Origin of the sequence: Rhodococcus shunpengi, from assembly GCF_048381395.1 — a bacterium.
GTDB lineage: Bacteria > Actinomycetota > Actinomycetes > Mycobacteriales > Mycobacteriaceae > Rhodococcus.
Genome location: NZ_JBLWIU010000012.1, coordinates 688,844 through 919,529, shown reverse-complemented (window position 1 = coordinate 919,529; position 230,686 = coordinate 688,844). Strand labels below are relative to the sequence as shown.

General features: G+C 66.7%; 208 protein-coding genes and 1 pseudogene (1 of these 209 only partly in view). 81 read left to right on the top strand and 128 right to left on the bottom strand.

Annotated features, from left to right (window positions below):
* Positions 1-523: the 5' portion of an aldehyde dehydrogenase gene (locus ACNJ7K_RS09505; RefSeq protein ID WP_268654717.1), read on the bottom strand. The gene continues 968 nt to the left of window position 1, outside the view; 523 of the gene's 1,491 nt are visible here — the first part of the coding sequence; the start codon lies at positions 521-523; the stop codon falls past the left edge of the window.
* A gap of 280 nt (positions 524-803) precedes the next feature.
* Positions 804-1,790 carry a GNAT family N-acetyltransferase gene (locus tag ACNJ7K_RS09500; RefSeq protein ID WP_487041543.1) on the bottom strand — a complete coding sequence of 329 codons (987 nt, stop codon included), beginning with the start codon at positions 1,788-1,790 and terminating at the stop codon, positions 804-806.
* Positions 1,791-1,951: 161 nt separating this feature from the next.
* Between ACNJ7K_RS09500 and ACNJ7K_RS09495 the strand changes: the two genes are divergently transcribed.
* Positions 1,952-3,121 (top strand): aromatic ring-hydroxylating oxygenase subunit alpha, encoded by a 1,170-nt coding sequence (locus tag ACNJ7K_RS09495; protein ID WP_487041542.1) that lies wholly within the window; start codon positions 1,952-1,954, stop codon positions 3,119-3,121.
* 53 nt (positions 3,122-3,174) lie between these two features.
* Positions 3,175-4,326: an acyl-CoA dehydrogenase family protein gene (locus ACNJ7K_RS09490; protein WP_159417377.1), complete on the top strand. Its 1,152-nt coding sequence runs from the start codon at positions 3,175-3,177 to the stop codon at positions 4,324-4,326.
* A gap of 59 nt (positions 4,327-4,385) precedes the next feature.
* On the opposite strand, the gene ACNJ7K_RS09485 is transcribed toward ACNJ7K_RS09490, so the two are convergent.
* The 13 genes from ACNJ7K_RS09485 to ACNJ7K_RS09425 form a co-directional block, all read right to left on the bottom strand.
* Positions 4,386-5,615 (bottom strand): cytochrome P450, encoded by a 1,230-nt coding sequence (locus ACNJ7K_RS09485; protein WP_016694555.1) that lies wholly within the window; start codon positions 5,613-5,615, stop codon positions 4,386-4,388.
* Positions 5,616-5,704: 89 nt separating this feature from the next.
* Complete coding sequence (locus tag ACNJ7K_RS09480; RefSeq protein ID WP_026061648.1) at positions 5,705-6,928, bottom strand: cytochrome P450; 1,224 nt, start codon at positions 6,926-6,928, stop codon at positions 5,705-5,707.
* Positions 6,929-6,965: 37 nt separating this feature from the next.
* Positions 6,966-7,199, bottom strand: coding sequence for a ferredoxin (locus tag ACNJ7K_RS09475; protein WP_016694553.1), 234 nt, complete (start codon positions 7,197-7,199; stop codon positions 6,966-6,968).
* Between the two features lie 5 nt (positions 7,200-7,204).
* Positions 7,205-8,080 (bottom strand): SDR family NAD(P)-dependent oxidoreductase, encoded by an 876-nt coding sequence (locus ACNJ7K_RS09470; RefSeq protein ID WP_016694552.1) that lies wholly within the window; start codon positions 8,078-8,080, stop codon positions 7,205-7,207.
* Positions 8,081-8,312: 232 nt separating this feature from the next.
* Positions 8,313-8,465 (bottom strand): DUF1059 domain-containing protein, encoded by a 153-nt coding sequence (locus ACNJ7K_RS09465; RefSeq protein ID WP_487041541.1) that lies wholly within the window; start codon positions 8,463-8,465, stop codon positions 8,313-8,315.
* 298 nt (positions 8,466-8,763) lie between these two features.
* On the bottom strand, positions 8,764-11,190 hold the full coding sequence (locus ACNJ7K_RS09460) for a CaiB/BaiF CoA transferase family protein (protein WP_487041540.1): 2,427 nt from the start codon (positions 11,188-11,190) through the stop codon (positions 8,764-8,766).
* Positions 11,191-11,239: 49 nt separating this feature from the next.
* Positions 11,240-12,697: an aldehyde dehydrogenase gene (locus ACNJ7K_RS09455; protein ID WP_487041539.1), complete on the bottom strand. Its 1,458-nt coding sequence runs from the start codon at positions 12,695-12,697 to the stop codon at positions 11,240-11,242.
* Between the two features lie 18 nt (positions 12,698-12,715).
* Complete coding sequence (locus tag ACNJ7K_RS09450) at positions 12,716-13,909, bottom strand: thiolase C-terminal domain-containing protein (protein WP_159417374.1); 1,194 nt, start codon at positions 13,907-13,909, stop codon at positions 12,716-12,718.
* The gene (locus ACNJ7K_RS09445; protein WP_487041538.1) at positions 13,906-14,361 is read right to left on the bottom strand and encodes a Zn-ribbon domain-containing OB-fold protein; all 456 of its coding nucleotides are present in this window, start codon (positions 14,359-14,361) and stop codon (positions 13,906-13,908) included. Before ACNJ7K_RS09445 ends, ACNJ7K_RS09450 begins: the two co-directional genes overlap by 4 nt.
* Positions 14,358-14,675 carry a hypothetical protein gene (locus ACNJ7K_RS09440; RefSeq protein ID WP_487041537.1) on the bottom strand — a complete coding sequence of 106 codons (318 nt, stop codon included), beginning with the start codon at positions 14,673-14,675 and terminating at the stop codon, positions 14,358-14,360. Before ACNJ7K_RS09440 ends, ACNJ7K_RS09445 begins: the two co-directional genes overlap by 4 nt.
* Positions 14,676-14,759: 84 nt before the next feature.
* Positions 14,760-16,241, bottom strand: coding sequence for an acetyl-CoA acetyltransferase (locus ACNJ7K_RS09435; protein WP_487041536.1), 1,482 nt, complete (start codon positions 16,239-16,241; stop codon positions 14,760-14,762).
* Positions 16,238-17,275 (bottom strand): LLM class F420-dependent oxidoreductase, encoded by a 1,038-nt coding sequence (locus tag ACNJ7K_RS09430; protein ID WP_487041535.1) that lies wholly within the window; start codon positions 17,273-17,275, stop codon positions 16,238-16,240. Before ACNJ7K_RS09430 ends, ACNJ7K_RS09435 begins: the two co-directional genes overlap by 4 nt.
* Positions 17,276-17,315: 40 nt before the next feature.
* On the bottom strand, positions 17,316-18,131 hold the full coding sequence (locus ACNJ7K_RS09425; protein WP_016692448.1) for an enoyl-CoA hydratase/isomerase family protein: 816 nt from the start codon (positions 18,129-18,131) through the stop codon (positions 17,316-17,318).
* A 92-nt stretch (positions 18,132-18,223) separates the two neighbouring features.
* Between ACNJ7K_RS09425 and ACNJ7K_RS09420 the strand changes: the two genes are divergently transcribed.
* The 3 genes from ACNJ7K_RS09420 to ACNJ7K_RS09410 all read left to right on the top strand — a co-directional run bounded on the left by ACNJ7K_RS09420 (position 18,224) and on the right by ACNJ7K_RS09410 (position 22,658).
* On the top strand, positions 18,224-19,066 hold the full coding sequence (locus ACNJ7K_RS09420; RefSeq protein ID WP_016692447.1) for a glucose 1-dehydrogenase: 843 nt from the start codon (positions 18,224-18,226) through the stop codon (positions 19,064-19,066).
* A gap of 4 nt (positions 19,067-19,070) precedes the next feature.
* Positions 19,071-21,209 (top strand): molybdopterin-containing oxidoreductase family protein, encoded by a 2,139-nt coding sequence (locus tag ACNJ7K_RS09415; RefSeq protein WP_487041534.1) that lies wholly within the window; start codon positions 19,071-19,073, stop codon positions 21,207-21,209.
* An 87-nt stretch (positions 21,210-21,296) separates the two neighbouring features.
* Entirely contained in the window at positions 21,297-22,658 is a 1,362-nt protein-coding gene (locus ACNJ7K_RS09410; protein ID WP_487041533.1) for an MFS transporter, read from the top strand.
* 106 nt (positions 22,659-22,764) lie between these two features.
* Here ACNJ7K_RS09410 and ACNJ7K_RS09405 read toward each other — a convergent pair whose 3' ends face one another.
* The 12 genes and pseudogenes from ACNJ7K_RS09405 to ACNJ7K_RS09350 form a co-directional block, all read right to left on the bottom strand.
* Complete coding sequence (locus ACNJ7K_RS09405; RefSeq protein ID WP_487041532.1) at positions 22,765-23,505, bottom strand: SDR family oxidoreductase; 741 nt, start codon at positions 23,503-23,505, stop codon at positions 22,765-22,767.
* An 8-nt stretch (positions 23,506-23,513) separates the two neighbouring features.
* Entirely contained in the window at positions 23,514-25,037 is a 1,524-nt protein-coding gene (locus ACNJ7K_RS09400) for a class I adenylate-forming enzyme family protein (protein ID WP_487041531.1), read from the bottom strand.
* A gap of 91 nt (positions 25,038-25,128) precedes the next feature.
* Positions 25,129-26,763: a 4Fe-4S binding protein gene (locus ACNJ7K_RS09395; RefSeq protein WP_487041530.1), complete on the bottom strand. Its 1,635-nt coding sequence runs from the start codon at positions 26,761-26,763 to the stop codon at positions 25,129-25,131.
* Positions 26,760-27,992: a 3-hydroxyacyl-CoA dehydrogenase family protein gene (locus ACNJ7K_RS09390; protein ID WP_487041529.1), complete on the bottom strand. Its 1,233-nt coding sequence runs from the start codon at positions 27,990-27,992 to the stop codon at positions 26,760-26,762. Before ACNJ7K_RS09390 ends, ACNJ7K_RS09395 begins: the two co-directional genes overlap by 4 nt.
* On the bottom strand, positions 27,989-30,226 hold the full coding sequence (locus ACNJ7K_RS09385) for a molybdopterin-dependent oxidoreductase (protein ID WP_487041528.1): 2,238 nt from the start codon (positions 30,224-30,226) through the stop codon (positions 27,989-27,991). The genes ACNJ7K_RS09390 and ACNJ7K_RS09385 overlap by 4 nt, the downstream gene beginning before the upstream one ends.
* Positions 30,216-32,336, bottom strand: a complete 2,121-nt coding sequence (locus tag ACNJ7K_RS09380) for a molybdopterin-containing oxidoreductase family protein (RefSeq protein ID WP_487041527.1) — start codon at positions 32,334-32,336, stop codon at positions 30,216-30,218. The genes ACNJ7K_RS09385 and ACNJ7K_RS09380 overlap by 11 nt, the downstream gene beginning before the upstream one ends.
* Positions 32,337-32,524: 188 nt before the next feature.
* Entirely contained in the window at positions 32,525-33,904 is a 1,380-nt protein-coding gene (locus tag ACNJ7K_RS09375; RefSeq protein WP_037190348.1) for an MFS transporter, read from the bottom strand.
* 32 nt (positions 33,905-33,936) lie between these two features.
* Positions 33,937-35,499: a class I adenylate-forming enzyme family protein gene (locus ACNJ7K_RS09370; RefSeq protein ID WP_487041526.1), complete on the bottom strand. Its 1,563-nt coding sequence runs from the start codon at positions 35,497-35,499 to the stop codon at positions 33,937-33,939.
* Between the two features lie 319 nt (positions 35,500-35,818).
* A complete protein-coding gene (locus tag ACNJ7K_RS09365; protein ID WP_487041525.1) occupies positions 35,819-36,994 on the bottom strand; it encodes a CaiB/BaiF CoA transferase family protein in 1,176 nt (391 codons plus the stop codon).
* Positions 36,991-37,653 (bottom strand): PaaI family thioesterase, encoded by a 663-nt coding sequence (locus ACNJ7K_RS09360; RefSeq protein WP_487041570.1) that lies wholly within the window; start codon positions 37,651-37,653, stop codon positions 36,991-36,993. The genes ACNJ7K_RS09365 and ACNJ7K_RS09360 overlap by 4 nt, the downstream gene beginning before the upstream one ends.
* Positions 37,654-37,833: 180 nt before the next feature.
* Positions 37,834-38,433, bottom strand: a pseudogene (locus ACNJ7K_RS09355) (enoyl-CoA hydratase/isomerase family protein); the annotation flags it as partial.
* A complete protein-coding gene (locus ACNJ7K_RS09350) occupies positions 38,430-39,614 on the bottom strand; it encodes an aromatic ring-hydroxylating oxygenase subunit alpha (protein ID WP_016692433.1) in 1,185 nt (394 codons plus the stop codon). The gene ACNJ7K_RS09350 and the pseudogene ACNJ7K_RS09355, both read right to left, overlap by 4 nt.
* 69 nt (positions 39,615-39,683) lie before the next feature.
* On the opposite strand from ACNJ7K_RS09350, the gene ACNJ7K_RS09345 reads away from it, so the two are divergent.
* Positions 39,684-40,292, top strand: a complete 609-nt coding sequence (locus ACNJ7K_RS09345) for a TetR/AcrR family transcriptional regulator (RefSeq protein WP_016692432.1) — start codon at positions 39,684-39,686, stop codon at positions 40,290-40,292.
* 74 nt (positions 40,293-40,366) lie between these two features.
* A complete protein-coding gene (locus tag ACNJ7K_RS09340; RefSeq protein ID WP_159417361.1) occupies positions 40,367-41,167 on the top strand; it encodes a crotonase/enoyl-CoA hydratase family protein in 801 nt (266 codons plus the stop codon).
* A 16-nt stretch (positions 41,168-41,183) separates the two neighbouring features.
* Here ACNJ7K_RS09340 and ACNJ7K_RS09335 read toward each other — a convergent pair whose 3' ends face one another.
* Positions 41,184-42,458: an MFS transporter gene (locus tag ACNJ7K_RS09335; RefSeq protein WP_159417360.1), complete on the bottom strand. Its 1,275-nt coding sequence runs from the start codon at positions 42,456-42,458 to the stop codon at positions 41,184-41,186.
* Between the two features lie 40 nt (positions 42,459-42,498).
* Positions 42,499-43,503, bottom strand: coding sequence for an aldo/keto reductase (locus ACNJ7K_RS09330; protein WP_202399584.1), 1,005 nt, complete (start codon positions 43,501-43,503; stop codon positions 42,499-42,501).
* A 114-nt stretch (positions 43,504-43,617) separates the two neighbouring features.
* Here ACNJ7K_RS09330 and ACNJ7K_RS09325 point away from each other — a divergent pair, with 114 nt between their 5' ends.
* Together ACNJ7K_RS09325 and ilvD are read left to right on the top strand one after the other, a co-directional pair.
* Positions 43,618-44,184 carry a TIGR03086 family metal-binding protein gene (locus ACNJ7K_RS09325; protein ID WP_120280573.1) on the top strand — a complete coding sequence of 189 codons (567 nt, stop codon included), beginning with the start codon at positions 43,618-43,620 and terminating at the stop codon, positions 44,182-44,184.
* On the top strand, positions 44,181-45,878 hold the full coding sequence (gene ilvD, locus ACNJ7K_RS09320; protein WP_159417358.1) for a dihydroxy-acid dehydratase: 1,698 nt from the start codon (positions 44,181-44,183) through the stop codon (positions 45,876-45,878). The genes ACNJ7K_RS09325 and ilvD overlap by 4 nt, the downstream gene beginning before the upstream one ends.
* Before the next feature lie 34 nt (positions 45,879-45,912).
* Here ilvD and ACNJ7K_RS09315 read toward each other — a convergent pair whose 3' ends face one another.
* Together ACNJ7K_RS09315 and ACNJ7K_RS09310 are read right to left on the bottom strand one after the other, a co-directional pair.
* On the bottom strand, positions 45,913-46,575 hold the full coding sequence (locus ACNJ7K_RS09315) for a chymotrypsin family serine protease (RefSeq protein ID WP_172414987.1): 663 nt from the start codon (positions 46,573-46,575) through the stop codon (positions 45,913-45,915).
* A 47-nt stretch (positions 46,576-46,622) separates the two neighbouring features.
* Complete coding sequence (locus tag ACNJ7K_RS09310) at positions 46,623-47,459, bottom strand: DUF6319 family protein (protein ID WP_037191179.1); 837 nt, start codon at positions 47,457-47,459, stop codon at positions 46,623-46,625.
* A gap of 140 nt (positions 47,460-47,599) precedes the next feature.
* Here ACNJ7K_RS09310 and ACNJ7K_RS09305 point away from each other — a divergent pair, with 140 nt between their 5' ends.
* Positions 47,600-48,700, top strand: a complete 1,101-nt coding sequence (locus ACNJ7K_RS09305) for an adenylate/guanylate cyclase domain-containing protein (RefSeq protein ID WP_120280575.1) — start codon at positions 47,600-47,602, stop codon at positions 48,698-48,700.
* Here the strand turns inward: ACNJ7K_RS09305 and ACNJ7K_RS09300 are convergent.
* Positions 48,697-49,371 (bottom strand): TetR/AcrR family transcriptional regulator, encoded by a 675-nt coding sequence (locus ACNJ7K_RS09300; protein WP_487041524.1) that lies wholly within the window; start codon positions 49,369-49,371, stop codon positions 48,697-48,699. The two genes, ACNJ7K_RS09305 and ACNJ7K_RS09300, sit on opposite strands and share 4 nt — an antisense overlap.
* Positions 49,372-49,521: 150 nt before the next feature.
* Here ACNJ7K_RS09300 and ACNJ7K_RS09295 point away from each other — a divergent pair, with 150 nt between their 5' ends.
* Together ACNJ7K_RS09295 and ACNJ7K_RS09290 are read left to right on the top strand one after the other, a co-directional pair.
* Positions 49,522-51,000 carry an MFS transporter gene (locus ACNJ7K_RS09295; protein WP_016694185.1) on the top strand — a complete coding sequence of 493 codons (1,479 nt, stop codon included), beginning with the start codon at positions 49,522-49,524 and terminating at the stop codon, positions 50,998-51,000.
* A gap of 118 nt (positions 51,001-51,118) precedes the next feature.
* Entirely contained in the window at positions 51,119-52,051 is a 933-nt protein-coding gene (locus ACNJ7K_RS09290; protein WP_016694186.1) for an AurF N-oxygenase family protein, read from the top strand.
* Between the two features lie 106 nt (positions 52,052-52,157).
* Here the strand turns inward: ACNJ7K_RS09290 and ACNJ7K_RS09285 are convergent, their stop codons facing one another.
* Positions 52,158-52,997, bottom strand: a complete 840-nt coding sequence (locus ACNJ7K_RS09285) for an IclR family transcriptional regulator (protein ID WP_026061566.1) — start codon at positions 52,995-52,997, stop codon at positions 52,158-52,160.
* 379 nt (positions 52,998-53,376) lie between these two features.
* Here ACNJ7K_RS09285 and ACNJ7K_RS09280 point away from each other — a divergent pair, with 379 nt between their 5' ends.
* Complete coding sequence (locus ACNJ7K_RS09280; protein ID WP_016694187.1) at positions 53,377-54,687, top strand: bifunctional o-acetylhomoserine/o-acetylserine sulfhydrylase; 1,311 nt, start codon at positions 53,377-53,379, stop codon at positions 54,685-54,687.
* Between the two features lie 75 nt (positions 54,688-54,762).
* Here the strand turns inward: ACNJ7K_RS09280 and ACNJ7K_RS09275 are convergent, their stop codons facing one another.
* From ACNJ7K_RS09275 to ACNJ7K_RS09255, 5 genes are all read right to left on the bottom strand, one after another.
* The gene (locus ACNJ7K_RS09275) at positions 54,763-55,128 is read right to left on the bottom strand and encodes a hypothetical protein (RefSeq protein WP_016694188.1); all 366 of its coding nucleotides are present in this window, start codon (positions 55,126-55,128) and stop codon (positions 54,763-54,765) included.
* Positions 55,125-55,829, bottom strand: a complete 705-nt coding sequence (locus tag ACNJ7K_RS09270; protein WP_016694189.1) for an ABC transporter ATP-binding protein — start codon at positions 55,827-55,829, stop codon at positions 55,125-55,127. The genes ACNJ7K_RS09275 and ACNJ7K_RS09270 overlap by 4 nt, the downstream gene beginning before the upstream one ends.
* On the bottom strand, positions 55,826-56,569 hold the full coding sequence (locus tag ACNJ7K_RS09265) for an ABC transporter ATP-binding protein (RefSeq protein ID WP_016694190.1): 744 nt from the start codon (positions 56,567-56,569) through the stop codon (positions 55,826-55,828). Before ACNJ7K_RS09265 ends, ACNJ7K_RS09270 begins: the two co-directional genes overlap by 4 nt.
* A complete protein-coding gene (locus ACNJ7K_RS09260) occupies positions 56,562-58,832 on the bottom strand; it encodes an ABC transporter permease (protein WP_016694191.1) in 2,271 nt (756 codons plus the stop codon). Before ACNJ7K_RS09260 ends, ACNJ7K_RS09265 begins: the two co-directional genes overlap by 8 nt.
* Positions 58,833-58,897: 65 nt before the next feature.
* Positions 58,898-60,295 (bottom strand): ABC transporter substrate-binding protein, encoded by a 1,398-nt coding sequence (locus tag ACNJ7K_RS09255; RefSeq protein WP_174247105.1) that lies wholly within the window; start codon positions 60,293-60,295, stop codon positions 58,898-58,900.
* Positions 60,296-60,572: 277 nt separating this feature from the next.
* Between ACNJ7K_RS09255 and casG the strand changes: the two genes are divergently transcribed.
* Positions 60,573-62,237 (top strand): steroid-24-oyl-CoA synthetase, encoded by a 1,665-nt coding sequence (gene casG / locus ACNJ7K_RS09250; protein ID WP_026061188.1) that lies wholly within the window; start codon positions 60,573-60,575, stop codon positions 62,235-62,237.
* Between the two features lie 16 nt (positions 62,238-62,253).
* Here casG and ACNJ7K_RS09245 read toward each other — a convergent pair whose 3' ends face one another.
* Complete coding sequence (locus ACNJ7K_RS09245) at positions 62,254-63,132, bottom strand: amidohydrolase family protein (RefSeq protein WP_487041523.1); 879 nt, start codon at positions 63,130-63,132, stop codon at positions 62,254-62,256.
* Positions 63,133-63,304: 172 nt separating this feature from the next.
* On the opposite strand from ACNJ7K_RS09245, the gene ACNJ7K_RS09240 reads away from it, so the two are divergent.
* The 4 genes from ACNJ7K_RS09240 to ACNJ7K_RS09225 all read left to right on the top strand — a co-directional run bounded on the left by ACNJ7K_RS09240 (position 63,305) and on the right by ACNJ7K_RS09225 (position 67,241).
* Positions 63,305-64,309 (top strand): siderophore ABC transporter substrate-binding protein, encoded by a 1,005-nt coding sequence (locus tag ACNJ7K_RS09240; protein ID WP_487041522.1) that lies wholly within the window; start codon positions 63,305-63,307, stop codon positions 64,307-64,309.
* 106 nt (positions 64,310-64,415) lie between these two features.
* Positions 64,416-65,396 (top strand): ABC transporter permease, encoded by a 981-nt coding sequence (locus ACNJ7K_RS09235; RefSeq protein ID WP_120280582.1) that lies wholly within the window; start codon positions 64,416-64,418, stop codon positions 65,394-65,396.
* Positions 65,389-66,489 (top strand): iron chelate uptake ABC transporter family permease subunit, encoded by a 1,101-nt coding sequence (locus ACNJ7K_RS09230; protein WP_487041521.1) that lies wholly within the window; start codon positions 65,389-65,391, stop codon positions 66,487-66,489. The genes ACNJ7K_RS09235 and ACNJ7K_RS09230 overlap by 8 nt, the downstream gene beginning before the upstream one ends.
* Positions 66,486-67,241, top strand: coding sequence for an iron ABC transporter ATP-binding protein (locus tag ACNJ7K_RS09225; RefSeq protein ID WP_487041520.1), 756 nt, complete (start codon positions 66,486-66,488; stop codon positions 67,239-67,241). The genes ACNJ7K_RS09230 and ACNJ7K_RS09225 overlap by 4 nt, the downstream gene beginning before the upstream one ends.
* 1 nt (position 67,242) lies before the next feature.
* Here the strand turns inward: ACNJ7K_RS09225 and ACNJ7K_RS09220 are convergent, their stop codons facing one another.
* The 7 genes from ACNJ7K_RS09220 to ACNJ7K_RS09190 form a co-directional block, all read right to left on the bottom strand.
* On the bottom strand, positions 67,243-67,761 hold the full coding sequence (locus ACNJ7K_RS09220; RefSeq protein WP_026061190.1) for a ribonuclease H family protein: 519 nt from the start codon (positions 67,759-67,761) through the stop codon (positions 67,243-67,245).
* A gap of 61 nt (positions 67,762-67,822) precedes the next feature.
* A complete protein-coding gene (locus ACNJ7K_RS09215) occupies positions 67,823-69,532 on the bottom strand; it encodes an FAD-dependent oxidoreductase (protein WP_487041519.1) in 1,710 nt (569 codons plus the stop codon).
* Positions 69,533-69,581: 49 nt separating this feature from the next.
* Complete coding sequence (locus ACNJ7K_RS09210; RefSeq protein WP_487041518.1) at positions 69,582-70,217, bottom strand: 3,4-dihydroxy-2-butanone-4-phosphate synthase; 636 nt, start codon at positions 70,215-70,217, stop codon at positions 69,582-69,584.
* A gap of 10 nt (positions 70,218-70,227) precedes the next feature.
* On the bottom strand, positions 70,228-70,995 hold the full coding sequence (locus ACNJ7K_RS09205) for an enoyl-CoA hydratase-related protein (RefSeq protein ID WP_487041517.1): 768 nt from the start codon (positions 70,993-70,995) through the stop codon (positions 70,228-70,230).
* Positions 70,992-71,912, bottom strand: coding sequence for an alpha/beta hydrolase (locus ACNJ7K_RS09200; protein ID WP_487041516.1), 921 nt, complete (start codon positions 71,910-71,912; stop codon positions 70,992-70,994). Before ACNJ7K_RS09200 ends, ACNJ7K_RS09205 begins: the two co-directional genes overlap by 4 nt.
* A complete protein-coding gene (locus tag ACNJ7K_RS09195; RefSeq protein ID WP_487041515.1) occupies positions 71,909-72,433 on the bottom strand; it encodes a flavin reductase family protein in 525 nt (174 codons plus the stop codon). Before ACNJ7K_RS09195 ends, ACNJ7K_RS09200 begins: the two co-directional genes overlap by 4 nt.
* A 123-nt stretch (positions 72,434-72,556) precedes the next feature.
* Complete coding sequence (locus ACNJ7K_RS09190; protein WP_487041514.1) at positions 72,557-73,453, bottom strand: alpha/beta hydrolase fold domain-containing protein; 897 nt, start codon at positions 73,451-73,453, stop codon at positions 72,557-72,559.
* A 309-nt stretch (positions 73,454-73,762) separates the two neighbouring features.
* Here ACNJ7K_RS09190 and ACNJ7K_RS09185 point away from each other — a divergent pair, with 309 nt between their 5' ends.
* A complete protein-coding gene (locus tag ACNJ7K_RS09185) occupies positions 73,763-75,910 on the top strand; it encodes an acetate--CoA ligase family protein (protein ID WP_487041513.1) in 2,148 nt (715 codons plus the stop codon).
* A complete protein-coding gene (locus tag ACNJ7K_RS09180; RefSeq protein ID WP_487041512.1) occupies positions 75,907-77,454 on the top strand; it encodes an AMP-binding protein in 1,548 nt (515 codons plus the stop codon). The genes ACNJ7K_RS09185 and ACNJ7K_RS09180 overlap by 4 nt, the downstream gene beginning before the upstream one ends.
* A gap of 76 nt (positions 77,455-77,530) precedes the next feature.
* Here ACNJ7K_RS09180 and ACNJ7K_RS09175 read toward each other — a convergent pair whose 3' ends face one another.
* The gene (locus ACNJ7K_RS09175) at positions 77,531-79,393 is read right to left on the bottom strand and encodes an acyl-CoA dehydrogenase (protein WP_487041511.1); all 1,863 of its coding nucleotides are present in this window, start codon (positions 79,391-79,393) and stop codon (positions 77,531-77,533) included.
* Positions 79,394-79,552: 159 nt separating this feature from the next.
* The gene (locus ACNJ7K_RS09170) at positions 79,553-80,755 is read right to left on the bottom strand and encodes an acyl-CoA dehydrogenase family protein (protein WP_487041510.1); all 1,203 of its coding nucleotides are present in this window, start codon (positions 80,753-80,755) and stop codon (positions 79,553-79,555) included.
* A gap of 707 nt (positions 80,756-81,462) precedes the next feature.
* Between ACNJ7K_RS09170 and ACNJ7K_RS09165 the strand changes: the two genes are divergently transcribed.
* The gene (locus ACNJ7K_RS09165) at positions 81,463-83,397 is read left to right on the top strand and encodes a flavin-containing monooxygenase (RefSeq protein ID WP_487041509.1); all 1,935 of its coding nucleotides are present in this window, start codon (positions 81,463-81,465) and stop codon (positions 83,395-83,397) included.
* A gap of 154 nt (positions 83,398-83,551) precedes the next feature.
* On the opposite strand, the gene ACNJ7K_RS09160 is transcribed toward ACNJ7K_RS09165, so the two are convergent.
* The 14 genes from ACNJ7K_RS09160 to ACNJ7K_RS09095 form a co-directional block, all read right to left on the bottom strand.
* Entirely contained in the window at positions 83,552-84,769 is a 1,218-nt protein-coding gene (locus ACNJ7K_RS09160) for an ABC transporter substrate-binding protein (protein WP_487041508.1), read from the bottom strand.
* Positions 84,770-84,868: 99 nt separating this feature from the next.
* Positions 84,869-85,582 (bottom strand): ABC transporter ATP-binding protein, encoded by a 714-nt coding sequence (locus ACNJ7K_RS09155; RefSeq protein WP_487041507.1) that lies wholly within the window; start codon positions 85,580-85,582, stop codon positions 84,869-84,871.
* Positions 85,579-88,320 carry an ABC transporter permease subunit gene (locus ACNJ7K_RS09150; RefSeq protein ID WP_120280597.1) on the bottom strand — a complete coding sequence of 914 codons (2,742 nt, stop codon included), beginning with the start codon at positions 88,318-88,320 and terminating at the stop codon, positions 85,579-85,581. The genes ACNJ7K_RS09155 and ACNJ7K_RS09150 overlap by 4 nt, the downstream gene beginning before the upstream one ends.
* Positions 88,321-88,594: 274 nt before the next feature.
* The gene (locus ACNJ7K_RS09145; protein ID WP_120280598.1) at positions 88,595-90,133 is read right to left on the bottom strand and encodes a long-chain-fatty-acid--CoA ligase; all 1,539 of its coding nucleotides are present in this window, start codon (positions 90,131-90,133) and stop codon (positions 88,595-88,597) included.
* A 54-nt stretch (positions 90,134-90,187) separates the two neighbouring features.
* Entirely contained in the window at positions 90,188-90,598 is a 411-nt protein-coding gene (locus tag ACNJ7K_RS09140) for a hypothetical protein (RefSeq protein ID WP_120280599.1), read from the bottom strand.
* A gap of 1 nt (position 90,599) precedes the next feature.
* Positions 90,600-91,667, bottom strand: coding sequence for a phosphotransferase family protein (locus ACNJ7K_RS09135; RefSeq protein ID WP_120280600.1), 1,068 nt, complete (start codon positions 91,665-91,667; stop codon positions 90,600-90,602).
* Positions 91,667-92,458 carry an SDR family NAD(P)-dependent oxidoreductase gene (locus ACNJ7K_RS09130; protein ID WP_455408682.1) on the bottom strand — a complete coding sequence of 264 codons (792 nt, stop codon included), beginning with the start codon at positions 92,456-92,458 and terminating at the stop codon, positions 91,667-91,669. The genes ACNJ7K_RS09135 and ACNJ7K_RS09130 overlap by 1 nt, the downstream gene beginning before the upstream one ends.
* Positions 92,455-93,597 (bottom strand): acyl-CoA dehydrogenase family protein, encoded by a 1,143-nt coding sequence (locus ACNJ7K_RS09125; protein WP_455408683.1) that lies wholly within the window; start codon positions 93,595-93,597, stop codon positions 92,455-92,457. Before ACNJ7K_RS09125 ends, ACNJ7K_RS09130 begins: the two co-directional genes overlap by 4 nt.
* Before the next feature lie 3 nt (positions 93,598-93,600).
* A complete protein-coding gene (locus tag ACNJ7K_RS09120; protein ID WP_120280603.1) occupies positions 93,601-95,766 on the bottom strand; it encodes a 3-hydroxyacyl-CoA dehydrogenase NAD-binding domain-containing protein in 2,166 nt (721 codons plus the stop codon).
* Positions 95,767-95,813: 47 nt separating this feature from the next.
* On the bottom strand, positions 95,814-97,022 hold the full coding sequence (locus ACNJ7K_RS09115) for an acetyl-CoA C-acetyltransferase (protein ID WP_455408684.1): 1,209 nt from the start codon (positions 97,020-97,022) through the stop codon (positions 95,814-95,816).
* Positions 97,023-97,049: 27 nt separating this feature from the next.
* Positions 97,050-98,612: an AMP-binding protein gene (locus ACNJ7K_RS09110; RefSeq protein ID WP_487041506.1), complete on the bottom strand. Its 1,563-nt coding sequence runs from the start codon at positions 98,610-98,612 to the stop codon at positions 97,050-97,052.
* A gap of 44 nt (positions 98,613-98,656) precedes the next feature.
* Positions 98,657-99,646 (bottom strand): DUF7065 domain-containing protein, encoded by a 990-nt coding sequence (locus tag ACNJ7K_RS09105; protein WP_120280606.1) that lies wholly within the window; start codon positions 99,644-99,646, stop codon positions 98,657-98,659.
* A 26-nt stretch (positions 99,647-99,672) separates the two neighbouring features.
* A complete protein-coding gene (locus ACNJ7K_RS09100; RefSeq protein ID WP_120283734.1) occupies positions 99,673-100,524 on the bottom strand; it encodes an enoyl-CoA hydratase-related protein in 852 nt (283 codons plus the stop codon).
* 14 nt (positions 100,525-100,538) lie between these two features.
* A complete protein-coding gene (locus ACNJ7K_RS09095; RefSeq protein ID WP_120280607.1) occupies positions 100,539-101,366 on the bottom strand; it encodes an SDR family NAD(P)-dependent oxidoreductase in 828 nt (275 codons plus the stop codon).
* 224 nt (positions 101,367-101,590) lie between these two features.
* Here ACNJ7K_RS09095 and ACNJ7K_RS09090 point away from each other — a divergent pair, with 224 nt between their 5' ends.
* The 11 genes from ACNJ7K_RS09090 (at position 101,591) to ACNJ7K_RS09040 (ending at position 111,484) form a co-directional block, all read left to right on the top strand.
* Positions 101,591-102,775, top strand: coding sequence for a lipid-transfer protein (locus ACNJ7K_RS09090; protein WP_455408686.1), 1,185 nt, complete (start codon positions 101,591-101,593; stop codon positions 102,773-102,775).
* A complete protein-coding gene (locus ACNJ7K_RS09085) occupies positions 102,775-103,230 on the top strand; it encodes a MaoC family dehydratase N-terminal domain-containing protein (protein ID WP_487041505.1) in 456 nt (151 codons plus the stop codon). The genes ACNJ7K_RS09090 and ACNJ7K_RS09085 overlap by 1 nt, the downstream gene beginning before the upstream one ends.
* Positions 103,227-103,673, top strand: coding sequence for a MaoC/PaaZ C-terminal domain-containing protein (locus ACNJ7K_RS09080; protein WP_120280610.1), 447 nt, complete (start codon positions 103,227-103,229; stop codon positions 103,671-103,673). The genes ACNJ7K_RS09085 and ACNJ7K_RS09080 overlap by 4 nt, the downstream gene beginning before the upstream one ends.
* A gap of 24 nt (positions 103,674-103,697) precedes the next feature.
* Positions 103,698-104,924, top strand: a complete 1,227-nt coding sequence (locus ACNJ7K_RS09075; protein ID WP_120280611.1) for a TetR/AcrR family transcriptional regulator — start codon at positions 103,698-103,700, stop codon at positions 104,922-104,924.
* A gap of 40 nt (positions 104,925-104,964) precedes the next feature.
* Entirely contained in the window at positions 104,965-105,738 is a 774-nt protein-coding gene (locus ACNJ7K_RS09070) for an SDR family NAD(P)-dependent oxidoreductase (protein WP_120280612.1), read from the top strand.
* 502 nt (positions 105,739-106,240) lie between these two features.
* Complete coding sequence (locus ACNJ7K_RS09065; protein ID WP_120280613.1) at positions 106,241-107,467, top strand: cytochrome P450; 1,227 nt, start codon at positions 106,241-106,243, stop codon at positions 107,465-107,467.
* A gap of 37 nt (positions 107,468-107,504) precedes the next feature.
* Positions 107,505-108,473, top strand: coding sequence for a PDR/VanB family oxidoreductase (locus tag ACNJ7K_RS09060; RefSeq protein ID WP_455408687.1), 969 nt, complete (start codon positions 107,505-107,507; stop codon positions 108,471-108,473).
* Between the two features lie 33 nt (positions 108,474-108,506).
* Positions 108,507-109,334, top strand: coding sequence for an SDR family oxidoreductase (locus tag ACNJ7K_RS09055; protein ID WP_120283738.1), 828 nt, complete (start codon positions 108,507-108,509; stop codon positions 109,332-109,334).
* A gap of 160 nt (positions 109,335-109,494) precedes the next feature.
* The gene (locus tag ACNJ7K_RS09050) at positions 109,495-110,388 is read left to right on the top strand and encodes a DNA-3-methyladenine glycosylase family protein (RefSeq protein ID WP_183070770.1); all 894 of its coding nucleotides are present in this window, start codon (positions 109,495-109,497) and stop codon (positions 110,386-110,388) included.
* Positions 110,389-110,431: 43 nt separating this feature from the next.
* Positions 110,432-110,911, top strand: coding sequence for a MarR family winged helix-turn-helix transcriptional regulator (locus ACNJ7K_RS09045; protein ID WP_060650103.1), 480 nt, complete (start codon positions 110,432-110,434; stop codon positions 110,909-110,911).
* A 63-nt stretch (positions 110,912-110,974) separates the two neighbouring features.
* Positions 110,975-111,484: an acyl-CoA thioesterase gene (locus ACNJ7K_RS09040; protein ID WP_026061192.1), complete on the top strand. Its 510-nt coding sequence runs from the start codon at positions 110,975-110,977 to the stop codon at positions 111,482-111,484.
* A gap of 71 nt (positions 111,485-111,555) precedes the next feature.
* On the opposite strand, the gene ACNJ7K_RS09035 is transcribed toward ACNJ7K_RS09040, so the two are convergent.
* Complete coding sequence (locus ACNJ7K_RS09035) at positions 111,556-112,074, bottom strand: hypothetical protein (RefSeq protein WP_487041504.1); 519 nt, start codon at positions 112,072-112,074, stop codon at positions 111,556-111,558.
* 198 nt (positions 112,075-112,272) lie between these two features.
* On the opposite strand from ACNJ7K_RS09035, the gene ACNJ7K_RS09030 reads away from it, so the two are divergent.
* The gene (locus ACNJ7K_RS09030; RefSeq protein ID WP_120280615.1) at positions 112,273-113,112 is read left to right on the top strand and encodes an alpha/beta fold hydrolase; all 840 of its coding nucleotides are present in this window, start codon (positions 112,273-112,275) and stop codon (positions 113,110-113,112) included.
* Between the two features lie 85 nt (positions 113,113-113,197).
* Here the strand turns inward: ACNJ7K_RS09030 and ACNJ7K_RS09025 are convergent, their stop codons facing one another.
* The 14 genes from ACNJ7K_RS09025 to ACNJ7K_RS08960 form a co-directional block, all read right to left on the bottom strand.
* A complete protein-coding gene (locus ACNJ7K_RS09025; RefSeq protein WP_016692486.1) occupies positions 113,198-114,349 on the bottom strand; it encodes an acyl-CoA dehydrogenase family protein in 1,152 nt (383 codons plus the stop codon).
* Between the two features lie 40 nt (positions 114,350-114,389).
* Positions 114,390-115,907, bottom strand: a complete 1,518-nt coding sequence (locus ACNJ7K_RS09020) for an acyl-CoA synthetase (protein WP_487041503.1) — start codon at positions 115,905-115,907, stop codon at positions 114,390-114,392.
* A 57-nt stretch (positions 115,908-115,964) separates the two neighbouring features.
* A complete protein-coding gene (locus tag ACNJ7K_RS09015; protein ID WP_159417339.1) occupies positions 115,965-116,780 on the bottom strand; it encodes an enoyl-CoA hydratase in 816 nt (271 codons plus the stop codon).
* A 26-nt stretch (positions 116,781-116,806) separates the two neighbouring features.
* A complete protein-coding gene (locus ACNJ7K_RS09010) occupies positions 116,807-117,655 on the bottom strand; it encodes an NmrA family NAD(P)-binding protein (protein ID WP_159417338.1) in 849 nt (282 codons plus the stop codon).
* Positions 117,655-119,607 (bottom strand): hydantoinase B/oxoprolinase family protein, encoded by a 1,953-nt coding sequence (locus ACNJ7K_RS09005; protein ID WP_159417337.1) that lies wholly within the window; start codon positions 119,605-119,607, stop codon positions 117,655-117,657. Before ACNJ7K_RS09005 ends, ACNJ7K_RS09010 begins: the two co-directional genes overlap by 1 nt.
* A complete protein-coding gene (locus ACNJ7K_RS09000; protein ID WP_487041502.1) occupies positions 119,604-121,706 on the bottom strand; it encodes a hydantoinase/oxoprolinase family protein in 2,103 nt (700 codons plus the stop codon). The genes ACNJ7K_RS09005 and ACNJ7K_RS09000 overlap by 4 nt, the downstream gene beginning before the upstream one ends.
* Before the next feature lie 195 nt (positions 121,707-121,901).
* On the bottom strand, positions 121,902-122,582 hold the full coding sequence (locus ACNJ7K_RS08995) for an SRPBCC family protein (RefSeq protein WP_487041501.1): 681 nt from the start codon (positions 122,580-122,582) through the stop codon (positions 121,902-121,904).
* Entirely contained in the window at positions 122,579-125,107 is a 2,529-nt protein-coding gene (cutA, locus tag ACNJ7K_RS08990) for an aerobic carbon-monoxide dehydrogenase large subunit (RefSeq protein WP_268654742.1), read from the bottom strand. Before cutA ends, ACNJ7K_RS08995 begins: the two co-directional genes overlap by 4 nt.
* Positions 125,104-125,775 carry a (2Fe-2S)-binding protein gene (locus ACNJ7K_RS08985; protein WP_120280623.1) on the bottom strand — a complete coding sequence of 224 codons (672 nt, stop codon included), beginning with the start codon at positions 125,773-125,775 and terminating at the stop codon, positions 125,104-125,106. The genes cutA and ACNJ7K_RS08985 overlap by 4 nt, the downstream gene beginning before the upstream one ends.
* Positions 125,772-126,686 carry an FAD binding domain-containing protein gene (locus ACNJ7K_RS08980; protein WP_088898671.1) on the bottom strand — a complete coding sequence of 305 codons (915 nt, stop codon included), beginning with the start codon at positions 126,684-126,686 and terminating at the stop codon, positions 125,772-125,774. The genes ACNJ7K_RS08985 and ACNJ7K_RS08980 overlap by 4 nt, the downstream gene beginning before the upstream one ends.
* An 87-nt stretch (positions 126,687-126,773) precedes the next feature.
* The gene (locus ACNJ7K_RS08975) at positions 126,774-128,222 is read right to left on the bottom strand and encodes a uracil-xanthine permease family protein (protein ID WP_088898670.1); all 1,449 of its coding nucleotides are present in this window, start codon (positions 128,220-128,222) and stop codon (positions 126,774-126,776) included.
* Between the two features lie 177 nt (positions 128,223-128,399).
* Positions 128,400-130,103 carry a helix-turn-helix domain-containing protein gene (locus tag ACNJ7K_RS08970; RefSeq protein WP_120280624.1) on the bottom strand — a complete coding sequence of 568 codons (1,704 nt, stop codon included), beginning with the start codon at positions 130,101-130,103 and terminating at the stop codon, positions 128,400-128,402.
* Positions 130,104-130,157: 54 nt separating this feature from the next.
* Positions 130,158-131,261 carry an XdhC family protein gene (locus ACNJ7K_RS08965; RefSeq protein ID WP_159417330.1) on the bottom strand — a complete coding sequence of 368 codons (1,104 nt, stop codon included), beginning with the start codon at positions 131,259-131,261 and terminating at the stop codon, positions 130,158-130,160.
* A gap of 21 nt (positions 131,262-131,282) precedes the next feature.
* Positions 131,283-132,680, bottom strand: a complete 1,398-nt coding sequence (locus ACNJ7K_RS08960) for an amidase (RefSeq protein WP_487041500.1) — start codon at positions 132,678-132,680, stop codon at positions 131,283-131,285.
* 141 nt (positions 132,681-132,821) lie between these two features.
* Between ACNJ7K_RS08960 and ACNJ7K_RS08955 the strand changes: the two genes are divergently transcribed.
* Positions 132,822-133,997, top strand: a complete 1,176-nt coding sequence (locus ACNJ7K_RS08955; protein WP_487041499.1) for an MFS transporter — start codon at positions 132,822-132,824, stop codon at positions 133,995-133,997.
* On the opposite strand, the gene ACNJ7K_RS08950 is transcribed toward ACNJ7K_RS08955, so the two are convergent.
* Positions 133,967-134,929, bottom strand: coding sequence for an alpha/beta fold hydrolase (locus ACNJ7K_RS08950; protein WP_487041498.1), 963 nt, complete (start codon positions 134,927-134,929; stop codon positions 133,967-133,969). The genes ACNJ7K_RS08955 and ACNJ7K_RS08950 overlap by 31 nt on opposite strands.
* 88 nt (positions 134,930-135,017) lie before the next feature.
* The gene (locus ACNJ7K_RS08945) at positions 135,018-135,989 is read right to left on the bottom strand and encodes an LLM class F420-dependent oxidoreductase (RefSeq protein WP_487041497.1); all 972 of its coding nucleotides are present in this window, start codon (positions 135,987-135,989) and stop codon (positions 135,018-135,020) included.
* A gap of 107 nt (positions 135,990-136,096) precedes the next feature.
* Here ACNJ7K_RS08945 and ACNJ7K_RS08940 point away from each other — a divergent pair, with 107 nt between their 5' ends.
* Positions 136,097-136,825 (top strand): MOSC domain-containing protein, encoded by a 729-nt coding sequence (locus ACNJ7K_RS08940; RefSeq protein ID WP_230790151.1) that lies wholly within the window; start codon positions 136,097-136,099, stop codon positions 136,823-136,825.
* Positions 136,826-136,830: 5 nt separating this feature from the next.
* On the opposite strand, the gene ACNJ7K_RS08935 is transcribed toward ACNJ7K_RS08940, so the two are convergent.
* Complete coding sequence (locus ACNJ7K_RS08935; RefSeq protein ID WP_230790148.1) at positions 136,831-138,264, bottom strand: acyl-CoA synthetase; 1,434 nt, start codon at positions 138,262-138,264, stop codon at positions 136,831-136,833.
* A gap of 102 nt (positions 138,265-138,366) precedes the next feature.
* Here ACNJ7K_RS08935 and ACNJ7K_RS08930 point away from each other — a divergent pair, with 102 nt between their 5' ends.
* The 3 genes from ACNJ7K_RS08930 to ACNJ7K_RS08920 all read left to right on the top strand — a co-directional run bounded on the left by ACNJ7K_RS08930 (position 138,367) and on the right by ACNJ7K_RS08920 (position 140,157).
* Entirely contained in the window at positions 138,367-139,140 is a 774-nt protein-coding gene (locus ACNJ7K_RS08930; RefSeq protein ID WP_225623666.1) for an IclR family transcriptional regulator, read from the top strand.
* A 124-nt stretch (positions 139,141-139,264) separates the two neighbouring features.
* Complete coding sequence (locus ACNJ7K_RS08925) at positions 139,265-139,939, top strand: hypothetical protein (RefSeq protein ID WP_159417327.1); 675 nt, start codon at positions 139,265-139,267, stop codon at positions 139,937-139,939.
* Positions 139,939-140,157 carry a helix-turn-helix domain-containing protein gene (locus ACNJ7K_RS08920; RefSeq protein WP_064256486.1) on the top strand — a complete coding sequence of 73 codons (219 nt, stop codon included), beginning with the start codon at positions 139,939-139,941 and terminating at the stop codon, positions 140,155-140,157. The genes ACNJ7K_RS08925 and ACNJ7K_RS08920 overlap by 1 nt, the downstream gene beginning before the upstream one ends.
* A gap of 100 nt (positions 140,158-140,257) precedes the next feature.
* Here the strand turns inward: ACNJ7K_RS08920 and fahA are convergent, their stop codons facing one another.
* The 4 genes from fahA to ACNJ7K_RS08900 form a co-directional block, all read right to left on the bottom strand.
* Positions 140,258-141,442 (bottom strand): fumarylacetoacetase, encoded by a 1,185-nt coding sequence (gene fahA, locus ACNJ7K_RS08915; protein ID WP_159417326.1) that lies wholly within the window; start codon positions 141,440-141,442, stop codon positions 140,258-140,260.
* A complete protein-coding gene (locus ACNJ7K_RS08910) occupies positions 141,439-142,320 on the bottom strand; it encodes a hypothetical protein (RefSeq protein WP_159417325.1) in 882 nt (293 codons plus the stop codon). The genes fahA and ACNJ7K_RS08910 overlap by 4 nt, the downstream gene beginning before the upstream one ends.
* On the bottom strand, positions 142,317-143,519 hold the full coding sequence (locus tag ACNJ7K_RS08905) for a homogentisate 1,2-dioxygenase (RefSeq protein WP_120280633.1): 1,203 nt from the start codon (positions 143,517-143,519) through the stop codon (positions 142,317-142,319). Before ACNJ7K_RS08905 ends, ACNJ7K_RS08910 begins: the two co-directional genes overlap by 4 nt.
* 116 nt (positions 143,520-143,635) lie before the next feature.
* A complete protein-coding gene (locus ACNJ7K_RS08900; RefSeq protein WP_016692512.1) occupies positions 143,636-144,163 on the bottom strand; it encodes a MarR family winged helix-turn-helix transcriptional regulator in 528 nt (175 codons plus the stop codon).
* A gap of 157 nt (positions 144,164-144,320) precedes the next feature.
* Here ACNJ7K_RS08900 and ACNJ7K_RS08895 point away from each other — a divergent pair, with 157 nt between their 5' ends.
* The 3 genes from ACNJ7K_RS08895 to ACNJ7K_RS08885 are packed head-to-tail and all read left to right on the top strand — an operon-like array spanning position 144,321 to position 146,734.
* Positions 144,321-144,971: a DedA family protein gene (locus tag ACNJ7K_RS08895; RefSeq protein WP_230790146.1), complete on the top strand. Its 651-nt coding sequence runs from the start codon at positions 144,321-144,323 to the stop codon at positions 144,969-144,971.
* Positions 144,972-144,980: 9 nt separating this feature from the next.
* The gene (locus ACNJ7K_RS08890; protein ID WP_487041496.1) at positions 144,981-146,072 is read left to right on the top strand and encodes a sensor histidine kinase; all 1,092 of its coding nucleotides are present in this window, start codon (positions 144,981-144,983) and stop codon (positions 146,070-146,072) included.
* The gene (locus ACNJ7K_RS08885) at positions 146,060-146,734 is read left to right on the top strand and encodes a response regulator transcription factor (protein WP_230790138.1); all 675 of its coding nucleotides are present in this window, start codon (positions 146,060-146,062) and stop codon (positions 146,732-146,734) included. The genes ACNJ7K_RS08890 and ACNJ7K_RS08885 overlap by 13 nt, the downstream gene beginning before the upstream one ends.
* Positions 146,735-146,747: 13 nt before the next feature.
* Here ACNJ7K_RS08885 and ACNJ7K_RS08880 read toward each other — a convergent pair whose 3' ends face one another.
* The 6 genes from ACNJ7K_RS08880 to ACNJ7K_RS08855 all read right to left on the bottom strand — a co-directional run bounded on the left by ACNJ7K_RS08880 (position 146,748) and on the right by ACNJ7K_RS08855 (position 152,217).
* Positions 146,748-147,152: a hypothetical protein gene (locus ACNJ7K_RS08880; RefSeq protein ID WP_487041495.1), complete on the bottom strand. Its 405-nt coding sequence runs from the start codon at positions 147,150-147,152 to the stop codon at positions 146,748-146,750.
* Positions 147,153-147,285: 133 nt separating this feature from the next.
* Complete coding sequence (locus ACNJ7K_RS08875) at positions 147,286-148,626, bottom strand: MFS transporter (RefSeq protein WP_120280636.1); 1,341 nt, start codon at positions 148,624-148,626, stop codon at positions 147,286-147,288.
* Between the two features lie 36 nt (positions 148,627-148,662).
* Positions 148,663-150,123 carry an FAD-dependent oxidoreductase gene (locus ACNJ7K_RS08870; RefSeq protein ID WP_487041494.1) on the bottom strand — a complete coding sequence of 487 codons (1,461 nt, stop codon included), beginning with the start codon at positions 150,121-150,123 and terminating at the stop codon, positions 148,663-148,665.
* Complete coding sequence (locus ACNJ7K_RS08865) at positions 150,120-150,917, bottom strand: SDR family NAD(P)-dependent oxidoreductase (protein WP_120283742.1); 798 nt, start codon at positions 150,915-150,917, stop codon at positions 150,120-150,122. The genes ACNJ7K_RS08870 and ACNJ7K_RS08865 overlap by 4 nt, the downstream gene beginning before the upstream one ends.
* Complete coding sequence (locus tag ACNJ7K_RS08860) at positions 150,910-151,740, bottom strand: SDR family NAD(P)-dependent oxidoreductase (RefSeq protein WP_120280638.1); 831 nt, start codon at positions 151,738-151,740, stop codon at positions 150,910-150,912. The genes ACNJ7K_RS08865 and ACNJ7K_RS08860 overlap by 8 nt, the downstream gene beginning before the upstream one ends.
* Before the next feature lie 48 nt (positions 151,741-151,788).
* The gene (locus tag ACNJ7K_RS08855) at positions 151,789-152,217 is read right to left on the bottom strand and encodes a nuclear transport factor 2 family protein (RefSeq protein WP_120280639.1); all 429 of its coding nucleotides are present in this window, start codon (positions 152,215-152,217) and stop codon (positions 151,789-151,791) included.
* A 179-nt stretch (positions 152,218-152,396) separates the two neighbouring features.
* Here ACNJ7K_RS08855 and ACNJ7K_RS08850 point away from each other — a divergent pair, with 179 nt between their 5' ends.
* The 3 genes from ACNJ7K_RS08850 to ACNJ7K_RS08840 all read left to right on the top strand — a co-directional run bounded on the left by ACNJ7K_RS08850 (position 152,397) and on the right by ACNJ7K_RS08840 (position 156,370).
* A complete protein-coding gene (locus tag ACNJ7K_RS08850; protein WP_183070593.1) occupies positions 152,397-153,059 on the top strand; it encodes an IclR family transcriptional regulator in 663 nt (220 codons plus the stop codon).
* A gap of 107 nt (positions 153,060-153,166) precedes the next feature.
* Positions 153,167-154,672, top strand: a complete 1,506-nt coding sequence (locus ACNJ7K_RS08845; protein WP_487041493.1) for a YhgE/Pip domain-containing protein — start codon at positions 153,167-153,169, stop codon at positions 154,670-154,672.
* A gap of 114 nt (positions 154,673-154,786) precedes the next feature.
* Positions 154,787-156,370, top strand: a complete 1,584-nt coding sequence (locus ACNJ7K_RS08840; protein ID WP_487041569.1) for a bifunctional 3'-5' exonuclease/DNA polymerase — start codon at positions 154,787-154,789, stop codon at positions 156,368-156,370.
* On the opposite strand, the gene ACNJ7K_RS08835 is transcribed toward ACNJ7K_RS08840, so the two are convergent.
* Genes ACNJ7K_RS08835 through ACNJ7K_RS08820 form a run of 4 tightly spaced genes read right to left on the bottom strand, consistent with a single transcriptional unit; the run spans position 156,343 to position 158,852 of the window.
* Positions 156,343-157,239 carry a DNA-3-methyladenine glycosylase 2 gene (locus tag ACNJ7K_RS08835; protein ID WP_487041492.1) on the bottom strand — a complete coding sequence of 299 codons (897 nt, stop codon included), beginning with the start codon at positions 157,237-157,239 and terminating at the stop codon, positions 156,343-156,345. The two genes, ACNJ7K_RS08840 and ACNJ7K_RS08835, sit on opposite strands and share 28 nt — an antisense overlap.
* Entirely contained in the window at positions 157,236-157,832 is a 597-nt protein-coding gene (locus ACNJ7K_RS08830; protein ID WP_120280643.1) for a methylated-DNA--[protein]-cysteine S-methyltransferase, read from the bottom strand. The genes ACNJ7K_RS08835 and ACNJ7K_RS08830 overlap by 4 nt, the downstream gene beginning before the upstream one ends.
* The gene (locus tag ACNJ7K_RS08825) at positions 157,820-158,335 is read right to left on the bottom strand and encodes an RNA polymerase sigma factor (RefSeq protein WP_174246974.1); all 516 of its coding nucleotides are present in this window, start codon (positions 158,333-158,335) and stop codon (positions 157,820-157,822) included. Before ACNJ7K_RS08825 ends, ACNJ7K_RS08830 begins: the two co-directional genes overlap by 13 nt.
* Positions 158,322-158,852, bottom strand: coding sequence for a methylated-DNA--[protein]-cysteine S-methyltransferase (locus tag ACNJ7K_RS08820; RefSeq protein ID WP_120280645.1), 531 nt, complete (start codon positions 158,850-158,852; stop codon positions 158,322-158,324). The genes ACNJ7K_RS08825 and ACNJ7K_RS08820 overlap by 14 nt, the downstream gene beginning before the upstream one ends.
* A 108-nt stretch (positions 158,853-158,960) precedes the next feature.
* Between ACNJ7K_RS08820 and ACNJ7K_RS08815 the strand changes: the two genes are divergently transcribed.
* Positions 158,961-159,683 (top strand): ribulose 1,5-bisphosphate carboxylase large subunit, encoded by a 723-nt coding sequence (locus ACNJ7K_RS08815; RefSeq protein ID WP_120280646.1) that lies wholly within the window; start codon positions 158,961-158,963, stop codon positions 159,681-159,683.
* Positions 159,684-159,796: 113 nt separating this feature from the next.
* On the opposite strand, the gene ACNJ7K_RS08810 is transcribed toward ACNJ7K_RS08815, so the two are convergent.
* A complete protein-coding gene (locus ACNJ7K_RS08810) occupies positions 159,797-160,417 on the bottom strand; it encodes a TetR/AcrR family transcriptional regulator (protein ID WP_120280647.1) in 621 nt (206 codons plus the stop codon).
* Positions 160,418-160,512: 95 nt separating this feature from the next.
* Here ACNJ7K_RS08810 and ACNJ7K_RS08805 point away from each other — a divergent pair, with 95 nt between their 5' ends.
* The gene (locus tag ACNJ7K_RS08805; RefSeq protein WP_487041491.1) at positions 160,513-161,892 is read left to right on the top strand and encodes a cytochrome P450; all 1,380 of its coding nucleotides are present in this window, start codon (positions 160,513-160,515) and stop codon (positions 161,890-161,892) included.
* Between the two features lie 4 nt (positions 161,893-161,896).
* Here the strand turns inward: ACNJ7K_RS08805 and ACNJ7K_RS08800 are convergent, their stop codons facing one another.
* The 5 genes from ACNJ7K_RS08800 to ACNJ7K_RS08780 all read right to left on the bottom strand — a co-directional run bounded on the left by ACNJ7K_RS08800 (position 161,897) and on the right by ACNJ7K_RS08780 (position 166,778).
* The gene (locus tag ACNJ7K_RS08800) at positions 161,897-162,631 is read right to left on the bottom strand and encodes an SDR family NAD(P)-dependent oxidoreductase (protein ID WP_120280649.1); all 735 of its coding nucleotides are present in this window, start codon (positions 162,629-162,631) and stop codon (positions 161,897-161,899) included.
* A complete protein-coding gene (locus tag ACNJ7K_RS08795; protein ID WP_487041490.1) occupies positions 162,628-163,656 on the bottom strand; it encodes a phosphotransferase family protein in 1,029 nt (342 codons plus the stop codon). Before ACNJ7K_RS08795 ends, ACNJ7K_RS08800 begins: the two co-directional genes overlap by 4 nt.
* Positions 163,653-164,864, bottom strand: coding sequence for an acyl-CoA dehydrogenase family protein (locus ACNJ7K_RS08790; protein ID WP_120280651.1), 1,212 nt, complete (start codon positions 164,862-164,864; stop codon positions 163,653-163,655). Before ACNJ7K_RS08790 ends, ACNJ7K_RS08795 begins: the two co-directional genes overlap by 4 nt.
* A gap of 93 nt (positions 164,865-164,957) precedes the next feature.
* Positions 164,958-165,584, bottom strand: coding sequence for a TetR/AcrR family transcriptional regulator (locus tag ACNJ7K_RS08785; protein WP_159417312.1), 627 nt, complete (start codon positions 165,582-165,584; stop codon positions 164,958-164,960).
* A gap of 66 nt (positions 165,585-165,650) precedes the next feature.
* Entirely contained in the window at positions 165,651-166,778 is a 1,128-nt protein-coding gene (locus ACNJ7K_RS08780; protein ID WP_006554686.1) for an NDMA-dependent alcohol dehydrogenase, read from the bottom strand.
* Positions 166,779-166,928: 150 nt separating this feature from the next.
* On the opposite strand from ACNJ7K_RS08780, the gene ACNJ7K_RS08775 reads away from it, so the two are divergent.
* Positions 166,929-167,369: an SRPBCC family protein gene (locus ACNJ7K_RS08775; protein WP_059382785.1), complete on the top strand. Its 441-nt coding sequence runs from the start codon at positions 166,929-166,931 to the stop codon at positions 167,367-167,369.
* Between the two features lie 8 nt (positions 167,370-167,377).
* Here the strand turns inward: ACNJ7K_RS08775 and hppD are convergent, their stop codons facing one another.
* On the bottom strand, positions 167,378-168,583 hold the full coding sequence (gene hppD, locus ACNJ7K_RS08770; RefSeq protein ID WP_016692535.1) for a 4-hydroxyphenylpyruvate dioxygenase: 1,206 nt from the start codon (positions 168,581-168,583) through the stop codon (positions 167,378-167,380).
* Positions 168,584-168,769: 186 nt separating this feature from the next.
* On the opposite strand from hppD, the gene ACNJ7K_RS08765 reads away from it, so the two are divergent.
* The 3 genes from ACNJ7K_RS08765 to ACNJ7K_RS08755 all read left to right on the top strand — a co-directional run bounded on the left by ACNJ7K_RS08765 (position 168,770) and on the right by ACNJ7K_RS08755 (position 172,133).
* Positions 168,770-169,279, top strand: a complete 510-nt coding sequence (locus ACNJ7K_RS08765) for an Lrp/AsnC family transcriptional regulator (protein ID WP_016692536.1) — start codon at positions 168,770-168,772, stop codon at positions 169,277-169,279.
* 141 nt (positions 169,280-169,420) lie between these two features.
* Positions 169,421-170,674, top strand: coding sequence for a Glu/Leu/Phe/Val dehydrogenase dimerization domain-containing protein (locus ACNJ7K_RS08760; RefSeq protein WP_016692537.1), 1,254 nt, complete (start codon positions 169,421-169,423; stop codon positions 170,672-170,674).
* On the top strand, positions 170,667-172,133 hold the full coding sequence (locus tag ACNJ7K_RS08755; protein WP_487041489.1) for an amino acid permease: 1,467 nt from the start codon (positions 170,667-170,669) through the stop codon (positions 172,131-172,133). Before ACNJ7K_RS08760 ends, ACNJ7K_RS08755 begins: the two co-directional genes overlap by 8 nt.
* Here ACNJ7K_RS08755 and ACNJ7K_RS08750 read toward each other — a convergent pair.
* Positions 172,115-172,531: a VOC family protein gene (locus tag ACNJ7K_RS08750; RefSeq protein ID WP_230824969.1), complete on the bottom strand. Its 417-nt coding sequence runs from the start codon at positions 172,529-172,531 to the stop codon at positions 172,115-172,117. The genes ACNJ7K_RS08755 and ACNJ7K_RS08750 overlap by 19 nt on opposite strands.
* Positions 172,532-172,662: 131 nt before the next feature.
* On the opposite strand from ACNJ7K_RS08750, the gene ACNJ7K_RS08745 reads away from it, so the two are divergent.
* The gene (locus ACNJ7K_RS08745) at positions 172,663-173,277 is read left to right on the top strand and encodes a dihydrofolate reductase family protein (protein WP_487041488.1); all 615 of its coding nucleotides are present in this window, start codon (positions 172,663-172,665) and stop codon (positions 173,275-173,277) included.
* A gap of 160 nt (positions 173,278-173,437) precedes the next feature.
* Complete coding sequence (locus tag ACNJ7K_RS08740; protein WP_088898643.1) at positions 173,438-173,998, top strand: TetR/AcrR family transcriptional regulator; 561 nt, start codon at positions 173,438-173,440, stop codon at positions 173,996-173,998.
* A 33-nt stretch (positions 173,999-174,031) separates the two neighbouring features.
* Here the strand turns inward: ACNJ7K_RS08740 and ACNJ7K_RS08735 are convergent, their stop codons facing one another.
* Together ACNJ7K_RS08735 and ACNJ7K_RS08730 are read right to left on the bottom strand one after the other, a co-directional pair.
* Positions 174,032-175,189, bottom strand: a complete 1,158-nt coding sequence (locus tag ACNJ7K_RS08735) for an alpha/beta hydrolase (RefSeq protein ID WP_487041487.1) — start codon at positions 175,187-175,189, stop codon at positions 174,032-174,034.
* Positions 175,190-175,264: 75 nt separating this feature from the next.
* Entirely contained in the window at positions 175,265-175,870 is a 606-nt protein-coding gene (locus ACNJ7K_RS08730) for a TetR/AcrR family transcriptional regulator (RefSeq protein ID WP_487041486.1), read from the bottom strand.
* A 138-nt stretch (positions 175,871-176,008) separates the two neighbouring features.
* Between ACNJ7K_RS08730 and ACNJ7K_RS08725 the strand changes: the two genes are divergently transcribed.
* The 3 genes from ACNJ7K_RS08725 (at position 176,009) to ACNJ7K_RS08715 (ending at position 178,428) form a co-directional block, all read left to right on the top strand.
* Complete coding sequence (locus ACNJ7K_RS08725; RefSeq protein ID WP_059382776.1) at positions 176,009-176,239, top strand: ferredoxin; 231 nt, start codon at positions 176,009-176,011, stop codon at positions 176,237-176,239.
* Between the two features lie 4 nt (positions 176,240-176,243).
* Positions 176,244-177,527 carry a cytochrome P450 gene (locus tag ACNJ7K_RS08720; protein WP_455408717.1) on the top strand — a complete coding sequence of 428 codons (1,284 nt, stop codon included), beginning with the start codon at positions 176,244-176,246 and terminating at the stop codon, positions 177,525-177,527.
* Positions 177,528-177,588: 61 nt separating this feature from the next.
* Positions 177,589-178,428 (top strand): mycofactocin-coupled SDR family oxidoreductase, encoded by an 840-nt coding sequence (locus ACNJ7K_RS08715; RefSeq protein ID WP_159417305.1) that lies wholly within the window; start codon positions 177,589-177,591, stop codon positions 178,426-178,428.
* Positions 178,429-178,479: 51 nt separating this feature from the next.
* Here ACNJ7K_RS08715 and ACNJ7K_RS08710 read toward each other — a convergent pair whose 3' ends face one another.
* Positions 178,480-178,677: a helix-turn-helix transcriptional regulator gene (locus ACNJ7K_RS08710; RefSeq protein ID WP_059382773.1), complete on the bottom strand. Its 198-nt coding sequence runs from the start codon at positions 178,675-178,677 to the stop codon at positions 178,480-178,482.
* Positions 178,678-178,679: 2 nt separating this feature from the next.
* Positions 178,680-179,156, bottom strand: coding sequence for a hypothetical protein (locus ACNJ7K_RS08705; RefSeq protein ID WP_120280660.1), 477 nt, complete (start codon positions 179,154-179,156; stop codon positions 178,680-178,682).
* Between the two features lie 148 nt (positions 179,157-179,304).
* On the opposite strand from ACNJ7K_RS08705, the gene ACNJ7K_RS08700 reads away from it, so the two are divergent.
* Together ACNJ7K_RS08700 and ACNJ7K_RS08695 are read left to right on the top strand one after the other, a co-directional pair.
* Entirely contained in the window at positions 179,305-179,925 is a 621-nt protein-coding gene (locus ACNJ7K_RS08700) for a class I SAM-dependent methyltransferase (protein WP_059382771.1), read from the top strand.
* A gap of 98 nt (positions 179,926-180,023) precedes the next feature.
* On the top strand, positions 180,024-180,536 hold the full coding sequence (locus ACNJ7K_RS08695; RefSeq protein ID WP_487041485.1) for a DinB family protein: 513 nt from the start codon (positions 180,024-180,026) through the stop codon (positions 180,534-180,536).
* Between the two features lie 12 nt (positions 180,537-180,548).
* Here the strand turns inward: ACNJ7K_RS08695 and ACNJ7K_RS08690 are convergent, their stop codons facing one another.
* Positions 180,549-181,163 (bottom strand): YdcF family protein, encoded by a 615-nt coding sequence (locus ACNJ7K_RS08690; RefSeq protein WP_487041568.1) that lies wholly within the window; start codon positions 181,161-181,163, stop codon positions 180,549-180,551.
* A 1,006-nt stretch (positions 181,164-182,169) separates the two neighbouring features.
* Here ACNJ7K_RS08690 and ACNJ7K_RS08685 point away from each other — a divergent pair.
* A complete protein-coding gene (locus tag ACNJ7K_RS08685) occupies positions 182,170-183,087 on the top strand; it encodes an RNA polymerase sigma-70 factor (RefSeq protein WP_268654775.1) in 918 nt (305 codons plus the stop codon).
* 101 nt (positions 183,088-183,188) lie between these two features.
* On the top strand, positions 183,189-184,370 hold the full coding sequence (locus tag ACNJ7K_RS08680) for an NAD(P)/FAD-dependent oxidoreductase (protein WP_159417301.1): 1,182 nt from the start codon (positions 183,189-183,191) through the stop codon (positions 184,368-184,370).
* On the opposite strand, the gene ACNJ7K_RS08675 is transcribed toward ACNJ7K_RS08680, so the two are convergent.
* Positions 184,367-185,140: a PASTA domain-containing protein gene (locus ACNJ7K_RS08675; RefSeq protein WP_159417300.1), complete on the bottom strand. Its 774-nt coding sequence runs from the start codon at positions 185,138-185,140 to the stop codon at positions 184,367-184,369. The two genes, ACNJ7K_RS08680 and ACNJ7K_RS08675, sit on opposite strands and share 4 nt — an antisense overlap.
* Positions 185,141-185,438: 298 nt before the next feature.
* Between ACNJ7K_RS08675 and ACNJ7K_RS08670 the strand changes: the two genes are divergently transcribed.
* The 5 genes from ACNJ7K_RS08670 to ACNJ7K_RS08650 all read left to right on the top strand — a co-directional run bounded on the left by ACNJ7K_RS08670 (position 185,439) and on the right by ACNJ7K_RS08650 (position 190,578).
* Positions 185,439-186,233, top strand: a complete 795-nt coding sequence (locus tag ACNJ7K_RS08670; protein WP_016694125.1) for an enoyl-CoA hydratase-related protein — start codon at positions 185,439-185,441, stop codon at positions 186,231-186,233.
* 30 nt (positions 186,234-186,263) lie between these two features.
* Positions 186,264-186,995, top strand: a complete 732-nt coding sequence (locus ACNJ7K_RS08665; RefSeq protein WP_106201075.1) for an SDR family NAD(P)-dependent oxidoreductase — start codon at positions 186,264-186,266, stop codon at positions 186,993-186,995.
* A gap of 26 nt (positions 186,996-187,021) precedes the next feature.
* Positions 187,022-188,692: an AMP-binding protein gene (locus ACNJ7K_RS08660; protein ID WP_258260918.1), complete on the top strand. Its 1,671-nt coding sequence runs from the start codon at positions 187,022-187,024 to the stop codon at positions 188,690-188,692.
* Positions 188,689-189,837, top strand: a complete 1,149-nt coding sequence (locus ACNJ7K_RS08655; RefSeq protein WP_487041484.1) for an acyl-CoA dehydrogenase family protein — start codon at positions 188,689-188,691, stop codon at positions 189,835-189,837. Before ACNJ7K_RS08660 ends, ACNJ7K_RS08655 begins: the two co-directional genes overlap by 4 nt.
* A 78-nt stretch (positions 189,838-189,915) precedes the next feature.
* Positions 189,916-190,578 (top strand): TetR/AcrR family transcriptional regulator, encoded by a 663-nt coding sequence (locus tag ACNJ7K_RS08650; protein WP_059382752.1) that lies wholly within the window; start codon positions 189,916-189,918, stop codon positions 190,576-190,578.
* A 103-nt stretch (positions 190,579-190,681) separates the two neighbouring features.
* On the opposite strand, the gene ACNJ7K_RS08645 is transcribed toward ACNJ7K_RS08650, so the two are convergent.
* The 14 genes from ACNJ7K_RS08645 to ACNJ7K_RS08580 form a co-directional block, all read right to left on the bottom strand.
* Positions 190,682-191,518 carry a mycofactocin-coupled SDR family oxidoreductase gene (locus ACNJ7K_RS08645; protein ID WP_487041483.1) on the bottom strand — a complete coding sequence of 279 codons (837 nt, stop codon included), beginning with the start codon at positions 191,516-191,518 and terminating at the stop codon, positions 190,682-190,684.
* 13 nt (positions 191,519-191,531) lie between these two features.
* On the bottom strand, positions 191,532-192,404 hold the full coding sequence (locus ACNJ7K_RS08640; RefSeq protein WP_487041482.1) for an alpha/beta hydrolase fold domain-containing protein: 873 nt from the start codon (positions 192,402-192,404) through the stop codon (positions 191,532-191,534).
* Between the two features lie 50 nt (positions 192,405-192,454).
* The gene (locus ACNJ7K_RS08635; RefSeq protein ID WP_487041481.1) at positions 192,455-193,396 is read right to left on the bottom strand and encodes an NAD-dependent epimerase/dehydratase family protein; all 942 of its coding nucleotides are present in this window, start codon (positions 193,394-193,396) and stop codon (positions 192,455-192,457) included.
* Entirely contained in the window at positions 193,393-194,187 is a 795-nt protein-coding gene (locus tag ACNJ7K_RS08630) for a hypothetical protein (protein ID WP_160874593.1), read from the bottom strand. Before ACNJ7K_RS08630 ends, ACNJ7K_RS08635 begins: the two co-directional genes overlap by 4 nt.
* A 92-nt stretch (positions 194,188-194,279) precedes the next feature.
* Positions 194,280-196,121, bottom strand: a complete 1,842-nt coding sequence (locus ACNJ7K_RS08625; protein ID WP_160874595.1) for an NAD(P)-binding domain-containing protein — start codon at positions 196,119-196,121, stop codon at positions 194,280-194,282.
* A 117-nt stretch (positions 196,122-196,238) separates the two neighbouring features.
* Positions 196,239-196,706, bottom strand: coding sequence for a VOC family protein (locus ACNJ7K_RS08620; RefSeq protein WP_120280673.1), 468 nt, complete (start codon positions 196,704-196,706; stop codon positions 196,239-196,241).
* 31 nt (positions 196,707-196,737) lie between these two features.
* Entirely contained in the window at positions 196,738-197,631 is an 894-nt protein-coding gene (locus ACNJ7K_RS08615; RefSeq protein WP_160874599.1) for a cyclase family protein, read from the bottom strand.
* Positions 197,632-197,983: 352 nt separating this feature from the next.
* A complete protein-coding gene (locus ACNJ7K_RS08610) occupies positions 197,984-198,904 on the bottom strand; it encodes a TIGR03619 family F420-dependent LLM class oxidoreductase (protein WP_277370481.1) in 921 nt (306 codons plus the stop codon).
* A gap of 16 nt (positions 198,905-198,920) precedes the next feature.
* Complete coding sequence (locus ACNJ7K_RS08605; RefSeq protein ID WP_268654784.1) at positions 198,921-200,819, bottom strand: flavin-containing monooxygenase; 1,899 nt, start codon at positions 200,817-200,819, stop codon at positions 198,921-198,923.
* A gap of 45 nt (positions 200,820-200,864) precedes the next feature.
* Positions 200,865-202,439 carry a class I adenylate-forming enzyme family protein gene (locus ACNJ7K_RS08600; protein WP_277370482.1) on the bottom strand — a complete coding sequence of 525 codons (1,575 nt, stop codon included), beginning with the start codon at positions 202,437-202,439 and terminating at the stop codon, positions 200,865-200,867.
* Positions 202,436-203,245, bottom strand: a complete 810-nt coding sequence (locus tag ACNJ7K_RS08595) for an enoyl-CoA hydratase (protein WP_277370483.1) — start codon at positions 203,243-203,245, stop codon at positions 202,436-202,438. The genes ACNJ7K_RS08600 and ACNJ7K_RS08595 overlap by 4 nt, the downstream gene beginning before the upstream one ends.
* Positions 203,242-204,324, bottom strand: a complete 1,083-nt coding sequence (locus ACNJ7K_RS08590) for an acyl-CoA dehydrogenase family protein (protein WP_268654787.1) — start codon at positions 204,322-204,324, stop codon at positions 203,242-203,244. Before ACNJ7K_RS08590 ends, ACNJ7K_RS08595 begins: the two co-directional genes overlap by 4 nt.
* Positions 204,325-204,333: 9 nt before the next feature.
* Positions 204,334-205,491, bottom strand: a complete 1,158-nt coding sequence (locus tag ACNJ7K_RS08585; protein ID WP_487041480.1) for an acyl-CoA dehydrogenase family protein — start codon at positions 205,489-205,491, stop codon at positions 204,334-204,336.
* Positions 205,488-206,525, bottom strand: coding sequence for a Rieske 2Fe-2S domain-containing protein (locus ACNJ7K_RS08580; RefSeq protein ID WP_277370485.1), 1,038 nt, complete (start codon positions 206,523-206,525; stop codon positions 205,488-205,490). The genes ACNJ7K_RS08585 and ACNJ7K_RS08580 overlap by 4 nt, the downstream gene beginning before the upstream one ends.
* Before the next feature lie 433 nt (positions 206,526-206,958).
* Here ACNJ7K_RS08580 and ACNJ7K_RS08575 point away from each other — a divergent pair, with 433 nt between their 5' ends.
* Entirely contained in the window at positions 206,959-208,029 is a 1,071-nt protein-coding gene (locus ACNJ7K_RS08575) for a Zn-dependent alcohol dehydrogenase (RefSeq protein ID WP_160874613.1), read from the top strand.
* 73 nt (positions 208,030-208,102) lie between these two features.
* On the opposite strand, the gene ACNJ7K_RS08570 is transcribed toward ACNJ7K_RS08575, so the two are convergent.
* On the bottom strand, positions 208,103-209,131 hold the full coding sequence (locus tag ACNJ7K_RS08570) for a TetR family transcriptional regulator (protein WP_160874615.1): 1,029 nt from the start codon (positions 209,129-209,131) through the stop codon (positions 208,103-208,105).
* 457 nt (positions 209,132-209,588) lie between these two features.
* Here ACNJ7K_RS08570 and ACNJ7K_RS08565 point away from each other — a divergent pair, with 457 nt between their 5' ends.
* The 13 genes from ACNJ7K_RS08565 to ACNJ7K_RS08505 all read left to right on the top strand — a co-directional run bounded on the left by ACNJ7K_RS08565 (position 209,589) and on the right by ACNJ7K_RS08505 (position 222,209).
* Complete coding sequence (locus ACNJ7K_RS08565) at positions 209,589-210,062, top strand: nuclear transport factor 2 family protein (RefSeq protein ID WP_157788919.1); 474 nt, start codon at positions 209,589-209,591, stop codon at positions 210,060-210,062.
* Positions 210,063-210,117: 55 nt separating this feature from the next.
* Positions 210,118-211,494 carry an MFS transporter gene (locus tag ACNJ7K_RS08560; protein ID WP_160874617.1) on the top strand — a complete coding sequence of 459 codons (1,377 nt, stop codon included), beginning with the start codon at positions 210,118-210,120 and terminating at the stop codon, positions 211,492-211,494.
* Between the two features lie 97 nt (positions 211,495-211,591).
* Positions 211,592-212,410, top strand: a complete 819-nt coding sequence (locus ACNJ7K_RS08555) for an SDR family NAD(P)-dependent oxidoreductase (protein ID WP_450106545.1) — start codon at positions 211,592-211,594, stop codon at positions 212,408-212,410.
* Positions 212,411-212,569: 159 nt separating this feature from the next.
* The gene (locus tag ACNJ7K_RS08550; protein ID WP_160874621.1) at positions 212,570-213,511 is read left to right on the top strand and encodes an alpha/beta hydrolase; all 942 of its coding nucleotides are present in this window, start codon (positions 212,570-212,572) and stop codon (positions 213,509-213,511) included.
* A gap of 28 nt (positions 213,512-213,539) precedes the next feature.
* The gene (locus tag ACNJ7K_RS08545; protein WP_277370488.1) at positions 213,540-214,265 is read left to right on the top strand and encodes an SDR family NAD(P)-dependent oxidoreductase; all 726 of its coding nucleotides are present in this window, start codon (positions 213,540-213,542) and stop codon (positions 214,263-214,265) included.
* Positions 214,266-214,335: 70 nt separating this feature from the next.
* Complete coding sequence (locus ACNJ7K_RS08540; RefSeq protein ID WP_277370489.1) at positions 214,336-215,985, top strand: flavin-containing monooxygenase; 1,650 nt, start codon at positions 214,336-214,338, stop codon at positions 215,983-215,985.
* 71 nt (positions 215,986-216,056) lie between these two features.
* Positions 216,057-217,100, top strand: coding sequence for a ferredoxin--NADP reductase (locus tag ACNJ7K_RS08535; RefSeq protein ID WP_277370490.1), 1,044 nt, complete (start codon positions 216,057-216,059; stop codon positions 217,098-217,100).
* Between the two features lie 202 nt (positions 217,101-217,302).
* Complete coding sequence (locus ACNJ7K_RS08530; protein ID WP_430716616.1) at positions 217,303-218,406, top strand: alkene reductase; 1,104 nt, start codon at positions 217,303-217,305, stop codon at positions 218,404-218,406.
* A gap of 52 nt (positions 218,407-218,458) precedes the next feature.
* Positions 218,459-219,268: a MaoC/PaaZ C-terminal domain-containing protein gene (locus tag ACNJ7K_RS08525; protein WP_277370492.1), complete on the top strand. Its 810-nt coding sequence runs from the start codon at positions 218,459-218,461 to the stop codon at positions 219,266-219,268.
* Positions 219,269-219,305: 37 nt separating this feature from the next.
* On the top strand, positions 219,306-220,121 hold the full coding sequence (locus tag ACNJ7K_RS08520; protein ID WP_026061840.1) for a mycofactocin-coupled SDR family oxidoreductase: 816 nt from the start codon (positions 219,306-219,308) through the stop codon (positions 220,119-220,121).
* A gap of 13 nt (positions 220,122-220,134) precedes the next feature.
* A complete protein-coding gene (locus ACNJ7K_RS08515) occupies positions 220,135-220,644 on the top strand; it encodes an SRPBCC domain-containing protein (protein WP_160874631.1) in 510 nt (169 codons plus the stop codon).
* Between the two features lie 37 nt (positions 220,645-220,681).
* Positions 220,682-221,431, top strand: coding sequence for an SDR family NAD(P)-dependent oxidoreductase (locus ACNJ7K_RS08510; protein WP_237451147.1), 750 nt, complete (start codon positions 220,682-220,684; stop codon positions 221,429-221,431).
* 37 nt (positions 221,432-221,468) lie between these two features.
* Positions 221,469-222,209 (top strand): SDR family NAD(P)-dependent oxidoreductase, encoded by a 741-nt coding sequence (locus ACNJ7K_RS08505; RefSeq protein ID WP_160874633.1) that lies wholly within the window; start codon positions 221,469-221,471, stop codon positions 222,207-222,209.
* Between the two features lie 51 nt (positions 222,210-222,260).
* On the opposite strand, the gene eutC is transcribed toward ACNJ7K_RS08505, so the two are convergent.
* The 3 genes from eutC to ACNJ7K_RS08490 form a co-directional block, all read right to left on the bottom strand.
* The gene (gene eutC, locus ACNJ7K_RS08500) at positions 222,261-223,025 is read right to left on the bottom strand and encodes an ethanolamine ammonia-lyase subunit EutC (protein WP_277370493.1); all 765 of its coding nucleotides are present in this window, start codon (positions 223,023-223,025) and stop codon (positions 222,261-222,263) included.
* Complete coding sequence (locus ACNJ7K_RS08495; protein ID WP_487041479.1) at positions 223,022-224,434, bottom strand: ethanolamine ammonia-lyase subunit EutB; 1,413 nt, start codon at positions 224,432-224,434, stop codon at positions 223,022-223,024. The genes eutC and ACNJ7K_RS08495 overlap by 4 nt, the downstream gene beginning before the upstream one ends.
* Before the next feature lie 120 nt (positions 224,435-224,554).
* A complete protein-coding gene (locus ACNJ7K_RS08490) occupies positions 224,555-225,421 on the bottom strand; it encodes an SGNH/GDSL hydrolase family protein (protein WP_487041478.1) in 867 nt (288 codons plus the stop codon).
* 158 nt (positions 225,422-225,579) lie between these two features.
* Here ACNJ7K_RS08490 and ACNJ7K_RS08485 point away from each other — a divergent pair, with 158 nt between their 5' ends.
* Positions 225,580-226,920, top strand: a complete 1,341-nt coding sequence (locus ACNJ7K_RS08485; protein ID WP_159417295.1) for a serine/threonine-protein kinase — start codon at positions 225,580-225,582, stop codon at positions 226,918-226,920.
* Positions 226,921-226,926: 6 nt separating this feature from the next.
* Here the strand turns inward: ACNJ7K_RS08485 and ACNJ7K_RS08480 are convergent, their stop codons facing one another.
* Complete coding sequence (locus ACNJ7K_RS08480) at positions 226,927-227,934, bottom strand: LacI family DNA-binding transcriptional regulator (RefSeq protein ID WP_404817778.1); 1,008 nt, start codon at positions 227,932-227,934, stop codon at positions 226,927-226,929.
* Positions 227,935-228,078: 144 nt separating this feature from the next.
* Here ACNJ7K_RS08480 and ACNJ7K_RS08475 point away from each other — a divergent pair, with 144 nt between their 5' ends.
* Together ACNJ7K_RS08475 and ACNJ7K_RS08470 are read left to right on the top strand one after the other, a co-directional pair.
* The gene (locus ACNJ7K_RS08475) at positions 228,079-229,266 is read left to right on the top strand and encodes an acyl-CoA dehydrogenase family protein (protein ID WP_120280695.1); all 1,188 of its coding nucleotides are present in this window, start codon (positions 228,079-228,081) and stop codon (positions 229,264-229,266) included.
* Entirely contained in the window at positions 229,263-230,375 is a 1,113-nt protein-coding gene (locus ACNJ7K_RS08470) for a CaiB/BaiF CoA transferase family protein (RefSeq protein ID WP_159417292.1), read from the top strand. Before ACNJ7K_RS08475 ends, ACNJ7K_RS08470 begins: the two co-directional genes overlap by 4 nt.
* 13 nt (positions 230,376-230,388) lie before the next feature.
* Here ACNJ7K_RS08470 and ACNJ7K_RS08465 read toward each other — a convergent pair whose 3' ends face one another.
* Positions 230,389-230,601 carry a DUF4287 domain-containing protein gene (locus ACNJ7K_RS08465; protein ID WP_159417291.1) on the bottom strand — a complete coding sequence of 71 codons (213 nt, stop codon included), beginning with the start codon at positions 230,599-230,601 and terminating at the stop codon, positions 230,389-230,391.
* Positions 230,602-230,686 lie beyond the last annotated feature (85 nt).

Below are 230,686 nucleotides of genomic sequence, written 5' to 3'. Positions count from 1 at the left end.
TGAACGCCACCGTGCCGAGAGGCCCGTTCCACGGGATGATGGCGGCGACGACGCCGGTGGGTTCCCGGAGGATCCGGGACACCCCTCCGTCCGCGCGGGGCCGTTCCTCGCTGGTCTCGAAGTTCCGTGCGACAGCCGCGACTGCGCGGAACAGACCACCGACCATCTGCTGGGTGGGGCGGCTGACGCTCACGGGCACCCCGACCTCGATCACGCCGAGGGCGGTCAGTTCGTCCACCCTCTGTTCGAGGCGGTCCGCAATCGTGTCGAGCACGTCGGCGCGCTCGGCCATCGTGCGCGATGCCCACTGACCTTCGTCGAACGATTTGCGGGCTGCGGCAACAGCTCTCGCGACGTCTTCGGCAGTTGCTGCGCGTACGCGCGCAGCGGTCTCCTCGCTGAACGAGTCGACGACCTCGATCCAGTCGTCACCGGTCGAGTCCACCCAGTGGCCCCCGATGAAGATCTGGTCGCGGTCGGCGATGGTCGGACGCGAATCAGCCGTGGTCTCGGTGGTCGTCATGTTCGGAGCTCCTTCGTTCAGCGGATGTTGTAGCCGGCGTCGACCGGGAAGGTGTTCAGGCCGATACTGGAGAGCCCGGCTGCGGAACTGGTGATGAAAGCGACCTCACCTTCGAGTCTCGCCATGTGAATGCCCCTATCGGGAGATGGTTTCCGATCACCTACCGCGCGTGTACCGGACGGGCGTCCACGCGCTCGTGTGAACCACACCACAGACCGTAGCCACCTACAGCCATTAGGTCAACACCTGACGGGATTCGTTTTTCGTATCGCGTAGCGCCTCAGAAGCTCGGTACGTCCGACCACTCACCGACCTGATAGCACGAATGCTCCTCTTCCTGCTCGAATCCCATCACGCGGCACATCCGGACGGCCCCGGCGTCACTCGGGTCGATGCGAAGGAGCGCGATCTGCGCCTTCGCCTGCCGAAGCGTCGCCAACGCGCCCGTCAGCAGCGCGGTCCCCAACCCCGCCTCCCGGGCCGACGCGGAGAGTACGAGTGCGCGAATCCATGCCGCCTTCAATTCGAGGTGCACGACCAGGGCCGGGTCGTACCACACGAATCCCACCGGTGAGCCCGAGGCGTCGGTCGCCACCAGCACCTCACCACTGCCCAACCGGACCTCGTCCACGAAACGTTCCCGCTGAGCCGGCACGAGCGAGGCCGATCCCAGCACCTGCTCGACAGTCTTCGACACCGCAGGATCGTCGAGGGGGCGCGCATCGGCGATCTCCGTTCCCACGGGCGGCTCGGCCCCGTCCAGCGGGCTCGAGAACGGGCCCGACAGGTGGCGGAAGAGGGTCCACTGCCGGCTCACGGCAGGAATCCCGAACCGGCGCGTGAGCCGCTCGGAGGCCGGGTGGGTGCTGAATGCCCAGCACCGCAGCGCGGTCGCCCCGGTGCCTCCCCAACCGCCTTCCGCAGTCGTCTCCAGTCCCATCTCCTCGACGAGCACCGTCGCGATCCCGCGGGAGCGATACTTCGGATGCACGACGAACTGGACCGTCCCCAAACCCTCGCGATCCACCTCGAGGTGCAGATACGCAACGACCACGAGTGGCGCATCGTCCCGCCCGCTCAGGTCGCGCCGCGCCTTGATCGGCAGATGGAGAACCCGCACGCCGTCGCGATCGACCGCGTCGACATCACCCGTACGAATCTTCGAGAACCCAGCCTCCTCGTCGTACTCCGCGGCGGCTTCGACGAGTGCGAGCACCTCGTCCCGATCGCCGGATTCCAATGTGGAACACCACTGATACGAGATCATTCTTCTGCTCCTAGTCTGCCGACGGCTTCCCGTAAATCTAATGCCCATCGGTATCGCGCCGCAATCGTCGATGCACCCTCGGAATCGACATCCGGGGTTTACACTTAAATCTACTTCAGTTAGATTTAATGCAATCGATCCGAGCCAACCCGGAGGCAGCCATGACAGAGGTCGGAATTCCCCGCGAGGAACGCATTCGCCGCGCCCTCGACCATCTGCGCAACGACACCACCGACGAGTACGAACACGTCACGTGGTTCGAACCGGCCGAGTTCACCGATCCCGAACTCGCCAAGATCGAACGCGACCGCATCTTCGGCCGTGTGCCGTCCATCGCGATCCACGGCTCCGAGATTCCCCGCGCAGGCGACTTCGTCACCCTCCAACTGCCGCGCAACAACGTCATCGTCGTTCGCCAGCGCGACGGAAGCGTCAAGACCCTGGTCAACCACTGTCGTCACCGCGGTGCCATGGTCGAGAAGGAAGAGAAGGGCCGCAGCCGTCTCTTTTCCTGCCCGTACCACCGCTGGTCCTACGACACCGACGGCACCCTGCGCACCATTACTCGTGAGAACACCTTCGGCGACGCCGACTGCGCCGAACGCAACCTCGTCCAGCTCCCGACCGAAGAGCGCCACGGATTCGTGTGGATCGTCGACAATGCCGACGCCACGATCGACGTAGCCGACTGGCTCGGTCCCGAGATGGACGAGATCATGGGGTCCTACGGCCTCGAGAAGATGGTCACCACGCGGATCAAGCGGTTCGACGAGCCCATCAACTGGAAGCTCATGCAGGATGCCTTCCTCGACGGCTACCACATCCAGTACGCGCACCCGAACACCGCGGCCAAGCACATCCACACCAACGTCATGGCGTTCGAGGACTTCGGCAATCACTGCCGATTCCTCAACCTCCGCAAGACCATCGACCGCTGGATCGAAGAGGATCCGGGCGACCGCAGCCTCGCCGAACACGTGACCGAGAGCCACCTCGTCGGCCCCAACAGCACCTTGCTCAAGCAGCCCGATCACTTCCAGTTGCTCACGTTCCGACCCGACAGGAACGACCCGCAGCGCTGCCACATGGAGATCCGCCTCGTCGCGCCCGTGCTCGAAGAGAGCGGTCTGACCGAGGAGCGCTACAACCGCATCTGGGACAAGAACGTGGAGATCCTGGTGGCGGTCCTGCACAACGAGGACTTCCCCATTCTGCGCAACTCCCAGCAGGCGATGGCCAGCGCGAACGCCGGAAACATGCTCCTGGGTCAGAACGAGGTCGCCAACCAGGTGTTCCGTCGCTCGATCCAGTCGCTCCTCGCCGAGAACTGACCCCTCGACACCGTCAGGCGGGCGCCCACCGGCGCCCGCCCAAGGAGGCTTACATGGAGAGCGATCTCTTCGAACCCGACCACGAACTCTTCCGCACATCGGTCCGCGGCTTCGTCGAGAAGCACGTCGTTCCGAACCTCGAGAAGTGGGACGTCGATCGGCTGATCGACCGCGAAACCTGGCTCGCAGCCGGAAAATTGGGCCTGCTCGGACTGAGCGTCCCGGAAGAGTTCGGGGGGCCCGGCGAATCCGACTACCGCTTCCGAGTCGCAATCCAGGCCGAGATCGCTCGTGTCGGCGCATCCGCGCTCCAGTCGGGGTTCTCCACGAACGACGACATCGTCCTCAACTACCTGCTCCGGCATGCCGACGACGACCAGAAGCGACGTTGGCTTCCGGGGTTCGTCACGGGTGAGACGATCGGGGCGATCGCGATGAGCGAGCCCGCCGCCGGCAGCGACCTGCGGGGTATCACGACCTCTGCTGTGCGCGACGGAAATCACTGGGTGCTCAACGGATCCAAGACCTTCATCACCAGCGGCATCCTCGCGGACCTCGTCATCGTCTTCGCCAGGACGGACCCCGACGCCGGCTCCCGCGGCTTCTCCCTGTTCGTCGTCGAAGATGGAATGCCGGGATTCTCCCGTGGCCGCAAACTCGACAAGGTCGGTCTCCATGCCCAGGACACCGCCGAACTCTTCTTCGAGAACGTCCGGGTCCCCGAGGAGAATCTGCTCGGTGAACTCGGAATGGGCTTCGGCTATCTGATGCAGAGCCTGCCCCTGGAGCGGCTCGGTATCGGCATCGCTGCGCAGATGTCGGCCGAAGCGGTCATGGACTGGACCCTCGACTACGTCAAGGAACGCACCGCATTCGGGAAGCGCATCGGAGAGTTCCAGGGTCTCGGATTCACGCTCGCCGAACTGCAGACCGCGGTGGAAGTTTCCCGCACCTACATCGACCGGTGTGTGCGGGAGTACAACAAGGGCACACTCACCGCAGTGGACGCGTCGAAGGCCAAGTTGTGGGCCACCGAACTCCAGGGGCGGGTGATCGACGCCGGCGTCCAGTTCCACGGAGGCTACGGCTACATGATGGAGTATCCCGTCGCGAAGGCGTTCATCGACGCTCGCATCCAGCGGATCTACGGGGGCACCAACGAGATCATGAAGGAAATCATCCATCGCGACCTGTTGAAGTCCTGATCGTGCGATACGGCGGAGGGGCCCGGGGAACCGGGACCCCTCCGCCGTTCTGCCTTACCTCACGACTCGGGTGTGAAGGTCAGCGGCAGTCGCACACAGCCCCGCACGGAGGTTCCGTGCATAAGCGGAGGATCGTTCTCGACCAGGGCATAATCGGGAATCCGCCGGTGAATTTCTTCCATGGCCGCTGTCAGTTCGATTCGTGCCAGATGCGATCCGAGGCACCGGTGCGGACCGGCACCGAAGGACAGGTGTCTGTTGGGCGCCCGATCGATCACGAACGCATCCGAGTTCTCGAACTCGGCCTCGTCGCGATTCGCGGAGCAGAGCAGCAACAACAATTGATCGTCCGCCTCGATGCGCACTCCACCGATCTCCACGTCCCGCGTCGCCCGCCGTCCCATACTCACCGCGGCTTCGATTCGCAGGATCTCCTCGACGGCGTCCGGGATCAGACCGGGGTCGTCGACGAGCGCCTGTCGTTGTGCCGGATTGTTCGCGAGATGCACCATCGCCCAGCCCAGAGATCCCTGTACGGTGTGCAATCCGGCGATCAGCAGCAGAAAGAACATGCGGCGAAGTTCGTCGTCGTCGAGGAGCCGCTCCACGCCGTCGACGTGGAGCGGTGTGTTCACGATCGTCGCTGTCACGCTGTCGGGGTCCTCACCACCGTTGCGCACACGATTCACGAAATCTCCGAAATACGCGAACACGTTGTTCGCCGCTTCGGCCCTCGCACGTGCCGATTCCTCTTCGCTTGCACCGGGAATACCTTGGAGGGCGATATCGGTCCATTCCGAGAACTGCTCTGCGTCCTCGAGCGGCCAGCCCATCAAGCTCAGGAACACACGGGTGGGTAGGGCATGCGCGAATTCGGCCACGAACTCGGCCTCGCCCTTTCCGGCGAATCCGTCGATGAGTTCGTTGACGATCGCACGGATCTTCGGCTCGAGGTCCTTCATCCGAGCCGGACCGAAAAGCGGTTGGAGGGCTTGGCGGTACTGGGTGTGCTCGGGCGGATCGATCTCGACCGGGATGAACTTGCCCTGTCCTGCGTCGACGAGATTGTTCGGGTAACTGGAGAACGTCTCGGCGTCACGAAGGATTCGGAAGATCTCGTCGTAGCGAGTGACGATCCAGTGGCCACCGTAGTGCGGGGACCAGACGATCGGACCGCGCGCCCGGAGCTCGGCCGCCTTCTCCTGGAAGACGTCGACCGGAAAGGCCAGTGTCGGATCGTAGACGTCGAAATCGACGACCAGATCGGCGGGGATGTTGCTGACTGTCATGGCGAATACCCTTCGAAAGCCGACCGGCGCGCCGAGATTCACCTGACGGTGGCTCGACGCGCCGGTCGGGAACCCGGAGGAAGGTCCGATCAGGAGGTCGGGGTGAACCTGATCGGCAGGCGGATACAGCCCCGCACCTGAGTGGCGTGCAGAATCGGCGGGTCGGACTCGACCAGTTCGTAGTCGGGGATCCGTCGGTGCAGTTCTTCCAAGGCGATCGACAACTCGAGCCGGGCGAGATGGGACCCCAGGCACCGGTGCGGTCCGGCACCGAAGGACAGGTGGCGATTGGGGGTGCGCGCAAGATCCAGGGAGTTCGGATCGTCGAACTCTTCGGAATCCCGGTTCGCGGAGCACAGCATCGCGATGATCTGGTCGCCCTCCTTGATCCGGACTCCCCCGAGTTCGACGTCGCGCGTGGCGCGCCGGCCCATGATCACCGCTGCTTCGATGCGAAGGATCTCCTCCACTGCACTCGGCAGTAGTCCCTCGTCCTCGATGAGCGCTGCTCGCTGGTCGGGGCGATTGACCAGATGGATGATCGCCCACGCGAGTGACCCCTGCACCGTGTGCAAACCTGCGATGAGCAGGAGGAAGAACATGCGGGCGAGTTCTTCGTCGGTCAGCAGGCGCTTGCCGTCCGGAAGTTCGATCTCGGTGTGGATGAGCGTCGAGGTGACGTCGTCGCCGGGGTTCGCCCGTCGCTCTCCGATGATCTTGTGGAAATACCCGAACATCTGCTGTGCGGCCTCGGCCCGCGCGTTCGCCGACTCTTCCTCGCTCGCACCGGGTTTGCCCATCAGCGCGATGTCGGTGGCCTCGGTGAACATCGGTGCGTCCTCGAGCGGCCAGTCCATCAGTGCCAGGAACACTCGCGTCGGCAACTCGTGCGCGAATTCCGAGACGAACTCGGCCTCGCCCTTCCCGGCGAATCCGTCGATGAGTTCGTTGACCACCGAGCGGATGCGTTCCGTGAGCGCCTTCATCCGATTCGGCGAGAAGAGCGGCTGAAGTGCCACGCGGTAGGCGGTGTGTTCCGGCGGATCGAGTTCGAGAGGCAGGAACTTGCCGTCTCCGGCATTGACGAGATTGTTCGGATAGCTCGAGAAGGTCTCCGGGTCACGGAGAACTTCATGGACTTCCTTGTAGCGGGTGACGATCCAGTGGCCGCCGTACGCGGTGGAGTAGACCACCGGTCCCTTCGCCGCCAACTCGGCGACCTTTTCCTGGACGGTGTCCACCGGATGGGTCAGTGAAGGGTCGTAGATGTCGAAGTCGACGACGGGAGCCGAATGCTCCTCGGTGATAGTCATGCCGTACACCCCGTTCGCAGAGGATTGTTTCGAAGGATCAAGCCGATTCGAGGGTCAGCGCGCGCTCGGGGCACACCGCGACGGCCTCCTCGGCCGCCGCGATGTGCTCATCGAGTTCGAGTAGTTCGTGCAGAAGGACCGGGTAACCGGAGTCGTCGCAATCCACCACCTGGGGTGAACGTCCGTAACACAGTCCATGCCCGGCGCACGCCGACCGGTCCACGACGAGGCGGCGGGTGCCGACCCGAGTCGTATTGTCGCGGTCGGTCACGACGGCTATCCCTCGCCGTGAGCCGAGGGGTCGTTGCCGTCCTCGGGGAACATCATCGCGACGCGGGAGAGCGTGCCACCGTCCGTGGTCGGCAAGGTGACGCCGTTGATGTAGGCGGAGTCGTCCGAAACCAGGAAGAGCGCAGCGCGTGCGTTGTCCTTCAGCGACGGCGGGCGATTCAGCTTGAGCGGAATCGGCGACACGCTCGGATCCCACGGTCCGGCGACCTCTTCGTAGGACTGCCCCACGACGGGAGTTCCGGCCGGTGCCAGGAAGTTCGGCGACATACCGTGCGTCGGAGCGATGGCATTGACCCGGATGCCGTACTTGCCCAGATCCAGGCTCAGGCCACGCACCATGCCGTTCACGCCGGCCTTCGTCGCCGAATATGCCGCAATGCTGTGGTACGCGACGAAGGATGCTGCCGACGAGGTTGCCAGGATGACCCCGCCACCATTGGCACGCAGGTGCGGAACGGCCGCCTTCGCTGTGTAGAAGACACCGGAGAGGTTCACCCCGACGACGTCCTGCCAGTCGGCATCGGTCAGGTCCTGGAACTCGACCTGCTCACCGCCGGCGACGGAAGGAACACCGCCTCGGGAGACGATACCCGCGTTGGCCCAGGCGATGTCGAGCTTCCCGAACGCGGAGACCGTTGCCTCGACGGCATCGATCACCTGCTTCTCCACCCGCACGTCCGCAGTGACCGCGATCGCGGTGCCGCCCTGCTTCTCGACCAGTTCGACCGTCCCCTTGGCGCGCTCCGCGTCGATATCGACGACGGCGACCTTGGCGCCCTCGGCCGCGAACAGTTGCGATGCTTCGCGGCCCAGACCGGAGCCGGCACCGGTGATCAGGGCGACTTTGCCTTCGAGTTTCATGGAAGTCTCCTCGGTTCAGAGATCTGAAGTGTGGTGGATGTCGTTTTCCGACAACATTTCTCGCCCCTGCCGGGCGAACAGCCGAATCGCTGGACGTTCCCGCTGCCGTTCAGCGGATGTGACACACACTACATACACGACACTTGATACGTCAATCGTTTTTTGTAAATCTCATAGCGGCGGCGATCCCGGGGATGCAGGTCGACGCCATCCGCCCCGCCCACCGCGAAGATCAGTACGAGATGAAGAGAATCTCGTCGCGCGAGTACTCCATACCGGGGTGCGATTCGCGCAGGTGCTCCCGAGCCCGGATCACGAGATCATCCTCGTCGACACCGGCGACGTGAGCACCACAGGGACAGTTCAATCGGGTCTTCGCTCTCATTGCGTCCAGCCCTTTCCAGGCGATCGAGGGACACCTACGGCGTCGCACGGGAGCGCGACGAGACATCCCCGAGGTGATATCGCCCGAACCGGGTGCGCACCGTGGTACACATCACACCGTAACTAATACACGTAGATTTACGCAAGACTCCATTACACCGGAAACGCCCCTGGACCGCATCCGGTCCGATACGAGTTAGGCTTCCCGCCAGAGCAATTGCTGTAGCAAGGAAGTCGAATCGGTCCGTAGAGAGACGGAAGGCCCCCGAGGACGAACTCGGGGACCTTCCGGTGAAAGGTCAGACGCGGGCCGTGACCGACGACAGAGCGGGATCGTCCGCGGGCGGTTGCAACACGCCGTCGCTCACCAGAGCGTCGATCTCGGCGCCGTCCAACCCGAGCACGGTCTCGCAGATCTCACGTGTCTGCTGACCCGGTAGCGGTGCCGGTCGCAGCGGCCAATCCGGGATCGTGTCGAACCGTGCGACGCGCGTGGCCGTGGGCAGCGGATTCGGCAGCAACTCGTGTTCGAGTTCGGTATATGCCTCGCGAGCGACGAGCTGCGGGTTCGTGAGCAACTCGGGCAGACGAACCATCGCTCCCGCCGGAACACCCGCGGACTGCAAGGTTTCCATGGCCTCGGTCGGCGAGCGACGTGCAAGCCACTCCGCGAGAATCGCGTCCACCTCGGCGCGGTTCGCCAGACGTGCCGCAACCGAAGCGAATCGAGGGTCGCCGGCAAGATCGGAACGATCGAGCACCTCGCACAGACGCTGCCACTGCGTGTCGTCCTGAACGATGACGGCGCACCACTCGTCGTCTCCGGCGCAGGCGAACACACCGGAGGGCGCTGCGTACGGATCCGAGTTTCCCGGCGCCGAGATCGATCCCGGCTCGAGGTGTTCGGCGACCAGCTGGTTACCGAGTTGGACGATCGCGGTGTCGGCCTGGGCCACCTCGATTGCGGCGCCCTGCCCCGTCCGCAGACGATCGATCAGGACCGCCAGGACGGTGGTGGCCGTGACCTGCCCGGCGATGTGGTCCGGGTACACCGTCGAACCGTCACACAACCCGTCCGAAGTATCGGAGTACCGCCACAGAGCCGACACACCGCACGCGGCGCGGACCAGCGGCCCGTACCCGAGACGCGTGTTCCAGGGACCGACGCTGCCGAACGCGCTGCTCTCCGACACCACGATGCGCGGGTTGATCGCCCTCAGCTCTTCGTACGACAAGCCCATGGACGCGAGGGTGCCGGGTTTGAAATTCGCCAGGACGACGTCGGCCTGTGCGGCGAGCTTCTTGAACACCGCAATGCCGTCGGTACTGCGGAGATTCAGCCCGAGACTGCGGCGGTTGCGGTGACCCCATGCCACCGATGCCGCGAGAGCGCCTTTTCGTCGCGACTGCCGTAGCCCGTCGGGAAAATCCGAATTCTCGATCTTGATGACGTCGGCACCGTTGTCGGCGAACTGGCGACCGAGTTCGGCACCGAACACCACGACGCCCAGATCGAGAACTCGCAAGCCCTCGAACGGACGCGACCCGATGGCACGCGACGGCGCCGGCGGCTGCGGACGCGATCGGTCGGTGGCCGATCCGAACACCGCGTCGTCGTGCTCACCGAGCCGGGGGGCACGGAAGCGGAAACCGGCACGCTCACCGTTGATCTTGGCGTAGCCGGACGGGATCCGGGCCTCGAGCCCCGGCGCGATCTCCGTGTCGACGAAGGTCCCGGACGCTTCGAAATGATCGGTTCGCAGCACCTCCGAGACGGTGTTGAGCCCACCGATCGGGATGCCACGCGCAGCGCCCTCCGCCACGAGCTGGTCGCGGGTGTAGTCGGCGAACAGCGCGTCGATCAGCGGGTTGAGACGATCCGACGCCGCGAAGCGAGCGGGGATGGTGTCGTACTTCGGGTCCGCGAATTCTTCCGGCTCACCCAACCATTCGAACATCGCCCGCCACTGGCGCCGGGCGAGCAGGCAGATGCGTACCTGACCGTCGGCGCACCGGTAGACCGGATAGAAGTTCGCCGCATCGGGTCGCCCGCGCGGGAAGTCCTCCGAACGTCCGGCAGCCGCCGAACCCTGCACGCCGAATCCGGGGTCGAAACCGTGCACGATGACCTCGAACGCGGAGATGTCCACGGTCTGCCCCTGCCCGGTGTGCAGGCGGTCGTAGTAGGCGAGCAACGCCGACCACGCAGTGTGAACACCCACCGACTCGTCGACCAGGCCGTTCGGCGGCAACAGCGGTGCCTCACCCGGCTCACCGGAGCGGGACAACACCCCGCTGAGCGCGTACAGCACCTGTTCGGGTGCGGCCCAGTCCCGATACGGCCCGTCCTGACCGAACGGCGTGACCGAGACCGCGACGAGCTCGGGGTTGATCAGGCGCAGGTCGGTCGCGCCGACACCCCGCGACGCCAGATAGCCGGGCGGCATGGATTCGATCAGGATGTCGGCCTGCCGCGCGAGCTCACGCAGACGATCACGGCCCTCGTCGACCTCCAGGTCGGCGGTGACCCCCAGCTTGTTCGCGTTGCGCAGCGCGAACGGGATGCTCACCCCGCCGCGGATCGGCTCCGCCGATCGGGTCGGCGACCCGCCGGGAAGTTCGATGCGAACGACCTCGGCACCGAGATCGGCGAGAAATCGGGTCGCGGTGTCACCGAATCCGTTCGTCAGGTCCAGTACGCGGACATTCTGCAGAGGTAGTGCCATCGTGTACTCCAAACCTTGTGTGCTCGCGATGAGGCCGAGCCGAAACCGCTCAGCGGGTTCCGAAGTAGACGGACTTCGTGGCGAAGTACGGAGTCAGCCCCTCCGGGCCGAGTTCCCGGCCCAGACCCGAGGACTTGACGCCTCCGAACGGCGCGTCGAGGTCCAGCGCGTAGTAGTTCACTCCGACGGTTCCGCTGTGGATGCGTGCGGCGAGCTCGAGACCGTGCTGTTCGTCCGTGGTCCATACCGTGCCGCCGAGTCCGTACTCGGAGTCGTTGGCGATCGCGACCGCTTCGTCCTCACCGTCGTACGGCGTGACGGTGAGCACCGGGCCGAAGATCTCCTCCTGCGCGATACGTGCCGAGTTGTCGACATCGGCGAACACGGTCGGTTCGACGAACCATCCGAGCGCCTGGGAAGCCGGTGTGCCTCCCCCGGTGGTGATCCGGTAGCCGTCGGCACGACCGGATTCGATGTAGCCCAGTACCCGGTCGCGCTGCGCAGCCGACACCAGCGGACCGACGTGGGTGTTCTTGTCGAGTGGATCGCCGACGGTCAACGCCCGGACCGTCTCGGTGACCGCCTCGACCACCTCGTCGTAGCGCGAGCGCGGTGCGAGGATGCGGGTGCTCGCGTGGCATGTCTGGCCGTTGTTCACGAGCGACACCTCGAGGAGGTTTTTCGCGAACACGTCGAGGTCGGCCTGTTCGGTGACGAGGGCCGCGGACTTACCGCCGAGTTCCAGGGTCACCGGACGAAGCAAGCGTCCGCACACCTCACCGATCGCGCGACCCGCAGCGGTGGATCCCGTGAATGCGACCTTGTCGACTCCCGGGTGCTCCACGAGATATGCGCTGGTCTCCCGGCCTGCGGGCACAACATTGACGACCCCGGCCGGCAGTCCTGCCTCCAGAGCGGCCTCGGCGAACGCGAACGCGTCGAGGGCGGTCTCGGGTGCGGGCTTGAGCACCACGGTGCATCCCGCGGCCAGTGCGGGTGCCAACTTCATCGCAGCGAGCGGCTGCGGGTAGTTCCACGGCGTGATGGCCGCGACGACACCGACCGGTTCGCGGCGCACGACGGTGCGACCACCGAAAGCGCTCGGGCGCACGTCCTCCGGGGCGGCGTCTCGGATCAGGCCGGCATAGTAGGAGAGCATTGCCGCAGGACCGAAGCCGTTCACTCCGTTCGACAGTGCGATCGGCATGCCGTTCTCACGGCTGACGAGCTGCGCGGTCTCGTGACCACGAGACTTCAGTGCCTTCGCGAAGGCGTCGAGGAGGTCGGCGCGTTCGGTGTTCGTCAGCGCTCCCCAGGGGCCGGAAAGTGCACTGCGCGCAGCAGCCACCGCGGCGTCGATGTCGGGCTCCGACGCCAGCGCCGCGGTACCGATCATCTTTTCGGTTGCTGCCTCGACGACGTCCGTCGTGGCACCGGATTGCGGAGCCACCCATCGGCCACCGATGAAGAGCTCGTTACGGTTCAGGTCGTTCGTGTTGTTGTCCATGCCGTGCCTTCCGCGGGTCTACAGGGTGTCTTCGTGCCCGAACAGCACCGAGCTGACCAGTGGTGCCATGGGCCCGCCGATGAACAGCGAGGTTTTTGCGCCGACCACCGGGTTGGTCGAGGTTCCGCGAATCTGCCGAACCGCTTCGACAGCGAGGTTCAGACCGTTGATGAACGAGTCGGCGAGGTTGCCTCCACTGGTGTTGATCGGCAGTTTCCCGCTCGGCGCCGTGAGGTTGTCGACGGTCATGAACGTGCCCGCGGCCTCACCGGGAGGGCAGAGCCCGTGGTCGATCAACGCAGCGACGGCCGGTCCGCTGAAGTTCTCGTAGACCTGGACGACGTCGACGTCGTCCGGCCCGAGACCAGCTGCCGACCAAAGCCTTTCAGCCACGCCGGGTTTCCCGTTGTTGGCAGGACCGAACCCGGCGCTCATGTACTGCTCGTCGAGATCGTTGTCGATCAGCTCGGAGTATCCGCCCGGGGCTCCTTGCGCCCCGGCCAGCAGATAGGCCGGATCGGGACGCAGCGACTTGGCCCGTTCCGCCGAGACGAGCACGAGCGCCACGGCGCCGTCGCTCTCACGCGAGCAGTCGAACAGGTGGAAGGGCTCCGCGATCAGGCGCGAGTTCTCGTACGTCTCCTCGTCGAGGGGTCGTCCGTATCCTTGCGCGGTCGGGTTGTTCTGCGCATGCCGGTACGACGCGAGGACGAGTGACCGCATCGCCGAGCGCGGCACACCGCCGTGTTCGAGCATCCGCTGCGTCCGCATCGCGCAGATCTGTGCGGGTGAACCGATGCCGTGCGCGAGGAAGTGACTGCCGTAGTGGTACTTCGCGTAACCCAGCCGGCCTGTGTCCTCCTGCGACATCGCCCGGTACACCACGACGCATTCGGCCTGTCCCGTGGCGATCGCCACGGCCGCGTTGGTGATGGCGGCTGCGACACTGCCGCCTCCCCCACCCCACATCATGTTCGACCAGCGCAGTTCGTCGATCAACAGGGCACCGCCGATGATGGCGCCGTCATTGGGGCCGCCCGCATAGGAGACGAAGCCGTCGATCTCACGAGGATCGATGCCCGCATCCGCACAGGCCTCGAGGATCACTTCCAAGGTCATGCGCTTCTCGCTGTGCGGGGCCTCGCCACGGCGGTAGTGCTGTTCGGCGACTCCGACGACGGCGGCTGCCCCGCGCATGATGTCGGCCCTCATCGGTCTTCTCCTTCGGAATTCGCGCCGGCGCGACGCCAGCGCAGGAGCGGCCAGGGAGAACCCTCGACGCGCTCGAAGCTGCCGACCACGCGGTCGCCGATCGCGGGATCGGCTTCGATGTCGTCGGTGAGGATTCCCAGGACCCGGCGGCCACCGGCGTGCGGCAGTTCGACGAGCACGGTCACGTAGGGGAGGTTGTTCGCGTACTCCTCCATGTACGGGTACCAACTGCGATTCCAGCTGTAGACGGTGCCGGCCGGTTCGACGGTCTCCCATCCGATGTCGAAGCTGTGGCAGTGCCCGCAGATCGCCTGCGGGCCCCAGATCCACGTGCGGCAGGATGTGCACCGTTGCAGTCGCAACTCGCCGGCGACGAGGCCGTCCCAGTACTGCTGGTCGAGCCCGTCGGGGGCGGGGCCCCACGGGGCCGACACGGGTTCGGTCGCCGTCATCGCTGTGCCCCCTCATCGAGCGAGAAGTTCTCCAACCTCGCTGCCAGCCAACGGCCGTCGTGCAGCTCCCAGATGGAACGCAGCCCGATCGAACGGTCGCCCATGTCGTAGACGGTTTCGCCGATCATGAGGTCGCCGTCCGCGCGAACATTCTTGATCGCGTAGCTCTTCGGTGCTTCACGCGGAGTGTCCACGCCTTCGAAGACCTGCGGAATGTTCTCGCGGACCATGTCGGCGAGTGCCGCCTTCATGTCTCCGCTCGCCACATGACCGACGTGTTGCTCGTACAGGGCACGAAAGTCCTCGACCGTCATTGCATACTCCTCGTTCGCCGGACGCCGCTCGCGCGCCCCATCACTTGCCCTTAACCTTATTGCGTTAGATTACTGCCGTCAACGTCACACGAGACGGAACTGGCCGTCGGACGTAATTTCGACGCGCTGACCTGCGATGTCGTCGTCCACGAGCCGAGTCAGATCGTCGTCGGCGACAGTCGTGGCGAGCGTGCGTTCTCCGGTCCCAGTGCGGGCGGCAAGGAAGCCGCGTTCCGGTTCACCGTCGCGGTTGTAGACGACCGTCCACGACTCCGCCGTGGCCGGCCCGTCGTACGAAACCAGTGCCGTCGTACGCGGCTCTGCGTCGACCTCGGCCTGCACGTCCATCCGCCGGAAGCCATCGGCCGGAGGCTCGGTGGAGTACACCCCCATCGCATGCTTCGTGAGATAACCGCTGTTCGCGGTGACCAGCCCGAACGAGCCGGGGGTGTCGCGCAGTCGCGTCATCATCGTCGCGATCGAATGCCCGACATAGTTGTTCCACGGGCCACCACCGAAGGTCAGACCACCGGTGACGGTGAGCGGTCGCGCCGGATCGTCGAGCGCGAGCCCGAGTTCGTTCGCCGCGACCTGCACTGCCGACGGGAAACAGGAGTAGACGTCGACATGCTCGACCCGATCGAGTCCGATACCGGCGAGTTCGAGCGCCCTCGCGCCCGCGATGCGGATCGCCGGCGAGCGGTCGAGCGCGGCCCGTTCGGCGATCGCAAAGGTATCGTGCGACTCGGTACCGGAATGCGGAAATACCCAGCGTTCCTGCGGAATTCCCAAGTGGGTCGCCGTCCCCACCGAGCACATCAGAAGAGCCGAACCCTGATCGACCATGTTGTTCGAGTTCAGCAACTTCGTATAGGGCGTCGAGATCATCCGGTTGTCGGGCGACGGCGTCGCGATCTCCTCGGCCGTGTACTCGCGTTGCACCCACGCGTTCGGATTCTTCACCGCGACCGCACTGAAGCGCGCCCACAGTCCACCGATGAAGTCCTGGTGCTCCGCGAGCGAACGTCCCGCCGACACACGCAGCGCCTGCTCGAAGAGGGGGTAGACGTACGAAGGGCGGTCGAGGCCGATGCGACGTTCACTCTCCGCCGCCATGGGCACATCGGTGACCATGATCTCTGCGGCGGGAACCGACTCGTCCTGAACCGTCCAGTCCGGACGCAACTTCCGAGCCCGCATCTTCGTCCGGGTCCGCCAGGCTTCTGCGCCACCGATGAGCACCACGTCGGCCCGACCTGCCGCGATGTCCTCGGCAGCACCGTTGACGAAGACCTGCGGGGTGCTGCCACCGTTGCCGGAATATCCGGTGTGCCGGACGGTTGCGCCGATGCGCTCGCCGACGAGGGCGCCCGGGTCGCGGTAGCGCCACGACAACAGGCCGACCACACGCACCGAATCGACGAGTTCGAGCAGTTTCGCCGCCCCGGCGTCGGCTGCCGCGGTGCGGGCTGCCCGCACCATCAGATCGACCGGTTCCACGCCCCCGTCGCGCTCGTCGACCTGGCCACACCCGACCAGAATGGGCGTTCTCGGGTCCAGGTTCACGATTGCACCGCCTCCAGAATCCGTTCCCTGTTCTCGGGCTTCGGCCATCCACCCAGGATGAGGGTGGTGAGACAGGTGGGCTTCCATTTGGTTTCGATTTCCTCGATGATCTTGTCTGCGGGGCCGACGAGGGCTACGTCCTCGACCATCTCGGTCGGCACGGCTTGCGCTGCGAGTTCGGGCCGTCCACTCAGATAGAGCTCCTGGATCTCGGCGCAGGCGTCACCCCACCCCATCCGCACGAACACATCGTTGTGGAAGTTGGCGCCCTTCGCGCCCATACCGCCCGCGTACAGCGCGACCGTCGGTTTCAGCCGCGCGGCGGCCTTCTCCACGTCGTCGTTCTCGACCAGCCAGCACACGTTCGCAATCTCGAAATCGTCCTGGTTGCGCCGCGCGCCCTCTCGCGCGAATCCCTCCGCGAGAGCGGCACGGTAGAACTTGTCGCTCTTGGGCGAGAACCACAGCGGGGTCCAGCCGTCGGCGATCTCCGCTGCCAGCGCGACGTTCTTCGGACCCTCGGCTCCCATGTAGATCGGAATGTCGCTGCGGAGCGGGTGGACGATCGACTTGAGCGGCTTACCCAGACCGGTGCCGCCTTGGGCGGGCAGCTGGTAATGCCGTCCCGAATAGGTGACCGGCTCTTCACGAGCCCACACCTTGCGCATGATCTCGATGTACTCGCGCGTTCGTTCGAGAGGTCGCGGATAGGGCTGCCCGTACCAACCCTCGACGACCTGCGGGCCGGACGCCCCGATTCCGAGAATCACGCGTCCCCCGCTCAGATGATCGAGGGTGAGGGCCGCCATCGCCAATGTGGTGGGCGGGCGCGCGGAGATCTGGCACACCGACGTCCCGAGCTTGATGTTCGATGTGCGGGCGCCCCACCAGGCCAGCGGAGTGAGCGCATCGGACCCGTATGTTTCTGCGGTCCAGAAGCTGTCGACTCCGAGTTCTTCTGCCTCGGTGAGGATTCGCTCGACGTGCCGGGGCGGGCCGGAGCCCCAGTAACCGGCAGCAACTCCTACTTTCATACGAACCTCATCGTTTCCTGCGGTGTCCTCGGGTGGGCGGTCAGTGGTTCCGGAATTCGGGGGGCCGCTTCTCGAGGAACGAGACGACGGCCTCCTTGTGGTCCCGCGTGAGCGAGCTCAGGATCTGGGTGCGGTTCTCGAGATCGATCGCTGCTCGCATACTGGGTGTTTCGAGGTTCGACCACATGACCTCCTTGGTCATCCAGACCCCGAACGGGCTGTTCTGCGCGATCGCCGCGGCGGTGTCCAATGCGGTATCGAGCAGTGTGTCGGTGGGCTCCACGGACGAGACGAGCCCGATGCGTTCGGCCTCGGCTGCGTCGATGGACCGGCCGGTGAGCATGATCTGAGCTGCGCGGGAGAAGCCGATCATCCGGGGCAGCAGCCAACTCATTCCGATGTCGCAGTTGGACAGGCCCCGCCGAATGAATGCGGCGTGGAAGACCGCTGCTTCCGAGGCGATGCGGATATCCGCCATGAGCGCCAGCGACATACCGCCGCCGGCTGCCGCACCGTCGACCGCCGCGATGATCGGGGCGCGGGTACTACGAAATGCGTCGACCAGCCCGGCGATGTGCTTCTGCACTCTCAAGCCGAGTTGGGCGCGGCCTTCCCCTTCTGTCGTCCCTTCGGGTGTTCCGTATCCGCGCAGGTCCAGCCCTGCGCAGAAGGCCCGGCCCTCACCGGTGAGGACGATCGCGCGGGTTGTGGAGTCGTCTCGGACCTCGTCGAGGACCCCGTGCAGTGCCTCGATGAGGTCGACGTTCATCGCGTTGAGTTCGTTCGGGCGGTTGAGCCGGATCAAGAGAATTCCCGGCCGCGGACGTTCGGTCAGGATCGGTGTTTCATCGGCCATGTGACTCTCCCGGGTGTGACGGACTCGACACACGCAGGCTAATGACTTTAGATTAAAAGCTCAAGGATCCACCACGACCGAAGGAGTCGACGATGACCGATCTCGAAGGCAAGGTTGCGGTGGTGACAGGAGCCGCCAGCGGCATCGGCGCGGCTACGGCGCGTGTCTTCGCTCAGCGCGGAGCCCACGTCGTCGTCGCGGACATCGACGAGAAACGGGGCCGGAACGTAGCCGCCGAACTCGGCCGGCGAGGCGTCTACCTGCACACCGACGTCCGCGAGGAGTCCGACGTGGCAGCAGCCGTCGCACTTGCCGTAGAGCAGTTCGGGCGACTGGACTGCATGATCAACAACGCGGGTCGCGTGGGCGCCTGGACTTTCCTCGAGGACACATCCCTCGAGGAATGGGAGGACGGCTTCGCGGTACTTTCGCGCAGCGCATTTCTCGGAACGAAGCACGCTGCTCGCGTCATGCGCGACCAGGGCTCGGGCAGCATCGTCAACGTGTCGAGCGTTGCCGGTATCCGGACCGGTTTCGGGCCCCACCCGTACAGCGCAGCAAAGGCTGCCGTTCTGCAGCTCACGCGTACCGCCGCGGTGGAGCTCGCCGAGTTCCGCATACGCGTCAACGCGCTGATCCCCGGTGGTGTCGCCACACGGATCGTCGGCCACGGCGCCGGACTCGAGGACGAAGCGCTCGACCGCAGTGTCGACGCCGTTCGACGGAGCCTCACGAAGTTCCAGCCCATTCCGAGGGCCGGGGAACCCGACGACCTCGCCCATGCCGCAGCTTTCCTCGCCTCCGACGATTCCGAATTCGTCACCGGCCAGACGCTCGGAGTGGACGGGGGCCTCGCCCTGGGCAAGAAGTGGCCCTCGAACTACCGGGCGGAAGCACAGGCCGCTTCGACCCGTGTCATGGTCGAGGACAGTTGACCCGATGACCGAGCATCGGGTCCACACGTTCTGCCGTCTCTGCGAACCGGCGTGCGGACTCGTCGCCACGGTCCGGGACGGCGCGGTCGGCAACCTGCAACCCGACCCGGATCATCCGGTACACAAGGGATTTTCGTGCCACAAGGGTGTGCATTTCCTCGAGATCCATCGCGACCCGGACCGGCTCGACCGCCCGCTCAGGCGCGTCAACCCACGGAGCGAGGAGGTCGGTGAATTCGTCGCCGTCGACTGGGACGACGCCGTACGGGACATCTCAGACCGCCTGCGCGATATACGGCAGCGTCACGGGCGCAATTCACTCGCCGTCTATCAGGGAAACCCCTCCGCGTTCAACGGCACCTACTACGCCAATGCAGCAGCGCTGGCGCGTGGCTTCGACACGAGAATGCGGTTCAGCGCGGGGACCCAGGACACATCCGCCAAGTACGCGGCCAGCGAGGCGATCTACGGAGCCTCGATGGCGCATCCGATCCCCGATCTGCTGCACACCGATTACTTCCTCTGCCTCGGTAGCAATCCTCTCGTCTCGCACATGACCCTCATACACATCTCGAACCCCATGGCCAAGATCAGGGCGATCAAGAAGCGCGGAGGGAAGACTCTGTTCGTCAATCCCCGGCGCATCGAGTCGTCCGGGCCGGATACAGGCGAGGTGTTGCTCATCAAACCCGATTCCGACTTCTACTTTCTCGCCGCGATCCTCCACGAGATCGTCTTCCGCATCGGATACGACCGCGCCGAAGTCGAGAAGCACGCACGGAACATCGACGATCTGGTGGAGTTCGTCGGCAGATATCCCGCCGAACGCGTGAGTGCAGCCACCGGGATAGCGGCCGACGACATCAGGCAGGTCGCGGACGACTTCTGCGCTGCACCTACCGCCAGTATCTACATGGCAACCGGAGTCAATCAGGGACGTCAGGGCGCCCTCGCGTACTGGATGCTCAACATGATCAGCCTGTTCTCCGGCAATCTCGGGAGGCGCGGAGGAAACATCTACTCGCGCGGCATGAGCGACGTCGTACAGAATTCGAAGCGCAAACGGGAAGATCCCTTCTTCGAGGGCAGCCTGGGCGAGGTTCGCACCGTCAGCGGCGACCTTCCCGCGGCCAGACTCGCCGAGTACATCGAGCACGAGAAGGATCCGATCCGGGCCCTGATCGTCATCTCCGGAAATCCGCTGCTATCGGTGGGCGGGGAGGAACGTATGCGGGCCGCGATGGCCGGCATGGAGTTGATCGTGACGATCGACCTGTATCGCACCGTGACCGGCGAGATATCGGATTACGTACTTCCTGCCACGGATTGGCTCGAGCACGAGGACGTCAATTTCCTCAACACCATGGGCGTGGCCATGGAACCGTACGTCCAGTACACCCCGGCTGTCGTACCGCCCGCGGCCGAGCGCCGCGACGACTGGTGGATTCTCGCGCGTATCCAGCAGGAAATGGGAGTCCGGACGTTGCTCGACGATCCGGAACCGGCACCGCTCGCCAACGCGGACGCCGCGATGCGCGAGGCCGGCCTCAGCATCGAACGGTTGAAGCAACTACCGTGCCAGACGGCGGTCCTGCCCGAGGCCGTCCCGTCACACGTCTTCACCATCGCCGTGCAACACGACGACGGTCTGATCGATTGCTGCCCTCCGGTGCTCCGGCGTGCGTACCGCACCGCAGAAGACATCCTGGACGAATTGTCCGGCGAGAGCGCCGATCAACTCAAGTTGATCACGCGTCGCACCCACTACATGCTCAACAGCTGGCTCCACAACTCCCCCCTCCTGAAACAGTCTTTGCACCAGGACAATCCACTGTGGATGCATCCCGACGACGCACAGCGGCGCGATCTGGTCGAGGGCGACGAGGTAACGGTCTCGAATCGCTACGGCTCCGTGGAGGCGACACTGGCATTCGACGAGGGCCTCAAGCCCGGAGTGGTCGCGATGACCCATGGATGGGGTCAGAAGACCGCACGCAGTCTTCGGACGGCAAGTCGACATCCGGGCACGAACGTGAACAGACTTTCCCCGGTGGGCGAGGCCGGGTACGACATCCTCAGCAACCAATCACACCTCACGGGGATCAACGTGGAAGTCACCCGTAGGGCACATCCCTTCACGTAGACAAACCTAACGTCTATAGCTTAATGTGGTGTACCTCACCGAATATCCGGGCATTCGCCCACCTCCTCCCCACACATGAGGTTCAGCATGACCGAACGTACGAACACGGCTGCAAGCCTTCCACCGAATGCTTCCGCCGGACGATCCCCCGCAGAATCACGACGAGCAGGTCGAGCAGCCTTCATCGGAACCCTGCTCGAGTACTACGATTTCAGCCTCTATGCGTCCGCTGCATCAGTGGTTTTCGCAAGCGTGTTCTTCTCGGGCTCGAGCGCCTTCCTCGGAACACTCCAAGCGGTAGCGACCTTCGCCGTCGGCTTCCTCGTCCGCCCGATCGGTGGAGTCATCCTCGGAAGTCTCGGAGATCGCATCGGGCGTAAGAAGATCCTGGTCTTCACGATGCTGCTGATGGGCGGCGCAACCCTCCTGGTCGGACTTCTGCCCAGCTACGCCCAGATCGGTTGGGTCGCACCGCTTCTCCTCGTGCTTCTGCGTGTTCTGCAAGGCATCGGCGCCAGTGGCGAATATGGCGGCGCAGCACTGGTCGCGGTCGAATTCGCCCCCTCCAAGAAGCGCGGCCTGCTCGGCTCGCTGCCCGGCATGGGCGCGGCGCTCGGTGGCGTGCTCGGCTCGCTGTCCCTGCTCCTGGTCTCCGCGGTGATGTCGCAAGAGAGCTTCCTCAGCTGGGGCTGGCGTATCCCGTTCCTGTTCAGCGTCGTCATCCTCGCCTACGGCCTCTGGCTGCGCCGGACGCTGCCGGAAACCCCGGCGTTCGAGAAGGCCCAGAAGACGGAAACACTGACGAAGACGCCGATCCGCGACGTTATCCGGCAGCAGCCGGGCGCCCTGATCGCCGTACTCGTGATGACCATCGGCCAGACCGGTATCGGCTACTTCTACATCGTCTTCATGGGTACCTTCGGCACCAACCAACTCGGCTTCGGCGGCACGGAAGTGCTCGTCGGCCTGATCGCCGCCCAGCTCACCAACGCCGTCCTCATCCCGCTTTTCGGCTCGCTGTCGGACCGTGTCGGACGACAGCCGCTGATCATCTTCGGCTTCCTCTACAGCGCCGTCTTCGCGTGGGCCGGCATGGCCATGCTCTCGGGCATGGATACGCCGCCGTTGATGTTCTGGCTGGTCATGGCGATGGGCAACGGTATCGGCGTTGCGGCGATCTTCGGTCCCATGGGCGCATACGTCATCGAACTGTTCCGCACGCAGCACGCCTACACCGGACTCGGCCTGGGCCGTGAGGGTGGAAACGCCATCGGCGCGGCGGTCGTCCCCGTCATCGCCGTGGCGCTGGCGTTCGACGACACCACCGTGTGGCTCAGCCTCCTGATCTGCGTGGTCTCGCTGCTCGGCTTCGCAGGCACCGTTCTGGCCGGCCGCCGAACGGCATCCGACACCGAGGCAGCCGAGGCCAAGACGCCGGTCTCCGCATAGCACTCGGGATCCACACACGCATCGAGACCGGGGTTGTTTGCGAAAGTTCCCTACTTTTCGCAAACAACCCCGGTCTCGTTCGTGCGGAACGCCTTACGACCTGGGATCAGACCCCGACGGGGCCGCCACGCCAGACGCCGATCTCCTCACCGGAGACGTCGGCCGCGTGATCGGAGACGAGGAAGGACACCGTCGACGCGATGGACTCGGGAGGGATCGAAGGCCAGTGCTTGGTCAGCGCCTCGACTCCCGCTTCCCCACCGCTGGAGACGATGTCGGTCGCTACGAATCCCGGCATCACGCAGTTGACGGTGATTCCGCGCCGTGCGACCTCGAGTGCCATCGACTTCGTCATGCCGACCAGCCCGGCCTTCGCCGCGGCGTATGCGCTCATCCCAGGGGCGGGACGGCGACCACCGGAGGGGCTGTTGACGAACACCACTCGACCCCAGCCTGCTTCGTACATTGCGGGTAGGGCGAAGTGCGTGCAGTAGAACGCGCCGTTGAGGTTGACGGCGATGACTTCGTCGAAGTCCGCCGGAGACTGCTTCCTGGCCGCGCCGGCCTTGTTCATACCGGCGTTGTTCACGAGAACCGTCGGCGCCCCGAGCTGTGCGGTGGTCTCGGCTATGAGACGCTCGGCGTCCTCGACGACCGAGACGTCCGCCTGGATCGCAACTGCCTGCCCACCGTCGGCGACGATCTTCGCCGCGACCTCCTCGGCATCGCGGGCGCTGCGTGAATAGTTCACGGCAACAGCAAAACCGTCTGCTGCGAGCCGATGCGAGACGGCCGCGCCGATACCTCGCCCGCCTCCCGTGACCACAGCCACCTTGTTCGACGTCATCGTCGGTGTCACCTGACCTTCTCGTAGTTGTCCGGCACATTCGCGAAGGCGTCACGCAGTTGCCGCTTCGCGATCTTGCCACTGGGCATGCGGGGCAGCGGCTCGTCCATGAACACGACGTAGCGCGGCACCTTGTAGTCGGCGAGTTGCTCGTTGCAGAAATCCACGATCTCGGATTCCTTCATCTCGGTCGTCGCTCGTACCAGAGCCGCCGGCGTCTCGCCGAACTTGGCGTCGGGCACGCTGATCACCGCGACCTCCTCGACGCCCGGTATCCGGTTGATGACCGTTTCGATTTCGGCCGGGGAGATGTTCAGGCCGCCCGAGATGATCATGTCCTTGAGCCTGTCGACGTAGGTGAGGTACCCGTTCTCGTCGAGCTTGCCGAGGTCGCCCGTGTAGAGCCAGCCGTCGCGGAGCGCCTCCTGCGTCGCGGCTTCGTTGCGCCAGTATCCGGGCATCATGCCGGGTCCGCGCAGCAGGATCTGGCCGGTTTCGTTGGGCGGGAGATCGTTTCCGTCCGGGTCCACGACCCGGATCTTGGTGAAGATGCCGCCGTACCCGCACTTGTCGGGGTGTTCCGCGGCTTCGTCGCGCGGCATCGCGGTTGCCGAGCCGCCGATCTCGGTCTGGCCGTAGATCTGCCGCAGAGCCACCCCCTGGGCCTGCCACTTTCGGAGGAGGTCGACGGGGACCCGGGCCCCGCCGACATGAGCGGTGACCATGTGGCTCAGATCGGATTCGGTGAAACCGGGTGCCTTGGCGATCTGCTCGAACAGAATCGGAGGGCCGGTCAGAGTGTTGGCCTTGTCCTCGTTCAGAACACGCAGAGCTTCGACGGGGTCGAATCCGGGCTGGAGGAACAGTGTTCCGCCGTGCAGGACGACCCGCGAGATACCCCAGATGATCCCTGCCGCGGAGAACAACGGCAGTACGAGCAACGGCCGGAGTCCGTTCGGCTGGATGGGCTCCATGAGGTGCCACTCGTGCATTTCACCGGCGATCGTCGCGTGCGTGAAGATCACGCCCTTGGGGTTGCCGGTGGTGCCGCTCGTGAACACGATGGCGGTGGGATCGTCCATCTCCACGATCGGGGTGGGGAATCGTGTGTGAGCACCTTCCCGCAGCGGACGGACGTCTTTCTCGAACACCGCGATCGCGAAGGTGTTTCGCTCCTGCTGGACTTCTTCTAGGCGGGACAGCAGCGCTTCGTCGCAGACGACGACGGTCGGCTCGCAATCGTCCACGAGGGTGACGAGTTCGCGGACGAGCATGCGCTGGTTGAGGCCGACGGCGATGGCCCCGACCTTCATGGCGGCGAGCGCAGCCACGGCCCATTCGAGACTGTTGACGCCCAGGAGGGCGACTCGGTCGCCTCGGGTCACGCCTCGCGACGCGAGGTCGTGGGCTACGCCGTCGGCCCAGGTGGACAGTTCGGCGTAGGTCACGACATCACCGGCGAAGTCGATCGCGGGGAGGTCGGGCTTCGACCTGGCCCAGTAGGTCAGCGCGTCTACAACGGTGCCGCTCATGATGCCTCCATGGATATAGGTGATCGAGTGCGGACCCCCACACCGGTGAGGCGCAGGTCACATCCGCGCCGTTAAATCTAAAGCCTGTTGTTTATCGAGGCAAGCCCGAGATGTCGCCGGTGTCCCGCGCGACGGCCAGCATCGCGTCGATCTCCACCAACTTGTGCCGCGCGCGGCCCTGACGACGCCCCTCGAGTCGTTCGTGCCTGTCGATCCGCTTCCACCCGTCGAAGTCGATCGCCTCCGGGCAGCGCGACCTCACGACCTCCGCCAACTCGTCCGCGGTGCCGGCCGGGTCGCGAAGACGGTCCTGCGCAAAATCCGCGACGATGGTCTCGACGGTCTCCGCGGCGCAGTACCGGTTGGTGCCGATCACGCCGGTCGGCCCCCGTTTGATCCACCCCGCGACATACGCGCCCTGCACGGGACGGCCTTCGGCAGGATCGATCACGCGACCCTCCACGTTCGGAACCGTCCCGCGTTCGTCGTCGAACGGCAGGCCGGGCACGGGGCTCCCCCGGTATCCCACCGAACGCAGGACCATCGCCGCTTCGAGATCCTCCGCGGGCCCGTCTCCGGCGAAAGGCGCGATTCTCAGGCCCTCGACTCGGCCGTCCCCGAGAATCTCGACCGGCGAGCCGTGGAAGCGCAGGACGATTTGCCGGTGACCGGGCCGCGGCGTGCGCTGTGCGTACTCGGCCAGCGTCCGCAACTTGATCGGCGCATCGGCGGGAGCCTCGTACCCACCGTGCACGGTCACGTCGACCTCCGGCAGTGAACCCAGCGCGAGAAGTTCCGGGGTCGTGAACGCGGCATGTTCGGGGCCGCGCCGGCCGAGCACGACCACCTCCTCGACGGCACTCTTGCGCAACGCGTTCAGCGCGTGCTCGGCGAGATCTCCGGGTACGAGATGGTCGGGGTCCCGCGCGAGGATGCGTGCCACGTCCAGAGCGACGTTGCCGTTGCCGACGACCACCACCCGTCGACCGGACAGATCGAACGTGCGGTCGGCGAATTCCGGATGCCCGTTGTACCAGGCGACGAATTCGCGGGCCGCGACGCTACCCGGCAGATCCTCCCCGGGAATTCCGAGTTTCCGGTCGTCGGATGCTCCGCTCGCGTGGACGACCGCATGGTGGTGAGCGAGCAGTTCCTCGATACCGATGTCCCGTCCGATCTCCACCCCGAAGAACGCCCGGAAACCTTCCCGGCCACCGGTGCGGGAGAACAGTCGGTCGACTGCCTTGGTGGTCTGATGGTCCGGGGCCACCCCGAAGCGGACGAGTCCACCGGCGACCGGCAACCGTTCGAACATCGCCACCTCGACGTCCACGTCGCGTCTCTTCAGCAGCTCCTCCGCGGCATAGAACGCCGACGGGCCGGAACCGACGATCGCCACCCGCAGGGTCCCGGAGCGTTCGACGACCCGGGTGGGCGCCGGGGCCACCTCGGTGGGGCCGGACACGGTCGGATTGCCGAGGAAGTACGCCGCGTTCAGATCCCTGTAGATCTCCGTTTCCGGAGTGAGATCGCTGTCGGGAACGATCGCGTCCACCGGGCACACGTCGGCGCAGGCTCCACAGTCGATGCACGTGTCGGGATCGATGTAGAGCATCTCGGTGCGCGCGTACTGCGCTTCGTCGGGTGTCGGGTGAATACAGTTCACCGGGCACACGGCGACACACGTGGCGTCGTTGCAGCAGGCCTGAGTGACTACGTACGTCATGAGTTCTCCGATCGATCGCGAAGCGCTGGATCCGGGTTCGGGAGACGGAAGCGGTCGCCGTAGCGGTCGGCGAGTTGGCCCGCGCGATCCGCGAAGCTTCGGGCTCCACCCGGATACGAATGCCGGAACGACGCGACCCCACCCGTGTGGGCAGGAAACCCGATGCCCAGAACGGATCCGGTGTCTGCGTCGGCGTCGGAGGTGACGACGCCTTCGTCGAGGCACCGGCATGCCTCGACGACCTGAGAGAACAGCAGACGGTCGCGCATGTCGTCGACCGGGATGTCCTTCACCGGTCCGAATACCTCGCGCAACCCGCTCCACAGCCCGAGCCGGGTACCGTCGCCGTCGTAGTCGTAGAAACCCCGGCCCGCGGCTCGTCCGCCGCGGCCGTGAGCGTCGATCATGTGGTCGCGCACCCTGTCCGCCTCGTGGGTCCGCCACGTGCCGCCGGACGATTCGAGGGCGGCACGCTGCTCCCGTTGCACCGAACGGTTGAGGGTCAGCGAGATCTCGTCGAGAAGCTGCAGCGGGGGAACCGGATATCCCGCATCCTTCGCCGCATCTTCGACGAGGCCCGGGTCGATTCCGGCACCGACGGCGATCAGCGCTTCGTCGAGATATCGCTCCATGACGCGGCTCGTGAAGAACCCCCGGCTGTCGCGCACGACGATGGGTGTCTTTCCGAGCAGCCGCGCGTACTCCAGAGCGGACGACAACGTCTTCTCCGATGTGCGGGTACCGACGATCGTCTCCACCAGCCGCATCCGGTCGACCGGCGAGAAGAAGTGCATGCCGACGAACGTCTCCGGGCGCGACAACTTGGACGCGAGGGTCGTGATCGGCAGCGTCGACGTCGTCGATGCGAGCACGGTGCCGGGCTCGGTGACCGCTTCGATCGTCTGCAGAACCTGCTGTTTGACGGCGACGTTCTCAGCCACGGCTTCGACCACCAACGCGGAGGGGTCGAGGTCCGAGAGGCGTTCGGTGATCTCGATGCGATCGAGCAATGCGCGTGACGAGGCAACGTCGGTGGTTCCCGAGTCGAGTGCACGCGCCTCACGTCGTTCTGCGTATTGTCGGCCCCGGCGTGCGCCTTGCAGGGTGCGCGCGACGAGCACGACTTCGGCCCCCGCCCGCGCACACGTGTAGGCGATGGCCGACCCCATCATTCCGGCTCCGACCACACCGACAGTCGTGCCCTTCAAGGTGTCACTGCGCGCGTTCACCGGAGGCCTGCTTCCGCTCGCTCGACATCGACGGGTATGCCGTTGAAGATCGGGGCGCCGGTGAGGGGTTCGACCACCGAATCATCGACCAGTGCATTGACATTGGAACCCGGAGCGGACGCGGCCCTCGTGATTCCCAGCCCGTCCCCCTGGTGGCCCCAGCCGTGTGGCAGGCTCACGACCCCCGGGCGTACTTCCTCGGTGATACGCACTTCGCCGAGAATCGATCCCGTCTTCGACGTGATGCGTACTGCGTCGCCGTCCACCAGGCCACGTTCACGCGCGTCGGCGTCGTTGACGAACAATGCGCACTGTCCGCTGTCCGGTTGGGGCAGCGCGTTGTGGAGCCAGGAGTTCATGCCGCGACGTTGTCGCCGGTTGATCAGCAACAGTTCGGGCACCGGTTGTTCCAGGGCCGCGCGCACGCGGGGGATATCGACGGTCAGCCGGTCCGGCACGAGGTCGATCCGGCCGTTCGGTGTGCGCAGAACCTCCGGGATCCGCGGTTGCATCGGCCCGTAGTCGATACCTTCGGGGTGCCGTTCGAGCAGTTCGAGCGTGAGTCCGTCGGGCACGGCACCGAACCGGTCACCGTAGGGGCCGCTGCGTAACCGGAGATCGAGGAGTCGCTCGGGGCCGGTACGTGCCGATACCGAAGCGGCCACGTGTTCGGGTTCGCACGCCGCCAGTTTCGCTGCCCGGCGGATCGCGGTGGCGGCCACCTCGTCGTCGAGTTCGGAGATGGGGCGTCCCGGTTCGCCACGGACGATCGCGGTGAGCCTGAGCAGGATCTGCCATTCCGGCATCTCCCCGGGGCCGGGTTCGAGCAGCGGCGCCGAATACCGGGCCACGTTGCGGACCTGGAAGTGGGTCAGCGCGAGGTCGTGGTGTCCGCGCGTGGTCAGCGGAGGAGGAGGGAGAACGACGTCGGCGTAGCGGGTGGTCTCGTTGAGGTACCCGTCGATACAGACCATGAACTCGAGGTCGGCCAGCGCTGTCTCGACGGCACGGCTGTTGGGCACCGACCGGGCCGGATTACCGGAGATGGTGATCAGTGCCCGGACCTGGCCGGGCCCCGGGGTGAGGATCTCCTCGGCGAAGCACACAGCGGGGATCTCCCCCATCGCCTCCGGCATATCGCGTACACGTGAGCGCCAGCGGTCGAACACGAGGGGCGCCTTGGGATTTGCCGGCCACGTGGTGGGTCCACCTGCCGGCGGGGTCGGGAACATCGCCCCACCGGGCCGGTCGAGATTCCCCGTGACGATGTTGAGAACCTCGACCATCCAGTTCGCCACCGAACCGAATTCCTGGGTGCACGAACCCATCCGGGAATGTGCCACCGCCGCAGGAGCGGCGGCGAAATCACGGGCGACCTGCCGGATCAGCCCGGCGTCCAGACCGCACGTGTCGGCCACCGCTTCGGGCGTGAACGGCGCTGCGAGCCGAAGCACGTCCTCCACGCCGTCCACGTGATCGGCCAACCGTCCGAGTGCTGCAAGGTTTTCCTCCGCGATCACGGAGACGAGCGCGAGCAGGAACAGAGCGTCGGTACCCGGACGGATCGGCAGGTGCAGGTCGGCGACCTCGGCGGTGCGGGTTCGCGCCGGGTCCACCACGACCAGCGTGCCGCCACGCTCGCGCAGCGCCTCCAGGCGCTTGCCGATTCCCGGCGCCGTGATGGTACTGCCGTTGGACACGAGCGGGTTGGATCCCAGAATCAGCAGGTACGACGTCCGGTCGATGTCCGGAATCGCCATCCCCAGCCCGGTGCCGTAGAGCAGCGTGTTGGCGAAGTTCTTCGGGAGCGTGTCGATGCTCGCCGGTGAGTACACGTTCCGTGTTCCGATGGCCGCGATCAACGGCAGGGTGTACAGGGACGGGTCGAGGTGATGTGCGGCCGGATTCCCGGAATACACTGCGCAACTGTTCGGATCACGCGCGACGATCGGCAGCAGCCGTCTTTCGATCTCCGCGAACGCCTCGTCCCAGGATGCCGTGCGGAAGCGGTCTCCGTCCCGGATCAGCGGAGTGCGCACGACGTCCGGATCGTTCTCCAGCGCAGCAAGGCCCACCCCCTTCGCGCAGCTGTGTCCCGCGCTGAACACGTCGTCGGGATTCGCGCGCACCGATGTCACGGTGCGTCCGTCCAGTTCGAAGAGCAGCCCGCACGTCGCCTCGCAGAGCGGGCAGATACGTGGTTTCACCGTATGAGTCGAGGTCTCAGTGGGCACCGGCCACCTCCCGCTCGAGTGCTACCGGCACGGCGGTCATCGTCGGCATCACGTTGATGTGCTGCACGTCGTCGTAGCCGGTGAGATCGTTGACATTGCTGCCGCCGAGTCGTGGATCCGCGTCGGAATCGGAACCGCCCCAGCAGTGGGTCATCGAGACGGTGCCGGGTGCCACGGTGTGATCGGCGTGCACGACCGCCCGTATCTGCCCTCGACGCGAACGAACGCGCACGATGTCGCCGTGGGCCACGCCGAACCGTTCCAGATCCCGCGGATGGACGTGGGCCGGGTTGTAGCCGTAGCGCGCGAGACCAGGGATGCCTCGCCCGAGCGAGTTCATGAGCTCGCGGGCGCGGCGCACCGTCAGCTCGAGCGGAAATGCAGCGAAGGAATTCCGTTCCTGCAGTGCGGCATCGATTTCCGCAGACACGTCGTCGGGGCACAGAGCGAGACGATGGTGCGCTCCACCCTCGGTCGGTGGTTCGACGATCGTCTCCACCCGCGGCGCACGTACTCCGCGACGCGCCGAGGTCAGCTCGTCAAACGGGATCCGGCCGCGCTCGGCGCACATCTCGAGCAGCTCCTCGGAGGTCGGGGGCACCGCCGGATCCAGGACCCGTCCCGCGAACTTGGGCCGCTGCCCCGATGCGACGGTCAGTCGGTAGAAGAATTCCCAGTCCTCGACGACACCCCGGGGTGGCTCGACCAACCGCGGGGTGTACTGCGCGAACGGCTCGGAGAAGAAGAACTCCATGAGCAGCGTGTGGTCGGGGCGCTCGTACACCATGGTGGGGGCGATGACGTAGTCGGCGAGTCGCGCGGTGTCGGACATTCTCGTGTCGATACACACCAGCAGGTCGAGGTCCCGCAGGGCACGCTCGGCCTTCTCGCGGTCCGGGAGGGCCCGGGCCGGGTTACCCCCCGACACCACGAGCGCCCGGATCCGGTCGGGGCCCGGCTCGAGGATCTCGTCGGTCAGAATTCCGGACGGCAGTTCGCCGTTCATCGTGCCGACTCCGCCGATCCGACTGCGGAAACCCGATTCCCAGCTGCGATAGGGAGGACGAACTTCGGCCTTCAGCGGCACACTCCGTGCGAGCACGTTGCGCTCGGGCACGGTCTCACCTTCTCGAAGGTAACGTCCGCACACGACGTTCAGGCAGGCGACGAGGTGCTCCGCGACGTTCGAGTGCGGTCCCATGCACACGCCGGTTCCGGTCGTCGCCATTCCTCGGGGCCCCTCCGCGAACATCCGCGCCGCGCGGATCACGTCGGCGGCAGGAACACCGGTCGACGCCGCCGTCCGTTCCGGCGTCGCAGGTGCCACCCTCGCCGCGAGTACGTCGAGCTGTTCGACGAACCGATCGCAGAACTCCCGGTCGTGAAGTCCTTCGGAGAGGATCACATTCAGCATTCCTGCGAACAGGGCAGCGTCGGTTCCGGGCCGGGGACGTAGGTGGAGATCGGCTCGCGCGGCGGTTTCCGTGAGACGCGGGTCGACGACGATCAGTTTCAGACCGCGTTCCCGGGCACCCCGGATCGCCACGGAGGGATTTCCGGTGATCGCTCCGTCGCCGTCTCCACCGTTGAGGGAGACCATCGGGTTGGTGCCGGCCAGCAACCACACGTCGGCGGTATCGAAGGTTTGCCGTCCGCCGAGGTACTGCCCCATGCGCGCTTGGACGATCCACTTCGCCGACTGGTCGATCGTCATCGTGGAGAAGAGTTTGTGCGATCCAGTGGTGCGGAACCAGGCTCGGGCCATCGGCCCGGTCAGGGCAGCGAAGTTCTGCTGCGTGCCCATGAAGAGGCCGAGAGCGTCGGCGCCGTGTTCGCCGGTGATCGCTGCGAGTTTCTCGGCGATCTCGGTGACGGCGTCGTCGATCGAGATCGGTTCGTAGTCGCCCGAGGGGGTGCGGCGCACGGACGTGGTGAGGCGATCGGGGCCGTGGAGAAAGTCGCCGCCGCGGCGACCCTTCGGGCACGTGTAGCCGCCCGACAGCGGGTGCAATCCGTCGCCGGTGATTCCGAGGATCCGATTCCCCTCGACCTCCACGCGCACTCCGCAGGAGGCGGGGCACAGGCGGCAGTAGGACAACTTCACCGGCACTCGTCTTCTCCATCCACTATTCGGCGAAGGGGGCGAACCTGGGGGTGTGACCCGCGACACCGACTGACCCCTAATCTAATAGCAGTAGTTAAAAGTCGCAAGACGAGCCGCGCAGGCTCGGCCGAACGCAGCACAGGGCCGCTTGTCACCGACGACTTCGGCGACGAACAGCCCTGTGCTGCACAGAACTACCGGATCGACGCGCCGACTCGGGAAGAGACCGAACTCGCGTGACCGGAGGCAGCCGATGCGCGACGCTGCCGGATCGCCATAATGCCGAGCGTCACGACAGCCAGTAGCGTCGGCACGATCGTCAGAAGGAAAATGCTCCGTGCACCGAGTCCCGCCGCGATGAGCAGCGCACCGACTGCAGGACCGGCAATCGAACCGATGCGTCCGATACCCATAGCCCAGCCGACACCGGTCGCGCGGACCGAGACGGGGTACACCGTGGCTGCGATCGCGATGATGCCCGCGGAACTGCCTGACATGCCGAATCCTACGAAGAACACCGTTACCAGAAGCAACCACCCGCTGCCCAAAAGCATCGCGACCAGGCCCGTGCACACTGCTCCGAGCGTGTAACCGGCCATCACCACCACGAAACCGTTACCGATCCGGTCGGTGATTCGTCCGAAGGTCAGCGCACCGGTCATCCCGCCGAGATTGAACAGGGAAGCGGCGAGCAAGGCGGTCGAGGCACTCTGCCCACCTTCACCGAACAGCGTCGGCATCCAACTGAGCAGGAAGTAGATGACCAGGAAGTTGATGACGAACACGCCCCACAACAGAACCGTGTCGACGCCGCGGCCCCCTTGGAACAGCGCACCGACGGACGACTTCGACGCGGTGGCCGGTTCCTGCGCGAACCGGGCCGTTGCCGGAACCTTCTCGTCGGGCGCAATCTGCCCCATGATGTCCGCCGCCTTCTCCGTCTGCCCTCGGGCGACGAGGAACTTGACAGATTCCGGCAACCATCGAATCGACACAGCGACGAGAACCAACGGCAACAGACCGCCGAGAAGGAACAGCGACTGCCATCCGAACCTCGGAATGAGAAATGCTGCGCAAAAGCCGCCGACGAATCCGCCGAGAGACATGCCGGCAACTGTCACGGTCACCATCGTGGCCCGGGTACGGGCCGGACTGTATTCACTGACCATCGCAACAAGGTTGGGTGTCACTCCGCCGAGCCCGAGACCTGCGATCACCCGCAGGACGATCAACGCTCCCATCGACGTCACGAATGCAGTGGCCAAGGTGAACACCGAGAAGACGACGGTGCATACGATGATGATCCTGCGGCGGCCGTAACGGTCCGCGAGAGACCCGAAGACCAGGCTGCCCACGACCATTGCGCCGGTACTCAGGGCCAGTGCGAGCCCGAACGACGCCGGTTCGATCCTCCAGTCCTCGGACATCGCAGGGATCACGAATCCGATGAGCTGTGCGTCGACACCGTCGAGGATCGCAAGACCGAGACACAGGGCCAGTACACGCTTCTGAAGAGACGACAGAGCAGATCTGTCGATGAGTTCGACGATGTCCACATCACGAATGTTGTTCACGTTGCAAGCCCTCTCGGAGCGGGGAAACCGACTCAGGAAGCGAAGTGCTCGTCGGCAGTCTTCATATCCCGGGGCACCGGGATCGCATCGGTCGGCGGTGCCTGGAACCGCTCACGCAGAACCGTCTTCGCGAGCTTGCCCGAGAACGTCCGGGGCAGCGGTTCGTCGAGCGCGACCGCGTGCACCGGCCGTTTGAACTTGGCGAGATTCTCACTCGCGACCGCGGTGATGTCGTGCACGATCTCGTGCGCGGGCCGGGCACTGTGGAAGACGACCATCGGCACCTCCCCCCAGCGGTCGTCCTCGACTCCGATCACCGCGAGGTCGACCAGGCCGTCGATACCGTGCAGGGCCTTCTCGATCTCCGCGGGATATACGTTCAGCCCACCGGAGATGAGCATGTCCTTGCTGCGGTCGACGACCTTGAGGTACCCGCCCTCGTCCTGCAGGCCGAGGTCTCCCGTGCGCAGCCAGCCGTCGACGAGCGTCTCGGCCGTAGCCTCGGGCTTGTTCCAGTACTCCCGCATGACGTGCTCGCCGCGCACCAGGATCTCGCCGACCTCGTTAGGCCCGGCGAAGCCGCCATCGGCCCCGGCGATCCGCAGCTCGGTTCCCACAAGAGCGAGACCGGCGAAGCCCGGACGGGTCCGCGCGTCCTCGTAGTTCAGGGTCGACGCCATGCCCGACGCTTCCGTCAGCCCGTAGGCCTGGGTCATCGGCACCCCCCGGCTGTTGTAGAAGTCGAGGAGATCGAGACTGATGGGCGCGCCGCCCGCACCGGCGAAGGTGAACTGTGCCAGCTTGCGCCTACCGAAGTCGGGTAGCTGCGTCATGCGCTCCCAGATCACGGGGACAGTGGTGGTCGCGGTGATCTGCTCGCGCTCGAAGGTGTCGAGCGCGATCTCCGGGTCGAACTCGCGGAGCAGCACCATCGTCGAACCGGGCAGTACCACGAGCTGCATGAAGATCGAGAGAACGGAACCGGTGTAGACCAGCGGTGCGGAGCACATGACGCGGTCCTTGCCGGAGATACCGTGGCCGAGGACCTGAGCGATGCCGGGAGCGAGGGCATTACGGTGGGTGATCAATGCACCCTTCTGCACGCCCGTCGTGCCGGAGGTGTAACAGATGAACGCCGGGTCGGCGGGTGCGACATCGACGGACGGGGCCGCCCCCGGGTCGATCAGCTCCTCGTACCGGCGATGGTCCGTTCCGCCGATCGCAAAGATCTCGAACTCCGTTTGCCTGGCGCCCACTTCGAGGAGCGGGGCAAGCTCGCTCTCCACCACGACCACCCGCGGGGCGGAGTCGACGAGCATCGGAGCGAGTTCCTTACCGACCAGACGGAAGTTCAGCGGGACGCTGATCGCGCCGAGCTTGAGGGTGGCAAGAATGATGTGCGCCAGTTCGGGTCGATTGAGCATCATGACGCCGACGCGGTCGCCCTTGCGCACCCCTCGCGCCGCGAGCCCTCGCGCCAACGCATCTGTGATCGCATCGACTTCGGCCCATGTCTGCGAAGTGTCGCCGAAGACGATCGCTTGCTGAGCGGGGCGGGTCTTGCCCCAGTATCGAACCAGATCTGGCAGATTCATCGTGGTCTCCTCGTGCCGGCCGTGGCGGCGCACCCAGCTCTCACTCACGACCATGGAAAAGGCGCGGCCCACTCCGAGCCTGTCCGCCTGCCGAGGCGTCCGATCCGACGGAACGCCCCGAATTGCTGTACGACCACCGTGAGTGCGTCACACTTCACAACGCGTGTGATCCCCACCACTGGAGTCGGTCTTGAATCTAACATTCATAGGCAAACGGCACAACGGCCATTTCGGGACAATTCGGCCGCACGACGACGGAAACCCCTCCCGGCGGTCGGCGCGCAGGGAGGGGCCTTCGAATGTTCGAAGTTGTTACGGTTCAGATGTTTTCGAGGAAACTCTCGGTGTCGGAGCCGAGAACGGGCGGCAGATCCGGCGCGAACTTCTCGCCCACCACACGCACCGGGCTCGCTACGAATTCGAGTTCACCGACCCCCGGGTATTCGACCCGGTAGGTGCCGGCACGCGCAAGGAAATGCGGGTCCGAGAGAAGATCGCCGACCGAGTTGACGGGACCGCCGGCAATATCGTGCTCGAGGAACAACGACACCCATTCGTCGCGGGTCCGTTGCAGGAAGATCTCCCGCAGTTCCCGGTACACGCGATCGGCGCGCGCGGAGGCTTCCGTGTCGGTGCTCGTGAGGTCGATATCCAGTAGGTCCGCACGGTCGACCGCGACACAGAAGTTGCGCCAGAACTTCTCGACGTGCGCACCGAACAGCATCGCTTCGCCGTCCTTCGTCCGGTACGCCTCGAGACGAGGCCAATCGGGCAGGCGACCGTCCGGCAACCACGTCGGACGCGGAAGGGATCGGTCCTTGTTGAGTTCGGCATCGACGAGGTCGGGCATCCATGCAGCGGCGATGTCGATGCCGGCCACCTCCAGTCGGCAGCCCTGACCTGTACGACCCGCACGGTGCACTGCCGCAAGCAATCCCATCGCCCCGTACGCGCCGAGGGCATACATCGCGATGGGTGGAGTCGTGCCGCCCGCGATACCGTCGACCGGCGGGTCCACGGGTGTGCGGACCTCACGCAGGCCCGCGAAGGCGTCGAAGGTCGGCCCCCCGGTCCCGAGTGTGCTGTACGGGCCTTCCGAGCCCATCCCGGAAACGGTGCAGAAGACGATCCTGGGATTGACCTCCCGCAGCTGCTCGTATCCCACTCCGAGCCAGTCCAGGTAGCCGCCACGCATCCCTTCGATCACCGCATCGCAGGTACGAGCGAGTTCGAGAAAGGCCCGCTTGCCCTCCTCCGTCCGCAGGTCGAGTTCGACGCTCTTCTTTCCGCGATTCCACCGCAGGTGCATGAACGAGGGCCCGTTCTCGTCACCGACGGCCCGGCTCCCACCGATCCGCACCGGGTCGCCGAGCGGACCCGTTTCGATCTTGACGACTTCCGCGCCGAGATCTGCCAGATGCCCGCCGACCGACGAGGGCGCCAGTTGCGCAACCTCGAGGACACGCACCCCTTCCAGCAACGAGTAACCACTCATATCGTTCCTCTTCCGGAAATGTTCAGAGTCTGTTCGGGTTTGAGCTCGACCCACAATCCGTCCGCGTCCGCGACGAGCACGTCTTCGTGGTACATCCGTCCGCGCATGAACCGCTTGCGGCCCTCTTGACGCACGAACTCCGCTTCCACGCGCAGTTCGACGTGTAGGGGCGCCGGGGCACGAAAATTCACGTTCAGATAGGCCGTGCGGGCCCACGGCCGACCCGCGTCGTTCGCCAGGCGAGCCATGATCTCGTCGAAGATCAACGGTGTGACGCCGCCGTTCATCGCATATCGTCCCGAGTAGAAACGCCCGACCGTGACCCGTCCGCGAGCGGCGGTCTCCGTCACCTCGTCGATGTGCAGGGGCGGAGCCAAGGCTTGACCCCGTCCCGCCAGATCCCACCGACGACCCGAGATCTGCTCGTCCTCCCCCACTTCGAGGGACTGCAATTCCTTTGCTACGGAACGCAACTGCTGCGTAATACGGGCGGCGGACACAGTATCCGGACGAGACCTGGTGAACGCTTCCTGGACCGACCGCAGCGCATCGACCAGTTCGGCGAACTCGTCGTCGGCCTCCGCGGTGGGATCGAACGGATCGTTCCAGTCCGGCTTCCAGATGTCGATCGAGGTACTCGAATGCGATGAACCGCTCATGATCTCTCTTTTCGCTCGGTCCCCGGGCGGGTTCGAAAAGAACCCCGCGAACGTGTCGCCGATGGACCGGGGGCGCAGCGCAGTGCGCGCTACGGTGTTCTCCCGATCGTATCGACTACGCAGATCGCTTCCCTGCCCTGCGAGCAGCAGCGTCTTGATCTCACGGATCGCATCGGGCGACTGCGCCGCGATCTGTCTCGCTGCCGCAATCGCTTCGTCGAGCACGCGGCCACTGTCCGCATAACGAGTGAGCAATCCGATGCGGTACGCCTCGTCGCCCGCAACGGCACGCGAGGTCATGAGTAGGTCGCGTGTCTGGCCGGCGCCGATCACCGTGTCGAGGATCCATGTCAGGTTTGCGCCCCCGTACTTCGCCGCAGTCACGGTGAAGGACGTCGACGGTCCTCCGACACGAAGGTCCGAACATGCGGCGAGAAGTGTTCCCGCACCGTACGACACGCCCTGGACGGCCGCGAGCGTGGGCTTCGGGAAGCGAAGATAACGCCACAACAACTCCTCGCGTTCGAGCATCGCTTCGAGCTGCTCTTCGGACGACATCCCACGGAGTTCGTCCAGGTCGTAGCCCGACGAGAAGGCCCGATCACCGGCACCGGTGATCACCACCGCCCGCACGTCGTCGTCGCGCGCCGCTTCGTCGAGGCGCTCGTCGAGGCGGCGCTGCAACGGCAACGAGATCGCGTTGAGCGTCGCCGGCCGGTCGAAAGTCAGGAGCAGAACACCCGGCTCGGGGGACGACTCGTGCAATTCCGCTGCGGTCATGTCGACGTGCCAACCTTCTTCCGCCGTTCCTCGGCGATCGCGGCGGCATCCCGGGTGATCATCCTGTGGAAGAGCTGTCCCGGCAGTTCGTTACGGCCGTAGACGAGTTCGTCCACCTTTCCGTGGGCGACGTTGTCGGTGATCGTCTTCGTGACGAACCAATCCTCCTCGTGGAGTGTCTCCATGAGCAGTTCCCAGTTCTTCTCGAGGACCCGTACTTCGCGCGGAGTGGTGGGCTCTGCGGGAGACAGCAGCCGGATGGTGCAGTACGAGACGTTGGGGTCGTCGACGTCGGGAACGATCGTCCAGACCTCGAAGTGGTTCGGCTCGGTCACCAGCATGGTGCCGGGGTAGATCGTGTAGTTCGCGAGGGAATAGTCGCGCACGTCGAAGGAATCCGGGTCGGCGTCGCGAACCTCGGTGATCGACTTGCGCGCCACAACGAGTCGCCACGAGCGGTCGACGACGTCGAGAGCGGTGATGTTGCCCTCCAGGAAGTTGCAGACCGTCTTGGTGTGCAACTGGCACAGATGGTACGAGTCCTGGACACCGTCGACGGCGATCTTCCAGTTCATGTCGAGCTTCCAGGTTTCCTTGCGGACCTGGTAGGAGGTGCCCATGCCGGTATCGGTGACCTCGGCATCGTGTTTCTCCCCGAGCGTCTCGGCGATGTCGAGCTCAGCTCCGACGGTCGGTACGACCCAGACGAGCCCGTGGCGAACCTCGCAGGGGAATTCGACGAGTCCGTACCGGGAACGGTCGAGACCGTCGAAGCCGTCCGCATGCGGCATCCCGCGTAACGCACCGTCGCGCCCGTAGGCCCAATTGTGGTAGGGGCAGCTGAAGATTCGCTTGCAGCCGGACTCCTCGAACTCGACCTTCGCTCCGCGATGGCGGCACACGTTCGAGAATGCCTTCACACTGCCGTCGGGCTGCCTGACCACGAGCAACGGCGTGCCGATCAGCTCGGTCGTGATGAAGTCGCCGGCGTTCTTCACCTCGTCGACGTGCGCGACGATGTGCGGGAAGCGGCGGACGGCCTCGCGTTCGAGATCCGCCAGCTCGGGATCGTTGAACACCGAAAACGGCACTCGGAGAATCTCGTCCGCGTAGTCGGTGGTGTTGTTGTCGACGTGCGCGATGAGTCGACGAGTGAGTTCGATCTTGTCTTCACGCTGCATGCCATCAATATGGCACATGAGACATTTAGAGTCTAGTGTCGCATGACGCCCGCACAGTAAGGTGCTGACGTGGCAACGAACAGGGACACCGAGACCAGCGACGCGAGTACAGCGATCCTCGAAGCAGCCGAGTCCTGCTTCGAGCAGTTCGGCATCGCGAAGACCACGATGGCCGACGTCGCCCGCGTTGCCGGCATGTCGCGAGCGACGGTCTACCGGTACTTCTCCGATCGGAATTCCTTGATCATGGAATCGATCGTTCGCCGCGCCCGGATCGGCATGGCCCCCTCCCGCGAGAAGATCCGCTCGTATCCGACCTTCGGCGAACGCATCGTCGAAGGCATCTGCCGAAACGTCCGGCGCGGCCTGCGAGACCCGATGATCCACCGGCTGGTGTCCCCGGCGGAGGCCACCCTGGCCACCAGTCTGCTCTCCACATCCGGGCGCGCGGTCGAACTCACCCGCGAACTGTGGGAACCGATCCTGCTCGAAGCTCAGGAATCCGGCGAGATGCGAGCCGATGTCGACCTGACACTTCTGTGCGAGTGGATTTCGGAATTGGAGATGAACTACATCAGTTCGATCGGCGCCGGCGTGGGCTCGCTCGAGCAGTTGCGGGCAAAACTGGAGACGTTCTTCGTCCCGTCACTCCTCCCCGCACCCGCGGTTATCGATTGACCGGCCGTCAACACCATGATAGGCCTTTAGCGATCGATAAGTAGCTGCTGCCCGCAGCCATCCGAAAGGCCCCCATGTCCGATCAGACCACCCCATCCGAACCCGCGGCCCTGTACGAGAAGCGCGGCAACGTCGCACTCATCACCCTCAACCGCCCGCGCGCCCTCAACGCCGTGAACGGTGCATTGGCCACCGCAGTCGGCAACCACCTGGAAGCAGCCAACAACGACGACGATGTGCGAGTCGTCGTGATCACCGGAGCCGGTCGCGCCTTCTGCGCCGGTGCCGACCTCAAGGCCCTTGCAGCGGGCGAGGATACGTCGGCCGAAGGCCACCCCGAATGGGGCTTCGCCGGATACGTGCAGCACTGGAGCGCCAAGCCCACCATCGCGGCGGTCAACGGGTTCGCCCTCGGTGGCGGAACCGAACTCGTCCTTGCAAGCGATCTCGCCGTCGTCGACGAGGAGGCGAAGTTGGGCCTGCCCGAAGTCAGGCGCGGACTGTTCGCGGCCGCCGGCGGTGTGATCCGGATGCAGCAGCAGATCCCCCGCAAGGTCGCTCTCGAACTCGCACTGACCGGTGAACCCATCACCGCCGCGCAGGGCAAGGAGCTGGGCCTGGTGAACCGGGTTGCCCCTGTCGGCACCGCTTTGGAGGTCGCACTCGAACTGGCCGAGATCATTGCAACGAATGCCCCTGTGGCCGTCCGCGAATCGAAGGCGATGATCCACCGGACCGCCAACAGTCCCGACTGGGGAGACGCAGCGTGGGACGCCAACCGCAACGCGTTGAAGGTCGTGTTCACGAGCGAGGACGCGATGGAAGGACCGCGCGCATTCGCCGAGAAACGTCAGCCGGTCTGGAAGGGTCGCTGACGACCTCGGCCGAGGGTCAGCGCTTGCCGCGACCGAGCCGATCGATCACGACGGCCCGCAGCGAACGCGCTTCGATGCCGGCCTCGCGGCGGGCGCGCCCTCGGGTCACGAGCACCCCGATGAGCGCGATCACCCAGATCGGGTACTGCGCGAACCACGCGACGCGGAAGGCGTCGAAGGTGTAGCCGCCGAGCCGGTCGAGCACGATGCCCATCGTCTGCACGACCAGCAGTGTCGCGAGAAAGCCGCCGATGTTGACGATGCCGTTGGCCGTGCCGAGGGCGGTCCCGGGATTGAAGGTACGGGCATAGTCGAAGCCGATCATCGATCCCGGGCCGCCCACCGAGATGACGACGACGAGCACGACGAGCAGCCATACCGGTGCGGGTCCGGGGAGGGCGAGCACCGCCGACCACGTCACCGCGCTGGCCAGGATGATCATGAGCACGAGCCACGAGCGTCTGGTCGGGAAGCGTCCCGACAGCACGCCGAGTATCGGCCCGGCGGAGATGGCGGTGACCACCGAGACGGTCAGCATCGAACCGGCCGCTGCGGGTGACAGTCCCTGCGCGGAGACCAGATACGGCACGCCCCACATGAGCGCGAAGGTCGTCACCGAGAACTGCGTGCCCATGTGGGTGAAGAAGCCGAGTTTGGTGCCGGGGCGCCGCCACACCGTGCCGAGCCCGCCGATCACCTCGCGCAGCCCCGACGCGGTGGCCTCCCGCGCCTCACCGGGCGGGGTGTCGCGCACGATCGCGAACACCAGCACGCATGCGAACAGGCCGAGCGCCGCAGCACTGCCGTAGGCGGCCGTCCATCCGGTGCCGGTGAGCAGCAGGACGAACGGCACCGCCGACAGCACCTGACCGAGCTGGCCGAAGATGCCCGTCAGCTGCGAGACGACGGGCACCCGGCGCGGCGCGAACCACACCGGCACCAACCGCAGCACCGAGATGAACGTCAGGGCGTCACCGACCCCGACCAGCACTCGGGCCAGGTACGCGACCGGCAGCGACTCGGTGACGGCGAGGATCGCCTGACCGACGGCGAGGATCACGGCGCCGGTCGCGATCATCCGTCGCGAGCCGAATCTGTCGAGCAGCACACCGGCCGGGATCTGCATCCCCGCGTAGACGATGAGCTGCAGGACGACGAAGCCGGACAGCACCGACGGCGAGATCTCGAAGCGTTCGGTGGCGGCGAGTCCGGAGACACCGAACGCCGTCCGATGGAGGACGGCGACGATGTAGGCGAAGACTCCGATACCCCAGACCAGCCATGCCCTCATGTCACAAGGACGATACGCGCCGGTCTGTTAACGGTGCTAATTACTCACGTCCGAGCGACACCCACGTCGGGTCGGCCGCACGAGGACCGGCGACCTTGTCGGCGAGCCGATCCAGCCGCGCGACCTGCTCGTCGGTGAGCGTCACGTCGAGTGCACCGGCGTTCTCGGTCACGCGACTCGCGTAGCGGGTGCCGGGGATCGACACCGACGGCAACCCGAACTCGCGACCCTTCGCATCCAGCCATGCCAGGGCGATCTGCGCGATCGTCGCGTCCGTTTCCTTCGCGACTGCCCGCACTTCCTCGCGCACCGCGAGGTTGGTCGGCAGGGCGTCGGCGTCGAAGCGCGGAAAGCGCTTGCGCAGGTCGTTCTCGGCGACCTGATCGGGCTCGAAGGCATCGGTGAGCAGTCCGCGGCTCACCGGCGAGTACGGCACGAAGCCGATGCCGAGTTCGGCGGCGGTGGGCACCACGTGCCGTTCGACGTCGCGCGAGACGATGCTCCACTCCGACTGGATCGCCGCGATCGGGTGGACGGCGTGCGCGCGACGCAGCTCGTCGCCGGTGGCCTCCGACAGTCCGATGTGCCGCACCTTGCCGGCCTGCACGAGTTCGGCGAGGGCACCGACCGTCTCCTCGACCGGCACCTCCGGATCGACACGGTGCAGGTAGTACAGGTCGACATGGTCGACGCCGAGACGCCCGAGCGATTCGTCGATGGCCTGCTTCGCGTACTCGGGACGGCCGTTGATGCGACGGTTGGCGGTGCCCTTACCGCCGACCGCACCGACGAGACCGAACTTCGTCGCCAGCTGGACCTCGTCCCGCCGCTCGGCGAGCAGCGTGCCGACCACCTTCTCGCTCGTGCCGTCGCCGTAGACGTTGGCGGTATCGATGAAGGTGATGCCCAGATCCACGGCGTGGTGCAGGGTCGCGAGCGCCTCGTCGAGATTCACCTCGCCGTAGGCGGGGGCGACGGACATCGCGCCGTAACCCTGGGCGCTGACGACGAGACCGGGCGCGAGCTGGACGGTGGGGACAGGCATGTACTTCTCCTCGACGACGACACGGTGCGACTCCCGATCGTCCCGCATCCCGCGCATGATCGCAGGAGTTGAAATCGCCGTGATCCGAGCAGCCCGCGCCCTAGGCTGAGATCCATGGCGACCGACTGGCTCTCCCTGCAACGAACCGCACGTCGCGAGTTCGACGACCGTGTCGCGCAGATCCGCGACTGGCACGCACCCACCCCGGACACCGAGTGGGACGTCACCGACCTGGTGTGGCACATGGTCGACGAACAGCGCTGGATCCAGCCGCTGCTCTCCGGCCGTTCCCTCGACGACGCGAAGGCCGCACTCGAACCGATCGGGGACGATCTCGCCGCCGAATGGGCACGCTTCGCCGATCAGGCGACCGCCGCCTGGGCGATGGCGTCACCGGCTCAGGAGGTCCACCTGTCCTACGGCACCGTCCCGTGCCTCGACTACATGAAGCAGCAGATCGCGGACATCACCGTGCACACCTGGGATCTCGCCCGGGCCATCGGTGCCGACGAGACTCTCGACGCCGAACTCGTCGACGCCGTGCTCGCCGACGTCGAACCGCAGAAGGACATGCTCGCCTCGAGCGGTCTGTTCGCCGATCCCGTCCCGGTCCCCGACGACGCGTCCCCCCAGGACCGACTCATCGCCCTCACCGGCCGCGACCCCAGGAAGACGTCATGACGGACCGACCCGATATCAAGCCCCGCAGCCGCGACGTCACCGACGGCATGGAGAAGGCCGCCTCGCGCGGCATGCTCCGCGCGGTGGGTATGGGCGACGACGACTGGGGCAAGCCGCAGATCGGCGTGGCATCGTCGTGGAACGAGATCACGCCCTGCAACCTCCCGCTCGAACGCCTCGCGCGGTCGGTGAAGGAGGGCGTACACGCCGCGGGCGGTTATCCGCTCGAGTTCGGCACCATCTCCGTGTCCGACGGGATCTCGATGGGACACGAGGGCATGCACTTCTCGCTGGTGTCGCGGGAGGTCATCGCCGACAGCGTCGAGACGGTGATGCAGGCCGAGCGACTCGACGGCTCCGTGCTGCTCGCGGGGTGCGACAAGTCCCTGCCCGGGATGCTCATGGCCGCGGCCCGCCTCGATCTCGCCGCCGTCTTCCTGTATGCCGGGTCGATCCTGCCGGGCATCGCGAAACTGTCCGACGGCACCGAACGCGACGTGACGATCATCGACGCCTTCGAGGCGGTCGGTGCGTGCGCGCGCGGCCTGATGTCCGAGACCGACCTCGACGCGATCGAACGCGCCATCTGCCCCGGCGAGGGTGCCTGCGGCGGCATGTACACCGCCAACACGATGGCCGCCTCGGCCGAAGCGCTCGGCATGTCGCTGCCGGGGAGCGCGTCACCACCCGCGACGGATCGTCGCCGCGACGGTTTCGCGCGGCGCAGCGGGCAGGCGGTGGTCGAAATGCTGAAGCGCGGCATCACCGCGTCCGACATCCTCACCAAGGAAGCATTCGAGAACGCCATCTCGGTGGTCATGGCCTTCGGTGGGTCCACGAACGCCGTGCTCCACCTGCTCGCGATCGCGCACGAGGCGCAGGTGGATCTGAGCCTCGACGACTTCGTCCGGGTGGGCGCGCGGGTGCCGCACCTCGCCGACGTCAAACCGTTCGGCCGGCACGTGATGAAGGACGTCGACCACATCGGCGGCGTCCCGGTCATCATGAAGGCACTGCTCGACGCGGGTCTGCTGCACGGCGACTGCCTCACCGTCACGGGGAAGACCGTCGCGGAGAACCTCTCCGGCATCGCTCCCCCGGACCCCGACGGCAAGGTGCTGCGCGCCCTGAGCGACCCCATCCATCCCACCGGCGGCATCACGATCCTCCGCGGCAGCCTCGCTCCCGGCGGAGCGGTGGTGAAGTCCGCGGGCTTCGACGAGTCGGTCTTCGAGGGAACCGCGCGGGTCTTCGAACGCGAACGGGCCGCGATGGATGCGCTCGAGGACGGCACCATCACCGCCGGCGACGTGGTGGTCATCCGCTACGAGGGTCCCAAGGGCGGTCCGGGCATGCGCGAGATGCTCGCGATCACGGGCGCGATCAAGGGCGCCGGTCTCGGCAAGGACGTCCTGCTGCTCACCGACGGACGGTTCTCCGGTGGCACCACCGGGTTGTGTGTCGGGCACGTCGCCCCGGAGGCCGTCGACGGCGGTCCCATCGCGTTCGTCCGCGACGGCGACCGCATCCGTCTCGACGTCTCGAACGGCCTGCTCGACGTGCTGGTCGACGAGAAGGACATGGAAACGCGGCGACAGGGCTGGGAGCCACTGGCGCCGCGCTACACCCGAGGTGTACTGGCGAAGTACACGAAGCTGGTCGGTTCCGCATCGAACGGTGCGGTGTGCGGATGAGGGTCGGGTGAACCCTCGCGCTCCGGGGGTGCTGCTAGATCGGACGGAAACCTGCGCCCGGCCCGCCCCGACCGTTGATGTCGGCCATGATCACGTCGATGTTCGTTCCGACCTCGGGACCGACGCACGGCGCGAGCAGGTAGGCGTTGACCATCGCGACGAGCGTCGTGCCCACCACGAGCGGTGCGCCCGAGTCGCCTTCGATGACGCACACCTGGGTCCACGTCTCCTGCGAGCCGAACACGTCGCCCCAGACGATGCCGCAGGTGTTGCCCGTCGTGCGACCTTCCTTGCAGGCGATGTTCGGGAAGCCCGCGGGGGCGCCGAGGCCCGTGATCGTCACGTCGCCGACGCGGTTGACGGGAACCACCTTGCCCCGGTCGAACTCGATGACGGCGTAGTCGAGCCGCTCGTTGGTCGACACGATGCGACCCACCGAACCGGCAGCGAGGTCGTATTCGGCCTTCACCGTCATGCCCGGAGAGCCGCAGTGCGCGGCGGTGAGACCCACCAGGCGACCGGCGGCGTCGTTGCCGATCGTGGTGAGTGTGCAGTCGAAGATGTCCTGCCCGTTGTCTCCGAGCGTGATTCCCGAACCGCCGCCGAGGGTGACCGGAGGCGCCGCGACCGCCACCCCGGAACCTGCTCCGACCAGCGCGACAGCGCTCGCGATTGCAACAACCAGTTTTCTGAACATGGGGCCCTCCTGCGCTGCGCCGTCCGGCAGCCGTCGGGCTGAGCGTACTAGAGGTTTCCGCCGGATTTCCGGGTTGCGCCCAAGCTTTCCAGAGCTTGACGGGCCTCCTCGAGTTCGCGGCTGAGCTGCGCGACCCGTTCCTCGGCCGCGCGACGCGCCTCCTCGATCACCGACTGGACGGCCTCGGTGGCCGTGGGGTCACCGAGTTCCTTCACCGCCCGTTCGACGGCGTCGGGGGCGACCGGCGCTGGCTTGCCGACCTTGCGGGTGCCGTGCGCGACCCCTACCGTCCACTCGTTCTCCGGGTCGATCGTGACGGTGATCGTGATCGACGGTGCCTTCTTCGCCTTGCGGGCCGGGGCCTTCGGCTTCGCCGGTGCCGACGGCCGGGAGGCGGGAGCGTCGGACGAAGCGGGGGTCGTCTGGGTCACGGGCTTCTTCTCCTGGGCGCGGGGAACCGCAGCGGCCGCTGGGCTCTCGGACTTCGGGGTAGCAGGCTTCGGGGTAGCGGGCTTGGAGGCGGTAGCCCGCGGGGTCGCGGGTTGCACAGGTGCAGCCTTCGCAGGTGCAGCCTTCGCCGGAGCGGGCTTCGCACTACCGGACGTGCGCGCGGCCTTCGCCGGTGCGCGCTTGGTTCCGGCCGGCTCGCGGGTGGCGCGCAGTTCGTCGGTCTCGAACGGCAACTCGTCGTCGACGCCCTTCGGCCGCACCATCACGGTGCTGCCGCTGATCGACACCACCCGCGCCGACGTCCCCGGGTCGATGCCGAGACTCGGGATGCCCTCGACGAGGTAGACGGTCGCGCGACGCCCCTCGGTGAGAGCAGCACCGAGCTCTCCGAGTTGTTCCTCCGTCAGGTGGTCCGCGCGTCTGCGGGGCGACATGCGACGTCCTTTCTCGGTTCGCCGACGGGTCGGCAGGGCTTCGATGACGGTCACTGTCGCACATCCGTACGACACGCCTGCACACCTGTTCGACATGACCTGCCGCGCACACGGGCCCCGCGCACGGTAAGGATGGATGCGTGACCCCGTCCGATCCGGCACCCGCATCAGGAACCGACGTGCTGTCCGTGATCCAGTCACAGCTGGAGAACGCGCTGCTCGGTGGTCCTCTTCGCTACACCCTGAACGAGGTGGCGGAGTTGTGCGGGCTCGCGCCTGCGCGCGTGCGACGGCTGTGGCAGGCCCTCGGTCTGACCGTCGATCCCGACCCCGACGTCGTCATGTTCACCGACGGCGACGTCGAGGCCCTGCGCGCGACGGCCGCCATCATCGCGAGCGGCGCGGTCGACGAACGCCTCGAGGTGCCCGCGGCCCGGTCGATCGGGCAGTCGATGTCACGGCTGACCGAATGGCAGCTGAATCTGCTCAACACCCACGTCTTCACGCAACTGGCCTCCGCCTACGAGGAAGCGGAGACTCCCCCGCAGGAAGAGGAGATCCGCGCGCTGGTCGACCACATCGTCGATCGCACGACCGAGCTCGCGGTGAGCCTGCAGAGCCACATGTGGCGTCGGCACCTGGTGGCCACGACCGCCCGGGCCGCCGCGCGCCCGCAGGATTCCGGGGAGCTGCACGAGCTGGTCGTCGGCTTCGCCGACATGGTCGGCTACACCCGGCTGACCCGGCAGATCGACGCGGCCGCGCTGAGCGAGCTGCTCGACTACTTCGAATCGGAGGTCTCCGACGTCATTGCCCGGCACAACGGCTGGGTGATCAAGACCGTCGGCGACGAGGTGATGTTCGCGGCCGAACGTCCGGTCGACGCCGCGCGCATCGCCCTCGAACTGCAGGATTCGTTCGGGTCCCAGAAGGACTATCCGGACCTGCGGATCGGACTGGCGTGGGGTCAGGCGTTGCCGCGCTTCGGCGACCTGTTCGGTTCGGTCGTCAACATCGCGGCCCGCCTCACCGGTGCGGCGCGGCCGGGCACGATCCTCGTCGACGAGAATCTCGCCGACGCGCTCACCGACTGCGAGGAGTTCCGCTTCCAGACCGTGCGCACGCTGCGACTGCGAGACTTCCAGCATTCGCGGCTGTACGTCCTGCGTCGCCCCCGGGAGGAGAAGAACAAGACCGCCGTGGGCGCGGACGGTCTGGGCGACGAGGACATGGGGCTCTAAAGGTCCGTCCGGCGGGCCCTGCGCGCGGCGATGAAGTCGTCGACGATGTGCTCGCACGCGCGCCGGTCGATGGGCGCGAGCGTCGCGAGGCGGTTGAAGACGATCGGCCCGAGCAGCTGGACCAGCGCCAGGTCGTAGTCGAAGTCGCCGAGTTCGCGGCGGGCCTCGGAGGTGGCGAGCACACGGTCGAACGATGACCGGTAGCGGTCGACGAGGATCTCGCGCAGCGACTGCAGCTCGGGCCGTTCGCTGTGTCCGGGTTCCTTCGCGAGTTCGCCGAGGCCCGGGCCGAGTCCCATCCAGCACATCGCCGTCAACGGGATGGGTGCCTCCTCGATGATGCGTGCCTGTGCGGCGAGCAGTTCGACGAGGCGGCTGCGGAGATCGCCCTCCTCCGGGACCGGGGGTGCCGGTGGGAGGAGTCGCGCGAAGGCCGCGGCGACCAGCTCGGTTCCATTCGCGAAGTGCCGGTAGAGCGTGGCCCGCGCGACGCCGGCAGAGGCGGTGACCGCATCGATCGTCACGGCGTCGGCACCGCCGGTCGCGAGGAGGGTGGTGGCGGCGTCGAGCAGTCGGGCGCGCGAACGCACGCGGCGCGGATCCTCGTCGCGCGGTGAGGCGGGCCGGGTCTCGACGTCGCGGCGGGGTTCTGCTTCGGGTTCGACGCTCACGCTTCCAGTTGTAGTCGCTGAGAGCGAAGCATGTGTGAGACCGGTGGTTCAGTTACGATACCGACAGTCTCGTTTCTGGTCCCGGCATTCCCCTCCCTCCGGAAGGCTCCCGTGTCAGACAGCACCGCGACCACCACCGCACCTCCTCGCATGACGCGAGCCCAGATCCGGCTGCTCGCCGTCGCGTGCTCGGCCGTCGCCGTGGTCATCGCGGCGATGGCCTCGCTCAACACGGCCCTGCCCGACATCGCGGTCGACACCGGCGCGACGCAGTCCCAGCTGACGTGGATCGTCGACGGCTACACCCTCGCACTGGCGGCACTGCTCCTCCCGGCCGGCGCGCTGGGCGATCGGCTCGGTCGCCGCGGCGTCATGATCGTCGGCCTGATCGTCTTCGCCGCCGGTTCGCTGTTGCCGCTGGTCGCCGATGCACCGTTGTGGATCATCGGGGCGCGCGCAGTTGCAGGTGTCGGCGCAGCGTTGGTCATGCCGTCGACGTTGTCGCTGATCACTGCAGGTTTCGCCGAGGCTCATCGGGCACGTGTCATCGGCATCTGGGCCGGTGTGGCCGGATCGGGTGCCGTGCTCGGCATGATTCTGTCGGGACTGGTGCTCGAATACGCGTCGTGGCGGGTGATCTTCGCGGGTTCCGCCGCCATCGCGATCCTGCTGGTCGCCCTGTCGTTCACCATCGACTCGTCGCGCTCGACGCAGCCGTTGCCGTTCGACTTCGGGGGCGGCACCCTCGTCGTCCTCGCCGTGGGCCTGTTCGTCCTCGGGGTGATGGAAGGTCCGCATCGTGGATGGACGGACGCGCTGACGCTCGGATCGATGATCGCGGGCCTCGCGGCGGCAGTCGGATTCGTCCTTGTCGAACTCCGGTCGAAGGCGCCGCTCCTGGACGTGCGGTTGTTCCGCCAGCGGGCGTTCGGTGTGGGCGCGGCCGGGTTGTCGTTCCAGTATCTCGCGGGTTTCGGTCTGTTCTTCCTCATCGTGCAGTACCTGCAGCTCGTGCTGGGCTACTCGCCGCTGCGGGCCTCCCTGGCACTGACGCCGATCTTCCTCGTCGTCATGGGCCTGTCGCTCGCCGTGCCCGCGCTGCTGACGCGGGTGGGCATCCGCATCCTGCTCAGCGCCGGCTTGGCGCTGATCGGCGTCGCACTGATCCTCATGGGCCTGCTCGACGCCGACTCCACCTACGTCGAGGTGGCGTTCGCGCTGAGCATCGCGGGTGTCGGCGTCGGTATCTGTACGGCTCCCGCGACCCACGCGATCGTCACCAACACTCCCGAGGACCAGTTGGGCGTGGCGTCGGCGGTCAACGACGCGACCCGCGAGATCGGTGCGGCGATCGGTGTCGCGATCACGGGCAGCGTCCTGGCCGCAGCCTACGGGCACGGCATCGATCCGGTAGCGCCGATGATTCCCGAACCGGCCCGGTCCGCCGTACAGGATTCGCTCGCCGCCGCGATACAGGTCGCCGAGCAGGCGGGTCCGCAGGGCGAGCAACTCGCCGAACTCGCACAGAACGCCTTCCTCGACGGATTGCAGCAGGCATCGTGGGCGGTCGCCGCGATCCTGCTGGTCGGCGCGGTGATCTCTGCCTTCTGGGCACCCCGGCGCTCGTAGCCCTCCTCTCCTTTTTCTTTCTCGATGCCCGCGACGCAGGTCGCGGGCATTGTGCTGTGCGCGTGATCACGCTAACCTAGATAACAGTTACCAGTCGTCACACTAAAAAGGTGGAGACATGACCGCATCGCTCACCCGCGAGACCAGCAAGGGCTTCATCCCCGGCGTCGCACTGTCCGATCGCGACGAAACCGCCGGACGACTGCTCGCCTCGTCCGCACGCAAGTCGTACGACCCGGTCGTCGAGGTGGACTGGGAAGCCCCCGTCCCCGACGACAAGTTCGGTATGACCCCCGAATGGAGCACGCTCTACGGCACCGCGCTGTGGGACGAGCTCACCGACGAACAGCGCATCGAGTTGACCAAGCACGAGGCCGCGAGCGTTTCGAGCGTCGGCCTGTGGTTCGAGATCCTGCTCATGCAGATGCTCCTGCGCGACGTCTACGACCGCGACAAGCATTCGCGTCACGTCCAGTTCGCCCTCACCGAGGTCGCCGACGAGTGCCGCCACTCGGTGATGTTCGCGCGCGCCGGCGAACGGCTGAACATGCCGGGCTACGGTCCGGCCCGCTACATCCACCAGCTCGGTCGCCTGTGGGGCCATTTCTTCAAGGGCGCCAACGCCTATGCATCGGTCATGGCTGCCGAGGAGATCCTCGACATGATGCAGCGCGACTTCATGCGCGACGAGCGGGTCCAGCCTGTCACCCGCGCGGTGTCGAAGATCCACGTCCTCGAGGAGGCGCGCCACATCCGCTTCGCCCGCGAGGAGGTCGCACGCCGACTCGCCGGTGCGAGCCGCGCACGACTGGCGATAGAGCGCTTCAACACCGCGCTCGTGGTCTTCTTCGTCGTCAAGAGCATGATCCACCCCGACGTCTACGCCAATGCAGGCCTCGACCGCGAGCGCGCTCTGCGAGAGGCGAAGGGCAACAAGCACTATCACGATCGCGTGCGCAAGTCCGGCGCGAAGCTGATGACCTTCCTCGACAACGTCGGCCTCATCGGCGGACCCTCGAAGATCCTCTACAAGAAGGTCCACCTGCTCTGACACGGCCTACGGGCCCATAACGAACTGTGCGCAGTTCTCGTCGATCTCCCCGAAGGGATCCGAACGAGAACTGCGCACAGCCGTTCGTGGCGAAAACCGAAGGGCGTCAGCCCACCTTCTCGGTGGCCTGCAGGCTGTCGTCGCGCTCCTGCTCCGGGAACAGCGTGCGCGTGATCTTCCGAGCGGTATCGGCGACGATCGGCGCCACCCACTCCAGGCGGGTCGAACGGGCGTCCGCTGCCAGCGACAGGGCGGCAACCGGGCCGTCGACGCCGCGGAGCGCGACACCCACGCATCCGATGCCCCGCGCGGCCTCCTCACGTTCGAATGCGACGCCACGACGCTTGCGGATGCGGTTGAGTTCCTGGTGCAGTGCGACGTGATCGCGGATGGTGCGCTCCGTGCACGGCACGAGCGCCTTGCCGTACAGCGCGTCGATGCGTTCGGGTTCGAGCCACGCGAGGATGGACTTGCCGGCCGCGGTGGCGTAGGCGGGGAACCGCCCACCTACCCGCGACGGCACGCTCGACGCGAGCTGCCCACCGACCTTGTCGAGGTAGAGCACCTCGTTGCCCTCGAGGACTGTCAGGTGGACGACGGCACCGGTCTGCATCGCCAGGTCGTGGAGATGCGGCGCAGCGGCCTCCCGGATACGGCGGTGGCCGGTGTCGCTGCCACCGAGGCCGAGCGCACGCGGGCCGAGGCAGTAACCGAAGGATGCGTGCTCGATCCAGTCGCGACGCACGAGGTGGTCGAGGATGCGGTGCACGGTCGAACGGGGCAACCCTGAGCGACAGGTGACCTCTTCGAGAGTGAGGGCGCCGCGGCTGTCGAAGGCCTCCAGGATGAGGGTCATCCGATCGACCATCGATGGTGGAAGTTCTCGCTTCGACGAGGTTCCGACGGGCTCGAGCGCGGAGTCGACGGCGGTCAACTGCACCTCCATAAGTCCTGGCCACGACCCTGCGCGCCTCACGAAACTGGAATCTGTTCCAGAACGTTAGCAGTAACAGCGGTCACACCGGAAGGGGTACACACAGACTGTAGGTACTCAGGAGTCAGTTTCCCGGGGAGAGTGAATCCCTATGAGTCTGGTCGGAATCGTGCGGACAGGTTATTGTCGGGACCGTGAGCAAGACGTACGAGCGCGCGAGCCGGTCGCCGCACCGTCGTGCCCACATTTCGTGTATCCGCGGGTGCCGGGCCCGCTGACCGCCGCACCCGTTCCTGTCCCCCTCCACACCGTCGTACGGTGATGTCGTGTGTGGGGGCCCGAAGGTCAGCACGTCGACGATCAGAACACATCCCGAATCCGGAGCAGAGCCATGAGCGACACCCCTGAAGCAACCGATCCCAGCGCGAACTGGAGCTTCGAGACCAAGCAGATCCACGTGGGCCAGCCCGCCGGCGGCGACACGAAGGCCCGGGCACTGCCCATCTACCAGACCACCAGCTACACCTTCGACAGCACCGATCACGCCGCGGCGCTGTTCGGTCTCGCCGAGCCGGGCAACATCTACACCCGCATCATGAACCCGACGCAGGACGCGGTCGAGCAGCGCATCGCCGCCCTCGAAGGTGGCGTCGCCGCCCTCCTGCTCGCGTCCGGACAGGCCGCCGAGACCTTCGCGATCCTCAACCTGGCGCAGGCCGGCGACCACATCGTGTCGAGCCCGTATCTCTACGGCGGCACGTACAACCTGTTCCACTACACACTGCCCAAGCTCGGCATCGAGGTCACCTTCGTCCAGGATCCCGACAATCTCGACCAGTGGCGCGAGGCCGTCCGCGACAACACCCGCGCGTTCTTCGGCGAGACGATCGCCAACCCGAAGAACCACATCCTCGACCTGCCCGGCATCTCGGGTGTCGCCCACGAGAACGGGCTGCCGCTGATCGTCGACAACACGGTCGCCACCCCCTACCTGCTCCGCCCGCTCGAGCACGGTGCCGACATCGTCGTGCACTCGGCCACCAAGTACCTCGGCGGCCACGGCACGGCCATCGCCGGTGTCATCGTCGACGGCGGCACGTTCGACTGGACGCAGGGCCGCCACGCCGGTTTCACGACCCCCGACCCGAGCTACCACGGTGTCGTCTTCGCCGACCTCGGAGCTCCGGCCTACGCACTCAAGGCACGCGTGCAGCTGCTGCGCGACATGGGCGCAGCTGTCTCCCCGTTCAACGCCTTCCTCATCTCGCAGGGTCTCGAGACTCTGAGCCTGCGCATCGAGCGGCACGTGGAGAACGCACAGAAGGTCGCCGAGTTCCTCGAGGGACGCCCGGAGGTCACCTCCGTCGCCTACGCCGGCCTGAAGTCCTCGCCGTGGTACGACCGCGCCCAGCAGCTCACCCCACGCGGCGCCGGTGCGATCGTGGTGTTCGAGCTCTCCGGCGGCATCGACGCCGGCAAGCGCTTCGTCAACGCGCTGACCCTGCACAGCCACGTCGCGAACATCGGCGACGTCCGTTCGCTGGTCATCCACCCCGCGTCGACGACCCACTCGCAGCTCACCGGCGAGGAGCAGATCGCCGCGGGCGTCACCCCGGGTCTCGTGCGACTCGCCGTGGGCATCGAGAACATCGACGACATCCTCGCCGACATCACCACCGGCCTCGAGGCTGCGGGCAGCTGACCTCTGAGGATTCGAAAGACGCGACGGCCCATCCCCTTTCGGGATGGGCCGTCGTCGCGTTCGGCGTATCTGTGATCAGTCGTTGCGTGCGAGCGCCTGCGCGATCCGCTCGGTCTGCGTGCTGCTCTCGAGCAACTGTCTGACCAGCCACAGACGTAGGACACGAGTGATCGCGGCGGCGAGATAGACCGCCACACCGATCAGAGTGACAGCCACGAAGCCGAGAGCGAGCAACTGGTAGGACAGCAGGTCACGGGTATCGGAGAGGGTCAGCGACGCAATGTAGACGACGAAGACCGCGACGGCGCCGATCACCATCAGGGCCAGGCCGACGATGCGGGCCTTTCCTCCCGAATCCGGACGGGGGACGTCGAGACCCAGCGCTGCAACGTCCTTCTTGAACTGTTCACGTCGCTCGTCGGCGAGTGCGGTCATGGTCATCCTCCTAGATAGGTGGTGGAAAGTTCTTCTTCGATCTCCGCCGGATCGCCGGTGCGCACCACCCGGCCCTGCAACATCAGCGCGGCACTGGTGGCGATCGGGAGCACCGCTCGCGCGAACTGTTCGGCTACGAGAATCGACACGCCCTCGGCGGCGAGTTCGCCGACGATCTCGTAGATCTGGGAGACGATGCGCGGTGCCAGGCCCATCGACAGTTCGTCGAGCAACAGCACCGTGGGATGGGTACCGAGCGCCCGCGACAGCGCAAGCATCTGCTGTTCGCCGCCGGACATCGAACCGGCCAGCTGCGATCGACGCTCACCGAGAACGGGGAATCGCGTGTATGCCACCTCTTCGAGGTCGGCGAGAGGAACACCGGTGCCGGTTCCGATCCACAGGTTCTCGCGGACGGTGAGATTGGGGAAGATGCCGCGCCCCTCGGGAATCGAGCACACCCCCAGACGTGCGAGTTCCGCTGCGGACACTCCGTTGACGACCCGGCCGGCCAGCCGGAACTCACCCGACGAGACCGGATGGATCCCCGAGCACACGCGCAGGGTCGTCGTCTTACCTCCGCCGTTGGGCCCGAGCAGGGCGACCACCGCGCCCGGTTCGAGTACGAGGTCCACGCTGTGCAGCACCTCGATCGCGCCGTATCCGGCCCGGACACCCGACAGTTCGAGCAACGGTTCGACGCTCATACCGCTTCCTCCTCGGTGCCGATGTAGGCGTTGATCACTGCCGGATCGTTCTTGATCTCGTCCGGAACACCACTTGCCAGCACCGCTCCGTAGTCGAGCACGTGGATCCGCGAACAGATCTTCATCACCAGCGGGATGTCGTGCTCGACAAGGCATATCGCGAGGCCGTCCTTCGCCAGGTCACCGAGCAGCGTGGCGAAGGCCTCGGTCTCCTGCTCGGTCTGCCCGGACGCGGGCTCGTCGAGCAGCAGCACGCGCGGAGACGTCATCAACGCGCGGGCGACCTCCACGACGCGGGCACGTCCGGTGGGTACGTCCGAGACGTCGGTGCTCGCGATATCGGCCAGACCGGTCAGCTCGAGGAGCCGGTCGACTTCCTCGTCCACATCGATCTTGTTGCGTCCGTTGGCATTGTGGATGTCCCCGGCCACTCGGAGGTTGTCGCGCACGGACAGCGACACGAACAACTCGAGACGCTGGAACGTGCGCGCCATACCCATGCGGGCCCGCTTGTAGGGCGGTAGCGACGTGATGTCACGACCATCGAGGAAGACCTTGCCTGCCGTCGGCCGTTGCAGGCCGGTGATCGTGTTGAACAGGGTCGTCTTCCCGGCCCCGTTGGGTCCGATCAGGCCCGTCACCGTTCCCGGTTCGATTCCGAGACTCACGTCCTTGACCGCGACGTGTCCGCCGAATCGGACTGTGATTCCGCGTGTTTCCAGAATGGGTGCCTCAGCCATGAGGAATCAGTTCCTTCTCCGATCCGGCGGCACGTGCGGCCAGAAGTTCGTCGATTCCGAGTTCACGGTCGATCTCGTCCCGTGCCTGCTCGTTGTAGGGTTCGTCGATTCCGACCCGCTCGGGAACCAGCGGCGCGCGACGTTGTGCTTCCTCCGCGCCGAGCACCGCCTCGGGCATCAGCCACTGCCCCATGACCGGGAGCATGAACACCGTCGCGATGGTGATCGATGCGAACCACCAGTTGTCGAGCACGCCGACGAGCGCGAGCAGGTACGACACGAGGACCACCGCGGCTCCCCCGACCAGCACGGGCTTCGCGTTCTTCAGGTGACGGTAGCCCTCCACCATCTGGTGGACGGTCCCGCTCGGGTTGGCCGCGACGCCGATACCGATGAGCGCGGGGCTCACTGCGGCGACGTGACCGAGGAAGGTCCACATTCCGGCCAGTTCCGGTTGTCCCGCAGCGAGGTTGGAGAACGAAACCATGATGACGGCGAAGCCGATACCCGACATCAGACCACCGAACAGCGCACCGGAGACGTAACCGATACCGGCCACGACGGTGAGCATCAGCAGCGACAGGCTCACCATGATCGAGAAGCTCTCGTTCGACACCGAGCCCATCGCACTCGACATGAACAGCCCGCCCAGGCCGGCGATGCCCGCCGACAGTGTGAAGACCCCGAGCTTGAGCCGCACCAGGCTCTGGCCGAGCATCGACGCCGCTGCGGGACTGTCCTTCATCGCGGCGAGCCGGCGCCCGTAGCCGCTGTTGCGCAGGGCGATGATGCCCACGCCGAGAACAGCGAAGATCACCGTCACCGTCATGAGGAAGGTCGTCTCGTTCCGCAGGTCCAGCGGCCCGATCTTCAACGGCGGGATCGCGATGTTGCCGTCGGTGAACAGCGAGAATCTGATACCGAACAGTTCGTGCTGGGTGGTGTCGCGCAGCACCATGTTCGACAGGAACACACCGAACGCCATCGTGGCCAGGGCGAGATAGAGGCCGCGCAACCGCAGGGCCGGCAGCGCGATGAGTCCACCGATCACGGCCGTGACGGCGACACCGAGCGCCACGCCCCACAGGTTCAGGTGGGCGGCCAGTCCGCTCCCGGAGATACCGAAGTGGAAGGCCACGATCGTCGCGATGGCACCGAAAGATACCGGCGCGAGGTTCATCTCGCCCGCGTATCCGGTCAGCAGGGTCAGCGACAACGCGATGATCGCGAAGGTCATGCCGATCGTGAGGGTCGTGACCGCCGAAGTCACCATGAGCAGGCGGATGGCATAGACGATGACGACGAGCGCGACCGCCCAGGCGATCGCCTTGCGCACCGACGGCACGTGGTAGCGCTCCCGGGTACGGGTGACGGCACCGCGCAACCGATCCTGCGGCAGTACGACGAGAACCACGAACAGCGCGATCATCGGCAGGGACACCCGCAGATTCGACGTCCACGTCCACGCGGTCGGGAAGTAGGCGAGCACGTATGTGGCTGCCAGGCCGAGGAACAGGGCACCGGCGAAGGTACGCGGAATGCTGCGCAGCCGGCCGAACATCGCCGCCGCGAACGCGTCGATGACGAGCAGGGTCAGCATGTTCGCTTCGAGGGTGCCACCGTTGATCGGTGTCACGAGGACACCTGCCAGCACCGCGAGGGTCGAACCCATCATCCAGGACAGCGCGGCGAGCCGGTCGGGGTCGTGCCCGTTCAGGCGCAGCAGATCGGGGTCGTCGACCACACCTCGCATCGCCACTCCGACGCGGGTGCGCACGAACATGATTCGCAATCCCACGGCGATGAGCACTGCGGCGGCGAGACAGATCAATTCGTGGTAGCGGATGGTGACGCCGAAGAGGTCGATTCTCGCCTGGTCGCCGAAGAACATCGTCATGGTGCGTGCGGTCTCGGGATGCCAGAACCAGTGCGACACCGAGACCATGCCGAGCAGGATCGACACGGTGACGACGATCTTGGTGACCTCGGCGGTGTCACGCATCCCGCGCATGATCACGACGTAGAGCAGCAGGCCCGTCATCGGGCCGAGGACGCCGAGGACGAGAAGCAACGCGACGGGGGTGGGCAGCCCCCAGCCGTAGCGCAGTTGCCAGTAGGCGAACGCACCGAGCATCGCCTGTGCACCGTGCGCGAAGTTGAAGATGCCGGACGTGTTGTAGGTGAGAACGAGGCCCGATGCAGCGATCGCGTAAACCGATCCGAGCACCAACCCCACGATCGTGAAGGTCAGAAAGGTGTCCATACGAGTACCTCTGGTCGGGGTGCCGGCGAGTGCGTGTCACGCCTCGCCGGCACCGGGCCCTCGGATCAGACGGTCGGTCTGATGATGTTCGGGTTCAGGTATTTCGTCGCGATGCGGTCGGGTCCGAGTTCGGTGCCCCACGTGCTCGGATCGGTTGCGACGCGGTAACGGTCGTCGCACTCGAAGGTGCCGGCCTGCGCGGGAAACGCCTGGGTGTATTCGGCGCCGGTGAGCTTCACGACGAGCCCGCAGGTCGCCGGCATGTTGTTCCCGGGATCTGTGACGGCGTGCAGGCCGCCTCCGTCCCACTCGTTGATTCGGGACAGTTCATCGATGACGCACTGACGGGACAGGTCCGATCCGCAGGCGTCCGCAGCGGTCGCCCACAGTAGGAACGAAGAGGTGGCCTGCATGCCGAGCAGCGCGGTCTTGCCGCCCTGCTCGGTGACGAGCTCGACGTACTTCTTCACGGCCGGTACGGCATCGGCGTTTTCGATCATCTGGAAGGTCATGCCGGCGTGGAGGTTGTCGAGCAGACCACTTTCCCCGTTCCATGCCTGGGCGGCGTTGCCGTACCACGTGGCCTCACCGAGCAGGATCGGGTCGATGCCGGCCTGGTCGAGTGCCTTCACGAAGTTGAATTCGGCCGGCACCGGAGAGCGAGAAGTCCACAGGCCCTTGACGCCGCACTGCTTGAACTTCTCGGCGAAGGGCGCGTAGCTCGACTCGCCCTCGTAGTTGAGCGTGACACCGCAGTTCTTCAGGGTGAAGCCGGCGGCCTCGGCGATGGACCGGATCTTGGTGCTCGCCGAGATGATCGTGGGCATCGTGCTGTCGATGACGTCGAACTCGCCGACCAGGTCCGGGTACATCTCGGCGATCTGGAACCACTGGGAGCCGTTCGCGTAGTCGACCGGGAACGGGACGCCCTGGTAGGTCATCGGGCCGTTGGCCGCGTCGGGGGACACGGTGAAGGCGGGGACAGCGGCGAGATTGCACGCGACCCGGGTCTGCTCGGAGGTCTGGTCCATGGCGAAGCCGTGACCGACCATCATGAACTCGCTCGCACACGCGTTCTGCATCACGGCGTTGGCCTGCGTCATCGCAGCGTCGTAGTGGGTACCGACGATGGTGCGGCCGTTGATGCCACCCTGGGCGTTGCACCAGTCGATCATCGCGGAGACGGCGTCACCGATCTCCTTGTTGAGTCCGGGACTCTTCGAGTAGCCCCGGTCGTCGCCGTATCCGATGCGGATCTCGGTATCCGAGACCCCCTGGTCGGTGCTTCCTGCCGCATCACCCGGCCCGCACGGAGATGCGAGGGTTCCGAACGATTCCTCGGCCGTGGGAGCCGCCGCAGCTGCGGCGGCTGCCGCCGGAGCGAGGGCGCCCGCCGACGGGTCGGCGCCACGGTCCGACGCACAAGCGGACGTCGCCACTACGACGGCGAACAGACCCGCCATCGATTTCGAGGCAGCACTGAGTTTCACGACGATGGACTCCTTGGTCTCGGTCTGGGCCGAAGCGCAATTCCGGGGCGCCGGACGGTAGGCCGGGTGTCGCGAAGGTAGCCACCCCGCAGAGTGAGACCTGGACCACTCTCACTCACCGGGACAAATCTGTGACAGTGGACACAGCGCCTAGGATTCGATGCACCAGGTCACCCGAAACAGTTCTTCGATCCCCCTGTGTACGCCCTGCTGCGCGACGAAACCGTGCGGGACCGAGAAAGGCGAATCCTTGACAGCACAAGCAGATCTGCAGCAGATGTTGCAGCAGGTCGTTTCCCAGCTCACCGGCCCCGGTGGCCGATTCGAAATCGTCGAAGAGGACGTGCGCGGCAACCGGATGCAGGTCATGCGCAACCGCGACCGCCGCATCGGCGACCTCGTCGCCGCGTCCCGGAAATGGGGCGACCGCGACTACCTCGTGACTGCCGATCGCCGCCTCTCGTTCAGCGCGCACGCCGATGCCGTGGCCGCCCTGGCGACCGTCCTGCGCGACGAGCACGGCGTGAAGAAGGGCGACCGCGTCGCGCTTCTCGCGGCCAATTCCCCCGAATGGATCATCACCTTCTGGGCCGCTCAGTGTCTGGGCGCAATCGCAGTGGGCCTCAACTCCTGGTGGACGCCGCCCGAAATCGCCTACGGCGTGAACCTGGTTCGGCCCAAGGTGATCGTCGCCGACGCCAAGCGCGCCGAGTTGCTGGCGAGAGCAGAGGTCTCCGGGTTCGATCTGCTCACCACCGAGCAGGACGTGCCTCGGATCGTGGCCGCCGCGTCCGGCGCCGAACTGCCGTCGGCCGACGTGGAGGAGGACGATCCCGCGGTCATCCTGTTCACGAGCGGTACCAGTGGGCGTCCCAAGGGGGCACTGCACTCCCACCGCAACGTGCTCGCCGTCGTCGACTATCACCGATACTCCGACGCGCTGGTTGCCGCGATGCAGCAGCGCCCCTATGACGACTCGGTGCCCAGCGACAACCGGTACCTCCTGACCTCACCGTTGTTCCACATCGCGAGCCTGCACAACCTTGCGGTGCCGCGACTCGCAACGGGGAGCGCCGCTGTCATGACGGAAGGCGGGTTCGACGTCGACAAGGTCTTCACGCTCATCGAGCGCGAGAGGGTGACCAACTGGGGTGCGGTGCCGACGATGGCTTCGCGCATGCTCGAGCACGAGAACACCGACAGGTACGACCTCGGCTCGCTCACTGCGTTCGCGCTGGCTTCTGCTCCGTCCTCCCCCGCGTTCAAGCAACGCCTGCAGGCGAAGTTCCCCTTCGCGCGACAGGCTCTGGTGGACAGCTACGGTCTGACCGAGTGCAGCACCGCGATCGCCATGGCGACGGCCCCGGAAATCGAGGCTTTCCCCGGAACCCTCGGCTCCCCCATCATCACGGTGAGCATGGAGATCCGCGATCCGTTCGGCGAACGGGTGCCCGACGGCACCGAGGGCGAGATCTGCGTCCGCAGTCCCTACGTAATGCTCGGCTACTGGGAGGATCCGGCCGCAACGGACGCGGCCATCACCCCGGAGGGATGGTTGCGTACCGGCGACTACGGCACGATCGAGAACGGACGCCTGCGGCTCACGGGCCGGCGGTCCGATCTCATCCTGCGCGGTGGCGAGAACGTCTATCCCACGGAGATCGAACAGCGCCTCGACGAGCACCCCGACGTCGTCGAGAGCGCCGTGATCGGCGTGGACCACGAGGATCTGGGACAGGAGGTCGCCGCCGTCGTCGTGCTGCGACCCGGCAGCACGATCACCGAGGACGAGTTGCGAGCCTTCTGCGCCGAGCGACTGGCCTACTACAAGGTCCCCACCGTCTGGCGGATCACGCAGGATCTGCTCCCCCGCAACGCGACCGGCAAGATCATCCGACGCTCGATCACCGCCTGATCGGCGAGCACACCGGTCACTCGCCGAGCCCGAACAGCGAGGCGGCGTTGTCGCGGCACACCGCGCGGATCCACTCGCTGTCGGGCGCGACGCGTTCGAGCACCTCGAGCTGGTGGAGATAGCCGTACGGGATGTTCGGAAAATCCGTGCCGAGCAGGATCTTCCGGCGCAGCGTGTCGAGGCGCGGCAACTGATCCTTCGGGAAGGGTGTGTCCTCCTCGACGAAATCGGTGAACGCCATCGTCGTGTCGAGATACACCCGCTCGTAGTGCTCCGCGAGGTCGAGGAACTCGCGGTACTCGGGCAGACCCATGTGCGCGACGATCACCGTCAGCTGCGGGTACCGGCGCATGAGCTCCCGCATCGGGGCGGGACCGGTGTACGTGCCGGGCGCCGGGCCCGACCCGCAGTGCACGACGATGGGCACGCCCGAGTCCTCGAGCAGGCCCCACACGTCGTCGAGGAGCGGGTCGAGCGGCGAGTAGTCGCCGACCTGGATGTGGGATTTGAACACGCGCGCGCCCGCCTCGATCGCCGACGCGACGTACTCCTTCGCGTCGGCCTCCGGGTAGAAGGTGGCGGTGTGGAGGCAGTCGGGGGTCCGGGCCGCGAAGTCGGCCGCCCACGAGTTGAGCCACGCCGCCATCTCCGGCTTGTGCGGGTACAGCATGGCGGTGAACCGGTGCACCCCGAAGTCGCGGAGACGCGCGACGCGTTCCTCCTCGTCGTGCCGGTAGGTGATCGGCCAGGGCCGTCCGACGAGCGGACCTGCGGAGTCGAAGTACTCCCAGACCTTGTCCATCACGTTCTTCGGCATGAAGTGGGTGTGAACATCGATGAGGACGTCGATGTCGTGACGCCGGCGGAACTGCGCTACCTGTTCGATTTCGTTCACGCTGCGACCGTACCGAAGCGATGGCGACGAAGGCAGCCGAGCAGAAAACAGCAGGTCACAGACAACATCCGATCCAGGACAGGACAATTGCCCAGGTTAGGTTAAGCTAACCGGAAAATAGGCTCTCCTAAGTGCCTATCCATTTCTTGTGAGCGAACACCGAGGAACATCGATGAATGCATCCCGCCTGTACCGAGGTGCCGTGCTCGGCACCCTGGCTGTCCTCGCCCTGACGGCATGCTCGAGCGACCCGGCCGCCGAGTCGTCCGACACCGCCGCCACCACCGTCACGGTCGAGGACAACTTCGGTACGCAGACCGTCACCGTGCCGCCCAAGTCCGTGGTCGCCACCGACAACAGCACGTTCGAGACGCTCGATACGTGGGGCGTTCCCCTCGCCGCAGGCGCCGTATCGCTGATGCCGAAGACGATCTCCTACACCGAGGACGACAGCATCGTCGATCTGGGATCGCATCGTGAACCCAACCTCGAAGCCGTCGTCGCGGTCGAGCCGGACCTGATCATCAACGGCGGGCGCTACGCGCAGTTCAGGGAGCAGTTCGAGGAGCTCGCACCGGACGCCACCATCGTCGAGGTCGCGCCGCGCGACGGCGAGGACTTCGCCGAGGAACTCAAGCGCGGCACCACTGTCCTCGGTGAGATCTTCGCCAAGGAAGCGGAGGCACAGGAACTCAACGACGCGTTGGACGCGTCGATCGCCCGGGTCCAGGCCGCATACTCCCCGGATCAGTCGGTGATGGGTCTGATCGTCTCCGGCGGCGAGATCGGTTACGTCGCCCCGAGCACCGGGCGCACCATCGGCCCCATGTTCGATATCTTCGGCCTCACCCCGGCTCTCGAGGTTCCCGAAGGCACCGACGACCACCAGGGTGACGACATCTCCGTCGAAGCCATCGCCGCATCCAACCCTGGCCTGATCATCGTCATGGACCGTGACGCGGGTACCTCGACCGGTGGCGGCCCCGACTACGTGCCGGCGACCACGGTCATCAACGACTCCCAGGCACTGCAGAACGTGAAGGCAGTCCAGGAGGGCAACATCATCTACCTGCCCGCCGACACCTACACCAACGAGAGCATCCAGACGTACACGGAGTTCTTCAACTCCCTGGCGGACCTGCTCGAGAAGAACGCGCAGAACGCTGAGAACAAGTGATCTCCGCACAGAGCGCGATCGAGTACTGAACCACAGCGTCGACCGCCGTGGACTCGGCCACGAGCCGGGTCCACGGCCGACGTGCTTCCGGAGCAGAGATGCCGAAATGACGACCCAAGCCCTACCGTCCCGAACGCGGGAAAGACTTTTCGACTGGAAACTGCTGCTGGGTTTCCTCGGCGTCGGCGCCCTGCTGATCGCCTCACTGTTCACCGGGGTGTTCGACATCTTCGGCGGTGACTTCGGCTGGGAAATGTTCAACATCACCCGCGTCCCCCGCACGATCGCCCTGGTGCTGGCCGGGGCCGCGATGGCGATGTCCGGACTCGTCATGCAGTTGCTCACCCAGAACCGCTTCGTCGAACCGACCACCACCGGCACGACGGAGTGGGCAGGATTGGGATTGCTGATCATGATGATCGTGGTCCCCACCGCGGGTCTTCTGCCGAGGATGATCGGTGCCGTCGTGGCGGCCTTCATCGGAACGATGATCTTCTTCCTGTTCCTCCGGCGAGTGCAACTGTCCTCGTCGCTGATCGTGCCCATCGTCGGCATCATGCTGGGCGCCGTCGTCGGCTCCATCACCACCTACATCGCTCTCGCCACCGACAAACTCCAGAGCCTGGGCATCTGGTTCGCAGGGAGTTTCACGTCGATCATCAAGGGCCAGTACGAGGTTCTCTGGATCGTCGCAATCGTCGCGGTCCTGGTGTTCATCGCCGCCGACCGGTTCACCGTCGCCGGTCTCGGTGAGGACGTCGCGACCAACGTCGGCCTGAACTACAACCGCATCATCCTGCTGGGAACCGGCCTCATCGCGGTCGCCACCGGAGTGGTCACCGTCGTGGTCGGTTCGCTTCCCTTCCTCGGGCTCATCGTCCCCAACATCGTGTCGATGTTCCGCGGCGACGATCTGCGCAGCAACCTCCCCTGGGTCTGCCTGCTCGGTATCGCCATCGTGACCGTCTGCGACCTGATCGGCCGGACGATCATCATGCCGTTCGAGATCCCGGTATCGCTCATCCTCGGCGTCGTCGGCTCCGTCGTCTTCATCGCCATGCTTCTGCGGAGTCGCCGCAATGTCTGACATCACCGACTCGATCTCCCCGGCAGAATCGATCCCCACGGCATCGATCCCCACAGCCCCGCCGACCGCCGCAACTGCAACAAGGGCCGAGCGCACAGGCTCCGGCGCATTCGCGACCGCGCGCCAGCTACGCCGCTACTGGATTCTCGTGGGGACTCTCGCGCTCCTCTCGGTCGTCATCGCCGTGGGTATCGTGACCTGGGACAATCCGATGCCGTTCGGGACCGCGGGCTTCTGGCGGATCACACAGATGCGCGCGACCAACCTGGTCGTGATCGCGATCGTCGTCGTCTGCCAGGCCGTTGCGACGGTCTCGTTCCAATCTGCGACGAACAACCGCATCATCACCCCGTCGATCATGGGATTCGAGGCCCTCTACGTCGCGATCCAGACCGCCGCCGTCTTCTTCCTGGGCGCGGTCGGCGTCACGGCGCTCACGGGGGTGCCGCAGTTCGCACTCATGGTCGTATTGATGGTCGGCTTCTCGCTGATGCTCTACGGATGGCTGCTCTCCGGCAAGTACGGGAACATGCAGGTGATGCTCCTCGTCGGCATCGTCCTGGGTGGCGGTCTCGGATCCGTGGCGACCTTCATGCAGCGCATGCTCACCCCGAGCGAGTTCGACATCCTCACCGCCAAACTGTTCGGGTCGGTGTCCAATGCGGATGCGTCCTACCTACCGCTGGCGATCCCGCTGTGCATCGGGGCGGCAGGAACACTGTGGTGGCGTTCCCGCAGACTCAACATCATTGCGCTGGGCAAGGACATCACCACGAATCTCGGCCTGGACCATCGCCGAGAGATCATGCTCGTACTGTTTCTCGTGTCGGTCCTCATGGCCACCACCACCGCGCTCGTCGGCCCTCTGACGTTCCTCGGCTTCCTCGTCGCGACCTTGGCCTACCAGTTCGCGACCACGCACGATCACCGTTTCGTGTTCCCGGTGGCGATCCTGACCGGGTTCGTCATCCTGGGGGGCGCCTACTTCGTCCTGAAGAACATCTTCTACGCGGAGGGTGCCGTGTCCATCATCATCGAGGCCGTCGGCGGCTCGGCCTTCCTCTACGTGATTCTTCGGAAGGGCAGACTGTGATCGAGATCAAGGGTCTCCGTAAGGAGTACAGCAAGACGGTCACGATCGGTGAGATCGATCTGACCATTCCCGCAGGCGGCATCACGGCCCTGGTCGGACCGAACGGTGCGGGCAAGTCGACGATGCTGACCATCGTGGGCCGCTTGCTCGGGGCCGACGCCGGCACCATCGAGATTGCCGGCTACGACGTTTCGAGCACTGCATCGAAGGACCTCGCGAAGATCGTCTCGATCCTCCGCCAGGAGAACCACTTCGTCACCCGCCTTACGGTGCGGCAACTCGTGGGATTCGGCCGATACCCGCACTCGAAGGGCCGTCTCACCCGCAAGGACGAGGAGGCCATCAGCAACGCCATCGAGTTCTTCGACCTCACCGACCTCGAACACCGCTACCTGGACCAATTGTCCGGCGGACAACGCCAGCGAGCCTATGTGGCCATGGTGCTGTGCCAGGACACCGACTACATCCTCCTGGACGAACCGCTGAACAACCTGGACATGAAGCATTCGGTCCAGATGATGAAGCATCTTCACAAGGTGGCCGTCGAAATGGGGCGCACGGTCGTCATCGTGCTTCACGACATCAATTTCGCAGGCCACTACGCGGACCGGATCTGCGCGATGAAGGACGGCAAGGTCGTCGAGTTCGGAACCCCGGAAGAGATCTTGGTGGACGAGACCTTGACGCGCGTCTTCGATACTTCGGTGACGTGCGTCGAAGGACCCAACGGCCGCCTCGCCGTCTACTACTGACTCAGAACAAGGTCAGTTCGGCGTCGTCGGCGCGCTTCGGTGGCTTGTGCGCGACCACAGGCGTGCTGGGCACCTCGATCGGTCCGGGCTTCGCCGCGATCTCGCGGGCGGCCTGGCCGGCGAGCGTGTCGGCCATCTCGTTGAAGTGGTTGCCGACGTGGCCGCGCACCCAGCGGAACCGCACCGGACCGGTGCGGTCGGTGAGCTCGCGGTCGATGGCGCGCACGAGTTCGAGGTTCTTCACCGGCGCGCCGGTGGCTGTCTTCCAGCCCTTGCGCTTCCATCCGGGCAGCCATTCGGAGGCGCACTTGATCGCGTACTGCGAATCGGATTCGATGATCATCGGCTCGGCGCCGGGATGCGCCCGCAGTGCCTCGAGCACCGCCCGGAGCTCGGCGATCTGATTCGTGCCCGAACGCTCACCGCCCGACGCGCTGGGCCCCTCGTGATTGACCCACGCCCACCCGATGGCGCCACCGGGATTGCGAAGGCAGGATCCGTCGGTGCTCACGATGATCATGCGCCCGACCATATCCCTCCCCTCCGACAGGAGGAAAGTCGCCCGTGTCGCCCGCGCGTGATCATGCTCCTGAGGTCGTCACGGGCGCGCCGACCTGCGCGATTTCGAGCATCTCGCCGATGTCGGTGATCTTCACACGCGGACGCCCCGTCTCTCGCCCACGTGCTCGCTCCGCGCCGTCGATGGCGAGCCATCCCTTCCTGTCGACCACCTCGGGACGGCGGTCACGGACGAGCTCGTCGAGCGCATTGCGCCCGTTGTCACCGGACGGGTCCGGAAGTCGGCCGGCCAGGAAGTCGTCGATGAGCGCCGTCACCGTATCGTGTGCGCACTGTTTGTTGGTGCCGATCACCCCGGACGGCCCCCGTTTGACCCAGCCTGTCGTGTAGACCCCGGGTAGGGAACTCCCGGTTCGCGGATCCATGACCCTGCCGTCGAGGTTGGGTATCACGCCCGCTCGGTCGTCGAACGGCACACCGGGAACCGATCTGCCGCGGAAGCCGATCGACCGCAGCACCAGTCCTGTCTCGATGACCTCGCGATGCCCGGTCGCGCGAGCGGTGACGGTTCCGTCGTCGTTTCTCACGAGCTCGTTGCGGGTGATCTCGACGCCCTCGACCCGGTCCTCCCCGAGGATTCGTGTCGGTGACGCCAGGTAACGGAGGACGATCCGTTTGTGGGCCGGGTCGGGAACCGCTGCGGCGTATTCGCGCGCGACGCGGGTCTTGAGATCCGTGGTGAAGGGCACCTCCGCCTCGGGGACGCGCCCCGCTTCGAGTTCGTCCGGATCGACCACGACATCCACGCCGGGGAGACGTCCCAGGGCGAGCAGTTCGGGCGTCGTGTAGGCGGCCTGTGCCGCTCCTCGCCTTCCCAGCACGACGACTTCACGGATCCGGCTGCCACGCAGCGCCTCCAGAGCGTGCTCGGCCATGTCGCTCCGGACGAGATCGTCCGGATCCGTCACCAGCATGCGGGCGATGTCGAGCGCGACGTTCCCGTTCCCGACGATCACCGCGCGCTCGCTGCGCAGATCGAATCGGCAGGAGGCGTAGTCCGGATGCCCGTTGTACCAGGCGACGAAGTCCGTGGCGGCTTCGCTGCCGGGAAGCTCGGCCCCGGGAACATCGAGTCTGCGATCGTCGAGCGCACCGACCGCATAGACGACGGCATGGTGATGCTCGAGCAGTTCGTCGTGTGTGAGGTGCCGGCCGATCTCGACGTTGAGATGGAAGCGGAGTCCCGGTTTGCCGGTGATCCTCCGGAAGACGTCGGTCACGGCCTTGGTGGCGAGATGATCGGGTGCGACGCCGGCACGTACGAGTCCCCACGGCGTCGGAAGCCGTTCGAACATCTCGACTTCCACGCTGCCGTTGGGCATCCGTCCCATCAACTCGGCCGCAGCGTAGATACCGGCCGGTCCCGAGCCCACCACCGCGACCCGCAGCGGTGTTTCCTGCTTCGGAATCCTGGCCGAAGTCGGCTTCTCGTACGGGATCCCGGAGGAGACGAGGGGGTGCCGTTCGAAGTACTCCGCATTGATCTCACGGAAGCGCACCTGGTCTTCCGGCAGTTCGTCCTCGTGGTGGATCGCTTCGACCGGACATGCCTCCATGCACGCACCGCAGTCGATGCAGGTCTTCGGATCGATGTAGAGCATCTCCGTGGACCGGAACTGCGGGTCGTCGGGGGTCGGCCGAATGCAGTCGACAGGACACACCTGGACACAGGCGGCATCGTTACAGCAGGGCTGTGTCACGACGAAGGACAAGGGAACTCCTCGAACGAAGCGAGCGCGCCGACAGGTCGGATCGCAGAACTCAGTGGGAATACACGGCCAGGTCGAACACCGACAGGAAGGTCAGTGCGTGGTCGGTTGCGAAGTCGATGCTCTCCTTCTCGGTCGCCATTCTCGTCGGATCGACGGGAGAGACCGGTTCGCACAGTGCGGCCATCGGACGCACACCCGCGACCTTCATCAACTGCACGACGGATTCGGCGAATCCCGCTCCGCCGTTCCGTGCGATGACGGGAGCCACGTGGCCCGGCCGGGACAGCGCCGACGGACCGGTCCGCGGGTCCGCGATGGTCCTGATCGTGTGGGCCCGGTCGGCCGCGGAGATGCCGGTGGTCACACCCTCCACTGCGTCCACGGTCACTGCCGGTACCGAACTGTTCGTATCACCGAACGGCCACATGCACGGAAGATGAAGTCGTTCGCAATTCTCCTCGGATACCGCGCCTTCCACGTATCCCGAGGTGTGCCGGATCATGAACGCCAACGATTCGGTGGTCGCGTGTTCGGCTGCCACGACCAGCCTCGACTCCCCACGAGCGGGATCGAGCAGGACTATCGTCCTGCCTGTGGCGACGTCGGCGGCAGCACGCCGGACACGGGCACCGGCCGGGCAGCGCGCATCGACACGGAACGTCCGACGGATATCAGCGATCGACATGATTGCCCCTCTACTGCTCTGCGGCCCTGGTCCGCTTGGCCATGAATGCCTCGACGGCATTGCGGAATTCGTCCGTCGTGGTCAGTCGGATCTGACCCTCGCGTTCCCGGGCGAACGCACGCTCGAGTTCGTCGAGGGTGGCACCGTTGATCGCGAATTTCGTCTCCGTGACCGCTTCGCGCGACACCGTGCTCAACCGGGAGATCAGGGCACCGAGTTCCGACTCGAAGACATTCGGTTCGTACACCGCGGCGACCAGGCCGGTACGGAACGCGTCGGATGCGCTCACGCGTTCTCCGAGCAACGACATGCGCAGGGACACCGCGCGGCCGACCGATGCCGCGACGAGAGCGGTGGCACCGCCGTCGGGCATGAGACCGATCGAGGTGAACGGCATCGAGAAGTAGCTGTCGGACCGGACGACCGTCATGTCCGCAGCGAGAGCGATCGATACACCCACCCCGATCGCGGGTCCGCGAACCGCCGCGACGACCGTGCAGGGTACGCGTGTGATCGCAGCGATGCAGCGGGCGGCCGCGTCGGAGGTGTCGGCGGTGTTCTCGACCGACAGCGGATCGTCGACGTCGAGATCACCACCGGCACAGAAGGCTCGGCCCGTGCCCGACACCACGATCACCCGCACCGCGGGATCGTCGCCGGCGGCCTCGATCGCATCGGCCAGACGGTGCAGCGTCTCCTTGTCGACGGCGTTCATCCGCTCGGGTCGATCGATCAGGATGTGGCGGACCGAACCATCGTCGGCAATGCTGACGGTCATGGCAGGACCTTCCTGACGAAGTCGGCGATCTCGGTGACACCGTCGCGTGCTCGTGGGAGGAAATCGGTGAACAGCGTCCACGCATGGCAGGTGTCCGCGTAGACGGACAGTGTGCTGTCGCCACCGGCCTCTCGCACCCGCCGGTCGATCCGCACCGCGTCGTCGAGCAGGATCTCGCTGTCGCTGGCCAGCAACAGGATCGGCGGAAGCGCGGACAGATCGGCGAAGACGGGTGAGGCGAGGGGGTGGTCCCGGTCGTGCCCGCGGAGGTAGGTCGCCGCGAGCATGCCGAGGGAACGCTCCGTGATGACCGGATCGGTGTCGCGGTTGGTGGCGACGCTCTCCCCCGACGCGGTGAAATCCGCCAGCGGCGACACTGCCACCGCAACCGCGGGGAGCACTGCTCCGCGGTCCCGGGCGTGCACCAGCGTCGCCACAGTGAGTCCACCGCCGGCAGAATCACCGCCGACGGCAACGTGTTCCGGACCGTACTCGGAGACGAGCGCATCGATCACGGCAGCGGCATCGTCGAGTGCGGCCGGGAACGGATGTTCCGGGGCGAGTCGATAATCGGGGAGGACGACCGCCGAGCCGAGAGCGCGTGACAGGGCCGCGGCTGCATGCCGGTATCCGTGGGGACTGCCCATGACGTAGCCACCACCGTGGAACCAGACGAGAACGTTGTCGTCGATGTCCGATCCGGCCGTCACGCGCAGCGATTCGACTCCGCCGACGACGACTTCCTCGACGGAGACGTCCTCCGCGAGCTCGGATTCGAGCATCATCGTGTCGAGATTGTGCCGGAGTTCGGCGAGCGACAGCCGGCCGTTCCCGAACACGGCGGCGAAGGATTCTCTGGCCCTCCGCAGCGCCGCGTCGGAATCCGTTGCGCTCTCGACCTGTTCCGCATATGTCATCGTTGCGCTCCACCGCCGGTCGTGGCCGTCTCGGGAAGTGCTGCGTGGGTTCCGAACACCCGCGCGTGGTAGGTCAGAGGTGCGATCTCCGCACTCGCGACCTGCACCACCCGGCCGAAGACGACGGTGTGGTCCGCCGCGTCGACGGCGTCCATCACCTCGGCTGCGAGCCAGTGCGGGACGTCGGCCAGGCGCGGCACTCCTGCGTCGGCTCGCCAGGACACCCCGTCGAATTTGTCGGTGCCCTTGCGGGCGAACTGCGCGGCGAGCGCGGACTGGGCACTGCCCAGGACGTTCATGCCGAAGGTGCTCGAGCGGAGGACGAGGGACAGCAGGTCCGAACCGCGATCGAGGGAGACGAGGACCGACGGTGGGGACATCGACAACGAAGCGAATGCACTGACCGTCGTGCCGTGGGGACGTTCACCGTCCATCGCCGTCACCACCGCGACGGGCGTGCACACCGCAGACATGGCGTCGCGGAATCGCATCGCCAGATCGTCGAGTTGTCGTTCGGCCATCTCGGGCGCCTTTCGTATGTACTGTTCGGGTCGGGACGAGTCGGAAATATCGGCCCCGACCGTCGCTTTGGGACGCGGGTGCCGCACCGCCGGCGCGGCACCCGCAGGCCTGGTGTCGGACCGTCAGAGTCCGAGGTTCTTCTTGATGAACGCTCCGGCTTCGTCAACAGCCTGGATGCCTTCGGGAAGGATGGACGAGAACAGGGGCCACACGTGGACCATGTCGTCGTAGGTGGACACGCTCGCCGAGCCGCCGCGTTCGACGATTCCTGCCGCGGCCCGACGCGAGTCGTCGAGAAGGACCTCGCGGGAGCCGACGAGGAACAGGGCGGGCGGAAGGTCGTGCAGGTCGGCGAAGAGCGGTGATGCCAGGGGGTCCTTCGGATCGTGCCCCTGCAGATACGCCTCGCCGACATTGCCGATGGAGCCACGCGAGACCGCGACGTCCTGGCCGTCGAACTCGTCCACGCTGCTGCCGCTCGCCGTGAGATCGAGCATTGCCGAGATGAACACGACTGCAGCAGGAATCTTTTCGCCCTTGTCGCGAACCGCCGTCAGGGCAGCGAGCGCGAGCCCGCCTCCGGCGGAGTCCCCACCGGCAGCAACGTTGCCGGCACCGTACTGCGCGACCAGAGCCGACACGACCGCGACACCGTCGTCGACCGCAGCCGGGAACGGGTTCTCCGGTGCTCGTCGATAGTCGGGCAGGACGACGGTCACGCCGGATGCACGCGACAGGTTGTGTCCGAGCTCCTGGAACCCGCGTGGGCTGCCCATGATGTATCCGCCACCGTGGAACCACACGAGGACCTTGTCCTGTGCCGCGCCTTCGGCGGTGACGAACAGGACGGGAACGCCACCGACCTCACCTTCGACCGGTTCGACCCCCTCGGGCAGGGGGAACTGCAGGAACAACCGGTCGTAGGCCTCACGCAGATCGTCGACCGTCGCAGTCGCGGGGTCGGGGAAGCCTTCCACCCACATCTTCTCGGCACGTACGAGCGCTTCGCTCCTGGCCATGGATCCTCCGAAAGATCGAGTTCGAATCCCGACGACGCATCAAGTCGGGTTGTGAGCGATGTTACATAGTTACCATTAACTATGGAAGACATTTCCCTGGACTTTTTTGCTGAGAGACCATGTGTAGCCATAACGGGTGTTCACGGTGTTAAATTCCGGGGAGTAGTCGCCACGGCCTGCACCGAGACCGGTCCACGCCGGCGAAACCTGTGCCCGATGCGGCACCGACACCGGCATCTCCTCGCCCCGACCCCGCCGTATCACCGACATTCCGCCCAGACGATCCCTCTAGATCGGAGGTCCCCGACCATGACTCTCATCTCGGACGACGAATCCTCGCGCACACAGCATTTCGATGCCCGCGCAACCTCGTCGTTGGAACGTGTGCTGAACCCGTCGACCATCGCGATCGTCGGGTTGAGCGACAAGTCGCCGGTCGCGCCCTTCATCCGGCCGACACTCGACAGCGCTGCACGGGTCTACTTCGTCCATCCGAGTGCACCCACGGTCCTCGGTCGGCCCACCCACCGCTCGGTGACGGAGATTCCGGAACCGATCGACGCAGTGCTGTCCGTGATGTCCGCCGAGCGCACGGTGGCGCTGGCCGAGGAGTGTGCAGAACTCGACTGCGGAGGACTCGTCATCTACGCCGCCGGCTTCGCAGAGGTCGGGCCGGAGGGCGAGGAGTTGCAGCGTCGGCTCGTCGCCGCCGCGGAGCGCGGCAACATGGCGCTCGTCGGCCCGAACAGCCTGGGGTATATCAGCGTTCCCCGCAGCCTCAACCTGACGGCATCGGCCGACTACCGCCCGCCGGCCGGTGGCGTATCGATCGTCTCCCACAGCGGCGCCATGATCGGAGGCGTCGCGGTCACTGCGGGTCGCCGCACCGGTATCGGCATCTCCCGCCTCATCTCCGCGGGGAACGAAGCAACCACCGACATCGCCGACTACCTCGACTTCCTGGCCTCCGATCCGGAGACCGCCGCCATCGGCCTCATCGTGGAGGGCATCCGCCGCCCCGAGGCGTTCTTCCGCGCGGCCCGGCGGTGCATCGCCGCGGGCAAACCCGTCGTGGCCCTCAAACTCGCACGGAGCAGCCGCACCCAGCAGATGGCCGCCTCGCACACCGGCGCCCTCGCCGGAAACGCGTGGGCCTACGACGTGGCGTTCCGGCGGGCAGGTATCCAGCTCGCACACGACCTCGAGGAGCTCGTCGACCGGCTCTCGATCGTCGGGCAGCTCGATCCCGCCAAGTGGAACACCGTCGAACGTGTGGGGGTCGTCGCGGGAACAGGAGGTTTCGCCTCTCTCGCATACGATCTGGCCGAAGCCGAAGGACTCTCGCTGCCTCCTCTCGACGACCTCGCCGAGTGGGTCCGCACCACCATCCCCGGCATCACCGTCCCCAATCCCCTCGACACCACCGGTTTCGGCGCGACCTTCTGGACGGACATCGTCGAACGCTATGTCGGTTCCCCCGAGCTCGATGCGGTCGTGTTCGTGAACATGTGGGGCGAGACCGACGACTCCCCCGTATACCGTCGCCTCATCGACGACGTCGTACAGGCCGCACGACGGTTCGGAAAACCCGTCGCCATCGCGGCCGGCGCGGGCCCGGTCGGTTCGTTCGCCGAGGAAGTGATCGGTGACGACGGAAGTGTGGCTCTCGGATACGGGTTGCGGGGCACTCTTCGCGGTCTCCGGACGATGGGCACCTTCGTGCGCGATCGAGCGGTCCATCGTCCGCTCGCCGAGCCCGTCGCACCGGTCGCTCGTCCGGCCGTCCTCACCATCGATACCGGTGATGGACGACGGTTCCTCCCGTTCTCGCAGGCCATGGAGTTGCTGCAGCGTTTCGGCATCCCGACCGCGCCGTACTGCACGGTCGACTCCGAGGGCCGTGCCGCGCCGGACTTCGCCGGCCCCTATGCGGTGAAGCTCGCCGATGTCCCGCACCGCACCGAACTCGGCGCCGTGGCTCTGAACGTCGACGCGGCGGACCTCGAGGACACGGTGAGCCGCATGCGCGAACTTGCGCATCGGCACGCCGTCCCCGACCTCGTCGCCGTCCAGCCCATGACCACTGCCAGGGGTGAGCTGCTGGTGGGGATCGAGGGCCGCAGCGAACTCGGCCCCATGGTGGTGCTGGGAATCGGCGGCATCCTGGTCGAGATCCTCGAACGAGTCGGCGGGCGCCCGGCACCCTTGACCAGGATCGACGCCGAAGAGCTGATCGAGGAGTTCCGCGATCTGAAGCTGATGCACGGCTACCGTGGCTCGGCCCCGTGGAATCTGGAGCAGCTCACGGAACTGCTCGTCGGTTTCGGAAAGCTCGCCGCAGCGTGCCACGGGTGGATCGAATCGCTCGACATCAACCCGCTCCTCGTCACCGACGACGGGCTGGTCGCGGTCGACGCTCTGTGCATCGTGCGCGCCGAAGAGGAGGATCCGCGATGACCCACGAGGCAACGGTCCGGTGCGGCAACGACATCCGAACCCATGCGCAGATCCGTGAGCGGGCGGCACGGATCGCCGGGGCCATGGCGGGCCTCGGTGTGGAGCACGGTGATCGCTACGCACTGGTGATGCGCAACGAGATCGGCTTCGTCGAGGCCACGCTCGCCGGCGCTGCGATCGGCGTCGTGCCCGTTCCCGCGAACTGGCACGGCAACACCGACGATCTCGGACACGTACTCGCGGACAGCGGCGCCCGGGTCGTGCTGGTGCACACCGACCTGTTGTCGAAGGTCGAATCCGTGTTGCCCTCCGACGCGCGGATCGTCGAGGTCCCGGTCCCGGCGGTACTGGCAGACGCCTACGGCACCGATATCCCGCCGTTGTCGGGGCGGTACCCGAACATCGAGGATCTGATCGCCGCTCACGAACCGCACATGACCGGGATCACGGATCCCCCGATGAGCGTCATCTACACGTCGGGGACCACCGGCCCCCCCAAGGGCATCCTGCGGCGACCGACGCCGCCGGAGAAGGTCGCGGCCCTGCACGGCGTCGTCATCGAGGCGTTCGCGTTCGGGAAGGCGCGATCGACCCTGGTCGCCGCCCCGATGTACCACACCGCTCCGAACACCCAGTTCCAGTTCGCGTTCGCCCTGGGGATGGATGTGGAGATAATGCCGCGTTTCGATCCGGAGGGCCTTCTCCGGACGATCGAGGAACGCCGGATCGAACATCTGCAGGTGGTTCCCACCATGTTCGTCCGATTGCTGAAGCTGCCGGAAGACGTCCGCGCACGGTACGACCTGTCGTCCCTGACCTCGGTCGTCCACGCCGCCGCACCGTGCCCACCCGACGTCAAGCGCGCCGTGATCGATTGGCTCGGTCCCATCGTCCACGAGTACTACGGTGGCTCCGAATCCGGTGCTGCCGTGTGTTGTACGAGCGAGGAATGGCTCGCTCATCCGGGAACCGTGGGCAGGCCGCTGTCCGACGCGGCGGTCCGCATCGTGGGTGCCGACGGCAACGATGCACCCGTAGGTGAGGACGGCGACATCTATCTGAGGCCGTTCTCCGCCTGGCCCGATTTCACCTATCTGGGTGACGACGCCAAGCGGCGCGGGATGGAGATCGACGGCTACGTCACGGTGGGCGACATCGGACATGTGGGCGCCGACGGATTCCTGTATCTGAGCGATCGCCGCAACGACATGATGATCTCCGGTGGCGTCAACATCTATCCCGCCGAGATCGAAGCGGTGATCCTCGGCCTCGACGGAGTGGCCGACGCGGCGGTGTTCGGGATCCCCGATCCCGAGTTCGGCGAAGCTATCGCTGCGCACATCCAACCCGATCCCGGTGCGACCCTCACCGAGGACGATGTGCGTCGCCACGTCGAGATGCGCCTTGCCCGATTCAAGGTGCCGAAGGTCGTGGTGTTCGAGAAGAGCCTGCCCCGGGAGGACACCGGCAAGTTGTTCAAGCGCCGGCTGAAGGCACCGTACTGGGAGGAGCAGGTAGCAGACTCGGCCGTCGGTACGCCCTGACCGCCGTCTCCGCATACACGACGATGCGCGCCCGATCCGATCGGGCGCGCATCGTGTGTTCTCGGGGCGGATGACGTCAGAACGACGCTTCGTCGAGATCCATGACGGAGACGTCGACGTCGGTGGCGATCCGTGCTTCTGCGATCGTCGACGGAAGGATGTTGCGAGCGAAGAAGCGGGCCGCAGCGATCTTGCCTTCGTAGAAGGTGCGGTCGGCTGCATCGACCTCACCGCCGAGTGCGCGCAGAGCGACCGCGGCGCTGCGCAGCAACAGCCAGGCGACGACCAGATCACCGATCGCGTACAGCAATCGGGTCGCGTTGAGTCCGACCTTGTAGACATTGCGCTCGTCCCCGTCGGCGACGGTCGGATTCGACCGGACGAGATCGGCCGTCATCTTCTCCACGATCGCCCGGACACTGTCGGCCGCCTCGAGCAGCAGGTCGCGTTCGGTCGCAAGATCGGTTGCGGCGGAGGCATCGTCGGCGAACGAGGTGATCTCGTCCAGCAGATGCCCGAATGCCACACCCTTGTTCCGGGCGATCTTGCGGAAGAACAGGTCCTGCGCCTGGATCGCGGTGGTGCCCTCGTAGACGGTGTCGATCTTGGCGTCGCGTACGTACTGTTCGATCGGGTAGTCCTGGAGATAGCCGGATCCACCGAAGGTCTGGAGGGTTTCGGTGCCCAGGACGACCCACGAGCGTTCGGAGCCGTAACCCTTGACGACGGGGAGGAGCAGATCGTTGACCGCCTCGGCGAGCGTCGCGTCCTCTCCTGCCGCATTGCGCAGTGCGATCTCGTCCTGCCAGGTCGCCGTGTACAGCACCAGCGACCGCAGTCCTTCGGCGTACGCCTTCTGGGTGAGCAGAGATCGTCGGATGTCGGGGTGCGCGGTGATGGTCACGCGGGGCGCTGACCGGTCGGACGAGCGGGCGAGGTCGGATCCCTGCACACGCACCTTGGCGTACTCGAGAGCATTGAGATAGCCGCTGGACAGTGTCGCGATGGCCTTGGACCCCACCATCATCCGGGCGTCCTCGATGACGTCGAACATCTGGTTGATGCCGTCGTGGACCTCCCCGAGGAGCCAGCCTTGCGCCGGCTCGTCCGCCCCAAGGGTCATTTCGCAGGTGGCGGAGACCTTGACGCCCATCTTCTTCTCGACGTTGGTGACGTACACGCCGTTGCGTTCGCCGGTCAGTTCACCGGTCTCGAGGTCGAAGTGGAACTTGGGGACGAGGAAGAGGCTCAGGCCCTTGGTTCCCGGTCCGCCCGCGCCCTCGACACCCACCGGGCGCGCGAGGACCATGTGGACGATGTTGTCGGTCAGGTCGTGCTCGCCGGCGGTGATGAATCGCTTGACACCGGAGATGTTCCAGGTGCCGTCCTCGTTCGGGGTCGCTTTGGTGCGACCGGCACCGACGTCGGATCCGGCGTCGGGTTCGGTGAGCATCATCGTTGCGCCCCAGTGCTTCTCCGCGGCGATTCGGGCGATCTTCCGGTCCCGCTCGGTGCCGTGGCGCCAGATCACCCGTGTGGCCGTGGGGAACCCGACGTACGTCCACAGGGTGGGGTTCGCGCCGAGCACGAACTCGGCGAGTGCCCAGTTCAGTGAACTGGGCGCATTCGTCCCGCCGAGTTCGGGAAGCACACGCAGCCGCCACCACTCCGCATCCATCCACGTCTTGTAGGTCGCCGCATAGGAGGGGGGCACGGTGACCGTGTGGGTCTGCGGGTCGAAGACGGTCGGGTGGCGGTCGGAATCCTCGAACGACGCGGCGAGTTCCTCGCGGGCGAGGCGGTCGACCTCGCTCAACGCGATCCGCGCCGTCTCGGGGTCGACCTCCTCGAACGGGCCGGTCCCGAGCACGCGGTCTCGGCCGAGCAGCTCGAACAGGTTGAACTCCACGTCGCGGAGATTGCTCTTGTAATGGCCCATCGTGGGTGCCTCTCACACTCGTCGGCCCACCCGATGGTGGGCCGGTCGGGGGTACACAGCGCACCGAACCCGGAGACCCGTGGTGCGCCGGGTCCGGAGTTCACCGGAGACCGGCCGCACGACACGGGTCGTCCGGGTTCGTAGTGCGAGGTCGATCGGTCAGGCCTCGGCCTGCGCGTAGATCGGCAGCAGGACCGTTGCGGCATCCGCCAGCATCTTCTGGTCGACGAGCAGATGCTGTGTCGCCACGTTCATGTCGCGGACGAAACGGCCCAGGGTGCTCGTCGAGGCGATGCTCGCGCTGCCGCCCCACCGGTGGGCGAATGTCACGACGTCCGCGCAGACCTCGTGCACCCACGCGAGCATCTGCTGGGCGCGGGCGATGTGCTCGGGCGTGATCGGTCGGCCGGAGTTCACGGCGTCCTCGGCGGCGCGGACGACGTCGTAGCAGTACAGTCGCGCGGCCTGCAGTTCGGCTTCCTTGCGGCCGAAATCGATGCGGAAGATCTCGGCCTCGCCCACCGGCACCGAGTAGGTGGGGCGAACCTTGTTGGCCGTCAGGGAGGCCACCAGTTCCAGCGCGCGGGAAGCGATTCCGAGCGCGATGGGGGCGTGGGGCAGACCGCCGGCGAATTCGTTGGTCAGCCTGTACATCGTTTCCGAGCGGGTCGGCGTGCCACCGAACGTCGGGGTGGTGTGCTCGGCGGGGACGAACGTCTTGGTGATCGTGTAGTCGTGGCTGCCCGTTCCGGCGAGTCCCCAGACGTCCCAGTTCTTGTGGAACTCCGCTTCGCTCCTGGGGAGCAGGGCGATACGGGCCTGCGGCTGCCCGTTCTCGCCGAGGATCGGGTTCCCCTGCTCGTCTGCGACGAAGAACCCGGCGCCGACCCAGGTCGCGTGGTCGGAGCCGCTCGCGAACGAGTAACGGCCGTCGATGATGTAGCCGCCCTCGACCTGGATACCGGGGTACCGGGGAAGAAGTTGGCCGGCCACGATGAACGGCTCGTCGCGGCTCAGAAGGTCTTTCGCGATATCCGGGGCGAGATATCCGACGACACCGGCGGTGCCCCACTCGCTGGCCATCCACGCCCATCCGGTCGAGGCGTCGGACTTCGCGACTTCTTCGAAGACCCGCATGCCCTCGCTGGGCAGCAGCCCTCCGCCGCCGAGCTCTTCCGGGACCAGCATTCCGTGGAGGCCCTGTTCGACGAAGGCGTCGGCAACCGGCTTCGTGAGGGTGCGCTCGCGCTCGATGGCGGCAGCTTCCTGCCTGATGAGAGGTGCGATGGAACGCGCGCGCTGGAGGTAGTCGGCTTCACGGGCGCTACTGGCGACCGTCTCCGGGCTCAGCGTCTCGGTCATGTTTCATGCCTTTCGTGCGGAGGTGATCCGGCGGCGTGCCCCACCATTCGAGTGTCTTCCACGCAACCGGCGTTCTTGGTCCCTACGGAGCCCCCGAAGCAGATTCACGAAGCGCTCCGGTGTGATCAAGCTAACATAGTTACCGCTAATGTCAAGGTACTAACTCCCAGGTAGGCGCATTTCGTACTTTTCCGTGTGCATAACCGATACTTACATCGAAGCGTATTCGGCGCGCAGGGAGTCACGCCCTGGGAACAGCGATCCTTCGAGAGGGAGATTCGTACGGGCCCGGCACCCCGGGTAGCCGGTACGGTTGTGAACCGTAACTCTAGCGATTCATTGCGTCAATACCGCTCTCTACTGGCACGTAAGACCGTAGTGTTAGTAACGACTAAGGATCAATCGATCCAGCGCCGGCGCCCTCGCACACGCTCGACCATCGCACCGCCCGGCTACAAGTCCACAACAGTGACTAACTAAAGACCCTGATATCCCTAGTGGACGCGTCATTGACTCCCGCACACTGCCATAGTTACGATTAACAGCACGTCAGGAGAGAGCCCATCCGGACCCCGAGAGCACTCGTCGCTCCGCGACGCTACGGGTCGCCTTCGATGAAAACGGCTTCCCTCGAGCACCTTTCGTGACGCCTCGAGATCCCTGACCTCCCGTACCACTACTTCGTCCCACAACCGGAAGGACGCGATATGAGCCTGGCAATCCCCCCGGATCCCGCACTCGACCGCGATACCGTGCGCACAGCCGTCGCTGCAGGCAACATCCCGTGCCTGCTCCCCGTCCTCTACCAATTGACCGGCGAGGAGAAATGGCTGTCGCCCCCGTATGTTCCGACACCCACCAAGGGGTACGAGGAACACAACGACGGTGGTCTCGACCCGCAGATCCAGGCGGAGATCCGTGAAGCCGCGACCGACGCCGTGCTGGACTGGTGCAACGGCAAGCCGATCGCGCATCCGGCACCGACCGGCGCGGAGCTCGCCCGGTTGATGAGCACGGCCATGGGCGAGCCCGTCTCCGAACGTTACGCCCCGATGATCGCCGAGCAGCTCGGTTTCGCTCCCTATACCCCCACCGAGGTCGGTTCGAGGATCCGTTCCGACCGGCAGGATTTCGGTGTCGTCGTGGTGGGGGCCGGCATCTCCGGCCTGACCTGCGCGATCAACCTGGAGCGGGCCGGTATCCCGTACACCGTTCTGGAGCGGAACGACCGCCTCGGCGGCACCTGGTGGGAGAACCGCTATCCCGGGGCACGGGTGGACATCCCCAGCGACCTCTACTCGTTCTCCTTCCGCCCGAAGAACTGGTCCGAGCACTTCGCCCGCCGCGACGAGATCTTCGGCTACGTCTCGGACGTCGCCGACGAGTACGGCGTCACCGATCGGATCCGGTTCGGTCATTCGGTCGAGACGGCCACATGGGACGAGACCGAGCAGCACTGGGTCCTGTCGGTCACCGGTCCCGACGGTGAGAAGCAGGAACTGCGCGCGACCGCGCTGGTGACGGCAGCCGGGCTGCACAGCACTCCGAATGTTCCGGATTTCGCAGGGGCCGCGGACTTCCGCGGCGAGATCGTCCACTCCGCACAGTGGCCCGAGAACCTCGACGTACGCGGTAAGCGCGTCGCGGTGGTCGGCAGCGGTGCCAGCGCGATGCAGTTGGTGGTCGCGATCTCCGACCAGGTCGAGAACATGGTCGTCCTGCAGCGTCAGCCGCAGTGGATCGCCCCGAACGAGAACTACTTCCGGCAGACCGACGACAGCAAGAACTGGCTGTTCGACCACATCCCGTTCTACCGGGGCTGGTACCGCTTCCGGCTGTACTGGCTCTACACCGAGCGGACCTATGCCGCGCTGCCGGTCGATCCGGAGCGGGAGACGAAGGGCAAGCTCGTCAGTTCCCTCAACGACGCCTACCGCGCTTATCTCACCGCCTATCTCGACAGCCAGACCGCAGGCGACGAGGAACTACGCCGCAAGACCCTTCCCGACTATCCGCCCTTCGGCAAGCGCCTTCTCATCGACAACGGCTGGTTCACCACCCTGCGCAAGCCGCATGTCGAGTTGATCACCGACAGCGTCGCGCGGCTCACCCCGACCGGACTCGTCACGGCGGACGGGGAGGAACGCGACATCGACATCCTCATCCTGTGCACGGGATTCCAGCAGCAGCGGTTCCTGTTCCCCATGGACATCCGCGGACGCGAGGGCACTTCGCTGCGCGAGATGTGGGACGACGACAACGGGCGCGCCTATCTCGGCATCACCACCCCGGGATTCCCGAATCTGTTCTTCCTGTACGGGCCGAACACGAATCCTCCCGGCGGCAGCTACATCACCATCGCCGAAGCCCAGGTGCGCTACGTCGTCGAGGCGATCGGCCGGCTCGTGTCCGAGGATCTCGCGGCGCTGGAGTGCAAGCCCGAACCGTACGAGCGGTACAACGCCGAACTCGACGAGGCGAACTCGACGATGGTCTACGCGATGGACGGCGTGACGAGCTACTACCGCAACTCCCGCGGCCGGGTCGTCACCAACTCCCCGTGGCCGGTGGCCGACTACTGGGCCCGCACCGAGCGTCCCGACCCGGCGGACTTCACCGCGACGAAGCGCCGCATCGGCTGACCTGCTCCGACCATGCGAACGGGCCGGATTCCCTCTGGGAATCCGGCCCGTTCCGTTCGAGCGGCAGGAGGTGTTCTCAGCCGGCGGAGACGGTAGGTGTTCTCAGCCGGCAGAGACGGTAGGTGTTCTCAGCCGGCAGAGACGGTAGGTGTTCTCAGCCGGCAGAGACGAACAGTTCCGACTGCAGATCGGTCTCGTCGAGGCAGATCGTCTGTCCCTCGTTGCGCGCCTTCAGTTCCCCGTCACGGACTTCACCGACGTAGTAGCAGGTCGGGTAGGTCCGGGTGGTTCCCGAATAGGTCAGCGGCGGTGCCAGGCCGTCCAGGGTCTCCCCGTCCAGCTCGCGCAGTCCCCGCGTGACGTCGGCGCCGGTCGAGTCGGAGGTGAGTTGTGCCTGCTCGGCGGCCGCCTCGAACAGTTTGCCCGCGATCCACTGGTCGAAGGCGACGGCCGAGAACTGCTCGGAGTCGGTGAGATCGTCGTAGTGGGAGTCCAGGATCTCGTGCGCCTCCCCCACCGCGGGAACCGACGGATCGAAGTACGGGGCGTTGGACTGGGTGAACAGCACACCGTCCGTCGCCGAGGACTGCACGAACTCGTTACCGAGCGCCCCGGCGGAGGTGTAGAACTGCGGCTTGTAGCCGATCTTGTGGCAGTCCTCCGCGATCCGCACGTCCACGCTGGCGATGTGGGCCAGGAAGATGCCGTCGACGCCTTCGTTCTTCATGGTCTGGCACACGGCCGTGTAGTTCGGTGCGGTGGCAGCGGCCTTGACGGACAGATAATCGAGACCGAGGTCCGCCGCGGACTTCGCCGCCAGCGCATCGGAGTCCGCACACACCGGGGATTCCGAGCAGTACACGACACCGAACTTCGTGGTGCCTTCGTCCTTTGCCAGCTTCACCAGACCGTAGGTGATCACCGGGTTCGGGGACCCGGCGATGTAGAAGTCGTCGCTGACGAGGAAGGTGCCGTCGGACGGCACACCTCCGACCACCGGGATGCCCTTCTCCTCGACGTACTGACGCCACGACCCGGTCGTTCCCGTGATGGGTCCGACGATCGCGACCGCGCCTTCCTCCTCGACGAGGCTCTTGACGGCGGCGAGTGCCTTCGACGGTTCCTGCCCGATGTCCTTGACGACGATCTTCACGGGATGACCGTTGATACCGCCCGAGGCGTTGACGCTGTCCGCCCAGGCCTGGGCGACGTCGTCCACGCGCCCGTGGGTCGGTGCGGACACACCGGAACAGCCGCACACCGTTCCCACGACGATCGGTGGCCCGGTCAGTTCGGGCGCTGCGGCAGGTTCGCTCTCCTGTGCGCTCGAACAGCCCGCCAGGACGAGCATGCTCAGGGCGGCCGCGCTCACGACGCACCTTCGGATCGTGTTCTTCACAAGGGCTCCTCTGCTGAAAAGAGTTGGTAGGTTGTCGTCTTCCGCTCCGGTCGAGGCGGAAGGAAGATCCGGTCAGGCCGTTGCCACGTCGATGCCCAGATAACGACTCGTGAGTTCGTCCTCGTCGAGGGCGGACGGCTCGAGTGCTTCCGACAGGCGTCCGCGATCGAGCAGGCGCACCACGTCGGCGCCGGCGAGTGCCCGTCCGACGTACTGCTCGACGAGCAGAACGGACTTCCCCGCCTTCCGGAGCACGGCCAGTGCCGCGAAGATCTGGTCGACCACCAGAGGCGCCAATCCCATCGACACCTCGTCGAGTACGACGATCGAACTGCGCGGGACGAATGCGCGGGCCAGGGCGACCATCTGCTGCTGGCCACCGGACAGGCTTCCGGCCTTGGCGTTCAGGCGCCGCCCGATCTCGGGGAAGACCTCCAGGGCCAGGTCGTAGTGGTCGCTCAGGGGCCCGTCGACGGCGAGGAGCAGGTTCTCCCGCACCGTAAGGCCGGGGAAGACACCGCGACCTTCGGGGATCAGGCAGATCCCTGCTGCGGCACGCTTCGTCGCGCCCTGGCCGGTGATGTCGAGCCCGCCGAGCCGGATCGATCCGGACATCGGGGCCAACAGACCACCGATGGTTTTCAGCAGGGTCGTCTTGCCGGCACCGTTCGGCCCGAGCAGGGCGACGACGGATCCGGGTGCGACGGTCAGGTTCACCTCGCGCAGCACGGTCGTGCGGCCGTATCCCGCTGTCAGTGCGGATATCTCCAGCGTCGATGTCGTCACTTGACCTCCTCCAGTTCGGCCGCGGCGACTGCGCCGGCGGTGTCCTCCTCGGTGCCCAGATAGGCCGCCTGCACGACGCTCGACCGCCGGGCCTCGGCCGGAGTTCCCTCGAAGATGATCCGGCCGAATTCGAGGACGTAGACCTCGTCGCAGATGCCGAACACCAGGGAGACGTCGTGCTCGACGAGGATCACTCCGATGCCGCGTTCGTCGGCGACCTTCCGGATCAGCTCGCCGAGGCGGGCGGACTCGTTGTGGTCGAGACCGGCCGACGGCTCGTCCAGGAGCAGCACGGGATATCCGCCGGCGAGGCAGCGGGCGACCTCGACGATGCGCCGGATACCGGTGGGCAGGCTCATGACGTGCCGGTCGGCCAGCTCCTCGAGTCCGCATGCCACGAGCGCGGCCTCGGTGGCGGCGTCGATCCGTTCACGTTCGGACGGCGACGAGTGCAGATGGGTGCGCGGATCGAGTCCGACGGTGCGTCCTTCCGCACCGGCCGCGACGTTCTCCCGGACCGTCATCGACTCGAACAGTTCGGCCGTCTGGAAGGTGCGGCCGATCCCGGCCCGTGCGCGGGCCGAGGGGCTCTTGCGTCCGAGATCCGCGCCGCCGAGGGTCACCGAACCCGAGGACGGATCGACCAGCCCGGTCACGGCGTTGAACATCGTGGATTTGCCGGCACCGTTCGGGCCGATGAGCCCGGTGATCCGCCCCGGCCGGCAGACGATGCGAGCACCGTCGAGTGCTTTGACCCCGCCGAAGACGACGTCGATGTCCTTTGCTTCGAGGACCACACCGTCGGTGGCGACGTCCGGGAGCACAGGGCGCTCGGGCGACTCGCTCCGCTCGGCGGCGCGCCCGGGCGACTCGCTCCGGTCGTCTGTCGGGCGGCGGAACCACCGGTCGATCGACTCCGTCACCGCGCGGGGCAGGCCGATCGGGGGGAGCAGAACGAGGCCGATGGCGCTGAGGCCGAACAGCAGCTGGAGATAGGTGCCCACTTCGGTGCTCGGGAAGTAGCTGGGGACCAGCGTGTAGGCGGCGGCTGCGACGATGCCGTTCCACGGGGTCGCAGGGCCGTTGAGCACGATGATGACGAAGACCGTCAGCGACACGATGGGGGCGTAACTGTCCGCGGAGATCGTCTGCTGGGCCGCCCCGGCGAGAGCACCGCCGATCGCGGCGAGGAAGGCGGCCGCACAGAAGACGAGGACGCGGGTCACCGCGGCCGGAACACCGCTGGCCTCCACCGCTTTCGGCGACTGCTTGATGTAGGTCAGCAGGCGGCCGAGCCGGCCTCGTTCGAGCACCGCCACCGCGAGCACGGCCACCGCGACGATCGCCAGGACGAGGTAGAAGTACCCGGTGTCCGAGGTGAGGTCGACCAGCGGGGTGACCGGCCGACGGACCTCGAGTCCCGACGACGCGGCGCCGAACATGAAGTCCTGGGTGTAGAACATCTGCTGCAGGAAGATGCCGAACCCGAAGGTCGCGATGGCCAGGTACAGGCCCCCGAGCCGGATCGCCGGCACCGCCAGCACCAGGCCGATCGGTACCGCGACGACCCCGGCGAGGACGAGGGCGAGCGGCCAGCTGAGACCGGCACCCTGCAGCAGATGGGAGAACGTCACCGCACCGATGGCCATGAACGCGATCTGCGCGAGGGAGACCTGCCCGGAGGTGTGGACGAGCAGCGACAGCGACAGGAAGACCAGGACCATCGCCAGCGCCACGGTCCAGTCCACAAGGTGGATGCCCGCGAAGGCCGGCACGGTCGCCAGGAAGGCGAGCACGACGACGCCGGCGGTCACCTGGAGCCGGAGCGGGGCACGCCAGGCCGGACGCGGGTGCACCCGGACCGCGGTGCGGTCGGCCAGGTACTTCTTCGGGAAGAACAGCAAAACGACGAAGAGCACGGCGAATGGGAGCGCGGCCGGCAGGGAGGCGAGGATGCCGTCGGTCAGCCAGCGCGTCGCCAGGGACGCGAGGACACCGACGACGAGCCCACCGGCGAAGGTGCCCGGAAGATTGCTGAATCCCCCGATCGCCGCGGCGGCGTAGGCCGCGACGACCAGCAACGTCAGCTGGACGGGGTCGAGCGGCATGATCGGGGCGAGCAGGACGCCGGACAGCGACGCCATCACGGTGCCGAGCATCCACGCCCAGCGGCGGACCCGGGTGGCGCTGCGCCCGACCAACTCGAGCAGGTCGGGGTTCTGCACCACGGCCTTCATGGCGATGCCGGTGCGGGTCCAGCGCAGGAACGCCCACAGTCCCGCCGTCGCCAGCGCTGCGATCACGAAGGTCGCGATGTCCTCGAACTGCACGAAGGTGCCGCCGACCTCGATGCTGCCCTCGGGCAGGAAGGGCGGTACCCGTCGGACCTTCTGGGAGCCGAAGATCAGCTCCACGCCGGCCTGGACGACGAGCAGGATGCCGACCACTCCGGCCACCTGCAAAGTCAGGGCTGCGCCCTGCAGTCGGCGGGCGAGGAATTCGAGGAGCACCCCGACGACGGGTCCGATGACGAACACGGTGATCGCCGCCGCGACGAGCCAGGGCAGTTCCCACAGCACCTCGAGCACGTAGAACGAATAGGCGGCGAGGGCGGCCAACGCGCCGTGGCCGATGTTGAACACGCCGGACGTCTTGTAGGTCAGGACGAGTCCGACTGCGGCGAGACCGTATACCGAGCCCGCCACCAATCCGATGATGAGAAAAGGGAAAATGTCCACTCTATGCACTCCTCGAGCAAGGACACGTGCTGCTGAGCGAGCCACCGAGCGCGCCTTGCGTTCGGACCATGCATCGACTGCACGCTGAGAGACCGCGCGATATGCGCTGGATCACATATCTACCCGACCGTGCCGGGAACCGCAACGGAACACGCTATCTCCGCGACTTCCGATTACGTTGCGGTACTGCATGTTCGGGTTCAACTGCACGACGAACAGCCGGTGACCCGTCGCGTCGGGAACGCGACGGGCACCGGCCGATGGGCGAGGGGGATCAATTCACGTTGCGGCCGTGTCCCTCCCAGTACGGCGCACGGAGTTCGCGTTTGAGGATCTTTCCGACCGCGCTGCGCGGCAGGGTGTCCGCGAAGACCACGGAGACGGGGCATTTGAACCGGGCGAGATGCGCGCGGCAGTGCGCGAGCACGATCTCCTCGGTGAGTTCGGCGACCTCGGCAGCGACCACCACGGCCACCGGACTCTCTCCCCACCGTTCGCTGGGGACACCGATGACGGCGACGTCCGCGACGCCCTTCAGCCCGAACAGGACCTCTTCGATCTCACGAGGGTAGATGTTCTCCCCTCCCGAGATGATCATGTCCTTCACGCGGTCGGAGATGTACAGGAAGCCGTCGTCGTCGAGATATCCGGCATCGCCGGTACGGAGCCATCCGCCGTCGAGAACCGCGCGGGTGGCGTCCTCGAGCTTCCAGTACCCGCTCATGAGCTGCGGCCCACGGACCGCCACCTCCCCCACCGTGCCGGTCGGGCACTCGTGACCGTCGCTCGAGACCACACGAATCTCCGAGCCGATGACGGCGCGTCCTGCGGAGGCCAGGATGCCCGGATCCGACCGGAGCGCACGATGATGGTCCTCGGGTGCGAGGATGGTTGCCACTGCGCAGCATTCGGTCATCCCGTAGGCCTGCGCGAAGTCGCACCCGAAGATGTCCATGGCCTTTCTCACCAACTCCACCGCCATCGGCGCCGAGCCGTAGACCATGAGATCCAGGGCGGTGAAGTCGAGTTCCGCGACGACCGGATCGGCGATCATCTCCTGGATCATCGCCGGTGCCAGCGTCAGCAGCTGGATGCGTAGTTCGGACATCGCCCGCAGCACGCCCGCTCGGTCGTAGTCGCGCACCACGCGGATCGAGCAACCCCCGGCCGTGTATGCGAGCACCTGCAGTGCGGCACCCGCATGGAACAACGGCATCACGCACAGTGTGCGCTTGCGATTCGCGTCCAGTGCCAGCTGGATCTGCATCGCGTTGATACAGGCAGCCCGGTGGGACACCATGGCACCCTTGGGTTTACCGGTGGTCCCGCTCGTGTACATCTGGTGGTACACCGCGTCCTCCGGGACGTCGCGGTCGACATCGCCCGTCCCGCAGGAGAGCACGTCGCCGGCGAATCCCATCACGGCCTCGCCTCCGCCGCGGAGAATCGACACCGTGGTCTCGGCCGGGGCCACTTCGGTGAAGGCCTCGGCGTAGTCCTCGTGTACGACGGCGAGCACACATCCGGCGTCCTCGACGATGTACTTCCATTCGGCCGGAGCCAACCGGAAGTTGAGAGGAACCGGGACGACACCGGCCCGTGAGGCACCGAAGTAGAGCGCGATCATCTCGAGCGAATTGCGGTCGAGCACGGCGAATCGATCACCGGGTTCGAGGTTGGCAGCCAGCCAGTTCCCCACCCGCCGAGTCCAGTCCTGCATCTCACGCCAGGTGAGCGTGCGGGTCCCGTCGGTGACGTAGACCTCGTCCGGAAATCGTCGTGCCCAGTGGTCGAGCAGGTCGTGCACGCGCATGGATGCCGTCCTCGATCGTTGCGGTCGGAAGGTAGCGAGATGCCGATGGGCCCGTCAGTCCGGAAGACCGGACCGCAGAGCCACGGAGATCTGGTCCCGTACGTCGTCATCGGTGAAACGACTCACCGCCGAGACGATCTCGTCTCCGTTCGCACCGGAGCGGTAGGTCGCGGCGAGGGTGTCGGCGACCTCGCTCCGGCGTCGTCGCAGGGTCGCCACATCGACGTCGTTGCTCCCGGCAGGATCCAGGCCCAGCGCGACGGCGAGTTCCTCGGTGCGCTCGAGACTGCGTGCGAGCCCGTCCGGATCCCATGCGAGGCGGGCGACGAGATTGTCGAGTGCCTCGACCACACCGGCCAGTTCCAGCCGGGCGGTACCGCCGGTGACGTCCGGCGCGACCCGTTCGACGAGTGTGTCCCTGATCGTGCGCAGCACCTGCTGCGGATCGGTGGAGTAGACGGTCATGTCAGTGTCCCCATTCCCCGTCGCGCAGCATCTGTCCGAGCCAGCCGAGGCTGTAGTAGACGCTGTGCGCCATGTTCGCGTACCGCAACTCGTCACGTTCCCCGCGCGAGTAGATGTCGACGGCCTGCAGGCATCCGACGGCGGTCTTCACCAGCGACTGGACCGTCCACCACGTCAGGGTGTCCGGACGCGGACGCCAACCGCCGGCCGCCTCGTATTCGTCGAGGAACGGCTCGCTCTCGATGAGCTTGCACAACAACGGGGAACGCCCGCGCGAGGTCCGTTGCGCGAACCACGCGATGTCGGCGGTCGGGTCCGAGAAGTGCGCGGTCTCCCAGTCGAGGACACCGGTGATCGTGTCGTCCTCGACCACGAGATTGCCGATCCGGAAATCGTTGTGCACGAGCGACACCCGACCCGAGACCGCATCGCGCCGATGATCCAGCCATGCGAACGCGAGATCGAGGATCGGGATCGGGATGTCGACGACGTCCCGATAGACCCGGTGCCACTTGTCGTTCTCGTGCTTACCGGTGTCCGCCGGTTCCGGAACCGGACCGAGCGCGGTCAGGTTCAGACCGTGCGGGTCGGCGGCGTGCAGGCGTGCCATTTCCCGGGCCACGTCCAGCCCGAGCCTCCATCGGGTCTCCTTGTCGGGAACCACGCGGGAGACGGTGTTCGGCATCGGGATCAGGCCCTCGACCTTCTCCATCGCGAACCATCCACGACCGGTCTCGGGCACCGAGTAGGCGATCACCTGCGGAACGCGCATCCCGATGCCGGCTGCGGCCTCGAGAAGCGCGACCTCACGAGCGACGTCGTAATCGCCGACGATGCCGCTGATCGGCTGACGCTTGACCGCGTAGGTCGCGGTCGAATCGCCGGTGCCCGCCGTCCACGTCGCGGTGACGAGATAGGTCTCCCACGAGTTCCCCTCGCCGCGCAGGTCCACGTCGGTGAGGGTCAGCGACCCGCCCGCACCGACGGCGCGGTCGAGCTCGGCGGTGAGTTCGTCGAGGAATTCGTTACGCATGCCCGTCACCTCGGTATAGATGTCCGTGACGCTCATCAGAACACCACCGCCGTCGGTCCGCCGCCGTCGACGACGAGACGCTGACCGGTGACGTACCCGGAGTCGGGTGACACCAGGAAGGCCACGGCACCGGCGACGTCCTCAGGACGGCACACACGACCGAACGGGGACGACGCGTCGAGTTCGGCGATGTCGGTGCCGCGCGACGCGGAGACGAGTCGTCGGCCCATCTCGGTGGCGATGAGGCCGGGCGCGACGATGTTCGCGTGGATGCCGTTCGGACGTTCCTCCTGGGCGAGGGTCCGGATGCAGGTCTCCATGGCCGATTTCGCCATCGTGTACGGCGCCGAGTTCGGTGGCGCGGAGGCGGTGGTGGTGCTCGAGATCATCACGATGTCCCCGCGGCCGTCCGGCTCGGACGCGGCCTTCCGCATCCCCGGCAGGACGAGCTGGATCAGGCGGATCGGGCCGAGCGCGTGGACGTTCAGCAGCTGTTCGAACTCCGCGCGGGTGGTGGTCGCCACGTCGAGTCCCCGGCTGGCCGAGCCTGCGTTGTTGACCAGCAGGTCGACCGCACCCAGGTCGTTTCGGATCGATTCGACCATCGCCTCGACGGCGACCTCGTCGTCGATCGAGGCCCGGTAGGCGCGGGCCGTGCCGCCGGTGGCGGTGATCTCACCGACCACCTCGTCGGCGGCATCGGCCTCACGGCGGTAGTTGACGGCGACGGCCGCGCCGTCGCGGGCGAGCCGCAGGGCCACGGATCGTCCGAGGCCTCGCGAGCTCCCGGTGACGAGAGCGACACGTCCTGCGAGCGGCCCGGTCATCGTGCCACCACCCTTCGACCCACCAGATCCTTCATCACTTCGTTCGCTCCTCCGTAGATCCGCTGGATACGCGCGTCACGCCAGATCCGGGCGATCGGGTATTCCTCCATGTAGCCGTAGCCGCCGAACAGCTGCAGACACCGATCGACGACGTCCCACTGCAGTTCGGTCGCCTTGTACTTGGCTCCGGCCGCATCGTCCGCGGTCAGTTCGCCCTCGTTCAGCGCGAGCACACACTTGTCGACGTAGTGCTGCATCACCTGGACATCCGTGTGCATCTCGGCGATGGCCATCCGAACGGACTGCAGTTCGGACAGCGGAGCGCCGAACGCGACCCGGTCGCGCACGTGATCGAGAGCCAGGCTCAGTGCGTGCGCGGCCGACGCGACGCCCGAGACGGCGATCGACAGGCGTTCGCGCGGGAGATTGGCCACCGCCGATCCGAATCCGCGTCCCGGTTCGCCGATGATGTTCGAGACCGGGACCCGGCAGTCGGTGAAGACCAGTTCGGCGGTGTCCTGGGCCTTGCGCCCGATCTTGTGCATCGGCCGGCCACGTTCGAAGCCGGGGGTTCCGGCCTCGACGGCCACGAACGACGTCCCGCGGCCGTCGCGTTCACCGGTGCGCACCAGCACGATCGCCAGGTCGCAGGTGGCACCGCTCGTGATGAACGTCTTCGTGCCGTTGATGACGAGTTCGTCGCCGTCCCGCCGTGCGGTGGTGCGGATCGATGCCAGATCCGAACCGGCGCCGGGTTCGGTCATGCCGAGGGCGGTGACGCAGTCGCCGCTGGTGAACTTCGGAAGCCAACGTGCCTTCTGGGCGTCGGTTGTCAGGTCCCTCAGGTACGGCACGATGATGTCGTTCTGCATGCTGAAGGTGTCGCCGGCCATTCCGGACGCGACGACCTCCTCCGTCATGACGGCGTTGTACCGGAAGTCGGTGATGCCCAGACCACCGTAGGCGGTGTCGAACTCGAAGCCGAGGAATCCCGACTTCGCGGCGGCGTTGATGAAGGCACGGTCGACCGTCCCCTCACGTTCCCAGTCCTCGACGTACGGCACTGCCTCACGGTCCAGGAAGGCCCGGAAGGCGGACCGGAAGGCCTCGTGCTCGTCGGTGTAGATGTCCCTGCGCACCGGTCAGCCCTCCGTCAGCGACGCCGGGGGCGTGAATCGGGGACCGTACTTGTCGGCCAGTTCCTGCGCGCGCCGCACGAACGCCGCGGTGCCGCCGGGGTAACCCGCGATGAACTGGCTGGTGCCGCCGGTCCACGTGGGGAATCCGATGCCGAGCAGCGACCCGACGTTGGCGTCGGCGGTCGAGCGCAGGACGCCGTCGTCGTGGCAGCGCACCGTCTCGAGGACCTCGGCGAACAGCAGCCGGTCCTTCAGCTCGTCGAGGTCGGCGCGTTCACCGTTCACCGGGAAGCGCTCGGCGAGACCGGACCACAGCGCGCCGCGCTTGCCGTCCTCGTACTCGTAGAAGCCGGCACCCGCGACACGGCTCGGGCGACCGAGCTCCTCGACCATCGCGGTGAGCACCGCGTCGCCGGGATGCTCGGGCAAGGGTGTACCCGCGGCCTCCGCGACCTCACGGAACTGGCTGCGGATCTTCAGCGGGAGCGCGGAGGTGACCTCGTCGAGCAGCGCCAGCGTGCCGAGCGGGTAGCCCGCCTGCACCGACGCCTGCTCGATCGACTGCGGGTCGATACCCTCACCGACCATCGCGGCGGCCTCGGTGAGACGCTGCAGGATCACGCGGCTGGTGTAGAAGCCCCGACCGTCACCGACAACGATCGGCGTCTTGCCCAGTTGCCGCGCGATGTCGAACGCCTTCGCGAGCGTCGCGTCGCTGGTCTTCTCCCCCACGATGATCTCGAGCAGATCCATCCGCTCGACCGGCGAGAAGAAGTGCAGACCGATGAAGTCCTCGGGGCGGTCCACGCCGGCGGCGAGGTCCGTGATCGGCAGCGTCGAGGTGTTGGAACCGAGCACCGCGTCGGGCGCGACGACGCCCAGCACCTCACCGAAGACGGTCTTCTTGAGCGCCGGATCCTCGAATACGGCCTCGACCACCAGATCGGCACCGGCGAGGTCGGCCGCATCGGCGACCGGCGTGATGAGTGCGAGGATCTCGTCGGCCGACTCCTGCGTGCGGCGACCGGACTTCACCTGCTTGGACAGAAAGCGGCGAGCGTAGTCCTTGCCCTTCTCGGCGGCGGCGAGGTCGACGTCCTTGAGACCCACCTTGATTCCGACGAGCGCACACGACAGTGCGATGCCCGCGCCCATCAGGCCGGCGCCGAGCACTGCCGCGTACGTGGCCTTGTGCGTCGGGTAGCCCTCGGGTCGGCTCGCGCCGGACGCGATGGCCTGCCGGTCGAAGAAGGTGCCCTGGATGATGTTCTTGGAGATCTGCCCGGTGGCGAGGCCGACGAAGTAACGGGTCTCGATTGCGGACGCGACGTCGAAGCCGACCTGCGTGCTCTCGACCGCGGTGGCGAGGATCGCCTCGCGTGCCGGGTTGGGCGCGCCCTTCGCGGCGGCGCGCACTGCGGCGACACGAGCCGGGATCATTGTCTCGACGGACGGTGAGTACGCGGTGCCGCCCGGGATGGGTGCCTTGCGATCCCACGGCTGGGTCGCGTCCGGGTTCGCGGCGATCCAGGCACGCGCGGCGGGGACGAGGTCGTCGGCCGAATCGACGATCTCGTCGATCAGGCCGATCTCGAGCGCCTTGTCTGCGGTGAACGACGCGCCCGTCAGCAGCACCTTGTCGAGGGCGGGGCCGAGGCCGAGCAGCCGTACGGTGCGGACGATGCCTCCGCCGCCGGGCAGCAGTCCGAGGTTGACCTCGGGCAGGCCCACTCGAACGGGCTTCGCGCGCACCGCGATCCGGTGGTGGCACGCGAGGGCGATCTCGAGTCCGCCGCCGAGGGCAGCGCCGGCGATCGCCGCGACCACCGGGACACCTGCGGTCTCGATACGGCGCAGCATGGCCTTCGCGCCGTCTGCGAACGCAGCGAGCTCACCGGCCTGCTCGGGGGTGGCAGCAAAGATGTCGTTGAGGTCGCCGCCCGCGAAGAACGTCTTCTTCGCCGAGGTCATGACGACGCCGGTGACGACGTCCTTGTTCTCGGCGAGGCGGTCGAGCACCCGGTTCAACGAGTCGGACCACGCGGCGTTCATCGTGTTGACGGACTGGTTCGGGTCGTCGAAGGTCAGGACGACGATGCCGTCGTCGCCCTGCTCCCACAGGATGGTGCCGATACGCTCTGCGCTGGTGGGTTCTGCAATCTGGGTCATCGTGTGCTCACAGCTTTCTGGAGGTCGCGGAGGAGAAGTATTCGGGCTCAGACGCGTTCGACGATCGTGGCGATACCCATGCCACCGCCGACGCACAGCGTCACGAGCGCACGGCGCTGGTCGCGGCGTTCGAGCTCGTCGATGACGGTCGAGATGAGCATCGCGCCGGTTGCTCCGAGCGGGTGCCCCATCGCGATCGCGCCGCCGTTGACGTTGAGCTTCTCGTGCGGGATGTCGAGGTCCTTCATGAAACGCAGCGCGACCGAGCTGAACGCCTCGTTGATCTCGAACAGGTCGATGTCGTCGACGGTCAGTCCCGCGACCGCGAGTGCCTTGCGGGTGGCGGGTGTCGGTCCGGTGAGCATGATGGTCGCGTCCGAGCCGCTGACCGCACCCGCGACGATCCGGGCCCGCGGGGTCAGACCGAGGTCCTTGCCGACCTGCTCGTTACCGAGCGCGACCAGTGCTGCACCGTCGACGATGCCCGACGAGTTGCCCCCGGTGTGCACGTGATCGATGCGCTCGACCCAGTGGTACTTCTGCAGTGCCACCGCGTCGAAGCCGGCCGCGCCGATGCCGGCGAATGCCGGGGTGAGCCCGGCGAGCGTCTCGACCGTGGTGCCGCGGCGCAGGTGCTCGTCGCGCTCGAGGACCGCGATGCCGTTCTTGTCGCGGACGGGGACGACCGAGCGGTCGAACCGGCCCTCGTCCCATGCCTGTGCGGCGCGGCGCTGCGACTCGGCGGCGAAGCTGTCGACGTCCTCACGGGTGAAGCCCTCGAGGGTCGCGATCAGGTCGGCGCCGATGCCCTGCGGGACGAAACCGGTCGTGAAGTTCGTCTCCGGGTCGTTGGCCCACGCGCCGCCGTCGCTGCCCATCGGCACGCGCGACATCGACTCGACGCCACCGGCGAGCATGAGCGACTCCCAACCCGATGCGACCTTCTGCGATGCGGTGTTGACCGCCTCGAGGCCGGATGCGCAGAAGCGGTTCATCTGCACGCCGGCGACGGTTTCGGGCAGGCCGGCATTGACCGCGGCGATGCGCGCGATGTCGGCGCCCTGGTCACGCAGTGGACTCACGACGCCGAGCACGATGTCGTCGATGCGGGCGGGGTCGAGCGACGGGTTGCGCTCCTGGATCGCTTCGATCAGTCCGGTGATCAGGGACATCGGCTTGACGCCGTTGAGCGCGCCGTTGCGGCCCTTTCCGCGCGGGGTCCGGATCGCGTCGTACACGAAAACGTCGTGGGGCATGGAACTTCCTGTTCTGGGTGAGATGGTTCAGCGGGATGCGGCGGCGGGTTCGGTCCAGTACGCGGCGCGCAGACCCTTCTTGTAGAGCTTGCCCGTGGGCAGCCGCGGCATCTCGTCGATGAAGTCGAACGACTTGGGGCACTTGAATTTCGCGAGCTCGGATCGGCAGAACTCGGAGAGTTCGGACGCCAGAGCGGGGCCGGCGTCCGCGGGGTCGACCGGTTGGATGACGGCCTTGACGGCTTCACCGAAGTCCTCGTCGGGGACGCCGAACACCGCGGCGTCGAGAACCTTCGGGTGGGTGACGAGCAGATTCTCGATCGCCTGCGGGTAGATGTTCACTCCACCGGAGATGATGACGAAGGCCTGGCGATCGGTGAGATACAGGAAACCGTCCTCGTCGAGGAAACCGATGTCGCCGATCTTCGACATCGTTCCGTCGGCGCTGCGCGCCTCGGCGGTCTTCTCCGGGTCGTTGAAGTATTCGAAGGTGCTTCCCGTGCCCCGGAACCAGATGGTTCCCGGGACACCGGGCGGGCATTCGTGTCCGTCGTCGTCGAGGATCACCGGTTCACCCATGTAGGGCCGGCCGACGGTTCCCTTGTGTTCGAGCCATTCCTGCGGGGTGCATCCGCACATGCCGTTCGCCTCGGTGCCGCCGTAGTACTCGTAGATCACGGGACCGAACCAGTCGAGCATGGCCTCCTTGACCGCGACCGGACACGGTGCCGCACCGTGCACGACGACCTCGAGGGAGGAGACGTCGTGGTTCCGCTCCTCCTCGGGGAGTTTGAGCATGCGGGAGAACATGGTGGGCACGACCATCGAGTGGGTGATGCGGTACTTCTCGACCAGTGCGAGATACTCGCGAGCGTCGAACTTCTCCATCACCACGATCGTCGCGCCGAGGCGGATACCGATCGCCACCGAGGACTGCGGTCCGGAGTGGTAGAGCGGCGCCGGCGACAGGAAGCGCATCCCTTCCCGTAGGTGGAAGAGTCTGCGTCCGAAATCCTCGATGTCGAGGATCTGTCCCGGATGCGCATCGGGAAGGGACCGCTTGATCGCCTTCGGCCGTCCGGTGGTGCCGGACGAGTAGAACATCGGCGTACCCAACCGCTCGTCCGGTACCGGAGTTCCGTCGAATTCCGACACGGCGCCCGCATACGACTCGAACGGCGCGGGTGGCTCGGTGGCCACAGCGTCGGCATCGACCAGCAGCCATGTCCGTACCGCCGGGCACAGATCCGGAAGTTTCTGCGCAACATCGAACTTCGCCGCGGTGGTGATCACCAGTCGGGACTGCGAGTCGCCGATGATGTAGGCGGCCTCGACGGCGGAGAGGAAGGAGTTCACCGGTGTGTAGAACAGTCCCGTGCGTTCGGCAGCGGACATCGCCACGATCATGTCGGGATGGTTGTCCATGAACAGGGCGATGTGGTCGCCCGCCGCCAGTCCCTGCGCCCGGAACAACGCGGCGAGCCGGTTGGCCCGGGTGTCGAGATCCGCGTAGGTGACGATCTCTCCGCTGGAGGCCATGATGACCGCCGGGCGGTCGGGGTGCTCGACAGCGTGACGTCCTGGGTACATGACAGTGCTCCTCGATGACGATCCGATACGGGCGGCAGCCGCGCCTACGGCCTGATCGGACGCAGGAATTCGGCGACGGCCCAGCCGCCGTGGCCTTCGGCGAGGTCGACCGTCATCTGTGCCATGCGCACGGCACGGTCCTCGGTACGCTGCGTGACCGGCACGAAGTGCCGGATCGATCCGTCGACGACGATCGTCGGCAGGCCTTCGGCGGTGATGATGCCGACATGCCTTCCGCTGTAGGTGGATTCGCCCGCGTAATCGGTCAGGACCTTGTAGTCGGTGATCGGATGGGCGACGTGGTCGGTGGTCAGCACCGCGCCCGCACTGACACGCACGCCCGACGGTTCGTACTCGCCGTACGCGCTGAAGGCGGTACCGTCGGCGAGCCATCCGGCCAGCCATTCGCCCGTGTACGAGGCCCACTCCCGCGGTCCCCACGAGTGATCGCGGAAGGAGGTGACCTTGTCGAGCACCCAGGTCCGGCTGCCCACGCGGATGGTTCCGGACAGGTGCCCGAACTGTTCGTAGTGATCGCTGGCGATCGTCGAACTGCCCGGCGTGCAGTCGCCGTCGCCGTCCCCGTTGATGACGAACATGGGGCTTGTCGCCTCGTAGGTGAGGGAGATCTCGCACTCCTCCGAGGGGGCGTTCTTCAGGGCGATGCGGCCCTGCTCGGCCATCATCGACGGATGGGCGACACGTGCGACGGTGTTGCGGTAGGTGATCTCGGCGGTCCGGGTGGGTTCCTTGATCACGATCTCCAGTCCCTGACCGGAGAACTCGTCGTTGGTCTCGCACGGGGTCCGGCCGGCCCGGAAGGCGATGGCACCTCCCGGGAGAGTCAACTGCACGGAGGTTTCGCTGTACCCGAGGTTCGGCCTGTTACCGATCCGGACCAGTCCACCGAGTTGCGAGACCGGGTCGACGAAGTTGAAGTAGACGCTCTCGTTGAAATTGTGGATGCCGGCGAAGTCGTGTGTCCCCTCCGCGTCGGCCCCGTACTTGCATACGGTGAACGGGTCGGTGGTCATGGTGCTCCTGGGGTCCGTAGGGAGTGTCAGAATCGTTCGGCGGGAGTCGGATCGAGCGGCGGGAAGACCGCGGGCCGGCGTTCGAGGAACGACAGGATCCCCTCACGGGCGTCGGCGGAGTCGACTCGTCCGGCGTACGTGCGGGATTCGTCCGCTGCCGCCCGAGCCGGGTGCGAGTGCATCCATCCCGAGGCCAGCAGCCTCTTGGACAGCGCGACCGAGGTCGGGGAGGTGTCGCGGACGAACTGCTCCGCGTATTCCCTGGCCTCCACCATCACCCGGTCGGCGGGAACCACCCGTGTGAGGAATCCGGCTTCGTACGCCTCGGCGGCGTCGAACACCCGTCCGGACAGGATCCAGTCGGTGGCCCGACCGATCCCGACGAGCCTGGGCAGGAACCAGGAGGAGGCACCCTCGGGGACCACGCCACGCCGGGTGAACACGAACCCGAATCGTGCGTCTTCGCTCGCGATCCGGATGTCCATCGCCGCTGCGATGGTCGCGCCTCCGCCGATCGCATGCCCGTTGATGGCGGCGATCACCGGTTTCTGCATTTCGAAGATCCGCTCGCTGATACGTCCGGCGGGCTCGCGGTAACCGGTGGGTGTGTGACCGTCGACGTCCTCGACGAGGGCGCGCGTCAACGTCTCGGGGCCGTCGAGTGCGGCGCCCACCGAGAATGCCTCGCCCGCGCCGGTGACGATCACTGCGCGCACGTCGGGATCGCGATCCGCCCGGTCGAGTGCGCGCAGCACGTCGACGAGCATGCGGACCCGCATCCCGTTGCGCCGTTCGGGCGCATCCAGCGTCACCACCGCGACACCGTCCGAGACCTCGTAGGTCACGTCCTCGTAGTCGTCCACGGCCTGCTCCTGCATGCTGGGGGCCTCGGTCACAGCCCGCCGCCACACACGAGGACCTGGCCCGTGATGTAGCTCGACTCGGGGCTGCACAGCAGGTAGACGGCACCGGCAGCTTCCTCGACGGTGCCGGCCCGGCCGAGCGCGATCTGCTTCGTCGCGGCCTCCATCACGGCGGGATCCACGCCGACCTTGATCTCGCGGCCCTCGACGTCGATGGTCTTGGCCTCGGTGGTCACCGACGTGAGGCGGGTGTTGATCACGCCGTAGGCGACGGCATTGGAGGTGACGTTGTACCGGCCCCACTCCTTGGCGATCGTCTTCGTCAGACCGACCATGCCCGCCTTGGCGGAGGAGTAGTTGGCCTGGCCGGGGTTGCCGAGCAGACCCGACGTCGACGAGATGTTGACGATCTTGCGGCACGGCACCTCGGTGCCGGCGGCACGCTCGGCCTTGACCGCGGCGCTGATGACCGGCTGGGCAGCGCGCAGGATGCGGAACGGCGCGGTGAGGTGCACGTCGATGATGTCCGCCCACTGCTGGTCGGTCATCTTCTGGATCACGTTGTCCCAGGTGTAGCCGGCATTGTTGACGATGATGTCGATCCCACCGAAGTTGTCGACGGCGGTGGCGACGAAGCGATCGGCGAACGCAGGGTCGGTGACGCTGCCGACGCATGCGACGGCCTGGCCTCCGAGTGCCTCGATCTCTGCGACCACTTCCTTCGCGGGCTCGGCATCGAGATCGTTGATCACCACCCGGGCCCCCTCCGACGCCAGCTTCACGGCGACGGCTCGACCGATACCGCGGCCCGAGCCGGAGACCAGTGCCACCTTGTCCTGCAGTTTCTGGCCGCTCACGTGTTTCCTCCTGAGTGTTCGCGTCGAAAGCCCGACCTCCGGATACCGCGAGGCCGACGCTGTGAAGATCGTGTGACTCCAGTCACTGGGGTGAATACTAACTTCAGGTTTGAAGGGAGTCAACGTCCATTTTTGCTGGTTTTTTCCTCTTCTTGTTAATGGCGAATATGTATAGTCTGCTGAAGTCCGAACATCGCACACCCGCTTCGATCGAAAGGCAGACCATGCGCAATGTCTGCATCAGCGGCGTCGGAATGATGCCGTTCACCAAACCCGGAAAGAGCGAGACCTACGACCGGATGGGAGCCGCCGCGGCAACCGCGGCCCTGAAGGACGCAGGACTCGAATATGCCGACGTACAACAGGCATTCGTGGGATACGTCTACGGCGACTCGACCTCCGGGCAGAACGCTCTCTACGAGATCGGCATGACGGGTATCCCCGTCGTCAATGTCAACAACAACTGCTCGACCGGCTCCAGCGCCCTGTGGCTGGCCCGCCAGGCCGTCGCCTCCGGCGCCGCCGAGTGCGTACTGGCCCTCGGCTTCGAACAGATGCAGCCCGGAGCGCTCGTCAACGCCTACGGCGATCGCCCCAGCCCCACCGAGCGCGGCGAGAACATCGCGGTCTCCATGCCCGGCGGCGACGAACAGGCACCGATGGCCGCGAAGATGTTCGGCGGTGCAGGTGTCGCCTACATGGCGCGCTACGGAGTCTCGTCCGAGGTCTTCGGACGTGTATCGGTGAAGGCACGCTCTCATGCGGCGCGAAATCCCCTCGCCGTCTTCCGCGATCCGATCGATCTCGACACCGTGATGTCCTCGAAGCACATCTGGGGACCGCTGACGCTCCTGATGTGCTGCCCGCCGACGAACGGCGCAGCGGCCGCCGTGGTGTGCAGCGAGGAGTTCGCTCGCGCGCACGGACTCGATGCGAGCATCCGCATCCGCGCCCAGTCGCTCGTGACCGACCTGCCGGGCACCTTCGACACCACCGACATGATGCGGGTCGCCGGCTACGACATGACGGCGAAGGCCGCCGCGGAGGTCTACGAGCAGTCCGGAGTCGATCCGCTGGACATTCCCGTCGTCGAACTGCACGACTGCTTCAGCACCAACGAGGTGATCACCTACGAAGGCCTCGGCCTGACGCCGGAGGGCACCGCCGAGAAGTTCATCCTCGACGGTGACAACACCTACGGCGGCCGCGTGGTCACCAACCCGTCCGGTGGTCTCCTCTCCAAGGGGCACCCCCTCGGCGCGACCGGTCTGGCCCAGTGCGCCGAACTGGTCTGGCAGCTCCGCGGGCAGGCCGGTGACCGGCAGGTAGACGGCGCTCGAATCGCGTTGCAGCACAACCTTGGTCTCGGTGGCGCATGCGTCGTCACCCTGTACGAGAAGGCGGTCTGATGTCTCTCGATCACGCAATCCTCGATGTCGAGGTTCCTCCGATCGTCGCCGACGTCGAACGGGGCCGGATCCGGCAGTTCGCCATCGCGATCGGTGAGGAGAACCCGATCTACCGCGATCGCGACGCCGCAGTCGCCGCCGGTCATCCGGACGTACTCGCGCCTCCCACCTTCCTGTTCGGTCTCGAACTGGAGAACTCGAACGTCTTCGCCGATCTCGTGGCGCACGGCGTGGATCTCGGCAACGTCCTCCACGGTGAACAGCGGTTCCGTTATTTCGCCGACGTCCACGCCGGCGACACGGTCACCTTCGAATCCTCGTACGTCGATGCCTACTCCAAGGCGGGTGGCGCCCTCGACTTCCTCGTCCGCCGCAGCACCGTCACCCGCGACGGGTCCGTCGTAGCGGAGCTCGAGAGTGTCAGCGTCATCAAGAATCCGGGAGGTAAGAAATGACCTCGTCCACACCCACCGCCACCGAGGTCGTCGCCGAGCTGCGGCCCGGCGCGGTGACCCGCACGACGCTGGCACTGTTCGCCGGCGCGTCCGGCGACCACAATCCCATCCACATCGACATCGATTCGGCGCGTGCGTCCGGAATGGACGACGTCTTCGCCCACGGCATGCTGTCGATGGCCTATCTCGGACGCCTGCTCACCGACCGGTTCCCCCAGAGCAGTATCCGCGAGTTGTCGACGCGGTTCACCGCCATCACCCCGGTGCTCGCCGAACCGACGCTGACCGCGACGATCAAGGAGATCGCGACGGTCGACGGTGAACGACGTGCCGTGCTGGACCTGACCGCGGTACTGACGGACGGAACCCGGACACTGGCGGGAACCGCCGTGGTGGCGTGGCCCGAGTCCGATCCGCCCGGGGATGCGAAACTGGTCCCATGATCGAGCCCACCGGAGAGAACTGAGATGGCACGTTCGACGACGCCCCGTGCCGCAACCGCTCCCGCTTCCACCCGCGGCGGCCATCGGATCGAGCAGATCGTCCGGGCCGCGACCCATCTGTTCCAGGATCTCGGGTACCAGAACGTGAGCATCGACCAGATCGGTGCGGCGGTGGGACTCACCGGGCCCGCGGTTTACCGGCATTTCAAAGGCAAGCACGACATCCTCGTGCAGGCGTTGATGAGTCAGGTGGCGCTCGTCGACGAGCTCGCGGATCGCGCCGACGAGGACGGCGCGACACCTCTCGAGCAGCTCGATCTGTTTCTCGACGGACTCGCTGATCTCACGGCGAACGGTGACGAGGCCACTCTGTGGAGACGGGAGCAACGGCACCTCCAGGAGGACGAACGCCGTGTCTTCCGGGACTACTTCTCGGCCAATCGTGACCGTATCGCTGCGAGGATCACTGCCGCGCATCCCGAGATCAGCGCGCACAACGCCGAACTGCTGGGCTTCGCGGTCCTCACGATGTACTCGAACACCCCGACCATCCGGGGCACGCTCCCACCCGAGCGTCTGATCGAGATCCAATCGGCGATCGCCCGGGCGATCATCGCCTGCGCCCTGCCCGAGCTCGGTCCCGACGCCACACCGGCACCGACACCGGTGCCCCGTCGGCCGGCGGGACGTCGTGAACGGATCCTCGAAGCCTCCTCGCAGCTGTTCGTCGAGCGCGGTTTCTACGACGTGCGCATCGACGACATCGCCAAGGCCTCGGAGATGTCCGTGGCCACGCTGTACCAGCACGTCACCGGTAAGACCCAGGTGTTGCGAGCGATCCTGGAGCGAGGTGCAGAGGGCCTGTTGTACGTGACAGCCGACGCGCTCGCCCAGGCCACCTCGTCGCACGAGGTGCTCGACTCGTTGATCGGCACCTACATCCGGCAGGCCTTGGGTGTGCACGGCCGGATCATGCACATCCTCACCACCGACCTGCTGTATCTCTCCGAAGAGGAACAGGCCGCACTGCGGGAGACCCAGCGCGAGTACGTCGCCGAATGGGTCGAGGCCATCTGCGCCATCGCCGAGAACCTCTCGGCAGCGGATGCACGGGCCCTCGCCCAGGCCGTCATCGGCGTGGTCACCGACGTCTCGCAGAACGCCCAGCTCCGCGAGCGGCCCGGTATCGCCGAGGAACTGTCCACCCTGGCACACGCCATGGTCCTCCCGGCCGGCCTCAGGTCCTCATGACCCCCACATTCCATCTCCCTCCAGGAAGGGAACCAAGAACATGCCCCCGAACGATGCACGCTGTGCGGTCGTCGTAGGTGGCGCCTCGGGTATCGGTGCCGCGATAGCCCGGGCGCTGGCGAACGACGGCGCGACCGTGACCGTCGCCGACCGCAACATCACCGCCGCGAGAGAACTCGCGGCCGAACTCGGCGAACCGCACGAGGCGGCAGAAGTGAACGTGACGGACGAGAGTTCCGTCCAGGAACTGTTCGAATCCGTACGCGCGCGACGTGGCCGGCTCGACATCGCCGTGAACAGTGCCGGACTCAGCGTCGCCGGTTCCGTCACCGATCTGCCCGTCGAGAAGTTCCGGCTCGTCGTCGATGTCTGCCTCACCGGAGCGTTCCTGGTGGTCAAACACGCGGCCCGCGCGATGGACGACGGCGGAGTGATCATCTCGCTGTCCTCGCTGAACGCACGCCAGCCCGGTACCGGGATGAGCGCCTACTGCTCCGCCAAGGCCGGACTCGCGATGCTCACCGAAGTCGCAGCGTTGGAACTGGCCCCGCGAGGCATCCGAGTGAATGCGATCGCGCCCGGAATCGTCATGACGCCCTTGACCACACCGTCGATGTCGGTTCCCGGGCTCCAGGACGACTATCTGGCCAACACCCCGCTCGGCCGGTCGGGTACTCCCGAGGAGATCGCCGACGCCGCCGTCTACATGACGCACGCGTCCTGGCTCACGGGTGAAAGTCTCGATCTCAACGGTGGCGCACACCTGGTGAAGTACCCCGATCTGCTGGCGCACTTCCAGCGGGCCACCGCCTGACCCGACCCCGGATCGACAGTCACGAGCTTCCGCCGTGCACGACGTCCTCCCGCTCTCCTGCAGTCCCGCAGGAAGCGCGGCGCGTCGTGCACGGCGGACCCGTTTTCGGGGCAGCACAACGGGGAAAATCAGAGTCAGTACTAACTCTGCGTGCGCCGCGAGACATCCTCACGGCCAACACGCGCACCGCTACTCCCCCTCGACCCGGTCCATCACGACGCCCACTTGGACCCGAAATACCCTCTTGTACAGCACTTTTTTGCTCCGAGAGGACGGCTGCACCCATCGACGTCCCGTTGCATCGCAGCAAATCTTCGAACTACTCATTGACGTTCCATCGGTGACATGCCACGATATGAGCGTTCACTGCTCATGTGCCCCCCGTCACATTCCACGGGCTGCCCTTCCGAATCGGTCGAACCCGCAGCACCACACGTCCTTCGCTGTACGGATCCCGGGCCGGAAGTCACGGCACACTCCCGCCGCCATCGAAGGAGCACACATGACGACCACACCGGCAGACGACGTCATCGGCCAGGACACCACTGCAAACGCAGAGCACCCCACCTTCCCGTTCGGCCGCACCTGCCCGTTCGCGCCCCACGACAAGTACGACTCGTTCAGCGACGACAATCTGCAGAAGGTCGACTTCAAGGGCACGCCCGGCTGGCTGATCACCGGCTACAACAACGTCCGCTCGGTGCTCGCCGACCCCCGGATGAGCGTGCGCGGCATCGACGACTCCTCCCGCGGCGACGCCGGCGACGAAGCCGTTCCCGGCTTCTTCGTAGCGATGGATCCGCCGCAGCACGACGATCTGCGCCGAATCCTGGCCAAGGAGTTCACCCCTCGTCGCATGGCGGCGATGCGCCCGAACATCGAGCGGATCGCGAACGAGCTCGTCGACGAGATGCTGAAGTCCGACGAGCCCGTCGATTTCGTCGACGCCCTCGCCCTGCCGCTGCCCTCACTGGTCATCTGCGAACTGCTCGGCGTCCCCTACGACAAGCACGACTTCTTCCAGGAACGCACCCGTGCCGTCCTTGCAGCGGACAGCACTCCCGAGCAGATCGCCGGCGCCATCGGCGATGTCATGACGTACCTTGCCGAGCTGGTGACCATCAAGCAGCAGAACCCCGGCGACGACCTGGTCAGCCTCCTCGTCAAGCACATCGAGTCCGGTGATCTCAGCATCATCGACGTCGCCGGTATGTCGACCTTCCTGCTCATGGCCGGTCACGAGACCACGGGCAACATGCTCGGCCTGGGCCTGTTCGCCCTTCTCGAGCACCCCGAGCAGCTGGCCGAGCTGCGCGAGGACCCCGAGCTCATGCCCCAGGCGGTCGAGGAACTGCTCCGCCATCTCGACATCATCGGCAGCCTACCCCGGACCACCACGGAGGACATCGAGATCGCCGGTCAGCGAATCGCCAAGGGCGAGTTGCTGATGTTCTCGACGGAGGCCGGCAACCGCGACCCGTCGGTGTTCGACGAGCCCGATCGCCTCGACTTCCACCGGGATGCGAGCCGCCACCTGACCTTCGGTCACGGCATCCACACCTGCCTGGGCGCTCCGCTGGCCCGCCTCGAACTGCAGGTGGTGTTCTCCATCGTGCTCGAGCGCATCCCGACGCTGCGACTCGCAGTGCCCGCCGAGGACATCCGGCTCAAGAACGACGCCCGGATCTTCGGCGTCCACGAGCTCCCGATCACGTGGGACCGGGCGTAACAACACCTTTCGACCCCGACAGAAAGGAGGACGTCGCGTGACAACCCGCGACGCGAACGACGGCGACATCGACGTCGTCGTAGAGAAGGTCGATACCGTCGCCACCGGCGTCAAGGCTCTCGTCTTTCGCCCGGTGACGGGCACACATCTGCCGATGTGGACCCCGGGAGCGCACATCGACGTCCTTCTTCCGTCGGGAGCAGTCCGCCAGTACTCACTGTGCGGCGACCCGTCCGATCCGGACGTGTGGAGAATCGCCGTCCTCCGAGAACCTGCCGGGAAGGGTCGCGGAGGCTCGGAGTACATCCACACGTCCGTCGAAGCCGGCACGAAACTGCGAGTCGGCGCACCCCGCAACAACTTCGCGTTCGTCGAGTCGGAGCGCTATCTGTTCGTCGCCGGCGGGATCGGGATCACTCCCCTCCTGCCGATGATCGCCCGGGCCCACGCAGACGGTGCCGACTGGCGTCTGGCCTACGGAGGCCGGACCGCCGATTCGATGGCTTTCCGCGACGAACTCGCCCGTTACGGCGATCGCGTCGAATTCTTCTCCGACGACACATCCGGCCCCATCGATCTGGACAGAGTTCTCGGAGAGCCTCGCGACGACACCGCCGCCTACTGCTGCGGCCCCACAGGTCTGCTCGAAGCCGTCGAGCAGCGATTCGAATCATGGCCCGCAGGAACGCTTCACACCGAGCGGTTCGTCCCCGCCGAACCGTCGGCCGCGACCGGCGATACCGCCTTCGAAGTGGTACTCGCCAAGCAGAACCGCACCTTCACGGTGCCTGCCGACCGCTCGATTCTCCACACGCTCGAATCCAACGGCGTCGACGTCCTGTCCTCCTGCCAGCAAGGCATGTGCGGACGGTGCGAGCAGACGGTCCTGGAGGGGGTTCCCGACCATCGGGACGAGATCCTCACGCCGGAGGAACAGGCTGCGGGTGAGTACATCCTGATCTGCGTATCCCGGTGTCGAGGCGATCGCCTGGTACTGGACCTGTAAGTCCACAACATATTTCGACAAGGAGTGAGCAAGATGGGTCGTGTAGAGGGAAAGGTCGCCATCGTCACCGGTGCAACCAGTGTCGAACCGGGAGGCCTCAACATCGGCGGTGCCACCGCCACTGAGCTGGCAGCCGAAGGTGCGCGTGTCGTCGTCGCCGACATCAACGTGGAGGGCGCCGAACGCCTCGCGGCGATCCTCAACGAACGTCACGGCGACAAGACCGCGCTGGCGGTCGGAATCGATCTTCGGCACGAGGACCAGATCGAGAACCTCGTGCAGCGGACCGTCGACTACTTCGGTGCTCCCGACATCGTCATCAACAACGCCGGCATCTTCCCCGGTGACGACGGCGACGTGGCCAACATGGCCATCGAGGTCTGGGACAACGTCATGGCCGTCAACGTCCGAGCCGCCATGCTGCTCACGAAGCACACGCTGCCGTACCTCCGCAAGAACGGCGGGACGATCGTCAACACGTCGTCCACGCACGCGTTCGCGGGCGACAGCAGCCTCACCGGTTACGGCGCCACCAAGGCCGCACTCATCGCCCTGACCAAGTTCACCGCGACGCAGTACGGAAAGGAAGGGGTGCGTTGCAATGCGATCTGCCCCGGAACCACCACCACTCCCCCGGCTCAGGCGTTGCCGCAGGAGATCAAGGACATCTACGTCGGGCACACGATGCGTCCGGATCTCAACGGCCCGACCGAGCTCGGCAAGGTGTTCCTGTTCCTCGCTTCGGACGACTCCCGGGGCATCAACGGTGAGGTGATCAAGGTCGACGGCGGGCTCCTCGCACACCAGCCGTTCGTTCCCGACATGAACCGGTTGGGCATGACCACCGTGTCCGACGAGTGACGTAGTCACCCGACAAACCGCTCCGACCTCGTCACGGGCCGGGTCGTCGCAGTCGGCGGCGACCCGGCCCGTGTGCGCGGAGTACGGTAGGGCGGTGACCGTGTCCGAACAGCGAGAACTACACGGCTCGCCCGGCGCAGGCACACCCCTCGACACCCGCGTGCGCGTGCCGTGGCCCGTCGATGTGGTGCGCACCCTGCGGCCGCTTCAACGCGGGCCGTGGGATCCGTGTCATCGCGTCGTCGCAGGCGCCGTCTGGCGCACCTCCCGCATGGACACCGGTGCCGTGACGTACCGACTCACCCAGGACGGTCCGCACGGCGCGCGGTGCCTGGCGTGGGGCCCGGGCGCATCCGAGCTGGTCGATCGGCTTCCGGCGCTGCTCGGCGCCGACGACGACCCGTCCGGCTTCGTACCCGAGCATCCCCTGCTCGTCGAGGCGCACCGGCGCATGCCCGCCCTGCGCATCACCCGCACGGGCCGGGTGCTCGAATCCCTGGTGCCGGCCGTCCTGGAACAGCGGGTGCACGGGGTGGCGGCGTTCGCGTCCTGGCGTCGTCTCGTCACGTGGTTCGGCGATCCGGCGCCCGGTCCGGCCCCGGAGGGCATGCGCGTGCCGCCCTCCGCGGCGACCTGGCGGACCGTACCGTCCTGGGAGTTCCATCGGGCGAACGTCGACCCCGGCCGTGCACGCACCGTGGTGCGGTGCGCGCAGGTCGCCGACTCGCTCGAACGGCTCGTCCACGAATCGCCCGCTGACGCCCGACGGAAACTACGGGTCGTTCCGGGAGTGGGCGTGTGGACGGCCGCGGAGGTCGCCCAGCGCGCGTTCGGCGACACCGATGCGCTCTCCGTCGGCGACTACCACCTCGCGAAGGTGGTCGGATGGGCGCTGCTCGGCCGACCCCTCGACGATCCCGGCATGATCGAATATCTCGAACCCCTACGCCCGCAGCGTTATCGGGCAGTGCGACTGATCGTGGAGTCCGGTGGGTACGCGCGGGTTCCGAAGCGCGGGCCTCGCACCCCGATCACCGACCATCGTCGGCGGTGACGGGGTCTCGATCCGACGCGCCCGTCCTCGTAGACTCGGTCACATGTCCGCCACCCACGACGCGGCCGGCCCCGATCGGCTCGGACACCTCCCGAGCTATCTGATGACCCAGGCGGCGCGACACGTGCATCGCGTCGTGTTCGATCGCCTCGACTCCGCCGATGCCCGCGGTCACCACTACCGGATCCTGGCCGCCCTCGAGGAATACGGTCCGTCCAGTCAGATCGACCTCGCCCGTCGCTGCGGACTCGATCGCAGCGACGTCGCCGCCGCCGTCGACGCACTCGTCGACCGTCGTTTCGTCGTACGCGCCGCCGACCCCACCGATCGGCGACGCAACATCATCACCCTCCCCCAGCGCGGGCGCCGACGACTGTTCGATCTCGACCGGATGCTCACCGCGGCGCAGGACGAGGCGTTCGCTCCCCTCGACGCAGCCGAACGCGCACAGCTCACCGCGATGCTGACCAGGATTGTCGAGTATCACACCAGGCCTGCGCCGATTTCCGCGCAGCAGTCGTAGGCTTGTAGGGGTGCGTCCGGCGGAGATCCCGCCGCGAGCACGATCTACGAAAGGACCTTCGGCGTGCAGGCCAAACCTTGCCGAGAATCACGAGTCGTCAAGACCAGCAGGGTGTTTCCCAACGACGTCAACGACCACAACACGTTGTTCGGTGGGAAGCTGATGAGCGACATCGACATGACCGCGTCGATCTCGGCGACCCGTCACAGTCGCGCCTCCGTTGTGACGGCATCCACCGACTCCGTGGCCTTCCTCGAACCCGTCCGCCCGTCCGATTCGGTGTGCCTCGAGTCGTTCGTGACCTGGACCGGACGCAGCTCGATGGAGGTCTTCGTCAAGGTCACCGCCGAGGATCTGCGCAGCGGTGAGCGACGCATCGCCGCCACCGCCTTCCTCACCTTCGTCGCGGTCGACGACGGCGGTCGCCCCATGCAAGTGCCGCCGGTGCTGCCCGAATCCGACGAGGAACGCAAGCTCAACGAGTCCGGTGACGAGCGGGCGGAGCACCGCCGCATGCACCGCGCGCAGAGCCAGGAGATGGCGAAGTACCTCACCACCAGCCGCCCGTGGTGAGGTAGGGCCGAACGCACCCACCGTCGAGTCGTGGTCAACCGGCAGTGCTCGAAAAGTGCTCTGTCACAAAATTATTCGGGTTGGCTGCTGCCGAAGGATGACGACTGCTGTACGGGTACGTCGGGTGTCTCAGCGGGAACTGTGACGACCGTGGCTCCCTGCTCGACCGCGAAGGACGTGAGCGGGAACAGCGCGAGGATTTCCTCGATACCGGGATAGTCCGAGGCCCACATCGCGGTGGAATCAGCATTGCCGCACGATGCCAACGCGACGTAGGAGCCGGCAGGTACGTCCGCAATGACCTGCGTGCTGGTTCCCGGCGCTACCGGCCCCTGCTCGTAGAGGGACTGTCCGGCTCCGACGACCTCCCAGACCGGAGGCAGCACCCCGTCCGGTGCGTTGCCGAGAGAGGTCGAGCAGATCAACTCCTCGCCGGTGTTGTTGACGATCGTGTTGGTCACGCTCGTTCCGTCGACGGAGAACGAATAGCGGACGTCCTCGGCCTCCGCTGCTCCTGCTACTCCTGGGATCACTACAGCCGCAGGGACAACAAAGGTGGTGATCACTGCAGCACGGGCGCGATGTCGCATCGGATGTCCTTACTGTCGCCAGATAACGGAAGTCATGTGATCTTGACGCACCCCCGGTTTCTGCGGGCGGATTTCACCGAAAGCGATCCCGGCTGAAGAAGTTCTGTTCGACGAATACGTCTGCCGGATGCGGGAAATGTCGGCGAGCGATGCGGAGTTGTGGAAATATCTCGACCACTCGACGCGAAGGGGGATCGCGTGTTCGACATCGAGCTTTCGGCAGGGACGATCGAGTACGAGGACACCGGCGGCACCGGACCGGTTCTCGTGTTCATCCACGGTCTACTGATGGACGGAACCGGGTGGCGGCACGTCGTCGAACAACTCCGCGGCACCTACCGATGCATCGTGCCGACCTGGCCTCTCGGCTCGCACCGCATACCGATGCGTCCGGAGGCAGACCTCACCCTCGTCGGAATGGGCCATCTCATCGGGGAGTTCCTCGAGGCCCTCGATCTGCGTGACGTCACGCTGATCCAGAACGATTGGGGCGGCGCCCAGGCCTTCCTCGCCGTGTCGAATCCCGAACGGGTCTCGCGACTGGTGCTCGCCGCGTGCGAGGCATTCGACAATTACCCTCCCGGCCCGGTCAAACTGCTCCTGCCGCTGGTCAGGATTCCCGGCGGGGTGCGCCTGCTCATGGCGGTGCTCGCCACGAAATTCGGGCGACGAGGACCCGGCACCTGGGGATGGATGAGCAAACGTCCGGTACCCGGACCTGTCATGGATGCCTGGTTCCACCCGGCCACCGTCGACCGGAACATCCGGCGCGATCTCGCCAAGTACGCGCCCTCGGCTCCGCCCAAGCAACAACTGCTCGAGATCGCTGCGAAGGCGGCGCAGTTCTCCGGTCCGGTGCTGGTCGTGTGGGCCACCGAGGACCGCATGATGCCCCGCGATCACGGACGACGCCTCGCCGAGGCCTTCCCCGACGCGCGACTCGTCGAAATCGACGACAGCTACACCTTGCTGGCCGAAGACCAGCCCGAGAAACTCACCGCGGCGATCCGAGAGTTCCTGACCAACACGGCCGGTTGAGACATCCTGCATTCGGAAACGACTCGGCGCCCGGTGCAGCCGAGTGTCGACTGGACCGGACGCCGGGTAGTTCCGAACCGAGCGCTTACAGCGCCCGCGCGATGATCTGCTTCATGACCTCGTTGGCGCCGGCGTAGATCCGCTGGACGCGGGCATCCTCGTACATCCGCGCGATGAGGTATTCACGCATGTAGCCGTAGCCGCCGTGCAGCTGCACGCATCGGTCGATGACCTCGCACTGCTTGTCGGTCAGCCAGTACTTGACCATCGCAGCGTCGGACGGGTCGAGTTGGCCCTTCAGGTGCTGCTCGATGCAGTGGTCGAGGAAGATGCGGCAGGTGCGGGCGATGGTCTGGCACTCGGCGAGTTCGAAAGCCGTGTTCTGGAACTCGAACAGGCTGTGCCCGAAGGCCTGTCGCGCCTTGGTGTAGCGAACGGTCTCCTCGACGGCCCGGTCCATCGCGCCGGCGGCCTGCGCACCGATGATCAGTCGCTCCTGCACGAGCTGCGCCATGAGCTGACCGAAGCCGAGGCCTTCGGTCTCGCCGAGCAGGTTCGTCACGGGCACACGCACGTCGACGAACGACAGTTCGGATGTGTCGGCGGCGTGCTGGCCGACCTTGTCGAGGACGCGTCCCACCGAGAAGCCCGGGGTGTCACGGAGATCCACGATGAGCAGCGACACGCCCTTGGCGCCGGCCTTCGGGTCGGTCTTGACGGCGAGGACGATGACGTCGGCCGAGGAACCGTTGGTGATGAAGGTCTTCGAGCCGTTGACGACGTAGTGGTCGCCGTCGCGCACCGCGGTGGTCTTGATCGCTTTGAGATCCGAGCCCGCGCCGGGTTCGGTCATGCCGATGGCGCCGAGGATCTCACCGGTGGCCATGCCCGGCAGCCACGCCTTCTTCTGCTCCTCGTTGCCGTACTCGAGGATGTAGTGCGCGACGATGCCGCTGTGCACGGAGTTGCCGAACGCGAGATCGCCGGAATAGCCCTGCGCGTCGAACACCGCGAGGTCGTGCGCGAAGGTGCCACCGCCCCCGCCGTACTCCTCGGGGATCGAGCAGCACAGCAGACCGAGCTTGCCGGCCTCGAGCCACACCTCACGATCGATACGACGCTGCGAATCCCACTTCTCGGCCTTGCCCATGACCTCGCGATCGAAGAACTCGCGCGCGAGATCGTAGACGGCAGAGACCTCGTCGTCGTACCAGGAGGCGACGTGCTTCTTCGGCATCGGGTTCGGATTCCTTTTCGCAGTGTTCGGTTCGGAGTGGTCAGGATCCGCGCAGTTCGCGCTTGAGGAGCTTGCCGCTCTGGTTACGCGGCAGGACATCGACGAAGCGAACGGCCTTGGGCACCTTGAACGGCGCGAGGTGCTGCTTGACGTGGTCGATCAAGGTGGGCTCGTCGAGTTCGTGACCGTCCTTGAGGACGACCACCGCGGTCACCGCTTCGATCCACTTCTCGTCCGGAGTGCCGATCACCGCGACCTCGGCGACGGCGGGGTGCGTGTAGATCGCGTCCTCGACCTCACGCGAGGCGACGAGGATGCCGCCGGTGTTGATGACGTCCTTGATGCGGTCGACGACGGTGATGAAGCCTTCGGCGTCGCGGGTGACGAGGTCGCCGGAGTGGAACCAGCCGCCGCGGAAGGCCTCCTCGGTCGCGGTGGGGTTCTCCCAGTAGCCGAGGCACAGTTGCGGTGAGCGGTACAGGATCTCGCCGGGTTCGCCGTCGGGGACGTCGTTGCCGTCGGCGTCGACGACGCGGGTCTCGACGAACAGTACCGCCCGGCCACACGAGGCGGGACGCGCGTCGTGCTCCTCGGGACGGAGGACGGTGGCGAGCGGACCGATCTCGGACTGCCCGAAGCAGTTGTAGAAGCCGAGCTCGGGGTAGCGTCCGCGGAGTCGCTCGAGGACGGTGACCGGCATGATCGACGCCCCGTACTGCGCTTTGCGCAGCGACGACAGGTCGCGCGTGTCGAGGTCGGGGTGGTTGGTCAGCGGCACCCACACGGTCGGGGCGAGGAACAGCGATCCGATGCGCTCCTCCTCCACCAGCCGGAGAATCTCGGCGACGTCGGGTGCCGGCAGCAGCCGCACGGTCGCGCCGACCGCGAAGTACGGGATGAGGAAGACGTGCATCGCGGCGGAGTGATAGAGCGGCATGCACACGAGCGGGTCGTCACCGGCCGACAGGTCGAGCGCCTCGATCGACGACATGTATTCGAAGGTGAGCGCCCGGTGGGTCATCATGGCGCCCTTGGGTTTCGACGTCGTGCCCGAGGTGTAGAGGAGCTGGACGAGGTCGGTGTCGGCCACCGCGACGTCGAGCGTCGGCACGTCGCCGGTCTGCGCAACCGCCACCAGGGAGTCGTCGGCGTCGCGGAGCGGGACGACGGTCTCGGCCGGTACGTCGGCCAGGACGGCGTCGAGGTTGTCCCGCAGCGCCGGGTCGACGAGCACGGCCTTCGCCCCCGACTGGCCGAGCAGGTACGACAATTCCTCACCGCGCAGCGCGTAGTTGATCGGCACGTGCACCAGCCCGGCGCGGGCAGCGGCGAGATATCCGATCGCGTAACCGTCGGAGTTGGTGCCGTAGGCGGCCACGCGGTCGCCCTGGGACAGGCCCAACGAGAGCAGATGCGCGGCGGCGCGGGTGACGGCGTCGTCGAGTTCCCGGTAGGTGAACTGCCGGTCGCCGAAGCGGAGCGCGACGCGGACGGGATAGCGCGCGGCGGTGCGGTGGAGGATGCCGTCGACGGTGCTCTGACGCGGATCGGGGGTCATGCAGCGAACTTTATAGGACGTCCAATCAACTAGTCCAGACTTAGCGATCGCTCGGGATCAGCGGCCCTTCCAGACCGGTGCGCGCTTCTCGAGGAAGGCCGTCATCCCCTCCTGCGCGTCGTCGATCATCGCGTTCGACGCCATCGTCTCCGCCATCGCGGCATAGGCCGTCTCCTGCGGCAGATCGATCTGCCGGTAGAACGCCTCCTTGCCGATCCGCATCGTCGCGGGGGACGACGTGGCGATCTTCAGGGCGAGCTCGGTGGTCGCGGTCTCGAGCGTCTCCGGTTCGACGACGTAGTTCACCAGCCCCCAGTCGGCGGCGGTCTGCGCGTCGATGGTGTCGCCGGTCAGCAGCATCTGCAGCGCCCGCTTGCGTCCGATCGCGCGGCTGACCGCGACCATCGGCGTCGAGCAGAACAACCCGATTCGCACACCCGGAGTGCCGAAGCGGGCGTCCGCAGCGGCGACGGCCAGATCGCACGACGCGACGAGCTGGCATCCCGCCGCGAGCGCCGTGCCCTGCACCGATGCGATCACCGGTTGAGGGATCGACTGCACCGTCCGCATCATCTCGTTGCACGTCTCGAAGATCGCGCGTTCCTCGTCGAGCGTGCGTCCGATCATCTGCCGCAGGTCGTGCCCGGCCGAGAACACCGGGCCTTCCGCGCGGACCACGATCACCTTCGAGTCGGCCGCGAGCGCCGTCAGACCGGCGATGACCTCGCGCATCGTCTCTACCGACAGCGGGTTGCGCTGCTTCGGACGGTCGAGGGTGAGTACCCCGATACCGCTGGCCTCGTCGACAGCGATGAGCACGGGCGGGGGCAGGGTGTCGACGGCGTCGGGGCCGTCCGCAGAGCGATCCGTCACGTTCCCTTTCCTACACCACCCGCGAGTTACCGGCGCGGCATCGACGAGACGAGATCCGCGACGCGGGCAGGCTCCCGACCGAGCAGCGCCGCCGTGACGGCACTCCCTGCGACGAAGCCGTGATCGTCGTAGAAGTCGAACATCGCCGCCAGACGCTCCCGGGTATCCGCGGGCAGGTCGCGGCCGTGGCGCCCCATCCACACCGGGGCGGACACCTGCTCGATCTTCACCGACCGCCCGGCGACCGCACACAGCTGACGCACACTCACCGCGTCCGGTCCCCCGAGCTCGTAGGTGGCGCCGTGGTGGACGTCCGCACCCTCGACGAGGACACGTGCCGCTACCGCCGCGACGTCCGACAGAGCGACGAACGAGAACGGCGCGTCGGGGTCGTAGGGGACGTCGAGTGCGTCGACCGATCCGTCGAGCACGGACGCGAAGTTCTCCGTGTACGCGCAGGGCTGCAGAACGGTCCACCGCATCCCGGAAGCATGCAGGATGTCCTCGCAGCGTGCCTTGTCGAGGTGATGCGGCATCGCCGGCGTGTACGGCCAAGCCACGGAGTGGTAGACGACGTGATCCACCCCGGCCTCGGCCACCGCCCCGAGGAACCGCTCGAACAGTGCCGGTTCGTCGGGGTGCATGTTCGGGGCGATGAAGTAGACGCCACGGCAGCCCGACAGCGCGTCGACGAGCCCGGCACCCGTCTCGAGGTCGACAGCACGATCCCCCGCCCGTCGAGCGGTGTGTACCACTCGGCGGACGGGGGTCGTGTCTGCTGTGTCCAGCGCCGCGACGACAGCCGTTCCGGTCTTCCCCGCGGCACCGATCACTGCGAGATCGGTGCCGCGGGAGAGATGGGCCGTCGTCGACATCAGTTGCCGATGAAGTCGTACTCGGCGAACTCGGCGCCACCTGACAGGCGGGCGTAACCGGGACCGCGGTCGAAGAAGGGCTCCTCCTCGCCGCGCTCGGCGCGCATCTGCGCACGCAGTGCCTCGGTGGCCTCGACGTCGGCGGCGGGCTCGTCGGCCGAGGTGTCCTTCAGGATCACGCCGTAGTCGTCGCGGGCGCCCTCGACGGACACCTTGCGCCACAGCACGTCCCGGACCACCTCGTCGATCGGACGATCGAGCGGGTCGCCCCAGCCACCGCCGCCGGTGGTGCGGATGCGCACGACCTCGCCGGCCTTGATCGGCTCGGCATCGGTGAGAGCGTCGAACTCGCGCTCGTTCGGGCCGCCGGGATCGAGGGTGACCGAGAACGGCTTGCCGGCCTTGCCACCCTTGACGCCCCAGCACGCGAGGATCGAACGGTCTGCGATGGACATGAAGTTCGCGTCCTTGAGCATGCGGATGTGCTTCTCGTAGCCGAGACCACCGCGGTAGCGACCGGCTCCACCGGAATCGATTGCCAGACCCAGCTTCTCGACGATGAACGGGAAACGACTCTCGGTGAACTCGGTGGGCAGGTTCCGCGAGTCGGGCACCACGTGGATGGTGTCCTCACCGTCGGCGTAGTGCCGGCCGCCGGAGCCGCCGCCGAGCACCTCACGCATGAGGTACGAGTGGCCGTCGAAATCCTCACCGTACACACCGGTGTAGCGGATGGTCTCCTGGTCGGCGGGCATGTTGCCGTCGACCGCCTTGGCGACCACACCGGAGAGCACACCGAGCAGACGCAGGATCACGAACGTGCGAGCGTTGGTGGGAGCGGGGAAGATCGGAGTGATGAGCGTGCCCGGCTCCGGGAACTTCATCTCGATCAGCGGCACGACGCCCTCGTTGACGTCCAGCTCCGCCATGCGGTCCGGGGTGTCGGCCAGGTTGCGGAGGATCGGCGCCAGCCACTTGATGAGGAAGTTGCCGTCGGCGTAGTCACCGCAGTGGTTGATCGGGCCCTTCGCCTGCGGACCGGTGCCGTTGAAGTCCAGGATCAGACGCTCACCGCCCTCGTCCTCCGGGGAGGTCTTGGTGAGCGTGATGCGCTGCACGTGCAGCATGGGCTCGTCCACACCGTCGTGCTCGGCGTAGTCCTCCCAGGTGTACGTGCCCACCGGAATCTTGCTGAGGATCTCGCGGCGGTACGTCTCCGTGGTCGCGTCGAGGATCGCGTCGAAGCAGGCCTCGACGGTCTCGACGCCGTAGCGCTCGAACAGCTCCGACAACCGGCGCGCACCCATGAGGCACGCCGAGCACTCGGCGTCGAGGTCGGCGGCGAGCGAGTCGGGCATGCGGGAGTTGCGGGTCATGATCCGCAGCGCCGCCTCGTTAGGAACACCCTGGTCCCACAGCTTGATCGGCGGGACCATCAGTCCCTCCTCGTACACCGTGGTCGCACCCGAGGGCATGGAACCGGGGCAGCAACCGCCGATGTCGTCGTGGTGGCCGAAGGCCTGCACGAACGCGACCACCGAGGGCTCGGTGTCGCCGGGGCGGGTCGCGAAGACCGGGACGGTGACGCACAGGTCGGGGAGGTGGCCGATGCCGCCTTCGGAGAGGTAGACGTCGTTGTGGAAGAAGACGTCGCCGGGCTTCATCGTCTCGAGCGGAAAGTCCCGTGCCACCGGATGCACGAGCGCCGAGTACGACCGACCGGTGAGCTTGCGCAGGTTGCGGTCGTGGATGCCGGCGCGGAAGTCGTGGGCGTCGCGGATCATCGGCGAGCGCGAGGTCCGGGAGATGGAGGTCTCCACCTCCATCTCGACGCTGGCGAGGTAACCGGCGACGATCTCGACGAGCACCGGATCGGGAGCGGTGCCCGAAGCGTCGGTCAGCCGGAAGGGCTTGCGCGTCGTGGCCGCGGCGGGTTCGAGAGTCGCAGTCATCGGGTGGCTCCGTTCGAGTCGGATGTCTTGGTGAGGCGGATGTTGCCGAAAGAGTCGATGCGAGCGCGGAATCCGGGGTGGACCGGAATGGTCGAGCTGAATTCCTCGATCACGGCGGGACCTTCGAGTTCGTCGCCGGCGCCGAGGCGGGCGCGGTCGTACACGCGGGTGGTGACCCACTCGTCGAAGTACGCCTCGCGGGTGCCGGTGAGAGCGGCGTCCGCACCCGTGCCCGGTGCGATTTCGGCGAGTTCCGGTCGCTTGATGGGTCCGATGCCGCTGACGCGGAGGTTGACCCATTCCACGTGCTGGTGGGGATCGTTGCGGAAGTCGTAGCCGTAGAGCTCGCGGTGGGTCTGGTGGAAGCGTTCGGCCGCCTCGTCCATCAGTTCCTGGGTGATGGGGCCGTCGCCGACCGGCACGCGCACCTCGAATGCCTGGCCGAAGTAGCGCAGGTCCGCCGAGCGGGCGTACTGCCGCTGGTCGGGTCCGAATCCCTCGTCCTCGAGGGCACGTTCGGCCTCGGCCGCGAGGGCGTCGAGTCCGGCCTGCAGCTCGTCGATCTCCAGCCGATCGTGGCGGCTGACGTGCGTCTGCACGTAGTCGTTGCGGACGTCGACGGTGAGCAGACCGAAGGCCGAGACGTTGCCCGGGTTCAGCGGCACGAGGACGTCCTTGAGACCGAGGATGTCGACGAGGCGGCAGGCCAACAGCGAACCGGAGCCGCCGAAGGTCACCAGGGTGAAGTCGCGGACGTCGAGACCGCGCTTGACGGTGATCTGGCGCAGCGCGTTGGCCTGGTTCCAGGCCGACACCTCGAGGATGCCCGTGGCGCACGCCTCGAACTCGAGGCCGAGACGGTGTGCGAGTTCCTCGACGCCCTTGCGGGCGAGTTCGGTGTCGAGCGGGATCTCACCGCCGAGCAGGTGGGGAGGGATGCGGCCGAGCAGGACGTGGGCGTCGGTGATGGTCGGCTCGTTGCCGCCCTTGCCGTAGCACAGGGGCCCGGGATCGGCGCCCGCCGATTGCGGGCCGACGCGCAGGGTGCCCTCGGGGGTCATCCAGGCGATGGAGCCGCCACCGGCGCCGACGGTCACCACGTCGATCATCGGGATCTTGGACGGGTAGACACCCACGCGACCTTCTGTGGTGAGGGCCGGCTCGCCGCCGACGACCACGGTGACGTCCGTGGAGGTACCACCACCGTCGCAGGTCAGCACCTGGTCGACACCCGCGACACCGGCGATCAGGGCCGCACCCAGGGCACCGGCCGCGGGGCCGGAGAGCACGGTGGTGATCGGCTGGTGCACGACCTCCTTGGCCGAGAGCACGCCACCGTTGGACTTCATCACGTAGAACGGGATGTCGCGCTGCTCGCCCTCGGCGGAGGAGAACTCGCGCAGACGGTTCGCGATGTTGCTGACGTAGTTGCGGATGTTGGGCTTGACCGCGGCGTCGACGAGGGTCGTGATGGACCGCTCGTACTCGCGGTACTCGCGCAGCACCTCGCTGGAGATGCTCACGGTCGCCTCCGGGTACTCCTCCATGAGGATGTCGCGGACGCGGCGCTCGTGCTCGGGGTTGGCGTAGGAGTGCATGAGGCACACGCCGACGGTGAGGATCTCGCGGTCCTTGAAGAAGCGGGCGGCGGCGCGGACGTCGTCCTCGTTCAGGGGACGGATCTCGCTGCCGTCGTAGGCGAGACGGCCCCGGATGGTGCGGACGCGGTCGGCCGGCACGATGCGGTCGGGCTTGACCCAGAAGTAGGAGTTGCCGTAGCCGTCGGGGACCGACTGGCGGGCGATCTCGAGGACGTGTTCGTAGCCCTCGGTGGTGATGAATCCGAGGGTGCCGACCTTGCCTTCGAGGAGCTTGTTGGTCGCGACGGTGGTGCCGTGGCTGACGGCGTCGATCGCGTCGCCGGTCTCGCCGAGCTGCGCGAGGACCTTCTCGATGCCGGCGAGGAAGCCGATGGCCGGATCCTGCGGTGTCGACGGGGTCTTCGTGGTGACGATGGCGCCGGACTCGTCGTCCACCGCGACCACGTCCGTGAATGTTCCGCCGGTATCGATGCCGACCCGAATCTTCCTGGATCCCATGTTTCCTCCTGGGTTCGTCTCGCCGGTGTCCCACCTGACGTCTGATGACATTCCACCCCCTGAGCGGCGGTGTTTCTTTGTCACATCTCGCCGAACTCGCCGCCTGGAGTTCGGAGTTCGGGCACCTGCCACCTGCAGACGACGGCACCCCCGGGCCGTGATGGCCCGGGGGTGCCGTGGAGATTCGACGAAAGGTCAGCGTCGGGCGAGGATCGCTCCCAGGGCGACGCCCGCCAGCGCGATACCGGCGCCCACTCCTGCCGACAGCAGAACCGTTGCTGCCGAGGGCGTTCCGGCCGGTTCCGGTGCAGCTGCTGCGGCGGCAGCCACGGGCAGCGCGGTGGTTCTCACGCCCGCACCCTCGGCGACCTCGGCCACCTCGGCTCCGTTCACGCCCGCGACGGCTGCGGCTTCGGGCGCACTCGGTGCCGCCGGCAGACCGTTGGCGATCACACCGTCGATGCCGTTGAAGAACACGCCGGCCATCTTCTTCGCGACACCGGTGATCATCCGCTGCCCGACGCCCCCGACCATGCCGCCGACGACCGCGTCCGCGTCGTAGGTGAGCACGGTGCCGCCGTCACGTTCTTCGAGACGCACCGCCACGTCCGCTTTGACCGTTCCCGGAGCACCGGAGCCCGACGCCGTCATGACGAACGATTCGGGACGATTCTGCTGCGACAGCACCACTTCCCCGTCGTAGGTGCCCTTGATGGAGGCCACCCCGGCGGTGATGGACAGCTTGTAGTGGTTGTCGCTGATCTGCTCGAGCGACTGCACGCCCGGGATCGTCGCCGCGAGAACACGGCCGTCCTGCAGGCTGTCGTACACCACGTCGGGGGGTGCCTGCAGTTGCGCGGTACCGGCGATTCTCATTCGTTCTCCTTGTTTCGGGACGCCGCGTGGGTCAGACGCAGCTCGAACAACTCCGAGGGGGAAATCGGCATGCTGGTGATCGGGATGCCTTCCGCGTCCTCGACGGCCGCGGCGATCACCGCCGAGGTCGGGATGACACCGGCCTCGCCGGCGCCCTTCATTCCGAGAGGATTGAGCGTGGACGGGGTGACGGTGTGGTCCATCTCGAGGGAATCGGGCATCTCCGTCACGAAAGGCATGAGGAAGTCCATGTACGACGCGTTGAGCATCTGCCCGTGCTCGTCGTAGACGATCTTCTCGTAGAGCGCGCCACCGATGCCCTGCGCGACCGCGCCCTGCACCTGGCCCTCGACGATGCGCGGATTGATGACGTTGCCGCAGTCGTGCACCACCGCGTACCGAAGCACCCGGATCTCGGCGGTGACGGGATCGGTCTCGACGATCGCCGCGTGGATTCCCGATGCGAACGTCGACGTGGGCGGCGAATAGTAGCCGGTCGCCTCGAGGCCGGGCTGCTCACCCTCGAGGACGGGCGGCACCGACATGTCGGTCTCGGCGTTCGCGAATCCCGTTGCGCGGCGGGACGCATCGTCGAAGGCGTAGCGGAGCGGGTTCGACAGCACGGCCACGACACCGAGCGGGATCGAGGTGCCCTCGGCGCCGGGTTCGGTGCCCACCACGCACACGTGCCCCTCGCACAGTTCGAGATCGGCGACGTCGGCGTGGAGGTGGTCCGCGGCGATCTTCTTCGCCTTCTCCGCCACCATCTGCGCGGCGACATGGAAGGCGGAACCGGACATCACGGCACCGCGCGAGGCGAACGTGCCGACCGCGTAACCGAATCGACGGGTGTCGCCGGTGACGATCTCGACGTCGGAGACCGGCACACCGAGATCGTCCGCGACGATCTGTGCGAAGGAGGTCTGGTGCCCCTGGCCCTGAGTCGTCAGGCCTGTGGCGGCCTTGACCTTGCCCGAGGTCTCGATGAGCACGTGTGCGCCCTCGTACGGGCCCGGTCCCGTGCCCTCGACGTACGCTCCCACACCGATGCCGACGCGTCGGCCCTCGGCGCGGGCGCGTTCCTTGTACCCCGCGAACTCGTCCCAGCCGATGAGCTTCCTGAGCTTGTCCATCCCGGCCTGGTAGTCACCGCTGTCGTAGATGAGCGGGCGACCGTCCTGGAAGATCAGATGGAAGTCGTAGGGCATCTCCTCGGGGCGGATGAAGTTGGTCTCGCGGACCTCGAGGACATCCTTGCCGAGATGCTTGGCGATGGCGTCCATCGCCCGTTCCATCGCGAACACCGCCTGGGGCCGTCCCGCGCCGCGATAGGGCGTGACGATGACCGTGTTGGTGTACAGCGAGTAGGCGTCCACCCGGAAGGCGCGCGGCTTGTAGGGGCCGAGTACCTGGGTGGAGGTGTTGAGCAGCACGATGATTCCGTACGGCAGGTAGGCGCCGTTGTCGTGCCAGATCGAGAAGTCGAAGGCCAGCAACCGGCCGTCGTCGTCGAACCCGACGGTGACCTCGTGGATCTGCCCGCGCTCGTGGGCGCTGGAGACGAAATGTTCGCGCCGGTCCTCGACCCACTTGACCTCGTTGGAGATCCCGGCCTGTCCCAGCTTGCGCGCGGCCCAGGTGACCATGACCTCCTCGGGCCACGGGTGGACGATCTTCACACCGAAACCGCCACCGACGTCGGGGGCGATGCAGTGGACCTTGTTGTGCGCCATGCCCAGTCGCGCTGCGATCGCGGCGCGGGCGGAGGTCGAGGTCTGGGTGGACGTCCAGAAGGTCAGCGCCTTCTCGTCGTCGTCCCAGCGTGCGTAGACGCCCTTGCCCTCCATCGGCATCGACGCCGAACGCTCGATCTCGAGGTCGAGGGTCAGCGTGTGCGGTGCCGCGGCGAGTTCCGCCTCGATGTCGCCGAAACCGTGCTGGAGATGCGCCGCGACGTTGTCGGGCACATCCGGGTGGACGACGTGCTCGGCGTTGCGTGCGGTGTCGACACCGACCACGGCCGGAAGTGCCTCGTAGGTGATGTCGATCAGCGCGCAGGCGTCCTCGGCAATGTACCGGTTGTCGGCGACGACCATCACGATCGCCTCACCGACATGGTTCACCTCGTCCTTCGCGAGCGGATATCCGTTGCGCGGAGCGGTGATCGCGGGGTGTGGGATGAGCAGCGGGAGGTTCTCGGCCATCTCGGGCGAGTCGGCCTCGAGATCGTCGTAGGTGTAGATGGCGTGCACGCCCGGCAGTTCGAGCGCCGCGTCGACGGCGATGTCGAGGATGCGAGCGTGGGCGTGCGGCGACCGGACGAAGGCCGCAGCGAGAGCGCCGTGCCCGAGGTCGTCGAGATAGCGACCGTTGCCGCTGACGAGCCGGTTGTCCTCGACGCGTGGGATGGGCTTGCCGAACGACTTGCCCGACTCGGTGGCACCGCCGATGTCGGCGGGAGCGAGGTCGGTCGTCGTGCTCGTCGAGGTGGAGTTGGAGACGGGCGAATCGGAGACACTGGTCATGCTCGTCCTGCCTTTCCTCCGACCGGAGCGGTGGTGCCGCGAACCTTGGCGTCGAGCGAGGCACGGGCCGCCTCGCTGTCGGGGCCGAGCGGTGAGCCTCCGGACCGTTCACGTTTGATCTCGGCGGCGCGCAACACGGCCGCCCGGATGTTCTGATAGCCCGTGCACCGGCACAGATTGCCCGCGATCGCCTCGGTCGCCTCCTCGTGGGTGGGCGACGGGTTCTCCTCGAGGAAGGCGGCGATCGTGGTGACGAATCCCGGTGTGCAGAAACCGCATTGCAGACCGTGACAGTCGACGAACGCCTCCTGTACGGGATGCAGGGTGCCGTCCGGTTCGACGAGCCCTTCGACCGTCGTCACCGAGCGGCCCTCGAGGCTCGCGGCGAGCACGAGGCACGACCGCACCGGCTTGCCGTCGAGCAGCACCGTGCACGCGCCGCACACACCGTGCTCGCATCCCACGTGGGTGCCGGTCTGGCGGAGGTGATGACGGATCGCGTCCGATGCCAGCGTGCGCGAGGGCAGCACGACCGTCTGCGTCACGCCGTTGAGAGTGAAGGTCACGGCGACGTGGTGCTCGCCGGTCTCCGCCTGCATCTCGTCGACCTGTTCGGCGACGGTCCGCCGCGAGGCGTCGCGACCACCCTTGTGGATCGAACTCGTCATCGACTTCCTCCCGTATGCATCGGTACCCGTGTGTCGTCACGGATCGCGTCCTGCGCCGCCGCGAAGCCGACACGGCCGGTCAGTGCCGCCACCAGCTGCGACCGGTAGCGGTCGGTGGCGTGGATGTCCGCCTCCGTCTCGACGGTCTCGCGTGCCTTCTCCGCGACCTGCTGCCAGAGCGGGTCGCGCTCGTCGCGCGCCGAGGCGCCGCGCAGGATGTCGGTGTAGTCGACGACCTGCCCGAGCTCTCCTGCGGAGACGTAGGTCATCCGGGCGGACGTCACCGCGCCGTCCTCGACCTCCACCTGCGCGACCACGCCGACGAGGGCGTAGTCGCCGTGGCGTCGTGCGATCTCGTCGATGGCGGTGCCGGTGCCCGGACGCGCCGCCGGCACCGTCACGCTGGTCGCGATCTCGTCGGCTTCGAGGGTCGATTCGAGCGGGCCGGCGAACAGCTCCGAGGCGGGGATCTGCCGGACTCCGCGCACCGAGCGGACGGTGAGCGTTCCGCCGAGCAGCGACAGCACGGCCGGCATCTCCGCGGACGGATCGGCGTGGACGATCGATCCGACGGTCGTTCCGCGATTACGGATGGTCGGGTGTGCGACCAGGCGGAGCGCGCGGCCCAGCAGGGGCTGGACCTGCGCGACCGTCGGATCGGATTCGAGCGCTGCGTGGGTGGTGAGCGCGTCGAAGGTGACGCCGAGTTCCGGCGAAGCGGAGATCGCATCGAGGCGCGGAATGGATCCGATGTCGACGAGGTGAGCCGGTGCCGCCAGGCGCATCGACAGCAGCGGAATCAGTGACTGGCCGCCGGCGAGCACTTTGCCCTCGTGCGCGACCCCAGCGAGGATCTCGCAGGCTTCATCGATCGACCGCGGTCGGTGATAGGTGAGTGGCGACGGTTTCATTGAACAGATCCTGCCCGCATAGTGCGATCGACGTTTCGTGGAGAAGTGACAAAGCTCACCGGTCGACAATGTCAGATGTAATAGAGGTCACGCGAACTCCTTCACCCTTCCCGCGCCGCTCTCGCCGTCGGGATCGGGCTCCGTCCGAACCGGTTCTCCCTGTTCGGATGGGGTATCGGGGTCCTCGGGTGCGATGTCCTCGGGAGCGATGACCCGGCAGAGGTGGTAGAGACCGATCACGACGATGGTGCCCAGCGCGATGCCGCTCAGCGAGAACGTATCGGTGAACTGGAGGCTGGTGTCGCCGATCGCGATGATCAGGCCGGCTGCGACGGGCATGAGGTTGCGCGGGTCGCCGAAGTCGACGCCGTTCTCCTTCCAGATCTTGGCGCCGAGCAGGCCGATGATGCCGTAGAGGACCACGGTGATACCGCCGAGGACGCCGCCCGGAGTCGCGGAGATGACCGCACCGAACTTCGGGGAGAAGCCGAGGAGCATGGCGATGACGCCGGCTGCCGCGTAGGCCGCCGTCGAGTACACGCGGGTCGCGGCCATGACGCCGATGTTCTCCGCGTAGGTCGTCGTCGGGGAACCGCCGACACCGGTGGCGAGGGCCGTGGCGAGACCGTCACCGGCCAGTGCGCGTCCCATCATGGGGTCGAGGTCGGTCTTGGTGATCTCGGCGACCGCCTTGACGTGTCCGGCGTTCTCGGCGATCAGGGCGATGACACCGGGCAGGACGAGCACGATGAAGGTGAGGCTGAACGACGGGGCGTGGATGCCGACGACACCGGCGGCTTCGTCCGTGAACGGCGGCAGACCGAACCACGGAGCGGACGCAACGCCTTCCCAGTTCACGCGGAAGTGTTCGGTGACGGCGTCGGCGCCGGCGTCGTAGGAGGTGATCGGTCCGCTGATGCGGTCGAGAACCCAGGACAGTGCGTAGCCGAACAGCAGTGCCAGGAAGATGGCGACGCGACCGAGGAATCCGCGCAGCACGACGCTACCCACGATCAGCGCGATCATCACCGTCAGTGCGACCCATTGGTCCTGTGGCCAGTAGGTGCCGGCCACGACCGGCGCCAGGTTGAAGCCGATGAGCATGACCACCGCGCCGGTGACGACCGGCGGCAGGATCTTGAAGACCAGCGAGCCGCCGAGGAAGTGGATCACCACACCGATCGCGGCGAGCACGAGTCCGGAGACCATGATCGCGCCGGTGACCTCCGACGGCGAGCCGCCCTGGGCGTAGATCGCGGCGATGCCGCCGACGAACGCCGCGGAGGTTCCCAGATAGCTGGGGATCCGGCCCTTCACGACGGCGAGGAAGAAGAGGGTGCAGAAGCCCGAGAGCATCACTGCGAGTTGCGGGTTGAGACCCATGATGATCGGGAAGACGAACGTGGCGCCGAACATCGACACCACGTGCTGACCGCCCAGACCGATCGTGCGTCCCCAACTCAGGCGCTCCATCGGCGCCACGACCTGACCCGGTTCTATGTTCTTGCCGTCTCCGTGCACTGTCCAGATGGGCATATCGGACCTTTCAGCAGAGTGTGGGTGCCGATAGAGTTCACGTGGATTGTTACGCCTGTGTTGCCGATCACACGTGTACTTCGGTAGCCGCAAACGCTAACGGAGCAGCTCCGGCCCGGCGTGGGAGGAATCTGCCATGAGCGACCCTCCGAAATTGGCAAGATCGGTGGTTGATCGTCAGGAATCGATTCCGCGCATCGCGATGATCTTGAGCGCGAGCGAAAGGTCCAACCGCAGTTCGGGCTGTTCAGTGAAGGGACCGAGGATCTTTTCGAGTTTCGCCACACGATAGCGCAGAGTGTTGTAATGAAAATGTAACTGGCGCGCGGCTTCTGCGATGTTGATGTTGGTGGCGAGGAGCACCTCGAGGGTACGGCACATGTCCTGCGCCTCGGCCGTGCCGTCGGTCAGTTCCTTGAGCGTCTCGCGCGCGAACGACTCGAGTTCCTCGGTGTCCTCGACGAGGCTCAGCAACCGGTACACACCCAGATCGTCGAAATGGGTCACCGCCCACGGACCGGAGATCTTGCGTCCCACTTCGAGTGCCGTGCGCGCCTGCGCGTAGAGCGCCGGCAGGTCGTCGGTGGACGACGACGCACGCGAAACCCCCACACCGAACGGCCGACGCCCTCCCCCGCCGGCTCCGCGCACCAGGGCGACGAGTTCGTGCACGAGGGTCATCGTGTCGCTGCCCTCACCCATGAGTACGACGGTCTCGGTCGCCAGAGCTGTGACGGACGCTCCGGAATCGCGCCCGGCCAGCGCACCCGCGAACGCGCGGGCCTGCCGTTCCACGACGGGCAGTCGCGCCGGTGCCGCCGAGGAATCGTCGTCCACGCGATCGGGTTCGACGGCGACCACCACCACCGGGCGGTCGAGATTCCAGCCGAACATCTGCGCGTGCACGATCACCTGTTCGGGTTCACCGGCGCGGCCGCGCAACAGGTCCCGGACGAAGTTGGCCCGGTGCTTCTCCTCGACCGCGGACACCGCGAGCTCACGACTGACGACGAGCGCACACACCGTCGCCGCCTGCTCCACGAGATACAGATCCGGGGCGGAGAGATCACGTGCAGGACAGAAGAATACGAGCCGACCGTGGTCGATACCGTTGGCGGAGATCGCGGCGATCGCCACGTACTCGTCGCCGAAGCGGTGCAGACCGAGACCGCCCTCGATCGAATCGGTGCGCACCCGGCCAGTCGGGTCGACAGCCGCCGTCGAGGACAGCCACGCGAAGTCGGATTCCCTCCCGGCCCGGTAGGTCTGGCGTCCGTCCGGGGTGGTGATGAGGACCGCCCCGCCGAGCCGGCGCGAGATGCCTTCGGCGAGCGCCCTGTGCCCACCGCCCGCCATGACGATCTCGAGGAGGCCGCGACGGAGGTGATCCGCCTCGAAGACCGCTTCCACCTGAGCGACGGCCATGTCGCGGAGAGCCCGCGCGAGCCGATGATCCGCGACGACCTCCTCCGGCGTCGTCAGCACCGGGAGGGGAACGTCGTCCGTGAGGCCCTGGGGCAGGGGATGTCCGGCGTCGAGCCGGACCACGAGTGCCGAGACCTCGCTCCGGTCCAGCCGTGCCAGGAAGTCGGCGACCGGCACGGCGAGTCGCGCGAGCACGGTGGTGGAGGTGACGAGCAGCAGCCCCGGACGCAGCCAGGGACCGATCTCGGGGAGCATCATCACCGCGACCCCGGTGACAGGTCGCGCCGTGGAGACGTCACCGGCAAGCACCGTCGGTGCGACGAGGAGACCCGAGGAGACGACGTCTGCGAGCGGGCACGGTTCGAATACGACCGCTGCGCTGTCCTCCGGATCGGCTGCGCTGCGTCCCGGTTCGGATGCGCTGGGCCCCGGTTTCTCAGCCTTGCGCACCGTCACAGCACTACCCGTCCACCTGCCAGTCGTTCACCCCCGCATGGGAGACACGTGACATTAGAGGGCTGCCGCAACACCGTCAATCGCAGGCGGACAATCCGCAGGTCGGGCAGCGCGTCCCGCCGGCACCCGGTGGATGGGTCCGCGCAGTGTCGCAAGGCTGCGCCCGGTGGCACCGCGCGTGCTCACGAGGATCTCGGCAAGGATCGACACGGCCGTCTCCTCCGGGGTACGCGCCCCGAGGTCGAGTCCGATCGGCGAGTGCAGTCGTCCCAGTTCGTCGGCCGACAGACCGGCCTCGCGCAACAGGGCGACGCGGCGCTCGTGCGTGGAGCGACTGCCCATCGCCCCGATGTATCCGGCCTCGCAGCGGAGGGCGCGTTCGAGCAGCGGGATGTCGAACTTCTCGTCGTGGGTGAGGACCGCGACGACCGTGGTGGGGTCGATCGGCGCCGACTCGAGGAAGATGTGCGGCCACGCCACCACGATCTCGTCGGCGTCGGGGAACCGGGCGGGCGTCGCGAAGACGGGCCGGGCGTCGATCACCGTCACGCGATAACCGGCGAACTTCCCCAGCGTGCACAGGGCGGACGCGAAGTCGATGGCGCCGAAGACGTACATCCGCGGTCGCGGCGCGAAGATCTCCACGATCTGCCCGCACACCTCGTCGACGTAGACCTCCGAATCGCCGTAGGACAGGCGCAGGCGCACCTCGGCTTCGGGATCGGTGCCGTCGTCCCCGTCGAGGGTGACCACACGATGGCCGGCGGACTCGCGGTCGGTGACGACGGCGACCGGCTCTCCCGCCCCGATCCGCCGTGCCACCTCGGTGAACTCGGGATAGGTTGCGGCATCCACCCGCTGCACGAACACCTCGATGGTGCCGCCGCAGGTGAGGCCCACGCCGAAGGCGTCGTCGTCGGTGACGCGGAAGACCTCGGTCCGTGCGCGCCCGTCGGCGAGCACGTCACCCGCGATGTCGTACAGGGCGCCTTCGATGCACCCTCCCGAGACACTGCCCACCACTTCACCCGACTGCGAGACGGCCATCGCGGCGCCGGGTTCGCGCGGCGACGACTTCCACGTGCGAACGACGGTCGCGAGCGCGAAGGTCTCGCCGTCGTCGAACCATCGCGACAGCTCGTCGAGAATGTCCCGCACAGCGGCCTCCTTACCGGTGTGTCACAGACGCGCGGCGACGGCCAGCGCGACGTGGTCGTGGAAGGGGCGCGCGACGATCTGCACGCCGATGGGCATGCCGTCGCTCGTCCGCCCGACAGGGACGACGACGGACGGGAAGCCGGTGACGCTGATCGTGCGGCAGCTCGCCAGCGCCTCCTGCCAGGTGAGCAGCCGGTCGCCGACAGCGAAACGATCGTCGCCGAGCGGCGGCGCCCCGATGGACGCGACCGGCAGCACCAGCACGTCGCCCATCTCGGCGAGCAGACGATGGATCAGCGCGGTGCGCCACGCCCAGAGGCCTTCCACCTCCCGGTGCTCGGCGCGACCGGCCGTGGACAGCAGGTCGCGGATGACGGCGCCGAACCGGTCGGGACTCGCCAGCGCGTCGATGTCGGTGTGGGTCTGGGTGGCCCGCAATCGCCCGAACAGCTCGTTCCCCTCGACCAGCGCCGACCCGCAGTACGGATGCGCACCGAGGCGCCGCGCGCTCTCCCGGACGACGTCCACGATCTCGTCGACGACGGGGACGGTGCCGTCCCCGTCCGCCCAGGTGATCGTCAGAGCGTCGACGTCGACGGTCGCCGGATCGGTCCACGCGACGTGCGGTTCGGAGATCACACGCAGGGCGAGGACGAGGTCGTCGAGGTTCCGCGCCATGGGTCCGACGGTCTGCAGCACGCCGTGCACCGTCGTGGGATTGGCCCGCACGTGATCGCCGACGAGCACCCCCGGGTACTGACCGTCCGCGGACACGCGGCCGACGGTGGGGCGGATGGAGCACAGGCCGGTGCAGTGCGCGGGCCAGCGCACGGACCCGCCGAAGTCGGTGCCCAGCCCGAGGACGCTCATGCCCGACGCGATGGACGCGGCTTCGCCGCCGCTGGATCCGCCGGGTGAGCGCGGCGACTCGAGGCTGCCGAGCGGGTTCACGGCCGGTCCGAACATCTCGTTGTCGGTGAGCCCGGAGGTTCCGAATTCGGGTGTGTTGGTCTTGCCGACGAGGATCGCGCCGGCCGCCTTCATCGCGGCGACGGCCGGTGCGTCGACGACGGGGACGTTGTCGGCCAGCGCCCTCGAGGCGGCCGTCGTACGCATGCCTGCGGTGGCGATGAGGTCCTTGGCGGTGAACGGCACCCCGGCGAGCGGACCGGCCACCTCGCCGCGGTCGAGGCGCTGGTCGAGAGCGTCGGCCTCGGCGAGGGCGCTCTCCGCCGCGACGGTGACGATCGCGTTGAGGCGCGTGTTCTGCTCGGCGATCAGTGCGAGGTGGTCCTCGACGACCCGGCGGGCAGGGACCTCGCGGTTGCGGACCACGGCGGCGATCGACCGCGCGTCGGCGCCGGTCCACGTGCCGGTGCGCTCGGTGTCGAGCGTCGGGGATCGACCGTCTACCGCCACTGGCCCTCCTTGGTCTGCGTTCGACGAGAACGCTATGGCCGGCTCCGGTCCCCTCCTACGTCCACACTCCACAGGAAGCCGGTCGCCGCGGTGTGAAGAGTTGATACTTTCCCGCCGGAACTGGCCTGAGAGGATCGGGGAATGATTCCGTCCTGGGCTCGTCTCGCGTTCGCCGTGTTCGCGGTGAGCTGGGGCGCCAATCAGTTCGCCCCGATGCAGCTCGTCTACCGCGACCACCTGGGACTCGGCAGCGACTCGTTCACCGCCATGCTCGGCTCCTACATCCTCGGGTTGATTCCCGCCCTGCTCTACTTCGGGCGCGTGGCCGACCGGATCGGGCGTCGTCCGGTGATCCGGGCGATGATCCCGGTGAGCATCGTGTCGTCGATCGTCCTGCTTCTCGGCGCCGACATCCCTGCGCTGCTGTATGTCGGCCGGGTCCTCGCCGGATTGGCATCCGGGATGGCGTTCGGAGCCGGCACCGCGTGGATGAAGGAACTGAGTGAGGGTCCGGGTGTGGGAGCGCGCCGGGCCGCCGTCTCACTGTCGGCGGGATTCGGCAGCGGTGCCCTGTTCGCCGGTCTCATCGCGCAGTGGCTCCCCACTCCCGACCGCCTGCCCTATCTCGTGCACATCGCTCTGATGGTGGTCGCGGTGGTGCTGGTGTGGGCCGTCCCCGACGCGCACCGGCCCCGCACCGTGCAGGGCTCGTGGCGCCTGTCCACCCTGTCGTCCCCGCGTTTCCGGTGGGGTGTCGTGCCGTGGGCTCCGTGGGTCTTCGGATGCGCGACCGTCTCGTTCGCGACGATGCCGCCGATCGTCTCGGATCGGGTGGACAGCGTGGCCGTCGCGTTCACCGGTGTGGTCGCCGCCCTGACCCTGCTCACCGGTGCGTTGATCCAGCCCGTGGCCCGACGCATCACCCGGCACGGTGAGGATCGCGGCGTGTGGACCGGGGTGGGCCTGGGGGTGCTCGGCTTCGTGACCGCCGGCGTCGCGGTGCTCGGCGACGGCCCGGTATCGGTGCTCGCCGTCCTCGTCACCGCCGTCCTCCTCGGCGGGGGGTACGGCATGCTGCTCGTCTCCGGTCTCGTCACCGTCGAGCACATCGCTCCGCCGGACGAGCTGGCACAGACCGTTGCCGTCTTCTACTGCCTGATCTATCTGGGCTTCGCGGTGCCCTTCGTCATCTCGCTCGCCGCACCTCACATCGGGTTCGTCGCATGCTTTGCGGTCGCCGTGGCGCTGCTCGTGCTCGCGCTCGTCCCCCGGAAACTGCTCGCCGATCAGGAAGCGACCCTCGTCGGCTCACGCTGAGCGAGGCCGACGGGTTCCAGGCCGACAGGTTCCGGGGCGCGGACCTGCCCGAGCAGATCCGACAGCGCGCGAGCGACCTCCTCGGGACGGTCGGCGAGAACCCGGTGACCGGCACCGACGAACCGCACGAGGTTCGCGTGCGGCAGTCGCGCCGCCATCGCCTCCGACAACGACAAAGGCACGAAGACGTCCTCCGTGCCCGCCGCGACGACCACCGGCACTCTCGCGAGCACATCGAGGGCGGCGGACTCGTCGAGCACCGCGAAGTCGGCCAGCAGCCGCGACCAGGTGACGACCGACGTCTCGTTCGACAGCGCCGACCCGACCACCCGCAACCACGATTCCTCCGTGCGCCTGCGGGCGGCGACCGTGCACACGCGGCCTCCGGCGCGCTTCGACAGTTCCATCACGCGAGGTACGCGCGACACCGCCCGGTGCACGATGGAGGCGGCGGGATGGCGTAGATAGCGTCCGATACCGCCGTCCGCGAGTCCCGATGCGGCGGTGGCGATCAGACCCGCACCCACGATGCGGCCGCCGACTGCATCGGGGTGACGACGGGCGTAGGACAGCGCGACCATGCCGCCCATCGAATATCCCACCAGCACCACCGGTCCGTCCGGCGCGAGGGTCCGGAGCACCGCATCGAGATCGTCCGACATCCCGGAGACCGTGCACGCGGTGGCGTCGCCGGTCCCGGAACGACCGTGTCCTCGCTGGTCGTAGCGGACGATGCGCAGACCCGGCATGTCCACCGATTCGCAGACGGCATCCCAGCTCGCGGCGTCCTGGCAGTGCCCGTGCAGGCACACGAGGGTCAGATCCGCATCCCGTGGTCCGGTCATCGTGGCGGCCAACGACACTCCGTCATCGGCGACGACGGTCACACGAGTGATCGTGTTCGGGTCCGGACTCGATGTCGGCTCGGCCATCTCGCCTCCTGCACAGCGCATCTGCAGGAGTTGTCGCGTCATCCTCCGGTGCCGTTAACCGCCGACATCGAATCGTGACGTCCGGTCGTCAGCGCGGAGCGAGCGCCCGGATCATCGGCGCGGGATCGCCCGAGGGCACCAGGGCGATGGCCGGGGTGGTCACGCCCGCCTCGACGTAGCGCTCCACGTGCTCGCGGCATGCCTCGGGTTCGCCGTGGATCACGAGGGCGTCCACGACGTGGTCCGGGATCGCTTCGAGGGCGGCCTTGCGGTCGCCTTCCGCCCATGCCTTCCACATGCCGGCGAAATCGTCCGAACGGCCGAGGAATTCGTGGAAGGCCCGGTAGACGGGGACGTTCATGTAGGCGGCGATCATGCGTCGGCCGATGGCGCGGGCGGTCTCGGTGTCGAAGCCGGGGAGCACGAAGATCCGCGCGACGATCTCCTTGTTCTCGCCGCCCTCGTGGACGTAGGGCGCCACGGTGCGGACGTCGTCGGCGGAGAGCCAGTTGATGATGGCCCCGTCGGCCTCACGTCCGGCCAGACGCAGCATGCCCGGCCGTAGTGCTGCCAGCAGTACCGGCGGCATCGGGTCGGGTACGACGCCGGCCCGGAAGCCGTCGACCGCGAAGGTGTCGTACTTCTCGGAGACCTTCTCCCCCGACAGGGCCGCACGCAGGAACCGCAGGGTGTCGCGGGCGCGCTTGAACGGTTCTTCGAAGGGGATGCCGTTCCACTTCTCCACGATGACGTCGGAGGAGGTGCCCACCCCGAGCACGAAGCGGCCGGGTGCGGCCGCGGCGAGACTCGCGGCGGACATGGCCAGCGTCGCGGGGCCGCGGGTGTAGACGGGGACGATCGCGGTACCCAGGCGCAGGCCGGGAGCCCACACGCTCGCCAGGGTGAGCGGGGTGAACGCATCGGCGGCGCCGGCCTCGGACGACCACACGTCCGTGTACCCGAGGTCTGGGAGCTCTTCGATGATGCGTCGCTGGTCGGGCAGGGGGATGCCGTCGAGCGGGACGGTCAGGCCCCATCGTCGTGTCGTGTTCTCCGTCATGACCGTCACCCTAGCCACACTGTGGTTCAGGTCATACCCGGGCGTGTTTCGGACCGACGGATCGGGCCCGCCCCGCGGCCGCTCCGGTCCCCGTATGCTCGCGAGTCGTGCGTATCGATCAGTTGTGGCGTTATCCGGTGAAGTCGTTCGGGGGTGAACGGATCGACGCCGCAGCGATCGAAGCGGACGGCCTGCGCGGCGATCACCTGTGGGCGCTGGTCGACGCCGAATCCGGAAACATCGCGAGTGCGAAACGTTTCCGCCGCTACGGGCTGCTGCTGACCTGCTCGGCGCGACTTCTGAGCGACGACGACCCCCGCGATCCGGCGGCACTCGAACTGACGCTGGCCGACGGCACGGTGGTGCGCGGCGACGATCCCGAGGTCGACGACCTGCTGTCGAAGCTGGTCGGTCACGACGTGCGGCTCGAACCGCGCGACCGCACCTACGACGAGGCGCCGCTGCATCTCGTCTCCCGATCCGCGGTGGAGGCGCTCGGCACCGGCGACCCCGCCGATGTGGCGTTGCGGCGGTTCCGGCCGCAGCTGGTCGTCGACACTCCGGACACGACCGGTTTCGTGGAGGACGAATGGATCGGCCGACGGGTGTCGGTGGGCTCGGTGGTCCTCGAACCGCACAAGCGCACCGCGCGGTGCGTCATGGTGACGCTCCCCCATCAGGAGGTTCCCGCGCGGCGCGACATGCTGCGTGAGGTGACGCACGCGCATCAGGTGCCCAATGTGCCGAAGGGCAAGCCGATGCCGTGCATCGGTGTCTACGCGACCGTCCTGACTCCCGGCGACATCACCGTCGGCGACGAAGTCGGGATCGGGTAAACCGGTCACTTCCCGGCGAGGTAATCCTCGACGAGGATCTTCTTCTGCACCTTGCCCATGGCGTTGCGCGGAAGAGCGTCGACGGTACGGATCTCGCGGGGACGCTTGTGGATCGAGAGGGTCTGCGCGACGAAGTCCGAGAGTTCGCTCGGATCACGGAGATCCCCGACGACGTAGGCGACGATCCGCTGTCCGAGATCGTCGTCCGGCACACCCACCACCGCGGCCTCCTGCACGCCCGGATGGTTCAGCAGCGCATGCTCCACCTCGCCGGCGCCGATCCGGTAGCCGCCGGACTTGATCATGTCGACCGATTCGCGGCCGACGATGCGGTGGAAGCCCTGGTCGTCGATCACGGCGATGTCGCCGGTCCTGAACCAGCCGTCCTCGGTCATCGACTCCGCGGTCTTCTCGGGATTGTTCAGGTAGCCGTCGAACAGCGTCGCACCGGAAACCTCCAGCCGGCCGAGGGTTTCGCCGTCGTGCGCCACGAGGTTGCCGGCCTGGTCGCGCAGGCGGGTGGAGACCCCGGCGATCGGCAGACCCACCCAGCCGGGCCGGCGCTCACCGTCGTGGCGGGTGCTGATCGTGATGATCGTTTCGCTCATCCCGTACCGCTCGATCGGCGCGGAGCCGGTGAGGGCGAGCATGCGCTCGAAGACAGGCACGGGCAGGGGTGCACTGCCCGACACCAGGAGTCGCGCGGACGACAGTGCGCGAGCGGACGATTCATCGGCGACGACCCGCGACCACACGGTGGGAACACCGAAGTACAGCGAACCACCGGCTGCCGCATAGGCTTCGGGCTTGGGTCGCACGGTGTGCACGAGTGGCGAGCCCTGCCGGAGCGCGCCGACGACACCGAGGATGAGTCCGTGGACGTGGAACAGCGGAAGTCCGTGGACGAGTGTGTCGTCGGACGTCCAGTTCCACGCCTCGGCGAGACCGTCGAGACCGGCCGCCACGGCGGACCGCGAGAGCACGACTCCCTTGGGGGCACCGGTGGTTCCCGAGGTGTACATGATCATCGCAGCGCTACCCGGATCGGCCTCGGCGTGCGAGGACGACGAACGCGCGCTCGCGTCGACCGGGATCGCAGGCAGGGTGACGTCGTCGGGGGCGGTGCCGAGCCATACCTGCGCACCCGAGTCCTTCAGGATGTGCGCGCGCTCGGCCGGGCCGGAATCCGGCGGCACGGGCACCGCGGCCACACCGGCCATGAGGCATCCGGTCGTGGCGATCACCGTCTCGATGCTCGCGGTGGCGTCGATGGCGACCCGTGAGGAACCGGCGACCTCGTCGGCCACCGCGGCGGCGGCCGCGATCAGTTCGGATCGGGTGAGCGAGACGTCTCCGACGCGGACGGCGTTGCGGTCGTCGCCACCTGCTCCGGACTCGGTGAGCGAGGTCAGCAACGGCACGGGCGTGGTGGTGGTCATCGGTGGGTCCCTTCTCGACGTCCTGCCGGACGGTGTCGCGCAGCGTCTGGTCCACATTGTGGACCGCCGTGCTACGATGCGGTCCGGCTCAACCTATAACCCGTGACGCCTGCCGTCAACGACGCGCGAAAGGTTCCGATGAACAGCGTTCTCACCGCACTCCGCGTGTTCGAGGAGGTCGCGACCACGCAACCGGTCGGGCTCTCGGAGTTGAGCAAGCGCCTCGACGTCCCCAAGAGCACCGTGCAGCGGTGCCTCAGGACCCTCGCCGAAGCCGGCTGGCTGCGGCCCTCGACGGCGAACGCCGGGCAGTGGGTCATCACCGGCCGCGCGTTCAGCCTGGGCAGTGCGATGTCGTCCGGCGACGACCTGCGCGAGGTCGCACTGCCCGAACTGAACCGCCTGCAGGCGGAGACGGGTGAGACGATCCATCTCGCCGTGCCGGACGGGAACGAACTGGTCCTGATCGAGCGGCTCGACAGCGCCCATCAACTCCGCGCCTTCCTGGCGCTCGGTACGCGCCTGCCCCTGCACGCCGCGTCCACCGGCAAGGCCTATCTCGCGTCGCTGCCCGACGCGCGGATCGAGGACTTCCTCGCCACCGAGCTTCCCTCGCTGACCGAGCACACCGTCACCGACCCGGCGGCGCTGCGCGAGGAGATCGCCGAGATCCGCGCCCGCGGGTACGCCGTGACCGAACAGGGTCTGCACGACGGCATCGCCGCCGTCGCCGTCGCGCTGCGTGGGCGCGGTGGCGCCGTGCGCGGTTGCTTCAGCATCTCGGGCCCGGCCTCGCGACTGACGCCCGACCTCTTCCCCGACTACGGCGCGAAGGCACTGGCAGCGCGGGACGCGATCGAGCGTCGCCTGCCCTGATCCGCTCCGACCAGGACCGGCGGGAGCCCGTCGCCTCTGGACATATCGTTTGTCGATATGTATAACGATTATCGATGGTATCGACAATCGATAACCCCGCCGTCCTGCGAGTTCGGAGACGACCATGAATTCCACCCACGACACCGACCGCCCCCAGGGCCCGGGCGCCGAACCCGACACGCTCTCCCCCACCGAGACGTCGAAGAAGGACCGCACCGATCTGTGGGCGTCCCTCACGGTCTTCGCGCTGACCTCGTTGATCGTGCTCTTCACCTACGTCCGCGACCTCGTGCGCTCGCTCGGCGACGGCATCGTGACCGCGCGGGTCACGTTCGACGACGCGGCAGCGGCGCCGGTGCTGTCCAGCCCGACCGACGTCGACCTGCAGACCGCCTCGACAACGGTGATCGACGTTCCGACCGACGCCCTCTCGCCCGTCAGTGTCGGCTTCCTCCGCGCCGGAGAGGCGTTGCAGACCCTCGGCTATCTCGCAGCCCTGGCCCTGCTGAGCGGGATCGTCGTGCGATTCGCTCGGGGCCGGTTGTTCGACCGGGGTGTCATCCGGCTCGTGTGGATCACCTCGATCGTGGCGATCGCGACCATCTTCGTCCCCACGATCCCCCGCACCCTGGGTACCAACATGCTGATCCGGGACGTGGACATGAACGAGGTCCTCTCGAACGCGCCCCTCGGGCCGGAGTTCTGGTACGCCTACGTCTTCTGCATGGTGATCTCGGCCGTGGGTGTGGTGCTGCGGATCGGGAACCGCATGGCGCGCGACAACGAAGGACTCGTCTGATGCCTCCGGAAACCGAGCATGCCGTCCGGTGTCATCTCGACGAGCTGCTGGCCGATCGGGGCATGACCCTCACCGAATTGGCCGACAAGGTCGGCGTCAGCGTGGTGAACCTGTCTGTACTCAAGAACGGACGCGCCCGCGCGATCCGCTTCTCGACCCTCACCGCCCTGTGCCGTGTACTGGATTGCTCTGTGGGCGACATTCTTTCGGTCGACTGACCGACCCCGGAAAACGGCGATGCCCGGAACCTCGTGGGTTCCGGACATCGCCGATCGGTCCGGCCGGTGGCGCTCCGGCTGACGCACGGACCTGCTTCCTCTATTCCCCGATCGCGGGAAGAATGCGGGTGCGGACCTCACCGAAGCCGATGCGGGTCCCGTTCGGGCCGGGCGCGGTGGCCGTGATGGCGATCTCGTCGCCGTCCTCGATGAAAGTGCGGGTCTCGTCGCCGACCTGTACGGGTTCTGCTCCGCCCCAGGTGAGTTCGATGAAGGCACCGCGCTGGTCCTTCTCCGGGCCCGAGATGGTGCCGGAGCCGAACAGATCACCGGTGCGGGTCGCGGCGCCGTTGACGGAGGTGTGGGCGAGCATCTGCGCCGGCGACCAGTACATCTGCGCGTACGGCGGGCGCGACACGACGTGCCCGTTCCACTCGACCTCGAGATCGATGTCCAGGCCCCACTTCTCGGTGCCCTTCAGGTACGGCAGTGGTTCCGGGTCCTGCACCGGGGTGTCGATGCGGGCCGCCTCGAGCGCGGCGAGCGGAACGACCCACGGCGAGATCGACGTCGCGAAGGACTTGCCGAGGTTCGGGCCCAGCGGCACGTACTCCCATGCCTGGATGTCGCGGGCCGACCAGTCGTTGAGGATGACGGCACCGAAGCAGTGGTCGGCGAACTCGTCGGGGGTGATCTGCGAACCCATCGGGGAGCCGACACCGACGATGAAGCCCATCTCGGCCTCGATGTCGAGGCGGATCGACGGACCGAAGACCGGCGCAGGATCGTTGGGGCCCTTGCGCTGCCCGCACGGCCGCACGATGTCGACGCCCGAGGTCACGACGGTGCTCGACCGGCCGTGGTAGCCGACGGGCAGGTGCTTCCAGTTCGGCATCAGCGGGTCGGGGTTCTGCGGGCGGAACAACCGGCCGAGGTTCGACGCGTGGTTCTCCGACGCATAGAAGTCGACGTAGTCGGCCACCTCGATCGGCAGGTGCATCGTCACGTCGGTGACGGCGAAGACGGCCTCGTCGGCGACATCACCGGCGACGAGTTCCTTGATCGCAGCGCGGACTTCGTCCCACCGGGCGCGGCCCTGGGCCATGAACGCGTTGAGTGACGGCTCGGCGAAGACGACGTCGTCCTCGAAGACACGGCTCAGGTCGAGGACCGAATCTCCGACGCGGACACCGACGCGGGGTTCGCTGTCGGCCGTGGAGAAGATGCCGTACGGCAGGTTGTCGAGACCGAAGAGCGAACCCTCCGGAATGGCGATGGTGGTCATGCGTTCGTTCCTTCGGTGATCGGGGAAACGGTCGAGGGCACCAGACCGAGGCCGAGCAGATCCTCGAGCGGTTCGGCGATGCTGCAGGTGCCGTACGACAGGAAACGGCGCCGGACCTCTGCGGCCCGGTCGTCGGAGAGGGCGCCGAGGCGGGCGGAGAGCACTGCCCCGTCGCGTTCGGCGAGCACGGAGGCGACCTCGTCGGTGTCGGCTCCGGACAGCACCGCGTCCACTGCGGCCAGCAGGTTCACGAACCCGTGCTGCTCGAAGCCCGTCTTCGGGTCGGTGTTGCGCACCGCGTGGTGCAGACCGGCGGTCGCTTTGAACGGCACACCCGTGGTGACGACCGTGCCGACAGCTGCGGCGAGTTCGGCTTCGTCGGGATACGCCTCCGCGACGACGCCACCGGTGCGGAACTTGGCCGCGTAGGGCGTGCCGACCATACGGGCGAGGATCTCGGCGCGACGCTCGTCGCGCGGAACCTCCACGAAGACATCGACATCCGGGCGGCCCACGGAGATCTCGGCGAGTGCCGCGAACAGTTCGTCGACGGATTGTTCTGCGGGGACCGCGATCTCGAGCGCCACCACGGACACCGAGTCCATCGCGTCGACCTGCTCGAGTGCAGGTCGGACGGCGGCGGTGCCGGTCGGTGCGGTCAGGCTCAGGGCCAGCTCGCCGGGATACGGGTGCTGCGTGAGGTGATCCGCGAGTTCACCGAGGCGACCGGCCGGGAAGACGAACGCTCCGACGAGGGGTGCGTGCGCGGACGAGCGGTGTCCGGCGTGGGCGGGGACGGCGACGGGCAGCGGGGCGTTGCCCGGAGGGAACAGCGCCGCGTCGTCGCACAGTCCGGTCAGGAGAGGTCCGAAAGTCATTTCGTCGCTCCTGCATTGCGGTTCCAGCTGCCGGCGTAGGCGGCGTCCTCGCACGCGAGCGCACCCTCACCGAGTTCGAGGGGGCGGAAGGTATCGACCATGACGGCGAGTTCGTCGAAGAACTCCACACCGATGCTGCGCTCGTAGGCACCCGGCTGCGGGCCGTGCGCGTGACCACCGGGGTGCACCGAGATCGAACCCTGGCCGATACCCGATCCCTTACGGGCCTCGTAGTCGCCACCGCAGTAGAACATGACCTCGTCGGAGTCGACATTCGAGTGGTAGTACGGCACCGGCACGGCCAGCGGGTGGTAGTCCACCTTGCGGGGCACGAAGTTGCAGATGACGAAGTTGTTGCCCTCGAACGCCTGGTGCGCCGGCGGCGGCTGGTGGACACGGCCGGTGATCGGCTCGTAGTCGTGGATCGAGAAGGTGTAGGGGTACAGGCAGCCGTCCCAGCCGACCACGTCGAAGGGGTGGTGCGGCATCAGGTAGCGGGTGCCGACGACGCCGTGCGAGGTGCGGTGCTTGACGAGCACCTCGACGTTCTCCTCCTCGACCTGCATCAGTTCGGTCGGGCCGTGCAGGTCGCGCTCGCAGAACGGCGCGTGCTCGAGGAACTGCCCGAACTTCGACAGGTAACGCTTCGGCGGGACGATGTGACTGTTGGCCTCGATGGTGTAGGCGCGCAGCGGTGCGTCGCCCTTGGGCACCCAGCGGTGGGTGGTGGCCATCGGCAGCAGCACGTAGTCGCCGGCCTTCGCCTCGAGCGGGCCGAAGACCGTCTCGACGGTGGCCTCACCGGACTCGACGTAGACCATCTCGTCGCCGACGACGTTGCGGTACAGCGGCGAAGGCTTGGACGACACGACGTACGAGATGCGCACGTCGGCGTTGCCCAGGACCAGACGACGACCGGTCACGACATCCGTCTCGGCCCAGATCGTCTCGGGGAACAGATCGTGCAGCTTCAGGTGCCGCGGCTTGAGCGGGTGATTCGGCGTGGTGGTCTGATCGGGCAGCTTCCACTCGGTGGCGTCGACGATCGCCGACGGGATGTACCGGTGGTAGAGCAGCGCCGAGTCGGACGAGAAGCCCTCCTCGCCCATGAGCTCTTCGTAGTACAGGTTGCCGTTCTCGTCACGGTGCTGGGTGTGACGCTTCGGCGGGATGACGCCGAGCTGTCGGTAGAACGCCATGATCTGACTCCTCGCGGATCTCGGGCGTGCGAGGGAAGGTCGCTCGCCTGGAAGTAGTAAATACGTTAACTAAACGGAGGGCGTGAGCGCAACCACAGAGGGGTCACAAGGCTGCGTCAGTTGCGTCCGCGCACGTCGAACTGGCTGCGGTTGGTGATCAGCTTGTTCAAAAGCATCACGAGAATCTGCTGCTCAGTGGGAGTGAGCACCTCCACCCAGGCCTCCTCGCGCTCGTTCTGCGCGCGGAAGCTGTCGCGGATCTCCTTCTCCCCCGCTTCGGTAAGCGACAACTGCACCGAACGCGCGTCGTGGCTGACCGGTGTCTTCTCCAAGATTCCCGCTTCGACCAGCGGTTTCGCGAGGTTCGACACCGCGGCGCGGCTCATCCCGGTGAGTCGCGCGGCGACGTTCGGCTCGATCGGGCCGGCAAGCCAGATGACGAACATGAGCCGATAGGCCGACCACGACCGGCCGCGCGGACGGTGAACGGCGGCCTCGAGGTCGTAGGTGACGATGTCAGAGGCCCGGTTGAGCGTGAGCAGAACTTCGGTCGCGCTGCGGTGATGTTCGCCGAACTTGCTGTTCAGACGCTCCTGCGCGAGTTCGACGAAGGACCAGTAGTCGAGGTCGCGGGGTCCGGACATGCGGTCACAGTACCGCAGATCCGGGATAATTCATCCATTTACTATCCGGTGGATAGACCGGAATTCGGCAGGACTGCGGAAAACCGCACCCCGAACGCCGCGAAGTCGGCGGAAAACCGCAGCGACCTGCACGTTCGCCGCTCATAGCGTTCCGGACATGAACTTCGCACACACCCTCACGCAGTCTCCCACCGACGAACTCGACGGCCTCGCGGGCCTGTCGCTGCAGCTGATGGAGATGCTCGGAGCACCCGGCGCCGGTCTCGCGGTCGCCGCGGAGAACCTCTTCCCGCCGATCCCGAGCGAGGTGATCCTGCCCCTCGCCGGCTTCGCGGCCTCGCGTGGGGAGATCTCCCTCGTCTCGGCCGTCGTGTGGACCACCCTCGGCTCCCTCGTCGGCGCACTGCTGCTCTACCTCGCCGGACGCGCGTTCGGCCGCAGACGGATGTATGCCGTGGTCGAGCGACTCCCACTGGTGAACACCTCCGATCTCCGGCGCGGCGAAGAATGGTTCGCCCGGCACGGTGAGAAATCGGTGCTCCTCGGCCGGATGGTGCCACTCGTGCGGAGCGTGATCTCGGTTCCCGCCGGGGTGGAGGCCATGCCGGTCGGCCGCTTCGTCGTCCTGACCGTTCTGGGCAGCGCACTGTGGAACTCGATCTTCGTACTCGCCGGCTACCTTCTCGGGGAGAACTGGGGAGTCGTCGAACCGTACGCGGATGTGCTGCAGAAACTCGTGATCGTCGCGGTGGTCGGGGCAGTGGCGGTGTTCGCCGTCCGCCGTGTCCGATCGATTCGCGCCCGTTAGGGTCGGTCCGTGATCGATCACCTTCGGCGCTCACTCGGGACCTCGGTCCGCGCCGTCGTCGGGCTCCTGCTCGGGATCGTCACCGCGGTGGCGGGTGCGGCGGCATCGGCCCGCCGCACCACCGACGGACCGGGCCGCGCGGCCGAACGCGACCGCACCCGTCTCGTGCGATGGTTCGACGCCGAGGCCGTACGGGATCTCCCGGATCGGGAGCCGACCGGATACTTCCTCGTCCGCCTGGCCTACGGTCCGCTCGTCGGCATCGTCGTACTGCTCGTCCTGATCGCCACGACCGGCTACGGGGGCTGGGCGATCGTCCTGCTGGCCGGCGGTCGTATCTCCGTCGCCGACGGTCTCGTCTCGCTCCTCGTCGCCGCCGTCATGATCTACCTCTCCGTCCGGATGGCGATGATCGTGGGCCAGTGGGACGTCCGCACGGCACTGCGGCTGCTCGGCGACGACGCCACGCAGCATCGCCTCCGCGACCTGCAGCGCACCCGCGCCGACGTCGTCACCGCCATCGACGACGAACGCCGACGGATCGAACGCGCCCTGCACGACGACGTCCAACAGCGGGCCGTCGCGCTCGCACTCGACGTCGGTCGCGCGCGTCGCACAGCCGAACGCGGCGGCGGGAATCTCGTCGCCGACCTCGACGACGCCGTCGCCCAGGCGCAGGCACTGCTCACCGAACTGCGCGACGTGGCGTGGCGGATCTACCCGGCCGCGCTCGACGAACACGGACTCGCCGCGGCACTGGAAGGGTTGTCCGCGCACACCTTCCTCCCCGTCGACCTGGATCTGTCGATCGACCCGGAACCACCGCACGATGTCGCGGCAGCCGCGTACTACGTTGCTGCGGAAGGGGTCACGAACTCGGCGAAGCATTCCGGCGCCGACAGCGTGTCGGTGACCGTCGCGGCGGACGGTCGCGTCGTGACGGTCACGGTCGTCGACGACGGATGTGGTGGGGCCGAGATGACGGGCTCCGGGCTGACAGGTCTCGCGCGCCGTGTCGCCGCGCTGGACGGGCAGTTCTCCGTACACAGCCCTCGCGGAGGGCCGACCGTCGTGGAAGCGAGGATCCCGTGCGCATCGTGATAGCCGAGGACTCGACCCTTCTTCGCGAGGGTCTGTCCCGATTGCTCGCGGACGAAGGCCACGAGGTGGTCGCCGGTGTGGGCAATGCCGTCGAGCTGCATCACGTCGTCGAGCGCGAGGTGCCCGACCTCGTGCTGCTCGACGTGCGTATGCCACCGACCTACTCGACGGAGGGCATCGACGCGGCGCGGCGCATCAAGGAGGAGCACCCGCAGGTCGCTGTGCTCGTGCTGTCGCAATACGTCGAGCACCGGAACGCGACCGGTCTGCTCACGAACGGGTGGGGTGGCGTCGGCTATCTGCTCAAGGATCGCGTGTCGGACGTGGGGGCATTCCTCACCGACCTGGAACGAGTGGCTGCGGGCGGGACGGCGTTCGATCCCGAGGTGGTGCGGCAACTGTTCGCGAACACCCGCCGCACCGACCCCATCGCCGCCCTCACCGAACGCGAACGCGAGGTGCTCGAGGCCCTCGCCCAGGGTCTGACGAACACCGGCATCGCCGATCGTCTGACGATGTCGGTCAGCGCCGTCGAGAAGCACGTCAATTCGATCTTCGTGAAGCTCGACCTGCCGCGCGAAGCCGACCGCAGTCGGCGGGTACGGGCGGTGCTCCTCTACCTCGAGAGCACGGGCACCCCGAGCTCACGGGACGACCGCTGACGCCCCGTACGGATCAGAAGAGCGGATACACGAAGTGCCCGACGCCTCCGCCGGGTGCGCTCGACCCCGTCACGTTGGGCAGGTTCGCGGGCAGACGGGTGAGCTTGTGGGGGCGGCCTTCGAGGTCGGCCTGCCAGCAGTCTGTCGTCACACCGTGGAAGCCCTGGCACACGATGCGGGTGTTCGTACCGAACGGGGAGGTCAGCCGCGGCTCGTTCACCAGCGGATTCCAGTAGGCGAGCTCGTCCGGGGCAAGCCAGTCACCGGGATCCGTGTCGAAGACGTAGATCGGACTGTTCGGCTGCTGGACCGGCCACTCGTCCTGCGCCGAGGCGATGCCGGCGCACCCGAGGGCGATCCCTCCTGTCACTGCGGCGACCGCTCCGGCTCGCAGTATCCGTCGCAATCCGTTCACCATCGTTCCCCTCCACCCCGTGTCTCCGGGACCCGTGTCTTCCGGACATCGAAACACGGACCACGCGGTCCGGATATGGGAATGCCGGAATTGTCGGCCCCCGACGGGTTCCGACAATTCCGGCTGCACCACAGGACTAGTCGGTGCGGAGTTCGATGCCCTTCGTCTCCTCGATGAAGAAGACCGCACCGAGGGTGAGCAGCGCGCAGAAGACGAAGTATCCGGCCGGTGCCAGCGAGTTCCCGGTGACGTCGATCAGCCACGTCGCGATGAACGGTGCGGTGCCACCGAGGCACATGTTCGTCACGTTGTTTCCGAGGGCGATACCGCTGTATCGCACCGAGGCCTTGAGCATCTCGACGTAGGTGACGAAGGAGGCACCGTTGACCACCGACACACAGATGAACAGCACGGATTGGCCGACGATGGCCTGCCAAACAGTGCCACCGGACATCAGCATGAACATCGGGACACCCACCACTGCGGAAGCCGCGCTACCCGCGAACAGCACCGGCTTGCGCCCGTACTTGTCTGCCAGATAACCCGAGATCGGCAGCGTGATCACGCCGAGGATCAGCGCGAGGCAGGTCGACAGGAACGCCACGGACGACGACAGACCGCCCGTCGTCTGCAGGTAGGTCGCGGCATATACCGATGCGATGTAGTAGCCACCGATGATGAGCGCACCGAGCAGGATGATCTTGACGACGCTTCCGCCCGACGTCTTCAGCAGCTCCGCGATGGGCAGCTTCTTCGTCTCACCCTTTTCCTCGAGTTCCTCGAACTGCGGGGTGTCCTCGAGATGATTACGGATCCAGATGCCGACGACACCGATGACCACGCTGAGCAGGAACGGGATACGCCACGCCCACTCGAGGATCTGCTCCTCGGTGAAGAGCGTGGTGATGCCGAGCGCGACCAGGGAGGCGACGAGCGAACCGAGATAGGTACCGGAGTTGACCAGCGACGTCTGTGTGGCTCGCCAGCGGGTGGGCGCGGACTCGGAGACGAATGCGTTCGCGCCGCCGAGCTCGCCACCTGCGGCGAAGCCCTGCAGGCAGCGTGCGAGCACGAGCATGACCGTCGCCCACACGCCCAGGGTGGCGTAGGTGGGCATCAGGCCCATGGCCGCCGTCGCGACGACCATGAGCAGGATCGTCCATGACAGGGCGTTCTTCCGGCCGTACTTGTCACCGATGTGCCCGAAGAAGATGCCACCGGGCACCCGGAGGAAGAACGCCACGGCGAAGGCCGCGAACGTTCCCAGCAGAGCAGCTGTCTCGTCTTCGGCGACGAAGAACAGGGTGGCGACCATCGTCGCCATGTAGCCGTAGATACCGAAGTCGTAGTACTCGACGATGGTGCCGACGACCGCGGCACGGATCACCTTCGTGGTCGACTGCTTCGGCTGCGCCGGATCGGCATTGCCCGCCTGTGGCGGACTTCCTGCGGCGGGGACCGCGTCGGATCGGAGCATGATCTTTCCTTTACGGGTTCGAGGGGACGGCCGGCGTCACACGCCGGCCACGCCGAGTTCGGCGGGCGGCGTGGCACCGGAAACAGCTGCCCCTGCCGCGTTACGGCCGGCGATGCGGCCCATGGTCAATGCGTTGGCGACGGCGTTGCCACCGCCCACATAGCGGAGGCCGAGGATGCCGGCGCCCGCTTCTCCGGCTGCGTACAGGCCGGGGACGACGTTCCCGATCGTGTCGAGAACTTCGGCGTTCTTGTTGATCTCGAGCCCCGCGTGCGTGCACACCAGTTCGGCGGGCAGCATACGCGCCGCGTAGAACGGCCCCTGTGCAATGGGGTCGGGGTTCGAGGTGGAGCCCTTGTTCGCCAGGGTGCGGTGCCGCAGGAAATCCTCGTCGACGCCGTGGGGCAACTGAGTATTCCAGCGCTCGACCGTGGTGGTCAGAGCGTCGGCGGGCACACCCATGAGTTCGGCGAGTTCGGCGAGGGTATCGGCGCGCAGAGTGCGCCCGGCCTCGGCCTCCTCGGCGATGCGGTCGGCATCCCAGTCCGTGTAGCCGGCCGGCAGTCCGAGGCGCGCCTTCTCGTCGAAGACCGCCCAGACCGGACCACCCTGCCTGTCCATGAGGCCGCCGGACACCGCGTAGGAGGCGTCCTCGTCCATGAACCGGCGCCCGGTGCTGTTGACATACACCCGCGACTTCGGCGGGAAGCCCGCCTGCCAGTGGTGGTACCGCTGGAAGTAGGCGGTGGGCATGGTCAGCCCCCAGTCCCGGCCGGCGATGGACGATCCGACCTGCTCACCGAAGGCGAAGTGGTCTCCGCGGCTTCCCGGGCCCGCGACGACGAACAGCGAGTCACCGGCCGCGAGCGGATACGGGTAGTACTGCTCGAGTAGTTCGCGGCTCTGCGCGAACCCGCCCGAGGCGACGACCACTGCGCGCGCACGGACCTCGATGTCGTCTGCGACCACACCGACCACGCGGCCGTCCTCGACCATCAGTCGCTGCACCCGCGTGCCGAGGACCGCTTCGACACCGTGTGCGCGACGTGCACGGTCGAGGGTCTGGACGAGTCCGTAGCCCTGGTCCTTGGGCACGTGGCCGCGCCACACGTCCTCGACGCCGGCTTGGCACAGGCCCGGCATGTGTGCGTTGGACGACTCGCGTGCGGGGATGTCGACACCGAGCCCGATGAGCCATTCCAGGGTCGGCCCGGCGTTCTCGCAGAAGGCACGGACCAGGCCCGGATTGAGGGTCCAGTGGTTCAGATCCATGTAGTGCTGGAAGAACTTCTCGGCGGAGTCCTCGATACCGAGACCACGCTGCACACTGGTGCCTGCCGCGGTGAACAGTCCTGCGGAGAGCTGCGTCGACCCACCCAGTTCGGTTTCGGATTCGAACAACAGGACGCTCGCGCCGGATTCGGCAGCGGACACTGCGGCCGCGAGACCGGCACCGCCACCACCGATCACCACGACGTCGATGATGTCGTCGTTCATGAGAGTTGATCTCCCGTCTCCGCGATGATGCGGTGGTAGAGGCCGTTGGACGTCAGGCCGCCGTCGACGGTCACTTCGCTGCCGGTCATGTAGGTGGAACGATCCGAGAGCAGGAACAGCACCGCATCGGTGATCTCGTCGACGCTCGCCATGCGTGCGGTCGGAATGCTCGCGAGTGCGGACTCGACGAACGCGTCGGCGCCGCCGAGCAGTGCCGTACCGACCAGGCCCGGATGAACCGAGTTCACGCGGATCTTCCAGCGGGCGAGGCCGCCGGCGGCGGACTTCGACAGGCCCGTCAGTCCCCACTTGCTCGACGAGTAGGCCGGGGAGAAGTACCCGATCTGCCCGGCGATCGACGAGATGTTGACGATGGAGCCGCCGCCGCTGTCGCGCATGAGCGGAGCAACCGCCTTGATGCCGTAGAACGGCCCGAACAGGTTGATCCGCATGGTCTTCTCCCAGACGTCGTCCGGGGTGTCCATGAACTCGAGGCGTCGCGAGATTCCGGCGTTGTTGATCAATCCGCCGAGTTCTCCTCGCTGGGAGCGGATCTCGTCGACGACCCTCTCCCATGCCGCAGCGTCGGACACGTCGAGCGTGTGCGCCGACGCGGAACCACCGGCTGCCTCGATCTGTTCGACGACCTCGGACGGGTCGTGGATATCCGCAAGGCACACGTGCGTTCCCCGCGCAGCGAGCGCGCGGGCATGATTGGCGCCCATCCCGCCGGCAGCGCCCGTGACGAGCACGACCGCCGGGTACGACACGGATTCGGCGACACCGTCAGACATGACGCGATCCACCGTCGACTGCGATCGAATGTCCGGTGACGTAGCGGGCGCTGTCGGAGAGCAGGAACAGCAACGGTCCGAAGACCTCTTCGGGGGCACCGAGCCGGTGCAGCGGGACGACGTCGAGCGCGTGCTTCAGTGCGGCCGGGTCCTCCTGGACCCACCGGGTCATCTCGGTGTCGATGTAACCCGGAGCGATCGAGTTGACACGGATGCCCTTGTCGCCGAACTCGACTGCCAGCGATTCGGTCAGATGGGCGACGGCGGCCTTGGAGGCGCAATACGCACCGCGGCCCTTGCGCACGCGCAGCGCCGAGACCGACGACATGTTCACGATCGCGCTACCGGGCTCCATGTGCCGCGCCGCGGCCTGCGAACCGAAGAGCACGCCTTCGACGTTGACGTCCAGGGTCGCCGCGATCTGTTCCTTCGAGATCTCCTCGGCGAGGGCGAACGGGAAGATGCCGGCGTTGTTGATCCAGAAGTCGATGCGACCGAACTCCTGCAGCGCGACCTGAGCGAGCGCCTCGTGCTCTGCCGGATCGGTCACGTCGACACGTGCGCCGATCACCGTGCCGGGCGTCTCGACGAGGGCTTCGACGGCGAGATCGGTGTTGATCTGCTCCGCGGTCTCCTTCATCTGCACGTCGTTGATGTCGCCGCCGACCACATGCACGCCGCGCGTGGCCAGACCGCGCGCGAACTGGGCACCCATGCCGCGAGCCGCGCCGGTGACGACGGCAACCTTGCCGGCCATCTCCGGGTAGAGGGCGACGATCTGGGTGGTGACGGTACGGCCCGGGTTCTGGGCGTCAACGGTCATGGGTGATTCCTCCGAGAATGTGGAACGAATAGGAAAGAGATGCGACGGTCAGCTGTCGTCGCGGGAGACGACGCGGCGGGCTATACGCCATTCGCCGCCGGTGCGCACGACGCGGTCGTCGAGGGTGGTGAACCGGACGAGCTTGGATTCGCCGCCACGAACGGTGGCCACGATCTGCAGATAGGCCCGCACACGGAGGGTGTCGTCGTCGACGCGGTAGGTGGCCAGATTCGTGACGACGTGCCGGTGCACTTCTCCTGCAGCCTGCGCGCCGGCGTGGAAACGCTCGGCGAAGGCCGCAAGGTCGTCGGTTCCTGCCACGGGGGCGGGGTAGCTCGGCGAGCAGAACTCGCCGTCGGCGGTGAACGTCTCGGCCCACTCGCGCGCAGAGCCCTCGTCGATGAGGTGGCTCTGCCGCCCGTAGAGCTGGTGGATGTGGGCGAGAACCGCCGCGTCCACGTAGTCGGTCCGTGTCATGTCGTACGAAAACCATCCGTCGTGTGTGCGATAATCGCACTCGGTGTGCGATTAACGGAAATGCTAGGTGTTACAGTTCACAGACGTCAAGGGAGGTAATGGGGGTCATGACACAAATGCGGGATGTACCTGCACAAACGGGGGATCTGGATCTGCCGCGGATCGAGCCGGATGCCGGCATGTCCAAGACGCTCCACAACGGTCTGGAGATCCTGGAACTGCTCGCGCGGAACCCTCACGGCCTGTCGGTCAGCGAGATCGCCGAGAGCCTCGACGTACACCGCACGGTCGCCCACCGACTCGTCCGGACACTCGAGGCGCACCGACTGTGCCGCCGCGACGACCACAAGCGCATCTCGCTGGGCACCGGCCTGGTGACACTGGCCGAATCCGTCGAGCAGGACCTACGAACTCTGGCCCGCCCGATCCTCGAGGACCTCGCCGACAGCGTCGAGGCCACCGCCCACCTCGTCGTCCGCGAGTCCGACACCATGGTGCGCGCGATCATGGTGATCGAACCCCGGCGCTCCGATGTCCACATCGCCTTCCGTCCGGGCCAGGTCCATCCGCTGGATCGAGGCTCGGCCGGTCTGGCGATCCTCGGATCCATGCCGCCACGCCCCGACGAACGCCCGGAAGTGACCCGGGCGCGGCAGACGGGCTATGCGGTCTCCGCCGGCGAGGTCGTATCCACCACCATCGGAATCTCGGCAGCGGTGCCGACCCGTCCCGGGGGTACCCAGGCGGCGATAGGCGTCTCGGTCTTCGATGCCGCCGATGAAGCCCGACTCGCGGCGGCCGTGGTCTCTGCGGCGGAGGCTCTCGGCGACTTGCTCCGGTGATCGATGGCGGGTGACGACCTCGGAGTGCCGGATCACGCCGGCCCGCTCCGCGTGTACTCGAGCACTCGAGCCCTCCGACAGCACACACCTGTGTGCACAATCGACAGGTGAGTTCAAACCGGTCGACTACCGATCCGCACCACGGCACCCTGCGCAGCCCCCGCTTCTGGCTCGCGCCCTTCGCTGTCGTCGCGGCGGTGATGAGTGCCCTGGCGTACTTCTATCTCGGCGCACTCCTCGATCCGAGCGAGAACCTGAGACAGTTCCCGATGGCCATCGTCAATCAGGACGTCGGCGATGTGCTGCCCGGATCGGACGAGCGACAGAACTTCGGCGACCAGATCACCGAGGGCATCCTCGACGGCATCGATCCCGAGGAGATCGATCTGCAACGGATGGGGATCTCGGCCGCCAACCAGGGACTCGACGACGGCAGCCTGTACGGCGCGATCGTCATCCCCAGCGACTTCACCAAACGCATCTCGATCCTCGCGCAGGCCTCGGTGGTTCCCGGCGACATCGAGAAACCGATCATCACCCTGTACACGAACCCCCGGACGGGCGCGTTCGCGACGGGCATCGTCACGACGATCGGCGACCGCGCGCTGACCCAGGTGAACGACACGGTCGGTCAGCAGCTCACCGAAACCGTCACGGCGACGCTCGCCGAGTCGGCACCCGACCTGCAACTGTCCGGCGCCTCCAGCCTCGTCCTGGCCCAACCGATCGATGCACTCACCGTCGAGCACAAGCCGCTGCCCGACGGGACGGGCGCGGGTCTGTCCGCCTTCTTCTACACCCTGCTGCTGATCCTGGCCGGCTTCACAGGCGCCACGATCATCAACGCGGTCGTCGACAGTGCCCTCGGTTTCGTGCCCACCGAATACGGCCCCCTCTATATCGCGAGGGAGACCACCCGGATGTCACGCATGCAGGTGCTGGCACTCAAGTGGGGCATCACGGTGGTCATGTCGTTGATCGTCTCGGCGTTGTACCTGTGGATCTCCACCGCACTCGGCATGCCGGCACCGCGCGCGTTGCTGCTCTGGGAGTACGGGGCACTCGCGATCTCCGCGGTGGGCATCACGTCCCTCGCGGTGATGTCGATCTTCGGTGCAGCGGGTCTACTGGTGAACCTGATCGTGTTCATCGTGCTCGGCCTGCCGTCGTCCGGCGGCACCATCCCGATCGAGGCCACCCCGCGGATGTTCGAATGGTTGTCGACCTTCGAGCCCATGCACCAGATCTACCTCGCGGTGCGGTCCATCCTCTACTTCGACGGACGACCCGACGCCGGGCTCGGTCACGGCGTGACGATGACGATCGTCGGACTCGTGTTCGGTCTCGTCGTCGGCGCCCTGGTGACGTGGATCTACGACCGCGTCGGTTTCCATCGGGCCGCGGACGCACCCGTGCGTCTGCCGTGGCGACCGTCGCGACAGCACGATCGGGGTTCGACGGTCGCGGCCGACACGGTTCGCTCGGACGACAGCGTGGACTCCGGTGAGGACGATCGTGAGGATACGGACGGATACTTCGGCAGCTCCGAGCATTCGGGCGAAAGCGACTGGCCCGCGAACGAAATGGGGGACCCCGCCGCGCGTCGGGGGTAGCGGCGGAGTCCCTCCCTCACCACGGTAGTGGCGGTCCTCGCGCGGGTCGCTCTCGATACGGGTGATTTCAAGGGTGAATCGAGGGGTTACCGCGCGTCGGAGTCTGCCGCCGTGATGGAGCACACTGTATGGGTGCGCACGGTCGTCGTTCCTCATCCTGCGGACGGCCGGGGCCGTCGCGGTGCAAGCATCGTCGAGGTCGACGCATCCGGTGCGCCGCTGGGTCCGGTACGGGAGTACCCCGAATTCCCGGATGCAGTCGCAACGATCGAAGCCGAATCGCGACCGCGTTGGGTATGGACCTCGACGGCAACGGTCTATCCCGAGTTGCTCCGCGCCGGGGTCCGAGTGCAGCGATGCCACGACCTCGCCACCACCGGTGCCATCCTCGCCGTGCGCGAGGGCTTGAGCCCGCCCACTGCGGAGGAGCCGGTCGACGAGCGGCCCGGTCTCTTCGATGCGACACCCGAGATCGACGTCGAGGCGGTGGTCGAGCAGTTCGCCGAGCAGCGGCGCCGCATCTCCGGCGACGCCCGCCTCGAGCTGCTCACCGCCGCTGAATCGGCCGGCACGCTCGCAGCGGCCGAGATGGGTTTCGACGGGTTGCCGTTCTCGGCGCAGGCGCATCGTCGCCTCCTCGAGGACACCCTCGGGCCGCGCCCGACCGGCTACGACCTGCCGAGCCGCATCGCCGAGGTGGTCGAGGAGATCAGCGCCGCCTTCGGCCGCACCGTGAATCCCGCCTCGCACAGCGAGGTGCTCGAGGCGTTCCGCCGCGAGGGCATCACCGTCGAGTCGACCCGCAAGCACGTGCTGCAGCGGATCGACCATCCCGCGGTGCCATTGTTGTTGCGGCACCGTGAGCTGTCGAAGTTGTACAGCACGAACGGTTGGCACTGGCTGGACACCTGGGTCCGTGATGACCGGTTCCGCCCGGTCTACGTTCCCGGCGCCGTCGTGTCGGGCCGGTGGGCGAGTCGCGGCGGTGGCGCCCTGCAGATCCCCAAGGCGCTGCGATCGAGCGTGATCGCCGATCCGGGCCGGTCGTTCGTCGTCGCCGACGCGGGTCAGCTCGAACCGCGCATCCTGGCGGCGATGTCGGGCGATCGGCGCATGGTCGCGGCTGCCGGTTCGGACGATCTCTACGCCCCGGTCGCTGCGGCGTCCTTCGGCGGCGACCGCGCGAAGGCGAAGGTCGCGGTGCTCGGCGTGCTCTACGGGGCTACATCGGGCGACGCGCGCGCCCTGTTGACGGTGCTGCGTCGCAGCTTCCCGACCGCCGTCGACTTCGTCGAACGTGCCGCCCGTGCGGGTGAACGTGGCGAGGTGGTGCATTCGTGGTTGGGCCGTGCGTGCCCACCCGCTCCGGAGGGATTCCATTCGCACGGTGATGCGCATGCACGCGGGCGGTTCACGCGGAACTTCGTCGTGCAGGCAACCGCGGCCGAGTGGGCGCTGTGCGTGCTTGCGGAACTGCGACGGCGGCTGACCACCGATCCCGACCCGACAGCCGGCGATCTCGTGTTCTTCCAGCACGACGAGGTGGTGGTGCACACCGGCAATCCGGAACTCGCGTCGTCGCACATCACCGCCTCCGTCGAGGTGGCGACGCGCCTGATGTTCGGCGACACGCAGGTTCGTTTCCCGATGGACACCGCCGTTCGCAACGTCTACGCCGAGGATGCGGGCGGTGAGTAGGTGGCGTGTGTCCACAGATGCATGACGGCGTACGCCCGCCACGGCCGCCATCGTTCGGCGCGCTCGGCGGCTTCGCGTGCGCTCTCCACCTGCAGGGCTCGTCGGAGAACGAGGTCGCCGGACGGATACGCATCGCGGTCGCCGAGTCGTAGAGCGAGATAGTCGACGGTCCACGGACCGATCCCGGGGAGCGCGAGAAGATCTGCCGCGAACGAGGGTTGCTCCGGCGCCACCCCGTCGGCCGCGGCCCGGGCCAGTTCGGAGACGGTGCGGGCACGTGACTGTGTCGTGCCGATGACGGCACGCAGGTCGCTCTGCTCGACCGTCGCGAGTCGGTGCGGCCCAGGGAAGCACCGCAGCCCACCGGGTGCGTCGTCGCCGAAGGCCGCGACGAGACGTCCTGAGAATGTGCATGCCGCAGCGACACTCACCTGCTGCCCGAGCACCGTGGACACGGCGGTGGCGAACCAGTCGGTGGTACCGAGCACGCGCAGACCGGGATGGGTCTGCACGAGAGGTCCGAGCACGGGATCGGACTCGAATGCCGCATCGACGACGGACGGGTCGACGCCGAGATCGAGCCACTGACGGATCGTCTCGCCGACCTCCTCGACATCCGCACGACCTGCGGTCTCGACGTGAACCTCGAGATGTCGCACGTCCCCGCCTCTCCCGCCGTCGGGTGTCGCCGGGTCGTCGAAGCGGACGGCGACGTGCGCGGCTCCGCCGGTCGTGCGGATCGCGCGGTGATGAGTGCCGGTGGCGCTGTCATGGTGTTCGTAGCCGGGGACGGTGTGGCTTCGCAGCGACGCCAGCATCGGACCCACCGCAACGGGTTCGGCCACCGGGAACCTGAGGGTGGTGATCACGCGACCGACTCGAGTTGCAGCAGTGCCCTCTTCGCCTCGACTCCCCCGACGTACTGCCCCATGCTGCCGTCGCTGCGTACCACCCGATGGCACGGCACCACCACGGGCAGCGGGTTCTTCGCGCACGCCGTTCCGACCGCCCGTACCGCCCGCGGGCTCCCGGCCGCGGCGGCGATCTCCGCGTAGCTCGCCGTGCGCCCGTATTCGATCTCGGGCAGTCGCGTGATCACCTCGCGCCGGAATCCGTCGGCGAGACGCAGATCGAGCGGAACGTCGAAATGTGTCCTCGTACCGGCGAAGTACTCGTCGAGCTGCCGGACCACCGGGTCGAGCCGACCCGGCGCGTCGAGAACGCGCGGGCTGATCCGGCGGGAGAGTTCGTCGAGCACGGCGTCGGATCCGCCGGCGACGTAGGCGACCCGCACGAGCCCGACGGTGGTGGTGGCCAGCAGGAGCGGACCGACGGGGGTGTCGACGACGCGGAACGCGACATCGAGCAACCCGGCCGCCTCGGCGTCGAGTACGAGCTTCTCCCGCAACCACGCGAGATCGGCCGATCCGACCGAGGGTTGTGGAAAGTTCATGAGCGACATCCTGTTCCGTGTTCGATCCGACGACGCAACGCCGCCCGACCGTCGGCCGCCGCGCGACGTGCCGCGGCCGGGCTGTTGCCGAGGATCGTGCCGATCTCCGCGTAGGGCAGGCCTCCGACGTAGTGGTAGACCAGCGCCGCACGCTGCGTGAAGGGAAGTTCGGCGACCGCGCTCCACAGTTCGTCGTCGCCCTCACCGGGGTTTCCCGTGGCCGACGCGGGTTCGGGAAGGTTCTCGGTGGGCACCGGCGTCCGCCCGCGCACACGGTGGATGTCGACGGCCTTGCGGTGCGCGATGGTGACGAGCCACGCTTCGATGTTGCTGCCCGGTGGCAGTTCAGGGTAGGCGCGCAACGCCGCGAGGAAGGTCTCGGACCAGGCGTCGTCGGCGTCGACGGCTCCGAGCAGTGCGCGACAGACCCGGAGGACCGTCGCGCCGTGACGGGTGACCACCTCGTCGAAAGGAGGCAGGCTCGCCCGCGGTAGGTGATCAGGCAGGGACATGGGTATCGCCGGCGACACCGGGCTCGGCGGAACTCAGCACCCGCGCCTCCTGGTCGAGCAGGAAGCGTTTGCGCTCGAGACCACCGGCGTAACCGGTGAGCTTGCCGCTGCTACCGATGACGCGATGGCACGGGACGATGATGCAGAGCGGGTTACGGGCATTGGCCGCAGCGACCGCCCGTACCGCGGTGGGCCGGCCGAGAGCGAGTGCGATCTCCGAGTAGGTGCGCGTGGTGCCGTACTCGATCGTCGTCAGCGCCTGCCACACCTCGCGTTGGAACGGGGTTCCGACGGGAGCGATGGGGACGGTGAACCGGGTGCGGCGACCCGCGAAGTATTCGCCGAACTGGGTGATCACTTCGTCGAACCCCTCGGTGACCTGCTCGCCGAAACCGGCGCGGTCGGGCGCGGGGTGATGCTCGGCCATGTACACGCCGCTCAGGACGCCGTCGGTGTTCACCAACGTCAGCTCGCCGATCGGTGTGTCGATGACGGTGTGGGTGCGCAATGCGGTCACGGCCTCGATCCTTCCATCCGGTGTGTGCTCTGTACCGGGTAGACGAACGGGACGCCGAAAATGTGAGGTCCGTGATCACGACGATCGGACGTACTGCACTATGACGACATGATCTCGCTGCCTGTGCCCGCGCTCGGACTCTCGGTCGCCGGTTCCATCGTCGACGTCACCCGGACCGTGCTCGGACGCACCCGCGAGACCGCCGAGTTCGCGCTGTCGCTCCCGGCGCGGGTGGAAGGACTGCTCGGCGAGGCCGAATCGCTCATCGGCTCGGTCGAATCGCTGATCCGCCGCATCGACAGTGTGGTCACCGACGCCACCGACATCGTCGAGGGAGCGTCGGTGGCCGTCGCGCAAGCGACCCAGGTGATCGCCTCGACCATCGGTGTGGTGGAGGAAGCCGCCGATGCGGTCACGCGCGCCACGGAGATCATCGACTCGACGGGCGGGGTCGTGCGCGATGCGACGGTGGTCGCGGCAGACGCGCGGATCGTCGTCGAATCCGCAGGCCGCAGCTCCGACGCCGCCGGGGAACTGCTCGAGACCTACAAGCCCCTCGCCGAACGAGCCGCTCCCCTGGCCACCCAGTTCGTCGAGGAGTTCTCACCCGAGGAACTGCGCGCCGCGATCAGGCTCATCGACCGACTCCCCGAGATCACCGAGCGGGTCGACGCCGTGCTGCCCATCATGGCGACGCTCGACACCGTCTCCCCCGAGATCCACGAACTGCTCCTCGTCGCGAAGGACGTCCGACAGGCGATCGTCGGTGTGCCCGGCTTCAACTTCCTGCGCCGACGCGGGGAGGAGAAAGAGATCAACGGTGATGACTGACCGCACTGCGGTCGGGACGACTGACCGCACCGCGGTCGCGACGACTGACCGCACCGCGGTCGGGACGACTGACCGCACCGCGGTCGCGACGACTGACCGCACCGCGGCAGGCTCTACCGGTGGGCCGTCGAGAGGAACTGGTGTGTTGCCGCGTCGACGATCTCGTCGGGCGAGATGGCGAGCTCGTCGTTCAACCACGCCGTGACCAGTTCGGCCAGACCGCCGACGAACAGCAATCCGTTGATCTCACCGCGCTCGGGCGGCCATGCCCGGTCACCGTACATTCGGGTCGCTTCGTCGGCGACCATCTGGGCGAAACTGCGTAGCGACGCTCGCCTGTGGGTGCGCAAGGGTTCGAAGCCGGCGGACTCGATGAGCGAGACCCGGCCTTTACGCGGGTCGTCGGTGAGGATCGCGACGAACGACGCGATGGCATTCCGCACGAGGTCTTCGAGTGTGCCCGTGCCGGTGCGGAGCGCGGCGAGTACGGCTTCGCGCACCTCGTCGGCGATCTTGTCGAGGACCTGCCGCAGCAGATCGTCCCTGCTGCCGAAGCTCTCGTAGAAGTACCGCTCCGTCAGCTTGGCGTGTGCGCAGATGGCGGTCATGGTGGCGCCGCTCTTCCCCGAGGCCGCGAACAGTTCCAGTCCTGCCTCGAGCAGGGCTTCGCGGCGCAGGGCGACACGCTGTTCGCCGCTCAGACCGGCGTAGCGGCGGGGCGCGGGGGAAGTCATGGGACCGATCTTGACAGACCGGATAGATGTGACGCAGACTACACCCTAATCTGACAGGGCTCCCTGTCAGATATCCGCAGAACTGGAGGTTCGTCGTGACCCGGATCCTGGCGGCTCCCCCCGCCCACTCCCCTCTGCGCCCGGTCCCGGGACGATCGGGAATACCCGGTATCGGGCACGTCCTCGAATACATCCGCGATCCCCTCGCGATGATGCAGAAGCACTGGGACCGTTACGGCGAGGTGTCCTGCTTCTCGGCGGCCGGCCGACGCTGGATCTCGGTCCTCGGACCCGACGCCTGCCAGGAGGTGCTGCAGAACAAGAACCGGGCCTTCGCCAACGGCGACGGCTGGTCGGCACTGATCGGGCCGTTCTTCCACGGTGGCCTCATGCTCCTCGACTCGGAGGAACATCTCCGGCACCGCCGCATCATGCAGCAGGCATTCACCCGGTCACGCCTCGAGAAGACCGTCGAGGCCATGAATCCGTCGATCACCGAGAAACTCGACAAATGGGTTCCCACCGACGGATTCCGTGCCTACACCGCACTGAAGACACTCACCCTCGACCTTGCCACCGACATCTTCATGGGCGGCGCCGAGGACTCCACACCGGCCGAGATCGAAGCGGTGAAGAAGGCGTTCATCGACTGTGTGCAGGCCGCGACCTCGATCGTCCGGTATCCCGTCCCCGGCACCAGATGGAAGCGCGGACTCGACGGACGCCGGGTGCTCGAAGACTTCTTCCGGCACTATCTACCGGCACGACGGTCGCGGGAGACGGACGACCTCTTCTCCGTGTTGTGCCACATCGAATCCGAAGCGGGACAACGGTTCAGCGACGCCGAGATCGTCGATCACATGATCTTCCTGCTGATGGCCGCGCACGACACGTCGACCATCACGATCTCCACGATGATGCAATATCTCGGGCAACACCCGCAGTGGCAGGACCGATGCCGGGGCGAGTCTCTCGCGCTGGGCACCGCCGCCCCGAGTCACGCCGATCTCGACGCGCTCGGCAGCCTCGATCTGGTGATGAAGGAATGCCTCCGGCTGGTCTCCCCGGTCCCGGTCCTGGCGCGACGGGCCGTGCGCGACACCGAGGTCCGGGGACATTTCGTGCCGGCCGGCACGTATGCCTCCGTGGCACCGCACTTCACGCACCACATGGCGGAGTACTGGCCGGAGCCCGAACGTTTCGATCCGGAACGCTTCGCGGAGCATCGACGCGAGGACAAAGTGCACCGCTACGCGTGGGAGCCGTTCGGCGGGGGCGTGCACAAGTGCCTCGGCATGCATTTCGCCGGGGTCGAGGTCAAAGCGATCGTCCACCAGTTGCTGCTGCGCTTCGAGTGGCACGTCGACGCCGGCTACGTGGCCCCGCTGGACTTCACGTCGTTGCCGTTCCCGTCCGACGGGCAGCCGGTCGACCTGCGATTGCGGTCGACCGACTCCGAACGACAGTCCGTGTAGAGCATCAGGCGGTGTAGAGACCTGCGCCCGCGCGGCTGAGCACGAGCTTGGGCACCACGGCCCGCGACGACAGTTTGAGCAGCGCGTCGACGATCTCGACGACGTCGTTCACCTCGATCATGGACTCGGCCGGGATCTTGTCCTTGATCCAGTCGGACATGTCGGTGTCGACGTAGGCGGGTGCGAGCGCCGACGCCGAGATGCCGTTGCCGGACTCCTCGGCGTTGAGCGTCTCCACCAGCGAGATCAACGCGGCCTTCGTCGCACCGTAGGCGGCGAGACCGGCCTCGGCGTAGACACCTGTGATCGACGAGAGCGCAACGATCTTCGATCCGCGCGCCGGATCGTTCTCCGCCTCGGCGCGCAGCAACGGCAGCGACGCCTGGATGAGCGCAAACGGAGCGTTGAGGTTCACGGCGACCGTCTTGTCGAACCGCCGGGCCGGGAACTCGGCGATCGGACCTGCCGTGCCGACACCGGCATTGAGGATCAGGGCCTTCATCGACCCGAACGCCTCGCGATGCGTCTCCACGACGCGGGCGGTGGCTTCCGGATCGGCGAGATCGGCTGCGACGGCGCGTACCTCCTTGGCACCGGCCTCCCGCAGCCGCTCGGCGACGCTCTCGAGTCGTTCCGCGCCACGGGCGCTGATCGTCAGTGCGTAGCCGCGCTCGGCGAGACGGGTTGCGATACCGAGGCCGATACCTCTCGAGGCGCCGGTCACGAGCGCGCTGGTCACGCGTGGGCTCCCTTCAATGCTGCGAGTCCTGCTGCCACCAGGTCCGGCACGGCTTCACCGGCACGGTCGAAACCGTCGCCGATCGTCGCTCCGGCACGCCACCGGTGGTTGATGCCCTCGGCGATGACGGCGAGCTTGAGGTAGGCCAGACCCATGTAGAAGTTCCAGTTGGCGATGTCGCGACCCGACGCCGTGGCGTAGCGCTGCACCAGATCGTCCGCCGCCGGCAGTCGTTCGCTCGACCATGCCGCCGGGAAGCCCAGGATGTCGTCGAGCGCCGGATGCCGGTACACGCACATCATGGCGAGATCGGTGAGGGGGTCGCCGAGGGTGGACAGTTCCCAGTCCACTACGGCGACAACGCGTGCCGGGTCGGTCGAGTCCAGGATGGTGTTGTCGATGCGGTAGTCGCCGTGGACGATCGACGGAGCGGGCGACTCCGGAATCGACTCGGCGAGCGCGGCGTGCAACCGTTCGAGATCCGGCAGTTCGCGGGTCTTCACCCGGCCCCACTGGCTCGCCCACAGCTTCACCTGCCGGGTCACGTAGCCGTCCGGCCGGCCCAGTCCCCCGAGACCGACGGCCTCGAAGTCGACGTTGTGCAGTTCGGCGATGATGCGCACGAGTTCACCGACGCAGCGGTCGATCTCGTCGTCACCGAGCGCATCGAGGTCGGCCTTGCTGCGCACCACACGTCCGTCGACGAACTCGACGACGGTGAACGGCGCACCCATCACCGAATCGTCCTCGCACTGGACGACGGTGGGCGCGACCGGCACACCGGTGCCCTTCAGTGCCGACGTGATGCGGAACTCGCGGGCGACGTCGTGCGCCGACGGCGTCAGACCCGTGGTCGGAGGGCGACGCAGCACCCAGTGGGACTTCTCGTCGCGCAGCCCGTAGGTGAGGTTGGACTTGCCGCCCGAGATGAGTTCCGCCCGAAGTTCACCGTGAACGGTCACACCGGAATCGGCGAGGAAGCGCTCGAGGACGGCGAGGTCGAGTCCCTCGTGCACGGCGGTCATTTCGCGGCCTCGCGGGCTGCCTTGCGGACGGCTCCGACGGCACGCTTGGCGATGGCCCAGCGGTGCACCTCGGACGGGCCGTCGTACACGCGGAACGGGCGGACCTCGCGAGTGAGACGGGCGATCGGAAGGTCTTCGGAGACACCGAGACCGCCGCACATCTGAGCGGAGCGGTCGACGATTCGGAAGATCGCCTCGGCGGCGAAGGTCTTGGCGATCGACGTGGCGTTCGAGGCGTGCGAACCCTGGTCGAGTTCCCAGCACGCCTGCACGAGCAACGCGCGGGTCGCGGCGATGTCGATCTCGTTGTCGGCGATCATCTTCTGGATCATGCCGAGATCGCCGAGGCGGGAGCCGAAGCCTTCACGCTCCGCGACGTAACGGACGGCGGTGTCGTGACCGCGGCGGGCGGCACCGAGCCAGCGCATCACGTGCGTCATGCGGGCGGGGCCGAGGCGCACCTGCGCGTAGGCGAAGCCCTGGTCGACCTCACCGAGCACGGCGGAGTCGGGGACGAACAGATCCTCGAAGTCGACCTCGCAGTGGCCACCGATCATGGAGCGGTCGAGGGTGTTGATGTGGCGGCCGACCTTCAGGCCCGCGGTGTCGGCGGGTGCGAGGAACATCGTGGCGCCGCCACGCTGACCGGGCTCACCCGAGGTGCGGGCCATGATGATGAAGAATCCGGCACCGTCGGCGCCGGTGATGAAGTGCTTGCGGCCGTTGATCTTCCAGCCACCGGAGACCTTCTCGGCGCGTGTGTTCAGCGCGTTGGGATCGGCGCCGGCACCGGGGGCAGGCTCGGTCATCGCGAAGGCCGAGCGCACGTCGCCGGCGGCGAGGGGCGCGAGGAACTGCTGCTTCTGCTCGTCGCTGGCGATGTGCGCGAGCATGTGCACGTTGCCCTCGTCGGGGGCGGCGATGTTGAGCGCGGTGGGGCCGAAGAGCGAGTAGCCCGCGGCCTCGAAGACCGGGGCGCGGTCGGACATGTTCAGGCCGTGGCCGCCGTATTCGACGGGCGCGTGCGGAGCGAAGACACCGGCAGCCTTGGCGGCCTTCTGCAGATCCGCCCGGATCGCGTCGCCACCGGCCGCGGTGATGTCGCCACCGTGGGCGTCCTCGACGGGAAGCACCTCGTCGCGGATGAACTGCTCGGTCCGCGCGATGAGGTCCCGGACGTGATCCGAGTAGGACAGGTCGACCGCCATGCTGAGCTCCTTCCGTACCGACCGATCGATCGCTCGGTCGAGTTCACGGTGGCATATCCCCGCCACCGGGTCAAGCCCGGAAGGGGTGCTCGACTACTTCGCTCCGACCGCGTTCCGCGCGACCTGCAGGTAGCGGTGCACGATCTCGTCGGGCGACAGCGAACCGTCCGGCCGGTACCAGCTCGCCACCGCGACGCACATCGTCGTCACCGCACGACTGGCATCCTTCGGATAGGGCGTGGAGAACGTGCCGTCGGAGACACCGGCCTCGACGATCTCGTCGATCATGCGTTGCTGGTCGTCGCGCAGGGCGACGAACGCGCGGCGTGCCTCGGGTTCCATGCTGCGCATCTCGGTCGACGCCACGAACGCCTGGTCGCGGCGGAACATGTGGAAGCGCAGCAACGACTCGACGACGGCGTCGAACTTCTCGGAAGGGGTGGGTCCGGCTTCGGCGATCGCCTGCCGGCTGCGGGCGAGCAGGTCGTGCAGCACGGTGGTCGTGAGAGAGACCAGCAGCGCCTGCTTCGACGGGTAGTGGTGATACAGCCCCGGCACCGACAGGCCGGACCGCGACGCGACCTCACGAATGGACGTGCCGTCGTAGCCGCGTTCGGCGAACGCCTCGAGCGCAGCGACGAGCGGCTTGGGCAGGTCGGTCGGGCCGTAGTCCCGCCAAGAGCCGACGTCGCCGGAAACCGAATCCTCACGCGTGTCCATGCTCAACACCGTAAGGGACGGTTCCGGCGACGTCGGCGCTCGCAGGATCGAAAGCCGCTCGCAGGATCAGTAATCGTCCTCGCCGTAGAGGACGAGGCCGCGGAGGTTCTTGCCGGCATGCATGTCGGCGTAGCCCTCGTTGATGTCCTCGAGCTTGTAGGTCTTGGTGACGAGGTTGTCGAGGTCGAGCTGCCCGTTGCGATACAGCTCGAGCAGCTTGGGGATCTGCGAGCGCGGGCCGGTGCCACCGAAGATGGCCCCTTGCAGGCGCTTCTGCAGCAGCGTCAGTTCGAACAGGCTCATCGTCACCTGCGAATCGGTGGCGTGACCCATGCCGACGACCACGACCTGTCCGCCCTTGGCGGTGAGACCGAGTGCGGGACCGATGATGTCGCCGGTGATCTCACCGACGGTGATGACGGTGACGTTGGCCATCTGGCCCCAGGTGATCTCGCCGATCACCGGTGCGGCCTCCTCGATCGACGCGAAGACGTGCGTCGCGCCGAACTCCTTGGCCTTCTGCCGCTTGAACTCGACCGGGTCGATCGCGACGACGAACCGCGCCCCGGCGTGTGCCGCGCCCTGGACGGAGTTGATGCCGACACCGCCGACACCGATGACGACCACGGTGTCGCCGAGCTTGGTGCCGCCGATTTCGGTGGCCGAACCCCAGCCGGTCGCGACACCGCAGCCGAGCAGTGCCGCTTTCTCGAGCGGGATGTCCTTCTCGATCTTGATGACCGACGCCTCGTTGACCGTGACGTACGGCGCGAACGTGCCGAGCAGGCACATCTGCAGCACCGGGTCGCCGTTCAGCGTCGCGCGGTAGGTCTTGTCGGAGATCGCCTGGCCGGTGAGCAGGCCGGCACCCTCGTCGCAGATGTTCTGCATGCCTTTGGCGCAGGCCCGACAGCGGCCACAAGCGGGGATGAACGCGAGGACGACGTGGTCGCCCTCCTCGAGACCCCGTACTCCCGGGCCCACCTTGGTGACCACACCCGCGCCCTCGTGACCACCGAGGACCGGGAAGGACGGAAGCGGTGTCGCCCCCGAGCGCAGATGCTCGTCGGAATGGCACAGACCCGAGGCCGCGAGGCGGATCTGCACCTCACCTGCGACGGGATCGCCGAGATCGATCTCCTCGATCTCCCACGGCTGGTTGATTCCCTTGACGACTGCTGCCTTCGTCTTCACCCGAGCCTCCTGAGCCGAAAGTGTGTGTGACGTGCGTCACGGCATTCAAACACTTATCGGACGTTAGAGCAACGGGTTCGAATCTCTTCCGGAGCGGCCCGTTACCCGCTACATTGAGTAACAGACAACTTCTCGTGAAGGGCTCCAGCCATGATTCACGTCCGCCACAGCGCCGTCGCAGACATCCCCGTCGACCTCGCGTTCTCCTACGTCGACGACTACCGCAACGTCCCCGACTGGATGTTCGGAGTGGCCCGCTTCCAACCCGTGGGCGAACAGGTCTCCGGTCTCGGTGCCGTCTACGACTCGACGATGCGGATCGGCCCCAAGGATCTCGACTCGCGCGTGGAAGTCGTCGAGTGGGAACGCAATCGCGTGATCGTCCTCGACTCGATCGCCGGATTCCGCGCCGCGTCGTCGTGGACCTTCACGGACCTCGGCGACGCGACGCGGCTCGACGTCGACTTCGGCTACCGGCTGCCCGGCGGGATCGCCGGCCGCACACTCGGCATGCTCATCGAACCCATTGTGGGAACGGCGATCCGGCAGACCGAACACGCGTTGCGCACGCGGCTCGGTCAGCTCGTCTAGGACCGGACTCAGAAGTTGCCGCGCGCGGCCTGCTCCCGCTCGATCGCCTCGAACAGCGCCTTGAAGTTGCCCTTGCCGAAGCCGAGCGAGCCGTGGCGCTCGATCAGCTCGAAGAACACGGTCGGGCGGTCGCCGACAGGCTTGGTGAAGATCTGCAGCAGGTAGCCGTCCTCGTCGCGGTCGACCAGGATGCCCCGCTTCTTCAGCTCCTCGATCGGCACCCGGACCTCACCGATACGGGCGCGCAGCTCCGGATCGTCGTAGTACGCGTCGGGGGTCGCGAGGAACTCGACGCCTTCCTCACGCAGCCGGTCGACCGCGGTGAGGATGTCGTTGGTCGCCAGGGCGAGATGCTGTGCGCCCGGTCCGCGGTAGAAGTCGAGGTACTCGTCGATCTGCGAACGCTTCTTCGCGATCGCGGGCTCGTTGAGCGGGAACTTCACGCGGTGGTTGCCGTTGCACACCACCTTGCTCATGAGCGCCGAGTAGTCGGTCGCGATGTCGTCGCCGATGAACTCCGCCATGTTCGTGAAACCCATGACGCGGTTGTAGAAGTCGACCCACTCGTCCATGCGTCCGAGTTCGACGTTGCCGACGACGTGGTCGAGCGCCTGGAAAATGCGCTTGGGCGCACCCTCACGCTTGCGGTAGGTCGAGGTGCGTTCGACGTAGCCGGGCAGGTACGGGCCGTTGTAGCGCGACCGGTCGACGAGCGTGTGCCGCGTGTCGCCGTAGGTCGCGATGGCGCCGATGCGGACGACACCGTTCTCGTCGCTGATCTCGTAGGGCTCCTCGAGGACGGTCGCCCCCTGCTTCCGGGCGTGCTCGATGCACTTGTCGACATCCGGGACCTGCAGGGCGATGTCGACCACGCCGTCACCGTGGAGGCGGTGGTGCTCGATCAACGGGCTGTCCGGATCCACCGCACCCTTGATCACGAATCGCACGGCGCCGCTGCGCAGTACGTAGGCGTGGTGGTCGCGGTTGCCGGTGGTGGGTCCGGAATAGGCGATGAGTTCCATGCCGTAGGCGGACTGGTAGTAGTGCGCCGTCTGCGTGGCGTTTCCGACCACCCACACCACGGCGTCCCAGCCGCTGACGGGGAAGGGGTCCCGTTCGCTGTCGTACTCCACGAGACCGACCAGGCGCCGGAGTTCCTCGGCGTCGAGCTGAGCGAGTCGTTCGCTGTCGGTCAGGGTGTATTCCAGAGTCATCGCTGCAACCTCCTGCCGCTCACTGCGGCACAGTCGTTGTGTCGTGTGTCACCAGGAGAAACCCACCCGTAGGTGCGACGCAACGTCGCCTTCGGCAACTGGTCCGACTGACTGGAATTCGCCGGAATCCGCGCGTTCACCTATACAATCGGGCTAGTTTTCGGCGCTCGATGGGAAGGAACCGCGATGCGCGAGCCCGTGCAACTGGACGAATTGGATTTCGCTCTCCTCGAGGCCCTGCACGCCGACCCGAAGATCGGCGCGCTCGAACTGTCCCGTCGGCTGAAGGTCGCGCGTGCCACCGTCTCGGCCCGCCTACGACGCCTCGAGGACACCGGGGTGATCGCCGGTTACGAACCCCGGATCAACCTCGCCGCAGCAGGTTTCGACGTGCAGGCGTTCGTGACGATGGAGATCGTGCAGGGCGCGCTCGAAGACGTCACCGAGGTCCTCGAGCGCATCCCCGGCGTGCTCGAAGCGTTCGCTACCACCGGCGCGGGCGACGTGCTGTGCCGGATCGGGGCCGAATCGCATCTCGGCCTCCAGCAGACCCTCATCGAACTGAACCGCTCCTCGATCGTCGCGCGGTCGACGAGCGTGATGGTGTTGTCGGAAGTGGTGCACTACCGGGCGATGCCGCTGCTCCGCACCCTCGAGCCGGAACGATCCGCGAAGGCACCGGCCTACCGCCGCTGAACCGATCACGTCCACAATCCGTCCCCCGCTAGCCGGATTGCACAGAAAAAAGCGCTTCGGGCATCCGAACCCTCCGCACGCTGCACAGTTCGCCGAAGCACAGTTGCGCAGCATTTGTTACTGCCGTCACAGTCTTTCGCCATGAAGAACCTGCTGACGCGATTCGAAGAAAAAGCCCCCGAAATCGTCTTCGAGTGGCACGACACCGAGACCACCGCCCGGGGCTGGGTCGTCATCAACTCGCTGCGGGGCGGCGCGGCCGGCGGCGGCACCCGCATGCGCCGCGGCCTGGACCGACGCGAGGTCGAGTCGCTGGCGAAGACCATGGAGATCAAGTTCACCGTCTCCGGACCCGCGATCGGCGGTGCCAAGTCCGGCATCGATTTCGATCCGTCCGACCCCCGCAAGGAAGGCGTGCTGCGCCGCTGGTTCGCGGCCGTCACGCCCCTGCTGCGCGCCTACTACGGCACCGGCGGCGACCTCAACGTCGACGAAATGAACGAGGTCGTTCCTCTCACCGAGTCCAACGGCCTGTGGCACCCGCAGGAAGGTGTCGTCAACGGACACTTCGGCAAGGACGAGCGCCAGCGCATCCAGCGGGTGGGCCAGCTACGACTCGGCGTCGCGAAGGTCGTCGAGGACGCGCGGTTCACCCCCGCCACCAGCACGAAATACACTGTCGCCGATCTGATCACCGGTTACGGCGTCGCCGAGTCGGTCCGCCACCATCAGCTCGTCTACCGGGGCACCGACCTCGCCGGCAAGCGCGTCGTGGTGCAGGGCTGGGGAAATGTCGGCGCCGCCGCTGCCTACTATCTCGCCCAGGCCGGCGCCTCGATCGTGGGCATCATCGACCGCGACGGCGGCATCCTCGCACCCGAGGGTCTGTCCTTCGACGAGGTCCGCACCCTGCTGCTCGAGCGCGACGGCAACGCCCTGCGCAGCGACCGCATGATCCCTTTCGACGAGGTGAACGCCCGCATCTGGGATCTCGGAGCCGAGATCTTCCTGCCCTGCGCCGCGAGCCGCCTCGTCACCCGCGAGCAGGTCGACCGCATGGTCGCCGCGGGACTCGAGTCGATCGCCTCCGGCGCCAACGTCCCGTTCGCCGACGACGAGATCTTCTACGGCCCCACCTACGAGCACGCCGACAAGTCCGTCGCCGTGATCCCCGACTTCATCGCCAACTGCGGCATGGCCCGGGCCTTCGCCCAGCTCATGGAGGGCGACGTGGAGGTCTCCGACGCCGCGATCTTCGGCGATGTGTCCACCACCATCGAGACGGCACTGCGCCGCTGCCACGACCGGTCGACCGAGCTCACCGGGCTCGCCGCGACGGCCTTCGAGATCGCACTGGACCAGCTGGTCCCGGCCGGGGAGCGCATCGATGACTGACACCCTGGCTACGGCGACGACGACCGGCGCCCAGAACACCGCAGGGACGACGACCGGCGCCCAGAACACCGCCGGTCTGCATCGCGCCATGCGGCCCCGCCAGCTCGTCATGATGAGCCTCGGCGGCGCCATCGGGGCCGGTCTGTTCGTCGGGTCGGGGGCGGGTATCGCCGTTGCCGGCCCGGCGATCCTGATCTCGTTCCTGGTGGCGGCCGTTCTCGTCGTGTTCGTGATGCGCATGATGGGTGAGATGGCCGCGGCCAACCCGGCCAGCGGTGCGTTCTCGGAGCACACCGAGAACGCCCTCGGCCCCGTCGCGGGGCGCACAATTGGCTGGTTGTACTGGGTGCAGGTGATCATCGTGATCGCCGCGGAGGCCACCGGCGCCGCCGCGATCACCGCGGTGGCACTGCCCGGCATCCCCCAGTGGGCGTCCGCGCTGTTCTACATGGTCGTGCTGACGGGCGTGAACCTCGTCGGCGTGCGCCGCTTCGGTGAGGTCGAATTCTGGTTTGCCGCAATCAAGATCGCCGCGATCCTCGGCTTCCTGGTGATCGGTGTCGCAATGATCGCCGGGTGGATGCCCACCTTCGAGACGACCGGCTTCTCCAACCTCACGGCGCACGGCGGGTTCGCTCCCACCGGCATCGCGGGTATCGCCGCCGGCCTGCTCATCGTGGTCTTCGCCTTCGGTGGCACCGAGATCATCGCGATCGCCGCCGCGGAGACCGCCGATCCCCGGCGCAACGTGGGCCGCGCGGTGCGCACCCTGGTGTGGCGCATCCTCGTGTTCTACATCGGGTCGGTGCTCGTGATGGTGACGATCCTGCCGTGGACCTCCGAGGATCTCGCGACCGGTCCGTTCGTCGCCGTGCTGCAGGCCGGGGCCGTCCCGGGCGCCGCCGCGGTGATGACCGTGATCGTCGTGGTCGCACTGCTCTCCTCGCTCAACGCGATGCTGTTCAGCGCTTCCCGGATGATCTTCTCGCTGTCGCACCGCGGATCCGCACATCCCGTCTTCGGGCGACTGTCGTCCAACGGCGTTCCCCGTAATGCGGTGCTCGCCTCGGTGGCCTTCGGCTTCGTCACGGTCGGATTGAACTATCTCTACCCCGACCGGGTGCTGCCGTTGCTGCTCAACGCCGTCGGCTCCACGATCCTGGTGCTGTGGACGTTCGTCGCGGTCTCGCACCTCGTGCTCCGTCGTCGCGCACGCCGCAACGGCACCGAGGATGCACTGCCGCTGAAGATGTGGGGCTTTCCGTACCTGTCGTACGCGACACTCGGTCTGCTCGCCGGCATCGCGGTGCTCGCCCTGTTCGACGCCGCTGCCCGCACGCAGCTGCTCGCGACCGGTGCGTTGACCGCAGCGATCGCCGGTACCTGCACGGTGCTGGCACGGCGACGCGCTGCGGCCGAGACGGCTCGAGCGGAGACGGTTCAGGGGCGCCAACCGTAGGGACGCGTGATTATCTCCATGAAGTGACCGGCGGGGTCGAGGAAGTAGGTTCCTCGACCCCCGTCGTTCCTGTTGATGCCGTGCGCCGACTGCCGGGGGTCGGCCCAGTGTTCGATCTTCTGCTCGAGGATCCGAGCATAGATCTCGTCGAACTCCTCCTCCGACACCAGGAATGCGTAGTGCTGCGGCGGATACTCCACGTCCGGTGGCGGTTCGGCGAAATCGAGGGTGACGCCGTTGGCGAGTTCGACGGCGAGGAAGTGCCCGGCGGGCACCGGGTCGGGCAGCCCGAACAGGGTGGTGAGGAAGTAGGCCGAATGCTGCTTGTCGTCGGCCGCGACGATGGTGTGGTTGAACGCAATACTCAAGGAGAACTCCTTGTGGTCCCGCGCCTCCATGCCTGACGCAGTCCGTCATCGACACGCGACGCTGCGTCCAGAGATACCTTCCGTGCCGGAGGGATGCAAGCGATGAGTTCTCCGCGCTTCCCGGGTCTGTATTCGGCGACAACCTTCGAAAGGGGACGACGATGAAGCTCACGGTGACGACCTTCGTATCGGCCGACGGTGTGGCCCAGGGACCGGGCGGCCCCGATGAGGACCGGAGCGACGGCTTCGAACGCGGCGGTTGGGTGGTGCCGCTGTTCGACGAGGACACCGGCACGTTCATCGACGAGGTGTTCTCGAAGGTCGATGCGTTCCTGCTGGGCCGGAACACCTACGACGTCTTCGCTGCGTCGTGGCCGAACTCGACCGATCCCGACGATCCGGTCGCCCGTGCACTCAACACCCTCCCGAAGTACGTCGCCTCCACGACGCTCACCGACCCCGAGTGGCAGAACACGACCGTCCTCGACGGCGACGTGCCCACTGCGGTCGCGGAACTGAAGAAGCAGCCGGGACGCGAACTGCAGGTGCACGGCAGCATCCGTCTGGTCCACACCCTCTTCGAACACGATCTCGTGGACGAGTACCGCCTCATCACGTTCCCGGTCGTCCTCGGTCAGGGGCGGCGACTGTTCCCCACCGGGGGTCGCGACACGAAGTTCGATCTCGTCGAATCGCGCACCACCTCGTCCGGTATCGCCATCACCGTGTACCGGCCGGTAGGACGACCCGAGTACGGACTCGCCGAAGTCGAGTGACCCGAAGTACGAACCGATCTGTACCGAGGGGCTGCTCGAACTCGCCTGCCGCATCATCTGTCCGAGACGACTACGGACCTCGTTCCGAACGGTCGACCGAAACCCGCTCTTGGGGGTCGGCCAAGATAGCATCGGGGCGGGAACTAGGTCAGGACTGGAGATGCCCCGCAACAGACGTCCGCAGGATCGGGAAGAGAAACGCGCAGAGATCGTGGTAGCCGCCCGGCGGTTGTTCGTCGAGGAAGGATACGACGCGGCATCGATGACGCGGATCGCCCGTGACGCCGGAGTCGTGTCGAACACGCTGTACTGGTACTTCCAGGACAAGGACTCGATATTGATCGCGGTCCTGGATGCGGTTCTGGCCGACTCGATGGCCTCCTACAGCAAGATGCTGGGCTCGGGGCTGGCCGATCGACTCTTGTGGTTGGTCGAAGAATTGGAACAGCTGGGGCGGTTGGTGAGTACGGTGCACACACGCGCCGAGAAGTCCGCGTCCGTTCAGCAATGGCACGAGCAGTTCCACACGCTGGCCGAAGGGTTGTTCCGGGCAGAGCTGATCGAGCTCGGTGTGCCCGCAGACGAAGTCGATCCGCTGGTAGCGATCGGCGTTTTCGTGGTCGAGGGCTTGCTGATGCACCCGACGGATCAGGCTCAGCGGCGCGCGGTGATCGAGACGTTGCTCAACGGCGCTCGCAGTCGTGCCGCAGCCACCGGCTGAGCCCCCGGCCTTCGTCCGCGAACTCGGAGCGACCTACTGTGCGGTGTGGCCGAATTGCCTTTCCAGGAAAGAGATTTGGTCACACACAGCACGTTCGAAGTGTTCACCGACGTAGATGTCGAAGTGGTCGCACACGTAGCTCTGAACCTGCACGTGCGCCAGGCCCTGTGCGTGACGCTTCGTGGTCTTCGCGGGCGCGGCCGCGTCGTTGTCGCAGACACACAGCAACGTCGGAGTGCTGAAACGAGCCAGCGCGCGACCGGGTCGATCGAGCGGAAGACGCAGTGCCAACCGGGCAGCGAGGGCGTTGGCAGCCTCGAATTCGCCGTTCGGACCGCGCAGTACACCCCAGATGCTGTCGCGGCCGGCTCCGGTCTCGGGTTCTTCCTTACCGTCGATCTCCGTCAGCTCGATGTTCTTCGACAGCTGAGCCCGCACCGACGGAAGCCGTGTCAACACCGTGCTGGTGCGCCGCGAGAGCCGGGTCCCTGCAGGCAGGAGTGCGGAAGCGCCGGCGAGGGCGTCGGGCGAGGCCACGAACGCGGGCATCCAGGACGTCCCTGCCATCGGCAACAGGATCGGCTTCGCACCGAACCACGACCCGATCGTGTCGAGGATGCCCGCCACTGTCAGTGCCACCACGCTCAGCGGGCCGGTCCGTATCCGCGCGCGCAACGACGCCGGACCGTCGGTGAAGGGACACTGCGCCACGACCGCCGCGATACGGGTGTCCTCGGAGGCGACCTGAAGGACATGCCCTCCACCGAACGAGCTGCCCCACAGGGCAATCCGGTTGACATCGACTTCCGGGAGTGTGCGCACGTAGGCCAGGGCGGCGCGCCAATCGGCGCGTTGCCGGCCGATGTCGAGGATCTGGCGCGGCGCCCCGCCGCTGGCCCCGAGATGACGGTAGTCGAATACCAGCACCGACCACCCCGCGGCGGCGAACCGTTCCGCGTAGGCATCCAGGCGCATCTCCCGCACCGCTCCGAGCCCGTGCCCCATGATCACCATGGGGCGCGGACCGTTCAGATCGGGTGCGGTGTACAGCCATGCCGCGCACTCGTCCTGGCCGGAGACGAACGAGACCTCGCGCCGCTGCACCGCTACGGCCTCGTGCCGCTCGGCAGACCCACCGATTTCCATGACGTGCGCCCTCTCCGCTTCTCCACCACATTTCTTGGACGCCATTCAAGAAGGCGTCACGATGACGATAAAGGCGTCTTGGATGCCGGTCAAGAAGACGACAGGGGTACGAGTCCGCAGTCAGGCGCCCTGACCGCCCTCGCGTTGCGTGGCCTCGTACCCCGTGGTCAGCCAGTACACCGCACGATCGATCGTCGGCATGATCTCGGCGAGTTCGATCTGCCCTTCGAGGCAGCGGCCGACGAGTCCGAAAACGACGCTCGACAGGATCGACATCGACTCCTCCACGAAGACCGGGTCGACATCCTCCAGAACGGCCATTCCGACGGGAATCACTTCGTCGAAGCCTCGCATGTGCAGACCTTCCCAACCGGGTGCCGTTCTCACCCTGAAGTAGGCGAGGAGCATCGCGGGGTTCTTCTCCCACGGTTCGAAGATGGCTCGGATGACGCGCATCATCGCCGGATGCAAGCGCTCACCCGGCGCGCGCGGCTGCTCGACGAGACCGGCGTGGTTCTCCTTCATCCAGTGCTCGATGGCGGCGAGGATCAGTTCCTCGCGTGTCGCGAACCGTTTGTAGACGGTGGACAGCGACATGCGCGTCCGGCGCGCGACCTCGCGCAGCTGGACGGCGTCGTAGCCACCTTCCTCCAGGAGTTCGATCACGGTCTCGAGCAGGCGTGATCGCGCCTCGTCCGGCCCATTCGGGATAGCGATAACACCCATCGTGAAAACATCCTTGCCGTCAAACGGTAACCACGTTATCGTGACCTAGGTAACACGGTTACACCCTACCCCGGTGGCGGTCACCCAGCCCGGCCACACCGTCACCGTTCGAACCCACATCCCCCTCCTGGAGCGCCGATGACGGGATCACCGAAGCGTCTGCACATCGATCGAGACCTGTGCGAAGCACACGCGTTGTGCATCGAGATCGCACCCGAGATCTTCGATCTCCCCGACGACGACATCGCGACCTGCGACGAGAACCCTCCGGAAAGCCTCTGGCCCAAGGCCCATTCCGCCGCCAGCGCCTGCCCTCGGCAGGCCATCGGCATCGTCGAGAACCTCCCCTCCTCCCCGAAAGGTCCGTGATCCGATGACCGACCTTGCATCCTCCGACTACTTCACCGACGGAGAGATCGCCCAGAGTCCGTTCGAGTACTTCGACCACGTGCGCAGTCGCAATCCGGTGTATCGGGAACCTCACCACGGGGTCGTGGTGGTCACCGGCTATCAGGAGGTGGTCGAGGGGTTCAAGAACAGCGAGGCACTGTCGGCGGTCAACTCGATCGGAGGTCCGTTCCCGCCGTTGCCCTTCGAACCCGAAGGCGACGACATCACCGAACAGATCGAAGCCCACCGTCACCAGTTCCCGATCTTCGAGCACATGGTGACGATGGACCCACCCGACCACACGCGCGCCCGGTCACTGCTCGGACGACTCCTCACCCCGAAACGACTGAAGGAGAACGAGGAGTACCTCTGGGGACTGGCCGACGACGTCATCGACGAATTCATCGGCGAGGGCCGATGCGAGTTCCTCGGCGATTATGCAAAGCCCTTCGCTACCATGGCGATCACCGACCTGCTCGGCGTTCCGGAGGAGGACCGCGAGGAGTTCCGGTGGGTACTCGGCGCCGGTGAACGGCCCGGCACGCGGGTCGGCGCGCTCGACCACGAGCCCGTCGGGATCAACCCCCTCGAATTCCTCGACGGACGCTTCGAGAAGTATCTCGCCGACCGTCGTCGCGAACCCCGCAACGACATCCTCAGCGGTCTGGCTGCCGCGACCTATCCGGACGGTTCGATACCCGAACTCCTCGAGGTCGTCCGACCTGCGACATTCCTCTTCGCCGCCGGCCAGGAAACGGTGACGAAACTCCTCAGTTCGTCGCTGCGGGTGCTCTGCGAACGCCCCGAGTACCAGAAGATCCTGCGCGAGGACCGCAGTCTCATCAAACCGTTCATGGAGGAATCGCTACGCTTCGACAGTCCCACGAAGGTGGACTTCCGACTCGCCCGCAAGACCACGACCATCGGCGACGTCGAGGTACCGGCCGGGTCGGTCGTGATGCTGAGTCTCGCCGCCGCGAACCGTGATCCGCGTAAGTTCGAGGAGCCGAACGAGTTCCGGCTCGATCGGAAGAACTCGCACGATCACATCGCATTCGGCCGCGGCCTGCACACCTGTGCCGGCGCCCCGCTCGCGCGCATCGAAGGGCACGTCACCCTCAACCGTCTGCTCGATCGGATGGAAGACATCCGCCTCAGCGAGCAGGCACACGGCCCGGAGGACGACCGAGCGTTCGCCTACGAACCCACCTTCCTCCTGCGCGGGCTCGTCGATCTGCACATCGAGTTCACCCGCAGCACGCAGTAACCCGGCAATCCCATGGCTCTGCATCGCCCGACTGGACGGTGCACGAAGTGAGAGGTGTTCAATGGCAGGAAGAGTCGAAGGCAAGGTCGCGTTCATCACCGGAGCCGCACGCGGACAGGGACGCAGTCACGCCATCCGGCTGGCGCAGGAGGGTGCCGACATCATCGCACTCGACATCTGCGGCCCGATCCGGGAGAACGCGCAGATCGAACCGTCCACCCCGGAGGACATGGCCGAAACGGTCGAAGCCGTCAAGAGTCTCAACCGACGGATCGTCACGGCCGAGGCCGACGTCCGCGACTTCGACGCGGTGAAGGCCGCCGTCGACAACGGCGTCGAACAACTGGGCCGTCTCGACATCATCGTCGCCAACGCCGGAATCGGCACCGGTGGAGCGATGCTGCACGAGACCGACGAGTTCGATTGGCAGGAGATGCTCGACATCAACCTGTCGGGTGTGTGGAAGTCGATCAAAGCCGGAGTGCCGCACATGATTGCGGGCGGAAACGGTGGATCGATCGTCCTCACGAGTTCGGTCGGGGGACTGAAGGCCTACCCCACCATGGGTCCGTACATCTCCGCGAAGCACGGTGTGGTCGGCATGATGCGTACCTTCGCCGTCGAACTGGGGCAGCACTCCATCCGGGTCAACACCGTGCACCCCACCAACGTGAACACACCGATGTTCATGAACGAGGGTGCCATGAAGATGTTCCGTCCCGACCTCGAGAACCCGGGTCCGGAGGACATGAAGGCGGCCACGCAATTCATGCACGTCCTGCCCGTGGGGTGGGTGGAGCCGGAAGACATCAGTAATGCCGTTCTGTTCCTGGCGTCCGACGAGTCCCGTTACGTCACCGGACTCACGCTCACGGTTGACGCCGGTAGTACGCTCAAGTGATCGGGCAAGTGGCCGAGCGGGTTCTGTCGGGGAATCCGCTCTGCCACTCCGTTATTCCTCGTCGGGTACGAAGATGTCCTCGATGCGACGCCCGAACAGACGCGCGATGCGGAACGCCAGTGGAAGCGACGGGTCGAATCGTCCCTTCTCGATCGAGATGATCGTCTGGCGCGAGACCCCGAGTTCGTCGGCGAGCCGCTGCTGCGACCATCCGTTCTCCGCGCGCAGGGCCGCGAGCGAGTTGCGCACCCTCAGCCCTTCCGACGCTGCACGGCGTAGCGCACACCGAACGACGCGAAGGCCACGAGAATGACCGCCATCAGCGCGTGCAGACCCTCGACCTCGATCGGAGCGAACGCCAGAGCAGTACATCCCAGCCCCGTGACGAGAAGGATGTCGGTGAAAGCGCCCGAGGCGGCTTTCTCGTACCAGGACGCCTCGACCGAATCCTCGGGCCGGTCCGCGGCACCTTCGAGGGTCGACCGATCCACGAGAAGCACCCACGCCAGCGCCGACAGTGAGGGTGCGGTCGCCAGCGCGACCGCCACACCGGCGGCCACGGGATAGTCGGGCACCAACCCCAGGGCGGCCACCACCGCTCCCAGGACGGCTGTGGCCAGGATTCCGAGGGCGATCGCCGGCGGTACCGCGCCGATCCACCGCGAACCGACCCGCACCTTGCCCCACTTGCTCCGCCCCACCGCCGATCCGGCACCTCCGCTATCCATCACCGCTCCCTTCACCGTAAAGCACGCTTTACATGTAAAGGTAACTTAACAGCGCGTTCGGTGCGGCAGGAACGAGGGGTTCCGTTCGGCCGGCCAGGTGTCATGATGGATCGAGCAGATCGAGACGCCACGAGGCGAAGGGACTGCCATGGGCCTCTACAACGATCACGTCGTACCGCGACTGGTGAACATCGCCTGTGCACCGTCGTTCACCGAAGCGAACCGCAAACGAGTGTGCGCCGGCCTGAGCGGCCGCGTCGTCGAGATCGGATTCGGATCCGGTCTCAACGTTCCCTACTACCCCACCACCGTCGAGGCGGTCAGCGCCGTCGAACCCGCGGACCTCGGATGGAAGCTCGCACGTCCGCGCATCGACGGTTCCCCCGTGCACATCGAACGATCCGGCCTGGACGGTCAGTCACTCCCGTTCGAGGACAACACCTTCGACAGCGCACTGTCGACGTGGACGCTGTGCACCATCCCCGATGCCGACGCGGCTCTGCGCGAGGTACGGCGCGTCCTTGCACCGGGCGGCACCCTGCACTTCGTCGAACACGGACTCGCCCCGGACGAGAACGTCCGGCGGTGGCAGCACCGGCTCGAACCGATCCAGAAGCGCGTCGCGGGTGGCTGCCATCTGACACGACGGATCGCCGACCTCATCCGCGGGGCGGGGTTCGAGATCCGCGAACTCGACACCTTCTACGAGGAGAAGACACCGAAGTTCTTCGGCGCGCTGTCGCTGGGAGTGGCGACACCGGCCGCGTAAAGGCGGATAACTGCACAGCAACGTTTGCACACTTCCGGGGACAGATACACGGTGTCGACATCGAGCATGTGTCCGCTATGTCCGCGATGATTGCGTGCATGCCCTCGGACACCCTGCCACTCGCCACGCGCACGCTGTTGAAGCAACTCGACCTGGTTTGGCTCTTCACGGAACAACACGTCCTGCCGCGGATCGACGAGGCTGCCGTGCACTGGGAGCCGTCGTCGAACTGCGTGGGCGTTCGATGGGTCGACGGTCGTCTCGTCGCCGACTGGCCGGACGAGACGGCCGAGGCTCTCCCCGAGCCCACGATCGCGTGGCTCCTCTGGCACATCGAGTGGTGGTGGACGAACACAGTGGAGGTCTGCAGTGGGGGAACTGCGGTCGGGCCGGACGCCTACGAGTGGTCCGGCTCGACCGACCGCATCCAGGCTCTTCGCACCGAATGGGCCGCACTTCTCGAAACTGCCGACATCGAGACGACGATCGTCGGACTCATGCCCGAACCTTCACCCCTGTGGGAAGTGGCCGGGTGGGTCAACTTCGAACTGGCGAAGAATGCTTCGGAGATCAGTCAGGTACTGACGCGGAAGGCGAACGCTCTGAACTGATACTTCCGGCGCTCACGCTGCGACGATGCCTGCGACCGGAATGCGCGCGTCGACCGCCTGCCGGAAGTTGATCATCGCGCGTTCGAGGTGGTCGCGGTTCGTCACGAGCACAGCGCCCGTGGCTCGCCGTTCGAGCAGGACATCATTGGTGAAGCGTGCGTTCTCGACGGTAGAGGTCGACTGCGATTCCTCGGTGATGCGTTCGGGCGTAATGCCTCGCACGACCAGCCAGTCCTTCATGGCCTGCGCTTCGGTGACGCCGTTGCGCGGCACGCCACCGGTGACGACGATCGGAGATTCCGGGTAGCGTTGCGCTGCACGGAGAGCTGCCTCGAGCCGTTCTTCGAGCACCGGCCGGATCTTGCCGTCCTCAGTGAGTCCGGCTCCGAGCACGACGAGATGCGTACCCCTCGGGTTCAGGTCGAGCATCAGCGGGAAGTGCGGTGTCAGCTTCTCGAGTTCGGTGCACGCGATGATCAGCGCGTCGATGGTTCCCTGGCACAGCGGGGTGACGGACAGTGCACCGTTCACAACGGTGTCGATTGCAGGAGTCGCGGCTGCCTGCGCCGTCGATACACCTACCGCGGCTGCGGCCGCGACTGCGGTCGCCACCACCGTGCGTCGCACAGCTCCCACTCGAGTCCCCTTTCTTCCCGGATGTCGGCCGTGCCGCACTGTGCCACCTCGAGGCGCACGTGTGGGAAGTTGGGACGCGACGCGAAGAAGTCTCACCATAGGCCGCGCTGGATTCGATGACGGCTGACAATCGGTTTTACATCCGAACCACTGGTCCATCCATGAACAAGCGCGGCAATCGTTGCAAGGAGCGCTATTCGGATGAATCGCTACGCGTCCCATGACCCTGGGCAGGCACGGACAGAACGTGTGTTCGAGTTGACGACTTCGCACACCCGTGCGACCATCCCTCCACCGACCTGAATACAGGTCGACCCCGGCAGGTGCGCCAACACCGGACCGGGGTCTGGGCACACGACAGAAGGAAGCTGTCATGCACCGTAGGGTGGAGTCTATCCACACGCCCTCGAGAGGCGTATTCCAGCAACGAGCCGCGAGCGCATTCGTCCGCGCCGGCCGACACATACCCGCTCCCCCGGGTTCACACCCGACGTCCTGACTTCCCAGCCCTCCGATCCACCGTGATCGGAGGGCTCGAGGCGTTTCACCTGCATCGTCGCGCACGAGGGCCGTTCCGGTAGCCGAGGCACGTCGACGCAGTTCGTCGCTCGTCTCCCACAGTCCGACGTCAGCGCGCCGACGCTGCGAGCCGGGGCCGTTCCCTGTCTCGAAACCGACTGGGCACCAGTATCCCTCGTCTCCACAGCTGGTGGTGGAGCACCCGATCGTGCGGGTCGACACGAACGACCGGGTCCAGTGCGAGCCGCACGTCCTCCGCGACGTGGGGCTATCCGTGCTGGCCGAGACGGTCTATCGGGGCATGGCGACCGGGCAGCCTTGGGGAAAGGGACGACGACTCAGGGACCCGAAGGGTCTCCGATCGGTCGAGGGCAGCCGCCCGCAGGGCGCCCGCTTCGTTCCTGATCGAATTCATCCTCGTTGCGTGAACCCGGGTGGAGTGCTGTGATCGAAGCACGGGTCTACGGGAGGGGCCGACGTGAGCGGCGTCGAAGAGTTCGAGAACCTGCGTCCACTGTTGTTCGCCATCGCCTACCGCATCCTCGGCAGCGTGACCGAAGCCGAGGACGCGGTCCAGGAGACCTGGGTGCGATACGAAACCTCGGGCGCCGAACCGGATTCAGCCAGAGCCTTCCTGTCCACCGTCGTCACCCGGGTATCGATCAACATGCTCGAATCGGCGCGGGCGCGGCGCGAACGGTATGTGGGTGAATGGCTGCCGGAACCGATACTCGAGGAGCCCTACGACGATCCGGCGCGCTCAGCCGAACTGCGGGAATCGATCTCGACGGCAGCGCTCGTGTTGCTCGAACGCCTCAGTCCGCTCGAACGAGCCGTCTTCGTGTTGCGCGAGGCATTCGGATTCGGCTTCTCCGAGATCGCCGGGATCGTCGACCGCTCCGAAGCGGCGTGCCGGCAGCTCGCGGTGCGGGCACGGCGCCACGTCGATCAAGGTTCGGCACGGTTCGACACCGATCCGCAGGCGCACGAACAGCTCACCGCTCGATTCCTCACGGCGTTCCAAGACGGTGACGTCGACGCCCTGCGCGACCTACTGGCCGCCGATGTGCAACTCGTCGCCGACAGCGGTGGCAAGGCACCCGCCATCCGCAGGGTCGTGGTCGGCGGCGAGAAGGTCATGCGGTTGCTGGCCTCGTTCGTCTCGCCCATGGGCCAGCTCGGAATGTCGCTCGAACCCCGCGAGATCAACAGGCTCCCCGGCCTGATCGTGCGGGACGCCGACGGCGCCATCGTGCAGGTCATGACGTTCGACGTCACGGACGGGAAGATCGGCGCGGTCCGGGTGATGATCAACCCGGACAAGCTCGCCCACCTGGGGCCAGTGGCCGATGTGCGGATGCTCGGCCAGAAGCTCCGCGACCTGCAACGACCCTGAATCCTGCCGATTGTTCGGCGCGGCATGTCACAAACGACGTGACTGTCCGGTCCTAGATGACGAGGGCTCCCTACAGAGCCAACGAACGGATCGGAGAAGCCATGTTCAACACCCGCCCCCGTGTCGTCGTCATCGGCGGTGGATACGCCGGAACGGTCGCCGCCAACCGCATGAGCAGGAAGGCTGCGGTCACCGTCATCAATCCCCGGCCGCACTTCGTCCAACGAACCCGGTTGCACCAGTTCGCGGTCGGCAATCACCATGCGTCCGGCGACTACCGCAAACTGCTGGCGAAGGGAGTCGACCTTCTGGTCGATACCGTGACCCGCATCGAACCCGGCACGCGCACCGTCCATCTCGCATCCGGCGGAACGGTCGACTACGACTACCTCGTCTACGCCGTCGGAAGTACCGCCACAAGACGGTCCACCGTTCCCGGCGTTGAGGAATTCGCTTTTCCGGTGGCCGAATTCGAGCATGCCGAACGCCTGCAGTACGCGCTGAGCAGCCTCGAACCCGAGGCCGTCATCACAGTCGTCGGTGCCGGTCTCACCGGGCTCGAAACAGCCGGCGAGCTGGCCGAACAGGGACGTCGCGTGCGCCTCGTGTGCAGCGGCATCATCGGTCCGATGCTGTCCGAGAAGGCTCGTGCCGCAACCTACGAACGGCTCGCGGACCTGCAGGTCGAGATCATCGAGAACGCGCGGGTCACCCGCGTCGGACCCGACGGCTTCACGCTCGACGACGACACCGTCCTCGAGAGTGCGATCACCGTGTGGACCGCAGGATTCGGCGTTCCCGAACTGGCTCGGACGAGCGGCTTCAGGACGGATGCACTCGGCCGGATCCTCACCGACGAAACGCTGACCAGCATCGACGACGATCGCGTGATCGCCGCCGGTGACTGCGCGGCGCCGTCGGGAGAGCCGGTGCGGATGGCATGCCAGTCCGCCCTGCCCACCGGCCTGGCTGCGGCCGACACAGTTCTCAGCCGTATCGCCGGAGAGGAGCCCGCGAATCTCGATTTCGGCTTCAACGGCGTCGGTGTGAGCCTGGGCCGACATGTCGGCGTCGTCCAGTTCCACGAACGGGACGACACCCCGAAGGAACAGGCGTATGCCGGTCGAATCGCCTCGACCATCAAGGATCTCGGATTGAAGGCCGCGATGGCCGGTCTTCGGGTCGAGGCCCTACGGCCGGGATCGGTGGGATTCCCGAGGGGCGGCCGACATTCGTCGAAGACCATCGAGGATCTCTCCCGCACGGAGCAGCCGATGGCCTAACACCCGCTGAATTCGTCCTCTTTCAGAACGGACAGCACTGGGTCGCCTTCACCGATCGATGCTCCCACCGAGGGAGTCTGGTCGACGACGACCCAGTTCCTGTCCCATACTTGCGCGCGTCCCTGACCGGTCGCGTCGACGCTCGTGGAGTAGAACACGCCGGCGGCCTGGATGGTGTCCTGTGCCGCTTGGAGATCCATGCACACGACATTCGGCATCACCGCGGTGGACGCGACCGCCGCGACCTGCGTGGTGGAGATCCTCGTCGCGGGAGTGGCTTCCGGAGCGACGGTCCGCGCCGTGGTGGCGGCCGACGTCGTGTACGGCGTGGTGGTCGTCGGTGCGGCAGCGCGAGGCGTGGTACTCACGTCGTCTTTCGTGGGTGAGTCCAGCCCGTCCGAGATGTCGCTGATGATTCCCATGAGGACGAACAGTCCGGCGACGGCAGCGGCGATGACCACTCCGCGGCGGATCCTCGGGGGCTTCGGCGGCTCGGGCGGCGGTGCCATCGCGGCGTGCACATCCCCCGCGAGAAACGCGCGGTGGCCGGCTTCGGCACGTGCGGCGATCGCGTCCTGCTCGGCCTTGATGCGCCTGCGGCGGTCGCGCAGGGGCTTGCCGATCGCGAGATACCCCAGGCCGGCCGCGAATGCCAGGAACAGGATCGCGTCGGCCAGGTTGCCGTTGAGCACTTCCACGATCGCCAGCCACAGCGTGATGGCGGCGAACATCCCCGCTACGACGCGCAGGTAGGGGACGACGAACTTCATGTTTCTCCTTCAACCCGACACCGGGGCCCGTGTGCCGCTACTTTCTCGACCGCACACGCGCTGTGCCCTTCTGAACTGGTGTCGGAGTACCACCCGGCGTCGTTACGACGCACGGATGTCGATTTCGGTGGGTTCACCCCCGAAATCCGAGGTCAGATCCACCCAAGTAGGTCGCGTCTCCATGTGACGGTTGACACACCCCAATCGTGAATGTAGCTTCATGAGAAATGAATAGTCATTCACTCGCAGGGAATGACCATTCGATCAGGCTTCTACCTGCAGCGATGAAGGGGATCCCATGACCGACTTCGAAGACATCACCTACGAGATCGACGGCGCAGCCGGGATCATCACGATCAACCGACCCGAGCGATACAACGCCTTCCGAGGCAAGACCGTCGAAGAACTGATCAAGGCGTTCCGCTCGGCCTGGGCCGACAGCCGCGTCTCGGCCATCATCCTCACCGGCGCCGGCGAGAAGGCCTTCTGCACCGGCGGCGACGTCAAGCAGCGCGCCGAGACCGGCGACTACGGCCCCACCGAGAGCGGCATGTTCGAGATCGGCTACCTCCACAAGCTCATCCGCGACATCCCCAAGCCGGTCATCGCCGCCGTCAACGGTGTCGCCGTCGGCGGCGGGCACGTCCTGCACGTGCTGTGCGACCTCACGATCGCGTCGGAGAACGCCCGATTCGGCCAGGCCGGACCCAAGGTGGGCTCGTTCGACGCCGGTTTCGGTTCGGCCTTCCTCGCCCGTGTCGTCGGCGAGAAGCGTGCACGAGAGATCTGGTACCTGTGCCGCCAGTACGATGCCGCCACAGCCGAGCGCTGGGGGCTCGTCAACTGGGTTGTCCCACAGGACAAGCTGCTCGACGAGGCCAAGGCCGTCGCCGCCGAGATCGCCGAGAAGAGCCCCACGGCCATCAAGTTCCTCAAGCAGTCCTTCAACGCCGACACCGACCACCAGGCCGGCCTGAGCAACCTCGCGATGTCGGCCCTCGACCTGTTCGGCAAGTCCGACGAAGGACTCGAAGGTGCCAAGGCATTCGCGGAGAAGCGTCCCGCCGACTTCGCGAAGTACGTCAAGGCCTGACCCGAATTCCCAGACCCGTAAGGACCTCCCATGAGCAACATCGCACTGGTCACCGGCGCCGGTTCCGGAATCGGCAAGGCCATCGCTCTCGGCTTCGCCGCGCAGGGTGATCGCGTCGTCGCCGCCGACCTCGACCTCGCGGCCGCCGAGGCCACCGCCAAGGAATACCCCCAGCTGATCACGGCACTGCCGGTCGACATCTCCGACCGCGCCCAGGTCGACGAGCTCCGCGACCGCACCCATGCCGAGGTGGGCGTGCCCAACGTGATCGTCAACGCCGCCGGCTGGGACCGCACCGACCAGTTCCTGAACGCCACACCGGAGTTCGCCCAGAAGGTCGTCGCGATCAATTATCTCGGCCCGGTGAACATCTGCAGCGCTTTCCTGCCCGGCATCATCGACGCCGGAAACGGCGGTCGCGTGATCAACCTCGCCAGCGATGCAGGTCGCGTCGGCAGCTCCGGCGAATCCATCTACGCGGGGGCGAAGGGCGGCGTCATCGCCCTCACCAAGTCGCTCGCCCGCGAGATGGCCCGGCACAACATCAACGTCAACTGCGTGTGCCCCGGCCCCACCGACACCCCGCTGTTCCAGGCCCAGGAGGAGAAGCTCAAAGCTGCTCTCATCAAGGCCATCCCGTTCCGGCGACTCGCGCGACCCGAAGAGGTCGCCGCACCCGTCCTGTTCTTCGCATCCGAATCCGCATCGTTCATCACGGGCCAGGTGATCAGCGTCAGCGGCGGCCTCACCATGGCCGGCTGACCGACATCGTCAGGGGAGATCGAATCATGAGCGCGTCGTACAACGCCCGGGCCTACCGGGAGTACTTCGAGAACGACTTCACGTATCTCAACGGCTTCCGGCGCAACCTGGGACGGTACGGGAACCGCGTTGCCATCACCGATCCCGACACCGGAACCCGGTTGACCTACGCCGAACTCGGCGAGCGTGTCGACCGAGTCGCCACGGGTCTGGCCGATGCGGGTGTGCAGGCCGGGGACGTCGTCGCCTATCAGCTGTTCAACAGTGTCGAGTTCGCCGAGCTGTATCTCGCCACGCAGGCCGTCGGCGCCGTGGGTTCTCCGATCAACTTCCGGCTCGCAGCCGGCGAGACCGCGTTCATCCTCGACAAGAGCGCCCCGAAGGTGTTCGTATACGACACCGAACTCACCCCGATGGTGCAGGAAGCACTGGAACGTGCCGCTCACACTCCTGAGGTGATCGTCGCGGTGGGTGACGGCGAACCCGTCACCACATCCGGCGCCACCGTCATCCGCTACCGGCACCTGGCTGCCGACCGGATCGCGCTCCCGCCGTTGCACCGGACGGTGTGGGACGAGACCACCCGCCTCTACACCTCGGGCACCACTGGCATGCCGAAGGGTGTGCCGCTCAACAGCATGATCGAGATCTTCAGCGCGCACGACGTCATCATGCACTTCCCGTTGAGCCCAGAGGACAAGACGCTCAACATGACGCCGTGGTTCCACCGCGGCGGCCTGTACTCCGGAGGACCCAACCCGGTCTTCTACATCGGCGGAGAAGTGGTGCCGCTGCGCACCTTCGACGCCGACCGCGTCCTCGACCTCGTCGCCGAGCACGGCCTCACCTTCCTCATCGGAGCACCCACCAACCTCGCGATGCTCGCGACCGCGCAGGAGGCCCGTCCGCGCGACCTGTCGTCGCTGCGCGGCATCGTCACGATGGGTGCGCCGCTCGAACGCGAAGCGGCACTGCGCTACCAACAGGTCCTCAACCCGCGGATCTTCAACGGCTACGGCAGCACCGAAGGGTTCTGGAACACCTTCCTGCGCCCCACCGATCTGCCCGAACATGCCGGCACCGCGGGTCGGGCCTGCACCGACGACGACGTGCGCGTGGTCCACATCTACGAGGACCGGCTCGCCCACCACGACGACGTCGTCGCCAAGGACGGCGAAGAGGTCGGAGAGGTGATCGTCCGCTCCCCCAAGGGTTCGAACGCCTACTTCGACTCCCCCGACCAGGAGAAGGCCAAGTTCAACAACGGGTGGCTGCACATCGGCGACCTCGCCACGTGGGACGCCGGAGAGTTCGTCACCATCGTCGGGCGCAAGGACGACATGCTCGTCTGCGGTGGTGAGAACGTCCATCCGGTGCAGGTCGAGGAAGCGCTCAACTCACATCCGGGTGTGTCCGACTGCCTCGTCGTCGGCGTGCCCGACGACCGGTGGGGACGCATCGTCGTCGCGTACATCGTCGCCGGCAACCCGGACGTCACGGCCGACGTCCTCGACGCGCACTGCCGCGAGCACCCGATGCTGTCCACCTTCAAGCGACCGCGAGCGTATCGGTTCGTCGAGTCGCTGCCGGTCTCGGCCACCGGAAAGAAACTGCACTACAAGGCAACCCGAACGGCAGCCGACGAGTTCGCCGCAGGGTTGTTCACCGCCCCCACCGACTCGAGGATCACCCGATGAATGCACGCCTCGAATACGAGACCGAGCACCAGCAGTTCCGGGAGGTCGCTCGCGACTTCGTCCGCGACAAGATCACGCCCGTGCACGAGGACTGGGAGCACGCGAGCTGCCTCGACCGGTCGTTGTTCACCGAAGCCGGCAAGCTCGGACTGCTCGCCTTCTCCGTCGACGAGAAGTACGGCGGTCCCGGCGTCGACGACTTCCGGTACAACGCCATCCTCATCGAGGAAGTCAACCGCGCCGGCAACGCCGCGGCAGGCATCGCGTTCTCCCTGCAGAACGACGTGGTGCTGCCCTACCTGACCGAATTGACCGACGACGAACAGAAGGCACGCTGGCTGCCCGGCGTCGTCAGTGGCGAGACCGTGCTGGGTATCGCCATGACCGAACCCGGCACCGGCAGCGACCTCACCGGCATCCGCACCTCCGCGGTGCGCGACGGCGATCACTACGTCGTCAACGGAGCCAAGACGTTCATCTCCAACGGTCAGAACGGCGACCTGTTCGTCGTCGCGACCCGCACCTCCGACGACCCGCACAAGGGACTGACGCTGCTGGTCGTCGAGGCCGACACCCCCGGCTTCGCCCGCGGGCGCAATCTCGAGAAGATCGGCCTGCACGCCCAGGACACCAGCGAGCTGACGTTCACCGACATGCGGGTGCCGGTCGCGAACCGCCTCGGCGACGAAGGTCGCGGCTTCTACCAGCTGGTGCACAACCTCCCGCAGGAACGGTTGTCGCTGTCGATCGGCGCGGTCGCCGCAGCCGAGGGTGTCCTCGCGCAGACCCTCGACTACGTCCGCGAACGGAAAGCCTTCGGGAAACCGGTGTCGAGCTTCCAGAACACCCAGTTCGTGCTCGCCGAGCTGGCCACCGAGCTCGACATCGCCCGCACCTATCTCGACGACTGCATCGCCGAGCACGTGGCCGGGCAGCTCACCGCCGCCCGCGCCGCGCGTCTGAAGTGGTGGGCCACCGAACTGCAGGTGCGTGTCGCCGACCGGTGCCTGCAACTGCACGGCGGCTACGGCTACATGCGCGAATACGGCGTCGCACGCGCTTTCGTCGACGCCCGTATCCAGACGATCTACGGCGGAACCACCGAGATCATGAAGACGATCGTCGCGAAGGATCTCGGGATCTGACGACCGTCCCAGCTGCACGATTCACCCCGCTGAGCACTCGGTACTGTGAATCGGACCGAAAAGCGACGAGGAGCCCCTATGACCACCGACCACGATGCACTTCCCGTGGAAGAGGCCGTGCGGGCAGTTCGTACCAGCTCCCGCCGCAAGCAGGTCCTCGACGCCGCCGTGCAGGTCATGCAGCGCACCGGTTTCCACCAGATGTCCATGCAGGCGCTGGCCGACGAGGCCGGCGTCAGCGTCGGATTGATCTACAAGTACTTCGGCGGCAAGGAGGAGATCCTCCTCGCCACCATCGTCTCGATCCTCGACACCTTCCGCGACCAGATCGAACCTGCGATGGAGGCCGCCGGCGACGACCCGGTCGAACGGCTCGCCGCCGGCATCCGCCGCTACATCGAGATCGTCGACGAGAACCTCGACGCCACCGTCCTCACCTACCGGGAGAGCCGCACGCTCGACGCTGCCGGTCGTGCCCGGATCAAGGAACTGGAGGTCGAGACGTCGGCGCCGCTGCGCTCCGCCCTCGACGACGGCATCTCCGCCGGAATCATGGAGCCCATCGACGTCGACCTGATGGTGTTCGACATCCTGCTCCTCGCCCACGGGTGGGCGCTCAAGCACTGGCATTTCGGGTCCATCTACACCCTCGACGACTACATCCGCCTCCAGACCCGGCTGGTGCTCAACACGACGCTGAAGGCGGAGCGGCGCGGGGACTACGCGCACTTCCTCCGGTAATCACCGCCCTCGACCGAAACAGCGGAGCGCGAAGCGGTCACAGGTGCGCGTTATTGCGCGCTCTGCTGACCGTTTCGCGCTCCGCTGTCGGGTCGGTGCGACCTCAGGCAGTGACCCGCGCCGCCGCGCCGGCGTCGACGGACATGACGGTTCCGGTGATGTGTGCACTCGCCTCGGCCGCGAGGAACAGCACGGCGTGGGTCACCTCTTCCGGCTCGAGGAACGGCACGGGCTGTCCGTGGAGGCTCGCGAAGATCGGTTCGATGTCGGCGCGCGTCGGGTTCTCGAGATCGGGACGCATCATCCGGTACAGCGCGTCGTTGTGCACCATGGGGGTCGAGATGTTGCCGGGAGCAACGGCGTTGACGGTGATGCCGTGCGGGGCCAGGTCGAGCGCCGCACTCTTGGTCATCCCGATGACACCCCACTTCGACGCACAATAAGCGGCCTGGGCCGGAGCTGCGGCGCGGCCGAGCATCGACGCGATCGTCACGATCCGCCCGTAGCCTCGCTCGATCATCCCGGGCGCGACGGCGGCCACGGTGTGGAACACACCCGTCAGATTCGTGCCGATGACCTCGGACCACTGGCTGTCGGGAAGGTCCTGGACGGGTGCGGCCGCCGAAACCCCGGCGTTCGCGATGGCGATATCGATCCTTCCGAGTTCCTCCTCGGCCCGACGGACCAGAGCCTCGATGGCCGACCGATCTGCGGTGTCGGCCTGGACCGAGATGCACCGCCGGCCGGTCGCTTCGACCAGGCGCACGGTCTCCTCGAGATCGTCCTTGGTGCTCAACGGATATGCGACCGCGTCACTGTCCTCGCAGCGGTCGCAGATGACGATGTCGGCCCCGCGTTCGGCGAGCGCGACGGCATGCGAGCGGCCCTGCCCTCTGGCGGCGCCGGTCACCAGGGCAACACGGTTCGTGAAGTCGTTCATCTCGTCTCCTCGGTCAGCTGGATGTGGACTGCTCATCTGCACGTGCCCGCACGAACCGGGCGCACGACTTGATCGACGCGACGGAGGCGCTGTGGTCGGGCTGAATCAGCGGCCACGTGTGCCCTTGCTGCGCAACCACTTCCAGCGTGCAGGTGACGTTCGCGTTCGCGAGCGATTCGGCCAGGCCGAGCGCGTCACCGACCAGCGCCTCGTTGCCTCCGACCTGGATGAGCGTGGGCGGGAATCCCGCGTGGTCGGCCAGCAACGGCGAGGCCAGCGGGTCGCTGGCAGGGGCACCCTGCAGGTAGTCCTCGCGTGCCGACTCCGCCGTCGCCAGCGGGAAGAAGACATCGGGCGCGGTCTCGTAGAACGGCGACGAGCAGTGCAGGTCGAGCCACGGCGACAACAGCATCAACCCGTCGGGAGTGCGCAGACCACTCGCCTTCGCCGCGACGATCACCGCGGCGGCGAGACCGGCTCCCGCCGAGTCACCGGCGAGGACGATCGGTCCCTCCGCCTCGGCGGTGAGTGCCTCGTAGACCGCGAGGGCGTCGCGCAGCCCGGCCGGGAACGGGTTCTCCGGCGCGAGCCGGTACCGCGGCAGGACGACAGTGGCCTCGGCGCCGGCCGCGATCTTCGCCGCGTAGGCGTTGTACGCCTCCGGGCTGCCCATCCGGTATCCGCCCCCGTGCAGATAGAGGATGGTGGCCCGGTCGCCGGCCCGGACGGTCCGGCACGGCACACCCGCGAATTCCGCATCGCCCGCCGTGACCCCGAGCGCGGGGTCGATCTCGGTCGCGGCGAACATCGCGCGGCGTTCCAGCAGCTGCGGGCTCGCCGGCGTACCGGTCCGCTCGGCGGGCAGCGCATCGTGCACTGTCGGCATGTCATCTCCCCTGTGGTGTCTACAAACAGTGGTGTTCTACGAAAGGATGCTCACGAGCGGGCGGTCTCGACGAGCTTGTCCGGATGGCGAGCGGCGATGGTGCGACGGATGCCCTCACGCCAATCCACCGTGCACGGCCCGGTGATGGAGGCACGCAGCGTGGTGTCCGCGATGGATCCGCGCAGCGTTCCCTCGATCGGAGCCACGTCGACGACGGGCTCCACCCCCATCAACTCGCCTGCGTACGCCGCCCACTCCTGCACGCTCACCGGTTCGTCGCCTCCCCAGTTGACGATGAGCGCAGGTGTGGACGCCGCCTCGAGCAGAGCACCGACCTGGGTGTTGATGTCGTCCTCGTAGATCGGGCTGTACATGCACGGATCCCAGCGGGTGGTGATGGGCCGGCCGTCGGCGATGGCGTCGACGTGCATGGCCGGCAGTCCCCCGTTGGGGCCGTACGAGGCGTTCATCCGAGCGATCGTCACCGGGACGCCGAAGGCGCGCGCGGCGAACCGCGCGGTGGCCTCCTGGCTGATCTTCGACATCGAGTAGGTCGGGGTGTGGGTGCTGTTGCACTCCCCCAGCGGCGACTGCTCGGTGAACACGTACATCGGGTCGTCCTGCGGGCGGTAGACCGAATGGGTCGACATCACGAGGGCGCCCTTTGCGGATCGGCAGTGCTGCAGGAGAAGTCCGGTGCCTTCTGCGTTGGCGCGGATCGCGGCGTCGTAATCCCAACCCGGAGCCAGACTCGCCGCCAGATGTACGACGTACGTGAAATCCTCGGGTACACCGTCGAAGTCGCCGTTGCCGAGATCGCAGGTGACCGGGATGATTCCCGCGTCGGTCACCCGCTGCCGGTCGTCGGGCCGGCTGTACCGCGCCAGTCCCCACACCTCGTTCTCGGCCGCCAGCGTCCTCGCGATCGGGAACGCGATCTGCCCGGTCACCCCGGTCACCAGGATCTTCTCACCGCTCAACACGGGTCTCACCACAATTCGTCGGTGTACTTGTCCGTACCGACCACGGTCGGGACGAACGGCGATGCGAAGGTGACCTTGCCCGCACCCGACTTCTCGATATCCGTGGCGTAGTCGACGATGTGCTGCCAGCTCGCGGTCGGCTCGTCTTCGAGAAACAGCATCTGAAGGATGCGGTCGGTGGTTCCGCCGTCGTTGCCCATCTTCATCGGCACGTTGTGGTCGGAGGGCCAGGGCTTCATTCGCCAGCTGCTTATCAGATCGACGGCACCCTTGCCGACCAGGGTCTTGGCCGGTCCGTTGTCGATCATGTCGATCGCGGCGGCGCGGTCGACGCCCTCTGCTGGTTCGATCATCACGGTGACAAGGCCGCCGTAATGGTGATCGTGTGCGAGTTCGAGGGGGACGCCGTCCTCCTGCGCAGAGACGGTCGAGTCCGGCAGGTACTGGCCGGTGTGGACGTGCTCACGCTCGGCGAAGCCGCGGCCGGCGGCGTACAGTTCGCCGACCTGCTTCTGCGCCCAAGCGTCTGCAACTTCCGCATCGGGCTCGTGTACCCAGTAGATCGCAAGGTACGAACCCTCCTCGGTCTTCGTCGCGACCGGTCCGGTCTCCGGGAAGCGCAGGTCCTTCAGAGCCTTCGTGGCGACCCAACGGCTGCCGGTGAACCAGCCCGGACCGACCATGCAGCCCGAGTAGCGGTGATCGCGCTCGTACCAGCGGTTGTACTCGACTTCGTGGCCGCGCGACGGATCCACCATGGTGAACAGTGCGTAGCCGAGTCGCACCGGAGTCAACGTCATTACTCTCTCCTACTTTCGTGAACCGGACGCACGGGCAGCCGAGAGGTCGGCTGCCCGCGGCCCTCGAGAATTCCTGCCGGTATGCCGCCGGCTCAGCGGGTCGCAGCGATGCCGTCGAAGGTGTCGTCCTCGCGCCACTTCTCGAGCATCTCGAAATATTCGTAGCCGGGTCCGTACAGACCGCCCGCAAGGGTGCTGCGCTTGTCGTCGACACGGCCCTCGTTGTTGTAGTGGCCCGGAGTGCACGAGAGGTTCCATTCCCGTCGCATCTCCGCGTGTTCGGCAATGGTCGCGTTCCAACCTGCCTCGGCCTCGGCGGTCGGTTCGATGGCCCGGATGTCTTCCTTCAGGCACTTGCCGACCATGTAGACCATGTGCCGGGCCTGGTTGTCGATAAGATTCGAGATGTTCGAAACCTGGGTCGACTGAACGAATCCCAGGAAGAACAAGTTCGGGAAGTCCTTGCTGAGGAAGCCGTGGTAGGTGCTGGCGCCCTCGGCGAACTTCTTCGACAGCCGGTTGCCGTCGCGGCCCAGCACGTCGTAGCCGGCCTTGTCGGTCCAGGTGCGTCCCTGCTGGAAGCCCGTCGCGTAGATGATGAGGTCGACCTCGTACTCGCGGTCGCCGACGACGATGCCCTTCTCGGTGATCCGGTCGATCGGCGTGGTGGAGGTGTCGACGATGTCGACTGATTCCTTGTTGAACACCGGAAGGAAGTCGTCGCTGAAGCCCGGTCGCTTGCACATGGTGCGGTAGTAGGTCTTGAGTTTGGCTGCTTTGGCCGGATCCTTGACGATGGCGTCGACCCGGTCGCGCAACATCTCGTTCCACTCGTAGTCCGAGCGCTCCATCGCGTCCATGTACTGCTCGAGGGTCGGTTCCGCACCGCCGGCCTCGTAGATCTTGCGCATCTGGTACTTCGCGAACTTGATCCAGCCGTCGTCGACGTCGCAGTCGACGGTGGCGCGGTCCATCGCGCACTTGTCGAAGGAGACACGACGCTCCTTCTGCCACCCTGCGGGCAGCGCCTTGAACCATTCGAGGTCGGTCGGGGCGTTCTCGCGGGGCGCGATCTGGCTGGGCGTGCGCTGGAAGACGACCAGCGACTTCGCATGCTCGGCCAGGTGCGGGATGGCCTGGATGCCGGTGGCACCGGTGCCGATGATGGCCACGCGCTTGTCGCGGAGACCGGTCAGATTTCCGGTGGTGTCGCCGCCGGTGTAGCCGTAGTCCCACCGACTGGTGTGGAAGCTGTGGCCGGCGAACTTCTCGATGCCCGGAATGCCGGGCAGCTGGGGGCGGCTGAACAGGCCGCTCTGCGTGGAGACGAAGCGGGCGCGGAACACATCGCCGCCGTCGGTGCGCACCGTCCACCGCGCGGTGTCCTCGTCCCATTCCATCTCGGTGACCCGGGTCTGGAACAGGGCGTGCTCGTACAGGCCGAACTGCGTGCAGAGGGACTGGGTGTAGGCGAAGATCTCGCTGCCGCGCGTGTATCGCTCGGTGGGGATGTACCCGGTCTCCTCGAGGTACGGCAGGTAGATGTACGACTCGATGTCGCAACGCACGCCCGGGTAACGGTTCCAGTACCAGGTGCCGCCGAAATCTGCTGCGACGTCCAGGATCTTGAAATTCGTGACACCGATCTTCTTCAGCTCGATGCCGGTACTGATGCCCATGAAGCCGGCGCCGATGACGAGCATGTCCAGGTCGGCGGTCTGCGGCGGCGTCGTGCGCGGACCGTCCGCGTGCGGGTCGGCGTCGTAGTCCGCGAATTTGCCTTCGAAGTCGATCGCCTGGAAGGTATCGGCACCGGTGTTCGGCAGGCGCTTGTCACGCTCTTCGGCGTACTTCGTGCGGAACCATTCGAGGTCGTCGACCTTGCGCTTGGGTTCCCAGAGGTGTGGATCGCGTGTGGTGTCGGGGGCGGTCATGAAAGTCCTTTGGTCGTGACTACGTCGGGATGTGCGGTCCGGCGATGGAGGAGGTTCGTCGGCCGTGACGCATTCAGCGATGTATCGAGGGGAAGCCGTGATCCGGCGCAGGTCCGGTCACCAGGGGGTACCGGCAGGGATGTGCATGAGCTCGACGCGGTTGCCGTCGGGGTCGGCGACGAACACGAACTGCGGTGCGGTCGGATCGCTCAGACCGGCGCGGGTCTCCGGCACCAGGGTGCCGCCGTATTCGCACAGCGCGTCGGCTGCGGCGTCGATGTCGTCCGCGAAGAACGACAGGTGGGTCATGCCCAGATGGTTACGCCGGGTGGGCGGGGTGCCGATCACGCCGGGCTGCCGGTAGGACAGCAGTTCGATGCGCAGGCCGTCTTTCTCCAGGAAGGACGAGGTGAGGCTGCACGGTGCATCCACTTCGGGGATCTGCTCGTCGATGTCGTATTCCATGATCTTGGTGAAACCCAGTCCGTCGCAGTAGAAGCGAAGACTCTTGGCGAGATCGGAGACACACAGTCCGACGTGGGAGGTGCGGTAGGTGTGTACGGCAGCTTCGGTGTTCGCAGTCATCCGGGGGTCCTGTTCGTGTGAGGGGGTTCGGTCAGCCGACGGCGACGGGGGTGACCGGGCTCGCCGTGCCGCCGGTGATCTTCAGCGCGCCGATGGTCAGCAGGAACTCGTAGCACCGGTCTGCGGCGAGTTCCGCGAGGTTCATGTTCTCGACCAGGTAGATGCCGTGCTCGACGAGCAGGATGATGTGTCCACCGAGGTAGACGTTCTGGTCGAAGGGGATGGGCTCGATCGCGGCGTTGTCGGAACCGACCAGCGCGACGTCCTTCTCGGCGAGGAAGGCGGCAGCTTCGAGGCCGATGCCCGGCTGCGGCATCATCTCGCCCTGGTTGACCAGGTAGTCCTCGAGCCATCCGGTGCGGATGAGCACCAGGTCGCCGGTCTGCAGTTCGACACCCTGGTCGTCCAACGCCTTCTGCAGGTCGTCGACGGTGATGACGTAGCCGGGCTCGAGCAGGTCGACACCCTTCGACGCCGCGACGTCGATGAGGACGCCGCGGCCGGCGATGCCGCCGACCTTGTCGATGCTGCACTTGGCCGCACCCGAGTACGGGGTGACCTGGTCGGCGGGGTAGCCGTTGTAGATCTTGTTCTCGGAGTACACATGGCACAGCGCGTCCATGTGCGTCGAGGTGTGCGACGGCATGACGAGCTGGTCCTCGTTGGCACCGACGCCGGGGACACCACCGTTGGCGAGGGCCATCGCCTCGTCCTGATGGTTGGTGAGGGTGAGGCGCTGCGGGATGCCGCGGTATTCGAGGTTCGGCACGCCCGATCGCTGGATCGGAATGCTGAGACTGTAGGTCTTGCCCGTCTTGGGCAGGCGGAGGGCGGCGAGGACCCGCTCCGGCGTGAGGTGGTTGAGGGCGCCCAGCTCGTCCGCTTCGCCCCAACGGCCCCAGTTCGACTTACGCGTGCTCAACATCGACTCCTCAACATCAGGTCCTCGGTAACGAGGTGCAGGGGTGGTTGTCGGTCGTTTTCGGGATATGCCGGACGACGAGCGAATCGGATTCGTGAACGACGACATCTATCCGTACGACTTGTGACCGGACTCACTGTAGCCATCGGCTACGTTTGCGTCAACAACTCCGCCGAATTTTCGATTGCCTTCGATCCGGTCCGGAAAATACCGATCACCTCGGCGGGCGGGCCCGCGAAATCGCGACGGCAGGTGAGCATTTAGGAACCCGACGGTTTCGTGCGGTGGAATCTTTCCGTTGACAATGTCGGATCGGTGTGAGCACGTCGGACCTGCCGGGGGGGGACGACCGGCGTCAACCCGCCAGCGGCCGGAGGATCTGCTCTCCGAATCCCGCGACGAATTCCGACGCGGCTTCGACCGATCTGGCGTCGGCATGCACACACAGGTGCGTGACACCGACCTTCGCCAATTCGTCGGAGCGTTCGACGAACCGCATCACGGAGTGGGAGTCGGTGACATCGACCGGTGGAGCCTCCACCTGGATCGAGATCTGCGCCGGGTCCCGGCCGGCACGGAGCAGTTCGTCCCGCACGCGCCCCACGGCGCGACGCAGGCCGTCGACGCCCGTCATCGATGCCGTCCGAACGGAGGAGGTCATCTCCTCGGACCCGACGACCGGGCACCACCCCTCCCCCGCCGTCACCACCCGCCGGATCGCCGCACGACTGTTCCCACCGATCCACAGCGGTGGATGCGGTTGCTGCACAGGACCGTACAGACGCATCTGTCCCGTCCCGCCGAAACCGTCGCCGGTCACCGGCGTGGACGGCGACATCCAGATACGGCGCAGGGCGTCGATCGCTTCGTCGAACAGTGCGGCGCGGTCGTCGAAGTTCACGCCCAGTGCTGCGAACTCCGACCGCAGGTATCCCGCCCCTACCCCGACGACCAGGCGTCCCCCGGACAGCAGATCCAAGGTCGTCAACGCCTTGGCGGCGAGATACGGATTGCGGAAGGGCAACACGTAGAGGTTGGTCATCAACTTCAGCGACGTGGTGGCCGCAGCCGCATACGCCAGCGCAACCGCAGGCTCGAAGCTGTCGTGTCCGCCGGCGTCGAACCACTTCGCAGACGGTGCCGGATGATCGGCGAGACACAGTGCCTCGAAACCGTGATCCTCTGCGCCCCTGGCGATCCGGGCGAGCACGGCGCCCTCGCGGAAGCAGGGCTCCGCACCCGCGACGTCGCCGGGATACTCCAGAGTGAACTTCACTTCGGAGGAGAGTGCGTTACTGCGCGTCGGTGAAGTCGTAGTGCGACTCGTCCGGCTTCTCGCACAGCTCGTAGTACTTCTCGCCGTTCCACGGCGCGTTCATCTGCAGCCGACCGAACTCGTTGACGTAGTAGTTCTTCTCCATCGCCGAGTTCGGCATCAGGTAGATGAGCTTCTTGGCCTCTTCGTGCAACTGCTCGTTGTACTCGTCGAAGGCGTCCTTGCGGATGACCATCGACGCCCGGCCCTTCTCGAGCATCCCCACGATGCACTCGGCGATGTAGCCGGTCCAGACCTCGAACCACACCGGCAGACCCGCACCGCTGGCCACCGGCTGCGAGTTGGGGCCGTACAGCATGAACATGTTCGGGAAGCCGGGCACCGTCATGCCGAGGTGCGCCTGCGCACCCTGCGCGGTCCACACGTCCTCGAGGGTCACACCTCCGAGGCCGAAGTACTGTGTCGGCCAGATGTACTTCTCGGTCTGGAAACCGACCGCGGCGATGACGAGTTCCGTCTCGCGGGCCTCCCCGTCGGAGGTGACGATCGCCGTGTCGGTCATCCGCGCGATAGGGGTCGTGACGAGTTCGACGTTGTTTCTGGTCAGAGAGGCGTACCAGTTGTTGTCGACCACCGGACGTCTCGTCATCGGCGGGTAGTCCGGGACCAGCTTGTCGATGAGATCCTGTCGGCCGTCGACCTGTGCCGAAATGTAGCCGACCAGGATCTCGCGCAGCATGTCGTTGCGCTTGCTGATCTGCCCCCCGTTCGCGATCCACTCCGCGTCCGGCATGAGCACGTTGCGCAGGTCGATGGTGGCCAGGCCGGCGACGTACTTGTTCCAGTTCCAATAGAACGGCATCTTCTGGATCAGCCACTGCAGTTCGTCGGAGATCGGCACGCCGTAATTGGTTCGCGGCGAGATCCACTGCGGTGTGCGCTGATACACCGTCACGGATTCGGCCTTCTCGGCGATCTTCGACAGCAACTGCACACCCGTCGAGCCGTTGCCGATCACGGCGACCTTCTTGCCGGCGTACTCGACGTCCTCGTTCCACCGGGCGGTGTGCACGATCTGACCGGTGAAGTCGGAGACTCCCTCCACCGAGAGTTCACGCGGCGTCGCGAACACACCGCTGGCGGCGACGACAACGTTCGCCTCGACCTCGGTGACGGACTCCTCGCCCTGCACGGTCAGTGTCCAGCGCTGCGTCGGTTCGTCGAAGCGGGCTTGGGTGATGTCGGAGCCGAACCGGATGTGCTCGTACACACCGTACTTGTGCGCCACGTGGTCGATGTACGCGCGCACGTCGGACTGTCGGGCGAAATACTCGGTCCACGGGTACTTCTTCTCGAAGGCGTACTCGTAGGTGAAGCTCACCGTGTCGACGCGTACGTCGGGATAGGTGTTGATGCTCCACACCCCGCCGACCTCGACGCGACGCTCGTAGATCGTGAACGGGACGCCGAGATTCGCCAGCTGCACACCCATGGCGATACCGGCGAAGCCGGCACCGACGATCGCGACGTGGTAGCCCTCCGGAATCACCTTCTCCCCGTGCCATTGTGCCTGATAGGGCAGATCGGAGAAGGCCGGGAGCTTGTGCCGCATGATCAGATCGTCGGGTCCGAGAGTGCGGGCTTCCGCCATCTCGAGCAGCTCGACGATCTCGTCCCGCGACGGGACCGGCAGCGCCGACTCGTCCGGCTCCGAGAGCAGGTATTCGACGGCCTTCGCCCGGATGAGCGCGGTGTCCTCGTCGGAGAACACGATCGCGTCCGTCGTCGGGCCGAAGACGCGTTCGGGAGTGATCGCGGCGATCTCCGCGTCGCGGGTCGCCTGGTACAGCGCCATCCGCAACGCATTGGTGTCGGCGCACTCGACGGCGCGCTCTATGAAGCTACGTCCTGGCATGGGAACTTCCAATTCTCGGATTCGGGGGCGGGCACGGGGGCCGTGTCAGTCGACGGCCGCGCCGGACAGTGCCCGCTGGTCGATGACGGACTGCCGGAGGTGCTGCTTGCGGATCTTCATCGTCGGGGTCTTCGGCATCTCCGAGACGATCACGACGTCCTCGGGGAACTTCGCCGGCGAGATACCGGCCTCCCGGCAGTACGTACGGATGTCGTCGACGTCGAGATCGGCTGCACCGTCGTGCAGTTGCAGTACAGCGCAGATGCGCTCACCCGACCGGTCGTCGGGCAGGCCGATGACGGCGACGTCCGCGACCGCGGAATGCGCCGCGAGCACCTCTTCGATCTCGGTGGGGCTGATCGATTCTCCCTTGCGGATGATCAGGTCCTTCTCCCGACCGACGAGGACCAGGTGACCCTCCTCCTCGAGCTTTCCGGTGTCGCCGGTGAACATCCAGCCGTCGGCATCGAAGGGACGGATGATCTCGCCGTCGGCGCGGTACTCCTTGAACAGCATCGGGCCCCGCAGCCACACTCGACCCACCTCGCCGGTGGGCAGCACGTCGTCCTCCTCGGTACGGATCTGCACCTCGCAGCCCAGAACGGGGCGTCCGGAGGTGGTGGCCAGTTGCTCGATGCTGTCGCTCATCCGGGCCGAGGTGATCATCGGGCACTCGGTCATCCCGTAGGCGTGCAGGATCGGGATGCCCACCTCGGCGAGTACGTCCCGAAACAACTTCTCCGGCATGGGCGCTCCGCCACCGGCCAGCATGCGCAGGGTAGGAACCACCCGCGTGCCCGGATCCTTCCGCTGTTCCTCGAGCAGCAGGGCGTAGTGCGGGGTCGAACCACCGGTGATGGTCACGCCCGCACGACGCATCAGATCCACCGCGGCGCCCGGCTCGTAGACCTCCATGACAGCCAGCGTCATACCGGTGGCCAGTGACGCGATCAGCAGGTCGGGACCACCGATGTGCGCGTACGGGAAAAAGATGGTGCCGACGTCCTCCGCGGTCGCACCGATCGCGTCGGCGAGGGAGACGCCGCCGGCGATGAGCGTGCCGTCGGTATGGCAGACACCCTTCGGTGCCGATGTCGTTCCGGAAGTGGTGTAGATCCAGCGCACCTCGTCGCGACCGACCGGCGCGGCAGGAAGGGTGGCCGGATCGTCGTCGGGCAACTCGGAGGAGACGGTCAACAGGTTCAGACGGGACCCGCTCGCCGCACGTAACTCTTCGGCCATCGCGCCGTGGTCGAAACCGCGGAACTGCCCAGGAGTGATCAGCCATTCCGATTCGCACTGGGCGAGCATCGCCCCGACCTCACGTGCCCGGTAGAGCGGGATGATCGGGTTCTGGATCACGCCGAGACGCGACAGCGCCAGGCTGAGTACGACGGTTTCGATGCGGGTGGGCAACTGCCAGCTCACCGTCGAGCCGGGTTCGATCCCGCGGGCCAGGAGTCCGGCCGCGACACGCTCGGCCACGGAGACGACTTCGGCGAAGGTCATGCGGCGATCGTGCTCGTCGATGAGGGCGACGGCGTCACCTGTGGTCTCCGCCCGCAGGGCCAGCAGATCCCACAGGGAGACTACGTCGTTCGGCGCGATGTCCGAGATCACGACTTCTCCTCCTTCGTGTTCGCTCCCGACGGGAGCGGACCGGGCGTCAAGAGCGGATATCCGGTGCGCAGCAAGGCGTTCGCGTGCCCGTGCCAGTGGATGTCGAAGGCCGACTGCAGGGCTGCCTGCTGACCCATGATGTCGAGAGTCTGGTTGACGGCACGCTTGGCGGTGGCCAGTCCCCACGGATCCATCTGCGCGATCTCATGCGCGAGGCCCATGGTCTGCGTGTCGAGTTCATCGAGCGGGACCACGCGGTTCACCATGCCCGCGGTCAACGCCTCGGCCGCGGTGAACCTGCGGGCCGTGAACAGCATCTCCTTGGCACGGCGAGCTCCGAGTTCCCAGGTGTGCGCGTGGTATTCGACACCACCGACACCGAACTTCACGACGGGGTCGCTGAAGTAGGTGTTGTCGGCCGCGACGATCAGATCGCACGGCCAGATGACGTTGAGAGCACCTGCGACGCAGGCACCCTGGACCGCCGCGATCGACGGCTTCGGCACGTCGCGCCACTTGCGGGAGAAACCGAGGTAGTGTTCGGTCTCCCACCCGTAGGCGCTCTCGAGGGTCGTCTTACCCTCCTTGAAGTATCCCGGGGCCACGGTCTTCAGGTCGTGGCCGGCGGAGAAGTTGTCGCCGTTGGCACGCACGACGATCACCTTGACGTCGTCGTCGCGGGCGGCCTCCTGCCAGCGGGCGTCGAGGTCCTGCAACAGCGATGCGTCCTGCGCGTTGTGCTGGTCCGGACGGTTCAGGCTGATGACGGCGACGGCGTCGTCGACGCGGTAGTCGATGTAGCTCATCGGCCGGTCCCGGTGTAGATGCGGTCGAGAGCATCGACGATATCCGCGTCGTTGCGTGCGGCAGAACCGAAATCGAACTGCCAGCGCTTGGCGGCGTCGGTGAACAGGTGCACGTTCGACTCGATCATGTATCCGATGCCGGCGTGGACCTCGTGCGCCGAGTGGACGATCTCCTGCGCGGCCCTCGCCGCCTGCTTGCGCATCAGACCGATGTGCGGCTGCACATCGAGACCGGCGTCGAGGGCGGTAGCCGCCGACCGGGCGTGCACCGAGGTGAAGTGCGCAGCAATCGCGAGGTCGGTGCACAGGTACTGCACCGCCTGGAAGCGTCCGATCGGACCACCGAACTGGTGCCGCTGCTGCGCGTACAGCACGGTGATGTCGAGCAGCTTCAGTCCGGCGCCGTAGAGCTGTGCCGCGCGCAACACCGCTGCGCGCTGCTCTGCGACCTCGACGGCACGGTCGGCGTCGGCGCCGCGGGCCAGCACGGCACCGTCGGCCACCGGCACCTTGTCGAAGGTCACCGCGAACATCGGGTACCCGCCCATGTTCGGCATCGCCTCGACAGCGGTTGCGAAGCTCGCCTCCACCACGGCCACAACGCTTTCCGCACCGGGTGCGTACACGAGGAAGCTGTCGGCGTCGCCCGCGTGGTCCACGGCCAGCGCGACCCCGTCGAGCGTGCCGTTCTCGTAGGTCACCGCCGAACCCCACTCGGGAGACGGGAATACCGGGACCACCACGACCTCACCGTTGCCGATGCGCTTGGCGAGGCCAGTCGCCTCGTCGGTGCCGATCACCAGCGCGGTGTCGCGGGACATCGTCAGTTCGAGCAGCGGAGTGGCGGCCAGCGTCCGTCCCGCCTCGACGAAGATGCCGGCGATCGTCGCGAGCGACGGGCTGTCGGCGTCGGCGCCGGTCGGGTCACCGAGCTGCAGCCAGCCGAGTTCGGCGAACTGCACGACCTGGTCCGCGAACGGAACCGTGTTGGATCGGTCCTCGAGCGGCGAGTACCGCGCGAACACCGACTTGCTCACATCTGCGAGGGCAGCGAAGTCCTCGCCCCATGCCAATTCCATCTTCAGCTCCTATCGGGGCAGGCCGAGGCCCCGCGTCGCGAGCACCATCCGCTTGAGTTGGGACGTTCCTCCGGCGTGGTTGGCGAAGGACTGCCGGTACCACGCCTCGGGCTTTCCGTTGAGGGGGGCGTACGACGATCCCGACCGCAGCTGGCTGGTCGGGCCGAGCACCCGGTCGTAGATCTGCGCGAACAACGGTTCGTACTCCTTGGCGGCGACCTGCTGGACGCCACCGCCCCATGGGGTCTGGCGACCGTGCGCGTTGTCGCCGATGATCTCGTAGGCGAGCAGACGCTGGGTCTGGACGATGCCGGCGAGTTCGGCCAGGTCGGCCTTCACGTGCGGGTCGTCGAGCTTGCCGGGGATCGCCTTGCAGTACTCGAGCAGGTCGCGCAGCCGCGCTTCCTGCATCGCGTAGATCGGTTCGACGGTTCCCGACGCGTAGAAGGCACGCATGATGTACTGCCAGCCCTTGCGCTCCTCACCGATCAGCGAGGACGCCGGCACGCGAACGTGGTCGAGGAAGGTGCTGGACTGGACGCCGCCGCCGTAGTTGCGCATCGGGTGCAGGGTGACGCCGGGGCTGTTCAGGTCGACGACGAAGATGCTGACGCCGGCGCTCAGGCTCGCCTCGGGGTCGGTGCGGGCGGCCACGTACAGCACGTCCGACATCGGTCCCCAGGAGGTGAATGCCTTCTCGCCGGTGATGACCCAGTCGTCGCCGTCCTTGACGGCCTTGGTCCGCAGGGAGCCGAGGTCGGAACCGGCACCTGGTTCGGTCAGGCCCTCGGCCCAGAGGGTGCGCATGTTGGCGATGTCGGGCAGCAGCCGCTTCTTCTGTTCCTCGGTGCCACCCACCAGGATGGTGCCGGCGGCAAGGAAGATGCCGACAGAGTTGATCAGCGGCGCGTCGGCCGCGTACAGCTCCTCGAGGAAGATCTGATTGAAGATCGGGGTCAACCCCTTGCCGCCGTACTCCTTCGGCCAGGTCAGGCCGATCCATCCCTTGGCGGCGATCTTCTTGCTGAATTCGACGGCGATCGCCCACTGTTCGGGGGCGTCGTCGAATTCGGGATTGAAAGCATGCTCTTTCGGCAACTCGGCGTCGAGGAACTCGCGGATCTCGGCGCGCCAGGCCTCGTGTTCTGCTGTCAGTGTCGGTCTCATGAGCCGTTGTCCACCTGGAATTCGTCGGTGCCTGCGGTCTGCTCGGCGGCGCCGTGGCCGAGGTGGCCTTCGGGGTAGAAGCGGCGAGCCCACTGGCGGATGTCGCGGAAACCTGCGGCCTCGGCGGTCGCCAGGCCCGGCGGTTCGGTGTAGCGCTGGTGTTCCCATATCGCGATGTCGGCCTCGAGCTGGCCGATGGCATTGCGCTGTCGCTTCGCCACTCGCGCGTCGCCCTGGCCGTCCTCCTTGCTCGCCCACGCGGAGAAGCGCACGATCGAGCGCTCGTCGTCGACGGGGGTCACCGCGGTCAACGAGCAGATGGCGCCGACGCCGTCGGCGTACGAGAAGCCCAGTCCCAGACCGAGGAGCGACGCCCTGGTCCGGCCCTCGACGAGTTCGAATGCCCCGTCGGCGCCGCGACGCTTGAAGTTCAGCGCCAGTTCGGTCTTGAAGTCGTACTCGCCGAACTCGCGGTGGACGACGGTCGGGATCTCGTCGGCGCGGTGGACGTACTTGAAGTGCGCGAAGTCGACGCCGTTCTCTGCGGCGTACTGCGGGTGGATCGGCAACTCGGCCGATTCGAAGCGGCCGGCCTCCCCCGGCTCGTGGTAGTCGCTCGCCGAACCGCAGTTCGGAAAGAGGTCGAAGATGCTGGGCACGTCGTACAGGGGGTCGCGTCCCTCGACGTCGTGCCAGATGTACATGATCCCGTCGCGCTCGACGGTCGACCAGGTACCGATCCTGCGAACCCGGTTCGTGGCCTTCTGGTACGGGATGCAGGTGTTGCGACCTTCCGGGCTCCACTGCCAGCCGTGGAAGGGACATTGGATGTCGTCGCCGGCCACCGTGCCACCGTGGCCCATGTGGGCGCCGAGGTGCTCGCAGTATGCGTTCAGAACCACCAGGCGACCGCTCTGGGTGCGATAGGCGACGAGATCCTGACCGAAGTAACGCAGCGGCTTCACATCGCCGATCTCGAGGTCGGCGGACCAACCGATCTGGAACCACCCCGTCGGCTTCATCGATAACGCCATGGGCGACACTTCATCCTCCTGAACTGTTGCAACAGAGGCACTTTCGGCACCTGCGCAGAAGACTTTCCACGACGAGGGCTTTCACGGATCGCACTCGACAGGCATGCGTGGGCACGCCCGTTCACCGGTCTCCGGCAGAGCATCCTCCGCTCAGTAGCCGGGGCCACTGCAACCACATGCCGTGACTGGCATCACTGTAGCCATTGGCTACGTTTACGTCAACATGCTGAGGACTTCGCCTTGTTTCGCCAGATGAAGGCGGCATCGACGCCACGCTTGACGGTCGGACCCGCCGGCCATAGCATCACCGACATCGATACAGGTGCCACTTCGGTGGCCCCGGATTTCCCACCACCCCTTCGTTTCCCGCCCGCATCCCGCTGCGTGTCCTCGCACCGCCCGGGTGGGTTCACATTGACAGCGAGGTCGAGAATTGAAAGCCATCGTCTTCGACGGCACCGTCAACAAGCTGGTCGACGGTGTCACCGTCCGCGATCCCGGCCCCGGTGAAGTTCAGGTCCGCATCGTCGCGAGCGGCCTGTGCCAGAGCGACCTGAGCGTCGTCAACGGCAAGATCCCCTTCCCCACACCCGTCATCCTCGGGCACGAGGGCGCCGGTATCGTCGAGGCCGTCGGACCGGGTGTGAGCACTCCCGCCGTCGGCGACCACGTCGTGCTGTCGACCCTGGCGACCTGCGGTCAGTGCGCCGCATGCACCTCCGGACGCCCCACGATGTGCCGCGCTTCGTTCGGCAATCGAGAGACCCCCTTCGAACTCGACGGCACCCCGATCCACAACTACGCAGCGTTGTCGACCTTCACCGAGCGCATCGTCGTCAAGGCCGGACAGGCAGTGCCGATCTCGAAGGAGGTCCCGCTGTCGACGGCGTGCCTGATCGGCTGCGCGGTGCTCACCGGCGCCGGAGCGGTGTTCAACCGTGCCCGTGTCGCTCCCGGCGACTCGGTGGTCGTCATCGGAGCCGGCGGCATCGGTCTCAACGTCATCCAGGCCGCCCGCATCGCCGGGGCCACGACGATCGTCGCCATCGACACGAACCCCGACAAGGAGCCGAAGACCACCCTGTTCGGCGCCACCCACTTCGTCGACGCGACCGCCGGCGACACCGTCGCCGCGATCCGGGATCTCACCGACGGCGGCGCCACCCATGTCTTCGACTGCGTCGGCGGGGAGGCCATCACCAGCCAGGCGATGGAGATGCTCGACTGGGGCGGGCAGCTGATCATGCTCGGTGTCGCCGGGCCCGAGGCCAAGTTGTCGGTACCGGCCACCACCTTCTACATGGACCGCTCGGTACTGGGATGTCGCTACGGCTCCTCACGCCCGGGCGCGGACATCCCGAAGTACGTGGAAATGTACCGGTCCGGCCGACTCCTCCTCGACGAGCTCGTCACCAAGACCTACGAGCTGGAGAGCTTCGAGTCCCTCGTGGACGACGCCCGTAACGGAAGGCTCGACCGCGGTGTGCTGCTGATGCCGTCCTGACAACGCCCTCTCGACGGAACAGGCGGACGATCCCTTCGGGGGCCGTCCGCCTGTTCTTGCGTTTTCTCTTCGGTCAGCGGTCCGGCCGAGCGGCGTAGACGAGCAACTTGAGCAGGTCGCTGACCTCTCGGCGCAGGTCGTCGCGGCTGCGCCACCGGTTGTCGGAGAGCTCGATCATGTACGGCTCGTACAGATCCCACACCGAGCCGATGACACCGACCAGCGCCGCCAGCACGCTCGGATCGAACTCGCCCCGGATCTGCGGCGGGGTGGGGTTCTTCCACAGCGCCTCGATGTGTTGGCGGTATCCACGCGACCGCGCTTCGCCGAGCAGCCGGTCCGGCTCGATGCCCTCAAAGATCGACCACATCAGCATCCGGCCGAACTGACCGGCGTCGAGGTCTGCGCCGATGGAGTTGTCGATCGCGTCGTAGGCATCCTTCTCCGCGGTCAGGCGGTCGCCGCCGTAGCCGACCAGCAATTCCATCACCGCCACCAGCAGGTTCTCCTTGGTGCGGTAGAAACGGTGGATCAATCCGTACGACACGTCCGCCTCGGCAGCGACCTCCCGGAGCGTCACCTTCGCAGGGCCTTTACGCGCGAAGAGATCCGCGGCGGCGCGAAGGATGGCCTCCTGCGCTCCGGACGCCCCTGGCCGGGTGGGTCTCCACTCGGCGACCTTCTTCTCCGCGACTTCGGGGGCGGGCTCGGCCTGCAGGGCAGGATGTTCCTCGATCGCGTCGGTCGTGCAGGTGCCGGCCAACCGCAGCGCGTCGTCCTTGGTTTCGGGATCCAGCAGCAGTTCCACGGGCGTTCGATCGAATCCGTCGACCTTCGTGATCGCCCACAGGGCGATCGCAGCAGGTTCGATGTCCTCGTCGAAGGCCGCGAGGAACTCGGGGACCTCGGGATGGATCGTGTGGGTCTCGGTATCGAACTGCCACAAGGGAAAGAGCGTCACCCCGTCGCCCGCATATCCGAGCATCTTCCGGCTCCGGACACGCTTGTTGATCGCCTGACGACTGATACCCAGGAAGCTCGCCACCTGCGGCGTGGTCCAGACGTCGTCGGCGAAAGCGGCGGTCTCACTGAGGTGCTCCATTATGGCGCAGACCCTATCATGATCAGCGACAGCGGGATTCGCGTGACGAATCCCGCTTGCCGGTACAGACGGCGACCGAGCGGTGTTCCGATGTCACACCTCATCTTTGCGAATCTCCGACGCCCTGTCATCCCGCTCGGCGGAACAACATGCCGACACATATTGACGCAAGCGTAGCCAATGGCTACTGTGACGGCAGTCACTGGGTCGGTGGTGGTTCCTCACGACCGCAGACGGTCGTCGGGTGCCGGGTGCGGTCGCGTCGGCGAACGCTGCGAGGACCGCCCAAATGTCGTGCCGACCACCGTTCCGCCGACTGCGTCCCGGCTCGACCTTGGTCATGGATCGTTTCGTGCGCATGTCGAATCTTGCCGCTGTTGCCCCAGTTCAGGAGGATGAAGTGCCACCCACGACGTTGCACGGAAGCGCCACGGACAACGAGTACAGGATCCGGGCGATGGAGGATCGCCTGGCGATCCTGGAACTGGAGGGCCTCTACGCGCGTTCCTTCGACGATCGAGACGGAGCGACCTGGTCGTCACTGTTCACGCCGGACGGGATCTACCGGTCACGCGATGGGGGTCCGGAACTGTCGAAGGGTACGTTCGTCCAGGGCCGGCAATCCCTCCGCGCATTCTGCGAGGACGCTCCGTTCACCGGTATCCATCTGATGCACCTCCCGCAGATCACCATCGACGGCGATCGCGCCACGAGCCGAATCCACATGGAATGGTTCGGCTCGTTCGACGCTCCGGGATCACCGTCGCAGCGGCTCGTGGGTTACTACGACGTCGAATACGTGCGGTCCGGATCGGCTGCCGCCTGGCAGATCTCCGACCGCGTCACCACTCCGTTCGTGTCGGAGTCCCGGACGCTGCTCGGCTACGTGCCCGGCAGCGGCCTGGACGAGGCCGGAACACGTCGAGTGTGAATCGGAACCGAACTTTCCCCGGTGAGCACACCGGACACAACCGAACAGGATCGATATGAACTCACCCGAGATCGCGCCGTCACCGAGCGTGGCCCGCAGGGCGTCGCTCGCAGGCTTCTTCGGAACTGCCGTCGAGGCCTACGACTTCATGGTCTTCACCTTCCTCATCGCCTACCTGTCGCCTCTGTTCTTTCCCAGCGACAACCCCGCGGCCGGAGTCCTGAGCTCCCTCGCGGTTCTCGGCACCGGATTCCTCGCACGCCCCATCGGCGGCATCGTCTTCGGTCGGATCGGTGACCGATACGGCCGCCGCTTTGCCTTGATCGTCACGATCTCCGGCATGGGCGGGGCAACCATTCTCATGGGCCTGTTGCCGACTCACGCCACCGTCGGAATCATGGCCCCGGTCCTGCTCGTACTCACCCGCATGTTGCAGGGCTTCTTCGCCGGCGGCGAGCAGATGGGTTCGGCCACCTTCGTCGCCGAGCACGCCTCCGCCAAGAACTACGGCATCCTGAGCGCGATGACCCCGGTGGGATTCGCATTCGGTGGCGCTCTCGCTCCCCTGGCCGTCGCACTCACCACCACCCTGACGTCCGAAGAGACGATGGCGAACTGGGGCTGGCGGATTCCGCTCCTCATGTCGCTGCCGTTGATGCTGTACGTGCTGTATCTGCGCAAGCGCCTGGAAGAGTCGCCAGATTTCCAGGAACTCGCCGGTGCGCACAAGGTCCAGTCCTCCCCCGTGCGTTCGGTCGTCACGCGGTACCCCGCGACCCTGCTCCGGGTGATCGCACTCAGCACCTCGGTCCTCGCGATCGGGTATGTAGTTCCGGCGTACATGCCGTTGTTCCTGCAGCAGCAGGTGGATATGGCCCCGGGAGTCACCGCCTGGATCGCCACCGCCGGATCGACCTTCGCCGTGGTCATCGGTTTCGGTGCCGGCTTCCTGATCGACAGGGCCGGCCGCAGGAACACCATGGTCATCGGCCTGGGCATCATCCTGGTCTCGATGTTCCCGATCATGTACTTCATGAAGGCCACCGGCGGAAACCTGATCGTCACCGCCGGCGGGCACATGCTCCTCGTCGGCCTGGCCGGCGCATCCGCCGTCCCCGTCTACGCGACGCTCACGTCGGCATTCCCCGCCGCGGTCCGCTACACGGGCGCTGCCATCGGATTCGGTCTCGGCTCGGCGATCGGTGGAGGCCTCGGCCCCTATCTCGCAGGGAAGTTCACCGCGATCACGGGCAATCCCTACGCCGCCTCCGGCGTCGTCGGCGCTGCAGCACTTCTGGGCATCGTGGTGATTGCCACCATGCCGAACAGCAACAGCAGCGCAGCACCCGAGGCCTCGCTCATCACGGGCGACACCGAATCCGTCGACGCGGAGCCGGTCGAGGAGCCTTCCCCGGCTCCGAAGATGGTCTGACACGTACCGATCGTGGCCCCGATGCACCCGCACGCATCGGGGCCACGCCCATCACACCACGGCCCCGAGGCCTCCCGTTCTCCCGATCGGAGTACCCATGTCCCAGGATTCCGCGCCGCCGCACGGTCCCGCCGAGAGCGACCGGATCATCGATTACCGCAGTCGATTCGATCTCTCACAACGCCGCTACCTCGTACTCGGTGGCGGGCAGGGAATGGGACGACAGGTCTCCCACGCCCTCGCCCAGCTCGGTGCCGAGGTGATCGTCGTCGACGTGGACCGGGACCGCGCCGACGCGGTGTGCGCCGAGCTCGGTTCCCGGGCCACCTCGGAGCAGGTCGATGCCACCGACAACTCCGACATGGCAGCGTTGGCCGACCGGGCGGGTGAGCTCGACGGCGTCGTCGATGTCATCGGCATGGCGCGCTACGGCTCTCTTCTCGACATCAGCGACGAGGACTGGAGCTGGGAGGAGTCCATCGTCCTGCGTCACGCGGTGCTCACGCTGCGGCATTTCGGTCGCCGGCTGCGCGACCGCGGCGAAGGGTCCGTCACGTTCGTCTCGTCGGTCTCCGGTATCGGCAGCTCTCCGGTGCACGCCGCCTACGGCGTCTACAAGGCGGCGCTCGGCTCACTGGTCAGGTCCGCATCGATCGAATTGGGGCCGTTCGGTGTTCGCGTCAATGCGGTGGCCCCCGGATTCGTCGTCACACCGCGGATCTCGGCAGTGCTCGACTCCGAGGCACTCGAGAACACCCGCACCCAGATTCCGCTCCAGCGGTTGACGCTGCCGGCCGACGTCGCGAGCGCCCTGACCTTCCTCGTGAGTGACCTCGCCCGGACGATCACCGGCCAGGTGATGGTCGTGGACGGCGGAGCCACCAACAAATACCCCTACGACATGTCGGGTTTCTGAGTCGAAGCGAGCCTGCTCCGGGAAACATCACGATTGATGGTTGACGAGAAAGTAGCCAATGGCTACAGTTCTCTCAGCCGCAGTGATCGCAGTCACGTCACACAGTTCCGGTCGCGGTCGACCGGAGCACTCGTTCCTAGCGCACAAGGAGAGGAATCGATGTCCTACGCCGTCGATCCCGAATACCGGCCGATGATGGGATTCCTCCCCGAACTCGACGTCGCCGACGCCGAGAAGGCGCGCGCAGTCATCCGGTCCATGAGGACCGAAGATCCGATGACGGCCGTACCCGCAGGCGTCGCAGTGCACCACCGAACCGCACCCGCAGCCGACGGCTCCGACATCGGCCTCGTCGTGTTCGAACCGGAAGAGCGCACCGCGCAACCACTCCCGTGCGTCGTCTACTTCCACGGCGGCGGGTTCGTCTTCGGCGACGCCACAACCGACGTCCGGGTTCCGTCGGCCCTCGCCGCGAGCCTGGACGCGGTGGTGGTCTCCGTCAACTATCGACTCGCTCCGGAACACGCCTTCCCCACACCGTTCGACGACGCGTTCGACGCTCTGACCTGGGTCGCCGGCGACAACGACCTGGGGATCGACCCGACCCGGATCGTCCTCGCCGGAATCAGCGCCGGCGCCGGACTCGCCGCGGCAGTTGCACTCAAGGCCCGCGACACCGGTGGACCTGCTGTGATCTTCCAGGCGCTGGACTCCCCCGTCCTCGACGACCGCCTGCTCACGACCTCTGCCACCGAATACATCGATTCCCCGTTGTGGAACCGGCAGAACGGAATCGACAGCTGGCGCCACTACTTGGGAGCCGACGCCGACCGGACCGCCACCTCGGCATACGCCGCCCCCGCGCGGGCCACCGACCTCAGCGGGTTGCCCCCGGCGTACATCGCGGTCACCTCCTTCGATCCGCTCCGCGACGAGGGGATCGACTACGCCCAGCGGTTGACGCAGGCAGGCGTGGCCACCGAACTGCACCTCTATCCCGGAACCTTCCACGGATCGTCCGGAGTGTTCCCGCAGGCTGCGATCTCCCAGCGGATCGACGCCGACTACACCGCCGCCATCCGGCGAGCACTGACCAGTTGACCCACGAGCATCCCGGAATCGGAGAATCATGCCGCACCGCTTCGAAGGAAAGGTCGCGATCGTCACCGGTGGCGCACGCGGACAGGGCGAACGGATCGTCCGGACACTCGCGCGCGAAGGCTGCTCGGTCGTGATCGGCGACGTCCTCGACGACCTGGCGAAAACCGTCGCCGACGACCTCGGAGACTCCGTCGTCCGCACTCACCTCGACGTGACCTCCCCGGAGGACTGGGCCGCCACTGTCGCCCTGGCGACCTCGACCTTCGGCGGCCTCGACGTCCTCGTCAACAACGCGGCAATCTACCGCAAGCAGCTCCTAGAGGACGAGACCGTCGCCGACCTCGACAAGGTCCTCGCCGTCAACCTGCGCGGACCGTTCCTCGGCATCCAGGCCGTCGCCCCCGCTATGCGCGCCCGCGGTGGCGGTTCGATCGTGAACGTCTCGTCGCTCGCCGGCACGACGTCATATGCCGGGCACGGCTCGTACAGCATGTCGAAATGGGCACTGCGCGGACTGACGCGGACCGCAGCGATCGAGCTCGAACCGTCGAAGATCCGGGTGAATGCGGTGCTGCCCGGCAACCTTCGCACCGACATGTCGCCGACCACCGCCTCCACCGAGGTCCCGACCGGCCTCAAGCGCCAGGCCGACCCGCAGGAGACCGCCAACGTCGTGGTCTTTCTCGCTTCGGACGACGCGTCCTTCGTCAACGGCACCGACATCGTCGCGGATGGCGGCTCCCTGCTCGGGTAGCAGTCTCCACCCCCGAATTCCTCAGCAGGCCGCCTCGCGCCGCTGAAGCAGATCCGATCCTTGGAGGAACATGTCCACCTCGACCCCGGAAGCCGGCCGTACCGCCGAACGCTTCGACGTCGTCGTCATCGGCGCGGGCTTCAGCGGAATGTACGCGCTTCACCGTCTCCGTCAGCAGGGCCGTCGGGTCGTGTGCCTGGAGGCAGGCGACGGCGTGGGCGGCACCTGGTACTGGAACCGCTACCCCGGCGCCCGCGTGGACATCGAGTCCATGCAGTACTCGTACTCCTTCGACGACGATCTCCAGCAGGAATGGTCGTGGTCGGAGCACTTCTCGCCGCAACCGGACCTCGAGGCATACGCGAACCATGTCGCCGATCGCTTCGACCTGCGTGAGGACATCCGCTTCGAGACCCGCGTCGACGAACTGACCTTCGACGAGTCCGCGGACGAATGGCATGTCGGTACCGCTTCCGGCGACCACTTCGTCGCCCGGCACGTCATCGCGGCGACCGGCAGCCTCGACGTCTCGAACGTCCCGGACTGGCCCGGACTGGACCGCTTCCGCGGCGAGGCGTACCACACCTCGCGGTGGCCCAAGGAGGGCGTCGACCTCGCCGGCAAGCGCGTCGGTCTGATCGGTACCGGTTCCACGGGCATCCAGATCACCCCCGAGGTCGCCGCAGTCGCCGAGCACCTCACGGTCTTCCAGCGGACCCCGAACTTCAGCCTTCCCTCGCGCAACCGGAAACTGGATGCGGAATACCAGCAGGAGTGGAAGGCCAACTACCCCGAACGGCGCAAGCAGATCCTCAGCACCCACGGCGCGGTGCTCATGAGCAATGTCGCCGAGCAGCGTTCGATCTTCGACTACACCGAAGAAGAGCGCGAAGAGGTCATGGAGCGGGCGTGGAACGCCCGGAACGGACTCGAGTTCATCCGGACGTTCACCGATACCTCCAGCGACCCGAAGGCGAACGAGATCCTCGCCGAGTTCGTGCGCAACAAGATCCGGTCCATCGTCCACGACCCGGAGACCGCAGAATTCCTGTGCCCGAAGACCTATCCGATCGGCGGCAAGCGGATCTGCATCGACTCCGGCTACTACGAGACCTTCAACCGCGACAACGTGAGCCTGGTCGACGTACGAGCCCACCCCATCGAGGAGGTCACCGAGTCGGGCCTTCGCACCAGTGAATCCGAGTACGACCTCGACGTGATCATCTTCGCCACCGGCTTCGACGCGATGACCGGTTCGATGCTGAGGATGAACGTGACCGGCGTCGACGGAGCGCGACTCGCCGATCACTGGGCCGACGGACCGAGGACCGTCTTCGGCCTGATGACGGCCGGATTCCCGAACCTGTTCATGGTGCACGGCCCCGGTAGCCCCTCCGTCCTGGCGCAGATGATCACCACGGGTGAGTGGCAGGTCGATTGGATCCTGCGGACCATCGATCATCTCGAGGAGAACGAGATCTCCCGCTTCGGCGCCACCCTCGCGCAGGAGAGCGAGTGGGCGGCCGAAGTCGACACCGCTGCCTCGCGCACGATGCACTCCCGTACCGACTCCTGGTACACGGGTGCGAACATCCCCGGCAAGCCGCGGGCCCTGCTGATGTACGTCGGTGGTTTCCAACGCTATTCCGACTGGTGCACCCGCGCTGCGGACGAGGGGTACACGGGGTTCGAGAAGAAGCAGCGCGTACCCCTGCCCTGAGTCCGGATTTCTTTTCACGCAGTCGAATTCACGAGAACAATGTAGTCAACGGAGAGCGCAGGCGACCGAGAGTGAGCACCTTGCAGACCGTCGGTGTCGGATACGAACTGACCGTCATCGACGTCATCGAAGAGACCCCGGATTCGAAGTCGATCGTCCTGCGCACGCCGAAGAACTCCCGTGAATTGTTCGTGTACCGACCCGGCCAGTTCCTGACCGTCCGGATACCGAGCGACCGCACCGGACATGTCGCCCGGTCGTATTCGCTGTCGAGCGCTCCCGGCATCGACGACGAGTTGAAGGTCACCGTCAAACGAACCGCCGGCGGTTACGGTTCGAACTGGTTGTGCGACAACGTCGAACCGGGCAATGCCCTCACCGTCCTGCCGCCCTCGGGTCGCTTCACGCCCGCGGATTTCACGAGCGATTTCCTGCTGTTCGCGGCAGGGAGTGGCATCACGCCGATCATCTCGATCCTGAAGACGGCCCTGCTCCGGTCCGACCGGTCGGTCGTTCTCTTCTACGCCAATCGCGACCGCGACTCGGTGATCTTCCACCGCGAACTCGAGGACTACGCCGCGAAGTTCGACGACCGTCTGACGATCCACTACTGGTTCGACGACGTGCACGGCATCCCTTCTCGTGAGAGGTTCGCGGCACTGGCGGCGGAGCACACCTCTCGCGAGGTGTTCGTCTGTGGCCCCGCCCCGTTCATGGACGGCGTCGCCGACGGGGTGCGAGCGGCAGATGTTCCTGCGGAGCGCCTTCATCAGGAAGTGTTCGTGTCACTTTCGGGGGACCCCTTCGAAGCACCCGCGCCGCTCGTCGACGACGATCCCGCCTCTGCGGTGGAGACGGTCGTGCACCTGGACGGCGAGTCGCATCGGTTCGAGTGGCCGAGCGGCAACACTCTCGTCGATGTACTGCTCGACCGCGGTGTCGACGTGCCGTTCTCCTGCCGATCGGGTGAGTGCGGATCCTGCGCGTGCACAGTGGTTTCGGGGAAGGTCGTGATGGAGAAGTCGGACATCCTCGACCCATCGGATATCGCCGAGGGGTACATCCTCGGATGCCAGGCACGTCCCGACTCGGGTCCGATCGAGATCGAGTTCTGACCCCGTTCACTCGACGGGCCGGATGTGTTGACGCTGTCGCAGCCAAAGGCTACAGTGATCCCCATCACGGCCCGTTCGAGTGAGATCTGTTCTATACCAATATTTTCCGTCGCGAATCGATCTCCGGACACCACGGTCCGGTCGAGTTCCGCGCCGCGGCCGTGAACAAGAGTCGTAGACCTCCTCCAGAAAAGAGACAGCGTTGACTCGGTTGTTCGACACCCATCGGCTCGGCGGACTCGTCCTCGACAATCGTCTCGTGATGGCGCCCATGACACGGGCACGGTGCATCGACACGATCCCGACCGCGGAGACGGCGGAGTACTACCGCCAGCGGGCGACTGCCGGACTGATCGTCACCGAAGGCACACCGATCTCCCCCGAAGCGCAAGGATACGTGTACGTCCCGGGGATCTGGTCGCCGACGCAGGTCGCCGGATGGCGCACGGTCACCGACGCCGTCCACAGCGAGGGCGGGCGGATCTTCGCCCAGCTCTGGCACGTCGGCCGGTTGTCGCACATCTCCCTCCAGCCGGAAGGCGGACGACCCGTCAGCGCAGGCGCCGTGCCCGCTCCGGAGAGCAAGATCTTCGCGCTCGACGACGACGGGAACGTCGGCTTCGTCGACGTCGGTGATCCCCGCCCGTTGAGCACCGAGGAAGTCGGCCGCGTCGTCGATGACTTCGCCGGTGCAGCAACCAATGCCGAGGTGGCAGGCTTCGACGGTGTCGAGTTGCACGGAGCCAACGGCTACCTGTTCGAACAGTTCCTCAACCCCGCGACCAACACCCGATCCGACCGGTACGGCGGCTCCTACACCGATCGTGCCCGGTTCCTGCTCGAGACGGTCGACGCCGTGATCGACGTACTCGGCTCCGCCAGCGTCGGGATCCGGCTCTCCCCGTTCAGCGAACTGTTCGACATGCCCGCCTATCCCGAGGCCGCAGAGACCTATCTGTACCTGGCCTCGGAACTGTCGCGCCGCAACCTCGCCTACATCCACCTCATCGACCAGCGTCCTGCCGGCGGTCGGCTTCTCGACATCGACTTCCTCACGGCCTTCCGTGCCCGGTTCCGGGGAACGATCATCCTTGCCGGCGGAATGACGCAGGAGTACGCCGACGAACTGTTCGAGCGGGACCTGATCGACCTCGCCGCCTTCGGACAACCGTTCATCGCGAACCCCGACCTCGTCGCACGCCTGCAGAACGGGTGGCCACTGACGGCACCGGACCCGAACACCTACTACGGCGGGGGCGCCGAGGGCTACCTCGACTATCCGCGATTCACCCCGGCGCGCGTGTGACGCGGCAGATACGCCACACGCGCGACGTCAACACCAGAAGGGATCTCCATCGATGACCGAAACGACGTCGACCCCCACCCGGTGGCGTGACCTCGACCTGGGCACCCGAGTGGTCGGCTACGACGAGCGCGACGCCGTCCTGTACGCGCTGGCGGTCGGCGCCCACGCCACCGACCTCGACCTGGTCTTCGAGGACCGACTCCGCGTCCTGCCCACCTTCGCCCTGACCCTCGCACAGTGGGCACCCGATGCGCTGGGCACACTCGGGGCGTTCGACACGAAGACGGCGCTCCACGGCTCGCAGAGTCTCGACGTGCTCGCTCCCCTGCCCCGGTCCGGCGAGATCTCGATGTCGGCACGGGTCGGCGAGGTCTGGGACAAGGGCCGTGCTGCGGTCTTCGAAGTGGTCGTCGAGAGCGACTACTTCGTGGCCACCTGGGCGCTGTTCGCCCCCGGCGCAGGTGGATTCGGCGGTGATCGCGGTCCGTCGGCACCGTCCGCACCCGAGGGGGACCCGACCGTCGTCGGCACTTTGACGACCGATCTCGATCAGGCCGCGCTCTACCGCCTCACCGGCGACCGGCACCACATCCACATCGATCCCGACGCCGCAGCACGCATCGGGCAACCACGTCCGATCCTGCACGGCCTGTGCACCCTCGCTGCGACCACCCTGCCTCTCGCAGACATGCTCGGCGCCCACCCGGCCGACCTGAAGACCCTGTCCGGCCGGTTCGCGGCACCCGTCTTCCCCGGCGACACCGCGCAGGTCCGCGCCTGGGGCGACGCCACCGGCGCGCGCTTCGACGTCACCACCGACGGCGGTGCCGTCTTGAACGGTGGACACGCGTCCTTCGCCTGACCCCGACCACGACCATTCCCTCTCCGAACGGAACATCATGACGAGCACACGCCGCTTCGAAGGCAAGATCGCATTCATCACCGGAGCCGCCCGCGGCCAGGGTCGCGCCGAAGCCGTCCGGCTCGCGAGCGAGGGCGCCGACATCATCGCGGTCGACATCTGCAAGTCCCTCGAATACCCCGCCTATCCCGGCGCCACCCCCGACGATCTGGCCGTCACCGTCAAGGAGGTCGAAGCGCTCGGCCGGCGCATCGTCGCCCGCGAGGTCGACGTCCGCGACTTCGACGCGCTCCAGCAGGCACTCTCGGAGGGCGTCGCCGAACTCGGCGGCCTCGACATCGTCGTCGCCAATGCCGGTGTCTGCACCGCCGCCACCACCTGGGAGCACGCCCTCGAGCAATGGAAGGAGACCATCGACATCAACCTGACCGGGGTCTTCCACACCGTCAAGGCGGCCGTGCCGATCCTGCTCGAGCAGGGCCGGGGTGGCGCCATCGTCATGACGAGCTCGGTGGCGGGTCTGCGCGGACTGCCGTTCGTCGCCGCATACTCGGCCAGCAAGCACGGGGTCGTCGGCCTGTGCAAGACGCTGGCCAACGAACTCGGACAGCACCGCATCCGCGTCAACACCGTGCACCCCGCCGGGGTGACCACCGACATGCAGCCCGTCGAGATGCAGCAGATGATCGCCGACCATGCCGCCACCCTCGGTCCGATCTTCATGAACGCCCTGCCGGACGAGGCGACCGACGCAGAGGACATCGCCGGAACCGTCGCCTGGTTGCTGTCCGACGAAGCTCGTCACATCACCGGAGCTCAGATTCCGGTCGACCTGGGAACCCTCATCCGCTGACCATGGAGGAACTATGACCGAACTGTCCATCCCCGAATACGATTCCGCGACCACGGTTCGCTCTGTCACAGTCAAGATCGACGCTCCGGCGCATGTCGTCTGGGAGGTCCTCACCGATCTCGACAACTACCCGAACTGGAATCCCTTCTGCATCGCGGCGCAATCGACACTGGAAATCGGTGCGCCCGTGAATATGACACTGGCCGACTACTCGGGAGCCACCGAAACTTTCCCGTACACCGAATACGTCTGTGCCGTGGTGCCCGAACGCCTACTGTCGTGGGAGCTCCGCCCCACCGAGACATCTGCACAAGCCGCTCGACGCGATCAGGTCATCGAACCGATCGACGAGAACCGGTGCCGCTACTACTCCACCGACGCCTTCCTCGGCGAGGAAGCACACCAGATCATGGCCGACAGCGGTGTGTGGGTGAAGCGCGCGTTCGACGACACCGCCGTCGCACTGAAGAAGCGCAGCGAGGCGCTCCACGCCGAGCGCACCCTCGGTTCGCCCACCGCCTGACCCCCCATTTCCCGGCACCACCATCCGAAAGGCCGACATGGCACACCGTATGCAGGACAAGATCGTCATCATCACCGGAGCCTCCTCCGGTCTCGGCCGGGCGACCGCCGAACTGATGACCGTCGAAGGCGCTCGCGTGGTCATAGCGGACATCAGCCAGGAGGCGGGTGAGGCCGTAGCGCAGGAGATCGGCGCCGACTTCGTCCGCACCGACGTCGGCAACCCCGCCGAGGTCGACGCTCTCGTCAGCGGGACCGTCGCCCGGTACGGACGACTCGACGTGATGTGCAACAACGCCGGTGTCCACGCCGCCGGCCCGCTTCTCGACACGACGAACGACGACTTCGAGCGCGTGGTGGCAGTGAACTTCGCCGGCATCTTCTACGGCACTCGAGCGGCAGGTCGCGTCATGGCGGAGCAGGGATCCGGTGTTATCGTCAACACTGCCTCGAACGGCGGTTACCTGCCCACCGAGGGCATGGCCGTCTACTGTGGCACGAAGGCGGCCGTGGTCGCGATGTCCAAGGCATGCGCGCTCGAACTCGCGCCCAAAGGTGTTCGCGTGAACACGATCTCGCCCGGCACCATGCTGAGCGGCATGGTGCCGGACGTGGAGGGCATCGTCGACGTCCTCGACAAGCTCCAGCCCATCGGATACGCCGCCAACCCCTCCCAGATGGCCACGGGAATTCTGTACCTCGCCTCGGACGACGCGAACTACGTCACCGGGCACGATCTGATCGTCGACGGTGGAGCCACCGCCGGTCGGGTCGCTCTCGGAGTCTGACATCCCACGTGCGGAACTCAGAGAAGGGAGCGGGTCGATGAGTCGGTTCGAGAACAAGGTGGCGCTGGTGACCGGCGCCGCGAGCGGAATCGGTCGTGCGGTCGCCGAACGCATCGCTGCTGAAGGCGGGGCCGTGGTCGTCGCCGATATCCAGGACGACCTCGGCACCGCTGTGGCGCAGTCGATCGTGGACGGTGGTAGTCGAGCCGTCTACCGGCACCTGGACGTCTCCTCCGAAGCGGAGTGGCAGGAGACGATCGCCGAGACGGTCGACACCTTCGGGGGTCTCGGGATCCTGGTGAACAACGCCGGAATCGCTCATCCGGACCTGATCGAGGACACCGACACCGAGCTCTACGCCCGGGTCATCGCGGTGACGCAGACCAGTGTCTTCCTCGGCCAGCGTGCGGCGAGTTCCGCTCTGAAAGCGTCCGGCTACGGTTCGGTCGTCAACGTCAGTTCGATGTTCGGCGTCGTCGGAGGCTTCGGATCCGCTCCGGCCTATGCGGCCGCGAAGGGCGCGGTGCGGACGCTGTCGAAGAACACGGCCGTCGCCTGGGCGTCGGCCGGTGTCCGTGTGAACTCGGTGCACCCGGGTTTCATCGACACCCCCACCCTCGGCGATCAGGGCCGGGAACGGATGGCCGCGCTGACACCATTGGGTAGGCTCGGCACCTCGGCCGAAGTGGCCGGTCTCGTCGCGTTCCTGGCGAGCGACGAAGCGTCGTTCATCACCGGTGGGGAATTCCTCGTGGACGGCGGCTACACCGCGCAGTAATCAGCAGGTCCTCGTCACAACAGAGCGCGAAATGGTCATCGGAGCGCGCTATTACGCGCTCTGCTGACCGTTTCGCGCTCCGCTGTCGGGGTCGGTGAGTGCGGGATCCCGCGAGGTGTCCTTCAACGCCACCCCCGAGGCCCCCAACTGCCGCGCCCCGTTCACGAGGGCCGCGACGACGCGCGCCGCGTGCTCGTAGGTCATCCCGCCGGGCGGGTGGATATTCGACACGCAGTTGCGTTCGGCGTCACTGCGTCCCGGCGTCGGGTGGTGCGTCAGGTACACGCCGACACTGTCGGCCACCGACAGGCCGGGCCGTTCGCCGATGATCACGAGCATCGTCGTGACGCCGAGCCGCTCACCGATACGGTCGCCCAGCGCGACGCGGGCCTGCGTCGCGATCACCGGTGACGCCACGGTCAACCCGGGCAGGGCAGCGACGATCGCCGCGAGCAGATCGGGTCCGTGGGCGTCGAGAGCGGTGGACGACAACCCGTCGCACAGCGCGATACCGAGATCGGCCTCCATGCGCGGCAGCGTGGTCCCCTCGGCGAGCTGCCGGCCGAGGTCGGGGCGACGCAGATACGTACTGCGATCTCCTGCTGCGCTTTCCACGATCAACTGCTCACCGAGCCCGAGATCACGAACCCGCTGAGCCAAGGAATGCACATCGAGCGGGACGTGCACGGCGTCGCGCGCCTCGGCATGGGCCGCCACGAATTCCAGATGACGGCGCGTCGGGATGCTGTTCCCGGTGCGTCCCAGGCCGATCCGTGCCTGGGTGTTCCGGCGCAATTCGTCCCACAGGTCGCTCACAAGGCACCTCCGAGTGCGCGCAGAGGGGACGTGCCGACGTCCACCGGCAGGATGCGACCGACGTCGTCCGCCATGCCCTGCCTGCGTAGCCAGTCCTCGAATTCCGGTGCCGGCCGCAGATCGGCGGCCTCCCGCACGTACAGGGCGTCGTGGAACGACAGCGACTGGTAGCCGAGCATCACGTCGTCGGCGCCGGGCACGGTGATGACGAAAGCTGTTCCGGCAACGGCCAACAGGGTCAGCAGGGTGTCCATGTCGTCCTGGTCGGCCTCGGCATGGTTGGTGTAGCAGACGTCCACACCCATCGGCAGGCCGAGAAGTTTGCCGCAGAACTGGTCTTCGAGACCCGCGCGGATGATCTGCTTGCCGTCGTACAGGTATTCCGGTCCGATGAACCCCACGACCGTGTTGACGAGCAGCGGATCGAACTCGCGCGCAACGGCATACGCACGCGCTTCGAGCGTCTGCTGATCCACCGGCCTGCCTCCGGTTCCGACATGGGTTCCCGACGACAACGCCGAACCCTGCCCGGTCTCGAAGTACATGACGTTGCTGCCGACGGTCCCCCGTCGCAGCGACCTGCCGGCCTCGTTGCCCTCCCGCAGCACTGCGAGGTCCACCCCGAAGCTGCGGTTGGCACCCTCGGTGCCGGCGACGGACTGGAACACCAGGTCGACCGGCGCGTCCTTCTCGATCAGGTCGATGGTGGTGGTGACGTGGGTGAGCACGCACGACTGGGTGGGGATCTCGAATCGCTGCCGGATCTCGTCGAGCAGGTGCAGCAGGTCGGACACGGCGTGCGGCGAGTCGCTCGCCGGATTGATGCCGACCACCGCGTCGCCGCATCCCATCAGCAGACCGTCGAGGACGGACGCGGCGACCCCACGCGGATCGTCGACGGGATGGTTCGGCTGCAGGCGTGTCGCGAGCCGGCCGGGCAATCCGATGGTCGTGCGGAACGCACTGGTCACCGTCGCAGCGCGGGAGACCGCGATGAGGTCCTGGTTCCGCATGATCTTGCTGGTCGCTGCGACCATCTCCGGGGTGAGTCCCGGCGCGAGTACCGCGAGCACGTCGGCGGAGTCCGGTCGGGCCGCGACCTCCAGGAGGTGGTCGCGCAGTTCCCCGACGGTCATGTGCGAGACCGGCGCGAAGGCCGTCGCGTCGTGGGTGTCGACGATCAGCCTGGTGACCTCGTCGGTCTCGTACGGGACGACCGCCTCGGTGAGGAAGGCGGTGAGCGGGAGGTCGGCGAGGGCGAGCTGTGCCGCGGCGCGTTCGGCATCCGAGGTGGCAGCGCAGCCCGCGAGTTCATCGCCCGAGCGGCGCGGGGATGCTTTGCCGAGCAGGTCGACGAGGCCGTCGAACTCGTAACCGGTTCCGCCGAGCTGTTGTCGGTAGATCGTCATCGAGGCCTCCCGCGCAGGACCGGTTCGACGGATGTGAGCACGCAGTGGAGTGCAGCATTCCACTTTTTCGCCGTCGTGTCCGGCGAGTGTCGCGAACGAAACGCCGCTGGTCGTCGGTTTCTAGCCCCGCTGGTACCAGACGTTCGTCACCCGCTGCGCCATGTGCCGCATCCCCGCGGCGGTGGGATGCAGCGCCTTCGCCAGCGACAGCGACTGCCGTCCTTCGTAGAAGCGCTGCTCGGAGGGCGCACACGCGTCGTGTCCTTCCGATCCGGCCATGACGTCGACGAACTCGGCACCGGCCTCGCCGGCGGACCGGGCGAGTACTCGGTTCATCCGCACGAAGAAGTTCGTCACGAAGGAGGCGTCGGCATCGCTGGTGGGGATGTTGGGCCAGCAACCCCGGTTGCCGAAGACGCCACCGTGCCCGACCAGCAGGACCCGTGCGCGCGGTGCGCGTTGCTGGACGGCTGTGAGTGTCGCGGTGACCTTCGGTCCGAGCGCGCTCAGGGCGGCGTCCATGCGCGACGTGGTGCCCGGATCGGTGCGGCAGTGCGCGTCGCCGCCCGGAAGCTCGGTGTAGCAGGCCGAGACGAGCCCCGCCCAGCCGACATCGTTGCCGCCGATGCTCAGCGTGACGAGATTCGTGTCCGGAGTGAGCGAATCGATCTGCGGCGGGACCGATCCGGTCGACGTCTGCTGCGGGACGGACGTGATGTGCTCGGTGCGTGCTCCCGAACACGCGACGTTGACGATACTGACGGTCTGCAGCGAACCCGCGACGAGGTTCGGATATCCCGCATCCGCGCGGGCACATCCGCTGAGCATCGCCGCTGCGTCGAGGTAGGGTCCGGCGGCACGCGAGTCGCCGAGCGCGACGTATCGGATGCCGTGCTCGCTACCCGGGTCGCTCATCGCGGACACCGGCCACACCATCGATGCAGCTGCCATGCCGGCGACGATCCCGGCTCGCACAATCGTCTTCATCCAGACCCTCCGGCAGCGTGGTTCTCCCGGGCATGAGATCGGCACGAATTACAAACGCGTTACGAGCATCGGGTGAAGATCACGGATGAAGCCCGGATGCCCGTCCTCCCACCAGCGCATTTTGTTTACTCCCCCCTTCGAACGGCTACCGTCGACCTGTGACCGTCCACAAAGTTCTCGACGGCCGCTACGAGCTGAGCGGTCTGCTCGGCGTGGGCGGCAGCGGCGAGATCCACGACGGTTGGGACACCCGCCTCCACCGGCCCGTCGCCGTCAAACTGCTCGGACGGGAGGTGGGTAGCAGACCGGACGTACGACGTCGTTTCGAAGTCGAGGCCCGGGCCGCCGCGGCCCTGAACCACCCTCGCATCGTCGCCGTGTACGACACGGGTGAACACGACGGACGTCCCTACATCGTTATGGAACGGCTTCCCGGGCGGACCCTCGCCGACGACATCGCCCGCGGACCCCTACCCGACGATCGGGTGCGCACGGTGCTCGCCGGAATTCTCGAGGCACTCGTCGCCGCGCACGGTGCGGGGATCCTTCACCGGGACATCAAACCGGCGAACGTGCTCGTCGCGGAGAACGGTGAGATCAAGGTCGCCGACTTCGGTATCGCGAAGAGCGTCGGCGACGACCTCACCCGCACCGGTGAACTCGTGGGGACCGTCGCCTATCTGAGCCCGGACCGCATCACCGGACACCCCGCGTCCGTTACGGACGATCTGTACGCGGTCGGGATCGTCGGCTACGAGTCCCTGTGCGGGCGGAGGCCGTTCGCCGAGGACAACATCCTCGCGCTGGCACGGGCCATCACGCACGACCGGCCGCAGCCGCTCACCGAACTCCGACCGGACGCCCATCCTGGGCTCGTCGCAGTGATCGAGCGGGCCATGGCACGAGAGCCTTCCGACCGGTTCCGCAGTGCGCACGAGATGCTCTCGGCATTGCAGAACTCCGACGGATACCGCACTGCGACGACCCGGCTGCCGGCAGGTATGGCTGTCGACCCGACGACCACCGTAGGCACGGACCGTTCCCGTGGAGTTCTCGTCGCGGCGGGTCTGACGCTGGTCGGAGCGCTCGCCGTGGGCGGTCTCGCGCTCGGATTCGGGCGGGGCGACTCCCCGCCGGCGGCCACACCGGAGACCCGGACGCCGGGCACGTCCGCAGCGACGCCCGAACGGGTACCGGCCACCACCGAGCTCCCTGTGACTCCCGAATCCACGGTCGTCCCGGCTCGCACAGCGGACGAAACCCCCGTGGTTCCGCCCGTCGTACCCGCTCCGGAGACCGTTCCTGTCGCACCGCCGGCGGATGCCGGGCCCACGAGGTCCGAATCCGAGTCCCGTGGGAACAGCGGACCCGGCAACAACAACGGGAATGGCAACGGCAACGGCGGTGATGGAAATGGGAACAACGGCAACGGGAACAACGGTCGCGGCAACGGCAACAATGGCAACAGCGGCCGCGGCAACGGCAACGGCAACGGGTGAGGTCGCTCAGCTCGATCCGCGCGCGACGAGTTCGACGGGCAGCTTCGTCGATTCCGTCTCCCCGGTGCGCACGAGTTCGAGCAGACGCTCGATGGCCGTCACCCCGATATCGTGCGCGGGCGATCGCACGGTGGTGAGCGGAACCGGCAGCTGCGCGACGACAGGGATGTCGTTGTAACCGACGACGGCGAGATCGCCGGGGATGGACAGACCCAGGTCGCGGGCGACACCGAGGATGCCGATGGCAATGGTGTCGCTGACCGCGAAGATCGCGCGGGGCCGGTCGGGGCGATCCAGCAGCGCACGCGCGGCCTCGACACCCCCGGCGACGTCGAAGCTCGACCGCACGATCCGCTCGGGCGGCAGGGCCACCGACGCTTCCTTCAGGGTGTCGACGAAGCCGTCGCGCCGGTCGCGGGCAGTGCTGGCGTGGTCGGGGCCGGCGATGATCGCCAGGTCGTCGTAGCCGCGGTCGAGCAGGTGCCGGGCGGCCAGCACTCCTCCTCGGTAGTCGTCGCCCACTACGAACGGCAACCCGGCGTCGGCGTGCCGGGTGACCGCGAGGATGGGCAGCGATCCGAGCGCCAGCGACTCGACGAACGGGCGGCCCGGCAGGTGCATGCTGCTCAGCAGCAGACCGTCGACCTGCCGGCCCACGAGCAGCGCGATGGCGCGACGTTGCGCCTCGAGATCGTCGGGTGGGCTCGACAGCAGCACCGAGTAGCCCGCTTTCGTGGCGGCTTCCTCGATGCCCTGGTAGGTCGTGGCGACCACGCCGTCGGTGAGTCGCGGCATGACGACACCGAGGGTCGTGGTCTTGCGGGTCCGCAGGCTCGCTGCCCACAGATTGGGGCGATATCCCAGTTCGGCCGCGACCTCCCGCACCCGCAGTGCCGAGTCCGACCAGCCGTCGACCGGTTCGGGCTGGCGCAGCACCCGGGATGCCGTCGAGACGTGGACACCGGCGCGCTCGGCGATCTCCTTGAGCGTCGGGGCGCGGTCGGGACGGGGCATGCGGCTCTCCTGCTTGTACGGCATCGAGTTCGTGTTCCGGGTTGACGCGCCCGGAGCATGCCTTTAGCGTAGGCCATGCAATCGATCGTGCAAACGTTCTCGCAATCGTTCTGACAAACGTTTCCTCGACCACCGGAGAAGGCCATGTCCCACGCTCAGTCGCTCACCCAGCTGTTCGCCCTCGACTCCCTGCTCGAGCAGGAGGAGATCGACATCCGCGACACCGTCCGCAAGTTCGGCAACGAGCGCATCCGCCCGCACGTGGCCCAGTGGTTCGAGGAAGCGAAGCTCCCGGCGCGCGAGCTCGCCAAGGAACTCGGACAGCTGGGCGTGCTCGGCATGCACCTCGACGGCTACGGCTGCGCCGGCATGAGCGCCACCGCCTACGGCCTGGCCTGCCTCGAACTCGAGGCCGTCGACTCCGGCATCCGCAGCCTCGTGTCCGTGCAGGGCTCGCTGGCGATGTTCTCCATCCACCACTGGGGCAGCGAAGAGCAGAAGCAGGAATGGCTCCCCCACATGGCCGCCGGCGAGGCCATCGGCTGCTTCGGCCTGACCGAGCCCGACTTCGGCTCCAACCCCGCCGGGATGCGCACCAACGCCAAGCGCGACGGCGACGACTGGATCCTCAACGGCACCAAGATGTGGATCACCAACGGCTCGATCGCCGACGTCGCCGTCGTCTGGGCGCAGACCGACCTCGAAGAAGGCGCCAAGGGCATCCGCGGCTTCGTCGTCCCCACCGACACCCCCGGTTTCTCCGCCCCGGAGATCCACTCCAAGCTGTCGCTGCGCGCCTCGGTCACCTCGGAGCTCGTCCTCGACGGCGTGCGTCTGCCCGCCTCGGCGATGATGCCGAAGGCCAAGGGTCTGCGCGGACCGCTGACCTCCCTCGGTGAGGCCCGCTTCGGCATCGTCTTCGGTGCCATCGGCGCCGCCCGCGACTGCCTCGAGACCGCCATCGAGTACTCGCAGTCCCGCGAGGTGTTCGACAAGCCGCTCGCCGGCTACCAGCTCACCCAGGCCAAGATCGCCGACATGGCGCTCGAGGTCGGCAAGGGTCACCTGCTCGCCTACCACCTCGGCCGCATCAAGGACCGCGGCGAGATCGCCCCGGAGCAGGTCAGCCTCGGCAAGCTCAACAACGTGCGCGAGGCCATCGCGATTGCCCGCGAGTGCCGGACCATCCTCGGCGCCAACGGCATCACGCTCGAGTACCCCGTCATCCGCCACGCCAACAACCTCGAATCGGTGCTGACCTACGAGGGCACCTCCGAGGTCCACCAGCTGACCATCGGCAAGGCGCTGACCGGCGAGGCGGCTTTCCGGTGACCACCCTTCCCAGTGCGCTCGAGGGGCTGGTGATCGCCGACTTCGGTCGCGTGCTCGCCGGCCCCTACGCCACCATGCTGCTCGCCGACCTCGGGGCGGAGGTCGTCAAGATCGAACGACCCGGCTTCGGGGACGACACCCGGCACTGGGGCCCGCCCTGGGTCGGCGACGAGTCGACCTACTTCCTCGGCGTCAACCGCAACAAGAAGTCGGTGGCCATCGACCTGACCACCGACGAAGGACTCGGGCAGGCACGCGATCTCGTCGCCCGCGCCGATGTCGTCGTCGAGAACTTCCTGCCCGGCACGATGACACGGCTCGGGCTCGGATACGAGCAGGCCCGGGAACTCAACCCCGGCATCGTCTACACCTCGATCACCGGCTTCGGTGGGCACAACAATCTGCCCGGCTACGACCTGCTCATCCAGGCCGTCGGCGGTCTGATGAGCATCACCGGGCCCGACCCGGCGACACCCACCAAGGTCGGCGTCGCCGTGGTCGACGTCATCACCGGAATGCACGCTGCGCTCGGCATCCTCGCCGCGCTGCGGCACCGCGACCGCACCGGTGAGGGCCAGCGCGTCGAGGTGAACCTGTTGTCGTCCCTGTTGTCGGCGTTGGCGAACCAGTCGTCGGGCTACGTCGCGGCAGGTGTGGTGCCGAAGGCGATGGGCAATCGTCATCCGAGCATCGCGCCCTACGAGGTGTTCCACACGGCCGACCGGCCGTTCGTCCTCGCCGTGGGCAACGACCGTCAATTCGCTTCGCTGGCCGAGGTTCTCGGCGCTCCGGAACTCGCCACCGACGACCGGTTCACTACGAACACCGCCCGCGTCGCGAACCGGGAGGAGCTGACGAAGATCATCGACGAACTGCTGTCGACGGACACCGCCGACGCGTGGTTCGACGCTCTGACCGCGGCGCGGGTGCCGTGCGGTCCGCTCAACGACATCGCCGACGCGGTCGCGCTCGCCGAACGACTCGGCCTCTCACCGGTGGTGTCGATCGACGATCCCGACCGGGACGCTCCGCTTCGTCAGATCGCCAACCCGATCCGGCTCAGCGCAACCCCCGCGACCTACCGCACCGCACCCCCACGGTTGGCGTAGCCGGACGCTCTCGTCACTCGGGCTTCTGTTCCTTCAGAGTGTGCGCGACGAGAGCGTTGGCGTGCCCGTGGCCCATCCTGTGTTCCTGCTTCAGCCAGTTCACGAGCTCCATGTGCTTGGCGAGATCCGACGCGCGGATCATGTTCTTCCACTCCTCGATCGGGCGTCCGTACTTCTGCTCGATCGACGGAAAATACGACTCGGGTCCCTTGACCTTCTCACTCATGCGGAGAGGTTAACCGGGGCGACCGACACGGTCGGACCGTTCGGTTCGATCCACTGAGAACGACCGCGGCGCCGCAGTCCCGGAT

Bases quoted from the DNA above. Each gene is read 5' to 3' on its own strand.
- ACNJ7K_RS09500 (WP_487041543.1), bottom strand. From the start codon at position 1,790: ATGATCTCGTATCAGTGGTGTTCCACATTGGAATCCGGCGATCGGGAC.
- ACNJ7K_RS09495 (WP_487041542.1), top strand. From the start codon at position 1,952: ATGACAGAGGTCGGAATTCCCCGCGAGGAACGCATTCGCCGCGCCCTC.
- ACNJ7K_RS09490 (WP_159417377.1), top strand. From the start codon at position 3,175: ATGGAGAGCGATCTCTTCGAACCCGACCACGAACTCTTCCGCACATCG.
- ACNJ7K_RS09485 (WP_016694555.1), bottom strand. From the start codon at position 5,615: ATGACAGTCAGCAACATCCCCGCCGATCTGGTCGTCGATTTCGACGTC.
- ACNJ7K_RS09480 (WP_026061648.1), bottom strand. From the start codon at position 6,928: ATGACTATCACCGAGGAGCATTCGGCTCCCGTCGTCGACTTCGACATC.
- ACNJ7K_RS09470 (WP_016694552.1), bottom strand. From the start codon at position 8,080: ATGAAACTCGAAGGCAAAGTCGCCCTGATCACCGGTGCCGGCTCCGGT.
- ACNJ7K_RS09465 (WP_487041541.1), bottom strand. From the start codon at position 8,465: ATGAGAGCGAAGACCCGATTGAACTGTCCCTGTGGTGCTCACGTCGCC.
- ACNJ7K_RS09460 (WP_487041540.1), bottom strand. From the start codon at position 11,190: ATGGCACTACCTCTGCAGAATGTCCGCGTACTGGACCTGACGAACGGA.
- ACNJ7K_RS09455 (WP_487041539.1), bottom strand. From the start codon at position 12,697: ATGGACAACAACACGAACGACCTGAACCGTAACGAGCTCTTCATCGGT.
- ACNJ7K_RS09450 (WP_159417374.1), bottom strand. From the start codon at position 13,909: ATGAGGGCCGACATCATGCGCGGGGCAGCCGCCGTCGTCGGAGTCGCC.
- ACNJ7K_RS09445 (WP_487041538.1), bottom strand. From the start codon at position 14,361: ATGACGGCGACCGAACCCGTGTCGGCCCCGTGGGGCCCCGCCCCCGAC.
- ACNJ7K_RS09440 (WP_487041537.1), bottom strand. From the start codon at position 14,675: ATGACGGTCGAGGACTTTCGTGCCCTGTACGAGCAACACGTCGGTCAT.
- ACNJ7K_RS09430 (WP_487041535.1), bottom strand. From the start codon at position 17,275: ATGAAAGTAGGAGTTGCTGCCGGTTACTGGGGCTCCGGCCCGCCCCGG.
- ACNJ7K_RS09425 (WP_016692448.1), bottom strand. From the start codon at position 18,131: ATGGCCGATGAAACACCGATCCTGACCGAACGTCCGCGGCCGGGAATT.
- ACNJ7K_RS09420 (WP_016692447.1), top strand. From the start codon at position 18,224: ATGACCGATCTCGAAGGCAAGGTTGCGGTGGTGACAGGAGCCGCCAGC.
- ACNJ7K_RS09415 (WP_487041534.1), top strand. From the start codon at position 19,071: ATGACCGAGCATCGGGTCCACACGTTCTGCCGTCTCTGCGAACCGGCG.
- ACNJ7K_RS09410 (WP_487041533.1), top strand. From the start codon at position 21,297: ATGACCGAACGTACGAACACGGCTGCAAGCCTTCCACCGAATGCTTCC.
- ACNJ7K_RS09405 (WP_487041532.1), bottom strand. From the start codon at position 23,505: ATGACGTCGAACAAGGTGGCTGTGGTCACGGGAGGCGGGCGAGGTATC.
- ACNJ7K_RS09400 (WP_487041531.1), bottom strand. From the start codon at position 25,037: ATGAGCGGCACCGTTGTAGACGCGCTGACCTACTGGGCCAGGTCGAAG.
- ACNJ7K_RS09395 (WP_487041530.1), bottom strand. From the start codon at position 26,763: ATGACGTACGTAGTCACTCAGGCCTGCTGCAACGACGCCACGTGTGTC.
- ACNJ7K_RS09370 (WP_487041526.1), bottom strand. From the start codon at position 35,499: ATGAATCTGCCAGATCTGGTTCGATACTGGGGCAAGACCCGCCCCGCT.
- ACNJ7K_RS09365 (WP_487041525.1), bottom strand. From the start codon at position 36,994: ATGAGTGGTTACTCGTTGCTGGAAGGGGTGCGTGTCCTCGAGGTTGCG.
- ACNJ7K_RS09360 (WP_487041570.1), bottom strand. From the start codon at position 37,653: ATGAGCGGTTCATCGCATTCGAGTACCTCGATCGACATCTGGAAGCCG.
- ACNJ7K_RS09350 (WP_016692433.1), bottom strand. From the start codon at position 39,614: ATGCAGCGTGAAGACAAGATCGAACTCACTCGTCGACTCATCGCGCAC.
- ACNJ7K_RS09340 (WP_159417361.1), top strand. From the start codon at position 40,367: ATGTCCGATCAGACCACCCCATCCGAACCCGCGGCCCTGTACGAGAAG.
- ACNJ7K_RS09335 (WP_159417360.1), bottom strand. From the start codon at position 42,458: ATGAGGGCATGGCTGGTCTGGGGTATCGGAGTCTTCGCCTACATCGTC.
- ACNJ7K_RS09330 (WP_202399584.1), bottom strand. From the start codon at position 43,503: ATGCCTGTCCCCACCGTCCAGCTCGCGCCCGGTCTCGTCGTCAGCGCC.
- ACNJ7K_RS09325 (WP_120280573.1), top strand. From the start codon at position 43,618: ATGGCGACCGACTGGCTCTCCCTGCAACGAACCGCACGTCGCGAGTTC.
- ilvD (WP_159417358.1), top strand. From the start codon at position 44,181: ATGACGGACCGACCCGATATCAAGCCCCGCAGCCGCGACGTCACCGAC.
- ACNJ7K_RS09315 (WP_172414987.1), bottom strand. From the start codon at position 46,575: ATGTTCAGAAAACTGGTTGTTGCAATCGCGAGCGCTGTCGCGCTGGTC.
- ACNJ7K_RS09310 (WP_037191179.1), bottom strand. From the start codon at position 47,459: ATGTCGCCCCGCAGACGCGCGGACCACCTGACGGAGGAACAACTCGGA.
- ACNJ7K_RS09295 (WP_016694185.1), top strand. From the start codon at position 49,522: ATGACGCGAGCCCAGATCCGGCTGCTCGCCGTCGCGTGCTCGGCCGTC.
- ACNJ7K_RS09290 (WP_016694186.1), top strand. From the start codon at position 51,119: ATGACCGCATCGCTCACCCGCGAGACCAGCAAGGGCTTCATCCCCGGC.
- ACNJ7K_RS09285 (WP_026061566.1), bottom strand. From the start codon at position 52,997: ATGGAGGTGCAGTTGACCGCCGTCGACTCCGCGCTCGAGCCCGTCGGA.
- ACNJ7K_RS09280 (WP_016694187.1), top strand. From the start codon at position 53,377: ATGAGCGACACCCCTGAAGCAACCGATCCCAGCGCGAACTGGAGCTTC.
- ACNJ7K_RS09275 (WP_016694188.1), bottom strand. From the start codon at position 55,128: ATGACCATGACCGCACTCGCCGACGAGCGACGTGAACAGTTCAAGAAG.
- ACNJ7K_RS09270 (WP_016694189.1), bottom strand. From the start codon at position 55,829: ATGAGCGTCGAACCGTTGCTCGAACTGTCGGGTGTCCGGGCCGGATAC.
- ACNJ7K_RS09265 (WP_016694190.1), bottom strand. From the start codon at position 56,569: ATGGCTGAGGCACCCATTCTGGAAACACGCGGAATCACAGTCCGATTC.
- ACNJ7K_RS09260 (WP_016694191.1), bottom strand. From the start codon at position 58,832: ATGGACACCTTTCTGACCTTCACGATCGTGGGGTTGGTGCTCGGATCG.
- ACNJ7K_RS09255 (WP_174247105.1), bottom strand. From the start codon at position 60,295: ATGGCGGGTCTGTTCGCCGTCGTAGTGGCGACGTCCGCTTGTGCGTCG.
- ACNJ7K_RS09240 (WP_487041522.1), top strand. From the start codon at position 63,305: ATGAATGCATCCCGCCTGTACCGAGGTGCCGTGCTCGGCACCCTGGCT.
- ACNJ7K_RS09235 (WP_120280582.1), top strand. From the start codon at position 64,416: ATGACGACCCAAGCCCTACCGTCCCGAACGCGGGAAAGACTTTTCGAC.
- ACNJ7K_RS09230 (WP_487041521.1), top strand. From the start codon at position 65,389: ATGTCTGACATCACCGACTCGATCTCCCCGGCAGAATCGATCCCCACG.
- ACNJ7K_RS09220 (WP_026061190.1), bottom strand. From the start codon at position 67,761: ATGATCATCGTGAGCACCGACGGATCCTGCCTTCGCAATCCCGGTGGC.
- ACNJ7K_RS09210 (WP_487041518.1), bottom strand. From the start codon at position 70,217: ATGTCGATCGCTGATATCCGTCGGACGTTCCGTGTCGATGCGCGCTGC.
- ACNJ7K_RS09205 (WP_487041517.1), bottom strand. From the start codon at position 70,995: ATGACCGTCAGCATTGCCGACGATGGTTCGGTCCGCCACATCCTGATC.
- ACNJ7K_RS09200 (WP_487041516.1), bottom strand. From the start codon at position 71,912: ATGACATATGCGGAACAGGTCGAGAGCGCAACGGATTCCGACGCGGCG.
- ACNJ7K_RS09195 (WP_487041515.1), bottom strand. From the start codon at position 72,433: ATGGCCGAACGACAACTCGACGATCTGGCGATGCGATTCCGCGACGCC.
- ACNJ7K_RS09190 (WP_487041514.1), bottom strand. From the start codon at position 73,453: ATGGCCAGGAGCGAAGCGCTCGTACGTGCCGAGAAGATGTGGGTGGAA.
- ACNJ7K_RS09185 (WP_487041513.1), top strand. From the start codon at position 73,763: ATGACTCTCATCTCGGACGACGAATCCTCGCGCACACAGCATTTCGAT.
- ACNJ7K_RS09180 (WP_487041512.1), top strand. From the start codon at position 75,907: ATGACCCACGAGGCAACGGTCCGGTGCGGCAACGACATCCGAACCCAT.
- ACNJ7K_RS09175 (WP_487041511.1), bottom strand. From the start codon at position 79,393: ATGGGCCATTACAAGAGCAATCTCCGCGACGTGGAGTTCAACCTGTTC.
- ACNJ7K_RS09170 (WP_487041510.1), bottom strand. From the start codon at position 80,755: ATGACCGAGACGCTGAGCCCGGAGACGGTCGCCAGTAGCGCCCGTGAA.
- ACNJ7K_RS09165 (WP_487041509.1), top strand. From the start codon at position 81,463: ATGAGCCTGGCAATCCCCCCGGATCCCGCACTCGACCGCGATACCGTG.
- ACNJ7K_RS09145 (WP_120280598.1), bottom strand. From the start codon at position 90,133: ATGCGCGTGCACGACCTGCTCGACCACTGGGCACGACGATTTCCGGAC.
- ACNJ7K_RS09140 (WP_120280599.1), bottom strand. From the start codon at position 90,598: ATGACCGTCTACTCCACCGATCCGCAGCAGGTGCTGCGCACGATCAGG.
- ACNJ7K_RS09135 (WP_120280600.1), bottom strand. From the start codon at position 91,667: ATGAGCGTCACGGACATCTATACCGAGGTGACGGGCATGCGTAACGAA.
- ACNJ7K_RS09130 (WP_455408682.1), bottom strand. From the start codon at position 92,458: ATGACCGGGCCGCTCGCAGGACGTGTCGCTCTCGTCACCGGGAGCTCG.
- ACNJ7K_RS09120 (WP_120280603.1), bottom strand. From the start codon at position 95,766: ATGACCCAGATTGCAGAACCCACCAGCGCAGAGCGTATCGGCACCATC.
- ACNJ7K_RS09115 (WP_455408684.1), bottom strand. From the start codon at position 97,022: ATGCCCCACGACGTTTTCGTGTACGACGCGATCCGGACCCCGCGCGGA.
- ACNJ7K_RS09110 (WP_487041506.1), bottom strand. From the start codon at position 98,612: ATGTACCCAGGACGTCACGCTGTCGAGCACCCCGACCGCCCGGCGGTC.
- ACNJ7K_RS09105 (WP_120280606.1), bottom strand. From the start codon at position 99,646: ATGACCACCGACCCGTTCACCGTATGCAAGTACGGGGCCGACGCGGAG.
- ACNJ7K_RS09100 (WP_120283734.1), bottom strand. From the start codon at position 100,524: ATGCAGGAGCAGGCCGTGGACGACTACGAGGACGTGACCTACGAGGTC.
- ACNJ7K_RS09090 (WP_455408686.1), top strand. From the start codon at position 101,591: ATGCGCAATGTCTGCATCAGCGGCGTCGGAATGATGCCGTTCACCAAA.
- ACNJ7K_RS09085 (WP_487041505.1), top strand. From the start codon at position 102,775: ATGTCTCTCGATCACGCAATCCTCGATGTCGAGGTTCCTCCGATCGTC.
- ACNJ7K_RS09080 (WP_120280610.1), top strand. From the start codon at position 103,227: ATGACCTCGTCCACACCCACCGCCACCGAGGTCGTCGCCGAGCTGCGG.
- ACNJ7K_RS09075 (WP_120280611.1), top strand. From the start codon at position 103,698: ATGGCACGTTCGACGACGCCCCGTGCCGCAACCGCTCCCGCTTCCACC.
- ACNJ7K_RS09070 (WP_120280612.1), top strand. From the start codon at position 104,965: ATGCCCCCGAACGATGCACGCTGTGCGGTCGTCGTAGGTGGCGCCTCG.
- ACNJ7K_RS09065 (WP_120280613.1), top strand. From the start codon at position 106,241: ATGACGACCACACCGGCAGACGACGTCATCGGCCAGGACACCACTGCA.
- ACNJ7K_RS09055 (WP_120283738.1), top strand. From the start codon at position 108,507: ATGGGTCGTGTAGAGGGAAAGGTCGCCATCGTCACCGGTGCAACCAGT.
- ACNJ7K_RS09045 (WP_060650103.1), top strand. From the start codon at position 110,432: ATGTCCGCCACCCACGACGCGGCCGGCCCCGATCGGCTCGGACACCTC.
- ACNJ7K_RS09035 (WP_487041504.1), bottom strand. From the start codon at position 112,074: ATGCGACATCGCGCCCGTGCTGCAGTGATCACCACCTTTGTTGTCCCT.
- ACNJ7K_RS09025 (WP_016692486.1), bottom strand. From the start codon at position 114,349: ATGCCGAAGAAGCACGTCGCCTCCTGGTACGACGACGAGGTCTCTGCC.
- ACNJ7K_RS09020 (WP_487041503.1), bottom strand. From the start codon at position 115,907: ATGACCCCCGATCCGCGTCAGAGCACCGTCGACGGCATCCTCCACCGC.
- ACNJ7K_RS09010 (WP_159417338.1), bottom strand. From the start codon at position 117,655: ATGTCGACGACGGCCCATCTCTCCCGCGGCACCGATCTCGCAGTGATC.
- ACNJ7K_RS09005 (WP_159417337.1), bottom strand. From the start codon at position 119,607: ATGACTGCGACTCTCGAACCCGCCGCGGCCACGACGCGCAAGCCCTTC.
- ACNJ7K_RS09000 (WP_487041502.1), bottom strand. From the start codon at position 121,706: ATGGGATCCAGGAAGATTCGGGTCGGCATCGATACCGGCGGAACATTC.
- ACNJ7K_RS08995 (WP_487041501.1), bottom strand. From the start codon at position 122,582: ATGAGAATCGCCGGTACCGCGCAACTGCAGGCACCCCCCGACGTGGTG.
- cutA (WP_268654742.1), bottom strand. From the start codon at position 125,107: ATGACCAGTGTCTCCGATTCGCCCGTCTCCAACTCCACCTCGACGAGC.
- ACNJ7K_RS08985 (WP_120280623.1), bottom strand. From the start codon at position 125,775: ATGACGAGTTCGATCCACAAGGGTGGTCGCGACGCCTCGCGGCGGACC.
- ACNJ7K_RS08980 (WP_088898671.1), bottom strand. From the start codon at position 126,686: ATGAAACCGTCGCCACTCACCTATCACCGACCGCGGTCGATCGATGAA.
- ACNJ7K_RS08975 (WP_088898670.1), bottom strand. From the start codon at position 128,222: ATGCCCATCTGGACAGTGCACGGAGACGGCAAGAACATAGAACCGGGT.
- ACNJ7K_RS08955 (WP_487041499.1), top strand. From the start codon at position 132,822: ATGATTCCGTCCTGGGCTCGTCTCGCGTTCGCCGTGTTCGCGGTGAGC.
- ACNJ7K_RS08950 (WP_487041498.1), bottom strand. From the start codon at position 134,929: ATGGCCGAGCCGACATCGAGTCCGGACCCGAACACGATCACTCGTGTG.
- ACNJ7K_RS08945 (WP_487041497.1), bottom strand. From the start codon at position 135,989: ATGACGGAGAACACGACACGACGATGGGGCCTGACCGTCCCGCTCGAC.
- ACNJ7K_RS08935 (WP_230790148.1), bottom strand. From the start codon at position 138,264: ATGACCACCACCACGCCCGTGCCGTTGCTGACCTCGCTCACCGAGTCC.
- ACNJ7K_RS08925 (WP_159417327.1), top strand. From the start codon at position 139,265: ATGAATTCCACCCACGACACCGACCGCCCCCAGGGCCCGGGCGCCGAA.
- ACNJ7K_RS08920 (WP_064256486.1), top strand. From the start codon at position 139,939: ATGCCTCCGGAAACCGAGCATGCCGTCCGGTGTCATCTCGACGAGCTG.
- fahA (WP_159417326.1), bottom strand. From the start codon at position 141,442: ATGACCACCATCGCCATTCCGGAGGGTTCGCTCTTCGGTCTCGACAAC.
- ACNJ7K_RS08910 (WP_159417325.1), bottom strand. From the start codon at position 142,320: ATGACTTTCGGACCTCTCCTGACCGGACTGTGCGACGACGCGGCGCTG.
- ACNJ7K_RS08905 (WP_120280633.1), bottom strand. From the start codon at position 143,519: ATGGCGTTCTACCGACAGCTCGGCGTCATCCCGCCGAAGCGTCACACC.
- ACNJ7K_RS08900 (WP_016692512.1), bottom strand. From the start codon at position 144,163: ATGTCCGGACCCCGCGACCTCGACTACTGGTCCTTCGTCGAACTCGCG.
- ACNJ7K_RS08895 (WP_230790146.1), top strand. From the start codon at position 144,321: ATGAACTTCGCACACACCCTCACGCAGTCTCCCACCGACGAACTCGAC.
- ACNJ7K_RS08880 (WP_487041495.1), bottom strand. From the start codon at position 147,152: ATGGTGAACGGATTGCGACGGATACTGCGAGCCGGAGCGGTCGCCGCA.
- ACNJ7K_RS08875 (WP_120280636.1), bottom strand. From the start codon at position 148,626: ATGCTCCGATCCGACGCGGTCCCCGCCGCAGGAAGTCCGCCACAGGCG.
- ACNJ7K_RS08870 (WP_487041494.1), bottom strand. From the start codon at position 150,123: ATGAACGACGACATCATCGACGTCGTGGTGATCGGTGGTGGCGGTGCC.
- ACNJ7K_RS08865 (WP_120283742.1), bottom strand. From the start codon at position 150,917: ATGTCTGACGGTGTCGCCGAATCCGTGTCGTACCCGGCGGTCGTGCTC.
- ACNJ7K_RS08860 (WP_120280638.1), bottom strand. From the start codon at position 151,740: ATGACCGTTGACGCCCAGAACCCGGGCCGTACCGTCACCACCCAGATC.
- ACNJ7K_RS08855 (WP_120280639.1), bottom strand. From the start codon at position 152,217: ATGACACGGACCGACTACGTGGACGCGGCGGTTCTCGCCCACATCCAC.
- ACNJ7K_RS08850 (WP_183070593.1), top strand. From the start codon at position 152,397: ATGTCCAAGACGCTCCACAACGGTCTGGAGATCCTGGAACTGCTCGCG.
- ACNJ7K_RS08840 (WP_487041569.1), top strand. From the start codon at position 154,787: ATGGAGCACACTGTATGGGTGCGCACGGTCGTCGTTCCTCATCCTGCG.
- ACNJ7K_RS08830 (WP_120280643.1), bottom strand. From the start codon at position 157,832: ATGTCGCTCATGAACTTTCCACAACCCTCGGTCGGATCGGCCGATCTC.
- ACNJ7K_RS08825 (WP_174246974.1), bottom strand. From the start codon at position 158,335: ATGTCCCTGCCTGATCACCTACCGCGGGCGAGCCTGCCTCCTTTCGAC.
- ACNJ7K_RS08815 (WP_120280646.1), top strand. From the start codon at position 158,961: ATGATCTCGCTGCCTGTGCCCGCGCTCGGACTCTCGGTCGCCGGTTCC.
- ACNJ7K_RS08810 (WP_120280647.1), bottom strand. From the start codon at position 160,417: ATGACTTCCCCCGCGCCCCGCCGCTACGCCGGTCTGAGCGGCGAACAG.
- ACNJ7K_RS08795 (WP_487041490.1), bottom strand. From the start codon at position 163,656: ATGACCGCCGTGCACGAGGGACTCGACCTCGCCGTCCTCGAGCGCTTC.
- ACNJ7K_RS08790 (WP_120280651.1), bottom strand. From the start codon at position 164,864: ATGGCGGTCGACCTGTCCTACTCGGATCACGTCCGGGACCTCATCGCG.
- ACNJ7K_RS08785 (WP_159417312.1), bottom strand. From the start codon at position 165,584: ATGGACACGCGTGAGGATTCGGTTTCCGGCGACGTCGGCTCTTGGCGG.
- ACNJ7K_RS08775 (WP_059382785.1), top strand. From the start codon at position 166,929: ATGATTCACGTCCGCCACAGCGCCGTCGCAGACATCCCCGTCGACCTC.
- hppD (WP_016692535.1), bottom strand. From the start codon at position 168,583: ATGACTCTGGAATACACCCTGACCGACAGCGAACGACTCGCTCAGCTC.
- ACNJ7K_RS08765 (WP_016692536.1), top strand. From the start codon at position 168,770: ATGCGCGAGCCCGTGCAACTGGACGAATTGGATTTCGCTCTCCTCGAG.
- ACNJ7K_RS08760 (WP_016692537.1), top strand. From the start codon at position 169,421: ATGAAGAACCTGCTGACGCGATTCGAAGAAAAAGCCCCCGAAATCGTC.
- ACNJ7K_RS08755 (WP_487041489.1), top strand. From the start codon at position 170,667: ATGACTGACACCCTGGCTACGGCGACGACGACCGGCGCCCAGAACACC.
- ACNJ7K_RS08750 (WP_230824969.1), bottom strand. From the start codon at position 172,531: ATGGAGGCGCGGGACCACAAGGAGTTCTCCTTGAGTATTGCGTTCAAC.
- ACNJ7K_RS08745 (WP_487041488.1), top strand. From the start codon at position 172,663: ATGAAGCTCACGGTGACGACCTTCGTATCGGCCGACGGTGTGGCCCAG.
- ACNJ7K_RS08740 (WP_088898643.1), top strand. From the start codon at position 173,438: ATGCCCCGCAACAGACGTCCGCAGGATCGGGAAGAGAAACGCGCAGAG.
- ACNJ7K_RS08735 (WP_487041487.1), bottom strand. From the start codon at position 175,189: ATGGCGTCCAAGAAATGTGGTGGAGAAGCGGAGAGGGCGCACGTCATG.
- ACNJ7K_RS08730 (WP_487041486.1), bottom strand. From the start codon at position 175,870: ATGGGTGTTATCGCTATCCCGAATGGGCCGGACGAGGCGCGATCACGC.
- ACNJ7K_RS08725 (WP_059382776.1), top strand. From the start codon at position 176,009: ATGACGGGATCACCGAAGCGTCTGCACATCGATCGAGACCTGTGCGAA.
- ACNJ7K_RS08720 (WP_455408717.1), top strand. From the start codon at position 176,244: ATGACCGACCTTGCATCCTCCGACTACTTCACCGACGGAGAGATCGCC.
- ACNJ7K_RS08715 (WP_159417305.1), top strand. From the start codon at position 177,589: ATGGCAGGAAGAGTCGAAGGCAAGGTCGCGTTCATCACCGGAGCCGCA.
- ACNJ7K_RS08705 (WP_120280660.1), bottom strand. From the start codon at position 179,156: ATGGATAGCGGAGGTGCCGGATCGGCGGTGGGGCGGAGCAAGTGGGGC.
- ACNJ7K_RS08700 (WP_059382771.1), top strand. From the start codon at position 179,305: ATGGGCCTCTACAACGATCACGTCGTACCGCGACTGGTGAACATCGCC.
- ACNJ7K_RS08695 (WP_487041485.1), top strand. From the start codon at position 180,024: ATGCCCTCGGACACCCTGCCACTCGCCACGCGCACGCTGTTGAAGCAA.
- ACNJ7K_RS08680 (WP_159417301.1), top strand. From the start codon at position 183,189: ATGTTCAACACCCGCCCCCGTGTCGTCGTCATCGGCGGTGGATACGCC.
- ACNJ7K_RS08675 (WP_159417300.1), bottom strand. From the start codon at position 185,140: ATGAAGTTCGTCGTCCCCTACCTGCGCGTCGTAGCGGGGATGTTCGCC.
- ACNJ7K_RS08670 (WP_016694125.1), top strand. From the start codon at position 185,439: ATGACCGACTTCGAAGACATCACCTACGAGATCGACGGCGCAGCCGGG.
- ACNJ7K_RS08665 (WP_106201075.1), top strand. From the start codon at position 186,264: ATGAGCAACATCGCACTGGTCACCGGCGCCGGTTCCGGAATCGGCAAG.
- ACNJ7K_RS08660 (WP_258260918.1), top strand. From the start codon at position 187,022: ATGAGCGCGTCGTACAACGCCCGGGCCTACCGGGAGTACTTCGAGAAC.
- ACNJ7K_RS08655 (WP_487041484.1), top strand. From the start codon at position 188,689: ATGAATGCACGCCTCGAATACGAGACCGAGCACCAGCAGTTCCGGGAG.
- ACNJ7K_RS08650 (WP_059382752.1), top strand. From the start codon at position 189,916: ATGACCACCGACCACGATGCACTTCCCGTGGAAGAGGCCGTGCGGGCA.
- ACNJ7K_RS08645 (WP_487041483.1), bottom strand. From the start codon at position 191,518: ATGAACGACTTCACGAACCGTGTTGCCCTGGTGACCGGCGCCGCCAGA.
- ACNJ7K_RS08640 (WP_487041482.1), bottom strand. From the start codon at position 192,404: ATGCCGACAGTGCACGATGCGCTGCCCGCCGAGCGGACCGGTACGCCG.
- ACNJ7K_RS08630 (WP_160874593.1), bottom strand. From the start codon at position 194,187: ATGACGTTGACTCCGGTGCGACTCGGCTACGCACTGTTCACCATGGTG.
- ACNJ7K_RS08625 (WP_160874595.1), bottom strand. From the start codon at position 196,121: ATGACCGCCCCCGACACCACACGCGATCCACACCTCTGGGAACCCAAG.
- ACNJ7K_RS08620 (WP_120280673.1), bottom strand. From the start codon at position 196,706: ATGACTGCGAACACCGAAGCTGCCGTACACACCTACCGCACCTCCCAC.
- ACNJ7K_RS08615 (WP_160874599.1), bottom strand. From the start codon at position 197,631: ATGTTGAGCACGCGTAAGTCGAACTGGGGCCGTTGGGGCGAAGCGGAC.
- ACNJ7K_RS08605 (WP_268654784.1), bottom strand. From the start codon at position 200,819: ATGCCAGGACGTAGCTTCATAGAGCGCGCCGTCGAGTGCGCCGACACC.
- ACNJ7K_RS08595 (WP_277370483.1), bottom strand. From the start codon at position 203,245: ATGAGCTACATCGACTACCGCGTCGACGACGCCGTCGCCGTCATCAGC.
- ACNJ7K_RS08590 (WP_268654787.1), bottom strand. From the start codon at position 204,324: ATGGAATTGGCATGGGGCGAGGACTTCGCTGCCCTCGCAGATGTGAGC.
- ACNJ7K_RS08585 (WP_487041480.1), bottom strand. From the start codon at position 205,491: ATGAGACCGACACTGACAGCAGAACACGAGGCCTGGCGCGCCGAGATC.
- ACNJ7K_RS08580 (WP_277370485.1), bottom strand. From the start codon at position 206,525: ATGGCGTTATCGATGAAGCCGACGGGGTGGTTCCAGATCGGTTGGTCC.
- ACNJ7K_RS08570 (WP_160874615.1), bottom strand. From the start codon at position 209,131: ATGGAGCACCTCAGTGAGACCGCCGCTTTCGCCGACGACGTCTGGACC.
- ACNJ7K_RS08565 (WP_157788919.1), top strand. From the start codon at position 209,589: ATGGAGGATCGCCTGGCGATCCTGGAACTGGAGGGCCTCTACGCGCGT.
- ACNJ7K_RS08560 (WP_160874617.1), top strand. From the start codon at position 210,118: ATGAACTCACCCGAGATCGCGCCGTCACCGAGCGTGGCCCGCAGGGCG.
- ACNJ7K_RS08555 (WP_450106545.1), top strand. From the start codon at position 211,592: ATGTCCCAGGATTCCGCGCCGCCGCACGGTCCCGCCGAGAGCGACCGG.
- ACNJ7K_RS08550 (WP_160874621.1), top strand. From the start codon at position 212,570: ATGTCCTACGCCGTCGATCCCGAATACCGGCCGATGATGGGATTCCTC.
- ACNJ7K_RS08545 (WP_277370488.1), top strand. From the start codon at position 213,540: ATGCCGCACCGCTTCGAAGGAAAGGTCGCGATCGTCACCGGTGGCGCA.
- ACNJ7K_RS08540 (WP_277370489.1), top strand. From the start codon at position 214,336: ATGTCCACCTCGACCCCGGAAGCCGGCCGTACCGCCGAACGCTTCGAC.
- ACNJ7K_RS08525 (WP_277370492.1), top strand. From the start codon at position 218,459: ATGACCGAAACGACGTCGACCCCCACCCGGTGGCGTGACCTCGACCTG.
- ACNJ7K_RS08520 (WP_026061840.1), top strand. From the start codon at position 219,306: ATGACGAGCACACGCCGCTTCGAAGGCAAGATCGCATTCATCACCGGA.
- ACNJ7K_RS08515 (WP_160874631.1), top strand. From the start codon at position 220,135: ATGACCGAACTGTCCATCCCCGAATACGATTCCGCGACCACGGTTCGC.
- ACNJ7K_RS08510 (WP_237451147.1), top strand. From the start codon at position 220,682: ATGGCACACCGTATGCAGGACAAGATCGTCATCATCACCGGAGCCTCC.
- ACNJ7K_RS08505 (WP_160874633.1), top strand. From the start codon at position 221,469: ATGAGTCGGTTCGAGAACAAGGTGGCGCTGGTGACCGGCGCCGCGAGC.
- ACNJ7K_RS08495 (WP_487041479.1), bottom strand. From the start codon at position 224,434: ATGACGATCTACCGACAACAGCTCGGCGGAACCGGTTACGAGTTCGAC.
- ACNJ7K_RS08490 (WP_487041478.1), bottom strand. From the start codon at position 225,421: ATGAAGACGATTGTGCGAGCCGGGATCGTCGCCGGCATGGCAGCTGCA.
- ACNJ7K_RS08480 (WP_404817778.1), bottom strand. From the start codon at position 227,934: ATGCCCCGTCCCGACCGCGCCCCGACGCTCAAGGAGATCGCCGAGCGC.
- ACNJ7K_RS08475 (WP_120280695.1), top strand. From the start codon at position 228,079: ATGTCCCACGCTCAGTCGCTCACCCAGCTGTTCGCCCTCGACTCCCTG.
- ACNJ7K_RS08465 (WP_159417291.1), bottom strand. From the start codon at position 230,601: ATGAGTGAGAAGGTCAAGGGACCCGAGTCGTATTTTCCGTCGATCGAG.